Genomic DNA, 230,686 nt, shown 5'->3' on the forward strand with positions numbered 1-230,686 from the left:
CGGAACATCGGGAGGTGTCGTGTAATAGGATGTGGGTGTGTAGAATTTGATCTGCGCACTCGCAAAGCGGTTGGCGATCCGGCGGTAGAATTCGCGTTTGACCTTCCATTTCATCATTGGTGCCGTTCGGATGCTGCCGAGGATCGTAGCGCCTCCACTGTCACTTTTGTCCACGCCGAGGTCGTTGAAGTCCGACAGGATGAGGGGGCCGAAGATCTTGTCTTCGCGCATCTCACTCACGGCATCAGCCATGATCGAGACAACGCGTGTCAGGTCTTCGGACAGGTCCACCTGTTGGCGAACAATGATCTGGTTATAGCCGCGGGCGGTGTTCGCGATTGAAGAAACGGACGAGAAGGGGATGATGTGCAGGTCTCCGTCGACATCGCGGACTTTCACTGTGCGGATCGACAGGTTCTCCACCGTTCCCGATACTCCACCTGTCGTAACCCAGTCACCGACCTGAATGGCATCTTCGACCAGCATGAAGAATCCGGTGATGAAGTCTTTTACGAGGCTTTGTGACCCGAACGCGATAGCCGCACCCATGATGCCGGCGCCCGTGAGGAGAGGTGTGACGTTGATGCCGATCTGGGAAAGGGTTGTGACGGTCACGATGATCACGATGATTGCCAGCAGGACTGTCCGGATGATCGGGAGGACGGTGCGCAGGCGGGTCGCGCGGGCGCGCTGGTCCGAACTTTCAAAGCGTGCGAGCTGGTGGGTCAGCATCACGTTGACCATCTCCCAGATGCCAACGGCGATGCTGACGGCGATGAGCATCGTGACAGCGGCATCCAGCAGATGGCTTCCAAGCGTGTTGTGAATGAAGAAGCCCACGGTTGGCAGACCCCAGGCCTCCGTCATCGCAACCAGTGTCAGGAAGAGCAGGACACCCGTCAGAATGGCACGGGCGAAGGGGTAGTAGCGGTTGGCACGCTTCTGGAGCTCTGGGAAACGCTCAATCAGTGCTGGATTTACGCGAAAAAAGCGATCCTGCAGTCCATAAGCCAGAACTGAAAGCAGGCGCGAGGCCACGAGGATGCCGATGGTGACCCCCGTTGTATCCCAGATCCATACATACCCCCCGGGTAAATGGGCAGCCCACACAACCCAGAGCGAAATATCGAGGAACATTGCGGGCACCCACCATAAACGCGCGACGGCGCCTACGAAGGCCCACATGGAACTGTCGCCCCCGAAAGAGGGTTGAAGCGCGCGCGTTACGATGTGGCGGATGCGCCAGATAAACGCTGCAATAAGAACATGCTCCACCAGTACGACGGCGCGGATCATGGCGCCTGTTCCACGGGGAGACAGGTTGAACTCACTGCCCAGTACGGAAAGACACAGCACAATTGCCGGAGCCGCGACGAGAACGTTCCACCAGCGGGTGAGCAGGTGGGCTGTGGCATCGGTGGCTGGCAGCAGGCGGATTGTTGGCGAGCGTGGTGCGAGGCCTGTCTCAATGAACAGATAGAGGCATCGTGCGCCCGCGTAGCATTCAGCCAGCGTCAGGGTAACGTTCGTTGCCTGCCTGCTCCATGGAATGATCCACGTGGAGAGATAGGCAATCGCGAAGAAGGCCAGGACGGGGAGGACCTTCAACAGAAAATGGGCCAGTGCATAGGGGATGCGTACGAGGAAACGCAGCGTCTCCACCTGCCGTCTCTGGTCGGCTGCACGGGTTTTGCTGGCGGTGTCCGTATCACTCGTAGGGGCGTTTTTCTGAGATGCCTCGACACGTGCCTGTTGCTGAACCTCAAGGTTCTGTGCTCGGGCCGTTACGCGGAGAAGTGGCTTATGTAGCATCAGAACCAGAACGCGCTCTACAGCGAGGGCACAGCCGATGACGAGTAGCGCGCCTAGAAAGGCATTCAGGATCGTTTTTCGGGCGTCTGGTGAGGAGAACTGCTGTTGTGCCCAGTGTGCGACAAGGCCGAGATCGCTGAACAGGCCCAGAAAATTATGGCCGTAAACCATTGTCTCGGAGCGCAGGCTCGTAAGTCCTGTTCCGAGTTCCGGTGGGACAGCCGAAGTCTGTGATTTAGGCGCTATGGTGGCGGGTAGCCCTTTGGCCATAAGGCTCAGGGTGTGCGTGAAGGCATCGCGCTGCTTCGGATCGTTCAGCACATTCAGAAGTTGCTGGGCTTCCTGCTGCGACAGTGGAGTGGGCGCTGGCACAGTTGCCGCAGGGGCAGCATGTGCGTGGTCTGCACCGAGCGGAGATAGCAGTATCGAAATAAGTAAAATGAAGGCCGACAGCATCCCGTAAGGAGAAACAAAACGGGTGTGTGTGGTGCTGGTCTGGGAGGGTATCATGAGCTGTCTGTCTGACGGGGCTTCCGCGCCGAACAGACGGACAGCTCATGCATGGCGCTGACTTTTGCCGCAGCGGAGGGGAAAGTCAGGAAAATGCCCGAAACTGGCGGCCTGTGAGGCGCATCACTCCAAGGTGGTCCTGATGCGGCGAAGTCTGTGAGTAGCGGCAGGCGGACCAGACGGTCCATCTGTCACGTTTCGGGTTGATCCTGTCCCCTGTGCTGCGGCCTGTCCATCCAAAAGCAGGGAATAGGGCGTTGAACGGCGTTATTTTTCTAAATTCCGCCGCTCCTGAGTTTGCTTTCAGGAATGGGCGGGGGCCATCAGGTCCGCAGGTGGTGGTAGGTGCGATGAGTTTGTCGTGACGCCATAACCATCAGGCGAAAGTCCGTGATGGACGGGCTGACGTGCGCAGGCACTGAGCGCGAGGATGGCAGCCAGCGTGAGAATTTTACGGGTCATGTGCGGTCCTTCAGGGCCTTGGCGATGGTCCCGGCCAAGGCAGTATATGCGCGGGCGGCTTCACTGTTGGGGGCGGAAAGGATGATGGGTGTTCCATCATCGGCGCTGGCACGGATGTCTGCGAGGAGAGGAATTTCTCCCAGGAACGGAACACCGCTGCGTTCTGCTTCTTCTTTTGCGCCGCCGTGGCCGAAGAGCTCTGTGCGATGGTTGCAGTTTGGGCAGCAGAAATAGGACATGTTCTCGACCACGCCGAGAATAGGGGTTTCCATGCGCTCGAACATGGCAACGCCACGCCGGGCATCGAGAAGCGCTATGTCCTGCGGCGTCGAGACGATAACGGCACCACCCCGGGCGAGCTTGGCTCCAAGTTTTTGTGCGAGCGTGAGCTGTGCATCGCCTGTGCCCGGTGGCATGTCGATTACGAGGACATCGAGCTCGCCCCAGTCCACTTCACCCAGAAACTGGGTCAGGGCACCCATGACCATGGGTCCACGCCAGATCATGGCCTGGTTCTCGTCCACCAGATATCCGATGGACATGCTGGTTAAGCCCCAGGCCTCAATGGGGATGATGCGTCCGTCAATGACTTCAGGACGCGTAGAGCGGCCAAGCATGCGGGGGAGGGACGGACCGTAGATATCGGCATCCAGTAGGCCGGTCTTCAGGCCCAGCTTGGCAAGGCCTGTCGCAAGATTGACGGCGGTTGTGGACTTCCCCACGCCACCCTTGCCCGAGGCCACGGCGACCACGGCCTTTACGCCGGGCAACAGCGTTTCGGCGGGGTGGCGGCTGGACGCGCTGCCCCGCTTTTCTCCAAGATTGAAGGGACGATGGCCTGCTCCCGCCGGTGCTTGTGGTGCGTTGGCGGGCGGCGGAGTGGTCGCGCGATGCGCCGTGAGCGAAATCGTGGCACCCGTCATGCCGGGCAGCTTCGCGATGGCGGCTTCCACATGGGGGCGCAGGGGTTCTATGCGCGGAGCATCATCGCGCGATGTTACGAGCGAAATGTGGGCGTGCCCGTTGCGAACGGACACGTTTTCCAGAGACGCGAAAGAAAGCACGTTGGAGCCGGGGCCATCCTGCTCTGTGCGCAGGATTTCGGTGATCCGTTTTTCTGCAGTGTCAGGCTGTGTGGTTGCGGGATCGATCGGGGGGGGGCTGTCGGTCATACCGGAACTCTCATCACGCAGCGTCTGTCAAAGGTGCGGATCAGTGTAGCATGCACGCGGAGGTGGTGCATCAACTCAGGGGATGGTGACGAACTGCGTCGTTCTGCGTTAGCGTGCAATCATGACCAGATTCACCGCAAGTCTTGCCATTTCCATCGGCCTCATGGCCTCGTCCGCTCTCGCACAGACGGCACCCGTGGCACCGTCGCCCGTGGTGACGCCTGCGCCGCGTTCTGTGCCATCGAGCTTTGCGGATCTGGCCGACCGCCTGCTCCCTTCGGTAGTCAATGTGTCTACTTCGGCAGTGCTAAAGCCTAGAAAGGACGGAGATTCCGGCCCTGATGCCAGTTCGCCTGACGGTCCGCAGGTGCCGGAATTCCCGCCGGGTTCACCTTTGCAGAAATTCTTTCATGACTACATGAACCACAAGCCGGCCCCGAACAGGCCGCCTCGCAGAATGCAGGCTTTGGGTTCGGGATTTATTCTCGATCCGGCTGGGATCATCGTGACGAACAACCATGTGATCGAAGGCGCAGACCAGGTTACGGTGACGCTTCATGATGGCACCGAAATGCCTGCGCGGATCGTCGGGCGTGACAGTAAGGTCGATCTGGCCGTGCTTGAAGTGAAGCCCAAGCACCCTCTTCCAGCCGTACCTCTGGGACATAGCGACAAGGCCCGTGTCGGGGACTGGGTTCTGGCGATCGGAAATCCGTTTGGACTGAACGGTACCGTGACGGCCGGTATCGTCTCCTCCCGCGGGCGTAATGTGGAGCATGGCCTGTATGACGATTTCATCCAGACGGACGCTGCCATCAATCGCGGTAATTCGGGTGGCCCGCTGTTCAACCTCTCTGGTGAGGTGATTGGCATCAACACGCTGATTTATGGCGGATCGGGTGGGGATTCCATTGGTATCGGCTTTGCTATTCCTGCGGATGATGCCCGCGGTATTATCGATCAGCTCCGTCGTACCGGGCATGTGTCGCGCGGCTGGCTGGGCCTGAAGTTTCAGGACGTCACCAATGATATTGCCGAGGATCTGGATTTCCATGGCCCAGATGGCCTGAATGGCAAGGGGTCGATGGTTTCCGAAGTTGATCCCAAAGGTCCGGCTGCGACTGCGGGTCTTCAGGTTGGAGACATCATTACCCGTGTGGGAAATCAGGATGTAACCGGCCAGACCATGCCGCGCATCATTGCGTCCATACTGCCCGGCACGAAAGTGGATCTGAACGTCTGGCGCAAAGGCAAAATGCTGCCATTGCCGATTACGCTCGGGCAGTCTCCGGATGCGCCTGACATGCCACCTTCAGATACGCATCAGCCGGAGCATCGTCATCAGACATTGGGCGATCTGGGGCTTACGGTCAGTGCAATTGATGCGGATGCGCGCACACAATATGCGCTTTCCGATGATCAGCGCGGTGTTCTGGTGTCGCGCGTGGAGAGTACCAGTCGGGCAGCAGAGCGCGGTATCGTCGAAGGCAATGTGATCACGCAGGTCGGTCAGGATCAGATCGATACGCCTGATGCATTTGCAAAGCTTGTTCAGCAGGCACAGGCCCAGAAAAAGCATGAAGTCCTGCTTCTGGTGCAGGATGATGATGGTCTCCGCTGGGTTCCGGTGCCCTTCGCCGGAAACTGAATTTGATTGCGGATTCTGATCTATTCCATGAATGTTTTTAACCGGCTGAGCCGCACATGGCTGTCTGTGCCGCCATCTGGTAGCAGTTGGCATGAAGTCATGCGACCTGCCACGCGGCAGATGATCCGCGTGCTCATATCGGTTGCTGCAGCATGGCTTGTTGGCATGGCGTTGCATCTGCAGGAGACGATCTGGGCGCTTGTCACGGCTTTGATCGTTACGCAGTCCAGCATTGTTCAGACGATATCCACTGCGCGCGATCAGATCAGCGGGACGGTTATCGGCGGGATCGCGGGGACGCTGGCTCTCCTGATACAGCTCTGGACACACACGGTCTGGATGCCGTTCTGGATCATGCTTACACCGCTGGTGTTTCTTTCGGCCATCCAGCCCCGCCTTCGCTTCGCCTGTATCACGCTGGTTATCGTGTTTCTGTTCCCAAGCAATGGTAGCCCTTTCCTGCCGCTGCTCACCCGTCTTACTGCGATTACGATCGGTGTTCTGGTTTCGATGGGGGTGTCTTTCCTTGTGCTTCATACAAGTGCACGGCGGCAGGCATTTCATACATCCGCACGATTGCTTAGACGTCTGGATGCGATGGTGGAGGCAGCTCTCGATTCTTCGTCCAGCTGGAGCCAGATCGAGAAGCGTAATCAGGATTGCGTTGCACTGCTGCTTGATCTGGAAGGAGCAGTGGAGGAGGCGCGGCGCGAGCGATTGCAGGATCTGAAGAAGCGCGATCCCGTTCTGGCGGCCCTTCCACAGCTTATGCGCCGGCTGCTGAACGACACGATGCTTGTTGCCCGTGCCATCGCGACAGGGCGGGACGCAGGCAATACAGGATTACGATCACTCCATCATGATCTGAGCCATATGCTTCGCACCCTCGCATATTCCTGTGAGCAGCAGATTCTTCGGCCCCAGAAACGCCATCCCCATCAACCGGACGGCCAGGATATTCTTGATCTTCTGCCGCGCTTTGAGGAGCAGTCCAGACCGGAAATGCGGTTTGTCATGTCGCTTTATCGCGAGGATATTGAGCGGGCTGTCGGCGTTATTATTTCTGGTGATGCGACTGCCATCCAGGGCTTGTGATCGCTGGTCAGGAAACTTCGCGAAGATGCGAAGCGTTTGGTTTTCCTATAAACATGAGTTTGACGGAATGTCGGTCCCCGTTAGTGGCCGTCCAGATCAACTGGGAGAACCTGATGATTACGCGCGAAACCCTGAAATCCCTTCCCAAAAATGTGCAGGCGCCTCCTTATGATTTGGATGCTATCCGCCCGGGGATTCTGCATTTCGGGGTTGGTAATTTCTTCAGAGCTCATCAGGCTTTTTACATTGAGAAAATTCTTAAGGATGACCCTGAGTGGGGTATTATCGGCGTTGGCCTGACGGGAGGCGATCGTTCGAAGAAGAAGGCGGAAGAATTTAAGGCGCAGGATTGTCTGTATTCCCTGACCGAGACGGCTCCGTCTGGCAAAAGCGATGTGAGTGTCATCGGCTGCCTGCGAGATTATCTGCTGGCTCCTGCAGACCCGGCGGCCGTTCTGGCTCATCTGGCTGATCCTGCAATCCGGATCGTATCCATGACGATCACAGAGGGTGGCTATAACATCGATGAGAACACCGGCCAGTTCAATCTGAACACTGCTGCTGTAAAGAAAGATCTGGAAAACCCGGAATCTCCGTCAACAATTTTTGGATATGTTGTCGAGGGTCTCAGGCGCCGCCGGGATGCCGGTCACAAGGCCTTTACGATCATGTCGTGTGACAATCTGAGGCACAACGGCACGGTCGCGCGGAAAGCTTTCCTTGGCTATGCGAAGGCGCGTGATCCGGAGCTGGCAAAATGGATTGAAGAGAACGCAACCTTCCCGAACGGTATGGTGGATCGCATTACCCCGACCGTGACCGCCGATATTGCCAAGAAGCTCAACGAGCGCAGCGGTCTCAGCGATGACCTGCCACTTGTTGCAGAAGACTTCACGCAGTGGGTTCTTGAAGATGACTTCGCGGATGGTCGGCCTGCGCTTGAAAAGGCTGGTGTTCAGTTTGTGGACGACGTGACCGATTACGAGCACGTCAAGATCCGTATGCTGAATGCCGGGCATATCATGCTCTGTTTCCCGGCTATTCTTGAGGGTTGTGAATTCGTTGATCAGGCGATCGCGGACAAGGACCTGCGCGGCAACCTTGAAAACTTCCTCAACAAGGATGTGATTCCTACGCTACAGGCCCCTCCGGGTATATCGCTGGAAGGGTATCGCGACTCAGTCATCAGCCGTTTTTCCAATCCGGCGATGGCAGATCAGACGCTGCGCATTGCCAGTGATGGCTGCTCGAAGATACAGGTTTTCTGGACAGAAACCATGCGTCGCGCAATTGAAAACAAGCGCGATATGACGAGGCTTGTGTTCGGAATTGCGTCCTATCTGGAAATGCTGCGTGGCAAAGACCAGAACGGCAAGGCATATGAGCCAATCGAGCCAGTCTACGGTGATGCAGAGCGCAAGCTTGCAAAAGCTGACGACTTTGAAAGCGCACTGAAACTGCCTGCTTTCGATAGCTGGCGCGATCTACAGACGCCCGAACTGACGAACGCTATTATTGCGGCTCGCAAACTCATTCGCGAGAAAGGTGTAAAGGCTGCACTGCCCGCCAGCTGAGTGGAGCTTAAGCTTTTAGACCGTTGGGCGCCCCTATATGGGGCGCTTTTTTATGTCACGACGTCATAAAGTTCGTCATGCAAACTTGCGCGTTAACAAGCTGAGATTTTCTTGTTTTTGTTAGGCTTAATATGTGTTTTCAGAGTTGCCGATCGCGCTTGATACGGTCCCAGGCGGCATTGATGCGCGCAATGCGATCCTGCGCTTTTGCGCGTTCGGCGTCTGTCATTGGTTTTTGTGCCAGAACATCCGGGTGATGTTCACGCATCAGGGTGCGCCAACGGACGCGGACTTCCTGATCTGAGGCGGTACGTACGATGCCCAGAACGCGGTATGCGTCTGGTTCATTGCCGGTAGCGGCGCGCGTACCACCGCTTTCTGCGCGGTCCCAGGCGCCGGGCGGTAAGCCGAAGGCCTTGTGCAAGCGCTTGAGGAAATCGGTTTCTTTCGGGTGAAGGGCGCCACCTGGGGCTACGTCTGCGCGGGCAATTCGGAAAAGCGCGCCTAGCAAAGTTTCCAGCGGTTCAGAATTGTTGGCATAGGCGCGTCCGAGTTCGCGGCCATACATCTCAAAATCGTCTGTCCGCTCCCGTGCGCGGTCGAATAGCATGCCGACCTCGCGGGTGTTGTCCGGGGGAAACTGGAAGCAAGCTTTGAAAGCGTTGATTTCCTGACGATTTACCGGACCATCAATCTTGGCCATTTTTGCGCAGAGCGCCACGAGGCCAATGGCATAGAGCTGATCGCGTTTTCCTAAGGCGGCGGCCACTTTTGCAGCGCCGAAAAAGGCTGCGTTGTTTGGGTCAGGGCGGCCTTTCGCTGGGAAGCGTTCGCTCCAACCGCCGGACGGGGGATTGAGCAGAGACCCGCTATCGGCCGCATGGCCGAGCGCCGCGCCCATCAGCGCGCCGAACGGGCCGCCGACCGCAAAGCCAGCAACCCCACCGAACATCTTGCCCCAGATAGCCATGCCCTCAACCTAGCACGCCGCGTGAGCGCGGCAAATGTCCCCTGTTGAAATATCCCGTTCCCAATTGAATACGTGCTTTATGAGGGTGGTGTTTTATCTCATGAATTGTCGCTGGCCTGCTGCAGCGCTTGTTGCAGGGCAGCAACGCGCAGGGCAGAGGCCAGCGGCCGCTCTGGCGGTCTGCTTGCATCCAGTTTGCCTATGAGGGCTGCGAAGCTCAGATTTCGCTCTTGTGCCATGGCATCCAGAACAGCCCAGAATTCCGATTCCAGTGCGATCGAAGTTCTGTGTCCGGACAGCGAGATGCTGCGTTTGATGAGGTCGCTCATTGCAACTGTTCCAAGGCCCAGTGGGCCGTTTCAACGATATCCGGATCAGGATCGCCCATCAGGGCAATGGCAGACGGGATGAGACTCTGGTCCTGGGAGTTTCCAATGGCAATCAGGACATTGCGGACGAATCTGTTCCGCCCGATCCGTTTGACGGGTGATCCGGAGAACAGTTTCCGAAAAGCTGCGTCATCCAGTGCTGCGAGGTCTGCCAGTCGTGGTTCGATCAGTTCTGGGCGGGCCTGCATCTTGATGTGGTGCGAAGCCGAAGCAAAGCGGTTCCAGGGGCAGGCCGCTATGCAATCGTCACATCCATAGATGCGATTGCCGATTTTCTGGCGGAGATCGAGTGGGATCGGGCCTTTGTGCTCGATGGTCAGGTATGAAATGCAGCGTCTTGCATCGAGACGGTATGGGGCTGGAAAGGCATCTGTCGGGCAGGCAACCATGCAGCGGTTACAGGTGCCGCAGCTTCCGGCTTTTGGCTCTGACGGCGTGAGATCAAGTGTCGTGTAAATTTCTCCGAGCAGAAGCCATGACCCGCTACTTCTGGAGACGAGGCATGTGTGTTTTCCGTGCCACCCTAGTTGTGCCTTTTCGGCCAGAGCGCGCTCCGAAACTGGTGCAGTATCGACAAAAACCTTCACTTGGGTTTGCTCCCCTCCCGATTTTACGACGAACTGGGCTAACTGCTTGAGCATCCCTTTGAGGACATCATGATAATCGCGATTTCGGGCATAGACGGAAATATTTCCGCGATCCGGTTGGCGCAATGTGGCGTGCGGATCTTCTGCGGGGGCATAGGAGAGCGCAAGGGAAATGACGCTCTGAACCTCTGGCCACAGAACCTTTGGCTGTGCCCGCTCCTCAATACGGGTTTCCATCCACTCCATTGTTCCATGGTGGCCTTGCAGGACAAAAGCGCGCAGCCCTTTCTCTACGCCCGGGTCAAGTTCTGCCTTGCAGAACCCGATGGCGTCGAACCCCATTTGTCGCGCGTGCTGGGCGATGCGTTCTTCCAGCGAAGAACGATGCTTGTCGGGACGGGAAGGCGAAGAAGCAGGGAGCAAGAGATCTTTCCTGATAGGGACGATACGGGCGGTATATCTACCATCAAACATATGCACAGGGTTTTTGGAGGAAGAACTTTTCAGAAGGGAAGAGGTGTGACCGCGTTTCGTCTGGAGATTCCCGTTGAGCGGGCGAGCGTTCGGGGCCTTCGGAGCGTAAAAACGTCTTTGGGAAATATGGAGGCGGTAGTGGAAGGTCTTATGCATTGGGAAGAAATCAGCACTTCATGGCGAGATCACTTCTTCGTGTAGGGCGGATATTTTTGCTTTAGAGGCAATTTTCTGCGCCCTTCAAAGAAACGGGGAAATAAAATTACCAGTCAGCGACAAAAGTCATATTGCTTCCTGCTTGAAAGGTCATAATAGGAGACGTCCTTTATTTCTCCTGGGAACCACGAGAATGGAATTGAATACAGCAACGCTGGATCGCATGCCCGCTTCGGTCATTGTTCCGGACTATGACCGGACGGCTGTAACGCCCGGCATTGCTCATCTGAGTGTCGGGAATTTTCATCGTGCACATCAGGCTGTTTATACTGACCGTGTTCTGGGAATCCCGGGCCAGTCTGACTGGGGTATCGTAGGTATTGGCCTGCTCGATATCGCCCCTGAGGCCGAGAAAGCTGCCGCACTTCAGGCGCAAAATGGTCTTTATACGCTCACGGAGTGCCCATCGGATCGCCCGGATGTGGTGCGTGTGGTCAAATCGCTGGTCGAATACATTCATGCTCCCGCTGATCGCGTTGCTGCGATCCGGCGGCTGGCTGATCCTGCAATCCGTATCGTGACGATGACGATCACGGAGGGCGGCTATTACATGGATGAGACAGGGCGCTTCATGAGTGAGCACCCTGCCATTGCCGAGGATCTGAAGCGAGACGTGCCGCACACTCCTTTCGGTATTCTTGTGGAGGCTTCGCGTCTTCGGCGGAATGCGGGTGTGGAGCCATTCACGGTGCTGTCTTGCGATAATGTGCCGCATAATGGGCATGTGGCGCGCAACGCGGTCCTGTCATGGGCGGAACTGCGCGATAAAGAATTGGCAGAATGGATTGGTGAGCATATCGCGTTCCCGTCCTGCATGGTCGATCGTATCACGCCAGCTGTTCGCCCTGCTGATGCGGCGCGGCTCAATGCAGCATCTGGTGTGAATGATTTGATGCCTGTCTTCTGTGAAGACTTCATCCAGTGGGTTGTGGAGGATAATTTTCCGGTTGGCCGTCCGGCATGGGAAAAGGTTGGTGTCCTGTTCACTGACAACGTTGCACCGTATGAGCAGGTCAAGCTGCGGATGCTTAATGCTTCGCATTCGATGATGGGGATCCCCGGCGTGCTGATGGGGCATCGTGTCGTGAGCGAAGCGATGAAGGACGCCCGGATTGTCTCGCTTCTGGAGGAATTTCTGGGGTTTGACTCGGAGCCCCAGCTTACGGCCCCTCCCGGTATCAGCTTGCCGGAATATGGCCTGTTGTTGCTGAACCGCTTTCGCAATCCTGCAATCAGCGACCAACTTTTGCGAATTGCTTCGGACAGTTCATCCAAGCTTCCGGTGTTTGTGGGAGATACCGCGCGTGGTGTGCTGGGCAAAGGGCAGGATGCACGGCGTATTGCGTTTTTGCTGGCGAGTTATTGTGCGTATCTGACGGGCCGTGATGATCACGGGAATACGTTCGAGGTGGTGGAGCCACGCCTCGGTGCCGATGACCGTGCACTGGCGATGGATGAAAACCCGACCCGCGCTCTGGAAATGAGCGTCTTTGCAGGATGGGGTGTGGATGAAAATCCACAGTTTTCCTCGATTTTCGTTGAGATGCGAAATTCCATTCGAGAGCGGGGCGTTGCTGCTACGCTGGAAAAAATTCTGGTGCACTGACGCTGGGTGGCATGGGGTCATGATCTGCCCCATGCCAGATTTTCAGGCATTTTCGAGTTGATCAGCGCGTTTCCAAACCGGGAATGCGTCCGGTAACGAGGCATAACGCTCGGGCTTGAAAGTGCCATCTTCGGGATCTGCTATCAGGCTGGCATCCAGAGCATTTTTAATGGCTCTTTCGTCCATTTCCTCGGTGCCGATGAAGACCAATTCCTGTCGACGGTCTCCATAAAGCGGGTCCCAGCCAGACAGAACCACGTCCCGCCATTCATCGCTGTCTGGCCAGCGGCTTTTGGGAACCGTGCACCACCATGATCCCATGGCCTGTGTGCGCACAAGCGCGCCAGCCTGACTCATTTCTCCTGCCCAGTCAGGGCGTGTTGCGAGCCAGAAATGCCCTTTGGACCGTACGACGCCGGGCCATGAGCGGTCGATGAATTGCTGGAATTCTGCGGGCTGAAACGGCTTGCGCGCACGATAGACGAAGCTGCGGATGCCGTATTCCTGCGTCTCGGGAATATGGTCTGCAAAACCGTAGAGTTCCTTGAACCACAGGGGATGTTGCTGGGCTTTTTCGTAGTCAAAGCGCCCGGTATCGAGGACGCTGGAGAGGGGCACCTGGCTCATGTCGGTTTTGATGAGTGCGGCGTCCGGATTGAGGGCGCGCACGATCTTTTCTGCGGCATCGGCCTGATCGGGAGTGGCTGCTGAAATCTTGTTGAGAATGACGACATCCGCAAACTCGATCTGCTCCACCAAAAGGTCAACGAGGGCGCGATCGTCGCCCTCTCCTGCTGTTTCTCCACGGTCGCGGAGGAAGTCTGAAGAGCCATAATCACGGGTCAGGTTCACGGCATCGACGACAGTTACCATGGTGTCCAGTCGTGCAATATCGCTCAGGCTTACGCCGTCTTCGTCCCGGAAATCGAATGTCGCGGCAACTGGCAGGGGCTCTGATATGCCAGTGGACTCAATCAGCAGATAATCAAAACGCCCACTCTCGGCGAGGCGGCGTACTTCGAGGAGCAGGTCGTCACGTAGGGTGCAGCAGATGCATCCATTGGTCATCTCCACGAGTTTTTCATCAGTGCGTGAGAGATCGCTTCCTCCGGAACGGATCAGGTCTGCGTCGATGTTCACTTCGCTCATGTCATTGACGATGACAGCGACCCTGCGGCCTTCCCTGTTGTTCAGGATATGGTTGAGGAGTGTTGTCTTTCCGGCGCCGAGAAAGCCGGAGAGGACAGTGACGGGCAATCTGGAAGCCATGGGTGGGGTTCCTGCGCGAAGAGTTGGAGAGGTTGCTTTTACTGCTCTATACCGTATGTTATAACATAACAACAAACGGATTATCAGGCGTTCTCATGACTGTTCCCGTATGCCCGACGAGATTACGGCTTGTGCCAGACACTACGCATGAGGGGGCGTTGGCAGACATTTTCGAGCCTGATCGCGTGATCACTGTGCGCCGTAGATGTGATGCACCACAGGGTGCAGCGACGAGTTTCCTGCAAGAGGGGCCACGTCTGCTGTTGGGATATGGAACGGCTGATACCCTGCAAGCGATGTTCCATGATTTTTTTACTCCCAATTCTCTGCCATTGCTGGAGGACGCAATCGCTCTGGTTCGCGATTATTGCGAGATCTCTGGTCTGTCTCAGGCGCGGATGCGGCTTGAGCAGATACGCGGTGATTCCTGTAGGCGCTTTCATGTCGATAATGTCGGCCTCAGAATGCTGTGCACTTATGTTGGGCCGGGAACAGAATGGGTGCCGCCGGTACTCGCACTTGGGCAGAACCGGGAGGACATTAACGCTGAGACGATCCGCCGCATCAGAACCGGGGACGTGGCAATTCTGAAAGGAAGTGCGTGGTCAGGCGTTGGGCTGAAGGGCGTTTTGCATCGCTCTCCCCCGCTTTCCGGGCGCCCGGAAGATGAGCGCATCCGTCTTCTTCTCACGATTGATGAACCTGCTGCCTGTGGCATGGCCGGCGAGTGTAATCCCACGGTGCGGAGATAATCGCGGTGTTCGTGGTGGAAAGCTGGCCGGAAACGCCCTCGCTACCGGGTTTAAGGGTGCAGACTTCAGCCGATCCTGCCGTGCTGGCTGCAGTATTCCAGCCGGAGCTTGATGCCGTTATCTGGGGCCGTCAGGTCCCAGCGCAATGGATGACGGAGATGCAACTTCTGACCGAAGCACCACAATCCGTTTGCATCGAAGGCACGCTCGAAGAAGTTCAAAGAGGTCTACTCCGGCGGCAAGGGGAGGCTGGGTGGCTTCCGTTCATATTGGAAGACATTGCGCAGAACGCTGCCATGGCGAGCGCATTTGGTGTGTCCGTACATCAGCGTTTGCGTGTTGTGCCGGTCATGGACGAAGAAAGTTCATTTGGGGTGTCTGTGGGAGCGTGCTGCCTTTTGTGCTGCTATGGTGCAGGGAAGGTGGAGTGGATTTCGGGGCAGATCCCTGGCGAGTGCCTTGTAAGTTCCACGGAATCTTTTGCGATCATATTGACGGGCGGCGGCGGCCCGATGATGGCAGATACGATCTTACGTTATCGTTTTCAGAAGGACGGTCCGACGCCTGCGCTGGCATTGGCCATTGAAGTTTTCTGAGAAGCTTCAAAACAGGTGGTGCTGGAAGAGATTTTGTATCGACTGGAAAATGTCTTGTCAGCGCGCTTGGTGCTCGCCATCGTGCATGAATGAAGATACTCCTCTCTCTTGCTACGGCGCTTATGTCGGTCGGGCTTGCATCAACCCCGCTTTCTGTCCGCGCTGCTGAAGTTTCCGTCACGACCCCGGATGAAGTTTTTGCCCGCGTCGCGCATGACCCGGAGCGGCTCCGTATTTTTATGCGGAACTTTCCCAAGGGCGCTGATCTGCATAACCACCTTTCAGGTGCGATATATGCCGAAAGTATGCTCGACTGGGCCGCAAAAGACGGGCTGTGCGTATCGCTGAAAGACAGCAGCGTTCTGGCCAAATCCTGCCCCCATCCGGCACCTGGCCAAATTGCCGCACGCGATGTTTCTTCGAGCGAGAGCATTGAAAACCAGATGATTGATGCGCTGTCGATGCGCGATTTTGTACCGACGGGGAATGATCGTTCGGGCCACGATCATTTCTTTGCAACGTTTGGGCGTTTCGATGCGCTGGAGCGTGATCATCAGGGGGACATGCTTGCAGAAGCACTTGATCGTGCTGCGTCCGATCATATCACTTATGTCGAGTTGATGGTTTCTCCCGGACTGGGAAAAATGATTGCAGCAGGTGCTCATCTGCCATTGTCGGGCGATGATTTTACCAAGGCGCATGCAGCGCTTCTTCCTCAGATCCCTGCACTGGTTCAGCAGGCGCGCGCCGATACGGATCAGATGGAAAAGCAGGCGCAAGCCGTCCTGAAATGCAATACGGCAGAGGCGCATCCCGGATGTGGTGTTGCGGTCCGTTATCTTTTCCAGACATTGCGTATCCTGCCGCCCGGCATGGTCTATGCCCAGCTTGATGCGGGTTACGCGACTGTTAAGGCAGATCCGCGCTTTGTAGGGGTTAACATCGTAGCACCGGAAGATGATCCCATTTCCATGCGCGATTATGATCTGCACATGAAGATGTTCCGGTTCCTGAATGGTGTTTATCCCGGTGTGAACCTCAGCTTGCATGCTGGTGAACTCACGCTCGGACTAGTGCCGACGGATGGGCTGCGACACCACATCCGCGCGGCTATCGAAGTTGCTGGTGCCAAGCGCATTGGTCATGGCGTGGACGTTGCGTCCGAAGACAACACATCAGATTTGCTGGCGGAAATGGCCCGCCAGCATGTGATGGTTGAAATTAATCTTACGAGCAATGACGAAATTCTGGGCGTGCGGGGCGCGGCACATCCATTTTCACTTTACCGCCGGGCAGGTGTTCCCATGGCGTTTTCTACCGATGACGAAGGGGTCTCGCGAGGAGATCTGACGCAGGAATATTTGCGTGCCGTACAGACCTATGACCTGTCGTATTCCGAACTACGCCAGTTCTCACGGACGGGTCTGGAATATGCATTCGTACCGGGTGAAAGCCTCTGGCAAGATCATCAGATTGGCCAGACGGTCGAGGCATGCCACGGCATCAAGCCTGCGATTATCCCTGCTGAGGGGCCTTGTGCGTCTTTCCTGAAGTCTAGCGAAAAGGCGCGCCTTCAGTGGTCACTGGAAATGCGTATGCTCGCTTTCGAAAACTCCGTCACACATGAGGTTCTGTTCCAGTGAAATTTTTCCATGCGCTATCCTGCGCGACTTTCATGACCCTGTGTGCCGGTAATATTTCTGCACACGCCAAATCCAAGCCTATTCCTGTGCGTGTGGTTGTCGTTACGACATTCGAAATCGGAAAAGACACAGGCGATACGCCCGGTGAATTTCAGAACTGGGTGGAAAAACTTCCACTCAGTCGTGAAATTCCGGCCCCGGGCACGGATCATGATGTCATGCGCTACAATCCTGAACTTCATGTTCTGGGAATTGCGAGCGGTGAAGGGCCGGAACATATGGCCTCGGCGATCACAGCGCTTGCACTCGATCCGCGCTTTGACCTGCGCCACGCTTATTTCGTGCTGGCGGGGATTGGTGGAATTGACCCTAATTTTGGCCCCGTCAGTGCTGCGGTCTGGGCCCCGCGTGTGATCAATGGCGGTTTGGCCCATCTCATTGATCCGCGTGAAATTCCCAAATCCTGGCCAGATGGCTTCACGCCCGTGCAGGGAAGCACACCGGACGAAAAACCACGTCCTCCACTCCATTCCGGGATGGGAGATGTGGCTTATACGTTGGATCCTCAGCTTGTGCAGTGGGCCTACGGGCTGACGAAAAATGTTGCTCTTCCCGATAGCCCGGAATTGCGCGCCGCACGTGCGCGCTACGTTGGCTTCCCTGCCGCTCAGAAGCCTGCTTCGGTTATGCTTGGCGATACCATTTCTGGCGAGACGTTCTGGGTAGGCGCCCTTATGAATAAATGGGCGGAGCGCTGGGTCAGCTACTGGACAGATGGTCAGGGCACGATGGCCACAACCGCTGAAGAGGATATTGCATTTTGTCAGGCTCTGGCGCTTCAGGGTAAAGCGGGCCGTGTGGATCCGAAGCGCGCGCTCATCCTGCGGACGGCAAGCAATTATGACATGCCACCAAATGGAGAAAGTGCTGCAGAATTACTCGCTGCGGAAGCGCATGAGCAGGGATTTTCAGGGTTCATTCCAGCCGTCAACGCAGCATATACGGTTGGTAGTGTTGTTGTGCGCAATATCGCAACGAACTGGGATCGTTATGAAAAAACGATGCCAGGGGCACAATGATCAGGTTAGGGAGGGCGCGTGCTGCTCTCCCTGATGTCACTGGAAGTACTAGATTATGGTTTTCCGAATATTGAGACTTAGAGCAGTCTCTAAGTCTCGGTCCGGTGTTATCCAGGTATATGGGTTTTATATTCGTCCCAATGTTTCAGAAGTTCTGAAATGACTGGCTCTGCTGCACGTTCGTTGTTGTCAAAGGCTAGTTTCTGACCGGGTGCTTCATCGCCAATTGAGTCTGTGATGGAAACACCAGGTGGTGGCATGTCAAAGTTACTGCCCGACCGCAGAACCATGACGCGGTTGGCGTCGAGATAACCCAGAGACGACAATGTTCGGATATCGAGCTGGTAGTGCTGGCTTTCTTCGTTCGTCATGACGAACTGGCCCTGATTTTTTGTCCAGAGTTTGACCCAGTTTTCTGCCCACTTGTTACGTGAAGGTCCGTGCCAGTAGCGCTCTGCGCCAAGTGTTTCACCCATCAGGATGAACGGAGCTTTTTGGGCGTTGGGAAAGCCTTTCCACTGCGCGCGACGCTCGGCGATGACCGTGTCGTCGGACAGTTTGACCTTGCTGCTCAGGTTGAAAGCCCAGCGTGCGAGGCTTTGATTCAGTGGATAGGCTTTTGTAAGTTCGGCCACATCCGTAACTGAACCATAATGGTTGGCATTTGCTGGAAGTGTATCGGGGCGATCTGCGCCGATCGCGTATAGTCCATACTGCCAACCTTTCGGTATTGTACGATCATCGATTTCACGCAGAGCGTCTCCGTCTACAACCCATCGGGCCCAGGCCACACTTCCTACCGATGCAACATTCGGATCAACGCCCGAAATACCGGAGAATATCCAGTAAGTGTGATGTAGGTCGAAATGTGGATCGAGGGCGAGCGCGTTCAGGTCGAGGCTGCCCTGCTTCAGGACAATGGCATAGACCCCGTCGCTATTGCGGCGCAGCACATCCGGGATACCACGGACATGAACTTTTTCATTAAGATGCAGACGCTCGACCCAGTCCTGGTATTCTCCAGGTTCGTCCCCTGAATCGTTTCCCACTTCCCAGTTGGCAACGATGAGCACCTTGATTTCATCTTTGGGTGCGGCAGTATGCGCAAGCGAAGGGGCTGCGGTCAGGGCAACGCCTGCAAGGGCAGATGATATTCTGAAAAAGAAACGTTTCATTACGCAGTTCTCCTCATGGATACGGGGGCGTGTGAGGCCCCGGTAGGTTTTCTTAATTAATGGCTAAGCCTGATGGCAGCTTACAAAGCGAGATTGGGCAATGGCCATTCATCAGGTGTCCAGTCGCCCTTCGCCCAGTCGGCGCGAAGGCTCTGGGCGAGTTCGGGAAGGCTGCCGTCCACGATTGCAGCCCGGATTTTGCGCATCAGGCGCTGATAATAGGCCAGATTGTGCCATGTCAGCAGCATTGGGCCGAGCATCTCGTTGGCGCGGAAAAGATGATGCAGGTAGGCGCGGGTATAGCGCCCGGCGATTGGGCTGTCGTCTTCGGGCGTGATGGGGCGGGTATCATCGGCGAAGCGGGCATTGCGGAGGTTCAGCGTCCCACGCTCTGTGTAGGCACGGGCAGTTCTGCCTGCGCGGGATGGCATGACGCAGTCGAACATGTCCACACCGCGCATGACCGCACCCAGCAGATCATCAGGTGTGCCAACACCCATCAGATACCGGGCTTTGTCTTCAGGCAGCATTGGAGTTGTGAAGTCCAGGGTTGAGAACATGAGTTCCTGCCCTTCGCCCACAGCCAGGCCACCGATTGCATATCCCTCAAAGCCGATATCGGTGAGCGCTTTCGCAGAATAAGCGCGGAGGTCTTTCTCCGTGCCGCCCTGGACGATGCCGAACTGGCCGTAACCTTCGCGCTGGGTGAAGGCTTCGCGGGAGCGTGCGGCCCAACGCATGGACATTTCCATGGATTTGCGAAGCACTTCCGGCGTTGCGGGAAGGGCCGGGCATTCGTCAAAGGCCATGGAGATTGTGGCATCGAGTTTGAACTGGATGTCCGTCGAAATTTCCGGGCTAAGGCGGTGTTTGCTGCCGTCGATGTGGGAGCGAAAGGTCACGCCGTCTTCGTCGATCTTGCGAAGGGCGCCAAGCGACATCACCTGAAATCCACCGGAATCCGTGAGGATCGGGCCGGACCAGTCCATCATTTTGTGCAGTCCGCCGAGCTTTTGCACCCGGTCTGCCGTTGGGCGCAGCATAAGGTGATAAGTGTTGCCCAGTACAATCCCGGCGCCTGTGGAGCGCACGGAATCCATCATCATGCCCTTGACCGTGCCAGCCGTGCCAACAGGCATGAATGTTGGGGTAGGGACGGTTCCATGGCGTGTGTGCAGATGCCCAGCGCGAGCCATGCCGCACTTTGCCTCAGGCTTCCATTCCATTTTGGCGGCTGAATCTGTCAGGAAATCACTCATGGTGCGCGCTCCAGCAGGCAGGCATCACCGTAGGAATAGAATCTCAGTCCGTCGGCAATGGCGCGGGTATAGGCCTCGCGCATGGTATCGGTCCCGCTGAATGCGCAGACCAGCATGAAAAGTGTCGATCGTGGCAGATGGAAATTCGTCATCAGCACATCGACAGCCCGGAAGCGATATCCGGGCTTGATGAAAATGGATGTTTCGCCACGCCATGGTTCAACGATACCATCCTCGCGTGCAGCACTTTCGAGCAGGCGCAGGGACGTTGTGCCAACCGCGACCACACGGCCGCCGCGTGCGCGTGTTTCGTTGATGGCAGCCGCTGTTTCAGCGTCGATTTCGCCCCATTCTGCATGCATCCGATGTTCGGAAATGCTGGACCGCACGGGGAGGAACGTACCCGCACCCACATGCAGCGTCAGAGTGCGACGTTGGATGCCACGCGCATCGAGCGCCGCAAGCAGTTCGGGTGTGAAATGCAGGCCTGCGGTAGGTGCTGCGACTGCACCGCGAAACTGCGAAAAAATGGTGCGGTAGTCGGTGTCGTCCTGCGGCGTGGGGCCGAGAGGGCGCTCGATGTAAGGAGGGAGTGCAAGTGCGCCCACACGCTCCAGGAATGCATCGAACGCATCGCCTTCGACGCTGAAACGCAGTGCTATCGCGCCGTCGCCTTCATTGGTGACGATCGTGGCCGTGACGGCGTCATTTCCGAATTGTAGCACATCTCCCGATCGTAGCTTGCGGGAGTTTCGGGCGAGAGCATGCCAGCTTCCATCCGCCAAGATACGATCCAGCGTGATCCCGATCCGCGCTTCACCGCGGGTGGCGGAGAGCTGGGCTCGAATCACTTCCGTGTTGTTGGCGATCAGCAGATCACCTTCACGCAGCAGGTCTGGGAGGTCACGGACGACATGCATATCCGTGCCCGCTTCAGGGCGAACATGCAGCAGCTTTGCGCTATCACGAGGGCGTGCTGGTTCGGTTGCGATATTGTCGCGGGGGAGTTCGAAATCGAACGGGGCGAGTTCATCCGTCATGAGGATGCTCTGTAGCAGGTTCGGCAGACATGAAAACGCCGGACCCGCAGGTCTGGTGCATGATTTTCATGAAAAAATGCTCTCGTGCCACGCTTTGTGGCCTGTTGATCTCTCTCCGGGGTGATCGGTGAGACCAACAGACAGCTCAGTGTCCTGCTGAAACGCTGTGCATGGCCGTGAGAGTGCTCAGGCGGTGATGTCTACGCCGCTGTCGCTGCTCTGTGATCCGGGGGTTTTGCCGCCACTCTTGGTTTCTGAAACGATGTTGCCGTCTGCATCCGTAACGGTGATGGTGATGGAGCCATCGGCGTTCACGGTTGTGGATGTCGTGTCCCCTGACGAAGACGTGCCGGATGAGGAGCTGCTGCTTGATGATGAGGAGGATGACGAAGACGTGCTGCTCGTGTTGTACAGGCTGGAGAGGGCTGAGCTGCTCTGTGCCGCGGAAATGCTGGTCATGCTGGAAGACTCCTGAAGGCGGTTTCAGAGCATTCTTCCAACAAACAGGTTAACAAAGGATAACGGCCATCATTATCGAAATATACGAACTGTAACCGTGGCGAGTAGGAACCATGTTTCGCACCGATTGTGACAGTTTTTCGATATAGGGTTTCCTTTGTTACATTAACGTAGTCCCGGCTTCTGTTTTGCGTTCTGCCAGAGTGCTTCCAGCGTTTGCAGATCCTGCTCGCGCATGACTTTGCCTTCCTCGGCCAGCATGCTTTCCATTGCTTCGAAACGTCCGGTGAATTTGGCGTTGCTGCGGCGCAGGGCGGCTTCTGGGTCTATATCGAGTTTGCGGGCAAGGCTTGCCACAGTGAAAAGGACATCGCCCAGTTCGTCCTCGATGCGGTCCCGGTCTCCGCCGAGTTCTGCTTTCAGTTCGGCGATTTCTTCATGAACCTTATCCAGAACTTCTGCAGGTTCTGCCCAGTCAAATCCTACTCGGGCTGCGCGGTTACACAGTTTTGCAGCTTTGAGCAGCGCGGGAAGGTGCAGGGGGATACCCGCCAGCGCACCGTGCTCGGATTTCGCCCGGCGCTCTTCTTCCTTGCGCTGTTCCCAGATTGCCAGACTGTGGCCGGTTTCATCGCCGAACACATGTGGATGGCGACGAACCATCTTGTCTGCGATCAGTTTGGCGACTGTTTCAAAGTCGAACTGTCCGGCTTCTTCGGCCATCTGTGCCTGATAGACGACCTGCAACAGCAGGTCTCCGAGCTCGTCAGGAATGGCTGCATGATCGTTGTGTGCGATTGCATCCATGACCTCGTAGGCTTCTTCGATTGCGAATGGCGCGATACTGGCGGGGGTCTGAACTATATCCCAGGGGCAACCTGTTTCCGGATCCCGAAGACGCTTCATGATTGCAAGAAGGCGGTCAATCTGGCGAACGGAAGTATCGGTCATGAAGGAGCCCTGCGCGTGGGAAAAGGAGATTTCACTCCATAGACCCCACGGCAGGGTTGGTGAAGGGACGGCATTGTCCCCTCGTGGTAGAAAGCTCAGAACTGAGCGGAAACGCTGCCAAAGAACTGGCGTGGAGCGGCTACAAACAGGTTTGCGTTGTCATCACCCGAAACCGACGCCGCACCATAGACGCCGCCGATATAATTGCGGTTGAAAAGGTTCGTGACGCCAAATGTGGTCTTGAGATTGCGGGCGAAGCCAATTTTCCCGAAATTATAGCTGGCGTTGAGATTGGACGTCCAATAGGCGGGAATTTTCTCGTCGTTCGTGTAGGTCATGTAACGGGCGCTGGTGTAGGTGGTGTTAAAGTTGAAGCTTGCCTGATGCCATGTGTAGGTCAGGTTCGCCTTGTACATGAACTTCGGGTAGTAAACCTGATGCTTGCCTTTGATGCTGATCGTGGTGCCACCGTAGGGTATGTTGTTGCTTTCGTAGGTGGCGTTGTTCCAGCTAAAGCTGTTCGTAATTTCCAGCCCCTTGAAAGGCCGGATCGCTCCCATGACGTCTGCGCCATTCATCGTTTCACGACCGACATTGATGAATGAACTATAGGTGTTGCCGGTTGAGCCTGCAGTGATGGCTGCCAGACGGTTGTAATAGTCCGTGTGGTAAAAATCGGCGCTTCCAGAGAAGAAATGCGAATTGAAGCGATATCCTACGACGTAGTTCCAGGTGCGTTCTGGGCGCAGGGTATTCTTGTTGGCGTTAAATACGGCTTGTGCGGAATTGGTTGACGTTCCAAGGCCGCCCCATGCTGTGCCGCTGCCGCTTTGGGCTGCGTAATCATAAGCGCGCATATTCTCAGCAATATCGAAATAGAATTCGTGATTGTTGAGGAAGTGATAATCGAAATTGAAATGCGGAAGAAATGCACTGGATGCTGTCAGGCTGCCGGAAGCCGGGTGGCTGTAATAGACGCCCCAGTCAGACAGGCTGGCAGAATTATCGACGGATGTACCGCCATGGGTTGTCTGGAGCATGGAGCGGAAGCCCGCGGTGACCGTCATTTCACGCAGGATATGATAGGTGTCCTGCAGGTAGAACTGGAACGTATTCGTGTTGAACGAATCCCCCCACCATTCTGTCCCGTTCTTGAAATCTGCAATGGAAGAATGCGGATAATTCACGCCGTCTTCGTACATGTACATGGGGTAATTGAAGCGGTCGTTCTCATACCAGACGCCGGTTTTAATGTCGTTTTTTGAACCTGCATGAATATCGAAATTCTGTACAAGGCCCAGACGGCGCACATCCGGATGTCCTGTTTCCATTGCCATCGGAACTTGAGACGTTGGTGAAATCAGGAAGGGGTTCGTTGCGCTATAATCGCCGTTAGAGACATGGCCATATGCAATTGTCTTAGACGTTACGTTCGGGAAAAGGCGGAATTCGCCGGTAACGGCTGAAAGATAATTCCGTTGTGTCTGTGTGCCGTCATAGGCGTAATCGCCCACTTCGTCTGTTGAGAGTATGCCTTCAAGTCCGGCTGGAACGGTCCCGGCCTGAGCTGCTGCGGCATATTCCTTTGCGAGCGCGTAGTTAGGTTTCAGGTAGGTCGTGTTGCGACCCATCTTTTGCCACATGTTCTTGGTCAGGCTGAGGTAATTATACTGTTCGAAATTCGAATAATCGAAAATGGCAGTTATTTTTCCATGCTCGCCAACAGGTTGTACCAGTTTGAAATTGGCCTGCTGTTCCTGCTGGTCGCCATATCCCTTCCACAGATCCTGCGCAGTGCGTGCATAAGCTGCATAAAATTTTGTCCCGCTGGAATTCAGCACGCCACTATCGACCCGGGCGAATGTTCTGAAACCGTTATTGCTGCCGAACAGCTGGCTGATCTGGCCCCCCGCTTTGTTTAGCGGGTCGCTGGTGTCAAAGGTGATGGCGCCACCAAGTGTCTGGGCAGAAGGAACGTCCAGAGCACCAGCACCCTGAGACATCTGCATCCCTGAGATGTTTTCTTGAATTTCCATCTGGTCGACACCGAGGCCGTTCCAGTTGTGGAAGCCCTGTCCGCCCATGGGGATGCCGTCCAGAGAAACGCCGAGCTGGGTCTGGTTGAAGCCGCGCACGTAAAGGGTATTGGCAACCGTATCGAGACCGAAAGCATCATCGGAAGCGAAATTTGCGCCCGGTGTTGTGAGTGCGAGGATCTGCATCGGACTGGTGCCGGCTACGAAATGATCCATCGTCTCGCGGGATACGGCCTGTACGGCACCATGCGATCCGGTACGGGCGACGCGGACAGTCATGGATTCATCCGCGGAATGAGGTTCGGTATGACGGTGTTTTGTCGTGGCAGGATGTGTATGTTTTGGAGGTATGGCGGCCGTATTGATATGGTAACGAATTGCTCTATGTGTAGAGGCTGTATCTGCTGCGGAGGCAGATGCAGGGTCCATGCCAATAAGAGCCCAGAAAAAAACAGAGCTTTTCAGTGTCGATCCGTAACGATGGAGAATATCGTAATCGTTTTTCATTGCAATTATTCTTTTTTCTGCCGGAAAGAGAACGAGTGCGATTGGCGGTGGGGTCAGTGATTTATGGATGCTAGAAGACCCGTGCGATGAGTCAACGCAATGCAATGATTCGATTCTGATATCTTATTTAATATGTTGCATAAAAAACACGAATTCGTGTTGTGAGCCTTATTATCGAAAATATGAAAAGCGGCTGTTCACGCACAAAAAAGGCGCGGAAGAGAAATCCTCTCCGCGCTCTGTTTTAAATTGAAACGGGTAGTTTTAGTGGATCTGTCCGGCGCCCTGGGATGGAGAGCAGGCGAAGCAGAGAGCCGGTTTTCCGTTGGGTGCGATGTAGTGTGTCTGTACGGCTGCTATGGCCGCGGGCAGAACATCGCGCTTCATAACGGCTACGATACAACCGCCAAATCCACCCCCGGTCATTCTGGCGCCACCCTTATCGCTGATGGCGTCCTGAACGATCTCAACCAGTTCGTCGATTTTGGGTGTGGTGATCTGGAAATCATCGCGCATGGATGCATGTGATGCGCTGAAGATTTCGCGGATTGCTTTGGTATTGCCGGATTGAAGCGCAGTCTCGCTTTCCAGAACGCGGGCGCTGTCCGTGATGATGTGGTGCGCGCGCTTCCAGGGCAGTTCAGCGAGTTTTCCTTTCGAGTCCACAAGCTGTTTAAGGGAAACGTCGCGCAGGGCAGGGGCGCCGAAAAATGCGGCTGCCTGTTCGCATTCCTTGCGGCGCTGGTTGTATTCGCTTTCTACCAGTCCCCGGGCGACACCGGAATGCACGATCAGGATCGCAAGGTCTGGATCAAGGACCACTGGGGTGGTTTCAAGGGAACGGCAATCGATTTTCAGCGCGTGGCCATCTTCGCCACAGGCTGAAATCATCTGATCCATGATCCCGCAATTGACGCCCACATAGTCCGTCTCGACTTCGCGCGCTGCAACGGCGACCTGCTTCGCGTCAAGATTTGACAGGTTGTTGGCGAGTTTCATGGCGGTGATCAGGGCCACAAGCAGGGATGCCGATGATGACAAGCCTGCACCCTGAGGCACATTTCCTGCAATGGCCATGTTGAGGCCACACAGCCTGTATCCACGCCGACGCAGGATTTCCACAGCACCACGAACATAATCCGACCAGCCATGCTCGGCAGCCGGGGGTACGGCCTCGCTGAGGGAGAAGCTGTCTTCCTCGTCGTTCATTTCAAGGGCGACGACATGAACCTGATCGTCCACACGTCGGCTCACAGCGACCGTGTTCTGGAAATCGATCGCGCAGGGGAGCACGAAGCCATCGTTATAGTCGGTATGTTCGCCGATCAGATTGACCCTGCCCGGCGCCTGAACGACGAGTTCAGGCTCTATACCGAAACGGACCTCAAATCCTTCGCGGACGCGGATTGCGGGGCTGGTAGTTGTGTCGTGGTGGGCGGACGTCATGTTGGCTCTCCTTTGCCGACCTGCGCGCGCAGGGTTGCTGCGGCCTGTTCCGGCGTCAGGTCCCGCTGTGTCTCTGCAAGCATTTCATATCCAACCATGAATTTTCTGACCGTCGCGGAACGCAGAAGCGGCGGATAGAAATGGGCATGGAGTTGCCATGGTGCGGCGTCGCGGTCGTCAAATGGTGCGCCGTGCCAGCCCATGGAATAGGGGAATGAGGTGTCAAACAGGGCATCGTAGGCATTGGTCAGGCGCTTGAGGATCAAGGCCAGATCCGCCCGTTGTTCTGCTGTGAGGTCTGGCATGCGGCTCACAGGAAAACGCGGAAGCAGCAGGGTTTCGAATGGCCAGATTGCCCAGAAAGGGACGATGGCCATCCAGAATTCCGTCTCGACGACGATCCGGGTTTTTTGTTCGGCCTCCCGTGCCACCAGATCAAGAAGCATCGGGCGGCCATGTTCGGCGTAGTAGGCGCGCTGGGCTTCGTCTTCGGCCAGCGGCTCGTTGGGAATAAAATCGGTAGCCCAGATCTGCCCGTGCGGATGGGGGTTCGAACACCCCATCAATTCCCCCTTGTTTTCGAAGATCTGGACCCAGACATACTCTTTGCCTAACTCGGCGCTTTGTTCGGCCCAAGTTGTAACGATACCTTCGATCACATCAGGGGATAGTTGCGGGAGAGTTTTACTGTGATCGGGAGAGAAGCATATCACCCGGCTTGTGCCGCGTGCGGATTGCAGGCGGAACAGCGGATCTGTTGAGGTTGGTGCATCGGGCGTATCGGTCATGACAGCCGCGAAGTCATTGGTGAAGACATATGTGCCCGTGTATTGTGGGTTTACTTCTCCATTGATGCGTGTGTTGCCCGGACAGAGATAGCATGTCGGATCGTAGGGCTTGCTGGCGCGTGTTTCGCCGGCTTCCTGCTTGCCCTGCCATGGACGTTTTGCCCGGTGTGGGGAGACAAGCACCCACTTTCCTGAAAGCGGGTTGAAGCGACGATGCGGGTGGTCTTCAGCGTTGAAGCCGGTCATGACGTTCAGGATTCCGAATAGCCGTTCGGGTGGGACTCTCGCCAGAGAAAGGCGGTTTCTACGATCTGGTCGAGTTTCTGATACTGGGGGTCCCAGCCGGTTTCCTGACGGATCAGTGTAGAATCCGCCACCAGAACGGCTGGATCACCTGGGCGACGATCGGCCCATTCCCAAGGTACTTTGCGTCCGGTCACACGCTCGACGCTCTCTACGACTTCCATGTTCGTGAAGCCAAGGCCATTGCCGAGATTGTATGTCACGGAGCGATCGTCCAACTGCCCGATGGCACGGATATGTGCATCCGCGAGATCGGTCACATGGATGTAGTCGCGCACACAGGTGCCGTCGCGGGTGGGGTAATCCCTGCCGAACAGTTTCAGTCCCGGATGCCGCCCCAGCGCTGCGTCGATGGTCAGTGGAATAAGATGCGTTTCCGGACGGTGGTCTTCACCAAGGCGCCCTTTTGGGTCTGCGCCAGCCGCATTGAAATATCGCAGGCATGCACTGCGAAGGCCGTAAATGCGGTCTGCCCAGACAAGTGCGCGTTCAATGAGGAACTTGCTCTCGCCGTAAGGGGAGCCGGGGTCAATATGTGCGGCTTCTGAGATCGGTGGCGGACGGTCATCGCCGCCGAACAGGGCCGCCGTGGACGAGAAGACGATCTTCTTCACGCCATGGCGTGCACACGCCTCGATCAGGTTCAGGGCTGTTATGTAATTGCGGCGCAGATACAGAAACGGCTGCTGCATGCTCACGCCAACAAGCGACAGCGCTGCGAAATGCAGGACGGCGTCCCAGCGTTCCGATGCAACCGCGTTGTCAGTTGCCTGTGCGTCTGCGAGGTCTACGTGCATGAAACGCGCGCCCCCGGGCACGGCTGCACGGTGGCCTGTGCTCAGATCGTCGAGCACCACTACGTCATGCCCGGCATCAAGCAGGCTCTGGGCGACGTGGCTTCCGACAAATCCGGCGCCACCGGTGACGAGACATTTCATGTTAGTGCTCCTGTATCCCTGACCGCGATTGGCCAGACTTCCAAATCACTGCGCGGCACACTAAATCGCGTGGCACTCAAGAACCAGTGCACTTTGAGGTTGAAGGGCTGGAAGATAAAATCCGATATCTGACATCATCGCCCCCGAGAGAACGAGCCCATCGCCGAACAGCTTCTGCTGTGCGTCCGAGGGGCGATGTCCGCCTATGGTCTGGGGCGCTGGAACTGTAATTCTATAGAGCCTCTCACGTGCAAGTCCGGGCAGTCTTACGGGTGCGGGCAGGCGGGATGGGGGCCAGTTTTCCTGTGCCACCAGATAGATGCCTGTGCTTGCGTCCCGGCTGGTCACGCCACGGATTATTCGTGCTGGTTCGTCGTCTGCGAACTGTGCGTTGCCGGAATGCAGGACGAGGCGCAGGCGCTTGTGCAGTGCGATCCATGCCTTGAGTCGCCTGCTTTCGTCGGCGGGAAGCGTTAAGGGGTCGAGTTCTACGCCCAGATGACCAAAAATGGCGATCGCGGCACGATAATCCAGTGTTGTGGACAGTCCGTCCATCCAGTTGGGGCTGTGCGAGATATGGCAGCCAGTCACTTCTGGCGGCACAAAATGCCATCCCGCATTCTGAATACGCAGGCGCGATGGAGCGGATGTGTTGTCTGAAAGCCAGATGCGCTGCGTGTGTGCGAGTGCCCCCCAGTCTGCACGGCCACCACCGGAGGCACAGCTTTCGATTTCCAGTTCAGGGTGTGCCTCGTGCAGCCGATCCCATAGAGCATACAGAGCCAAAACCTGTTTACGGTAGGCGGCACGGCCCTGTGCGTCAGCGGCTTCGATGAGGTCTCGGTTAAAATCCCACTTGATGTAATCGATCCGCCAATCCGTGACCTGCTTGGATATGGCAGCAAACAGATAATCCGAGACATCCTTGCGACCGATATCGATCACGATCTGCTGGCGAGACGTCAGCATTGGCCGCCCTCGGACGTGAAGCGCCCAGTCCGGATGCTGGCGATAGAGGTCGCTGTTCGGATTGGCCATTTCGGGTTCGTACCACAGGCCAAACTGCATGCCGTGTGCGTGGACATGGTCTGAGAGAGGGCGCAGGCCATTTGGGAAAATGGCAAGTGCTGCAAACCAGTCTCCTAGTCCCTTCGTGTCATCGCGCCTGCTGCCAAACCAGCCGTCGTCGAGCACAAAGCGTTCGACGCCCAGCTCTGCTGCAGCGTCTGCTTCTCTCATCAGGCGTCGCTCATCCAGGTCGAAATAATTTCCTTCCCATGAATTGAGTAGAACCGGACGGGGTTTCATCCTCCCGCCGGGCCAGCGAATGATGCTGCCGCGGGCATATGCCTGAAATGCGCGCGCGCAGCCCGCATACCCTTCCGAAGAGCAGGTGGCATAAGCAGGGGGTGCAGTCAGGGTTTCACCCGGCGCCAGAATGACCTCACCCGGATAGAGATATTCGCCGACGGAAAGGCGCAGGCGGCCATCTTCCATGCGCTCTGCCGCAATACGATGGCTGCCACTCCAGCCCAGATGTGCAGCGTATGCCATGCCGCTATTTTGGCTCGTGGAAGACGTACCGGCCAAAATGGCGGGGTAGTGGTCGTGTGACCGATTCCGGCGGCTTTCTATCACGAGGCCGCCCTGCGTCAGGCTCACGGGCTGGAAGTCGAATTCCCGTGCCCAGGAACCATGGGCAACCCGGAATTCGCCTGCATTCTCGGGCAGAAGGTAATTGCCTGAAATAAACCGCTGGACGTTCAGGGGTGTCGTGCCACGGTTGGTCAGGGTTTGGCGGGTGCAGAGAACATCTTCCAGACCGAGGGTTATGATAATCTCGACTTCGAGGCCGGATATCTCGTCCAGACCATGGACTGTGAGGGCGCCGGGCGATGTTTCCAGAGATTTTGTCTGGAAGTCTGCTGTCCATCCCGTTCCATCGGGTCTGTCTGCGAGTAGTCCCGGTAGGTCAAAATTCCACTGTCCGATTGTATCGAGAACGGTGATGAGGGGGCGCCAGTTATCGGGTCCGTTGTTGGGTGTATCGGGTGCACGCAGGGCGAAGACGGCTTCCGCGTCCAGTGTCTGCGGTAATCTGATGCCCCAATATGCGATCTCGGGAAGCCCCGTTCGTCTTGCAATCAGCAGGAGCGTCGTGGCTGTGCCGTCCAGACGAAGAAGACGTGTGGGAGAAGACGCTCCAGATCCTGCACGCTCCATTGGGGGGATCTCCGGGCGCTGAAAAGGAGGTGTGGGTGTGGTGGCTTCTGCTGGTCTGGCCGCGGGTGTCTGTGCGGATGCATTGCCGATGAGGGACGTCATGCCTGCCACGCCCATCATCTTCCACGTTGTGCGCCGTGAAAGCCGCGTAGGGTCATTTGATGAAGGGGAGGTCATGGGCCGACAGTTCCATTCAGACGTATGTCAGAACGGAACGCCGCAAAATCAGCTTAAGTAGAGTGACGTTTTCGTGAAGTTAGGCTTGAGCAAGGTTTTGAAAAGAAAGGAAAATTGTAGGCAGTCAATTCCAAATACAGCAACACCCGCCGCAGCTCATGTTTAAGAGCCGCATGCGGGTGCTACAATGTGCTCCCTGAGGGGAATAACAATCAGTGGTGATTGTTGATTTGGCGCGCCAGCGCGCTATTCAGGGCGTTTACATCGCCGCCATGGCGGGAGAGGTATGAGCTGTAGTCACCGCGCTGGTTCATGCGCAGGCTTGCCCCTTCGCCATACATGTCCACGACCTTCAGCGGGGACCCGGCGACGATCAGCTGCATGTTGACTTCTGGCTGACCGGGGCGATCGATCAGGGCTGTAACGCGCTCACCATCTGGCGTGACGCTGCTGCCCGTGACGCGGAAATGAACGCCCTGATAATTACCGATCTGATCGGTAATGGTGTTCACCAGAACCTGATCGAACAGGGAGAGGTATTTCTGCTGTTGTTCCGGCGTCGCGGTTTTCCAGTACCGGCCGAGGCAGTACCGGCCGATTCCGCTGACATCAACATTCTGCTGTAGAAGGGGAAGGACTTCCTTCTTCTTCTGGTCCAGCGGCGTGCTGGAGTTGACCACGGCAACAAGTTTGTTGCCGAAGGATGTGACGAAATCGGTTGCAGGGCTGGCGTGGGCTACGCCCGTTCCCAGCGTAAGAGCGGCGAAGGCACCCAGTGCAGCACGACGTGAGAAAGCGTTGGCCATTCGAGTTGTCCTCATTAGTACCAGTCGGGAGTGGTGGCGCGATGATCGTCTTTCAGGGCGTCGACCTGGCTCTGACGGTTCTGCTGCCATGCACTGCGGATATAGGAGTAGGGATCGAGACTGTCCTGTTCCAGGTGGTCGATCTGATCAACGGTGTTGGCGAACCCGTCGACCGTACCCAGAATGTTGTAGGCCCAGTTGAAGCTAAGCAGGCCATAGCCGCGTGGGACATAGTTGATCGGTGTCAGACCCTGACCGATTGCATACCCTGCGCCATCACGGAAATTGGTCGGGCCAACACCGGGAATGAACAGGTACGGACCGGTGGGGACGCCCCATGTGCCCATGGTCATGCCTGGGTCGGTCTCATGCTGCTTGTAGCCCACGAGGCTCGCCACGTCGAAGAAACCAGCCACGCCTGCGCTCATATTGATGGCAAAGCGCATGAACGAGTCTCCGGCACGCCGTGGGCGTCCAGCGCCGACATCGGAGAAGAACACCGCAGGCTCACGCCAGGTTTCATTGATGTTGGCAACCGAATGGCGGACAGGTGTTGGGACAGCCCATATCCAGGCCTTGGCAATCGGTCGCAGTGCCTTGTGGTATGCCCACATCTGCACATTGTACATGTCGCGGTTGAGGGGTTCATACGGGTCATTCGCGGCCTTGTAATCGGCCAGCGCTTCCGGGTCCTTGGGCGGTGGGTTGCGCAGCGACCCGCATGCGCTGAGCAGCATGAGCGCCAGCGATCCCGCCGTGACTCTGGTGCAGCGCTTCCACGCCGACCCGTAACCGATTCCGTCCTGACGAGAGTCCATAACCATCCCCAAAAACCACCCCCGTTACCTTGCTCACGAAGACGTCATCCTGATCGGGAGGCCCTTGAGGGGGCGGCGATCAGTCCTGCCTTGTGCATCACGCGGGACTACGTCTGTTAATCGCAGAAAACCGCGGAGAGGCTTTGTTATAGCCTATCACGCGCCATCCCGCATCCCCTGCATGTATGCAACCGCTGACACACTGTGAAGAGGGAGTGGCAACGAGCTACGTAGCCATTCGATCATTTCCGAGGGGCGCAATGCTTTGACGGATGACTGTTTTTTGCACCACTGTTGCCGCAACTCAACACTCAGGAGTTTTTTGGTGTCCAGAATTTTTCGTCGCAAGACAGCATTTTTTTCAACCGCAGCTCTGGCTGCCCTGTCTCTCGGCGTAGCCCAGGCACGACCTTCTGTAACGTCACAGCCATGGGGCACAACACCCGACGGTAAAGCCGTCAAGATTGTCACGCTTAAGAATGATCATGGTCTTGTAACGCGCGTCATTACCTATGGCGGTATCATCCAGTCCGTTGAGACGCCCGACCGTAACGGCCATCTGCAGGATGTGGTGCTCGGCTTCGGCAAGCTCGATGGCTACACTGTGGACAGCGCCCAGGGCGGCCTGTTCTTCGGGGCAATCATCGGCCGTTATGCCAACCGTCTGGCTGCGGGGAATTTCCCTGTCGATGGCAAAACCTACCACACGGACGTAACTGCCCCCCCGAACGCCCTGCATGGCGGCAAGCGCGGTTTCGACAAGAACGTATGGACGCTTGAAAAGACCGGCACGAACAGCGGCGGAGCATTCGTTACGCTGAAGCTCGTCAGCCCGAATGGTGATCAGGGTTTCCCCGGAACGCTGACGACGCATGTCACATATATGCTTGGCAATGATGATGCGCTATCTCTGCATTATGTTGCCACGACAGATGCGCCGACGGTTCTGAACCTGACGAATCACAGCTACTGGAACCTGAACGGCGAGGGCTCCGGCTCGATCGAGCCGGAAATTCTGCAGCTGAACGCAGACAGCTTCACGCCTACGGATGCGACATCCATCCCGACAGGTCAGATTGCTCCTGTCGCAGGAACACCGCTTGATTTCAGCAAGGCCACTGCCATTGGTGACCGTCTGCGCAGCAATGACGCACAGATGATGTATGCGCGTGGTTATGACATGAACTGGGTTGTGAATGGCCCTTACGGTCAGGCACCGCGTTTTGCTGGTAAGGTTTATGATCCGCGTTCGGGTCGGAGCATGGAAATTCTGACCAACCAGCCGGGTCTTCAGGTTTACACCTCGAATTCGCTCAATGGCGCGTATGCTGGCATTTCCGGTCATGCCTATCGCCAGACGGATGCGATTGCCTTTGAGGCCGAGCATTATCCTGACAGCCCAAATCATCCTTCTTTCCCGACGACTGAGCTGAAGCCGGGTCAGACTTTCGACTACACCACCACATTCCGCTTCTCGAACAAGTAACTTCCGATCGCGGAAAGGAGTGTGAACTCCGGTCTGTTGTCTGGAAACGCCCCGATGGCTTTGGCTTTCGGGGCGTTTTCCATATTAGGGGTGCTCAGGACACGATATCGGGCAATTCTGGCAAGGAAGTTTGTTGTCTGCCCGCAGCGTGTGCGGCATGAGGGGGCACGATCAGAAACCCCATCATTGTTTGTCAGCAGGTTTTTACATGTCAGAGCACACGCCCATCGGCCTCGAAAATGATACCAGAGCCATCCGGGCTTTGACGCATTCGGGAAATTTCCACGTCGATGAGACGCTGGGATACGTCATTCTGCATTACGCGCTTGCTCCGCAGGGGGACCTCAGGACGCGCATTCTAGAAGGGACCTGCGGAGACAGGCTCGATTTCGTGCGGACGCGGTCTCCGGAAGTGATCAAGGGTGCGGATATCGTTTTCGATGTTGGGGGCTCATACGATCCTCCATCAGGCCGTTATGACCATCACATGAAGGACAAACCCCTGCGTGAGGATGGAACGCCCTACAGTGCGGCCGGTCTGCTGTGGAAAGATTACGGCGTTGCGGCAATTCGCAACATCCTGACCTCACCTGTTGAGGAAGGCGTTCCTGAAGCGATTTGGAAGTCGCTCGATAAATCGCTGATCCTGCCGATCGATCAGGATGACAACGGCGTGGTGAAGATGGGGAAACTGTCTCTGGCAGATATTGTGTCTGCCTGTAGCCCTCCATGGGACACGGCTGAACTGCATGGTGTTCAGGAAGCGAAGGGCAGAGAGGCTCTCGGCTTTGCGAATGCCGCTACAGCCGTTGCCGCGCATCTTGTGAACATGGTTGATCGTGTTCGTGCCAGCCTCAAGGCCACAAGCCGCGTTCTGGCGTCCTACAAAGCGGCAGAAGACAAGCGTATCCTGCTGATGGAGACGGGAATGCCGACCGAAAAGGTCATTTTCGAGCGTGATCTTCCGGTAGTTTATGTTGTGTCGCCAGCCGGCCCGGAGCAGTGGAACGTCAAGGCTGTTCCGCCGGTACGCGGTGATTTCGGGCAGCGTGTTTCGTTGCCTGAGGCCTGGGGCGGACTGGAGAAAGCTGCGCTGGCTGAAGTCTCTGGCGTGCCAGACGCTGTATTCGCCCATCCGGCGCGTTTCATCTGCGGTGCGGCGAGCAGGGAAGGAGCGCTGAAAATGGCGCGTCTGGCTCTGGAAATCGATGCATCCCTGAAGATTGCCTGAAGCCTTCACCACAGGCGGGAGAAACATTGCTTCCGCCTGTTAGAGGGGCTTGATCATTCTGATGTGCTTGATGGTTCCCTTGAAGAAAATATCTCCTACGGGCGTCATGCCATGTTTGTCATAGAACCGGGTGGCGGTGACGCGTGCATCCAGCGTCATCAGACTGAATCCCTGCTCACGGCACCGCTCGAAGGTTGATTGGATGATCAGAGATCCAAGGCCGTGCCCCTGAAACTCAGGAAGAACGGCAAATTTCCGAAGCTGCACCGTGTCTGCATCGAGTCTGAACAGGGAAACACATGCGATCAGATCGCTATTGAGGTAGCCACCCAGATGGCAGGCGGTCTCATCATGAGGAACGCGGCATTCGTCCTGTGTCAGTGTCGGGCCAAGCACGCGCTGGCGAATGGGGAGGCAGTCTTCCAGTCGGATATCCGTGATGGAATAATCCGGTGCTTTTTTCTTGCCCATCTCTCCCCTCTTTTCAGTTTACGGCCGCAAAACCACGTTTCGTGATCGCAGCCTCTCAGATATTTTTTGAGCGTCGCGCGAGAAAGCGCCGCTGTCCCTGTGTGCCAACCATCTGCAGGATTGGCAGGGTCAGTCGCAGGAGCCAGGGCATCATCAGGCATGCATGTGAGAATGCGCCGTCGATCCTCGGGCGGAAGAATTCTCCCCCACGCCCGGTGCAGGTTTGTACAATGAGTTTGGCAAGGTCATGGGCGGGAATAGGTGTGCTGACGAAGTTCAGAGCCGAGCCACCATCTTCCATTTCCTTCATCAGCATTGGGGTGTCGACGGCGCCCGGAAATATTGATGAGACGCGGACCCCACGCGATTGCAGGTCGAGGCTGACGGAACGGGCAAATCCGCGCAGGCCGAATTTTGTGGCCGTATAAACGCTGTTTCCCCGCAGTGGGAGAATTCCTGCCATCGAGTTTACGAAAACGATGTGGCTACCCTTGTGCATCAGGGGAACCAATTTGGATGTAAGCAGCATCGGAGCCGTAAGATTGATCATCATCTGGGTTTCCAGATGCTCTTTCCGGATGCTTCCAGCCGCCTCGGGATGAATGCTGCCTGCGCAATGGATCAGCGCCTGAATGGGGCGCCCCTGCTCCACCAGTGTGTCTGCCGCCTGCTGGAGAGCATCGGGAAGCATCAGATCACAGGATAGCGGCACGAGGAACTCGCCGTGTCCGGGGAGTTCGGTGTGAAGCTCTTCGGGACGTCTGGTCAGGGCATGGACCTGATATCCATCGGCAATCAGCAGCCCCACAATTTCTTTGCCAATGCCCCCTGTAGCGCCGGTAACAACGGCAACGGGACGCATGCAGGGCGTTCCCTTCTGAGAAGACGCTCTCATGAAAGGTCGGCGGTGGAAGGGAGGAGGCCGTGCAAAACAAACATGAAGGTCAATCTCAGGAAGAGTTTATTGACCGATTGTGTCGCCATGTGTTCGTCGAGGCAAGTTCTTCCCCCTGATCTCCTTATAAAATCGAAGCTATTCTTCGATGGCGGTAACAGTGTCGCCCAGACTTATCCCCAGATCAGGGGACAGGTCTGGGCACCATCATGTGCACCGTTATGGGAGAAAGGTGGATGAATATGCCCGACTCGTTGAGTCCGAAGCCTTTTACCTGTGGGGCGTGGCGTGTGGCTTTAGGTGGCAGCCTGCGGGATGCGGGGGCTACCCACGAGGCGGGCTGGATTACCTACGACTGTGACGTTGGGGGGAACATCTTCCAGCACGACTGATGCTGCGCCGATGCGTGCACCGGCACCGATTTCCAGTCGTCCAAGGATCTTGGCGCCCGACCCGATCATCACGCCCCGGCGCACGATTGGATGGCGGTCTCCGGTCAGCTTGCCTGTTCCGCCGAGGGTAACGTCCTGGAAAAGGGAGACGTCATCTTCCACGATGGCTGTTTCACCAATGACGATGCCGGTTCCATGGTCGATCGTCAGGCGACGTCCCAGCCGGGCTGCCGGATGGATGTCTATTGCGAACAGCTCATTCATCCGGCTTTGCAGATGATAGGCGAGCGGGCGACGTCCCTGATGCCAGAGGTGAAACGCGATACGGTGCGCCTGCACGGCGTGCCATCCCTTGAAGAACAGGAACGGTGTCACGAGGTCCTGACATGCCGGATCACGGTCATATGTTGCAAGAATATCTTCGGCTGCGGCTTCTGCAATTCCCGGATTTTCGCTCATGCACGATGCAACCAGCCGTGTCAGGGCTGCGGCAGGAATGGACCTGTCTGCAAGTTTTGTGCCGAGAAGGGACGAAAGCGCTGACTGGAAGTCAGGATGATCGCCGATATTGGTTGCGAAAACATCCTGGATCAGCGGGTCGTGGCAGGCACAGGCCTGCGACTGCATTTCCGTCCAGAGTGCTTTCAGGTCTGGCGTTGTGTTCATACACCCATGGCTCGTCTGACGAAGGCTTTCCTGAGCGGAGAAATGCGATTCACGCCTGCAATTCCGAAATCGCGAAGGCGCCGCAGGACTGGATTATCGTTCCCGAACAGACGCTCAAGCGCATCCGTCGCAACGAGCATGGCCATGTTGCCGGGCCGTGTGCGGCGCTGGTAGCGCACGAGCAACTCGCGTGAGCCGGGATCTGTGCCGAGCCTGTGAGATTCGATCAGGAGGTCCGCGAGTGAAATGACATCACGAAAACCGATGTTCAGCCCCTGGCCCGCAATGGGGTGAATGCCGTGTGCGGCATCTCCGACGAGGGCAAGGCGCTTGGAAATATAGCTCTGGGCATACTGGGCCGAGAGAGGATAGATCCATCGACGCCCGACCGGCGTGATCGCTCCGAGGTCTTCGTCGCCGAGGCGCGCTGCGATTTCACGCGCGAAAACATCATGTGGCAGGTCATGGAAACGTTGCGCACGGCCTTCGCCTTCTGCCCATACGATGGCAGAGCGGTGCGGGTGCTCGGCCGATGGTGGCATGGGCAGGCGTGCGAACGGACCTTCTGGCAGAAACTGCTCCAACGCCACACCATCATGTGGTTTCTCGTGAGCGATCGTCGCGACGATACCGTACTGGTGATACGGAATTTTCGTCAGGCCAATACGTGCCTGTTCCCGCAAAGGAGAACGACGACCCTCCGCTGCTATTGCGAGCTTTGCAGTTACGGTTGGGCCGGAGGCAAGTCTGATCGATACATGATCATCGTGGAATGTGAAGGTGCCTGTATCGGGCGCACGGACGTCCAGCGTCGGGTATTGTGCGAGGGTACGGTTGATCGCGAGGCGCAGATCACGAGCTTCCACCATCCAGCCGAAGCTTTGGCCGTCTGGTGCGTCATCGCGGCCAAAGTGTAGAAACAGCGGGGAGGGAGCCTCGTGCGGGCGGCCGTCTGCCACGCGGATTTCGTGGATTGGCTGTGCGACATCGGGAAGGTTGTCCCAGATGCCTGCGGCCTGCAGCATAACCCGTGAACCCTCGGCGATTGCATAGGCGCGGCCATCCAGAGAGGGGTCTTCCATTCCGGGCAGGGCCGCACGGTCCAGCACCAGAACGCGCATGCCTTCTGCCGCCAGACGACAGGCCAGTGTCGCCCCAACGGGGCCAGCGCCGTTGATGCACAGATCATAGCGTTCGTTCGTCATCGTGCTCATCTCCCTGCCACTCTCCTACTCCCCGGGCCCGCGTAACGAAAGGGCTGGCATTCAGGTGATGCAACCTCTTGCCTAGATCATTGGGAAACTGGCACGATCTCCGCTATATTTCCCGGACGCCGCCCAGATCGTATGAGGACATCCCCGCTGTGAAGCTTGTTACCGCCATCATCAAACCCTTCAAACTCGATGACGTCCGTGAAGCACTGACGCCACTCGGGGTTCAGGGGCTCACGGTTACCGAAGTTAAAGGTTTTGGTCGCCAGAAAGGCCAGACCGAAATTTACCGGGGTGCCGAGTATCACGTGAGCTTCCTGCCCAAGCTCAAGATCGAGATCGTTGTGGCGGATGCGGTTGTGGAAGATGTCGTGGAGGCTGTGATGGCCGCAGCCCGTACAGGCAAAATCGGCGACGGCAAAATTATGGTGTCCGAGGTGGAACAGCTCATCCGTATCCGTACGGGCGAGACCGGAGAGGGAGCGCTCTGATGCAGTTTTCACGACGTTCCGGCTGTGGAATTCTGGGCAGCGGATTGTTGCTTCTGCCGGGTCTGGCTCTCGCGGCGCCGGACAGCGCTCCTCTTGCAGGAAACGTCGCACCGCCAGTTGCCGCAGTTCCTGCGATTGATACGGGCGACACAGCATGGATGCTCATCAGCACTGCGCTTGTGCTGATGATGACCATTCCCGGTCTGGCGCTTTTCTATGGCGGTATGGTCCGCAAGAAGAATGTTCTGGCGACGCTGATCCAGTCTTTCGCGATCTGCTGCATCGCGAGCCTCGTCTGGATGGTGTTGGGCTATAGCCTGGCATTCTCCACTGGCACTGCGTGGATCGGTGATCTCTCGCACGCGCTGCTGCGTGGTGTGGCCGATCGCTTCACGAATGGTGTCGATGGGGCGTTTACGCTGGGGGCTGGGTCTGCAAACCCCGTGCCGATGACGATCCCGGAAAGCGTCTATCTTCTGTTCCAGATGACGTTTGCGATTATCACACCTGCGCTCATCACCGGTGCATTTGCCGAGCGTATGAAGTTTTCTGCGCTTTGCGTGTTCACGGTTCTCTGGTCGCTTCTGGTGTATGCGCCTGTTGCACACTGGGTCTGGAGTCCGATTGGCTGGGTGGCTGGTCTGGGTGCAGTCGATTTTGCGGGTGGGACGGTTGTTCACATCAATTCCGGTGTGGCCGGGCTGGTTTGTGCCATCATTCTCGGCAAACGCCGTGGCCTGCGCCATGAAGACATGTCTCCGTTCAACCTGACCTACGCCATCATCGGCGCTTCTCTGCTCTGGGTTGGCTGGTTCGGTTTCAATGCAGGTTCGGCGCTGGGTGCCAATGGTCGTGCTGGCATGGCGATGCTCACGACACAGGTGGCCGCTGCGGCCGGTGGCGTTGCGTGGATGCTTGTTGAATGGGCCCGCACAGGAAAGCCTACGGCACTGGGTATCATTTCTGGTGCGATTGCGGGCCTTGTCGCCATCACGCCTGCCGCTGGTTTCGTGCTTCCGGGCGGTGCTGTTCTGATTGGTCTGATTGCGGGTGCGGTCTGTTTCTGGAGCTCGACCATGCTCAAGCATCGTCTTGGATATGATGATAGCCTGGATGCTTTTGGCGTCCACGGAACAGGCGGCATCGTTGGTGCTCTTCTTACGGGGTTGCTGGCATACGGCCCTCTTTCCGCAACCTCCGCAAATCCTGCTGGTACCGTGGGTGGTCTGCATCAGCTCTGGCTTCAGGCCGAGGCTGTGGGTGTCACGATCATCTGGTGCGTTATCATGACGACAGCCATCCTGAAGCTCATTGATGCGCTGATGGGGCTGCGTGTAACGCCGGAAGAGGAACTTGAAGGCCTCGACATGGTTCTGCACGGTGAGCGGATCAATTGATCCCGGTTTTCTGTTAGAGGGGGTAAGCCGTATGCGGCGGCTTTCCTGTCTTCCTTCCTTTCCCGCACAAGGATGTGTCTCATGGCTCTGAGCCGTACACTTGCCCGCCTCTCATGCGCCGCTGCTCTTGTGGCCGGCGCTACTGTCGCCATGCCTGTTCACGCCATGACGGCCAAGGAATGCCGCGCGGCGTTCGCGTCCGCCAAGGCTGGTGGAACATTGAATGGCCAGGCCTACAAGGCCTACAAGGCAGCTCATTGTGGAGATGCGACGTCACCCGCTACAGCGGCAGCTCCGGCAGCTCCGGCAGCTCCGGCAGCTCCGGCAGCTCCAGTGGCACCTGCAACGCCTGCCAAGGCTCCCGTCGCAGCTTCAGGGAATGTCGTGTTCCCGACAGCGATTTCCCCTGAATTCTCCAAGCTTTCTGCGGGGCGTGCCCGTCAGAAAACCTGCGTTGCGCAATACAACGCCAACAAGGCAACGGGCGGTAATGGAAGCCTCAAGTGGATCCAGCGCGGTGGCGGATACTGGTCCGAGTGCAACACGCATCTGAAGGGCGCCCAGTAATGCGCTCTGGGGCTTTTTAAAGCCTCTTGGACCTGTGAGGTTACAACCCCCTCTCCGCTTCTGCGGGGAGGGGGTTTTTTATACGGCAATCTTTAAGGCCGTGTCTCTCAGGGGCATCACGGGATGTGGAGCGATGAAGACGTTGTCTCTGCCGCTACGTTTGGCAGTGTAAAGTGCTGCATCAGCGTGTGAAAGCAGTTCCGGCCAGGACGTGTCCCGGGAGAGCCGGACCGCCCCACCAACGCTGAGCGTGGCCTTCACGGGCTGATCGTTGACCATTACCGTTTCCCGGCTGAAGGCTTCTCTCATCCTGTTCGCGATGATCTGCACGTCCTTGATGCGTGACTGGAACAGGATCGCGACGAACTCTTCTCCACCGACGCGGAAGAAGGATGCTTCCGATGGCAGGGCGTGTTCGCAGATCTGGCTCATCATGATGATGATCTGGTCTCCGGTTGCATGGCCGTAGGCATCGTTGATGGCTTTGAAATGATCGATATCGAGGACGAGTACGGCTCCGGGGCTGTTTGATTCGTCATTTTGTTGCATCCACTCGTCCATTGCCCTGCGGTTGCCTGCGTTGGAAAGCGGGTCACGCAGCGTAAGCTGCCGGTGTTTGGCTGCCACGCGCTCACGTGGAATGGCAATCATGGCGAGTGCTACCATGATGATTTCAATGATGCTGATCAGATTATATGCAGTAATTGCGCGCAGTGTCCGGGGTAAAGATCCGAACGGCTCAGGAAGAAATGGCGTTAGTACTGCCATTGTGAAATAAATTATGACGTATGTAGAAAGTATTCGGTAAAGGTGAAGCTCACTTGTAGAGAGTGTGAGGCTGCTCTTCCGCAGACTCCATGCCGCACACGCTGTATAGCCTGAAATCAGCAGGACACGGGCCGCGCAGCTTATGACGTGGAGGAGCCCGGTTTCACCTGCAAGAATGGATATTGCGAGGTATGGCGCGCAGGGGATCAGGGCCGCGGCCATGCGTGGTTTCCAGCCGACCATGACCCTGATTGCCTGCCACGCTGCGGCATATGCAATCATACACAGCAGATTCGCGACGATAAGCCTCCAGCCGCCTTTATGTATGGCGGCGGCTGTCAGAAACATTGAAGAGACGCCGCCGATCAGGAAGGGGCAGGCGTACCAGAAGGACTGCCTCCGCTTGTCCGTGCTTTCCTCTGCAAGGACGAAGTAGAAACCGAATAACAGGAAAACAATCGTGCTACAGCCAAACAGGGTCGGAGGATCGAGTATCATCGGAGTGAAAATCGGATTCCAGTAGCTCGGGGAGGCTACAGTTCTGGGATTTGGCAGCAACGATGCCGAGTATGGAAACGGGCCGCAATGAAAGGTCTGATAGCACTCTTTTCAGTCATATGGCTGTGGCGCTAGTAATGTTTTGAAACCAAAAAATACAGGATTTTTTTTGCCCGCAGTTAAGAATATTTTTGTTTCCGGTTGGATTAATGAAAAATCCGTTTTGATCCTCTATGTTATGATCACTGTTAAAACATATAAAATATCTGAAAATCAGCGTTTTATGAGTGATTTTCAATCGTTACATTTTCTAGTATTTTAGCCTGTCTGTTTGCGAGAAATATCCTGCCTCCACAGTTTTCGTTTCGGTATCAGGAGAGGGGCGGCAGGGTTCTCTAAAGGATTCTTGGCTTTGAGGGCATGCAGCAAAGTGCTGTATTGGTTTGACGATTGGACAGTTCCATCCGGGAGTGGCGCTCAGCGAAGCTCGGCTTTGAATTTGGTGACTGCAGCGACTGCGCATGCTTCGTCTTTTTCACCACCCGGCGCACCGGAAACGCCAAGGCCCCCCAGAACGCTGTTATCTGCTGCATTTCGTAAAAGGACGCCCCCGGGAACGAACAGAACTTCGGGGATCGTATTCAAAGCCCCATTCGCTGGGCCGGTGACTTTTGCGGCGATCAGTTCGCTGGTTGTGTTTTTGTTGAATGCCAGGCCGTACGCATAGGCAGTGTATGCCTTACGATAGGATACAGACAGCGACTGTAGCGGCACCGTGTCGCCTTTGATGACTGCCTGTTCGTGACCGGTCGTATCCACCACCGTCGCGGTGACTGAATATCCCTGCGCCGCACAGGTTCTGACGGCTTCGGCGGCAAGCTTTTCGGCTGTGGACCAGTCCAGTTTGGGGGTTGTGATGACATGCCCCTGTGCGGGCAGGCCACAGCCAAGTATTGAACCCACCATTAGCGCGGATAATGTCAGTCGATACGCTAGAGACATCGGGTCTGCTCCTGTTCGGGTTCCGGCCTGAAGCATGTGGCCGGAACCTGCGCCTCGCAACGACAAAAACTGTGACGCACGAAATGGTGCGCGGCGAGGGGTGTAGTGCATCAGGCTGGAAAAGCGGGTTGTCCGTTGGAGGCTGAAACCCCGCCGTCTACCGGAAGCATGACGCCCGTTATGTAAGCGGCGTCGGCGCTGGCAAGGAACAGAATGGCGGCTGCCATATCCTCGGGCTGCCCGACCCGCCCCAAAGGCGAGCGGTCTTCGAATTTCTTTACGAATTCCGGGTTTTTTTTCAGCATGTCCGCAGTCATGCCTGTGTGCGTGACGGACGGGCAGATTGCATTGACCCGCACGCCAGAGCGGCCGTGATCAAGCGCCATGGCACGGGTCAGGCTTACGACGCCGCCTTTGGCCGCATCGTAGTACGCAGTGTTCCAGTCGCCGCCGGTGCCTGAGACGGACGCAGTATTGACGATGCAGCCTCGGGTTTCGATCAGGTGAGGAAGTGCACTCCGGCTGACATCGATTGTGCCTGTGAGGGTTGTGGAGCAGACCTTGAGCCAGGCATCGAGGCCGCTGTCGAGAACGGTGCCTGGTGTGGTGACGCCGGCATTGTTCACCACCACATCCAGCCGCCCGAAACGCGCAATGATGGTTTCGATCATCGCTTCGACCTGCAGCGGGACCGAGATATCGGTCAGGGACGTGACAGCATGGAGGGGATTGAGCCCGGATATGGCGCCATCAAGGGCATTTTTGTCGCGGTCTGCAAATATGACGGATGCCCCTTCCTGAACGAAGCGTCGGGCGGTTGCGAGGCCGATGCCGGAAGCTGCTCCTGTTACGAGTACAACCTGGCCAGCAAAGCGTGAAAGACCCTGAATTGGCATGGAATATCCTTTCGTTTGAGAGGTTCTACGTGCAACCCTTGGCAAGGTTCGGAGTCAGTATGGTTTCCATGCATCATGGGAGAGGACCGATGATCGTTCGAGACAAGGCATCACTCTACGGAACAGACGCTGAAGCCCGCGGGGAAGGTTGGGAGACCACGCGCCTTCTGACGGGGCGGGACAGGATGGGTTTTTCGCTGCATGAAACCGTCATCAGTGAGGGTACTGAGCTGCGGTTGCGATATCGTCATCATCGTGAGGCGAATTACTGTCTGTCTGGGGAAGGCGAAGTGCTGGACATTGCCTCCGGTACGACATGGACGCTTCTTCCCGGAACGCTCTATGCGCTGGAACGCCATGACGAGCATATTGTCCGTGCCCTGCGGGGAGACCTGATCATGATCTGTGTCTTCAATCCGCCGATCTATGGCGATGAAGTTCCTGAGACGGGTGGTTATGGCCCGTCACTGATCGGGCGCGAGACACTTTAAGAAAGTTCTGGGACGGGCGTCTTGTCAGTCGTCCGTCCTTCTCAGAGCTATCCTGCAACAGATGACAGGCGCCTTCAGCGGACGAAAATCCGCTCCATCGCATAGGAGAGCCAGATGTCGTGCCGGGCGAACCAGTCCGCACCAAGTAGCATGTCGGCGTGGTCATGCACGGGTGCGACCGTCAGTACGGGGCGTGCCCAGACCATCCCGCCCATGTCGAATCGTTTGAAACGATGCCAGCGATACACGCGCTCATGCAGATCCACCCCCGCCGTCATACCGCCTGGATCCAGAGCCAGCCGCTGGTCTGTCAGGCCCAGCGCGTGTGCGAAGTCCGTACTGACGATATGAGACCGTGCCCCGCTATCGAGCAGGGCTGTGCCGCTCAGGCCATCGAGTGTGAAAGATGCTGTGAGGCGCGCGTCTTGTTTGTGGGCCTCAATAGTCTGCCAGCGTCCTTGCCATGCAGGGGGCGGTCTGCAAGCGCTGGAGCCGAGATGGACCTGCCACAGGATGAGCCGGTGGTGACGCACATCAAATTCCACATCGTAATCCGCGAGGATGTCCCCGCCGATCAAGCCCATAATGCGCGGCTGTATCATGGGAGATCCGGGCAGGGCGCCCACGGGCATCGAGCCGTCTCCGAGATGCAGGCTTCCAAGGCGCAGATCCTGCACCCGCACGTTTGGCGCCAGATGTGGAGTGCCGTTTGGGCCCTGCATGATGGTGTGGTGTGCGGGATCGGAAGAAAGGCGCAGCATCGCCACGCCTTCAGGCGTCATGAGGCTGCCTTCTGATCCTGTGTCAACGATCATGGAGGCATCTTGACCAGCGATCGTGACGGGTATGCTCAGATATCCGCCATCATCACGCAAAGGTAATGTTGCTGCTTCCTGAAGCTGGCAGAGGGCAGGTGCGGCATGAACCGGAATGGGAAGTAGGGCCAGGAGAAACAGGATGATGGCCGGGGAGTGGGTCATTGCGGCGTGATCTTCACGGCTTTTCCTGTGCCCGGGGGTGAGCGTTGCGCCAGACGTCGAGCAGTCGTTTTTCATCTGCCAGCGTATAGGCCTGAGTCGTTGAAAGACTGGCGTGGCCCATGAGTTCCTGAATGGCGCGAAGATCGGCCCCCCCTTCCATCAAATGAGTGGCAAATGAATGCCGCAGGGCATGGGGAGTTGCGGAGTCTGGCAGGCCTTCGCCCTTGCGCCATTCCCGCATCGCACGCTGGGCAACGCCTGCGTTCAGGCGCCCGCCTCGTACGCCACAAAAGAGCGGTGCATCAGGTGTGGGGGCAGGGTGTGCGGCCGTCCATCCCGCGATGGCGTCCTGCACCGCGGGCAGAAGGGGGACAAGGCGTTCCTTGCCACCCTTCCCCATTACCCGAAGCATGTTTTCGCCCGCGTTTGTCAGGTCTCGAATATCGAGCGCTAGTGCCTCCCCGATCCGCAGACCTGTTCCGTAAAGAAGGGTGAACAGTGCTTTGTCACGTAGGGAAGCGAGGGTTGTTTCGGCATCGTCTGAAATGCCACCGGGCGCGGCGAGGGCCTGTTCCCGTCCCAATGGGCGTGGGAGGCGTTTTTTCAGTTTGGGGGTGGCGAGCAGAGAGGGAGAGGGGTTCGAAAGGTCATGTCGTACGGTGAGATACCGAAAAAACGATCGCAGAGCTGAAACGCGACGTGCGCGGGACCGGGAGCGCGAGTCGGCATTGGTGGCACGGCGCGTTGGCTTTTCGCTGCGGGCTGTTTCATGTGCGAGCCAGGCGCGCAGATCCGTGAGTGAGAGGCGGTTCAGTGCCGTGAGGTCCACTTCCCCGCCGATATGCTGTTCGAAAAAAGACAGCGCGAGGACGATATCGTGGCGATAAGCCTCGATCGTACGAGGGCTGGAGCGCTTTTCATGCGCCAGCCAGTCCGTCCATTCACGGAGGGCATCAAGAGCCATCATGGCGTTTCAGGTCCGGGGGCGTTACACACAGTCATGGCAACTGGAAGCCTACCCAAGCCTGACGCCCGGCGAAAGCCGCATCCCACTGGAACCCGCGTTCCGGTGCTTGTCCCGCTGCCTTTTCCCGGCCCGCTGGACTATCTGGCTCCCGAGCCTCTTGAACCGGGGGAGCTTGTTTCCATTCCACTTGGCAAACGCGAAGTGGTTGGTTGTGTCTGGGACAAGACGAGCACGGTGCCATCCGACTTCGCCGCACCTCCGGGGCGCGAGATCGCGCTGGAGCGTCTTCGCCCTGTTGGGGCAAAGCTGGACGTGCGTCCGCTTCCTCACAGCCTTCGCCGGTTTGTGGACTGGGTTGCCGCTTATACCCTGACGCCGCCCGGCCTCGTTCTTGCAATGGCAACGCGTATTCATCTCAAGGACGCTCCTAAACCAACGCTTGGCTGGGTGCGCACGGAAGCTCCTGAGGGCGATCTGCGTATGACGCCGCCGCGGCGCTCAGTCCTCAATGTCGCGTCTGAAATTCCCATGAGCACCGCAGACCTCTCGTCCAAAAGTGGTGCCAGTTCTGCTGTTATTCGGGGGCTCGCGGCTGCAGGGTTGCTGCGGGAGGCTCTTATCCCGTTGATCGCACCTTTTGCCACACCTGATCCCGGGTACGGCGCGCCTGTTCTGTCCGAAGAACAGGCGGAAGCGGCCGCGCATCTATGTCGGCCGGTGCGGGAAAGCAGATTTGAGGTGACGCTGCTTGAGGGGGTCACGGGGTCTGGCAAGACCGAGGTTTATCTGGAAGCTGTGGCTGCATGTCTGGATGAGGGGCGTCAGGTTCTGGTGCTCTTGCCGGAAATCGCACTCTCGGCGCAGTGGACGGATCGGTTCATTCGCCGTTTCGGGGCGGCGCCTGCCGTCTGGCATTCGGATCTTGGGCAGAAGCTGCGTCGAGAAACATGGGCGGCCATTTCTGATGGATCGGCGCGGGTGCTGGTGGGAGCACGTTCGGCGTTGTTCCTGCCGTTCAATGATCTGGGTCTGGTTGTGGTGGACGAAGAGCACGAAAGTGCTTTCAAGCAGGAAGAAGGCGTCATGTATCATGGTCGGGATATGGCCGTGGTGCGGGCACGTCTGGCTGATGCTCCCGCCATTCTCGTTTCGGCCACGCCCTCTCTTGAGACATTGGCGAATGTGGAGACCGGGCGGTATCGCCATGAACTGCTGACGTCTCGGCACGGCGGAGCGGCCATGCCGGACGTTGAACTCGTGGATATGCGTCATGATCCGCCGGAGCGGGGTCTGTTTCTCTCCCCGGTGTTGTGTGAGGCGATTGAAACCACGCTTCGGGCGCAGGAACAGGCGATGCTGTTTCTCAATCGCCGGGGCTATGCGCCGCTAACGCTCTGTCGGGCATGTGGGCACCGGATGCAGTGCCCGAACTGCTCTGCGTGGCTCGTGGAGCATCGTGCTCGCGGTATTCTGACCTGCCATCACTGTGGTCATACGGAACGTTTGCCCAACTCCTGTCCGGAGTGTCATGCGGAGAATAGTCTGGTGCCGATCGGTCCGGGGATCGAGCGGATCACCGAGGAAGCGAAGATGCGCTTTCCCGATGCGAAGATCCTGGTGATGGCATCCGACACGCTGGGCTCCCCTGCCGCTACGGCAGAAGCGGTACGCCGAATATCGGATGGCGAGGTCAATCTCATCATCGGCACGCAGATCGTGGCGAAGGGCTGGCACTTTCCCAACCTGACACTTGTGGGTGTTGTGGATGCGGATCTGGGCCTTGGCGGCGGGGACCTGCGTGCGGCAGAGCGGACAGTCCAGTTACTGCATCAGGTCGCGGGCCGGGCCGGGCGTGCGGAGCGCCCCGGACGTGTATTGCTGCAGAGCTATGTTGGAGAGCATCCGGTCATGACGGCGCTGGTCTCCAATGATTTTCAGGCGTTCATGGATCAGGAGTCGGCGCAGCGTCGCCCAGGGTTCTGGCCACCTTACGGTCGACTGGCGGCGCTGATCATCAGTGCGCCTGATGGGGCGAAAGCGGATGCTCTGGCGCGGGAAATCGCTCTGGCGGCACCGGAATGTGAAGGTGTTCAGGTTCTTGGACCGGCGCCTGCACCGCTTGCGGTTCTGCGGGGACGACATCGGCGGAGGCTGCTGCTGCGGACTGTCAGAGGGATCGCCGTGCAGCCGCTGCTGCGGAAATGGCTAGCCGATATCCGGCCTGCTGGCGGCGCACGCGTGGATGTTGATATCGACCCGATCTCATTTCTCTGAGACCGGGTCTGACGCGCAAGATCAGCCTTCCTTGCGACGACGGAAGAACTGCACGGTTGCGGTCACGACTGTGATGACGGCAAGAATATGCTGGAAATAGGGGCGGAAACGCTTTGGTCCGAACATGGCGAGGGCTGTCATTCCGGCCATGCCAACTTCACGGGCGCGACCCATATGCTGGCAGCAGTTTTTCATTTTGGTACAGCAGCTCTGCTTTTTGGCGACTTCACCGGCAACATTCTGTGCGGTCGGGGTATTGCATTTCTTCATGTGTTTTCTCCTGTCCTTGGGAATCAGGGAATGAACACGCTGGAAAACAAGGGGTTGCCCTTCAGTCTGCCTGACCGTCCACATCTTTTTGTAGTTTTTTGAGCTGATCGTCTGCGTGAGGGGTCTTGGGGTCCAGGAGCAGCACCTGATGGAATGCTCTTAATGCGGCTTCCGGTTCATGGCGTTCACGTTCGGCTTCTGCCAGCAGCGCCCAGGCGTCCGGGTCTCCCGGATCGGCCTGGAGTGTGACCGCAAGATCCGCGACTGCGCCGTTGCTGTCGCCCGCCTCAATGCGTGCGGCAGCTCTCTGGCGGCGTAGTACAGGCTGGTCCGGTTGCAGCGTGATGGCAGCTGTCAGGTTGTCTTCCGCCGTCTGGAACTCGTGCTTTTGCAGGGCATCCTGTGCGTCGGACACAAGCATGCGGACTGCACCCGTGAGAGCGCGGCTTCGGAGTTCTTCAGCATGGTCGGAGAGTTGACGCGCATCCTTTTCGTTCCCGGCCATGGCAAGTGCTTTTTCGGCTGCGAGGAGCCGATCATGCAGGGTTTTGCGGGCGGGTTTTGGATGGGTGTCTGGTGCTTCCTTTGCAACCGGCCTTGCTGATTGTGCAGCAGGTGGTGCGGCGGGAAGCGGCGCACTGGCTTGCGGTTTTGCAACCGCTACTGCCGGGCTGGACAGCAGAACAGCGCCAGCAAACAGCCAGCGCCGTTGTGTCACCCGGCTGTGCAAGGGTTTCAGCCCTGGCGAGCCTTCATGCGTGGGTTCTTCTTGTTGATGACATAGATGCGTCCACGACGACGGACGACGCGGCAGTCCTTGTCACGGATCTTGGCGGATTTCAGGCTGTTGCGGATCTTCATTGCTCAGGCTCTCACGGTGGTGCGGCCCTGACGGACCGGGTTGCAGGGCTGACGTGCCCGCGAAAGAACGGCTCGCATACCGGCCAGCCTCCGGAGAGTCAAGCGGAGTGCGGGTTTCGGGTGCCTGAAGCGCGATAAAAAGTCATAGGCCAGCAGGGCAGAGGAGTCTTTCTTGGTGCCTGATTTTGCCCTAGGGTACCGGAATGAACAAGCGCCTTCTTCTGGCCGCCATGCTGCTGGCCGTCTCCTTTGCTGCTCCAGTCACGGCGCATGCCTCTGATGATGGTGGCGCAAAAACGAATGACGATGATCCCGGCATCAATGCGCAGGGCATTGCCGTCAACAAGATCTTGAAAGTTTTGCAGTCCGATCCCGACTCGGCCAGCGATTCCTGCATCAATGCGCTCAAGGAAATGCATACATCCCAGGATCAGCTCGCCCAGCAGGAAGCCAAGAACAACAATCAGGATCTGGGTGTTGCGCGGGACGTTGTGGCCTCGGACATGGAGGATGTGGCGACCATGTGTGGTGCCGATGCCCGCAGGTTGTGCCGCTCGCCAGACGGCGAAAAGGGAAAGCTCGCTCAGGCCTGTGATACGCTCCCCGACGCAGGGGAATAATTCCAGAAACTTATAAACACATCTCTCGCGGTTTCGTGAGGGGGGCTTTTGTCGTCATCGGGGTAGGGTAACTTTCTCGTCCGTGAAGGAGAGCAAGGGTAGACCTGATGAAACAGCAGAGAATGAAAGAGCCGCCAGTACTGGTCGTGCCCCTTTTCTGATTCTGATGCTTCAGACAGTTTTCAGGCCCGGCTGGCTTCAGTTCAGTCTGCGGACATGGGTCTCCGTTATCGTTGCCCTTTCCGTGGCCTTCTGGGCTCAGGTTGATACGCCTGCCAGCGCGGGCGTGACCGTGATGATTCTGGCACAGCCCCTGCGTGGGCAGGCTCTCTCCAAAGCATTCTATCGTTTGTTGGGAACAGCCCTTGCCGTGGGCGTTTCGATCCTGCTGGTTTCGCTTTTCAGCCAGGACCGGGGGATGTTTCTCGGCGGTGTGGCGCTCTGGGTTTCGGCCTGTGCCTTTGTGGGGACGCTGGAGCGTGACTTCCGCTCCTATGGTGCGCTTCTGGCGGGATATATGGTGGCGCTTGTGGCGGTCGTCAGTGTCGATAAGCCGCAGAATATTTTTGACGTGGCGATGGCGCGCGCTTCTACCGTTGCAATTGGTGTTGTTGCGGTGGCGGTGGTCAATATCATTGCCGCATCTCCACAGGCATGGCGCAAGCTTGCAGATAGCATGGGGCATCTGGCGAACAGGATCCGCCGGATCGGACGCTCAGCCATTATGGGAGAACTCATTCCCTCGACGATGGAAACATCGGCGCTCGCCTCTGAAATCCTCTCCCTGCTGACCCAGATTTCCTACGCACGCACTGAGCTGGACAAGGGGCGCCTGCGTATGGCGGGTGCGCGTCTCAGTATTATCGGGATGCTGACGGTCCTCACATCAAGTCGTGCCATCGCGCAGCTGCTGAAGGAAGGCGGCATTTCGGAGATTGCGATCCACAAGGCGCGGGAATGGCATGAGCGCAAGGAAGACGGTCGAACGCGGCAGGAAACACTTGAAACGCTGCTCATGGAAATCCGAGCCGACGAGCCGGATTATGTGCCGACGCCACAGGATGCTTATTTTCTGGAGCGCTGCTCAACCCTGATCAGCAACCGCCTGCATATTCGCACCGGCATGAACACGCTGCTGCGGGCTGCACCTGCGGGAGAGGCACTCCAACTTGCGCAGCTGGAGCGAAATCCGGACTATATCACGGCCTTTATCAATGCGTTCCGGGTTCTGCTCGGCTTTAGCATTGCGGCAGGGTTGTGCATTAGTTCGGGGCAGCCAATGGCCTATACGGCGCTGTCTCAGGTAGCGCTCGTTTTGACGCTGGCCTCCACAGCGCTCGATACGGCTCAATATGGTAAGGGCGCGATGATCGGAACGCCTCTTGGTATTGCAGCGGCCGCCATTATGGGTTTCTGGATGTTGCCGCATGTGGGAACACTGATCGGGCTCGCTGCTGTTCTGCTGCCCCAGACCATTATCGCCTGTGTTCTGCTCATCAATCCCAAAACCGCGGCCATAGGATTTAACTACGGGGTGTTTTTTCTGGTCTTTCTGGGGCTGGGAAATCATCACAGTTATGACCCGATGGCGTTTATCAGCCGCAACACGTTCTACTTTTTGGCCGCGATCATGTCTTTCATTCTGCTGGTGCTGCTTTGGCCGCCTACGGCAAAGCAGCACCGGTTTAGAGTTGCGGTGGCAATTGCGCGCGACCTTGAAAATCAGCTGGATGGTCGTGGCGAGCCCATGGGGCCACGCCTTCTGAGCCGAAAATATGACCGCCTTAGCCAGTTTCTGTTGTGGACGAAGCGCCTGCCGGAAAAGCGCCGGGCCAATGAGCGGGTTTTCGACAGGTTCGTGGAATTAGAGGACCTTTCCAGCACTCTTGCCCGTGTTCAGCTGTATCTGACGCAGGCTATGGCCGTGAAGGAAATCAGGCCTCTGGTGTGGTCAGCGCGGGAAGCTTTGACCCATGACAGGTTGGGTCTTCTGGAGGCAGAAATTCCGGATCTTCAGCATGAATTTCTTCAGCGGCTATCGCTTTCCAAGCCTCACGAAGTGGTTCTTCTGGTCAATTGCATCGGGGGGCTGGAGGCTGTCCGGCAGAGGCTGCTGAGCACCCGGTATGCAGTTCACCGTTATGGAATAGGGCGAAAGCGGTGGTGAGCATATGAGACAGGTCGTCGATCTTGAAGGCGTGCTCGTCTCGGCCTTCGTCATCAATCTCTTTCTGGCGCTTGTGACGCTTGCGGCCCTGCGCTGGGTGTTCAGCTGGCTCAACCTGTGGCGCTTCGTCTGGGACCCGCCTCTGGCCCAGTTCGGGCTGCTGATCTGCCTTCTTGGCCTGTATACTTTGATTTTGTGAGAAGGCGTTTATTGTGCTTGCTCGTGCCCATCGACTGATCCGACTGATGATAACCCTCGCTATTCTTGTTGTAGCGGCCGTGGTGGCTATCATTTTATGGGACTATTACACGGCTTCTCCTTGGACCCGGAATGGTCAGGTGCGTGCGCAGGTTGCCAATATTGCGCCGCGCGTGTCTGGACAGATTCTGGAAGTGAAAGTGCAGGACAATCAGTTCGTGCACAAAGGCGATATTCTGTACGTCATCGACCCGTTTGACTTTCGAGTGAAGGTGGATACGGCCATGGCGCGCGTGGCCGAGCGCAAGGCGGACATGGATTTCCGTCAGATTCAGGCAGACTGGCGACGTGCGATCCCCGGTGTGGCGGTGTCGCGCGAGGAGAAGCAGCAATACGTCGCGAGTGCCCAGCAGGCGCAGGCACAGTATGAGGGCGCGCAGGCTGATCTTCGGCAGGCCAAGATCAATCTGGAGCGTACGGAAGTTCGCAGCCCGATTGATGGATACATTACGAACCTGATCATGCGGCCCGGCGATTTCGCGACCGCGGGCACGGTGAACATCCATGTGATCGATACGGCGTCATTTTGGGTGGATGGGTATTTCGAGGAAACCAAGATCCATTCTCTCAAGACGGGGGACCCGGTTCGTATGGATCTGATGGGGTTTCATGACCCCCTGTTTGGGCATGTGGAGAGCATCACGCGCGGTATTGCCAGCAACAATGCGCTTGTTAATGCGCAGGGGCTGCCAGCAGTGGACCCCGTTTATACCTGGGTGCGTCTGGCGCAGCGTATTCCCGTGCGTGTGCACATCGATACAGTTCCTCCCAAGCTCCAGCTTGCGGCGGGCATGACGGCGACTGTTACGATCGTGTCGGAGGAGGGAAACCGGCGCCACATGTCCGCGCAGGATGCTCTGCGGCACTTCGGAACGGACATGCGCCATCTGGTAGGGCATCAATAAGGATCATCTGGCCGGATTTCGGAGAGATCCTTGCAAGGCTAATGGCGGTATCGGGAAGCTGCCTCACCCGACACCGCGTTTTGCGCAGCTGGTGCTATCTGCTGATGGCCCATATGGCGAAGGCCTGAACCAGCGCCACCTCCTCAAGACGTTTAAAGCGGCCGGATGACCCGCCGTGGCCTGCATCCATGTTGATGCGGCACAGGAAAGGCCCTCCCGACGCGACTTCACGCAGTCTGGCGATCCATTTAGCTGGTTCCCAGTATGTGACGCGCGGGTCTGAAAGGCCACCCATGGCAAGAACGGCCGGATAGGGTTTCGGCTGGATGTTGTCGTAGGGAGAATAGCTCGCGATCAGATCATACGCAGCCGGGTCTTCGAGGGGGTTGCCCCATTCCGGCCATTCCGGCGGGGTGAGGGGGAGGGAGACATCCGACATTGTGTTGAGCATGTCCACAAATGGCACCTGCGCTGCGATGGCAGCGAACAGTTCCGGGGCCATATTGGCAACAGCGCCCATCAGCAATCCACCTGCCGATCCGCCATGTGCCACGATTTTTCCGGCAGTGCCGTAGCCCTGTGCGACCAGATGATGAGCGCAGGCGATGAAGTCTGTGAAGGTGTTGGGCTTTTTGGTCCCGCGCCCCTCAAGGAACCAGTTCCAGCCTTTTTCCGATCCACCACGGATATGAGCGATGGCGTGGATCCATCCGCGGTCAACCAGGCTCAGGGTTGTGGTGGAAAAGCTGGCATCCATCGCAATGCCATAGGAGCCATAGCCATAAAGAAGGAGCGGGGCCGAGCCATCAAGTTTGGCGCCTTTCTGCATCAGAACCGTGATGGGAACCTGTTCTCCGTCCGGCGCTGTGGCAAAGAGGCGACGTGTTTCGTATTTCGCGGGGTCATGCCCTGAGGGGACATCGCGTATTTTACGAAGGGCGCGTTTACCTGTTGCCATGTCGTAATCATACCAGTGCGCGGGCGTGGTGGGAGACTGGTATATGTAGCGCAGGGTTGTGCCTTCATATTCCAGTGCCCCGAGAAGGGTCAGATCGAATGCGGGTTCGTCCATGCCGATTGTCTCGGCCTGCGCCCGGATGTCGCCTTCAAGACCATCCTTGACCACAAGGATATGAACGTTTCCATCTCTGCGCTCTGCCCATGCCAGATGATTGCGCGAAGCGCTCGCTCCAAGAAGGTAGTGCCCTTCCAGATATGGCACGAAGGGTGTCCAGTTCTCGCGCCCTGTGGCGGTGTCTGGTGTCTGTTTAAACTGGAAATCTACTGCGCCGTCCGCGTTGGTAAGAACGATGAAGCGATCGTTCCAGTGCGTCAGGGAGTAGCGTTCGCCACGAACCAGAGGTGCTGCCACCACAGGCATGGCGGTTGGTGTGGCAGCAGGGATAAGGAGCGTTTCGTTCGTATCGTGGTCGCCGCGTTCGATGACGATCCATTTTCTGGATGCGCTTACGCCGATGCTGAGAAAGAACCCGGGGTCGGTCTCATCAAAGACCAGAACGTCTTTGCCTCCCGTTAATGGGCGGCGATAGATTTTTGACGGGCGGCCATTGTCGTCGCGATAGATCCAGAACAGCCATTCGCTGTCTGGAGAGAGGGCAAAGCTTCCGGTGGTGCTGTCTACGGCCGGGGCACAGAGTTCTCCGGTTTCAAGGTCCTTGACCTGAATGCGGTATACTTCAGAGCCCTGCACGTCTTCTGCGTATACGTAGTAGCGATGGTTGGCAGAATGAGCCGCCTCGGAGAGTGCATAATAGTCATGCTGTTTTGCGATGGCATCCACATCCAGCAATACCTGCTCTGTGCCGCTGCCCCGCGGTCTGCGGCCGCGAAGAGGGTGTTGGGCGCCATCTTCAAAGCGTGAGTAATACTCCCAGGGGCCGTCTGGTACGGGTACGGATTCCTCTGCGGGCGGGACGCGGCCGATCATTTCTTTCAGCAGGTCGGCCCGTAGCGGCTCCATGCCTGACAGAACCGCGTCCTCGTAGGTATTTTCGGCCTTGAGGTGCTCGGCGATATCCGGGCGCAATGCAGCTGGATCGCGTAGGACCTTCTGCCAGTTTTCATCCTTCATCCAGGCATAGGAATCCGTACGGGTACGGCCCAGCTGCTCGGTTACAAGGGGCTCGCGCTTGGGCGATGGCGGAACGGGGAAGGGCTGTTCATTCTGCGTCATGAGGGAAGTGTGGCGCAGATCGCGCGGCTGCTCAATGTGCCCGGCGCAAAGGCTTCAACAGAAGAAGTTTCATCTATGTGAAAGTATATTTTGAACATGTAAAAATATCCATGAAGAAACCATATGCTGCTCAGGATGTTATTCCGACAACGGTTGAAGCATTCCGCCCCTCGTCGGGATACGGTTTCCTCCAGACCGCAAGAATTCGGCTCGAAGCCGAACTGAGTTTGGAAAGGTCATTTTATGATTTCGAATAAATATTTCGGTGTTGCCGCTGCTTGTAGTCTGGCCTTCGCTGGCGTGAGTGCCGCGCACGCACAGGCAACGACACCGTCCGCGCCAAATGCTGCCGTGGTGGTACCGGTTGTTCCGGTCACAACGCCAAATGGTCATCTGGCGGGTCCGACGCAGGGGGCACAGGTTATTGGTGGTGTGAGCGGGGTTGTGACGGCCTCGACGCCGGGCACGCTGGGTATGGATGGTCTGCCCTCCATCGACAACGCACAGGCTGGTAATATCGCAGGCGTTCTGACGTATTGCGATCATCGCAAGCTGGTTCTGGGCACCACACCCCGCAGTGTCGCCCGTCGTCTGGCGTCACGTTCTGATGTGAAGAACGATCAGTTCTATTCGCTTGGCGGTCGTGGGCTGCTTCAAAACGGCACAACCACTCCGTTTGATATCTCGACGCTGCCCAAGGACAAGCAGGTTCTGGTCTGTCAGGCACTCATCAAGAAGGGTCAGGGTTTTGCCAAGTAAGGCAAAAGCCAGCTCTTGAAGACAGAAAGCCGCCCCTCGAAAGGGCGGCTTTTTTGTATCTGCGGCGAGCGGGGTCAATAGCAGCAGGGGCAGCCCCGAAGAACTGCCCCCCTGATTTTGGACGTCGGCTTTAGAAGTTCACGCCTGCCTGCAGGAAGACGTAACGGCCGGTGTATAGATTGCCGTAGAGCGCAGATGCGCTGTTATCTGTGCCGCCTGAAACGAAGGGCGGCTTCTTGTCGAGGATGTTGTTGACGCCAGCCTGGAAGTTCCAGGCGTTGAGGCGATACGTGACCGTCACATCGTGTGAGAAGATACCAGGTGTTTTGGTACGACCCGATGCTGTGGACAGGACGTCGCTTTCGGTGTCGTTCCAGCGCATGCCACCCATGTAGTTCATCATGTAAACGACGCCGACGCGGCCATGCTGCCAGCCGACCGTCGCATAATCGCGGACGCGCGGGTTGCCCGTTCCGTTGTTGTAGAACATGCGGCCTGCATAATTGTACCACTTGCCACCAACTTCGTTCTGCTGAAGGTAGCTGACGAGCTGCTGGAAGTTGTTGGACAGCGTCAGGACATCATGCTGTGTGACGCGGATACGGTAGTCGAGGTCGAAGTCGATGCCGCTCGTCTTCAGGCCGCCGATGTTGTCGTAGAGTGCTGTGACGGAGTTGAGCTGGTTCGTGCTGGCAACGCGGTTGATGTCGCTGCAATAGCTCGTGTTCTCACCCGTGTAGCACTGGTTCATGATGTACTGGCTGCTCAGATACGTGATCATGTTCTTGAGCGTGTAGTGCCAGTATTCGACGGACGCGGAGAGGCCGGGGATCCAGTGCGGCGTGACGGTTGTGCCGAAGGTGTAGGTGCGGCCGGTTTCGGGTCTCAGCTTGCTGTTGCCGCCGAACAGGGTCGGGACCTGGCTGGAGGATGCGGAAACGAATTTGGAGCTGTCGATCCCCTGGCGCGCGCAGTTTGCGGCAACGGTTGCGGATTGTGCACCATACGTGCCGACCTGGCCGCTGTCGCAGGGATCGGTTGCCGATGCGTAACCGAGGCTCTGACCACCATACAGTTCATAGACGTTTGGCTGGCGATAGGATGTGCCGAGCGTTGCGCGGAAGCGGATGTCCTGAACGGGAGCCCAGTTGATCGAGGCTTTCCAGTTCTTGGTGTTGCCGAATGTGTTGTAGGACGAGTAACGACCCTGTGCGTCGATGGTCAGATCCTTCGCGAGGAAGGCATTGTGCAGAAGCGTTGCCTTTCCTTCGAGATAGCCTTCCGTGACGTTGAAGCCGCCGCCCGTATAGGATGCAGAGTTCGTCAGTGTCTGGCCGGACTCAACAAGCGCATCCGGGTGGTATGCCAGTTGCTCGCCACGATGCTCCATGCCCATCGCGATACCGAGATTTCCGCCGTTCTTCCACGGCATGCTGACAACATGGTTGTTGTTGATGCGCAGGTTCAGGTCACGGAGCTGGTAGTAGTAATGATCGTGGGATGTGTAGTTCGAATAGTTCGCAGCTTCGGAGGAAAGCTTATTGAACGGGCTCGAAAGAACGCACCCTGCGGATGCATTGCACACGGCTGCGCCTTCATAGGTCAGGCCGCTATCGGGGTTTCCCGGCTCGGTCTGGGCAAGGCCGTATGTCTGGAGCAGCTTGGAATAGTTACCGACGCCTGATGTCTGCGCCATGACCTGATTCCACCCGTAGGTGTAAGACAGGTCATATTTCCAGCCATGCGTGATGTCACCCTGTGTGCCGATCTTGGCGGTATAGGTGTCAGTTGCCGTCTGGTTTTCACGGTTTCCCCACTCGCCCATGCGCTTGTACATGACGGCGTCTTCGCCGAGCGTATTGTATGGAGCATTGGCCGGGATCGTGATGGATGTCGGCAGGGTGGACGGATAGATGCTTCCCGAGACGGGGATCGGCGCCATTTCCGTATTCGAATTACGGTGCGAATACAGGAAGTTGGCATAGGGCATGAAATAGCGGTTGACGTCGTAATGAGCGTCAAACGACAGGGTTGCGTCCTGCAGGCCGTTCGTCAGATTCTGGTTCGCGCCATAATTGTAGCGGTCTGCCTTGGAGAAGTTGTGGAATGTGCCGTCGCCGTTTGGCACGTTGTCTGCCGTGTCGGTGATGAAACGGCCTGCTGTCGGAATGGATGAGCCGTAGCTTGGAGATTGGCCCGGAGCGACAAGGCCTGAGACGACCGGGTTCGCCCATGAGCGGCTGCTCTGGCGGATACCGCTCTGCGACATATAGGATCCGGCAATTGTGACGTTGCCTTTGCCGTGATCGAAGTTCCAGCCTTTGTAGCCGGAAATCATGCCGGTCTGGCCATCGCCACGGTCGCTGATGCCACCGCGGATCGTGATGTTTGCGTCGCTCAGATTGTGCTTGAGCTTGATGTTGATGACGCCGGAGACTGCATCAGCGCCATAAAGCTCCGAGCCACCATCTTTGAGGATTTCAACACTTGCGACCTGATGAACATTGATCGTGTTCATGTCGAAGCAGCTGGAAGATCCATCCATCGCAGCGCGCTTGCCATCGATGAGGACGAGGACGCGCTTCTGGCCCAGGTTGCGAATATCGGAGCACGATACGCCGCTGGTGCCGTTGGTCTGGCTGTTTGTTGTGCCGGAAGAGCCCATGGAGGGGAGGCGTTGCAGATAGTCACCCAGCGTGGTGGCGCCTGTCTGCTCGATCTGCTTGCTGGTCACGATCTGGACCGGGTTCGCATTCGAGTTGTTGGATGTGCTCAGTGCTGAACCCGTAACGACCACGTTTTCTTCGCGGCTGCTTTCCACAGGGGCAAGTGCTGCGCGGGCGCGGGTGGTTGTGGCGGCGTGCAATGGCGCGGCAAGCGGGACTGCTGCGGTTGTCGTGGCTACGGGCGTAGCGGCGGTAGGTGCTGCGGTCTTTTTTGCGGAATGCTTTGTATGGTGCGTTACGCGCGCGGAGTGATCAGCGGTAACGGTCTGGGCAGCGGCTTCTGTCGCCCATGCCAGACCTGAAGCCAGGACGGAGGCGCACAGGAGCAATTCCTTGCGTTGGTGAAGGAGCATGTAAAGAGACTCACTTGTAAGGTGTTTCTCTTATAAAATTTTCAAATATAAAATTTGTCCAGATTAAATTGTTCAGTAAAAAATGTATCTTATGATGTGTTGCATAAACAACATAATCTCGCTTTGGTATGTTTCTGTATTGAAATACCAGAAACAATTAAATATATTTCTTACTGATGAATAGAAATACTTTGAATGAAATGTTTTGAATTTATTTCTTATGATTTCTAATTCGAAAGTATTTTCAAGAGTGATCGCTTAGCGAAAAAGGCAGATTAAATGGTATGAAACGGTGGAAAACAGTGGAGCATTTCATGACAGATCTTGTTGGTTTGTATGGCATCAAGGCCTGCGATACGATGAAGAAAGCCAGGCTTTGGCTTGACGCTCACGACATTCCTTTTGTCTTTCATGACTACAAAAAGGAGGGTGTGAGTTCTGAGAAGCTGCGGGCATGGATAGCAGTCGTCGGCTGGGAAAAGCTGATCAATCGCGCGGGTACGACATTTCGCCAGTTACCCGAGGAGCTGAAGGTGCAACTGGATGAGGCACGAGCCATCGAGTTGATGGTCGCTCAGCCATCCATGATCCGTAGGCCCGTTCTTGAAGCTGGCGAACTGCTGATTGGATTTCGACCGGACGAGTATGCCTTGTTTTTTCAGAAGAAGAGTTGAACCGAGGGGCTTAGTTCCACGATCGGCATCTGTCTGAAGCTGTCGGGCAGTCAGAAAATGTACCTTGTCGCATACTGAAAACAGACTGTTTCAGGCCTCGATCCTATAGATGCCCGCATGCCACGCTGGCAGTTCTGCTGGAAGGGGGGATTGCGGATTGCTGGTCGATGTCAGGAGGACATCGGTAATGCGGGCAGTCATGGGCAATACGTAATTCTGTGGTTCACCCGTGAGGTTGATCAGGATGAGAAAACGCTCATTCTGGTCTGTACGTGTGAAGGCGAAAACGGCTGGGTGGCTGGGGTCCACATCCTGAAATGCGCCATAGATCAGTGTACGGTGGTTTGCGCGCAGGGCGATGAGGTGTCGGTAGAACGTCAGCACGGATTGCGGATCATGTTTCTGATGCGCGACGTTGATTTCAGTGTGGTTTGGATTGACCCGGAACCAAGGTTTTCCGGTTGTAAATCCTCCATTTTCGCTGGCGTCCCATTGCATTGGGGTGCGGGCGTTGTCCCGGCTTGTGCGGCGTAGATCGGGGAGGACCTCGGTCGCATCCATGGCACCGCTCTCAACGGTCGTTTTCCAGATGCCGTGTGCGTTGATATCTTCGAAATCCGCGATGGAGGAGAATGGAATGTTGGTCATGCCGATTTCCTCTCCCTGATAGATATAGGGTGTTCCGCGGCGCATCAGCAGCAATACGGCAAGGGCTTTGGCAGATTGTATCCTGCCTTGTGGTCTATCGTCTCCGTACCGTGAGACAGAGCGTGGGTGGTCATGGTTTTCGAGGAAGGTGGCTGACCACCCATGTGGACCGCCGCTCTGGTCTTCCTGAATAACCATGCTTTTGAGTTGTGGAATGGTCCAGGGTTGCATTTTCCAGTCGACGCGCCCGAGATGGGCAAGGTCGAAATGGAAAATCATGTCCAGTTCATGCCTGTCCGACCCAACATAGAGCGGGGTCTGTTCGAAGGTGACGCCTCCGGCTTCTCCGACCGTCAGGAGGTTATGCCCGGCAAGGACTTCGCGGTTCATTTCCTGCAGGTAGTCATGGACATGCGGGCCATTTGCATACGCATATTCGGGAAGGATGAGGGCTTCGGGGGAGAGGTCCGGCATTTCGTCGGGTTTGGAAATGTAGGGGATGACGTCCATCCGGAAACCGGACACACCCTTGTCGAGCCAGAAACGCATGATGTCATAAACGTGCTGTCTGACTTTGGGATTCTCCCAGTTCAGGTCTGGCTGCTTCCGGGCAAAATAATGCAGGTAATACTGGCCTGTTGGCGCGTCGAGTTGCCATGCACTTCCACCAAAAAATGATGGATAGTTGTTGGGAGGCCCGCCGTCGCGGCCATCTCTCCAGATGTAGAAATCTCGATAGGGGTTGTTACGGCTGCTTCGGCTCTGGCGGAACCATTCATGCTCGTCGCTGGTATGATTCACGACCAGATCCACGATCAGCCGCATTCCCCGTTGGTACAGCTCCGAAACCAGTCTTTCGAAATCCGCCATCGTACCGAGATCGGGATTAACCTTGCGATAGTCCCGGATGTCATATCCGTTGTCGATGTCTGGAGTATCGTAATGTGGGCAAAGCCATACGACTGTGGCGCCCAGGGCCTGAATATGATCGAGCCTGCTGATCAGGCCGGGAAGATCTCCCATGCCGTCACCATTCGTATCCTGAAACGAGCGCGGATAGACCTGATAGACGACGGCTTCTTTCCACCATCGTGCCTCATTATCTGTGGATGCAGCCGCTTTACGGCTGAGGGGGATATCAGAAAGCGTGCCGACGCCGGATGCGAGTGCAAAGCATATTGCGGATCGACGGGTCAGCATATGGCTCATGGTGTCAGACTTCAGCCGCGGACGTCGCCGGGCCTGCGACGTCATACCATTGTCAGAACGCCTGACGGGGGCCGGGTTTCCTCCGCTGCCCCACCTGTTACCCTTCGCGTCCCAGTATTTTGATTTTACGATGCAAGGTGGAGCGGCTTATGCCAAGGCTTCTGGCTGCTGCGCTGACATTGCGGTTGTTGGCGGCCAGAGCCGAGCGGATGACGTGTTCTTCGGCTTTACGGAAACAGGGTTTTTCCTGAGCATCCAGAAGTGTCATCAGAACGGGTTGTTTACTGATCTGATGATCGTGCCAGTTCATCTGCTGTCGGGCAGCATATGTGGCCCCGATGACCCTGCCATCCGCATCCAGCGCAGCCAGTGGCATGGAACTGTAGAGAGGTGGGCCCAGAGTTATGATTGTTTCCTTGGGGAAGTAGTTCCGGAAAAGCTGGTTTTCGAGGCGGCACGCCGCGGTTTGCAGGGCGTCCATCAGGAGAAGCGCAAAGGGTTCGGATGTCGTGCCGGGCAGTGCGCTCAGATCGAGCACGCCACTCAGTTGTCCCTGCGCGCCGAACAGGGGGACGCCCAGACCCGTGAGGGGACGGAAGCAGAAGCGCCAGTGCTGCTCCTGTGTGATAATGATGGGTTTGCCTTCGCTGAGGCACGTGCCGATGCCATTTGTGCCAGCCGTTGCTTCATCCCACAGGGCACCGATCTGAAGGCGCCATCTGCGGCAACGGTCATAGGCCTCGGGCTGGATGCGGCGGGCCAGAATGTAGCCGTTCGCATCAGCCAGAAGGACGACGAAGCCGAGCCCTCTGACGAGCGTATGCAGGCGGTCCATTTCTGGCGCGGCAGCCTGGATGAGCGGGCGATGTCTGTCGCATAGGTAACGTATCTCCGGCGCGCTGAGAACGGTGGTTTCCCATTCCACACTCGGGTTCAGACCGTAGACGGTTGAACAGCGGGACCATGATTCGGATAGCAGGATATCGTTCGGAAGAAGCACCATGATCTAGTTCCGGAAGGCGTTTGACGGGGCTACCTGTCGCAATCCTGCGACAGGTCGTGAGCGGGCTCTCACATTCGGGTGAAAGCTTTGTAATGAGGGCTGGTTTCCCACCAGAAGCGGGCGGATGAAGGCGGTTGAAAACTGTTGTCTTCTTTTGCCAGCCCGACTGCTTAGTCGGTAGCAATTTCAAAAGCTTTGGCAGCGGTTTCCACACAAGTTCCTGTGAAGGGGAGTGGAAAGCGGGTGCAGTGGTGACGCTCAATACGGGCATCGCACGTGCAACTCACAAACACGCTTTTCAAAGGGGCCTGTCCGCTTCGCAAGCGAAACATCGACCATATCGGGCTCCTGCAATGAATTGAGCAACCAATCATTGCATCTCAGGGTTCCGTTTTCTGAGGAATATCATGTCTCTTTCCGCCCAGAGGTTATTATCTCTGATAACCTCAGTACTGCTCGCACTGGTCGGGCTTTTTCTTTTCCTGGGAGGGGCTTACCTGCTCTTTCTGGGCGGGTCGTGGTTTTATGTTCTGGTTGGAGGCGTCATGCTTGCCTCGGCCGCCACGGGCCTCAGAAAACCGCTCCTGGGGCTGCGTCTCTTCGCCGGGCTGCTGATCGTCACGACGCTCTGGTCCCTGTTTGAAGTTGGTTTCGACATCTGGGGTCTGGAAGTCCGTTTGCTGACTTTGGTCGGCATTGGCTGCTGGATGCTGCTACCATGGGTCTGGCGTACAGGCCGCACCTGGCTGGAAGACAAACGCGAAATACTGGCATCCGTTGCGGTCGCCGTGGTTGTTCTCGTTGCCAGCTGTTTCGGCTCATACTCGATCAACGGGACTGTTCCAGCCGATCGTATGGCTGCTGCGGGCGCACCAGACGCCACCGGCGACAGCGTACCAGTGGGCGATTGGAATTTTTATGGACGCACCGCAGGTGGTGATCGTTACAGCCCTCTGGCCCAGATCAACACGAACAATGTTGGTCATCTTAAACGTGCATGGATGACACGCACCGGAGACGTGCAACTGGCTGGTGAAGGCGCTGTTGCGGGCCCGGATCAGGGACATGAATTCAATCTGGAAGTGACGCCGATCAAGGTTGATGACACGCTCTATATGTGCACACCCCACAACTGGGTCGTGGCGATGGATGCTGCAACCGGCAAGGTGAAATGGACGTTTGATCCGCATCCTGACAAGAAGGACATGGCGGCCAACGTCTATCTTTCGTGCCGTGGTGTGTCTGTCTACAAGGCTCCGGAAGCAGAAGGCCGCACGGCCTGCAAGACGCGCATTCTGTCTCCTGTGGCCGATGTGCGTCTGGTGGCGCTTGATGCAGAAACAGGGAAGCCCTGCGAAGATTTTGGCGAGCACGGATATATTTCCCTGCGCCAGTATCTCGGTCATGTTCCGGCAGGGTTTCATTTCGTGACGTCTCCGCCGCTGGTGGTAAAGGATCGTGTTGTTCTGGGCGGCTGGATTTTTGATAACCAGGCCAATTTCGAACCTTCCGGTGCAGTTCGTGCTTTCGATCCGATTACGGGCGAGCTCGTCTGGGCATGGGACGCAGGACATAATCCGGAAAACTGGAAGCCGAAGCCTGATGAAGAGCTGACGCGCGACACGCCTAATGCATGGGGTGTTTATACAGCCGATCCTGATCTGGGCCTTCTGTATATCCCGACCGGGAATTCGCCGCCGGACAACTGGGGTGGTTCACGCCGTCCGTTTGACGATGCAACATCCAGTGCCACGATTGCTCTCGATATTGAGACAGGTGAGCGTCGCTGGACCTATCAGACCGTGCATCATGACCTGTGGGACATGGACATCCCGTCCGGCCCGTCTATGGTTGATCTGCCCGGCCCGAATGGTGAGAATATTCCTGCGCTTGTGCAGGGCACAAAGCGCGGTGAGTTCTTCGTTCTTGATCGTCGCACCGGTAAGCCGGTACCGGGTTATCCGGTCGAGGAGCGCAAGGTTCCGACTGCGGGTGTAGCCTCGGACGATCATGTATCGCCCACACAGCCTTATCCTGCTGCGATGCCGTCTCTCACGCCGCCGGACCTCAAGGAAAACGACATGTGGGGCGCAACGCTGCTTGATCAGATGATCTGCCGCATCCAGTTCCGCCAGTCTGCTTATGATGGTCAGTTCACGCCTCCGCATGTTGGCAAGACGACCATTGTCTATCCGGCATTCTATGGTGTCGTTGACTGGCAGGGTGCCACGGTCGATCCGCAGCGCAAGCTTCTGATCGCCAATGCAAGCTACCTCCCGTTCCGTATCCGTCTTGAGCACCGTCAGGGTCTTGAGAAGGCTGGTATGCTTGCGAAATGGGACGGCAAGGGCGAAGAGCCTGCTGCGAAGGGCGACGCTCTTAGTGTTTCCCCGGACTATGGCACGCCTTACATCGCTTACACATCGCCATGGCTGAACCCGCTTCAGATCCCCTGTAAAGGCCCGATCTGGGGAACGCTTACCGCGATTGATCTGGTGACGAAGAAGATCGTCTGGCAACACCCTGTTGGAACGACGCGCGACACGGGCCCTTTCCGGACGCACAACAACATTCCGCTTCCAACCGGAATGTACAATATCGGTGGCAGCATCGTGACGAAGGGTGGCGTGGTGTTCATGGGCGCGACGGCTGATGACTACCTGCGCGCTTTTGATCTCGCGACAGGCAAGGTCATCTGGAGTGATCGTCTGCCAGCCGGTGGCCAGGCAACGCCCATGTCGTATGAGATGGGTGGCAAGCAGTATGTGCTGATTGCTGCTGGCGGTCATGGGGGTCTTGGAACCCGCAGCGGTGACTACATTATCGCCTACACGATTGATGGAACCCAGGGCACGACCGCCCACTAACAGGCCCATTCTTCAAGTGAGGCGCGCTCCCTGAAGGTGCGCCTCACCCTTTTATGGAAATACGGAAATGCGTCGCAAAGACTGGTTCGGAAGGGTTCTTCCGGCTCTGGGAAACTGCATCCCTTTTCTTGGCCTGCTGCCATCTTTTTCGGCGCACGCCTCAGACATCCCGCTGGCCATTATCGGCCCGCATGAATACGATCTGCCCGTGGACTTCAAACCCTTCAATGTGCTGGTGCAGTACGGCGATGGAAATGCAGCGGGTGTGACTTACGACAGCATTGGGCGTCGTAAAGGGCAGGGCGGCAGTCACACATGGTCAGGAATGACGAAATACGTTCATTTCCGCAGTTTTGATGCCATCCCCCATGTCGGGTTTGCATTTGAAGTGATTCAGGCCGAAAGTTTTACACTTGCGGGCGGACAGAATTATGGTGGTCTGGGGCCAACGATTGTTGGGCCTGCAGCATGGTTCAAGCCCAATAGTCACAGTACGTTCGGCATTCAGACATTCATGCAGACGCCTGTTGGTACGCGTGATGCGCTTTCTCCGGGATACTGGTCGAACCTTTCCAGTTTCATGTTTGACTATGAATGGAAGCATTTCAGCTTTGACGGGGATCTCGGCGCTATCGTTGCTTCGACCAAGCATAAAACGGGCGAACACAGTTATTCGCCGGGAAATGTCTTCCATTCAAACCTGCGTTTCAGCTGGAAGGCCACGAAACTTGTAGAGCCGTTCTTTGCCTTTGATTGGCAAAACACTGGCGGTATGCACGACAATTCCGTGAACCAGTGGGTGGATAATTCCAGTGGTCGCGAAGTTGCGCTGGGTGTGGGCGCGATGCTCAATATTTCCAAGCATTTTTCGCTGACAGGACGCTATTCCCACTCCGTGGATGCCCGGAATGTGCCTGAGACAAACGCCTATTATATGAAAGTTGTCTATCTCTGGTGAACGTGCTGCTCCCGGGCTTCAGATAGTTTTTGTCCTCGGTTGCGTGGAGGACGTAGTCGTTCTCTTTCGATGTGTTGAAAGAGAACGACGATACATCAGGCTGCTGCTGCCAGAGGGCGGAAGCGTGCGGTTGAAATGTCGCATTCGTAATGTGCGGCCGTATCGTGTGGTGCGTGGGCGAGTTCGTTTACCGCATGGATGATACGATCGACCTTTTCATCATCCATCAGGACGCTGAAGTTCAGGCGCGTCCAGCCGGGTTTGTCGATTTCCTGCCCACCCAGAATGGATTGACGGATGACGTCTGACTCTTCCTGCTCGATCCCAAGCAGGCGGTGGGCATATGGGCCGGCACATGCGCAACCGCCACGAGCCTGTATCCCGTAACGGTCTGAGAGCATTCTCGTGAAAAGCTGCTGGTGGATGAAGCCGCCATTACGGGCGTCACGAACGCGGAAAGAGAAAATTGGCAGTGCCTGGGCAGATGGGTGCCCGAGGATCTCGAGGTTGGGGTTTGAACGCCAGACAGAGAGGGCACGGTCGCGCAGTTCAGCGTTGCGCTGGGCCATGAAAATATCTCCGATGACGTCCTTGACGATAAACGCCAGAGCAGCGCGGATATCGCCAGTCACGTTCGGGGTGCCGCTCTCTTCGCGAGCAGCTAGGTTGCTGGTGTAGTCATGGTTCCAGGGCGAGACGAAGCGCACCGTCCCGCCGCCGGGCAGAACGGGGTCTGTCCGTGTAGCGATGTCGTTGCGTACGATCAGGAGCCCGGATGCGGCTGGGCCGCCGATGAATTTGTGACATGAAATCACGACAGCGTCTTTTTCAGCGCTGGTGCGGGGTTTCATGTCTATGGGCAGGTATGGGCCTGCTCCTGCATAATCCCATATGGCCAGAGCATCGTGGCGTTTCAGGAGTTTGGTTACGGCATCAACATCCGTCATGACGCCTGTGACGTTGGATGCGGCGGAAAAGGAGCCGACCTTCAGGCGGTCTGCCGTCACAGCATTCAGGGCGCGCTCAAGGACAACCATATCCGGGCCGCCATGTGCGTCTTCAGGGATCTCGATGATTTCGGCGCCGCTCTCACGCCACGGCAGGATATTTGAATGGTGCTCATAGGGGCCAATGAATACGACGGGCTGGCGCCCCAAAGCGCGCAGGGCGGGTATTTCCAGAAGATGCACGATGCGGTTGAGGCCAGCGGTAGCGCCGTTTCCTGCGAAAATCGTGCTGAAACGATCATCCGGGGCGTTGCATAGCCGGGAAATCGTGGCACGGGCGCTGTTGCGCATGCGGGTCATGTAAGCACCGCAGAGCGAGGCTTCTGTGTGGCTGTTTGCGTAAAATGGAAGGATTTCGTTGAGGATGAATGCCTCAATCTGCTTTAGCGCGCGGCCAGAAGCGACATAGTCTGCGTAAAGAAGCGATTGGATGCCGAATGGTGTGTTGAACAGTGTACCGTCGCCGATGACACCCGCGCGCAGTTGTGCAATCGCGTTGTCGCTGCGCAGCGATGCTTCGAAAGTGGCGAGAGCGGTCTCGCTGTTCTCAAGGCTGCCTGGGACGCTGTTCATGGTGTTTCTCTTCCGTTCGGGATGATGGAGAGAAAATAGCGCGCAGAAGAGGTAAAAAATGCTCCTTTCTGTAGACCTGTAGAAGTATTTTGTTGTCATATGATGCTATATGACGAAAAAAATAGATCAGACGGACCGTGCGATTCTTCGTATCCTCCAGAAGCAGGGCACGCCTTCTCAGCGCGAACTGGCAGAGAAGGTGGGAATCTCGCAGAACGCCTGCTGGCGGCGCCTGAACGCTCTGCGCGAAAGTGGGATCATCAGCCATGATACTGTTCGGCTGAATGCGAGCGCGTTGGGGCTGGGGCTGACCGTCTTTGTTCTATTGCGGACGCGCCATCATTCCCGGGAGTGGCTGGATACGTTCCGTAATGTGGTGCTCTCAATCCCGAATATCGTCGATTTCTACCGGATCGCGGGTGAATACGATTATCTGCTGAAGGTAGCGGCCTTTGATATGAATGATTTCGACAAGGTGTATCAGCAGATCATCGGCAAGGTGGAGCTGGATGCTGTCACGTCTTACATGACGATGGAAACGCTTGCGGATAATCGCGATTTGCCTGTGTGAGACATTCTTTCTGAACGGCTGATAATAAGGGCTGTTCAGAATAGGCTTCCCTGAGCTGGGCTGTCCGGTACGTTACCTTGGGTGTCCTGCTCGATCCAGGCGCGGATAACGGCGATAATGGTGGCTTGCTGATCTTCGGTCAGGGGCTGGTTTTTGCTCATGTGTTGCCATTTTTGCAGGCATGATCTGCAGCATGAGCCCGTGGCGTGTTGCGCGATGAAAACGGGGTGGCCGCGCATCGGGGTTTGTTTGCCGTCATTGAGCGGGTGTGCAGGAGCGAGGCGGTCGCGGATGAAGTCAGCCGCGTGCGCCATGACGGTATCCAGTCCTTTTTCCTGAAGATATGCCCGTGACTGTAAATCCAGATGGAAGCGCGCGCGGAAGGTAGACTGTTTCAGCCGGAATAGGAGTTCATGCGGGTCAAATGACATCGACAACTCTCAAACTGCGATAAAACAAACAAAAAAAGTCTGTCACGGATGATTTTTCCCCCTGTGAGAACGAATGTTCCTCCGCCATATGGTGCCCGATGGATGCTTTTCCGAGACGAGCAAGACCAGCTTCATCACAAACTGGCCACTCTGCCCCTTTTACCCTGACACCGTCGCAGGTTCAGGATCTGTTCGCGTCTCATCTCGACGATATCTGTGCACGGTTTGATGAATGGGCGTTTCCGCTTTCTGTGGTGGGACAGCTTGGTGATGTTGCCCCCAACACCTACCGCAAACATTATCAGTTGCCGCTGATCGATCTTCACAACGGCAGCACCATTTCGCTTGAGGCTTCTAAAAACACGCTTGCCAATGCCGATCTGCGCCCGGGTGATCGGGTGCGGTTGACGGGGGCTCTGCGGGCGCGTCTGTATCGCGGGCAGGTTACGCTGCGTTTTGAGGTTCTGGCGGCTGAGGCTCATGATGCTGTGGTGCAGCAGATCGAGCGGGTTCAGCGTTCTGTGATCGATACCCTGCGGGATCTGCCCTGGACTTTTCACCCTTATCCTGAGCAGCGCGAAGCCCGGATTGCGCTGATACATTCTGCTGCGTCCAACGCCCTGGTGGCGGAAGATTTTCTGCAAGCTCTGGGCGGAGGCTGGCGGCCGGAGCGTGTACGCACCCTTCCGACCGCCATGAATGATCCGACCCGCATTGCTGAAGCGATATCCAGTGTTCGGGAGGAGATTCTGGTTGTTGTGCGAGGCGGTGGGGAGGCTTCAGAATTCGGTGTGTTTGAGCACCCGTTTGTGCTGGAGGCTCTATCGGGTAGTTCAGCTCATCGCGTTCTGGGGGTGGGGCATAGCGCAAATAGAACTCTTGCCGAGCGGATGGTGGATCATACGGCGACGACGCCTGCTGATGCGGGCCACTATATACGTCGTATGAGCGGAAGGCTCTGGCAGGGGCAGGAAGAGGCGCGTGCGCAGCAGGAAGAACTGGCGGCGTTGAGGGAGAGCATCACGGCTCTTGCAGGGGTTTCTTCCCGGCCGCCTTTCAGTCTTCGTCTTCGAAATTCCGCGTTGCTGCTTCTTGTTGGGGGACTGGCAGGTCTTCTTCTGTCTAGGCTGTTCTGAGCGCTTTCAGTTTCGATTGAAAAGGAACGGCGCAAGTTCCGGCATATGGGCGTGCAGTTCTATGGATGCTGCGGGGGAGAGAAGGCACAGCGCTCGTTGCAGGTCTTGTGGTTTTCGCTCTGTACGGGAAGCCCAGATACATAATGCAGCCAGAGACACACCCTCTGATGTGTCGGCTTCCGGCACAGCAGCCAATTCAGGCAGGGAAGCTGGTGGGATCGAAATGGGGGCGAACTCTTCGTCATCAATGCCGCATGCTGACGGAATACGGAAGAATGATCCGTCTTCACAGGGCTGGACTGGGATCGCTGCGATTCCTTCAGGAGAGGGGATGTTGCCGAACGAGAAGGCCTTGCCATCAATGGGGGAGAGCGTCAGCACATTCGGAAGGTTATCCTGGATGATGGCTAGAAGCAGGACTTGCCCGACGGTCATTTCTTGTGAGACCGCTACTGTCTGCCGTTCGGCATTCACGCAGAGAATCTGGTTTTGTCGGTTGCGCAGAACCCAACCCTGAAGACGTCCCATCGTAGGAGAATATTGCGGGGACAGCAGTAGTCGTTCGTGTTGTGTTGGGCGGACGCGCCGAAATGTCAGGGCGGGTGTATCGCGCCTTTCCGGGATTTGGCTGTCCCGTTCGGGGCGCTCGGTGGCCAGTGGCTTGTTGGCAGCCATCAGGGCAAGGCGTCCTGCCGCATTTCTGAGGCACTTTGTCCAGAAAGTGTTTTGCAGGGAGCGTACGTCTTGCAGGAAGCGGCGCGGAGCAAGGTCTTCAACGTCATTTCGATCAAAATGACGCCACAGATGATCCGGCATGTCCGCAGATTCGTCTTCGCTTGTGCAGATGTAGTGCAGAATGCGCCCTTCATTCCATTCTACGGGCGCACGTTTTCCGGCCCACTGCACCGGGTACCCTGCTGGTGTGACAATCCGCCAGGGATCAATGTTGATACGATATGGCTCAGCGATCGTACCGCGATGTCCGGGCTTGAAGAGCAGTCGTGTAAAGCCGTTATCTGGCAGCGATTTTCTGCTGCGGAGTGGATGGGTTGCAACGATATGTCCGGACGGACGTGCCTTGTGACCAGCGCTGCCAAAAATACACCAGTTCAGAGCTATCGCTTCGGCGTTTCCCGCGCGATTCAGAAGGCCGCTCAGAGAGTCGCCGGGGTCCAGATATTCGTCGGCGTCGAGAACGATGAGCCAGTCATAAGCTGTGGCGGTCAGTGATGCCGCTTCACGCGTGACCATCAGGCGTATGGTATCGGACGTTCCCCGCCAGTGGTTGGCCTGATGCAGTTCGACGGGCAGGGATGTGGACGCTGTTCTGACAATGTCCTGTGTGCCGTCTGTTGAGCCCGTATCGAAAACCAGAACGCGTTTGAACCCAAGCGCCAGATGCCATGTGATCCAGTCCAGAACTGATGCCTGTGCATTACGGACAAGTACTGCACAAGCGGCGGAAGCCATGGGCTCAGCTCTCCTTAAGAAGGTTTAGCGAACGTCCACACGCACGCGTGCGTGCTGGATGGATGGATCAGTTGTGGCGTGGATTTCGATCTGGATCGGCTGTGCGCCGGCCGCGGCGATACGATCGGCAATGGGGGCGATCTGTTGTTTTGTCAGATCAGACAGAGTCTGTGCCTGTGCGGCGGGGTCTGGCTGCATCGGGGCATAGCCCTGAACGATGAACAGTACGTTTGGCTTACGGGCAAGAGCGGCCTTCGCGGCCTTTTCGACAATCGGCCCATATTCGCTGGCGGGCGTACCCGCTTCGATCTGCAGGAAAGGGGCCTTCGGCGCCGGACCGGGGGGAGTGGGGGGAATATATGGCTTGGGTGGCTTGCCCGCATTTGGGTCGAACGTGCGTTGGTCTATCAGCTTGCAGCCAGTCAGGGCGGGGGCAAGCAAAAGGGTACCAAGCACAAGGGTGCCAGTGCGGGAGGGAGCGAGCAGGGATCGGATGGAAAGTGCCATATTGTTCAGGACCGTCGCAGGAACTGGGCGTCCCGGCAAGCGTGGAGATCGCGTCTGCGTGAAAAACATGCCTGCCCCCCTTTTGCGCAGCGACATCAGTGCTATGGAAGAAGCCCAATTTCCAAGGCTAGGCGGAGTAGGCGACATGGCTGTGAAGATCGCGATCAACGGGTTCGGACGCATTGGACGTCTTGTTCTGCGCGGAATCATCGAGAGCGGACGCACGGATGTGGAGGTCGTGGCAATCAACGATCTCGGTTCTGTGGAGGCAAATGCCCATTTGCTGGCTTATGACAGTGTGCATGGCCGCCTGCCGGGTGAAGTTCGCGCAGAGGGTAACACTCTGGTGATCGAAGCTAATGGCCGTACATACGGACCGATCAGGGTTTCTGCAGAGCGCAATCCTGCGGCTGTGCCGTTCCAGGGTGTGGATGTGGCTCTGGAGTGCACAGGCCTGTTCACGAGCCGCGAGAAGGCTTCGGCTCTGCTTGAGGCCGGTGCGAAGCGCGTCGTCATTTCCGCTCCGGGTACCCATGTCGATGCGACGATCGTCTATGGCGTGAACAATCATGTTCTGACACCTGATATGAAAGTGATTTCGAACGCTTCGTGCACGACGAACTGTTTGGCACCGATCGCGCACGTTCTGGATGAGGCATTTGGAATCGAGCGTGGTTACATGGTCACGATTCATTCCTACACGGGTGATCAGCGCACTGTGGACACGCTGCACAAGGACCCGCGCCGCGCCCGTGCAGCCGCTCTGAACATGATCCCGACCTCCACGGGCGCAGCGAAGGCTGTAGGGCTGGTGCTGCCGCACCTCAAGGGCAAGCTGGACGGTTCCTCGATCCGCGTTCCGACACCAAACGTTTCGCTTGTTTCGCTGGATTTTGTCCCGACAAACATTCCGGCTTCCGTTGACGCAGTGAATGAAGCCATTCTTGCTGCCTCCAAGGGCGCTCTTAAGGGTATTCTGGACTACAACACTGCGCCGCTCGTCAGCACTGACTTCAACCACGACAAGGCGTCCTCGACCTTCGATGCAACCCAGACATCGCTCGTTGATGGTGGCAAGCTGGTTCGCGTTTGCGCGTGGTATGATAACGAGTGGGGTTTCTCCAACCGTATGGCTGACACTGCGGCCCTCTTCGGGAGTCTCTGAACCATGGTATTCCGCACGCTTAACGGGCTCGACCCACGCGGTGAACGCGTTCTGGTGCGTGCCGACCTGAACGTTCCGATGCATGACGGTGTTATCACTGACGCCACCCGTATCGAACGCGTGGCTCCAACGATCCGGGAGCTGGCTGAAAAAGGCGCACGCGTTATCGTGCTTAGCCATTTCGATCGGCCCAAAGGGCGTGCGGTGCTTTCCATGTCTCTGCGTCCGATCGCGGAACGTCTCGGGGACGTTCTTGGAAAGAGCGTAGCGTTCGTTCCGGAATGTGTGGGACCGACTGTGAAAGTGGCCGTGGCTTCCCTCGGAGACGGGGATATTCTTCTGCTGGAAAATACGCGCTTCCATGCAGGTGAAGAAGCCAATGATCCCGAATTTGCTCAGGCTCTTGCAGAGAATGCAGATATTTATGTGAATGATGCATTCTCTGCCGCGCATCGTGCGCATGCCTCGACGGAAGGGGTGGCGCGTAAGCTGCCTTCTTATGCAGGCCGTCTGATGGAAGCTGAGTTGGGTGCACTATCCGCTGCTCTGGAAAATCCCGAGCGGCCAGTGGGAGCCATTATTGGTGGCTCCAAAATCTCCACGAAGCTTGATCTGATTGGAAACGTGCTGGCCAAGGTGGACACGCTGTTCATCACGGGCGCGATGGCGAACACCTTCCTTGCTGCGGAGGGGATCAATGTTGGCAAGTCCTTGCAGGAAGCGGACATGCACGAGACAGCGCGCAACATCGTTCGTGAGGCGCAGGAGAAGGGGTGCGAAATCATCCTGCCGGTAGATGCCGTGATCGCGCGTGAGTTCAAGGCAGGAGCAGCGTCGGAAACCTGTCTGATTGGTGAAGTGCCGGATGACGCCATGATTCTTGATGCGGGGCCACGGACAGTGGAACTGATCAGTGATCGTCTGGCGACACTTAAGACCCTTGTATGGAATGGCCCGCTCGGCGCGTTCGAAATTGCTCCGTTTGATCGCGCTACTGTGGCGGTAGCGCAGGCTGCCGCAAAGCTTACGCAGGAAGGTAAGCTGCGCACGGTCGCTGGCGGTGGTGACACGGTTTCAGCTCTGCGTCATGCAGGTGTTCTGGAGCGGATGAGCTACGTTTCCACAGCGGGTGGTGCTTTCCTGGAGTGGCTCGAGGGTAAGCTACTTCCCGGTATTGAGGTTCTTCGTACTGCGGGGCAGCAACTCGGCCTCGACTGAGTACTATATTCTCTACGGTGGACGAAGTGTTCGCCGTAGAGGTTTCATCACGTTTAATTACCAAGTGAAACAATCAGTCTTTTCTGATTGCAGTTTTTTTCGTGAGATATGCAGACTGGCTTCATGAACTGAACCAGGCGGAAACTGCATAATGTCCGGACTGACTTCCTCTTTAAGTATTCTGGCCGTCATGTTGGGAGTTTTGTCTCCAATGGCTGTTGCTGAGGCACAGGTTCAGCCAAATACGGATGTGATCGTTCGGTCTGCCAAAAGAAACCCAGCTGAAAGTGCATTCGTGCATCTTATGCGGGAAACGACCCCACAGAACGCAAATCTGGATACACGACAAAGCGCTGTGGTGGTTCGAAGCGTGCTGGCGCGTGCGGAGGAGGCCGTGAATGTTCGTGGGCAAGGTCGCTTCATAGCTGCGCCGGTTCCCGATGAGGACATTGCTGCGCCGACAGAGCAAGAAAGTGATGAGCCTGAATTGAGGCCAAACTTTTTCCAGCAGCAGGTTGGGCAGGCAAGCGATGCAAATGTCCATGACCGCGCTTCGCAGTCCCGCAAGGGGCACGGTAATATGTCAGCGGGTCTTGCACTAGCAATTCCACTTAATTAAGTTCAGGTTTCTACTTTGATTTTTATTATTATATAAATATGCAAGGTATAGATATTTAACTATTATTTCAAATAAAATATAAAATTTTTTATTGGCGCAATTTTTTGTCTCTATTGGCTTTATTTATTAAGAAGTATTTCTTGTATTTTCTTTCTGAAGCTCAGGTGCAGCATTATTGACTACCCTTATTGGGAGTTAATATTCTGATCAGCAATTTATCCCTACTTGGAAATTTCCCGCCGCCTTTAAGGCGTTATGATAATTCATGTTTGTAAAATTAAAAAATTTTAGAAGATCAGTGTTGGATTGAGATTTTTAAGGTTGATTATGGGGATTCGTTAAAGAGTTATTTTTTTGAACATTTTCCGTTAATTTCAAAAATTCCTTATATAATATAAACTTTTTTGATTTTTGACGGAAAATAAGAGAATCGCTTTGACAGAAAAATATTAAAATCCCCATAAAAACTTGCCATTTTTTCGACATTAATTATACTGGAAACTGTTCGTTAATAACAAACAGTTTTCGATTCGACCTCATAAATGGATGTATTTAAATTATTGAGAATGAATTGATTTCTGTTTTTGTATTTTTATTTAAATATAGTGGGGAGTATGTGTAATGACGGCTCTTGTTAATGTAAATGCCGGTGTTGCTACTATCTACAGCTCTGGAGATTTATCTGGTCTTGCAGGCCTTAGTGCAATCAGTTCTATTGTTGTTACTAAGAACTCCCAAACGCCTGCTGGAGATAACGTTGTTGTTGATCTCACGACGGGGTTGGCTGGCATTCAAGCCCTATCTTCCGTCACTGTTCAAAATGGTGCCACGGCTAAGGTTGGTGGCGGATTGTTGGGCGCAAGTGTTGGTACATCGTTAACTGTTAACGGTGGAATTCTGGATATTGCGGGGCAGGCTCTTAGTATTGGGGCTCTTACTACGATCACTGTCGGCTCCGCTGGTGGAGAAATTAAAGTAGAGCCAACAGGTCTTAGTGCTGGACTTCTTACTGTTCCTGTACAGTTTGTTGATTCAAGTGGAAATACAACGACAACAATTCCTAAGAATTTTGTCATGGACTTCCCAAGTTCAAAATCAATACCTGCAACCTATAATGTAGCGACGAACACAACAACTATTGGTGACGGCGTAAGCCTCCTTGGTGTTTTGGGAGCTGGCAGAGTAATTACTCTTTCTGGAGATCCGTTTGGACTTAAAAGTACTGGAACTCCCGAGTACGCCGCTCTGGATATTTTTCATGTGGGTTCTATTATTGCCTACTCAAAAACCTTCACGCAATCTGATGGCAGCGGGGGGGTGATTACCTGCTTCCTGCCTGGCACACTCATCGCTACAGATGAAGGTGACTCCCCTGTAGAGCAGGTTCTGGTGGGAGATTTCGTCTCCGCGACTGTAGGTGACCAGAAGGTTTCGCGTGAAGTGATTTGGGTTGGCTCGAACCATGTGCAGGTTCGTCCGGAACTTTCAGATGACAGAGCGGGCTATCCTGTCCGTATTCTGAAAAATGCCATATCGGAAAATGTTCCTTTCAAGGATATGCTGATCACGTCTGAACATTGTCTTTGCATTGATGGAAATTTCATTCCGGCACGTATGCTCGTTAATGGTATTTCTATTTTTTATGACAAGACGATTACTTCATATGATTACTATCATATTGAAACTGCTGAACATTCTGTCATTACCGCAGATGGTATGCTGACCGAGAGCTATCTGGATACGGGGAACCGCAAGAGCTTTCAGTCGGACGCAAATGTTGTGCGTATAGGAGCAGGAGCCCCAGCAGTTCGTTCCTGGAGCCGTGATGCTGCGGCGCCGCTGGTTACGGCTCGATCGATAGTTGAACCCGTTTTTAGGCAGATCGAGACACGGGCAAAAACTCAGGGCATCAAAACTGTTTCCGCTGCTCCACAGCTTTGCGAGGATGCGGAACTTCGGCTTGTGACGGATAAGGGACATGTTATTCGCAAGCTGCGTGAGACGGATGGTGTGGCCATGTTTATGATCCCGTCTGATGTGACTGCTGTCAGCATCATCTCACGGACCAGTCGCCCGAGCGATACGATTGGTCCTTTTGTGGATGACCGCCGTGAGCTTGGCGTTCTGATTGGTGAAATCACACTTTTTGATGCGGTTGAGACACGGCGTCTCGATACTCCATTTACGGACAGCACTCTTGAGGGGTGGGATGTTCTGGAGAATTCAGCGTGCCGTTGGACCAATGGGAAGGCAGCATTGCCTTTAGGGCAGCGTCGCCCTCATAGCATCGGGATGCTAGCAATTCGCGTACTCGAAGCGGGGCCTTATCTTGTTACGGATGAAGCGGCGCAATCTGCGGCTGCTTTTGCTTGATGTAACCTAGCATTTAAACGCCATTCTCAAAATTTAAGAGGATGGCGTTTAATTATCTGTTAATAAATATGGATGCCATCCAGAACGATCCTGCAGCCTGGCCAGATGTGGAAGCCAGCTGATCCAAGCCGACCTTCACGTCAGATCCTTGATCTTCTTGAGGACATGGTGTCGTTTGATACCCTGTCATCTGACAAAGGGAAGATTGATGATCATTACGTGATCAGTCAGTCCCTGTTTCGGAAGTGGGTTCGAGAAAACGACGCGAAACTGCTTCAGAATGACGGGAGTAAAGCGTCTCCTGCTGCGGAGTTGGCAAAAAAAATTACGACTCTGCGGAAGGCCTGCAACACCACTCAGCAGGAGCTTGCCGAATCCTTGGGGATATCGCGTTCGGCCGTTGCTTTCATGGAGACGGGGCGTACCAGCAGCGCGCGTAAGCACATTCCCAATCTGGCAAAAATATTTCAGGTTCCTGTCGAGTTTTTTCTGAGCGGTATGGTGGAGCAGGAAACGACAATGGTTTTGTCGAACGATGAGAAGGATCTGATAGATCTTTATCGTCGTCTGCCGGCAGAGTTAAAGATCAATATTCAGAAATATGCGGAGCGCCAGACCCGCAAGGCGGCGCTTGGTTTTTGACGTAGGGATCAGGGAAAATAGAGTTTAGTAAAAAACCCGCTCCATGATGATGGAGCGGGTTTTTTGTTTTTGGCGTCAGGCCTGAAGACCATTTTCGCGGCGGCGGAGCTCCACTTCAGAAGACATGGCCTTCTGAAGTTTTTCCATCGCGCGGGCTTCAATCTGGCGGATGCGCTCGCGGGAGACGCCGTATTCGTGAGAGAGTTCTTCCAATGTGGAAGGCTCTTCCTTGAGGCGGCGTTCGGTCAGGATGTGGCGTTCACGCTCGTTCAGGTTTGTCATGGCCTGAGCGAGCAGAGCTTTGCGACCACTGAACTCTTCGCTCGCAGCGTATGTCTGTTCCTGGTTCTCGGTGTCATCGACGAGCCAGTCCTGCCACTCGCCTTCGCCATCCACGCGTAAAGGTGCGTTGAGGCTATGGTCCGGAGCGGCCAGACGCTGGTTCATGGACACGACGTCCTGTTCGGGAACGCCGAGTGTGGTCGCGATTTTACCGACCTGCTCAGGTTTGAGATCGCCGTCATCAATGGCCTGCATCTGGCCCTTGAGCCTGCGCAGATTGAAGAACAGCTTTTTCTGTGCGGCGGTTGTACCCATCTTCACGAGTGACCAGCTATGCAGGATGTATTCCTGCATGGCAGCGCGTATCCACCACATTGCATAGGTTGCGAGGCGGAAGCCGCGATCCGGGTCGAACCGGCGCACGGCCTGCATCATGCCGATGTTGCCTTCGCTGATCAGCTCGTTAACCGGCAGGCCGTATCCACGATATCCCATGGCAATTTTTGCCACGAGACGAAGATGGGATGTGACCAGTCGGTGTGCTGCAGCGGTGTCCTCGTCATTGCGCCAGCGACGGGAGAGATCGAGCTCTTCCTGCGGCGTGAGAAGGGGAAATTTGCGGATATCCTGAAGGTAGCGGGTCAGATTGCTTTCCGGACCCACCGAAATTGCGGCTGGGGATGCCATGTGCTTCGACTCCTATCGCCCGGGGTGTGCCCGTTGTCCGATGAGAAGAACTCATACGAACGGGCAGAGGGAAGGTTCCACGCACCCAGGTGACGCATTGGGAAGGACTTTTCTACGTCCCCGACTGTTCACCCCCGATCTGGGCAGCTTACGTCGGTACGTCCGTTCCGGCGGCGCGTCAGCTCGTCGGATAAGAGTATTTATGACAGGCTCAGCCTTGCAGGTCAAACACAAAGAAAGGTTTAGCCGATCAGGCGTGATTTCAAGGCCTTGAAGTCTTCGGGCGGTGGAGTCTCGAAGGAAAGTGTTTCGCCGGTGCGGGGGTGAACGAAGCCGAGTCGTGCTGCATGAAGCGCCTGACGCGGGAAATCGAGTGCTGCTTCCTTGGCATCCTGAGGCAAGCCCCGGGCTGCTGCCGGGATGCGGCGAAGATACACAGGATCACCGATGAGAGGATGCCCTGCATGGGCGAGATGTACGCGGATCTGATGTGTGCGGCCTGTCGCCAGTCGGCATTCGATGAGTGATACGGATGCATGGATGGATTCGAGCGTACGAAAGCGGGTGAGGGCGACTTTTCCGCCTCCTGCCACCACGGCCATGCGTTTGCGGTCCTTTTTGTCCCGTCCGATGGAGCCATCAAACTCGCCGGAAGCGGGCAGGAGTCCCCATGCCAGCGCGAGATATGCGCGATCGATGTCGCGGGCGGCGAAGGCTTCGGAAAGGGCGTTATGCGCCAGTGACGTTTTGGCCACGACCATCAGACCGGACGTATCCTTGTCCAGACGGTGGACGATGCCTGGGCGCTTCTCTCCGCCGATACCCTCGAATCCTTCCTTGCAGTGCCCAAGCAGCGCGTTGACGAGTGTACCGGTCTCGTTGCCAGGAGCTGGATGCGTTACCAGACCGGCCTGTTTGTCGAGTACAATGAGGTCTCGGTCTTCATAGAGAATATTAAGCGGAAGGTTCTCCGCTTCCGGGCGTGCTGGCGTTGGGGTGGGGAATGTGAGCAGCAGAACCATGCCTTCGCGGAGGATATCAGACGGCTCGGTACGGGTTTCATCGTTGCGGGTGAGGTGGCCTGATTCGATCAGGGCCTTGACCCGCGAACGTGAAACCGTGCCGATGGCGTCCGCAAGTGCGCGATCAGTGCGCTGGCCAGCCACATCGGCATTTACAACAAGGCGGAACGGAGTTTCAGGATCGGACATGGACCACGGTTTAGCTGAGGAACGCGCGGGCAGCGAGTCGGGAGCATCGAAGGCGCTTCTGGCATCGGTCATCATCATGGGAGTTCTGATTGTTTTGGGGCTCGTCGTGTTGGTTGGCACTATCGTTCATCGTGCAACTCACTCTCAGAAAGCGTCTGTTTTCGTTGCGGCGGATTCTGCTCAGACGCGAATCGCTCTTCCGCTTGGTGGTGAGGAACATGTTGAAAGCGTCGTTCCCAGAAGCGACGGCACTCTGGCTGTGACCCTGCAATCAGGCGATGGTGCGCGTATCCTGTTGTGGAGCCCTGAAGGGGGCAGGATCGTTGGTGAACTGGATCTTGGGAAACCCGCTCAACCCTGAACCACTCCCGTCATGCAGCGTTGGGGCCTTAGGGAACTCTGAAATCTTAAGGACCTGACCAGTATGGGACGCATCATTGACGCACTGATCGCAACGGGGAGTGTCTTTGGCGCCCAGTATGCCGGACGTGAGCTGAGCCCCACAGATAACCGCTCTGTCCGGCGTTGGTATACGAAACTTGAGAAGCCTGCGGTTACACCGCCAGCCCCTGTTTTCGCTGTGGTGTGGACCGTACTCGACGGGCTTCTGGCTTATTCTGGGTATAAATTACTCCGTGCAGAGAAATCTTCCGCACGGACGGTGGCGCTCTGTTTCTGGGCGCTCTGTGTTGCGGGTGTAGCGGGCTTTCCGTTTGTTCTGTTCCGGGAGCGCAGGCTGGATGCGAGTCTCGGATTGTGTATCAGTCTGATCATGGCTTCAGGTGGTGCCATTTCGTCCGCGGAGAAGGTCAATAAGTGTGCAGCCTGGGCACAGGTGCCATTTTTCGTGTGGCTGGTTTTTGCCACGTTCCTTCAGGAAGAAGTCTGGCGCCGCAACTGAGGTTTGTCAGATAGCCGCGAGGACGGCAGCCATTAGCCCAGGGAAGCGTTCATCGAGTTCCTGCCGACGCAGGGAGTTATGATGCTGTACACCCTCAATGCGTGTGTGGACGATGCCGCTTTCTCTCAGAACCTGAAAATGATGGGACATGCTGGATTTCGGACGTTTGCCAACTAGTGCAGCGCAGTTTGCTTCCCCCATCGAATGAAGGCGTTTGACGATATCGAGCCGCACAGGGTCCGCGAGTGCGCGCAGGACGGATACGATATCCAGTGTTGTCAGGTCCGGGTGGTCATATGCGGGCATGGGCGAGGTGTATCACGCGCTTGAAGAATGATCACAATATTCCTATAGTTCGATTGTTGTCGAACTATTGGTGTTTCGATGCAAGGAGTGATTAACATGCCTAGCCTGTTCGATTCCATCGACCTTGGCGCAGTTCACGCTGCCAATCGCATCATCATGTCGCCCCTGACGCGTGCGCGTGCCACCGAGGGAGCTGTTCCTACGCCTCTCATGGTTGAATATTACGCCCAGCGCGCTGGCGCCGGTCTTATTATTTCGGAAGCCACAGGAATTTCACGAGAAGGTCTTGGCTGGCCCTGGGCTCCAGGAATCTGGAGTGCAGAGCAGGTGGCCGCCTGGAAGCCGATCACCAAGGCCGTTCATGAGCGTGGTGGGAAAATTGTATGCCAGCTTTGGCATATGGGCCGTATGGTTCATTCGTCTGTGACAGGGCTTCAGCCGGTCTCGGCGTCTCCGACGACTGCTCCCGGGCAATCCCATACTTATGAGGGCAAGAAGCCCTATGAAGAAGCCCGCGAGCTTCGAGTTGATGAAATTCCTCGTATTCTGGCTGATTATGAGAATGCGGCACGGAATGCGATTGAAGCCGGGTTTGACGGTGTTCAGATACACGCTGCGAATGGCTATCTGATCGACGAATTCCTGCGTGATGGAACCAACCATCGCAAGGACGAGTACGGTGGGGCCCCAGAGAATCGGATCCGTTTGCTTCGTGAAGTGACAGAGCGCGTTGTGGCCACGATCGGTGCGGATCGTACAAGCGTGCGTCTATCGCCAAATGGTGACACGCAGGGCACCGATGACAGCGCGCCGGAAAAGGTTTTCGTGCCCGCTGCGAAGGTTTTGCAGGATCTGGGCGTGGCATGGCTTGAACTGCGTGAGCCGGGGCCTGAAGGAACGTTTGGCAAGACTGACGAACCGAAGCTGTCCCCTGAAATTCGTAAGGTGTTTAGTCGTCCTCTGGTCCTCAATCAGGATTATACGCTTGAGGATGCTCAGAAGGCTGTCTCTTCCGGTCTGGCCGATGCTGTGAGTTTTGGGCGCAAATTTATTGCAAACCCGGATCTCCCTCGCCGCTTTGCTGAAGAAATCCCTTTGGCGAAGGACGACATGGCGACATGGTACAGTCAGGGCCCAAAGGGTTACACGGACTACCCCTTCGCGGATGAATAATTGTTAAATATGGGCGGTGCCCGTGCCGCCCATATTTATGGGTTTTAGCTGGCGATCGCTGTGCGTGCCAGTTCGTAGAGTGCGACGGCTGCCGCGTTGGAAACATTCAGGCTTTCCATATTTCCGGGCATATAGACACTCGTGATTTCATCGCATGTTTCGCGGGTAAGGCGGCGCAGGCCAGCCCCCTCTGCGCCCAGCACGAGAGCGACGCGGCGTTCTCCGAAGCTGGTACCATTCAGACGGGTTCCCCCGGCGTCCAGTCCCACGACCCACAGCCCCTCCTGTTGCAGGGCTGCGAGTGCTCGGGACAAATTAACCTCTCTCAACACCGGGACGACATCGAGGGCACCAGAGGCGGCCTTCGCCATGGCGCCTGTTTCTGGTGGGGTATTTCGGTCCTGAACCAGAACCGCTGCAGCGCCGAAAGCTGCGGCAGAACGTAGAATTGCACCGATGTTACGCGGGTCCGTTACCTGGTCCAGAACAAGAATTGGGCCCGGGCGGTCAAGCGCATCAAGGATCGATGGGGGTGTCAGAGGCTCGACGCGCAGGCATACGCCCTGATGCACGGCATCGCGTTCACACAGACGGTCCAGCCTTTCGCGATCCACGATCTGTGGTGAACGATCTGGATGTCGTGCACGGATCGTTGCACCGGCTTCTACGGTTGTCAGCAGTTCGTGCACAACGCGTTCCGGGTTGGAGAGCGCTGCGTCTACTGCATGCAGGCCATAGATCCAGTAACCCGCACCAGCAGCAGGTTTCGCGGAGCGGCCTGCGCGGGCGGGCGTGGAGGAGGACTGAGAGCGGGATGAGGATCTTCTTGCCATGAAAAGGCATATAATCGACAAACAGCGATTGACATAGCGCCGGATCCGCCATATTCCAGCCGCCGACCCGGAGAGGTGCCCGAGTGGCTAAAGGGGGCGGACTGTAAATCCGCTGGCGTACGCCTACGTTGGTTCGAATCCAACTCTCTCCACCAGGTCTCCTCATTTCGCTCATAAAGATCAATTATTTAGTGGGTCAGCTGCTTGTCTGACTCATGTTGAAGTTTGGGCTTTAGAGGTATCTTGGGGAATTTTCTTCGGAAGGCTGCTTGTAGGGCATCTTGCGAGTAGAAAATTATGACTCTGTTTTTGAGTAATTGCTAAGCTGGACTTATCATAGCTAGCTGCCCATTTCCGAGAAATTTGGTTATGACAAATACGGAAGCATTCTTGTCTCCGTTGTATAAAATTAATTTTAAATCACGATTATGTGAATAATTCTGAAGGTATTATTTACTAAAGAGAAACTTCAGTCTGAGATAATGCCCTTGCAATGAAAGGGTAGCGCGTTGACGGTCTTTGAATGCATATGGGTTCAACATGATCGATTAAAAGTTATTCTCGCAGCGTTTATTCTGCTTTTGACTGTGCTGGCGATGTTCACATTGCTGGCGCGAAGCGCAGAATGTGATGCTCGTCGTCGGAATAGCTGGAAAGCCGTGGCAGCATTCGCTGGCGGACTTGGCATCTGGGCAACCCATTTCGTCGCGATGCTGGCTTATCGTGGCGCTGTCGTCATGGCTTTCGATCCGCTCCTGACTGCATTGTCGTCTGTGATAGTCGTCTTGGGGCTTTGGGGAGCGCTGAGGCTTCCGGGTGGAGGAGGTATTGTCCGCTCTCAGACAGCAGCGCTTATCTCAACCGCAGCCATCGCTGCCATGCACTACATAGGCATGCAAGCCACGCGTGCTGCCGCACAAATTCACTATAATGCAGAGCCAGTTATTCTAGGAATAATTACGACAGACTTATTGCTGGGCGCAGCTTTTTTGTTCTTCGAGCGCTTGACCGGCTGGGGCCGTGTGTGGTTGCCGGCAATGCTTACCTTTCTGGGCGTGTGTGTTTTACATTTCAGCGGGATGTCTGCGACCAGCTTTATTCCGGATCCCAGCTTACCCAAGGTGATAGTGGGGGGGCTCGGTCGTATCTGGCTGATCGACGCTGTGTCGATTGTCGCTGGAGCTGTAACGATAATGACGATGGTCGCTGTAGTGATCGATCGTTATCTCACCGATCTCAAAGGGTTTGCGGAAGCAACGTTAGAGGGCGTTGCTATTGTTCGTGAGGGGCGCATCGTCGAAGTGAACAGCGCCTTCGCGCAACTGGTTGGTACCACTGAGAAGGCACTCATAGGCGCTAATCCGGATAATTACCTTTTGTTAGCAGATGGTTTGCCGACAGACATGACGCGAAACATGCCAGTTGAAGCTGCGTCACGCGACAACCCGAATCTTCATATTTTTGAATTGGCTGTTCGAACGATTGAATATCGGGGTCGGCCGTGCCAGGTGCTCGCGCTCAGAGATCTGACTGCACAAAAAGAAGCGCAGCGTCAGGTTTCGCATTTGGCCCTTCACGACGCTCTGACTGATTTGCCTAATCGTACACTTTTCAAAGAGCAACTTGATCACGCGATGGCGTGGGCTGCACGGACACGAAATCCCGTTGCAATTCTGGCTCTTGATCTCGACAGGTTTAAAGCTGTCAACGACCTGTTTGGCCATGCTGAAGGTGACCGGGTATTGAAGGCGGTTGCAGATATTCTACAGCGTTGCGTTCGTGGCGTGGACACTGTGGCGCGTATTGGCGGCGACGAATTTGTCATCCTTCAACTTGGGGGTATGCAGCCAGACGGTGCACGCCTGCTGTCGGAGCGGATTTTCAAGACGTTCAAAGAAGAAATGAACGTTGCTGTTGACCCTGTGGCCGTTGGCACAAGTATTGGGGTCGCCATCTCTTCTCAGGATGGTCATGACGGCGAGACGCTACGGCATGCTGCTGACATTGCATTATATAGAGCGAAATCAGCCGGTCGTGGCGTCGCGGCATTTTATGACCCTGAGATGGATCGGGAGGCGCGTGAACGACGACAGCTTGAAACTGATTTGCGCCACGCAATTTCGCGCAATCAACTCCATCTTGCTTATCAGCCGCTTGTTAACGCCGTGAATGGTGTCTGTTCAGGTTATGAGGCTCTGCTCCGATGGTCGCATCCTGATCGTGGTGAGGTGCTGCCTGACAGTTTTATTCCGATCGCTGAGGAAACAGGGTCCATTATAGCTCTGGGAGAGTGGGTACTCCGGGAGGCTTGTCTGACAGCAGCCCAGTGGGAGCCTCATCTGTCCATCGCAGTTAACGTGTCGCCGGTTCAGTTCCGCTTGGCCAACCTTGCTGAGATGGTGGCCAAAGTCTTAGCGGAGACCAACCTTGCACCAATCCGCCTTCAGTTGGAGATCACCGAAACTGCGCTCATGAAAGATAGGATGATTACGCTGGGCACGCTTTATAAACTCAAGCGTCTGGGTGTCAGTATCGTGATGGATGATTTCGGAACGGGCTATTCTTCGCTCAGTAACTTACAGAGCTTTCCTTTTGACAAAATCAAGATTGATCGCAGCTTTATTTCAACGATGGAGGGTGGTGGTAGCGCACGAGCGATCGTTCGTGCGATCGTGGGGCTTGGGCGTGGTCTTAACCTTCCCGTAGTGGCCGAAGGCGTCGAAACTGAAGCGCAGCATAAAATGGTCATTGAGGAGGGGTGCACCGAGGCTCAGGGTTATCTGTTCGGTCGACCCGGCAGCATGATGGTTATTGCGAGTAAAACATTTGCTGAGGCTGGTTGAGGTTTTCTTTGCGTCTTTGTTCTGGAGGCGTATGAAAACTCGCTTGTTTCGAAATAGTCTATCCGCATGTGGAATAGTTGGGCATCATCATTCCATGCATGCACGTTTTGTTTTTCTCTCGCTAATCCTGTTCAGCGTTCCGGCACACGCGGCGGTGTCGAGCCCTTCGGAGATCGTTGCTCATGCACCACAGAGCGCGTGGCGTAAGGTCGCTCCAGATCGGCTCCTGTTGATGACGACTGCTGATGGGAAAAGAATCATGATTGAGCTCGCTCCTGAATTCGCGCCGGTGCATGTTGCGAATGTCGTGCGTCTTGCACGCGCTCATGCGTGGGATGATGGGGCCGTCATTCGTGTGCAGGATAATTATGTTGTTCAGTGGCGCGTACGGGATGAAAAGGCTGCCTTGCCACGTGGTTTCGTGGAGCATCCTCCCGCTGAATATGACAGGCCTGTGCCGGGCACTGGCTTTCGTTCGCTCGGCTATCCTGATTCCTATGCCCCCATGGCTGGCATTGCAGCCGGTTGGGGTGTGGGGAGTGATGGGAAGCGGATTTGGCCTGCACAGTGTTATGGGGCTGTGGGTGTGGCTCGTGACATGCCGCCAGATACGGGCGATGGGCGTGAGCTTTATGTTGTGAATGGTGAAGCGCCGCGCCAGCTTGACCGTAATCTTGCGGTTGTCGGACGGGTTCTTGTGGGAATGGAGGAGCTTGCTGCGCTCCCTCGTGGAACCGGGCCACTGGGGTTTTATACGGATGCACGCCAGAATATTCAGATCAAGAATGTGATGCTTGTTGCCGATCTGCCGCTGGCGGAACAGCCGAATGTGCAGACGATGCGAACTGAAAGTCATTCTTTCGGAGCTTATGTCGCTGCCCGTGCGGCTCGGAAAGATCCGTTTTTTGTGCATGCTGCGCGTGGCGTTGCGCTGTGTAATGTGCCGATCCCGTCGCGGGAGATCCGATAGTTCAATTTGGCCGCGCAGCGCGTTTATTCCAGAATGGAATTTCATCTATGTCATTAAGCTGTCTGCCAGTTTTGCGCGTGAGTGTTCATTCCTTGTTGTGACAGTTTCACAACCCTGCACTGCTTGGAAAAGTAGTTCAGAACAGGAATGATTTAACATGGCTGATCTTCTTTTTTCTCCGAAATTCGTAGGCCCTGGGCGGCTTGAACATCGGGTTGTCATGGCGCCGTTAACCAGAATGCGCTCAAGCGCTGGCAACCTGCCCAATGATCTGATGCTTGAATACTATATCCAGCGCGCGACGCCGGGTGGTCTGCTGATTTCCGAGGCGTCTCCGGTTGCTCTGACCGGCTATGGTTTTGAGCGTGCGGCAGGCATATATGACGATGCACAGATACTTGGATGGAAGCGCATTACAGACGCCGTCCATGCAAAAGGCGGCCGGATGATGCTGCAGTTGTGGCATGTTGGTCGGCAGTCTGCGCGTGTTCTTCAACCTGACGGTGCAGCGCCCCTTGCGCCGTCTGCAATCCGGTCTGAGGGTACAGCTTGGACGCTGAACGGCACAGTGCCGTACGATATGCCCCGCGCGCTTGAGCTTGATGAAATTCCGGGGTTGATTGATGCCTACCGTCAGGCTGCTTCGCGCGCATTGAAGGCGGGATTTGACGGTGTCGAAATTCATGGCGCCAATGGCTATCTTCCGGACCAGTTCCTTCAGGACGGTACGAACCGGCGGACTGACGCATATGGTGGTCCAGTTGAAAATCGTGCTCGTTTTCTTCTGGAAGTCACGCAGGCCGCGATTGATGTCTGGGGAAGTGAGCGGGTTGGAGTGCGCCTGACCCCTAGTGGGTCTTATGGTTCAATGTCCGACAGCAACAGACATGCAACGTTCAGCTATGTTGCGCAGAAGCTTGAGGCGATGGGTGTCACTTATCTGCACATCGTTCAGCCGCGGATTGGTGTGGATGCAGAGCCTGATCCTGTGGATGTTTCTGTTTTGCGCCCTCTTTTTTCCCGTACCATTATCGCCGCTGGCGGGTTTACCCGCGAGAGCGCCGAGAAGATGCTGGAGTCCGGGGATGCTGATCTGATTGCGTTTGGGCGGAGTTTTATTGCCAACCCAGATCTGGTCATGAGACTTCGTAACAGCTTGCCGCTGAATCCGTATGATCGTTCGACCTTTTATGGAGGAGATGCCCGCGGCTACACGGATTATCCATTTTATGCTGCCACCAAGGGCGAGGCGACGACTGCCTTTTCGACACTCTGATAGGGCCACTCGTCATGAACGCCGGACATACACATAGTTCTTCAAACCCTGCTGCCGGTATGGAGGCTGGCAGCAGGCCGGTGCATCTTCTTTCTGGGTTTCTCACTCTGGGCGTCATTCAGCGTGAACTTCCCGGGCCTCTTACGAGCCTTATTCCGACGAGTATCCAGCTTGGTTATGCCGCAGGGTTGTTTCTTCTGGTTCCGGTCGGGGATCTGCTGGCGACGTTGCTACAGGCACGAAGCTGGATTGGCAGAAGGGCATGAGGTCATCATGCCCTATGGGTTTGTGGGGTTACTTGTCTGTGGCTGGCTTGGGGCACTCAAACCCGAGGGTTTGTGCGAGATGCTCACGGTAATGCTGGAGCGTGGTGTTCACTGCCGGAGCTTTGATGACGTCTGTTGCCAGATATGTGGGTAGTGGCGTCATACCCAGAAACTGGTTTGCCTTGTGGAAGGGGAAATAGACTGCGTCGACCCCTTTACCTTCAAAGAACTGCGCGGGGTCCACGAAGGCTTCTTCCGGGGCGTTCCAGGTCAGGGAAAGCATATATTTTTTGCCCTGAATCATACCGCCTGAGCCATATTTCTGATCAGGGTGTGAGCGGCTTCGGCCGTCACTTGCGTAGAGGGAGCCGTGGCCTGCGGTAAATACTTCGTCGACGTATTTTTTGACAGTCCACGGAGCTCCCATCCACCAGCCTGGCATCTGATAAATGACCAGATCTGCCCACAGGAAATTCTCGACTTCTTCCTGGACGTCGTATCCAGCGTCGATTTTTGTCTGACGGATATTGAAGCCCGCATTCGACAACAGCTCGACCGCAGCGTCATGGAATGTGTCGTTCAGTCGGCCGTAGGAGTGTGCGAAGGCTTTTGAGCCATTCAGAAGAAGAATGTTTTTCATTGGATGGTGTCCTGCACGAAAAGGGCTGGGGATGAGGGAGAGCCTGCACGATCAGGCTTTGTGTTCCAGAAGGTTTTTGGCGTGAAGCAGGGCCGATGCGTATGCGGAGCGATAACGTTCCCCTGCTTCTGCGGCGCTCAGGCCTATGGGATTGAACTGACTGCTCCAGCTTGCGCGGCACTGATTATCGGATACGGCTGTGACTGCGACCTTGCCTCGATAATCCTGAACCGGGTCCGGGCCTTCGACATAGGCGTAGGTGTATGTGCGCTGCTCTTCATTGAAGGTCAGCAGGCGCTCTACGATGTGAGAGCCATCTGCGGTTGTGAGGGAACGGACGCGCCCGCCGTTTTGCAGAACGCTTTGTGCGATCATTGGGATCCAGAGGCTCAGGTTGTCAAAGCCGCCCAAAAGCTCCCAGGCCTGATCGGCGCTTACGGCAATATCAATTTCGCTGATTGCTTCGGTCATATCGTTTCCCAGCCTGCCTTGATTGCAACGTGAGCCTGATCATGCAGGGCATAAGTCAGATTGATAATGCGCTCCCGTTCCACATGAATTTGGAATAAAATTCACAAATGATGTGGGTGGTGTTTAAGAAAGCCTGCTGATCTCATGAGCTTGCATTGCGTCATGAGGGAATGTCGCGAAGAATGAGACTCTGTCTGTATGTAAGAGGAAAAATTCAATGCGCCTTCTGCTTGCCCTGTTGCTGCCCTGGCTACAGTTTTTCACGATTGGACGGCCTTTCGCCGGGATCATTTGCCTGATTTTGCAGATCACGGTGATTGGCTGGATACCGGCGGCCATCTGGTCTGTTTATGCGCTCAGCCAATACACCACTGATCGTAAGATTGCCCGTGCCGGCCGAGGCTGAGAAATAAAAAAGCCCCTGTTCCTTGCGGAACAGGGGCTTTTTCAACACGTATCAAGCGATGAAATTTATCGGCCGATTTCGCGCAATTTGGCGCCAGTATTGAGCTTGCGTTCAATGGATTCGAGGGTGACGCCCTTGGTTTCGGGAACGAAAAACAGCGTGAACAAGATGAAGAGCGCGTTGAGTCCCGCGTAGATCCAGAATGTCTTGGACGAGCCGAATGCGCTCAGCATTGGCAGGAAGGTCACGCCGACGATCATATTGGTGATCCAGTTGGTGAGCGTTGAGCAGGTGATACCGAAATCGCGGCCCTGCAGGGGCTGAATTTCGGCGCAGAGCGTCCAAACCAGTGGTCCAGCCGAGAAAGCGAAGCCTGTGATGAAGCAGAGCAGTACGGCGACCGAGAGATAATGCAGCATGTCGCTCGACGTTGGGCCAGCATTCAGCAGGACAGCCAATGCGCCGAGGCCGGCAGCCATGATTGCGAACCCCGTTACCAGCATGGGACGACGACCCCAGCGATCGACAAAGCCAATGGCGATGAAGGTTGCCAGGAAATTGACAAGGCCCACGATGGCGGTGCCCCACATCTGTCCGTCCTGTCCGAAGCCTGCGCTGCCGAAAATGCGCGGGCCGTAATAAAGAACGACGTTCATACCCGTGAACTGCTGGACAAGCTGAAGCCCCATGCCGAGTGCCACGGAGCGGCGAAAATTAGGGTTTTCAAGAAACAGGCTCAGCCCGCGCTGGGTCTGTGTGAGCTGAGCACGGATATCGTTGATTTCCGCATGAGCGTGTTCTGGAGAGCTGCGCAGAACGGCCAGTGTGGATTCTGCTTCCCGATGACGGCCCTGCAGCATCAGCCAGCGAGGGCTGTCTGGCAGGAAGAACGAGCCGATCAGGAAGAATGCACCTGGAATAGCGACGACACCAAACATCCAGCGCCACGCATGACTGTAGGAGAACAGTGCATCTGAAATGAAGGCCAGAAGGATCCCGAGCGTGATCATGAGCTGATACATGGCAATGAGGCTGCCACGGCGTTGTTCATCTGCGATTTCTGAGATGTAGAGCGGGGCCACGTAGCTTGCGATGCCGATCGCAAGGCCAAGCACGGCACGACCGATGATCAGCAGGGCGACAGATTGTGCGAATGTGCAGGCAAGTGCACCGAGCACAAACAGGAACGCGCTCAAGGTCAGGGATTTGCGGCGGCCGAGAGCAGAGGACGTGCGTCCGGCGCATAATGCGCCTACAGCCGCTCCCAGCATCATTGAAGAGACAATCCAGGACTGTGCAGTTTCCGAGGCATGGAATTCGTCGGTGATGAAGCCGAGCGCACCGGAAATGACACCGATATCGAGGCCGAACATCAGGCCTGCCACGGCAGCGAGGACAACAGCCAGAACCATGCGCCCTACCAAAGGGGGCTTCTGGGCTGTTGATTGAGTGAGCATTGTGTCGCTCATGGAAGAAACTCCGGCCGTCCCCGCAGGGAAGGGTGGTGGAAGCGGATGAAAAGCAGCGTGATGCAGAGGGCCAGCCACAGGCAGTCCCGATACGTGCCGGGTGCATCGGACTACAGAATTATAGATCTGTAAGCTCTCTATAATTACAGCATTTTTAGACTTCTCACGTCATGACATTCCCGTGATGCTGGGTCTCATCAGGCAATCGTGTCCGTGATGCCGCCCTTCACACGCAGAGCTGAATCTGTCGTCGGAGAGCTTAGGAGAGAGGCGATATATGTCGCCATGTTTGCAACCTCTTCGACGGAGGTTTGGCTATTTCCGGCCAAGTCTATTCTCAGTGCCGGAATACGCCTTGTTTTTTCCGTGCCTTGGGAGGCGAAAGCGTGGCTGGAAGAAAAGTCTCGTTCCCGTGGGGGATCGCGCGCCCGTAATAAAGCTTGCGTCGGGGCAGGGGACGGGGAAAGGTCCGGGCTTCGTTTCTTCTGTTCAGGTGGTCATGCCGGTTCTCAGCGTCGAGCACATTACCATTTATCGCTACCGGCGCCCCGTAGGGTTCGGGTTGCACCGACTGTTGGGGCGTCCGCGTGATACAGCGGACCAGCGACTGCTTGACTGGACGGTAGAGGTCTCTCCGTTTCCTGTGGGGATGCATTCTGTTCTGGATGCGCTGGGCAATCAGGAGACGTGGATTGATCTGCCGCAGCGGGCCCGTGAGCTGAAAATCGTGAACCGCCTGCGTGTGGATCATGTCGCCATTCTGCCTCAGGACAAGTTGCTTACAGAAGGTGCGCGCTGCTTCCCCGTAGCATACGAGGGCAGCGATATTTCCGACCTTGCGCGGTATCGGGAATCAGACCCCTCAGACTCTCATTCCGATGTTACGGACTGGGCCCGGAGTTTTCTGGATCATGGTGGACGGACACCTGTTCTGAAACTGCTTCAGCGCATGGTGGAGACGATCCGAGAGGATTTCACTTACCTGGCGCGACATGAGGAAGGTGTTCAGTCTCCGACGCGAACGCTCGCTCTTTGTAGCGGGACGTGTCGGGATTACGCTGTTCTGATGATTGAAGCCGTTCGTGCGCTGGGTTTCGCGGCGAGGTTCGTGACGGGATATCTTTACTGTCCCCCTGTTGTGGGGGTGGAGGAAGTGCATCACGGTGGCGGTGCGACACATGCCTGGGTTGAAGTATTCCTGCCCGGGCTGGGTTGGGTGGATTATGATCCGACCAACGCCATTGTGGGCTCTCGCGATCTGATCCGGGTGGCTGTTTTCCGGGACTGGCGCCGTGCAGCTCCGCTTTCGGGCACGTGGACCGGGTTCCCGGCAGATTTTCTGGGTATGGACGTGACCGTGAAGGTCTGTCGTGAAGAGGGAGCTTCAGACGAAGAGGGTAAGGCAGTTGAATGTCTTGTGCAGACGACGCAGGCAGGGAACGAAAAACCTCAGCAAGCGCTGAATGTCTGATATGAAGCCGGGAGAGACAGCAGATGATGCTGATACGTGCGGGATACGACATTTCTTTTTCCACACGACACGATACGCCTCTGCTACTGGTGTTAAACGTACATCCTTCCCGTGAAGGGGATTTGCAGACGCCGCAGGTGATGCAGATTTTTCCTGACGTTCCCAGACATTCCTATACGGATGCGTTTGGAAATATCTGCACCCGGGTTGTGGCCCCGGCCGACGGCCTTCGGGTTCGTGCGGAATTCATTATCAGCGATAGTGGAGAGGAAGATCCTGTTGCATCCGATGCAGTCCAGCATCCGGTTGAAGAGCTTCCTGACGATGTGCTCGTTTTTTTGCTGGGCAGTCGTTATTGCGAGACGGATCGTCTTTCGGACATTGCGTGGTCTTTGTTCAGTGGCACCCGGCCGGGATGGGAGCGCGCGCAGGCCATCACGGCGTATGTTCATAATCGTATAAAATTTGGCTACGGCCATGCGCGTTCTACCCGGACGGCATTTGAGGCGTTTCAGGAGCGTGTAGGGGTCTGTCGTGACTATGCGCATCTGGCTGTGGCGCTGTGCCGGTGTATGAATATACCAGCGCGTTACTGCACCGGATATCTTGGTGATATTGGTGTTCCGACCGTTGATGATGCGATGGATTTCTCGGCATGGTTTGAGGTGTATCTCGGTGGTCGGTGGTATACTCTTGATGCGCGGCATAATTGCCCACGTATTGGGCGTATTCTGATGGCCCGGGGGCGGGATGCTACGGATGTTGCGATTTCCACGGCCTTCGGCAATGCGGGGCTGAGCGGGTTTGAAGTGATTACGGAAGAAATCGGCCCTGACGCACTGGATATGTCATAAGGGCTCGCTCGCGGACTATGACTGTGCGGTATCTAGGGATACCCTTGGGAAGGAGCGTGTTGTCGTCATCCTGTGAAGGACGTCGACGCACTGTAGAGCGCTATGGGGATCGAGACTGCGTTCGTGCGTATTGAGAGAACGCGCCAGGTACTGCGCGAGATATCCTTTTCAGACCTTCTGGCTCTTGCCGCATTACTTGGCGGGGGAGATGCTGCGCTGCTTGTCAGGGACGGGCGTGGCTGCTGGTGTCTGGGTGTGCATCAACCCTCTGGAACGCTGGGGGAGGAGGCTCTCCGGTCATTGGAGGGGCTTGGCGAAAGAATACCCCTGGAGTTTTTGCAACTGTGGGAGGATGCGCCTGAAATATGGCTCTGCATCGCCCGGAAGCCCGTGCTTCCGGAAGGGGTGGAACCTATTCTTGCTCTGTGTCGGGAAAAAATCCGTGATGCTTTGGAGATGTCTTCGGTTGAGCCGATTGGTCTTTCGGGGACACGGGATCGCCTGCGTCTGCGTGTGCAGCGGTTGGCGGAATCAGGAGAGATCGCATTTTTCCGGTGGGATGGTGAATCCAGGCTCCTGAGAGGAGATCACAGATTCGCTGCCATTTTCGGGATTTCTGTCTCGGTGGCGGCGCGGGGCGTGCCGCTTTCTGTCGTGACTAAAATGATCCATCACGATGATCGCGCCATTTTTCTGGATGAGCTGCAGGAAGGCCTGCGCAACGTGGGCCGTTATGAGCAGCGCATCCGCATTCTTTCTGCGGGTGTGGAAGGCGCCGCGCCTGCGGTCCGTCATCTTCTGGTACGGGGCTGGAAGGAAAATATTTCCGGTGATCCCGTTCTGAGGTGCAGCGGACTCATTATTGATGTGTCTGCGGCCTCTGTTACCGAAGAGGCCTTGCGATCGAGCGAGGCTTTTACAAGGCTGTTGCTCTCCAGTTCGTCCGACTGTTTCCAGGTTTTGGATCAGGATGGAACGATGCGCTTCATCAGCGAGGGAGGTGTCCGTGCGCTGGAGCTAAACAGCCCGATTATTCTGCATGGGCGCCCGTGGATTGAGTTATGGCGAGGGCGAGGACGCAAACAGGCTGCTGATGCGCTCGCGCAGGCCTATGCAGGCAGAATGGCGCGTTTTCAGGGGTATGCCGACACGATGCAGGGGCATCGGCGCTTCTGGGATGTGTGTGTAACGCCGATTGCCAACGAAGAGACCGGCCGGATTGAGAGAATTCTGGTGACCAGCCGGGACATGACGCAGGTCAATCAGGCAGCAGAACGCCTGCAACTCGCGCTGGATGCCGGGGCGATTGCGGGCACCTGGATGTGGGATGATACAGCAGGGCTGGTCACTGGGGACAGCCGGCTTGCTCTGACGCTGGGCATTGATGTGATAGCGCTCGAAAAGGGTGTTTCTCCTGACCTGATTTATGATGCTCTTGATGTCCGTGATCGTGAGCAGGTTTCTGATGCAATAAACCGGACGCAGGCACAGGGCGGTCCGTGCCGTTTCGAATTTCGTATTCCGCGTGATGATGGTGCGCACTGGTTTGAAGCCAGTGGATATTGCGATCTGATGGAGGATGGGGGCGCTTTTCGTTTTCTGGGCATTATTTCCGATATCGATGTCCGCAAACGGCAGTCATTACGACAGGCGGCTCTGGTGGAGCTGGGGGACGGTCTACGCTCCCTTCATGAGCCACAGGACATGGCAAAGTTGGCCGCCAGAATATTGTGCCGGGAGTTGGGTAAGGTCTGGACGGGATATGCGGATGTCAGTCCGGACGGAAATATTGCTTCTGTTCTGGTCGATTGTTGTAGCGCGCCGGGAATGCATTTCATCAAGGGAGATCACCCTCTTCAGGACTATCAACTGATCCTGCAACGTGGTCAGACGGTTGCCATTTCGGATGTGCAGAAAGAGCCTGCGGCGAGCAGAGGGCGGGATATGCTCGCCGGACTGGGCATTCGGGCCGTTCTGAATGTGCCGCTGTTCAAGTTTGGGCGGCTTGTCGGGGTGATGATGGTGCATTTTGGTGCGCCGCATGTCTGGAGTGAGGAAGAGATCGTTTTCACGCATGCCATGGCGGATCGCACCCATGCTGCGATGCGACAGGCGCGGACTCAGAAGCAGCTCCGCCAGCTCAATGAAATGCTTGAGGCGAAGGTCGTTCAAAGGACGCGCGAGAGAGATCGGCTCTGGTCCATTGCGAGTGATCTCTTTGCCATCATCGACAGCAACGGCTGTTATACGTCATTGAGCCCGAGCTGGCAGAAGGGGCTTGGATACAGGGTTGAGGATCTGGTGGGCGTTTCTCTGGATACGCTCTGCCATGCAGATGATCAGAGTGCGGTTCTGGATGCGTTTCGCAGTCTGGAAGAAGGGGCGTCCTCGATCAGTCTGGATATCCGGATGCATCATCATGACGGCTCGATGCGTCTGTATAACTGGCTTTATATCAATGAGAGCGGTGAGTGCTACGCGATCGGACGGGATATGACCGAACGTGCTGAGCTTGAGGAGCAGCTTCGCCAGTCTCAGAAAATGGAAGCGGTGGGCCAGCTTACGGGAGGGCTGGCGCATGATTTCAATAATCTGCTGGCGGGAATTGGTGGTGGCCTCGAGCTTCTGAGTGTGCGGATTGGGCAAGGCCGGACAACGGGGCTTGAGCGATATATCAATGCGGCACAGGAAGCCGTGCAGCGTGCTGCATCGTTGACGCATCGGCTGCTGGCGTTTTCGCGCCGCCAGACGCTTGATCCACGGCCTACGGATGTAAACGATCTGATTGAAAGTCTGGCAGGGCTTTTGCGTGGCACCGCCGGGCCTGCGATCAATCTGGTGATTGATCTCGAAACTGGCCCATGGTTGACGCGGGTTGACGCAAACCAGCTTGAGAATGCAGTGCTGAATCTGTGCATCAATGCGCGGGATGCCATGCCTGAAGGGGGCCGGATGTGGGTCCGGGCACGTAACCGGACTTTGGGGCGGGCGGAGGCTATGGAAGCTGATCTTCCGGCGGGAGACTATGTGCTTGTCGCGGTGGAAGACACCGGACGTGGCATGACGCCGGATACTGCAGCCAGGGCGTTTGACCCGTTTTTCACGACCAAGCCGATTGGGCAGGGCACAGGTCTTGGGTTGAGCATGATTTATGGCTTTGCCCGGCAGTCTGGTGGGCACGTGCGGATTGCGTCGGTTCCCGGGGAGGGAACGCTCGTGCGGATGTGGTTGCCGCGATATGTAACGGCAAGCACCGATCTGGAATCGCCAAAAGTCGCTGCATCACGCACGGTTCGTATGGATGGTGTGTCCCTGAAGGGCGTGCATGTCCTGGTTGTGGATGATGAAGCTGCTCTGCGCATGGTCGTCCGTGACGTTGTGGAGGATCTGGGCGGGACGGTGCGGAGTGCGGAAAGCGGCCCTGCTGCACTCCGGATGCTGGAGCAGGATCGCAACCTGCAGCCTGATGTTCTGGTGACGGATATCGGGATGCCCGGTGGCCTGAATGGACGTCAGCTTGCGCAGCGGCTTCGTGGGCGCTGGCCGAGGCTGCGTATCCTGTTCATCACGGGATATGCGGAGCAGGGGGTATTGGAGGACAGTGTTTTCGAAGATCACACTGCCATTCTGGTGAAGCCTTTTGGTCTGGAGGCGCTGGGCCGGAAGCTGGCTGCGCTGATGGATGATGGATAGCGTTCGACCGGGGCATATGCGTGTGTGAGGGGTGCGCTGAAACTGCTGAACCTGGGCCGGAACGCGGGCGTTCTGGCTGTATTGGTTTTTACGCCAGTAAGCTGTCAGGAAATTCGTGATGTCTGAAAAAATTTCTGTAGATGCCCAGGCACTGGTCACGCTGAATGATGGGCATGTCATGCCTCAGCTGGGGCTTGGTGTGTGGAGAACGCCTCCTGCCGAGACTGCCAGGGTGGTCCGGCTCGCTGTGGAGTTAGGGTATCGGTCTGTGGATACGGCCCGGCATTATGAAAACGAAGACGGTGTTGGCGAGGGCCTTGAGGGGCATCCTGAGGTTTTCGTGACGACAAAGCTCTGGAATGCGGAGCAGGGATATGATCGCGCCCTGAAGGCCTTTGACGAGAGCGCGCGTCTGTTGCGGCGTCCGATACCGGACCTTTTCCTGATCCATTGGCCCATGCCGACGCAGGGCCAGTATGTCGAGACCTGGAAGGCGCTTGTGCAGTTGAAAAAGGATGGGCGGGTCAAGTCGATTGGTGTTTCGAATTTCGAGGCGGAGCATCTTGAACGCATCATGGATGCGACGGGTGTGGCGCCAGTCGTCAATCAGATCGAGCTTCATCCTGAGTTCCAGCAACGGGAACTCAGAGTCTTCAATGCGCGCCATGATATTCGTACTGAAGCCTGGCGGCCGCTTGGAAAGGGCCGTGCTCTGGAAGATCCGCGCGTTTGCGAAATCGCGGCGCGGCATGGCAAGACCCCTGCTCAGGTTGTTATCCGGTGGCATTTGCAGAGTGGGCTGATCGTCATTCCCAAATCTGCCAATCCGGGAAGATTGGCCGAAAATATCGATGTGTTCGATTTCACGCTGCACAGTGCAGATATGGAAGCCATTGATGCGATGGATCGTGCGGAGGGCCGGATGTGCGCCCACCCCATGACGGCTGAATTCTGAATTCGTGAGTGTCTGCAGGGTGGTTCTTCCTCAGCCACAAGTAAGGGTAGGATCGGGGCGGGGCAGGGGGATACTCGCTGTTGCGATGGTCCTGTTATTAATGCTGCCAAAGACTGCGGCTGCGCAGGGCTGGTTTTCGGATACGGTTCTGGGCGCGCAGATCGAGGGCGGAATCATGGCGTCTTCCGCTCGCAGCAGCAAGAATACGAGCTTTGGGCAGCTTATTCCGGGGCGAAGTAATCAGCCCACGCTCGACCAGCTTGCGCTGACGTGGATCAAGCCTGTGGACCCTATCGGGGGTGGGTACGGGTTGGGTGTGAACCTGCGGTTTCTGTATGGGTCAGACGCCCGGAGTTACGTGATTACGGGGATTTCGGATCGGATTTTGACGGGGCGCTATCAGGTCATGCCGGTATACGCCAATGTTGCGCTGCATATGCCTTGGCTGACGAAGGGTGGGCTGGATGGGCAGGTTGGCGTTTTTGCTGCACCTATGGGGGTGGAGGCTCTCGATCCTTCGGTGCGGGCCTTTTATACTCTTGCTTACACGACGGAATACTCCACCCCGTTCGAGCATGTGGGGGGAATGTTCCAGTGGCACCTGAATACGCATTTTGATTTGCAGTTCGGGATGGACACAGGGAATCAGACATCCTTCGGTCGCGGTGACAACAACCATGAGCCTGCGGGGTATGTTGGTCTGTCAGGGAGTAATCTGGCGGGAGGTCCGCTGTCCTTCACCTATCTTTTCAGGGTTGGGCCGGAGGATGCGATCCGGGCCATCGGGCCACGTGCGAACTCGGCGCAACGATTCTGGAATGACCTGAACGGCACATGGAAATTTTCGGATCGCTGGAGTGTCAGCGCCGAGCTTAATCAGGTACATGATCAGGGGCTGCGGGCTGATACCTGGAGTGGTGTTGTGTGGGCTGCACTGAATGTGAGTCCTGTTTTGACGTTCAATGCCCGAACCGAGCTTTACCGCGATAACACCGGACAGTTTGTGACCCAGTATTTGGGAAATACGTCCTACGCGCAGACACTGCTGGGGCATCCGGCGGATACTCTGAGTGCTCCTGCCACGACATATGGCGATCTTTCCTTGAACGCGATCTGGCGGCCTCTGGTTGGTCATCATGTCAAGCTTTTCCAGATTCGGCCCGAAATCCGCTTTGATCGTTCGCTGAATGGGACGCGGCCATTCGGTGATTTCCGTAATGGCAGCAGGGTGATGGTCGGAGGGGATATGACGCTAGGTTTCTAGGGAGATTGGGGGGTAGTGCAGCTTGCAGGAAGTGTGGCAGAAATCTGCGTATGACCACACCGACTGATCTGGATTTTCGCCGCGCCATGTCGCATTTTGCCACGGGTGTTGCCGTGGTGACCACTCGTAGTAGTGCCGGAGAGCAGGGGGCTACGATTAGCGCCCTGACATCGGTTTCACTCGACCCGTTGTTGCTGCTCATCTGCCTGAATCGCGATAGTGCGACTTATGCTGCCATTGCGGAATCGGGTTATTTCGGACTGAGTGTTCTTAATAACAGCCATAAAGATGTGGCGATGCAGTTTGCCAGCCGAACTGCCGACAAGTTCGCCTCTGACGTTATTGAGCGCTCGGAAGACGGAACGTCTTTTATCAAGGACGCCCTTGTGCAGATGCACTGCGAGGTTGTTGAGACGTTTTCAGGTGGTACGCATGCGTTGTTCATGGCCCGCCCAACCAGCGTGAAGGTTCAGGAGGATGAGGCTCCGCTGTTGTATTTCCAGGGCAAGCTTGGGGTTGAAATCTAGCTTCGGGCAGAATCTGGTCTGAGCAATGCTGTGGCCATTGTCACGGCGTCTCGGAGCGGGAAAAAGCGGCTCTGAGCCATTCTGACGTGACCATGTCTGACAATCGCGCTGCCATCGAGTTTGGCGCCTAGTGCGGGGAAATTCTCCGCATCTGTCTCAGGCATGCTGAAGCGCACCCAGCGTCGCTGCCCCTCTACAGTCATGGGGGCTCCGTCGTCGTATCTTGGGCCGTTCGGGTTTGCCTGACGCTCTGCCAGATGCAGGGCGGTGCAGGTATCCCAGCCGGTTCCGATCATCAGGACCTGAGCATCCAGTTGTTGTAGTACACCCAGAGGGGATTTTGCGCCGAACGGATCTTCCAGTGGCTGTGTTGCCAGGATGGCCGCTGCGTTATGGCCTAGACCCGCGAAGGAGACCTGAGGGTGGCTGCTGCGTTGCACGCCCGGCCATGTCCTGAACTGCTCTGCGATGACGCCGAGGCCACGGGTTGGTGTCAGGGCCGGATCATAGGGGGGGGTGTTTGCGCGGATTGAGTCCCACCAGTGTTCGGGGACGGCTGGGTGCGCCCAGGCTGCGGGGTCGCTGAGATCCGATGACTGGGCAGGCATTATGAGCGTGCCGCCGCCATGTTGTGTTGCACCTGTGGCGGCGATCAGCGTTTCAATGCAGGTGCGTGCGCCCCCACAGACCCATCCGATGCGACTCATGGCTGTATGGACCAGAAGGGTCATTCCTGGTCGCACGCCTATCGCTCGCAGATCTGCCGCCATCTTTTCCTGCGTAATCGGTTCACCCGTGCGGGCGATGGCAGCGATTTCTGTCACGACTTAGCCGCGGCCGCGGTAGCCGGGTACGTCCTGCGATGGAATCCAGACGCCTTCGGGAGCGGCTCCTGTCTGCCAGAAAACATCAATTGGCATGCCGCCACGCGGATACCAGTAAGCCCCGATACGCAGCCATTGTGGGTCCAGCAGTTCGACAAGTCGTGAGGCGATCGTGACGGAGCAGTCTTCGTGGAATGCGCCGTGATTGCGGAAGCTGGTGAGGTAAAGCTTCAGCGATTTGCTTTCGACGATCCATTTTCCGGGGATGTAGTCGATGACGATGTGCGCAAAGTCTGGCTGTCCCGTGACGGGGCAGAGAGACGTAAATTCAGGTGCCGTGAAGCGTACGACGTACTTTCGGTCCTGATGGGGGGCGGGCACGCGCTCCAGTACGGCTTCTTCCGGGCATGTGGGGGCAACAGTCTGTCGGCCCAGTTGGCTCAGGGCGTCTGTGCCGGGAGCAGAAGGGCCGGTAGGGGCAGGAGAAACAGGTTCTGACATGGGAAAATTCCTGTAGATGCAGGGACAATTCAGGCAGGTTTGGCGCAGTCTGGCGGAGCGCTCAAGCTCCTTTCGAAAGATGGTTGCGTCTCAAAGTTTGCAAATTGAGGGGATTCGGTGCAGAACACGCCGCAAATCATCACCCTCCGATGCATCCGTCTGGAAGACCATCATGGAAATCCGTAATATCGCCATTATCGCTCACGTCGATCATGGCAAGACCACGTTGGTCGACGCACTCCTCAAACAGTCTGGTTCGTTCCGCGAGAACCAGCATGTCGCTGACCGCGCCATGGACAGTAATGATCTTGAGCGTGAGCGTGGAATTACCATTCTCGCCAAGTGCACGTCTGTTGTCTGGAAAGAGACGCGCATCAACATCATCGATACCCCGGGTCACGCCGATTTCGGTGGTGAAGTCGAGCGTATTCTGAGCATGGTGGATGGCGCGATCATCCTCGTTGACGCTGCAGAAGGCGCTCTGCCGCAGACGAAGTTCGTTCTGGGCAAGGCTCTCGCACGCGGTATCCGTCCGATCGTGGTCGTCAACAAGATTGACCGTAGCGACGCACGCCCTGACGAAGTGCACGAAGAGATTTTTGATCTGTTCGCGTCTCTCGGCGCCGACGAGCATCAGCTCGACTTCCCGATGCTTTATGCATCTGGCCGTCAGGGCTGGGCTGATCTGGAGCTGGACGGAGCGAAGAAAGATCTTTCTCCGATGTTCGATCTGGTGCTGCGCCATGTGCCGACACCCAATGTCGACAAGGAAGCGCCTTTCGGAATGGTTGCGACCATTTTGGAAAGCGACAACTTCCTGGGTCGTATCCTGACCGGCCGTATTGATCAGGGTCGTGCTCGCGTTAACATGCCGGTTCGCGTTCTGCGTCCTGATGGGACGATCGTTGAAAGCGGCCGTCTGACGAAGCTGTTGTCGTTCCGTGGTCTGGATCGTGTTCCGGTAGAGGAAGCTGAAGCCGGTGACATCGTGGCCGTTGCAGGTCTGTCCGACGCAACGATTCCCGATACGATTGCTGATCCTTCTGTTGAAACACCTCTGCCGTCGCGTCCGGTTGATCCGCCGACACTGTCCATGACCTTCCGCATCAACGATGGCCCCCTGGGTGGTCGTGAAGGCAAGAAGGTAACGTCTCGCCAGATCCGTGATCGTCTGTTCAAGGAAACAGAAGGCAACGTGGCCATTAAGGTTACGGAAAGTCCGGAAAGCGAAGCTTTTGAAGTGGCCGGTCGTGGTGAGCTTCAGCTTGGCGTGCTGATCGAGACGATGCGTCGTGAAGGTTTCGAGCTGACGATCGGTCGTCCGCGCGTTCTGTTCCGCGAGAATGCTGAGACCGGTGATCGTGAAGAGCCGTTCGAAGAAGTTCTGGTGGATGTGGACGAGCCTTACTCCGGCATCGTTGTTGAGAAAATGTCCATCCGTAAAGGTGTGATGCAGGACATGCGTCCGTCTGGTGGTGGAAAGGTTCGTCTGACGTTCCTGATCCCGTCACGTGGGCTTATTGGCTATCATGGTGAATTCCTGACTGATACGCGTGGCACGGGTCTGATGAACCGTCTCTTCTCGGGGTATCAGCCTTATGTCGGTACGATCGAAGGCCGTCGTAACGGTTCGTTGATCTCAGCTGAGGATGGTCAGACAACGCAGTATGCGCTGTTTGCTCTGCAGGATCGCGGCACGATGTTTGTCGATGCTGGTGAGAAGATCTACACGGGTATGATCCTCGGCGAGCATTCGCGTGAGAATGACCTTGATATCAACGCGGTTCGTGAAAAGAAGCTGACCAACATGCGTGCATCTGGCAAGGATGAGGCTCTGCTTCTGACCCCGCCTCGTCGCATGAGCCTTGAGCAGGCGATCGCTTACATCGAAGATGACGAGCTGGTCGAAGTTACGCCATCTGCGATCCGTATTCGTAAGCGTTACCTCGATCCGAACGAGCGCAAGCGTGCAGGAAAGCGCAAGGAATCCTGAGACATTTGTCTCTCTTCTTTGTAAGAAGGGCGCCCTGGGAAACCGGGGCGCCCTTTTTTATGTGAATTGATGTATTTTGAATTTTTCTATGCACCATGAATAAAAATGTCGGAATTGAGGCGTTTTTCTGCAGGTGTTCTCAAAACAAGCAAGATATCGGAAAGTTAATACGAGACGTCTAACTGTGTCAGTGATAACGTTTGTAGTGAGGTCACACATTTTTATGAATGAGTGACACCCACTGGAAGTATTTACTGGAGCGCTGTCTCAAATGCGTCTTTTCAATCGTACTCTGATCGCCGCCGTTTCTGCTTTGGCACTGACGGCAGCTCCTGCTTTTGCTGATCCTGCGACGACAGCGGTTCCTGCTGCTCCAGAAGTTACGGCACCTGCTCCTGTTCCGGCAGCGCCCGCTGAGCCGCAAGCTGCAGCTCCTTCAGTCACGACGCCTTCGGCTTCTGGTGCGGAAGCTCCGAAGAAGAAGCATCATGGCAAGAAGCACCATCACGGCAAGCATCACAAGAAGAAGGCTGCGGACTCTGCTACCGATACAGCTGCTGATCCAGCCAAATAAAATTGGGTATATCGCTTTTGGGCGATTGATGATTTTAGGAGAGGTCAGCTTAACAGCTGACCTCTTTTTTTGGCTTGATCCTAGGGCGTTTGAGACAATTTCATTGTCTGATTGTGAATGGCCAATGCTTTAATTATGGGCCTCTTGCCTTAATTTGACCTTCAGGAAATAGTTGAAGTTCACAGAGATTTGTGGCAAATTGCCATCATGCAAGATTTACACCTGCATACGCTTCTTGAGTGTGGTTACGCCACGCCAAGATAATTTATTAAAATATCCTAAATTCTTAAAAATGCATACTCTGAGCCTCTGTAAGCTGGGGGAAGCTGTTTCGTTTTTTTTGATGCCAAAAATCAAAAAGTAAGAATTTTTGAATATTTCTGGAACTAATGAGAGATATGAATGTGAATAATAAAGTTATTTACTCAACACTTATTCTTATTTCATCGCTCGGTGCTGCATCAGCTGATACTCCTGCTCCGCAGTCCTACAAATCCAATGGAAATTTTCAACCTGTTACTCTTGTGTCCAGTGTGAACGCTAATGGTAAAGTGGCTGTCACATCCTATAAAGGTAGTGATGGAAACTGGCACGATACCACGCCTATTGCTCAGATCTGTTCAGTAGACAGCACAGGGAGTCCGCTTCTGTGCCCTCCATATATTGATGGGCAGACTGTCGTGAATAATCTGCTGAACAAGGCGTCAGGGATTGCTGGCCTTGATGCCAGTGGAAACCTTGTCGCGCCTTTATCGACTACAGGCGAGATTCATGGCGGAATGGTCGCGCAGGCATACTATCCCCAGACGAATCTCACTATTCCGGCCACTAACGCGATTTCTACTGGTGACAACCTCGGCTATCATATCCTGGACGATCGTTCTGTTCTTCTTGGGGGCAGAAGTTATGCTGATAGTGCCCCCACTTTTATCTATGCCGCGCCTTATGGCGGTTCTTCTCTGGGAAGCACGCTTGCTGTTGCCATGACCAAACGCGGAGTGGGCGGCGAACAGGTCGCGATGGCGCCTCTTGGTACTGATGGTGGGGGCGGAATTTCGTCTTATCCTGAGATGGATGCAACTGCGACTTGGTTTTTTGCGCACGGCACCAAGCCCTGGGTTGAGGCAGGTCAGGATATTGCCAATTCTGATAATGTCGCCCGAACCGTCACATATGATTCTACGCATGCGTACTTTGCGCCTGCATTGCCTGCCCAAGAATTGGCACTGCTGCGGGTGGGTATGCATGTTATGACCAACTCGATTGGGTCTACACGAGCGGCTTCTACGCATTATCTCCAGCCAAACAATGATTACGCAGGAGAAATATCTTCAATTTCTCCAGATGGATCGTCAATTACGGTTGGGGGCTGGAGGGTACTAGGTGCGGGAAATACAGTTGCTACGCAGGTGCCATCTGTGGTTGGGCCATTCGATATGAATACTTGGCCTGGATATACGCATCCTGATATTTTTATGGGTACGTATACGCACGCTATTGTAAATAACTCAATGTGCTTTCTTGAAAAAAGAGAAAATCAGAATGCGGGGGATTATAATTCTCCGGAGGGAAATCAGTTTGGGTCTCCTGCTAATGATTGTGAAATAGAAGAGGCAGATATTGGCAGCCAGCTTCCTGATTACGAAGGAAGGGCTAAAGGCATTTTAGTTACTTACAATGGTCCTAATAAGCCATCTCTCGATAGCTATGATTTTATGGCAGCAGGTGGGACGCCAAATGGATATGTTGCTTGGAATGGTAGTCAAGCTAATAACTTTCTTTCGGATGGATTTTACGCTCATGCTCCAAATGGGGTAAATAGTGGGATAGACTCCAGTACAAATTATGTGATTGCAAATGCAGGCGATACTCGTGAAATGGCTGAATTTATTGGAAGTTCGGCAGTTCAGCCAAATGGAGATGGCTCGGGTGATAAAATTTCCCTTGTCGCTTTCGAGTCGTTGATTCAGGGAACTCAGAATATGGGGGCGAATCCCTCATCAAATGTGGCAGTGCATTGGTCGTATCTGGCAAACGGAACTACTACGGATGTCTCACAATTGATTGGTGGACAGACTGTCACGAAGGGAAACAGAAAGGGAGATATTGTTTTCAATGCTGATGGAGCAGGGGGCATTGGTATATATGGTGCAAGCCAAGATTCCGGTGTTCTTGTGCAGGCCGCAGGTAACGTTAGTTTGCAGAATGCGGGGGCGCAGGTCATTCTGACTCCTTCTTCAGGTTCAGATAAGCCTTTTATCTATGCGGCGGACGGTACAAATCTAAACGTAGCCAACTCTGTCGGTTCTGGCGTCGTGATTAATTCGTATGGATTTAGTGGGAGTGTGATTAAAGCGAACGCTTATTTTCAGGAAGTTCTCTCGACACCAGCATCATCCAGCGCTGCATGTAATGCGGGTCAGTTTACAGACGATGCAGAGTATCACTATGTATGTGTTGCTCAGAATAGCTGGAAACGTGTGGCTCTGAGCAGCTGGTAGTCTCCGATTTTCTATAAGAGCTTGCGTGGTCGGATTTCTCTGACCCGCAATGTATCAGAAAATAGGATGTGAGGCGAAACGACACCAAATAAACAGTGATGGGTACAAACGGAAAATTTGGATATTTTTATTTATCGAAAATAGGTAAGGTTGAATATTTAGTTGATAATTTTATATTTTATCTTCGTTTGGTAAGTTTTGTTATTTTTATATGGATATATATTTTAGTTTTATGATTAATATATTGATCTGGTAAAAATAAAATTCATGATTTATTATTCTCTATGAGGATGCGTTTTCCTGTAGATACGAGAGTTGTGCCATGTTTGATTTTGATGAAAACAGTCTGGTCGAATGGAAAAAGAGAATAATAAAGCAGATATTTGTTTCAACAAATGCTGGTGTATCTCTCGAAATTGTCTCAACAGTTGAAGGTATAGATGCTGCTTCCAAAGAAGATTTGCTAGATATTTTTGGTAGAATTGCCAAAATCTCTTTGGATAATCTTTCGAGGGTCACCTCCGATGCAGACAAAATTCTTTGGGGAAAAATATTTTATGTTTGCACCCGTGAATTTGGAGTCGGATGGACAGAATTTTTACGGCTTCTGCCTCAATGTAATGCATCCAATACAGCTTTAAACTATCCGATTGAACTTCCTGAAAAATATAATGTGAGTGCTATCCCACCTCAGATTTTTCAATGCCGACCCGACAAGCCCAAATTCACCAGCGAAGTTTGTGAAAAAGTTACCTGGTATCAAAAGAATCCAGATTTTGCCTATCGTTGCCTGAACGATGAGAGCGCGCTTACTTACCTGTCTGATAATCTTGGACCAAGATTTGTGGAGGCTTATCACCGTGTAGGATATCCTGCGGGTAGAGCCGATCTCATGGCGCTTTCTTTTCTCTATTGGGAAGGCGGAGTTTTTGCGGATGTCTTTTCCGCATGCCGTGCTTCGATCAGCAACCTGCTCGGCAGCAATAATGGTCTGGTGCTTTTCGTAAATGGTTCTCGAGTAGAAAAATTCTTTATTGCGGCAACTCCCCGTCATCCACATATCGAGCGTTTTCTTAAAAGGGTAATCAAGCTCACTGAATATGGAATGAGGAATACTTCTCATGACAAATTCACAGATCATCTCGCGTTTACGCTTAGTATAATTGATGCGTATTGTGAAAATCCTGCATACTTCAAAGAAAATAAAATATCCTTTATTCAAAGAGAGACTTACGGGTGCTTCGTTGATTTCAATGGTCAAGACGAAGATCTGGCATCTCAGATAACAACCGATTATTTCAAGACTATTCCTATTTCTGGCCTTATCCCCAGAGAGGAGCGCCTTGACCTGTTTTCCTGTGCTGGGCCGAATACGGTTCTGGGGGCAGTGGAGGCCCAGATACTTCCGGCGGGCATACCTCTTACAGTGGTAGGACATAATCCTCACCCTGATTGGAATGAGCGGCAGAAGCGCAATGCTATTTCACCGGCTGCTCATGTGTATGATCTGAATATGGTCGGGTTGAGTGGTCATTGTGGGCTATGGAAAGACGACACGTTTATTCAACTCGACAGCTATCTTTCGCATGTTGGCGAGATGGAGAGCCGGAGTGGGCATTGGCGCCCACCGACGCGTTCTTCTATTACGCGCGTTGTTGATGAGCCTGTTATTCCCGCATTTAGTGCAGGATATGGCTGCTATGGTCATTACATCGTTGATGATCTCCCCCGGCTGGGATTGATCCGCAAGACGATTGGTGATGCGGAGTTCCGTAAACTCAAGATTATTATGCCCAGAAAGACGCCGCGTTGGGCTTTTGATCTTCTGGAGGTGTTCTTCGGAATAGATCAGAGCCGGATTGTCTTGTTTGATCATGAAAATGATTTGTGGATTCTTCGCCGTGCTGTCGTTTCTGAGTATATGCACAGGAACTATGTTTTTAATCCGTATATAAAAGAATTTTATCAGAGCTATGTTACTGAAGACATCGCTCCTACACGGAAGATCTGCCTGAGCCGCAGAGCATGGGAGCCCGGGAAAAGCCACCAGCGTATTTTTGAGCAACAGGATTGGTTTGAGAACGAGGCGGAGCGCCGTGGTTTTGAAATCATCTCGCCTGAGAAGCTCTCCATTCCGGATCAGATTCGCCTTATGTGTGAGACGAAAGTCCAGATTGGTGAGCATGGTTCAGCCCAGCATGCTTCTATCTACTCGAAATTTGGAATGACGGTTGGGACTGTGAACCCTCTGGGAGATGTTCAGATCAATCTTGGGCGTTTGTCTGGAAATAAGAACGTCATTATTTACGAGACCGGCAACTATAAAGACGATAATCAGAATACGTTTTATCGTTGCGATCAGGGCGATCTTGTTAAATTCTTTGATGCTCTTGATTGATAATAAAAATGGCACCTTCGTGAAGAAGGTGCCATTTCTGGGTGGTGCTGTCTGACCTTATAATGTGCCCTGCTTACGCTCGCAGAAAGCTTGGACACATAGTGTTGTGATCAGGACATGTAACGATCCAGCGACAGATCCAGAGACGGAATTGCTGTCTGACGGCCTGAAATGCGGTCGGCAATAATCTGGCCGGAACCGGCAGCCATCGTCCATCCAAGTGTGCCGTGACCTGTGTTGAGCCACAGGTTACCATAACGCGGCGCAGGTCCGACGATTGGGGTGCCATCAGGGGTACATGGACGGAGGCCTGTCCAGTAACGCGCCGAAGTAAGATCGCCACCGCCGTACATCTCGTTGAACGAGAGTTCGAGCGTTTCGCGGCGGTCAGGGCTAAGGCGCAGGCTGAAGCCTGTGAGTTCAGCCGTGCCGCCGATACGGATACGATCACCCAGACGTGTGATTGCGACCTTATAGGTCTCGTCGTTTACCGTGGAAGTGGGCGCGCGGCTTTCATCGGTGATGGGCATCGTGAGGGAGTATCCCTTCACCGGGTAGATCGGCAGACGAAGCTCCAGCGGTTTCATGAAGCGCGGGGAATAGCTGCCCAGTGCCAGTACGTAAGCGTCGGCGGTAAGGCGTCCGGCGCTGGTGCGAACACCAAGGATTGAGTCACTGGCGGCATCCAGCCCCTCGATCCGCGTGCTCAGGCGGAATTTGACACCTTTCTGCTCTGCCATTGCAGCCAGGCGGCGTGTGAAGAGGTGTGCGTCTCCGGTCTGATCACCTGGTAGGCGGAGGCCGCCCTTGAGGATGCCACGGGCATGTGCAAGGCCCGGCTCAAAACCGATGATCTCGTCCGGGTTCAGAAGCTGGTGTTCAATGCCGCTTTCCGCAAGTAGGCGCATGTCCTCTGCTGCGTGTTCGATCTGGCTGTCTGTGCGGAAGAGCTGGATAAGACCCTTCTGATCTCCGTCATAGGTAATGCCGGTTTCGGCACGCAGGGTATCCAAACGCTCGCGCGCATATTCTGCAATACGAAGCATCCGGCTTTTATTCACGTCGTATGCGTGTTCGGTGCAGTTTGCCAGCAATTCGCCCATGAACCGGAACATCGCGGGATCGAAACGTGCGCGAACAACCAGCGGGCTGTGCTTGCCCAGCATCCAGCGCGCCGCTTTCAGCGGAAGGCCAGGCATCGCCCAAGGGGTGGAATAGCCCGGAGAGACCTGTCCCGCATTTGCAAACGAGGTTTCCAGACCTACGCCTGGCTGCCGGTCGATGACTTCGACCTCGTGGCCTTCCTGTGCAAGATACCACGCGGTCGTGACGCCGATCACGCCGGCTCCCATGACGATGATCTTCATTCTGTCCTGTCTCTCCGTGGCGAAAGTCTCAAATCATATCAGCGGAGATCATCAGCACCGGCATCGTTGCATGTCCACCCCCGAGTGAAAGATTTAGCCGGGAACGCCTTTGCTGGTGGAATATTCGAAATGAAGTGCTGTCTCGGGATGAACGATGCCATGGATGGCGTGTGCTGCCATGGCGGCTTCCGAAAAGCCCTGCAGGATCAGTTTGAGCTTGCCCGGATATGTTGCGACATCACCAATTGCGAAAATTCCCGGCGTGCTGGATTCCAGTGTTGCTGGTGTGACCGGCACGGTATTGCGGTGCGTATCCAGGCCCCAGAGCGCAATTGGCCCGAGGTCTGTGGAAAGACCATAAAATGGGAGCAGCGTATCGGCTTCAAGGTGGCGGGATTCACCTTCCAGCGTTGTGACTTCAACTGTGGAAAGTACGCCATCAGCGCCGTGCAGGGCGTGGAGCTGATAGGGGACGACCTTTTCGATCTTGCCTGCCTGAACCTGTTCTTCGATGCGGGAGAGGGTTTCCGGGGCACCACGGAAGCGATCTCGACGATGCAGAAGGTAGATTTTGCTGGCGACCTCCGAAAGTGAAAGTGCCCAGTCCAGTGCCGAATCGCCACCGCCCGCAACGACGATGCTCTTGCCTGTGAAGTCCGCACGCTTCTTGACGTAATACTGGACGGCGCCTGTGCTCTCGTAGGATTCCAGTCCTTCCAGAGGTGGGCGGTTTGGTCCGAAAGCGCCTGCGCCAGCAGCGATGATGACGGCCTTGGCGTTCACAGTATCACCACGCGCTGTGGTGAGGGTGAAGTCGCCGCGATGGCCTGTCAGTGTTTCGACGCGTGATCCAAGAAGGCGAGGCACATCGAAGGGAGCGATTTGCGCTTCGAGTGCGTCGATCAGGGCGCCGCCCTCGATCGAGGGGTGTGCCGGGATGTCGTATATCGGCTTTTCCGGATACAGCGCCGCGCACTGACCGCCCACGCTGTCGAGTGCGTCGATCAGGACGCATCCCAGCTTGAGCATGCCACATTCGAACGCAGCGAAGAGGGCTGTAGGACCGGCGCCAACGATGGCGACGTCGGTGGTGAGGGCGGTAGGAGCAGTCGTCATAGGGCGAATCTCATAGGCGTTTTGTTTCGGATAGGGTAGGTCTTCCGGCCATGAGGTATGAGTTTGTCATCCAGCACATCAATGCGCTGGGCGGGACTGAACGTTCGGCTTGCGCCGTCATGAATGGTCTGGCGAAGACTGGTGCTTCCGTGGGGCTCGTGGAGCTCTTTTCCCGAGGACCATCGGCATTTGCTCTTGAGCCGTCGATCAGCGTTGCTTCGCTGTTTTCAAATCACGTCAAAATCTTCAATTCCTGGTTTAGAATTGTCTGGAAGCTTGCGCGCCATCTGAAGCGGGTGGGGGCGGATGTTCTGGTGATCGTCGAGGCAACGCACGCTTTATATGGTGTTGCCGCAGCGCGGTTGGCTGGCGTGCGCTGTGTGATGTGGGAGCACTTCAATTTCAATGTGACGCTTGGTCGTCGCAAGCGTGTCTGGGGGCGGCAGATCGCAGCACGCTGGGCCGATGACATTGTTGTTCTGACGCAGCTCGATGTTGCTTTATGGAAAGCTGGCACCAGAGTGCGGGCTCATCTTACGGCCATTCCCAATATTGCTCCGCCAGTTCCAGAAAATACGTTTGATATGCGAGAGAACATTGTTCTCGCGGCAGGGCGCCTGATGGAGCAGAAGGGCTATGACCTGTTGCTTGAGGCTTGGGCGATCGTGATGCGTGACGCGCGTTCAAAAGGCTGGAGCCTGCTGATACGCGGTGATGGTGATGATCGTGGAGCTCTGCAGCTTCAGGCGCAAGCTCTGGAAAATATTACGATTGCACCCGCGACGGGGGGGATTGTTTCGGATTACCGCCGTGCGGGGGTATTCGTCTGTTCGTCTCGCTATGAAGGGCTGCCGATGGTGCTTCTGGAAGCATCGGCCTACGGGTTGCCAATCGTGTCTTTCGACTGTGAAACGGGGCCAGCAGAAATTATTGTGCAGGGGGTGTCGGGCCTTCTGGTTCCGCCTCTGGATGTTAAGGCTCTGGCGGATGGGCTTCTCTCTCTCATGTCGGATTCGGAACGCCGTGGAAGGATGGCGGAGGCCGCCCGTCTGCGTGCGCTGGATTTTCAGTCTGACCCGGTTATCGCACGTTGGGAACGCTTGCTGGATAAGGCCGGGAGCGCCACATTGGGGGGCATGCGAACCTTCCTGAACAGCCAGTCCGCCACTGAACACCTCGCCGCACGCATTGCTGAGCGGGTTTTGCCTGGAGACTGTATTGCGCTTTCCGGCGGTCTGGGCGCTGGGAAGAGTACTTTTGCCCGAGCATTTCTCAGACATCTGTCATCTGATCCCTTGCTGGAGGTTCCCAGCCCGAGCTTCGCGCTGGTGCAACCCTACGACACGCCCAAAGGCGCAGTATTTCATTATGATCTGTGGCGTTTGGATGGCCCGGATGCATTATATGAGCTCGCGTGGGATGATGCCTGTGAGGGTATTATGCTGGTGGAGTGGCCCGAGCGTGCAGAAGATCATCTTCCTGAATGCGCCCTGCACGTCACCCTGATGCCGGGAAATACCGAAGACGCGCGCGTAGTGGAGCTCACCGGGTGGACTGAAGCCCGGATGGCGGGAATGTTCTCGTGAATATTATTACGATCCCCGCGTCAGAGCCTTTTCTGGACCGCGTGGCCACTGAGTGGCTCTCGCGGGATCCTGCAGGACAGACAGATGGTCCCGGCCTTGTTCTGGTGCCGAGCCGACGTGCCGGTCGTGCGCTGATGGAAGCATTCTTGCGTGCTCTGGATGAAAAGGCGGCATTGCTTCCGCGGATCGTTGCGATCAATGATGTGGACGAAGATGCGCTGGCGTCTATCGGAATTGATGTCGAACTTCCCCCGGCAGTAGAGCCTCAGCGGCGCCTGGCGGTCTTGTCCATGCTCATCCTCAAGGCTCCTATTCTGCGGGCGGGGGCTGGGGATGATGTGAAGAGCATCGACAGGGCGTGGCCGTTGGCAAAGGCCCTTGCCGAACTGATGGATGAAGCGGAACGCAGTGGGGTCGATCTGGCACAACGTTTGCCGGAGGCTGTGGAGGAGCGTTTTTCTGAACACTGGCAACAGACGCTGAAATTTCTGGAAATTGTGACATCTGTCTGGCCGCAATGGCTGGCGGAGGAAGGGCTGTCCAACCCGGTGGCACGCCAGATTGCGCGTTTGAAAGCGCAGGCGCAGGGCTGGATGGAACGGCCGCCTGCCACGCCGGTCTGGGCTGTGGGCTTTGCGGATGGTTCGGCCGCTGTTTCAGATGTTCTCGCTGCTGTGGCGCGCCTTCCGATGGGGCTGGTTGCGCTTCCAGGGGTGGATATGGAGCTTTCGGATGCGCTTTGGGCAACTCTTCCAGACGCGCATCCACAAGCGGGACTGAAAGAAATTCTCGATGATCTGGGCGCATCAAGAGAAGTGCTCGAAGTTTGGCGCTGTGACCGGGATTTAGGGCGGGAACGCCTTATGCGCGATGTTTTACTGCCTGAAGGTGGCATTTCTGCCTGGGGGGAGGATCTGAGCGAGCGTGAGATTTCCCGCCTGTCGCTTCTCCCCGCAGAAGATCAGCAGCAGGAAGCGCAGGCAATTGCTCTGGCACTGCGGGACGTGGTGTCCATACCGGGGCGGACCTGCGCACTGATTACGCCGGATCGCAGTCTTGCGCAGCGCGTTGCGACAGAGCTTTTGCGATTTGGAATTTACGCGGATGACAGTGCGGGCGAAGCACTCTCACAGACACCTGCGGCCGTATTCCTGAGATTGATAGCGTCGGCAGCAGCGGCGGAGCTTTCGCCGGTTGCGCTTTTGTCCGTACTCAAACATCCGCTGGCGGCGTTGGGGATGACGCCTGGGAACTGCCGCGCGAGTGCGCGTCTGCTGGAGCGTCTGCTTCTGCGTGGACCTGCACCTGCGCCCGGCATCGCTGGATTACGAAGCGCCCTTGAGGAGCTTTCCCGGAAGAATGAACCGGCTGATCGGGGCGCAACGGCAGATGCACCCGATCAGCCGGAAGGACTGGAAGTCTTCATCAACCGGATTGAAGCCTGTTTTGCGCCCTTGCTGTCACTGGAAGGTCTGGTTCCGTTGCCGGAACTCCTGGAGGCATTGGTTAATGTTGCTGAAAAACTGGCCACGACAGCTTCGGAAGAAGATCAGGATTTATTGCAAGAAGAGCGGGATCGTCCTGGTGGGCGCCTATGGCTTGGTGAAGATGGTGCCGCGCTTTCGAGGCATCTCGCCTCATTGATTGTGCATACCGGTATTCTGCCATCGCAATCGATGGCTCATTTGGATGCATTTTTGAACACGTCGATGGCCGGGCAGATGCTAACGGGCCTTCGTGGGCATAAAGGAGGCGTGGAGCTTGCGCATCCCCGGCTTTCGATTCTGGGCGTTCTGGAAGCTCGGCTTCTGGCGTTTGATCTGGTCGTCCTTGGAGGGTTGAACGAAGCAGTGTGGCCGCCAGCAACGGATCCTGGCCCCTGGTTGAGCCGCCCAATGCGGACCCGTGTGGGCTTGCCTTCCCCCGAGCGCCAGATCGGTGCGAGTGCCCATGATTTTGTTTCATCAGCACTGACTGCGGGGGAGGTCGTGTTTTCCAACGCTGCCAGGCGTGAGGGTGCGCCGGGTGTGCCTGCGCGCTGGATGGTTCGTCTGGCTGCGTTTCTGGAAGGGCGGGGGCAGCACCTGCCAGTGCATCCCGCTCTCGAATGGCAGAAACGTCTGGACCAGCCTTTGGGTGGGGCGTCACCCGTACCTCCGCCAGAACCAAGGCCACCGCTGGCTCTGCGTCCGCGTCGTCTGAGTATTACCGAGATCGATAAGTGGAAGCAGGATCCTTATGAGATCTATGCACGCCATATTCTGCGCCTGAAGGTTTTACCTCCGCTTGAGGAAGGCGCGGAGCATGCTGATTTCGGCATGGTTGTGCACGATGCGCTGGATGAAATGTTCAAGCGCTTTCCAGAAAGTTGGCCGGAAAATGCCCCAGTTATTCTGCGCCACAGCTTCGCGGATGCATTAGCGAAAGCAAAAATGCGACCGGCTCTTGTCGCATGGTGGAGCCCACGGCTCATGCGGATTGCCGACTGGGTTGTAAGCATGGAGGGTGAGCGCCGGGAGCAGGGCACTGCTCGCTATTGCCACACTGAAGTCACGGCGTCTTTTGAGCTGAATGTCCCTGCGGGGCCATTTCGGATCAGAGGACGGGCCGACCGGATTGATATTGATGACGACGGTAAGGCTACCATCTTTGACTACAAAACCGGGCAGCCACCCACGGGGGCGGATGTCGAGCGGGGATGGTCTGCGCAGTTGGTCATCGAGGCGGCGCTTCTGGCTGTTGGTGCGTTTGAAGATATGCCGGTCGCCGAGACGCGGGCCATGTTGTACTGGCACCTTACGGGCGGACGTGATCCGGGGAGGGAGCAGGAAGTCCCGAGCAGCCGCTCCAAAACCGATGCCGCTACCCTGATCGGAGAGGCGCTGGAGCGTTTGCGGCAGCTCGTCGAGGATTATGATGATCCTGAGAGGCCATATCGGTCCCAGCCGTGGGCGGGGCGTGTTCCGAGATTTGCCGACTATGCCCAGCTTGCGCGTGTCGAGGAATGGCGGGCTGCCTATTCGGAGGACGGGGAATGAACACACCTGTTACACGACGTGATGTCATTGATGCCGCTGATCGCACACAGCGTCAGGCTTCTGACCCTATGGCTTCCGTTTTCGTTTCGGCTTCTGCGGGTTCCGGCAAGACCAAGCTTCTGATTGATCGTCTACTGAGACTCATGCTGCCGCTTGAAGTCCGAACGCCCGATGGCGAGGTCATACTGGCGGAAGGGAGTGATCCCTCCCGTATTCTCTGCCTGACCTATACCAAGGCCGCGGCTGCCGAAATGGCCAACCGGCTTCAGAGTCGTCTTGGCAGTTGGGTGTCTCTTCCAGATGCGGATCTGGGGGCGGAACTGCTCAGGCTTGATGTTCCCAACAGCGAGGAGACACGCCGGCGGGCGCGGGGTCTGTTCCTGCGCGTACTAGATCTGCCTGGTGGGCTGCGAATCGAGACCATCCATGCATTTTGCCAGTCCCTGCTCAGACGTTTTCCCCTTGAGGCTTCTGTAGATCCTCATTTCACGCTGATGGAAGACACAGATACAACTCTGGCGCTGAGGGGCGCCATGGAGCACGAGCTGGGGCGTGCGCCAGAGCTGGCGGCCGACGTGGCCGGTACAGTGGGGATCGAGGATTTTTTTGGGCGTATCAAGGCTCTGAACATGGATGGCAGCCGCCTTGAACCCATGCTCAGGCAGTGGTCCATGTTGCCTGATGATGTGGTCAGTGCCTATCGCAAGGCGTTTCAGGCAGGACAGAACACGGCGGAAGGGATTGAGGCCCTTTTGTGTAATCCCCCGGCAGAACTGGCGATCCGTTCAGGGTTGCAGGCAGCGCTGGGTGTTGTAACGCCCACGGCAAAGCCTGCCGTTGAGGCTATGCTGCACTGGCTTGGAACATACCCTGATGCGCGCGACGCCAGGGTCTGGATGTCGTCCCTGCTGACGGCTACGGGCACTGTTCGTGTGATGAACCGTATCATCAACAAGAAGGCTCAGGAAGTTGTGCCCGATATTGCGGGCCTGCTCGAAGAAGAGGGACAACGTCTGCTCGAACTTCAGCAAACTCTGCGCGCCACCAGACTGGTGACGCTGAACCGGGCGCTGGTTGCGTTGTCTGCCCCCATGCTGGAGCGCTTTCGCAGCGATAAGTCTGCGCGTGGGCTGGTGGACTACAATGATCTCATTCTTGAGACGCGTAACCTGCTGGACGAACCCGGTGCGGCATGGGTGCTCTACAAGCTTGATGGCGGCATTGATCATCTGCTTCTGGATGAAGTTCAGGATACGTCTGGTCTGCAATGGCAGATTGCAGGAATGCTGACTTCGGAGTTTTTTGCAGGTTCAGGAGCGCGGGATGAAGAGGCGCGGCCGCGCACGGTATTTGCCGTTGGGGATTTTAAACAGTCCATTTATGGATTCCAGGGCGCTGATCCGGAGCAGTTTCATTTCTGGCGGCGTGAGTTTGGAACCCGGGTCAGGAATGCGGGGCTGGAATGGCGCGACCCTGAACTGAATGTATCATTCCGTTCGGTTCCTCCTGTTCTGGATGTTGTTGATGCCGTTTTTTCGCAGCCGCTTGCTGCGCATGGTCTGCATGAAGACGGGGCGCGGGGAGCCTTGCCGCGCCATATCTCGGCGAGGCCGGGGCAAGGTGGCCGCGTTGAGCTGTGGCCGCTCGTTCCGGCGAAAGAGGGCGAGGACGACGATGAGGGCTTCTCGCCCTGGCGTGCGCCTTCCGCCAACAGGGGCCAGCGCAGTGCTCCCCAGCGTCTGGCTGAAGCTCTGGGTGACTGGATCAGCAGCCAGATCGGAAAAATTCCGCAGCCCGGGCAGTCCCCGCTCAGGGCAGGCGAGATCCTTGTGCTCGTGCCGAAGCGCTCTCCATTCCTGCGAGCGCTCATCCGGGCACTGAAATCGCGTGGTGTACCAGTCGCGACACTGGTCCGGGTAGGGCTGACGCAGCAGGTCGCGGTGCGGGACCTGATGACGTTATGTGCCGCTCTCCTTCTGCCTCAGGATGACCTGACACTCGCAAGTGTCCTGACATCTCCTTTGGGGGGGCTGAGCGATGAGTCGCTTATGGCGCTGGCCACGAAAAATGGCACGACCCATGCGCTGGGCCGGGAAGGGCATCCCTTGTGGAGTGTTCTGAGGGATCGTCATCATGAGCGCCCTGAATGGAAGGCAGCATGGGAGATGCTGTCCGCGCTTTATGGGCGGGTTGATTATGCCACACCCTATCGACTTCTGGCTGAAGCTCTGGGGCAACATGGCGGTCGTACACGCCTTCTGAGGCGCCTTGGACCTGAAGCTGCTGAACCGGTCGATGAACTGCTAACGGCAGCCTTACGCTTCGAGGGACTTCACCCCCCATCCTTGCAGGGCTTCCTGCACTGGCTGGAAGCAAGCGAGGCGAGTAGCAAGCGCGAGGCGGAAAGCGAAGTCGATGCAGTGCGCGTCATGACAGTGCATGGCTCCAAGGGCCTTCAGGCGCGTCTGGTCATTCTTCCCGATACGACGTCCAAGAAAAAGCGGGACGGCGGTTTCCTGTGGGACACGGCAGACGGGCTTGAACTTCCGCTATGGGTTCCGGGAAAGGAAAGCGGCACAAGCGTGACTGAAGCACTTGCGGCCAAAGTCGCTGAGGAGAGCCGGGCGGAGGAAAATCGCCTGTTATACGTCGCACTGACACGGGCGAGTGATTGGCTTGTCGTTTGTGGGTGGGAGCCCAGAACCAAGCTTGATGATGCCTGCTGGTATCGTCATTGCGCTGAGGGCTTTTCTCAACTCACTGGTGTGCGTGCAGAACCTCTGGGGCTTGGCTGGGAGGGAGACCGGCTTGTTCTGGAGGAAGAGCGCACAGTCTCGTCTTCCGGGGTGGAGCGGAGCGCAAGAGAGCATGCTCAAACCGTTGAACTTCCCGCATGGCTGGGCTGCGCGCCGGACTGGGTCGTTCAACCCGCTCCCATGGAAGACGCTCTGACGCGGCCGCTTGCGCCCAGTCGACCGGATGGGGCTGAATTTGGCCCTTTGCCAGCCTCACGTTCGCCGCTTGATCTGGTGGGCGGCCACAAGGGCCCCGCGCGGGTGCAGGCCATGCGACGCGGCACGATGATCCACCGTCTCCTTCAACTGCTGCCGGAAGCGGACCCATCCCGTAGAGAAGAGCTTGCTTTTGCATGGCTGTCGAAGCCTGCATGGGGGCTTGATCTTGAGGACGTGGAACAACTGGTGGAGCGCGTGCTTCAGGTGATCGAACATCCTGAAATGGCGCCTCTTTTTGCACCGGGGAGCCGCGCGGAGCAGCCAATATCGGGCGTTAGCGCAGGACGCGTGGTGCTGGGGCAGGTGGATCGTCTGCGTATTGGCGAGGGCGAAATATGGATCTGTGATTACAAGACCAACCGCAATCCGCCTGTGCGTGCAGATCGCACTCCCGTTGCTTATCTGCGCCAGATGGCTGCGTATCGCGCGGTTCTTCAGCAACTTCATCCTGGTTTCGAAGTTCACTGCTCACTCGTCTGGACGGAGGGGCCGTCTGTGGTCACCCTGCCGCCCGAACTGCTCGACAGCGCGCGCGTTGCGCATTTGATCTAGCGCAAGGTTCTTGCGGTTTCCCTTCGGGAGGCCGATATCGGTATCAGACAACATAATCCAGACAAGCAGGACACATGTCATGAGCGAGAACACCGTTGCAGTAACTGACCAGAGCTTCGAGACGCAGGTTTTGAATGCAGAAGGCCCGGTTCTGGTGGATTTCTGGGCCGAGTGGTGCGGTCCGTGCAAAATGATCGCGCCCGCTCTCGAAGAGATTGGTGCCGAATTCAAGGGACGTGTCACCGTGGCGAAGGTGAACATCGATTCCAATCCGGAAGCGCCAACCAAGTATGGCGTCCGCAGCATTCCGACGCTGATCGTCTTCAAGGACGGCAAGCCGGTTGCACAGCAGATGGGCGCAATGCCTAAGAGCCAGCTTAAGGCATGGGTGGAAAAGTCCCTCTAAAGACTTCTCACCTTCAAAATGACGGAGGGCGTGGTCAGAGCGTTCTGCCTTGTGTAGGATCGGGCCATGCGCCCGACTGCCCCGGATTTTCCGCCCCCCGTCATCCTGACTTCCACTGAGGAAGTCGCCAGCCTTTGCGAACGCCTGAAACAGGAACCGTTCGTCACGATCGACACTGAGTTCGTGCGTGAACGGACCTATTGGCCAGAACTCTGCCTGGTACAGCTGGCTGGCGAGAATGACGTTGCCGTCATTGATACTCTGGCACCCGGAATCGACCTGACTCCACTGTCAGAATTGCTGAATCAGGCAAGCTGCATCAAGGTTTTCCATGCAGCCAGACAGGATCTGGAAATCTTCCTGCATCTTTTTGACAGACTGCCTCAGTCGATTTTCGACACGCAGGTTGCTGCCATGGTTGCGGGATTTGGGGATCAGGTCGGGTATGACAGCCTCGTGGGTGCGATCACGGGGCGCACGATCGACAAGGCGCATCGCTTCAGTGACTGGTCTGCACGACCGCTAAGCAAGGCCCAGATCGCTTATGCCAGCGCAGATGTCACTCATCTCAGGACGGTATATCTCGCCCTGAAGGATCAGCTTGTTAAGCAGGGTCGTCTGAGTTGGGCAGATGCCGAGCAGGCCGTACTCACAGACCCTGCAACCTTCCGCCCGGATCCACGCGGCCTTTGGGAAAAGCTGAAAGCCCGCACCAACAACCGTCGGATGCTGGCAATTCTGCGCGAAGTCGTTGCATGGCGCGAACATGAGGCACAGGCAGCAGATGTTCCACGCCAGCGTATCATTCGCGATGAGAGCCTTCTGGAAGTCGCTGCCGTTCGTCCACAGGACCCGGAGGCACTCTCCCGCATTCGCGGTGTGAACCGCGGTTTTGCGGAGGGGCGGATGGGTCGTGGTCTGATCGAGGCGATTGCGATTGCCGAGGCGCTCCCCGATACGGATCTTCCACGCCCTCCGGCAAAATCTGATCGCAGTGGCAGGCCCTCACAGGCGCTTGTTGCTCTGCTTAAGGTGCTGCTTGCAGCCAAGTGTGAAGAACACAAGGTTGCGCCAAAGCTTGTTGCCTCCTCTGATGATCTGGATCGTCTCGCTCTGGGTGAGACGTCTGGCATGGATGCATTGAAAGGCTGGCGGAAGGAAGTTTTTGGTATTGATGCACTGGCGCTGGTCCGGGGGGAAATCGCTCTGGCGGTGGTCCGAGGTCAGGTCGAACTGCAACGCTTGGCTGTGCACTCTGCAAAATAATGCAGCATTTCGACGTAATGGCGAGTTTCTGCTAAGGAAGCGCATCCAGTCTGTATTTTCGGTCATATTCTTTCCGGAAGACACGACGGGATCATGGGATTTTCGGGCCACGTGCCCGCACGTGGAACAGAGGAAGACGATATATGGACTGGACGGACGATACGATCGCCAGGCTTCGGGATCTATGGAGCCAGGGGCTTTCGACTGCGGAAATCGGCCGCCAGCTCTCTATCACCAAAAACGCCGTAGTGGGTAAGGCGCATCGCCTCGGTCTGCCGCCGCGTCCTTCTCCGATCCGTAACCGCCCGGTGAAGGACGGCGTACCCGGCGAAGCTCCGCCGCGTCGTAAAAGCACGCCGCGTGGTGGAAAGGCCGCCGCTGCAGCTGCAGCGGCCAATGAAGATCTGCTGCAGAGTGTTGCGGCTGTTGTCGCAGCGCCGGCAGAGGCCGCTGCGGCCACCACCCCTGCTTCTGCTGAAAAAGTTGCGCCGGCCGTAGCGCCTGCAGCCAGCAAGCCTGCTCCCGCAGCTGTGCGACCTGTTGCAGTACCACGTGCCGTAGTAGAGCCAGCACGCAAGGAGCCAGTTGTGGCTCCTGTCGCTCCTGCTCCGCGTCCTGCCGCTGCCCGTCCGGTTCCCTCACGCTTTCAGGAAGGTGTTGATCGCCCCGTGCGTCGTGGCCCTTCCTGCTGCTGGCCGATTGGTGATCCGGGTACGCCAGGCTTTCATTTCTGTGGGGCCCGTCCCCTTTCTGGCAAGCCGTACTGTGCAGAGCATGCTGCGATTGCCTATGTGAAGATCCGCGACCGTCGCGATGGCGGTTAATTCGCCGTCTTTCGTTTGCGATAAGCATAAAAAAAGCCGGAGATTTCTCTCCGGCTTTTTTTATGTCTGCGATTTAAGCCCCATGCTTCCCGACCCGGGAACATGAGGCCTGCTATCTCAGGATGCGGTTTCTGTGGCCGGAGCAGACTCGCTCGCTACCGGACGAGGCGCGCCGTCTGTGATCATTTCAAGCTGGCCGGTGATCTGGCCACCATCTTCAACCTTGAGGCGACGGCACTTGGCTTTGCCGATCAGGCGGCCTGTAGCGCGTACTGTGAGGCTGCCACGAACAGTGAGCGTGCCGTCGATTGTGCCTGCGAGCTCCGCATCCTCAACCTCGATGCCGCCACGGAACACGCCGCCCTGCGAAACCGAGAGCTCGGTCGCCTGGATCATGCTTGCTTCAACCGTACCCTCAACAACGAGGCGCTCGGCATCCTGCACTGTTCCCTGAACGCTGATACCGCGCCCGACAACGAGCGTACGACGCTCTGGAGCGGTCTGGCGAGGCGCTGTACCCGGCGCTCCTGCAGCGCCCGGAATCGGGGCGCGGCCCGGCTGGGTAGCGGCAGGCGTTGGGCCAGCAGGTGTGTTGGAGGAAGGAGGCGTCGGGAAAGGTGTACGACCCATGGAAGCGGGGTCCTTCTGCTGGGGTGGCTGCTGGCTGGATGACGCTCCAGACCCGGACGTAGGAGTGGCCTGACTGGAAGAGTCCGGCCGGTTGGGAAAGATGGGCTGCGCGGCAGACGAAGTGCTTTCTGCAGGCTTGGCGTCTTCTTCCGGTTTGCGTCTTCTAAACAAGGAAACCCCGCTGCGGATCTGAAAAAAACGATGAAGCTGTCTTGGACCGTGATCCGTCTGTGCCACTCATGAAAAGCAGCATTTTCGAATTGATCCTCTGACAAAACCTACACGCTGACGGCCCACGGCGACAACCCGCACATTCCGTCAAAACAGCGCCTTTTACGCATGTCGGAAGGCAGGGGATGGCCGGGGAGTTGGCGCGTCACAAGAGGGGACCTATGATCGTGTTGATTTGATGGCGCAGTCCGCGTCTCGAACTTTTTTATTCTTGTTTTATCTGGAGTCCGAATGTCCTCTCCCCAGCACGATATTCTCTGCATCGGTAATGCCATCGTGGATGTGCTTGCTTCCGTGGAGCCATCGGTCATCGCTGAACTGGGTGCCGTTCCAGGCGGCATGACACTGATTGACGCTGAAACGATGCAGGCTATTGAAAAGCGCGTCACTGTCGAGCGCGTTGCAGGTGGCGGGTCGGGCGCCAACACAGCGGTTGTTGCCGCACGCATGGGCGCCAGCGTGGCTTATCTGGGTAAGCTTGCAGAAGACGACGCAGGCAAGCATTTCGCCCATGACATTCGCGAGCAGGGCATTACCTTTCCGTCCCAACCGCTCGCCGCTTCACGCAGCATTCCAACCGCGCGATGCATTATCCTGGTTACGCCGGACGGACAGCGCACGATGTTCACGTATCTCGGTGCCTGCACAGAATTTACACGCGATGACGTTATTGGTGATGTCGTTGCGTCATCGGCTGTCACGTATCTGGAAGGTTATCTTTACGATAAGCCCCAGGCACAGGATGCTTTCAACCATGCTGCAACACTTGCGCATGCTGCAGGCCGTGATGTTGCACTGACACTGTCAGACACGTTCTGTGTGGAGCGTCACCGTTCTGCATTCCGTGGCCTTGTGGCAGGTCACGTGGATATCCTGTTCGCCAATGAGGCAGAGCTGCTGGCGCTTTATGAAACCACGGATTTCGAAGCTGCCACGCGTAAGGTCGCGGTTGAGACAAAGCTCGCTGTCATCACGCGTAGCGAAAAGGGTGCGGTTGTTATCGCCGGGGAAGAGCGTCATGACGTTTCAACGGCGCAGGTCAAGGTCGTGGATACCACGGGTGCAGGCGATGCATTTGCAGCAGGATTTCTTGCAGGCTTGAGCAAGGGACGTGATCTGACGACCTGCGCTAAGCTGGGGAATGCGGCTGCGGGTGACATCATCACGCGCTTTGGTGCACGTCCTGAGAAAGACTTTGCGCTTAAAGCCTGAAGCGCTCGTTCAGAGGTCGCCCCAGCCGATTCGGTCAACGTTCGCACGTCCAAACGATTTGCGGACTGCCGGATCAAGGAGGGCGGCCAACTCTCCAGTCGGGTCATAGTCCGGCATGAAGCGCCGCATCATGTCGTTTTGGCCCGTGGCAGGGTGGAAGTAGATTTCGCTCACTCCGGGTGGCAGGCGCGGAATCAGTCCCTGGATTCGTTCCGGGGTCATGTGGCCTGACCAGCGCAGACCGAAGCACCAGTCATTGGTCTTCAGCCCCGCCCGGGAAAGCTGATGGTGCAGGACGCTGATCCAACGGCGGAGCGCTCTGTCCCCCAGCGTTTCAGTGCTCTCAACGGGCTTTGGAGGTTCCAGGGGCGTCCGAACGGCTTTGAGCCCATGCTTTAGGCCCGACTCGATCAGAAATTTACCGACGGTTGGATGGAGATGCATGTGTTTGTGAGCGTTTGCGTGATCAAGCGTGAGTCCGCTCAGGTCAAAGGCGCGAAACTGCGCCTCTATTTCCCGGCGTAAGGCGCGGCGGGAATGGGGGCGAAAGAAATACTCCACCCCAAGGCGTAACTGATTGCGTCCGAACCAGCCTTGTTCATCGGTGATCGCAGGGAGATCGAGGACGGATTTACCCTCAATTGCCACGACATGAAGGCCTACCCGTAGGTCGGGCATTTTTTTTGCCCGACGCACGGCATCTACTGCTGCCGGGCCTGCTACCATCAGACTCGCCGTGGAGAGAATACCCTCTCGATGCGCTATCTCGATGGCTTCGTTCACCTCTTCGCTCATCCCGAAATCATCGGCTGAAACGATGGCGCGTCGTTGAGCAGGAAGGCTCATGGAGATCTCCGGAGCAGGGGCTGCGTATGAAAAAGGGGTGTAGCCAGCTTGGCCACACCCCTTCTGAAACTACGTTCAGAGCTTGGATCAGGCTGCGTGGCGATCCTTGAGGAACTGGAAGAACTCCACACCCTCACGAAGGCGGCGTTTCATCATCTGCGGGCTGCGAACCATTTCGTTCACGATCGAAGCGATCTTGGAGCCGCGGAAATAGAATTTGCGATAGAATTCTTCAACGCTTTCGAAAATTTCCGTGTGCGACAGATGCGGATAGTGCAGCGGTGCGATCTGAACGCCGTTTTCGTCGATCAACTCTGCCGCTTCCTCATTCAGCCAGCCATTCTCCGTTGCCTGCTTGTGCAGGAACGTGCCGGGATAAGGCGCTGCCAGTGAAACCTGTAGGGTATGCGGGTTGATTTCCTTGGCGAACTTGATCGTTTCCTGAATGGTGTCTTTCGTCTCGCCCGGGAGGCCTACGATGAACGTGCCATGGATCTTGATGCCAAGTTTGTGGCAGTTGCGGGTAAATTCCTTGGCTGTCTCGACGAGCATGCCCTTTTTGATGTTGTGAAGGATCTGCTGGTTGCCGCTCTCATAGCCGACCAGAAGAAGGCGCAGGCCATTTTCTTTCAGAATTTTCAGGGTGCTGTAGGGAACGTTTGCCTTGGCGTTGCAAGACCATGTTACGCCCAGCTTACCCATCTCGCGGGCAATGGCTTCGGCGCGGGGCAGATCGTCCGTGAAGGTGTCATCATCAAACATGAATTCCTGCACCTGCGGGAAATATTGCTTGGCGAGACGTACTTCGGCAGCAACGTGTTCCGGGCTGCGAGTGCGGTAGCGGTGTCCACCGACCGTCTGGGGCCACAGGCAGAACGTGCAGCGCGACTTGCATCCGCGACCCGTATAGATCGAAATGTAAGGATGCTTCAGATAGCCGATGAAGTAGTCGTTGATGTTGAGGTCACGCTTGTAGACTTCCGTCACGAACGGAAGGCTGTCCATGTCCTCGATCATCGCGCGGTCTTTGTTGGCGATGACCTCGCCTTCTGCGTTGCGCCACGTAATGCCGTCAACTTCAGAGAGGGGCTTGCCTTCTGCAATTTCCTTGATTGTGAAATCAAATTCGTTGCGCGCCACGAAATCGATCGGTCCACCCTGACGCATGCTTTCGTCAGGCTGCACGGCAACTTTGGCGCCGACCATGCCGATGATCAGCTTTGGATTCGTATCCTTGAGCATCTGAGCCACACGGACATCCGATGCGAAGGACGGCGTTGATGTGTGGATGATGACCAGATCGCGGTTTTTAACGTCTTCCAGAATGGGGTCCATGCCCATCTTGGCTGGCGGGGCGTCGATCAGCCGTGATCCCGGGACCAGGGCTGCAGGCTGTGCGAGCCAGGTGGGAAACCAGAAAGACTTGATCTCGCGTTTGGCCTGGTAGCGGGAGCCTGCACCACCATCAAAGCCGTCGAAAGAAGGAGGCTGGAGAAAAAGGGTTCTCATCATAATCAAACGCTCCTGTTTGTGCCGGGCTGCGTGGTGGTGCCGCTCGCCGCAGAATTCTTCGTGCGTCGCGCGATATGGACTGTTCTGCCGCGCCATGCAACGCGTGACCCGCGTGCACTGCCCACCATAATAGCCGCAGACAGCCAGTCGCGCACGGGAAGGAAGGGAATCCCTGCTGGTAACGGACATTTCGTAGCGCGATCCACCATCGATGCGCTTATGGCCCGCAGAAACCAGGTCAGGGCAAGAATCATCCAGCTAAGCCGGGTATTCGGGCGGAAAAGCACACAGGCTATTGCCCAGAAAAGTGGCAGCTGGATTGAAGAAAGGCCGTAGCCCAAGGGCTCGACATTCTTGACGGTTCGCCCCCAGCGCAGTTCGTGCGCGAGCAACTCCGTCAGAGATTGTTCGCCAACGGTGGTGTGGGTCAGGGTGGGAGCAATCGCGATGTCCCCCCCCTGCTGGCGAATAAGGCGGCCGAGTTCGGCATCATCAGCCACATGGTCAACCAGAGCCCGCAGGCCACCGATGGCCTCCAGTTTCTGGCGTGTCAGGGCCATTGTGGCGCCAAGGCAGTCCTGACGCCCCAGAAGGCGGGACATCATCACGCCCGGAAGAAAATTGTGATTGATCTGGCAGGCACCCAGTTGCTGCACGAGGCTGCCAGTCGCTGGCCTGCCCGCATACAGCGTGGTGATCAGATCCGTTCCGGGTTTTTCAAGCGCGGATACAACATGCTTTAGGTAGTTTGGGGTTACATGGATATCAGAGTCTGAAACGACAATGATATCGTGATGCGCTGCCCCATACATGTTGATGAGGTTGCCGATTTTGCGGTTCGGGCCGTGTTCTGCATCGTCAACCACAAGCGTGATGTCGACGTTCGGATGTCTTGCTTTCAGACGTTCCACGACCGGGATCGCAGTGTCCTGAGTCGACTGAACTCCGAAAACGATCTGGAAAGCCGGATATTCCTGAAGGCAGATGCTGTCGAGCGCATCATCAAGCAGGAGTTCATCTCCATGTAGCGGCTTGAGGACGGTAATTGCGGGCCAAGTGCGCGCAATTGAGCGCAATGCGTCGTCGGCCGCGGTCTCGCCCCGCCGGAACCGGCTGAGCAGGGTTGCGCCAATCAGCGCCTGCAGGCTTCCGGCAACTGAAACAAGCCCTGTAAATCCGGCGGCAATAGAGAGAGGTGTGGGCACGTGTGGTTTCTAGCCTCCTGCCGTCAGGGCAGGAAATAGATGTGCGTCCGCACATGCAGTTTCAATCATGCAGGAAGAGGCTTGTCTTGTGATCTAGAAGATTCGCCAGCCCGCTTGCGCCACCCTGACCAAGAGCGCCACCGAAGTCAGAACGCTGTGCAGCGACCTGGCTGATATGCCCGTTCAGGAGAATATCCGTAATCTTCCATCCTGAGGGAGAGGACGTCATGATGTAATCAACCGGCGTGCTGTCACCTGTTGTTCCGCCAATGGTTGTGTCAACGATCTGGCCACCTGCTGGGTTGGCGCGCGTCTGCGGCATAACCTTGAACACCGCATTGGTGCCGGGTTTGAACGTGGATGCGTAACGGGCAATAGTGAACTGGCGGAATGAGCCGAGCAGTCGCGTGCGGTCCGCAGGACTGAGATCATTGTAGCGAAGCCCCACGGAACGACGCAGAACAGCCTCCAGATCAAATGCCTTGTCCACGGCGGGGGCAATTATTCCTGCGCGTTGCTGGGCAGTCTTTCCCGATGTCTGCGCAGCACGCAGGGCATCATACAGACCGTTGATCGGTGCTGAGGATGTATCAGACGCTACGGAAACACTCTGGGCTGAAGACGAAGCTGCCTGAGCCAGAGCATTGCCGCGGGCGATACCTAGGATTCCTCCCGCAATGAACAGGGAGAGAGTCGCATGTTTCGAAATTCGGCGGATCATGGTCATGCTTTCGTCCTATGTGACATTTTGTGCAAGAGGTCAGCACGAAATTGCGTCAGATCAATGGAACATGGAAAGTTTTACTCTGTGTCTGATAAGCAACAGTCTTTCATACAATTATCATGCACGACATTGAGGCGTGATGGTCAATGGGGCTATAGCCAGTGAATCGACTGTCTGGCTAACCCCGTATCCGGCACTGAACGCCAGAGGGTTTACCCGAGTTTTCTACGGAAAGCCTGATCGTCACCAGATGCGAAAGGCCCCGGTGTGCTTCAACGCGAGCGCGTAATCCCGGTGGCAAGAACCAGAGGACTATAATGGCCGTTCCTTTGATGCAGGCTGTCCGAGTCGGACGGTACGTTGTCAAGCAGCACATCACGGGCCGCAAGCGCTACCCCTTGGTCCTGATGCTCGAGCCTTTGTTTCGCTGCAACCTGGCTTGCGCCGGATGTGGCAAGATTGATTATCCGGCGCAGATCCTGAACCAGCGCATGAGCCTTCAGGAATGCCTTGATGCAGATTCTGAAGCCGATGCCCCGGTCATTGCCATCGCTGGTGGTGAGCCTCTGCTGCACAAGGAAATGCCGCAGATCGTCAAGGGTCTGATCGAGCGTAAGAAATACATCTACCTCTGCACGAATGGTCTGCTTCTGGAGAAGAAGCTGGACGATTACGAGCCCTCTCATTTCTTCTCATGGGATGTGCATCTGGATGGTGATCAGCTGATGCATGATGCGTCAGTCTGTCAGGACGGTGTGTTTGAGCGTGCAACCGCTGCCATTCGTGCTGCTAAGGCGCGTGGTTTCCGTGTCTCGATCAATTGCACCCTGTTCGACGGTGCTGTTCCGGAACGCGTTGCGGCCTTCTTCGATGAAGCCATGGCAATGGGTGTGGACGGCATCATGACCGCCCCAGGATACGCATATGAGCGTGCACCTGATCAGGCGCACTTCCTGAACCGTCAGAAGACCAAGCAGCTTTTCCGTGACATCTTCCGTCTGGGTAAGGGCAAGAAGTGGCGCTTCACGCAGTCACCATTGTTCCTGAACTTTCTGGCAGGCAACGAAAACTATCATTGCACGCCTTGGGGTAAGCCGCTCCGCACTGTCTTTGGCTGGCAGCGCCCCTGCTATCTGCTGGGCGAGGGCTATGCCAAGACATTCAAGGAACTGATGGACGATACTGCCTGGGAGCAGTATGGCACAGGCGCATACGAGAAATGCGCAGACTGCATGGTTCACTCCGGGTATGAATCCACGGCTGTGATGGATGCGGTCCGTCGTCCCTGGCATATCGCAAAGGTCGCCTTGTTCGGACCCGAGACTGAAAAGCCGATGGTTCCTGAAATCTCGCTCGCAAACCAGCGCCCTGCCGAATATGGCTATGAAGCGCAGGTCGCAACGCAGATGGAACAGATCTCCAAGGGCTCCAAGCCGGCACGTGGTCCGCGGGTTCGCGTAAACGGACGTGCAGCGAATGCTGTCTCTGAAGCTGCGGATGCCGCTGACTGATCTTTCCGTCGACTGGTAGGCATATAGTGAAAGCCACTTCCCTAAGGGGAGTGGCTTTTTTTTATGTGGATCAGAGGTGTTCGTGGATAAATGACAGGAATGTCATGGTGCTTGGGAAATTGCCTGCTATCATCGCGACCTTCATAACTCTGGCCGGACCATGTTGACCCCTATTTTTATCATCTGCCTGCTCATTCTCCTGAACGGTGTTTTCGCCATGGGGGAGCTGGCACTGATTTCCGCCAAGCGACCACGTCTTGCGGTGCTGGCTAAGAAAGGAGTCCGGGGCGCCGACCGCGCCATGCGTCTTGCTGATGACCCTCATGGATTCCTGCCGACCGTTCAGGTTGGCATGACGCTGGTTTCCATCCTGGAAGGTACATTCGGCGGTAGCCAGCTTGAGTCCACGGTGACAGCCTGGATTTATCAGGTTCCGGTTCTCAGGCCTTTTGCTGGCGAACTGGCGATCGTGTTTGTTGTGGCGATGATCACGTTTGCAATGCTGGTGTTTGGAGAACTGGTGCCAAAGCAAATGGCACTTCAGCAGCCGGAGCTGATTGCATCACGCCTTTCGTTTCTTCTCGTGAGCCTGTCGCGGATCGCGCAGCCGGTTGTCTGGTGCCTGAGCAAGACGTCCTCTCTGGTGCTGCGCCTGCTCGGCGTTGGCCCCTTGACCCGTGCTGCCGTCACTGAGGAGGAGCTGCGTGCCGTTCTGGCAGAGGGAGCGCAGGCTGGCGTTCTCGAGACTGAAGAGCGAGCAATGATCGAGCGCCTCCTTCGGCTTGCTGATCGTCCTGTTCGTGCCATCATGACGCCAAGAAACGAGTTGTTCTGGGTAGATCGACATGCTGATCAGGAAACCCTGATCAGCAAACTCCGTCAGTCATCCTTTGCACGTATTGTGGTCTGCGAAGGGGATGTTGATCATCCGGTTGGCGTTATTCTGGCCAAGGACATTATGGACCGGCTGCTTCTTGGGTTGCCTGTTTCCATTGAAGCAGTTTTGCGCGAACCGCCTGTGATACCAGACAGCCTCACAGCGCAGGATATGATCGAGCGTATGCGTGGGGTCACGCTGGGAATCACGTTTGTTCTGGATGAATATGGCTCGTTTGAGGGGATTGTAACGCCCTCAGATGTCTTTGAGGCGATTGTTGGCGACGAAACGACAGATTCCGCCCCTTCAGAATTGCAGGCTGCTGAAGGTGCTGATGAATATATTCTGGACGGTTTCATGCCTGCGGACGAGGTGCGCTCAAAGCTCGATCTGCCGGAGCTCCCGGCGTCTGGTAGTTATCACACGCTCGGTGGTGCCATCCTGGCGCTGTTACGTCGCGTGCCAGCCAAAGGCGACAAGGTCGCCTTTGCGGGATGGCTGTTTGAAGTTTTGGAGATGGAGAGGCGGCGGGTCATTCGGGTGAAGGCCAGCCGACAGGTTCTCGCCGAAAACTGACAGGGTGGCCTGGCTTGTTATCTCAGGCCCGGCTTACGAACACCGCAGTATTCTGCCTGTTGACGTCTGCGTATCCACCTTTCTGGCCATATGCCTGCGGAATATTGTCTGCATTGGTCAGTGGGGTTGTTAAAACGCTCACCACTCGTTTCTGGGTTCCAATGGCGAGTTGTAGCAACTCTTCATTGCGCGTCATGGCAATGCTGATCCGTTCCAGTAGTGGCCGAACGTCTTCAGTGATGTTCCCAGTTTCGCGCGCGCTGGATACGCTTGCCTCGAACAACTCTGAGAGTTTCTGTTTTTCAGGCAACAAAGCTAGCGCGTCACTTAGATTCCCTGCTGTCAGAGCGGAATTCTCTGTTTCCAGAAGAGCCAGAAGGTCCTGCATCAGGGATGTGTCCCGAAAAGTCATTTGGCCTCCTGCATGGCAAGCATCTGGCGATCTATTGCGTCTGTGAGGCCAAGGCCTCCGTTATCTTCCATCTGCTTCGCAATCTGCTCAACAATCATGGGTTTGAACTGCTTCTCACCTGCGCCGCCGCTAAACATGTTTTTGTCGTCATCATCAGACTGAAACATTGGCTGCAGCATCTGATTAATTGTCATGGACTCAAAGTCCCGTGCGGCCTTCATGGTTTTGTCTTCCATGGAAGATGATCCCTGCATGGCCGATTGTGGCATGGTCATGGTAATGTGCATATCAACGCATCTCCAGATCGGCCTGCAACGCGCCATCGGCCTTGATTGCTTGCAGAATGCTGATCATGTCGCGTGGGCCAACGCCGAGTGAGTTGAGGCCAGCAACAAGTTCACGCAGGGTCGTGCCACCTTGCATGACAGCAAGGTGATGGTTTTTCCCGGTATCCACATTGATGTTTGTCCTGGGGACCACTGCAGTCTGACCGTTCGAAAACGGACCAGGCTGCGAAACCTGAGGTGTCTCCGTGACTTGTACGGTCAGATTGCCTTGTGCGACGGCAACCGTGCTGATTCGGACATCCGCTCCCATGATAATTGTACCGCTTGCCTCATCCACGATAACTTTTGCCGGGTTGTCGGGTTGAACCAGTAAATCCCCGATTCTGGACAACGTGGCGACGGGATCCCTTGAAGTCAGGGCGATCAGCAGCGTGCGTGGATCTTGAACGGTCGCGATTGGACCCAGGGTCTGGTTGATCACGGCTGCGATGCGCGTTGCCGTTGTCAGGTCCGGATTTCGCAAACTCATGTGCAGGCTTGTGCGGTGACTTAAATCGAAGGGCACTTCACGCTCGACAACGCCACCATTGGCTATATGTCCGCTTGTAGGAACGTTGCGCGTAATGGATGCCGCCGCTCCGCGTGTACTGAACGCGTTTGTTGCCAGTGATCCCTGTGCGACGGCATATACTTCTCCGTCCGCAGCCATCAGCGGTGTTACCAGAAGCGTTCCACCTGTAAGTGAAGAAGAATCACCTGCCGCCGATACGGTGACGTCAATCCTGTTTCCACCGTGCTCAAATGCTGGAAGATCAGCTGTGACCATGACTGCTGCAACATCATGGGTCTGAAGCTGCGTCTCCTGATCACGAATGTTGACGCCGAGGCGGTTGAGCATCGAAATCAGCGTTTCACGGGTAAAAATCGAATTTGTCAGCCGGTCACCGGTGCCGTTCAGACCGACAACAAGACCATAGCCAATCAACTGGTTGCTCCGTACGCCTTCCATATCCGTAATGTCCTTGATGCGGACAACGGCAGCTTTGGAAGGGGCAGGAAGCAGGAGGACCAGTGTGCATAATACTGCACTGATCTGGCTCCAGAAGCGTGTTGAAATGGGTATGAGAGGCATGATTGTGGCAAAAAATCCCGCACTCAGCGAAAGCGATTGCTTCCTGTCAGAGGACCTAAATGCCAGTAATGGATGAAGAATCTCCTAACAGTGGGCGGATTTCTGCCCTTTTGAGTTGCGTTACACTTTATGTTCGGACTTGGCGGGAGAGCCCTTGATGGGTATAAGCCGCGCGTCATCGCCCACGGCTGTGCAGAAGCGGACGTCGGCGGACTTGTCAGGGAATGGACGCGCATGATCACGTTACCGCCAGACTATCGGCCCTCCGATGCTGAAGAGTTCATGAATTCTCTACAGGTCGAGTATTTCCGCCAGAAACTGCTTCAGTGGCGTGCAGAGCTCCTGCGTGAGGCTGATGGAACTCTTGCCAGCCTTTCAGAGGGCGGCATCCATGAAGCTGATATTACAGATCGCGCCAGCGTAGAGACTGACCGAGCATTCGAGCTCCGTACCCGCGATCGTGCACGCAAGCTGATCTCTAAGATCAACATGGCGCTGGAACGCGTTGATAACGGCACATATGGCTATTGCGAAGAAACAGGTGAACCAATTGGCCTGAAGCGTCTTGAGGCGCGTCCGATCGCAACAATGTCGATTGACGCCCAGGAGCGTCATGAACGCATGGAAAAGGTTCATCGCGACGACTAAAGGGGTTGCATGGTGCGCTTCAAAGCGGTAGGAAGCGCGCCAAGCAACGATGCTGCTGTAGCTCAGTGGTAGAGCACTCCCTTGGTAAGGGAGAGGTCGACAGTTCAATCCTGTCCAGCAGCACCAGCTTAACTCCCCAAAATGACAATCAGTTATTTGGCATTCTCTTTGCCAGTTGACACGGAAAACATGTGCTCAACCAGCTGATCCCGTTAAGGCATCAGCTGCACGTTTGAGACACTCTGGACTGCAGTGTCCGTATATGCGTTCAATTATATTAACGCATTTGCCCAGAAATTTTGCAGTCGTTTGTATTCACGCGTCGGAGAGACCGAAAAGGCTGGGATATGGCATCGCGTTCCGTGCCAGTTTCTTCTTTTTCCATTCCGCCATAGCTCTGTCGTATTCGACATTACGCAGAACGAACTGTAGTGCTTCCATATGGCGTTCGTCGCTTGGGTCCATGGTGTTTCTGCGCCAGCCAGCTGCGATCAGCCAGAGATCCCCTGCGAGAACGTTTGCGCCTTTGTTGCGATATTGCACGGCGAGCTTTTCCAGGCCGTGATATTTATTGTTCGGATTGGCAAGTTTTTCTGCGCTGATGATGAAATCGTCGCTTTTCCATTGGAAAGTGGATTTCATGTATGGGAACTGTCGCGTCAATCCGCCTGGATCGCCGAAATGTTCCTTGATCAACATCGGCACGAGCCTGTCGTAAGATCGACGCCATTCGCACTGCACAGGCGGCTCCATAAAAATATTATTGATGAATTGTGTTTGCTATAACGAACCTCCTGAGCACTGTCGATTTTTGACTGGTCTCTGAAAGAGGCCGTGAGAAGGCAGCAAATCAGAGTATTTTTGGCTGTGGGGTTATAAATCTCTGCCTCATTGGGCGAAGGACCGTGATAGCCAGAAAAGCCGTTAGGAGGTCACCGGCAATTGCACAGCCAAAAACCGGATACCAGCTTCCCGATGTGTGGTGCAGCATTGCCGCAAGCGGGCCTCCGATCACTGCACCCACGCCTTGCGCCATATAGAGAATGCCGTAATTGCGGGATGCGTCCCTGGAGCCAAAGGTATCGGTAAGGGTGGCTGGGAAAAGAGAGAAAATTTCTCCCCACCCGAGGAAAACCATACCGGACAAAAGTACGAATGCGACTGGATGATGCGCAAGAAGTACCCAGCATGTCATGGCTATGGCTTCAAGTGAGAACGCTATTGCCATTGTGCGTTCACGCCCGACAACATCGGATATCCAACCGAACATAGGGCGTGTGAAACCATTGGCGATGCGGTCAAGGGTCATGGCGAGCGGCAGTGCTGCAGCTCCAAGGACTGTCAGGTGCGCAACGCCAAAATCTAAAGCAATCTGCGCCAGCTGGGATGTCACCATCAGTCCGGATGTCGCCATGGTCGCCATCATGAAGAACATGAGCCAGAAAAGAGGGGTACGGACGACTTCGCCTGTGGGGGTGCCGATCTCAGGTTGCTGTGATGGCAATGTGTTGCCGGTAGGCACTCTGAGCATCGTCGAGGCACAGAGGCCAGCAATAGCAATGCCAATACCAAAAACCAGGACCGTATGCCTCCAGCCTGTATGAGACAGGCTGTGAGCAATGGGGAAAGTGGTGAGCATGGCGCCCATGCCATATCCTGATGCCCCCAGTCCTGCGGCCATACCGCGGCGTTCGGGGAACCATTGCATCAACAGGGATATCACCCCGACATACACGATGCCCGTACCTACTCCTCCCAGGACGCCATAGGTCAGATAAAGGCCTGTCAGAGTTTGTGCCCATGACGCGCAGACCCAGCTTAGCCCTGTGAGTACGATTCCTGCTGAGATGAGCAGGCGAGGGCTTATGCGTTGGCTTATCCAGCCCTGTATGGGTGAGAAAAGCGTTTGCAGCACGATCAGAAGCGAGAACGTCACCTGCAATGCGGCGGCACTGACCGGAAAATCGGCTTTGAGGGCAGGAGTAAGCAGTGTCCAGACATATTGCGGAGAGGAAATGGCGGCCATGCAGACCAGAGCCGCTGCCATCTGGAGCCATTTTTGGTGAGCGGCGACGTTCAATGTGTGGGTAACCGCCGTTCTGTCGCTCAAACTGCTCGCTCCGTCGCTTGCTTTGTTTCTCGTGATTGAAGGGAGAACGGAGTGATCGTCAAGCGAAACGAAGTCTCTGTCATGATCTGAAATCGGGCTGGACGATGAGCGCGACATGCAAAGAAATCATGCCGGGATGCATATTTGAATTGCAATTGAGAATGATTCTCACATAACGTCAGTTCATACCCGCTGATCCGGAGGTCCACATGACCCAATCTTCGCTTTTCCTATCCGAACTGTGCTGCAGTGAGCGCCTGGCGATCTGGAGTATCCGCAGTATGACGGGCCTCAGCATGCCCTCATGCCAGCCAGTTGCGCGGCGCCCGGGTAGTTTTTTCCCGGAATGCTGCAGGAACGGTCTCGAAGCTGCGGAAACCGCTCTTCAGGAGGCGCTGCAATTCATGAGAGATTCGGCGATGGAACTGCCCGAAATTGGCATTCCAGGGACACAACAGGTTTTCGAAACGGAGCAGCGTTTCCTCCATGCTGTAGAGAGTGCCCAGAACGGAAATCAGAGTGCGGTGAGATCCATTCTGGAGCCCGATTTCGGACATTTCTATCTACAATCGCGCTTCTCTCTTGCACTCATGCTGCTGGCTGACTGTCTGGCAGGGACCGGGCATTGGCTTCCGGCTTCTCATGGAAACGCTTTTCGGCAAGACACGCGCCGATTTGGCTCGCCCTGTCTTGCGTCGGTTGCGCGATGGCGGAGCAGGGCTGCGGACATCTCGCCCCGGGACGTTCTGTGGCCGCAGGTTTCAGTCGGCGCTTCCCTGCCTGTGTCGGTGATGCATTAAGGGAGCGCGGACATGTATCGCAGGGAACCCAAAATCAGTTCTGCACTCAAAAGTGGTGAGGTTTATTCCTATAACAGGGATGACCTTGCGATCTGGCTATTGGTGGCTGCCATGACCCTGATTTTTGCATTGAATATTTTCTACGCGACAACCGATATCAGCTTCGATGAGCTTTTGACGGCTCTGGGGTATCAGGATGGCGTGGTTGCTCTTTTACGCTGAATTCTGGGTTGTGAGCTTGCGTAGAGGTTTCTGTTCGCAGGTTTAGCTTAAATACGCGATGTACGCTCGTAAAAAGGCAACGCTTCGTGCGTTTCTTGCTAATGGACTGCGCGCCCTGCAGGAAGGTTATGTTCAGACTGCCTCTTACTTAGGGTCTGTCTGCCGGGACTCTTACCGGAGTTCTGTTTGCCTTCTGCAAAGGTTTTATCTTGACGCTGACACGCCATCACACCAGCCTTTTTCCTGTCATGCATGCACGCGGGCATGAACGCCGCTTTGCTATGCTGTGTGTGGGAGCGGTCTGATGCGACAGAATGTGCGTTTCTACCTTGGCGCGGAGTATTGTGAGCTCAGCAAAATCTCTCCAACGCTAACGGTGCTTGACTGGCTTCGTGAGCGTGGGCGTACGGGAACCAAAGAAGGCTGTAACGAGGGGGATTGCGGGGCCTGTACGGTTCTGATCGTTCGTCTGGAAAAGGCACAGCTTGTCTGGAAGGCTGTAAATGCATGCATCCAGTTTGTCAGTATGCTGGATGGTGCACAGCTTTTCACGATTGAGGATCTTGGTACGCCTGCCGCCCCCCATCCCGTGCAGACGGCGATGGTTGAGCAGCACGGTTCCCAGTGCGGGTTTTGTACCCCCGGCTTCGTCATGTCGATGGCGGCCTATCGCAAGACGCCCGATGCCACGATTGATGATGCGCGCATTGATGAGGCTCTGGCTGGAAACCTGTGTCGGTGCACGGGATACGCTCCGATTGTACGGGCTATGAAGCAGGCCATGGCGGCCGGAGCAGACCGCTTTGATGCAGAAGTCGAGGCGATCACGAAACGCCTGGAGAGCCTTCAGGATAGTGAGACAGTCTGTCTGGCTGGTCCGGGTGGAAAGCTGACGATACCGACAGATTCGAACGCGCTTTCACAGGCTTTCCTGGATGATCCTTCTGCCACGATTGTGGCCGGAGCTACGGATGTGGGTCTTTGGGTCACGAAGGGTATGCGTACCCTGCCGCACATTATCTCAATTGGGCGAGTGCCAGACCTTCGCGTGATGGAGCACACATCAGCCGGGTTAAAGATTGGGGCGGCCGTAACCTATCAGGAGGCTCGCCCGGCGATAGCAGCGTTGCTGCCAGATGCTGGTGAAATGATCCGTCGTCTTGGTTCGACGCAGGTGCGTAACAGCGCGACAGTCTGCGGCAACATTGCGAACGGCTCCCCGATCGGGGATGGGCCCCCGATGTTTATCGCGGCAGGTGCGACACTGCATCTACGACGCGGAGAGGTTCGCCGGGCGCTGCCGCTGGAAGCGTATTTCGTGGCTTATGGAAAGCAGGATCGGCAGCCGGGTGAGTTTGTTGAGGCTGTGACGATACCGGCTCTATCTGCCAGAACGCAGTTCCGGGCCTATAAGGTTTCAAAGCGTTTTGATCAGGATATTTCCGCCGTTCTCGGAGCTTTTGCATTGGAAATCGACGATGATTCCGTCGTGATTTCTGCACGTTTTGCATTTGGCGGTATGGCGGCAACCCCTAAGCGGGCAGTTTTGGCTGAAGCCGCCGTTACAGGCCGGGTGTGGGACGAAGATGCGCTCGCAGCTGCACGCGAAGCAATTGCACAGGATTTCACCCCGCTGACGGATATGCGGGCAAGTGACTGGTATCGACGCACAGTCGCCGCCAATCTGCTGACGCGCCTTTACGAAGAGACACAGGACGGTGCGCCAGCGCGTCTGGCCAAGACGGGAGGGCCTGTGCATGCTTGAGAATGTGGCCCAGCCGCGCGTCAAGGGTGCGGCATCAACCAGCATGAAGCATGAAAGCGCCATTCTGCATGTAACCGGCACCGCGGCCTATATTGACGACATGCCAGAACCCAGAGGCATGCTGCATGTGGTTCCGGGAATGAGCACCAAGGCGCATGCCCGTATTGTCTCAATGGATCTTGAGGCTGTGCGTGCGGCGCCCGGTGTTGTGAGGGTTCTTACAGCCGAGGATGTGATGGGTGAAAACCAGATCAGTCCGGTTCATGCGAATGACGAGCCGCTGCTGGCCACTGATCATGTTTATTACTGGGGACAGCCGATCTTTGCCGTGGTTGCGGTTTCTCGTGCGGCGGCACGGCATGCCGTGCGTCTGGCGAAGATCGAATATGAAGAGAAGCCTGCAATTCTGAATATTGCACAGGCACGGGAAAACGGCGGTGCCGTGGTCTGGCGTCCATTAACCATGGAGCGTGGAGATGTGGAGCGCGGCCTGGCAGAGGCGCCTCGTCGTTTGAAAAACCGGATTACGATGGGCGGGCAGGAGCATTTCTACCTTGAAGGGCAAAGCGCATTTGCGCAGCCCGGCGAGGGCGGTGAGATGCGGGTGTGGTCTTCGACGCAGCATCCTTCAGAAACCCAGCATCTCGTAGCGCATGTGCTTGGCAGGCCGCATCATCTCGTAACGACCGAAATCCGGCGTATGGGCGGTGGGTTCGGCGGTAAGGAAACGCAGGCCAATGCGTGTGCGTGTATTGCAGCCTTGGCTGCGGATCTGACGGGCAGGGCTGCAAAGATGCGCCTGGATCGTGACGACGACATGATGATGACGGGCAAGCGTCATGATTTTGTCGTTGATTATGATGTGGGCTTTGATGATGACGGCCGCATTCTTGCGGTCGATATGGTTCTTGCGGCGCGTTGTGGATGGTCTGCAGATCTGTCCGGCCCCGTGACGGATCGTGCATTGTTTCATGCTGACAACGCCTATTTCTACCCAGATGTACGGTTTCGATCACAGGCACTCAAAACCAATACACAGTCCAATACCGCCTATCGCGGATTTGGTGGCCCGCAGGGGATTGTGGCAGCAGAGCGCGTGATCGAGGAGATCGCGTTTGCGACGGGCCTTGATCCTGTCACGGTGCGGATGCGGAATTTCTACGGGACGGGCACCCGGAATGTGACGCCCTATCACATGACGGTTGAGGACTCGATCAGCGCAGAGATCGTCAGCAAGCTTGTAGAGCGCTGTGATTACGAGACCCGCAAGGCCGAGATCCGGGAGTTCAACCGCCATAGCAGGCATATCAGGCGTGGTATTGCTCTTACGCCGGTCAAGTTCGGAATTTCGTTCACGGCCACGCATTACAATCAGGCTGGCGCACTGGTGCATGTCTATACGGATGGTTCCGTGCAGGTGAACCACGGCGGCACTGAAATGGGGCAGGGACTGCATACCAAGATGGTGCAGATTGCCATGAGGGAGTTTGGCCTGACCGCAGACCTCGTGCGTATTACGGCCACCACGACAGGCAAAGTCCCCAATACTTCTGCTACCGCTGCGTCTTCCGGTGCGGACCTGAACGGAATGGCAGTTCTAGATGCCATTCGTCGTATCAAGGAGAGGATCATCGCATTCGCAGCCGAGAAATGGGCTGTGGCGGAATGTGACATTCATTTTCTACCCGATGGCGTGCATATCGGCGACGACATTGTTCCTTTCAAGAAGCTGGTCTGGGATGTGTATTTCGCCCGGATTTCGCTTTCGGCAAATGGCTTCTACAAAACGCCAAAAATTTCGTGGAATGCTGATACTGGTCGGGGTCGTCCTTTTTTCTACTTTGCCTACGGGGCTGCATGCGCCGAAGTGTCAGTCGATCTGCTGACGGGCGAAAACACCATAGACCGTGTGGATATTCTCCATGACGCCGGGCAATCCCTGAATCCTGATATTGATATCGGGCAGATTGAGGGCGGGTTTGTGCAGGGCGCGGGTTGGCTCACGATGGAGGAACTTGTCTGGGATGCTGCAGGGCGTTTGCGGACGCACGCGCCAAGCACCTATAAAATCCCGGCCTGTTCAGACCGTCCGCGCATTTTCAATGTTTCGCTGCTTGAGGATGCCCCGAACCGTGAAGCGACGATCTTTCGCTCCAAAGCCGTAGGTGAGCCGCCTTTTGTTCATGGAGTGGCGGTTCTGCAGGCTATTTCAGACGCCATTGCGAGCCTTGATGAGTATCGGACATGCCCGCGACTGGATGCGCCAGCTACTCCAGAAATGATCCTGCGGACTGCCATGCGGCTGCGTGGAGAGGCGGTCTGAGCGCTCTGGAGATTGTCCGGCGGTGGCGTAGTGCTGGTGAGCCTGTTGCGCGGATCAGTGTTATCCAGGCGCTGGGCTCCACGCCGCGCGAGGAAGGCGCGTTCATGCTTGTCTCGGCGCACGAGCAGACCGGCACAATTGGTGGTGGCCGATTGGAGTGGGATTGCATGGCAGATGCCCGACTTCTTCTCTCCGAGGGGCTCGACAGGCGGGAATGTCATATTCCCCTCGGCCCTGCGATCAATCAGTGTTGTGGAGGTGCCGTCACGGTATTGATAGAGCGCATCCATGATCTTGAGGTGCTGGAAGCTGAGGCGCTGAGGGATCGCGAAGCGCTGCCGACTCTTCTGCTGTTCGGTGCTGGCCATGTCGGGCGTGCGCTGGCCCGCTCTCTCGCATTGTTGCCCCTCAGGCTCATCTGGATTGATGCACGGGATGAGGAGTTTGGTTCTGTTCCGGTCGATGTCGAGGCGCAGGTCACGGGTGATTGGGAAGCGATGCTCGATGCTGCGCCTGCGGGCTCTGGGGTTCTGGTCTTGACCCAGAGTCATACTCTGGATGCGCTAATCGTGGGGGCGGCCCTTGTGCGTGATGATTTGCGCTACGTTGGTATGATTGGCTCGCGGACAAAGCGGCGGCGCTTTGAAAGCGCTTTTCGTCAGATTGATATTCCGCAGATGCAGATTGACAAGCTTGTCTGCCCAATCGGTGATTTTGGAGTGCGGGACAAGCGGCCTGAGATCATCGCTGCGTTTGTCACGGCAGAAATTGCAACTCGGCTGCTGTCTGAGCCGGGGGGCAGTGCTTCTCCGGCCTGAAGGTATGTTTTCCGCGTTATAGGCCAGCGTTCTGAACGGCGCGGCCTTCGTATGTGTGGGGCTGGCGCCTGCTTAGGTCCAGGCGTTTTCGGTGTTCAGGACCAACCCGTTTGAATCAATACGAAAATCTGCCGATCCTTCCGTGACCAGCAGGCGGCTATGCTCGCTCGGGCCTTTACTGACGCAGTGCGTAATACGCTGGATCTTCATCAGCGTAGCGTCCTTTGGAATCTGAAGCCATTTCGCGGTCTCCTGTCCGGCGTGCATCAGGCCGATCGAAACGTCTGCATAGTCGATGCTAAATTTCATGACGTCTGTCAGGAGGGTGACGGACGTCATCCTTGCGGCCATTTCCGTGGTGATCATCTCAGAAAACGATTCTGGATAATAAACTTCCGTGACAGCGACCGGCTTGTCGTTTGCTGCGTATCCGCGACGGATAAAGATCGCTTTTCCAGACCCTAGAGAAAGTGCATGGCCAACGTCTTCAGGGGGCGTGCATATCTGGAAATCAAGAAGGGTCAGGCTTGGGCGCAGTCCCTTTTCCGTCAGGATGTCCTGAAACGAGATGATGCTGCTGCGTCTGCCGGGGCGGTGTAATGGCCCAACGAATGTCCCGCGCCCATGCTGGCGGACGACGATGTCACGCTCGGCAAGGTACGCGAGTGCCTGCCGCACCGTGATCCGGCTTACCCCATACATCTGGCAGAAATCTGCCTCTGAAGGCAGCCGCTCCATGAAGAGTGGGTGTGTACCGATCAGCCCCGAAACGTGGCGACTCATCTGCAGGTAGAGCGGAACTGCATCGTGTGCGTCGAGCGCGAAGGAGAAGTCGGTGGCGGGCATGACGTGGAAAATCCAGAAAACGTTGCAAAAACAGATTGAGATTCTAATGAAGAGTTAGTAGGACGTCTTATAACAAGTTGTTATCCCTCATACAGATGCAACGTCGTTCACCACGGCTTCCTACGCAAGGCTGCGGGCAGAGATATTGTGTCATAATGTTCGAGAGCTCTTTATGCGCGCTTCATGGTTCCTGAGCACCGCGATTGTCGGCACTCTTTTTTCAACAATGGCTTTCGCAGCCGGAACCCCGGAAGGGCGCCGGACACATAACGCGCTACCTTCGCACAAATCTGCTAAAAAAGTCGTCTCACGCAGCGAGACCATCCGCGTTGCCGGAGCCACGATCGGCGGTGGTCTGATGACCAAGCAGAACGGTACCCGTGCACGGAGCGAAATTACGCAGGCTTTCATAGCCAAGCAGGCCCCAACGCCAAACGTTTTCCGTCTCTTGAGTTCTCTGCCAGGGGCGAATGTGGCCAGCGCGGACCCGTTCGGCATGGTGAGCGGCAATATGACGATCCGGGGCATGAACAGCGATCAGATCGGTTTCACGGTCGAGGGGGCTCCGCTTAACGACATCGGCTCGTACATGGCGTTCCCCACAGAGTGGGTGGATTCCGAAAATCTCAGTCAGGTGACGATGCAGCAGGGATCGGCCAATCTGGATTCCCCGGTCATCGGTGCCTCTGGTGGCATCGTGACGATGAATCTGATGGACCCGTCAGAGAAGATGGGTGGCACGATTGCCGGATCCTATGGCTCCTATCATACCCATCGTGAATACGCGCGTCTGGAAACTGGCCTGATCGGCAATACCGGAATGCGGGCATTCGTTGCATGGTCTCATCTTGAGGAGCCGCATTTCCGTGGCCGTGGAGACGATCACAAACAGCACGTCGACGCGAAGCTCGTGAAGGACTGGCATAACGGCAGCCGGAGCAGCGTGTCCGTCAGCTTCGATGATTCGATGAAGGTGGCGTATCTTTCACCGTCGCTCTCCACCTGGCAGCAGTATGGACGCAAAGCGAATTATTCTGAGGATTTCTCCCCGACTGATACGCGCTACTGGAAGCTTCATCAGAGCCCGTATCGTGTACTGATTCTGAGTGCGCCTCAGCACATCGTGGTCAACCGGCATCTGGGTTTCGATTTCACGCCATATTTCTACTGGAATGCGGGCACGATCGCGTCTGCATCCCTTATGTCTGAAAACTCGGTCTATTCCGGAACGCAACGCTATAGCATTGACCTGAACGGGAACGGCACCACGACCGACAAGGTCATGATGTACACGCCTTTCACCACTCCCTACGTCTACCGGCCCGGGCTGGTCTCGAAGGTTCATTATACCATCGGGCATCATGATTTCGTCTTCGGGTACTGGTTCGACTGGTCGCGCCAGCGTATGATCAATCCATACAGCGCTGTGGGTGAAAACGGTGGGCCTGCCAACGTTTGGGGCTTCCTCAATAACGTCAAGCTTTCGGACGGGACGCGTCTGGCGAGCTATGACAACCTGACCATCACACGCGTCAATTCGCTGTTTTTTGGCGACACGTTCAATGCCTTCAACAACCGCCTGCGTGTCGAGGCTGGTGTGAAGGAATCCATGGTCAGCCGTATCGGCTACAACTACCTGCCGGGTTCAAATTACCGGACAGGGATGAACGCAGCCGTTACGACACCAAACCTTGGTGCGCGTTACCGCTTCAATGACCAGCATCAGATTTTTGCGGACGTGGCGACGAACTTCCGTACACCCACACTGAATGCACTTTACGACACATACAGTGCGACGACCGGCAAGGCGACCACACTGGCAAACACGCAGCAGAAGACCGAATATTCGATCTCGGAAGAACTGGGTTATCGCTATACAGGCGATGTTTTCAGTGGCTCTGTTACGTTCTTCAACTACAATTTTACGAACCGTCAGGTTGCGACGCAGGTCGTGGTGAACAACGCGCAGATTACCCAGAACATCAACGCTGGTGGTCAGACATCACGTGGCGTGGATATCGAGTTCGGAACGCGCCCCTGGCACAATCTGCGGCCTTATGTTTCCGCAGAATATCTTCATGCCACCATCGACAACAACTACAAGGTCGGCAACGATGCTCTGCCAACGGCTGGCAAGATTGCGGTGCGTAGCCCGGAATTTCAGGCCGCTGTCGGGCTTGATTATGATGACGGGACGTATTTTGCTGGCTTCAACGTGAAATACGTTGGCCGCCAGTTCTCGACGTTCATGAATGATCAGGCGATGCCGGGTTATGTGAATGCAGACATGAATTTCGGCTATCGTGCTCCGCGCATCCTGCACACAAGACCGGAAATCAGGCTTAATCTGATGAATGTTGGCGATAATAAATATCTTTCCGGACCGGCTGGCATCGCTGCGTCTTCCCGTGCCACGAAGGGCGTGTACGGTACGACGATCGCGGCGCAGGGAACGCCGACCTACTATGTGGCCGGAGGCTTTGCCGCTCTCCTGACCGCTAAAGTAGATTTCTGAGTCATGCTGGCAGCCCGCCTTGAGCGCTTCTTCGGCCTGAAGGCCAGCGGCACGACCGTCAGTCGTGAGATCATTGCCGGGCTGACGACATTCGCTGCCATGGTTTACTGCGTTGCCGTCAATCCGATGGTGATGCAGGAAGCAGGTATGGACCGCGCCAGCGTGCTGAGTGCGACATGCCTGATTGCCATTTTTGGTACGGTGACGATGGGCCTTGTGGCCAACCTGCCGCTGGGCCTCGCACCGGCAATGGGGTCTAACGTCGTCTTCGCGGTGGTCCTGGTCAAACAGATGGGCATTCCGTGGCCCGCCGCACTCACTCTGGTGTCTTTGACCGGGGTGTTGTTTCTGCTCATGACGCTGACGAAGCTGCGGGAGCGGCTGGCACATGAAATACCGGACACGCTGAGGATAGGCATTCAGGTGGCGGTGGGGCTTGTGATCATGTTTATCGGGATGCGGAATTCCGGTTTCATCGTCCGCAGTCCTTCAACACTCATTACAATGGGGCCTATCGGAAGCCCTGCCGTTATCATGACTCTTGTGGGCTTCATTATTACTCCGGTGCTGGTGGCGCGTCGAATACCGGGGGCGCTGATCCTGTCGATCATTACCCTGACGGTTGTTGGCCTGTTCCTGCCTGACGGCAAGGGCGGCACGATTACCCACATGCCACAGCATGTGTTTGCCATGCCGATCTGGCCTACGCAGACAGCCTTTCACCTCGATCCGCTCTATTTGCTCCAGCACATTTTCTATGTGCTTCCGATGCTCTTTTTCTTCCTGTGCACAGAACTGTTCGGGACGCTTGCCAATCTGCTCGGCGTCGTGACAGCAGCGGGCATGACGTCGAAAGATGGTCGTATTCCCCGCGCGACGGAGGCATTTGCTGCCGATGCCGTCAGTACGATCGTCGGGCCTTTGCTCGGGACGGCGGTTGTTACGGTCTATTCGGAATCTGTTACGGGTGTGCAGGCGGGTGGGCGCACCGGGCTGACTGCTCTGGTTATTGCTGCTGGTTTTTGTACGTCCCTGTTTCTGTGGCCGCTCTTCATGATCATTCCGCCGCAGGCTACGGCACCGTCGTTGTTGATGGTCGGGATGCTGATGTTTCAGGGCGTGCGCAGGCTGGATCTTTCGGATCTGACGGTCAGTACGCCTGCGGTCCTGACGTTCATCATTGCCCTTATGACCGGAAACCTCATCAACGGCATGGCCATCGGAACATTTTCCTATGTGGCGATGGCGCTTTTTACAGGGCGTGGCCGCTCTGTCTCTCCCGTTATCTGGGGTTTGTGCTGCATTTTCATCGCGTTTTTCGTGGTGTCTGCAAACCTGCACAACCATCACTGACAAGAAGTCCCGATATGATTAGAATTTTCCGCCGTGCTGCCCTTCTGCTCGGTATTGCCCTTACTGGTGTCAGCGGGGCACATGCCCAGAAAACTCCGGACTACATCATTGCGGATAATGATTTCTTTGGGCCGGGCGGGACCAATATCCAGTCTGTCATTCCGCTTCTGGGAATGCCCGGTGTCAATCTGCTCGGTTTTACGGTTGTTGTCGGGGATGGATGGGAGAACGCTTCGGTTGCGCATCTTTCGCGCTTTCTGGACCTCGCACATGTCCCTGTGAGTCTTCCGGTAGTCCCGGGTGCGACACAGCCGCTCGTCAATTCCCGCGCGCGCTTGCTCGCCTGGGAAAAAGCGAATGGGAAAATGCCCTGGAAAGGCGCCTGGCGCGGAGATGCTCCGGATTTCCAGCCTCCTGTACCGCCCCTCAAAGAAGGTGAGACGCATCGTCAGCCTTCCGCCGAAACGGCGGCGTTGTTCATGATCCGGCAGGTCCACGCTCATCCCCATCAGGTGACGATCCTTGCAGCCGGGCCACTCACGAATATTGCTCTGGCAACACGGCTCGACCCGGAGTTTGCCTCGCTCTGCAAGCGTCTTGTGTTCATGGGAGCCATCGTGGATGGCAACATGGGGCAGGTTACCCTGAGCGCGGATTACTACACAGATTTCAACCTGATGTTTGATCCGGAATCCGCAAGTATCGCTTTGACTGCGCCGTTCCCGCAGATCATTTCCGTGGGAACAGTTGCCAACCCCATCCGGATGACTGCCGAGATCCGTGATCGTGCTGCGCGCTCTAATGGCCCGGTCGGGAATTACCTGCGGACCTACTTCCGCCCGCAGCCGATGTGGGACGAGCTTGCCGCAGCCATTGCGGTTGATCCGAGCCTTATTACCAGCAAGGTGACGGCTTATATGGATGTGGATCTCTCCCATGGCCCGAACTACGGTTATGCCCATGTCTGGCCGGAGAGCACGCGTCCGCATGTGGGCGAGCGTCAGGTCGAAATCGTCACTGGTGTCGATCAGGGCCGCTTCATTGATCTTTTTGTAAATGCCGCAAACCATGTGAGCCAGCCATGACCAGTATCAGCCTTGATCTGAACGACGCCGCCCTCCGTGACAGGGCTGTTCATGCAGCGTGTGGCCGCGCGCCATTCGATGTGCTGCTGCGTGGCGGGCGTGTCGCGGACATGGCGACAGGTGAAATCCGCGAGGCCGATATCGGTCTGGTGGGGCCGCTGATTGCGAGCGTTCATGAACGCGCAAGCCGCTCCGATGCACTTGAAATTGTGGAGCTTGATGGCGCGATTGTCTCTCCGGGCCTGATCGATACTCACCTGCACATCGAAAGCTCGATGATCACACCGCGTTCCTACGCAGGCGTTGTGGTGCCACAGGGCACGACCACGATCTGCTGGGACCCGCATGAAGTGGGGAATGTCGGTGGGCTTTCAGCCGTGCGCTGGGCGATCGATGCCGCGCGTGATCTGCCGCTGCGTATTCTCGTCGAGGCACCGTCCTGTGTGCCGTCTGCGCCGGGGCTGGAACGTGCGGGTGCGGTGTTTGACCCGGCTGCCATGGCTGAAATGCTCTCCTGGCCAGAGGTCATTGGTGTGGCCGAAGTCATGGACATGCGCGGCGTGACGACCCGAAGCCCCAAGATGCGCGGTATCGTGCAGGCGGGTCTTGAAAGCGGGAAGCTGGTTTGTGGTCATGCGCGCAGCCTCGAAGGGCAGGGTCTTCAGGGCTTTGTGGCGGCGGGTGTTGAGTCAGACCACGAACTGACGAACCGTTTCGACATTCTGGAAAAACTGCGCGCAGGCATGACGCTCGAGCTGCGGGTTTCACATGAAATGGTCCTGCCCGAAGCCGTAGCCGCGTTTGAGGAAATCGGTTGCGTGCCTCAGACGGTGACGTTGTGCACGGATGACATTTTTCCCGATGATCTCGTGGCACGTGGCGGCATCGTACACATGCTCCGTTGTCTCGTGAAGCTGGGCATGAACCCGGTTTCGGCCCTGCGATGCGGGACGCTGAATGCTGCCATGCGTCTTGGACGCCGGGATCTGGGACTGGTTGCGCCGGGCCGACGGGCTGATCTCGTCGTGTTCAAGGACCTCGCTGATTTTGCAGTGACGGAAGTGTTTACATCCGGTCAGCACGTGGCGTCGAACGGCACAATGCGTGTTGAAATGCGTCCTGACACGGGTGTGGCACCGACCCATACGATGAACCTGAAGCCAGTTTCGGCGTCTGACTTCCATATCCCGGCTCAGGGCACTCATGCCCGGATTTACACGGTGCATACGCCGCGCTCCACGCATTGGGCCGAACGTGATGTTGAGGTTCGTGACGGAAAGATCGTTCTTCCCAAGGACACTGCTCTGATGACGGTTTTCAATCGTTATGGCGAGACGTCAAAGCCGGGGCAGGGCGTTCTGGAGGGGTGGGGTGAATGGTCTGGCGCGATTGCCACCACGATCCTTCATGACAGCCACAATCTGGCGGTCTTTGGGTATGATCCGGATGATATGGCTGCTGCGGCCAATGCGTTGATCGCCTGTGGTGGCGGCATGGCTGTCGCGAAGGATGGGAAAGTCGTGGCGATGCTCGATCTTCCGGTCTGTGGCCTGCTTTCAACCGCAGAGCCCGAAGATGTGGCGGTCCTGTTCCAGAAAGTCCGCGATGCGGCGGCAGATGTTTCAACATGGGAAGGCCTGCCCGTTATGATCAAGCTGATCATCGGAGCATCGCTTGCCTGTAATCCGGGACCTCATGTAACGGATCTGGGCATTACCGATGGTATGACCGGACGCATCGTTACGGATATGGTTATCCCGGCGTGACAGCATTTCCCTATGACCTGAAAGCGATGCGACGGTCTTTGCATCGCTTTCCCGAACCTGCGTTTCTTGAGTATCGCACTGCGTCTGTTGTGGCTGCTCGCCTTGTTGAGCTTGGTTTTGACGTTCGCGTTGGACCGGAGATCATGGCAATGGAAAATGTTCAGGCATTGCCGTCCGCAGAGGCAGTTCTGGCCGCTCAGGAGGCGGCGCGTCTCGCTGGCGCGGATGAGAACTGGATGGCCCGGATGCCGGGCGGACAGACGGCGGTCTGTGGGGAAATGCGCCGCGGAGACGGCCCCGTGCTGGCTCTGCGTTTTGACATGGATGCGTTGCCGGTTCTGGAAAGTGAGTCTGAGAGCCATCTGCCCGCAGCGGAGCGCTTTTCCTCCGAACGTACAGGCTTCATGCATGCTTGCGGGCATGATGGTCATACGGCGATTGGGCTTGCAGTGGCGCAGAAACTGTCGCACCCAACTGCGGCTTGGACAGGAACGCTACGTCTTATTTTTCAGCCTGCGGAAGAAGGCGGGCGAGGGGCCCAGCCGATCGTTTCTGCAGGGTTGCTGGACGATGTAGATACTTTTCTGGCGCTGCATCTCGGGTGTCAGCTTCCGAGCGGCCGTGTTGCATTGATGGCCGATGGTTTTTTCTGGTCCGAGAAATGGAGTGTCCGCTTTTCCGGTCGTGCTGCGCATGCTGCGATGATGCCGGAGGAAGGGCGAAATGCGTTGCTCGCCGCTGCGACTGCGGCGCTGGGGGTTCATGCGCTCCCTCGGGATGGGCAGGCTGATACACGTGTGAATGTGGGCGTTTTGTCCGCAGGGCGTGCGCGCAATGTCATTGCCGATGAAGCGCTTCTGGAACTGGAACTCCGTGCGGCGACCCAAGATGCGTTGAGCCGTCTCGTCGATGCGGCGCGGCGCGTTTTGCAGGGTGCGGCCTTGATGCAGGGTGCAGAGGTCGAGATTGCGTGTCAGGGGAAGTCGGTGAGCGCGACGTCTGATGTTGCGGTTTGTGAAAGGCTGGAGCGTGCGGCGCGCGCAGTTGGGCTGGAGGATATTGTCCCGAACTGGCCGATTGGCGGTGGCGATGATGCGACCTTCATGATGCGTCGTGTTCAGGAAAAGGGTGGCAAGGCAGGTTACTGCCTGATGGGTGCGGATCTGACAGCGCCACACCACGCGGGTAATTTTGACTTCGATGAAGACGCCCTCGAACACGCAGTGCGCCTTATGACATCGTTCGCGGAACAGGCATGACAACGACATTTTGGCAGGAGTTCGCACCTGACGCTGAACTCTCTGCACCATACACGGACCGGTACCGTGTGAAGGTTGGCGCGCGCTCGCTTGATTTGCCGTTGCGCGCGCTGCCTGACGGAAAGCACGCAGTGTCATCGCTGCTGGTCAACCACGCGTCTTTTGGCGTGTTGGATGCGATCGTGGAGGATATGTCCCGAATTGCGCTGGAGTTTGCTCCCGAGGTGATTGTGGGCGTTCCCACTCTCGGACTGACACTTGCGCCGGGTGTTGCGCGGGCTTGTGGTCATGCCCGCTATGTGCCGCTGAGCACATCGCGTAAGTTCTGGTATCGTGACGATGTCTCAGTGCCCCTGACGTCCATCACCAGTCCGGGAAATGCGAAATCCTTGTATCTGGACCCGAATTTGTTGCCTCTGCTTCAGGAAAAGCGGGTCCTGTTGGTGGATGATGTTGTCAGCACCGGAACGTCACTGGCCGCGACGATAGCACTTCTGGGCATGATGAAAATCGAGCCTGTGGGCGTTGTCTGCGCCATGACGCAGACCAATCGGTGGCGCGATCGGGTATCCGTGCCAGTGTCGGGGAGTTTTTCTTCTCCGCTATTTGTCAGAGACGCGGGGCAGTGGGTGCCTGATTTTACCTGTTGAACAGGTTCAGCTTTGTTCTGGTACCGCAGACTGCAAAAAATGGACTTGCGCTGAAAAGCCGTCAATTTTGGTAGGGCGCGGAGAGAGAAGAATCAGCTTTGCGCCCATTTGCTCGGCGATGGTTGCCGCGATGGCAAGTCCCAGACCGCTGCCCTCAACTCTGGGATTTTCTCCGCGAACGAATGGTTCTTTGAGTTCGGCCAATTTTGCGTTGCCCAGAATTGGCCCTGCATTTTCAACGCTGACTGTTCTGTCGGGGGTGGCCGTAATGGTAATGGGCTCGGATGGTGTGCCATGCCGCACCGCATTCTCGATCAGGTTGCGAAACAGGATTCCTGCCGCGTCCATGTCACCATCAATGAAAAGATGTTCCATGCCGGGGTGTGACAGACGGATAACGGCCACCTGTTCAATGCTCCCGCGAAATTCGTCTGCGAGAATTTCCAGAACGGGCAGTAGGTCAAAGCGCTCACCCTGTAAGGCTATACCGGAAGATGCACGGGAGAGCTGGAGGAGTTTTTCTACTGTCCTGCCGAGTGCTCGGACCTGCTGTGCAATACGTGCGCTGCGTTCGCGCGCATCGGTATCCACGGACTGATCACGCAGCATCTGGGTCTGAGCGAGGAGTGCGCCGATTGGGTTGCGCAGTTCATGAGCAGCATTGGCGGCAAAAGCTCTTTCGGTGGAGAGGGCTTTCTTGAGCCGTGTCAGGAGTGAATTTACGGCGGTGAGAATGGTGGAGAGTTCTTCAGGCAGGGCGAGACGGCCGATAGGCTCAAGATTGCGATCCCCGCGTTTGCGGATTTCAGCCTGAAGATCGGTCAGCGGGCGCAGGGCACGGCGGACGATCCAGTGCACGAGAAGCCACACGATTGGCAGGAAGACCAGCATTGGCAGGACAGAAATAAGTGTGGCACGCCTCAGCGCTTCACGCCTGTGGAATGTGGGCTCACCAACGAGAATGTCGTTCGTGCTGGAGGTGGAGTGTGTGACGTATATCCTGAATTTCGGACTGTCATAAAAGCCCGTACGATTGGTGCTTACGAACGGCGTGACGGGCGCATTCTGAGAGCGCAGCAGAACATGGCCGCTCTGGTCCACGATCTGGTAGGCCAATGTGCGTGGGCCGACATCAGGCAGGCGTGCAACGCTTCCGCCATTTGGAACCTGAGAGACTGCCGAGATAACAAATTCGAGCCGCTCGGCGACCTCTTGAAGAGAATTATCCAGTCGTTCGGTAACTTCGAAGCGCGTAAAACCGGCTACCGAGATGCTCAGAAAGACCAGTGAACTGGTGACGACAGCTAGCACGCTCGCCAGAATGCGGGATGCGAGGCTCCAGTTTTTCATGCCCGCGGCTCTGCCAGCCGGTAGCCACGACCGCGCACGGTGATGATCGTGCCAGAGCCCAGCTTTTTACGAAGCCGACTGATGAAAACCTCGATGGCGTTGCTCTCTACTTCCTCGCCCAGACCGTAAAGGGCATCTTCCAGTCGTTCGCGGGAGCAGACGGCGCCGGGGCGTCTTGCGAGAGCTTCGATCACCGCCCATTCGCGAGCGGTGAGGTCAATTTCAGTGCCATCACGCGAGAGGCGGTGACGGCTCAGATCCAGTGCCAGTCCGTCATCGAGAAGAATTTCATTTTCACCCGAACCACCGCCATAACGGCGCGACACTGCGTCTACGCGGGCTGAAAGTTCATCGAGGTCATAGGGTTTAACGATGTAATCGTCTGCGCCTTCCGAGAGGCCTGCGATACGGTCGCTGATCTGATCCTGCGCGGTTGTTATCAACACGGCAACCGTTGAGCGTGCCCGGCGCAGTTCCCGCAGAAGTGTGCGGCCGCTGCCATCGGGAAGGCCAAGATCGAGTACGACGACATCGTAATTCATGGTCAGGAGGATGGCGCGTGCATCGGCGAGGGTCATGAACCAGTCCACGGCGTGGCCTGCCTCGCGCAGGCGTTCCTGTACTGCGGAGCCGAGATGTGGCTCATCTTCAACGATCAGGATGCGCACCGTATTCAGGCCTGCTTTTTCATCACACGGGCATAGAGTGAGGGCAGCACAAGCAATGTCAAGATTGTGGAGGACACAAGGCCGCCGATCACGACGCTGGCCAATGGACGCTCCACTTCGGCACCTGCATTGCTTGAAAAGGCCATGGGAAAAAACCCCAGACTTGCTACGAGCGCGGTGGCCATAACGGGCCGGAAGCGTTCCTCGGCAGCTTCGAAGGCTGCTGTCGCTGCGTCACACGCTGTTTCCAGTCTGCGAGAACGAATGGCACTCAGAAGCACAACGCTGTTGAGAATGGCCACACCGAACAGGGCGATGAACCCGATGCCTGCCGATATGCTGAAAGGCAGCCCACGCAGCGTCAGGACGATAATGCCTCCTGTGGCGGCGATGGGCAGATTTACGAAGACGAGCCCCGCTGCACGCACGGACCCAAGTGCGGCGACCAGCAACCCGAAGATCAGCACCAGCGCGATCGAGACAACGATTTCAAGGCGCTTCATTGCGGATTGGAGGTTACGGAACTGCCCCTGCCAGCTCAGGCTGTAACCGGGGGGAAGACGCACCTGTCTGTCTACCGCGCGCTGGGCTTCCTCGACATATGATCCAAGGTCGCGCCCCCGGACGTTGGCCTGAACGATCAGGCGCCGACGGATCTGGTCACGACTGATCCGTGGTGGCCCATCCTGCACGGTAATGTCCGCAACCTGTGAAATCGGGACAGTTGCAAGACCATCTGCACGGCGAACCCGCAGGGCAGCGATTTTTTCAGGGGAGGATGTTTCGCTCTCCTGAAAACGGATTTGTGTTGAAATGACGGAATTTTGCGTGATGACCGGCTTGCCGATATGGCCGCCAACACTTTCGACCGTATCAAGAATGTCCTGAAGGGGGACGTTGAGCCTTGCTGCCTTCTCACGGTTCACATCCACATGCACGAAAGGTACGCTTCCGCTGCCCTGAGCGGCCACATCTGCAGCGCCGTGCACGGAGTTCATCGCTGCTGCCACCTGATCACCCAACCGGCTAAGCGTTGCGAGATCGTCTCCGTAAATTGAGACGGCGATCTGCGTTCGTACGCCTGAAAGAAGATCGTCCATGCGCATCTGAACAGGCTGGCTCCAGGAGTAATCGGCAACCGGCAGGGCGTTGCGAAGCGCCTTGTCCATAGCTTGGAGAATGCCCTCCTGCGTGCGTGCGGTCGTCCATTGGGAACGCGGCTTGAGCAGGATGAAGGTGTCTGTTTCGTTGACGCCCATTGGGTCAGTCGGAATTGCAGAGGTGCCGGTATTACTTACGACGGTCTGTACGTCAGGGAAGCTTCGGAGGATTTTTTCCTCAAGCGTGACAGATCGCAGGACTGTAGGGAGGGACGCGCTTGGCAGGCGTGTTGTGGTGACGGTCAGTGCGCCTTCCTGAAGCTGGGGGATGAACTCGCCGCCGAGGCGGGCGCCCAGTGCAAGCGAGAGGGCTGCGACTGCGAGCACCATGCCGAACATGATGCGGGCGTTGCGCTCCCCCCATTGAACGACCGGGCCATATCCGCGTCGCAGGAAAGCGATCAGGCGTGTATCACCGTGAGGGATGCTTTTGCGAAGCACCATGGCAGCGATGAGCGGCACACAGACGAAGCAGTAAAGCAGCGAGGCCAGCAGGGCCATGATGACTGTCTGCGCCATCGGGCGGAACATTTTGCCTTCGATGCCCTCAAGGGTCAGAACCGGTAGATAGACCATGATGATGACAAGAATGGCGAAGCTTACCGGCCGGGCGACCTCACTGGCACATTCGACCACGAGGATGGGGAGCTTCATCGTCTGGTTGCGTTCGCGTCGGGCGAGGACATGCTCCACCACGACAAGGGATCCGTCGACAATCATCCCGAAATCGATTGCGCCAAGGCTGAGCAGATTTGCGGAAATGCCAAAGAAGCGCATCCCGACCATGGCGCAGACCAGTGCGAAGGGAATGACAGACGTAATCACCAGCGAGGCGCGCCAGTCCCCGATCACGATGATTAAAACCAGTAGAACAAGACCTGCGCCCAGAAGCAGGTTTTCTTTGACGGTATCGAGTGTGCCGCGTGTGAGGTCGGCACGGGTATAATAGGGCTCAAGCGTCATGCCCGTGGGTAGAGTGTGCTGGATGGTGGGTAGTCTGGCATTCACGGATGCGAGTGTTGCGTCTGAGCTTGCACCCATCTGCATCATGATAACCCCGATCACGATTTCCCCGCGCCCATCGCGGGTGACGGCGCCGAGGCGTGTTCTGGGGCCAATCGAGACTTTGCCGAGGTCTTTAAGGCGGATGCGTGTTCCGTTTGCATTGGAGCGCACGGGGATGTTTCCGAAATCATCAAGATCCCGGACAAGGCCACGCCCGACCACAATCTGCTGTTCCTGATGGTGCTCGATCCATCCGCCGCCCGATGCAGCGTTATTGTTATCGACTGCGCGGTACACATCCGAAACGGAGACGTTATAGGAAAGCAGACGTGCTTCATCGAGAGACACCTGAAACGTTTCTTCTGAGCCTCCGTTTACGTTGACGTCTGCAACGCCGGGGATGAGTTTCAGCTGGGGTGCTACCGTCCATGTCATGGCGCGGTTGAGGTCCATCAGCGAATATGCCGGTCCCTTGAGCTGAAGCTGCATGATTTCGCCCATGCCCGTGGACAGGGGGCCCATGTTCACGGCAATGCCGGGGATGGCGATATTTGCGCGGGCCTGGATGATGCGTTCGTTGACGCGCGTGCGGTCGAGATCAATGTCGGTGTTGTCGTCAAACTGGACGTATACAACCGAGACACCTGACCGCGATACGGAACGAAGGTCTGTCATGCCCGGAAGGCCGGCCATGCTGGCCTCCACCGGGAAGGTGATCAGGCGCTCTATTTCCTCGGTAGCCAGTCCCGGAGCCGTCACCGAGACCAGTACCTGACGCGGTGAGATATCGGGCACTGCTTCGACGGGCAGCCCTGTGACGAGGCCGAGGCCGAAAACCATACAGGTGACCAGAACACCGAGGATGAGAAAACGGCTGCGCTGGAGGGCCGTCAATAAGCCTGTCATGTCAGTCCGCTCCGCTTTCATCATGCAGAAGAACTGATTTCAGAGCGAAACTGCCAGTCGTGACGATTGGTGTGTTTTCGGGCAGTCCCGAGAGGACAACGATCTGATTTTCCGTTTCGATTCCGGTTTGTATTGGCAGGGCTCGGAATTCATTTTTACCGGCTGGGACAAATACAAAATCGTGGCCATGAACCTGCTGGACGGCGTCTGAAGGGACAATAAGTCCGCTTTCGCCCTCGGATGTGGTGAGCGTTGTATCCCCCATCATGCCGGGGCGCAGATTCCCACTGCCATTGGCGACGACGCTGACGATCCGCACCAGACCAGTTGCCGGGTCTGTGGCGCCCTGAATGGTATTGATTTTCGATAGGATCTGATGGCCATCAATCAGCGTGGTTTGCGCCGCACCAACCTGAAGATGTGCGACATCCTGCGGAGGCACGTCCGTGACGATCCAGACAGTAGATAGGTCCGCGACGACGGCGATATCGATACCGGGACGGATGTCATTACTGATGGCTGTATTGATGGATTCTACGATGCCCGGCACTGGCGAGAGAAGGCTTGAGTTTTCTTCTGTGCCGGTCTTTTCCGTTGTGGAATTATATTCTTCCTCGAACTGGTGATGGTACATGCCGATCTCGGCCTCTCTGGCCGCAACGGTGGCCTGTGCTGCCTGAAATGCTGCCTGCCGACGTTGCATTTCGCCGAGTGAGACCGTGCTGCCATTGAGAAGGCGCGCGCGCTGGTATGCGCTGGCGGCATCTGAGCGAGCAGCGAGGGCCGATTTGAGAGCAGCCTGCGCCTGTGTTTCCTGTAGTCGTGTGAGGTGCAGGGAGTGATCTGTATAGGTTACGAGGGTCTGGTTCAGGGCTACAGTCTGGCCGGGCAGAACGTTTACACTCAGAACCTTGCCCGAGCCTGCGGCCTGAACGTGAACGGTGCGGGATATGTCTGCCACGACACTCGCCATTGCGTGGAGTGTGCGGGTCAGGCGCCCTGTCACAGGCTTTGCCAGGGTCAAACCTTCGGTCTGCTGAGCCTCTGTGCTGAAAGGCACGACGGATGGTTGGGATGTTGGGGTGGCGTTGGCGGAGAAGGACAGGAATGCTGCTGCCAGACAGAAGATATACTTCACTGCATGGCTCCATAAGCAATGCTCATCCGGATGGCTGCAACGCGCCATTCAACTTCAGTCTGGCTGTAAGTGGCGATGGCCTGATAGGCGGCCCGGCGAGCACGCAAGGCCTCGACAAGCGGTGTTTCCTTTAGCATCCACGAATGTTCCATCGCGTCAGCACGCTGGTTCAGGGAGCCTGCTGCGAGTTCGGCTTCCTTGCGTGCGAGTGCTGCTGTTGCGAGGCGTGCCCGGATCCTGATCAATTCTGTCCTAACCATACGACGCGCCGTGATCTCGTCTCGGGTGGCCGCAGACATACGATCCCGTGCCGCCGCCATCATCGGAACATTGCGGACTGCACTGGGGAGGGGAATACTGACATTGACTCCAAGGCGTGTGTCCCACGGGCTGCCGTATTGTTCTTCGTGGATGGCGCTCACGCCGATTTCTGGGTTGGGCATGAAGGATGCGCGGGCAAGATGCGTGTTTTCCTGCGCAGCTTTCACCGCGCGCATCGCGGCCCGCACACGCGGATCTGCGTCTTCGCCATATCCTCCGGGATGTGTGGGGACCGGGGGTGGGACATACGCCATCAGATCTGGAATATCGGCCGTTCCGAGCAGTTCCTGTAAGTCTGCCTGGGTTGCTGTGACGGCTTCTGCTGCTAGATCGACTTCGCTGCGGGCATTTGCCAGTTCGGCGTCTGTTGCCTGAGCATCAGCTGAGGTGCCTTCCCCCACCTTCACCGAGCGGGTAACGGCTGCTGAAATCCGCTCCATGGCTTTCAGCTGCGCGAGTGCCACGCTCTGTCGGCGCTGGGCGAGCGTGAGTGCCCCCGCTGTTTCAAGGACCTTCACCGAGACGGCCAGATGCGCGACATTCAGGCGCTCACGAAGGTTTTCTGCGTCTGCGCGCGCGAGTTTTTCGGTTTCTGTGCCCTGCCCAGGAAGCCAGAGTGGAACCGAGACGCCACCCTGGTAGGTGGTGTATCCGATGTTGCTGCCACCAGCATAGTGATCGTCATAATACTGGGCATTCAGCACAGGGCCGCCGGAGAACCATGATTTGGCGGCATCTGCTCGCGCGAATGCGGAAGCGCGGTTGGTGTTAAGGTCTTTGCGGGCAGGATCATTCGCCCACGCCATGTTTACGGCCTGATCAAAATTGATTTCGTGTGCATTTGCGGGGTGCATCGTCAGTAATGGCAGTGCCAGTCCAAGGCACAGAACCCGGCGATACCGGAAATCCACTTTCATGATGAGAAACCGATGCCTCCGGCAATGATGGTGCTGGAGCCATCAATATCAGTTCAACCTGACAGCAACCTGAACAGAGCGGCGATCAGATGGGTTGGGAAGGGGGGAAGGAGGGGGAAAGTGCATCGTATTTTTCAAAATGAATCAGAATGTTCATATTTGATATTGCGAATCATTCTTATTTGGGTATTTTGACGCCTCATTCATCGTCTGTATCCGAACGGAACCCCATGAGCCGCTTTATCCGTCGTTGCCTGACTCCTATGCCCGTTCTGACGGGGCTGGCTGCCCTTGGCGCAACCCATGCTTATGCTGCCGATACGCAGCATGCGCCTGAGAAAAAACGTGATCATGCGCATTCCAAAACGGTGCCACGGGCCGCGGAGACCGAAGCAACGGGTGAGGAGAGTGGCCACGAAAACATTCAGGTTGTCGGGAGCCCGATGAACCCTCTGCATGACAACATGGGCCTGTCTCGGATGCCGCAGGATATTCTGCATACGCCGCAGCAGATCAACGTTGTCTCGCAGATGCTGATGAAGCAGCAGAACGTGAAGTCGCTGGATGAAGCGCTGCGTAATGTGCCGGGTGTGACGTCTTCCATCGGTGAGGGCGCGGGCGGCATGAATGGTGATCAGTTTCTGATCCGCGGTTTTCAGGCGCAGAATGATATTTACGAAGATGGTCTGAGGGATTTTGGCGTTTACAGCCGGGATGCGTTCAACCTTGAGAGCATCGCCGTGATCAAGGGGCCATCGTCAGACGTGTTCGGCAATGGCACGACGGGCGGCGCGATCAATATGAAGACCAAGACCCCAGGCCTGACGAACCGCTATTCGGCGGAATTCAATGGCGGATCAGGGGGATATTATCGCGGTATGCTGGACGTGAACCAGCGTATCAATGACAGCACGGCCTTCCGCGTGACGGGAATGGGGAACGAGAACAATATCGTCGGTCGTGATTTTATTTACTCTCATCGCTGGGGCATTGCGCCGTCCATTGCCTTCGGTCTCGGTAAAAGAACAACGCTCGTGCTGCAATATATGCACCAGCAGGAAAATTCAGTTCCAGATTTCGGGGTGCCTGTGGTGACCAAGCCGGGATCATCCATAGGAGCGCCGATTACTGAATATGGTATCCGCCGGACCAATTTTTATGGAACGGACAACGACCAGAACGCGACCAATTCCAATATGGAAACGGCACGTCTGTCCTATAAGCTGAATGATCACATCACGTTTTATAACGATGCGCGCGTTGGTGAATATTTCCGCACTTTTGCGGCCTCCAAGGCGACCTGTGATCAGACCTGCGTGAATAATTACTTCCTGCATAACCCTAATTCGGCGCTTGTAGCCCGGTCAGGGCCTGTTGGTGCGGGAAATGGTTCGGCTGGGGGGACCTTCATGGCACCGCTGCCATATCAGCAGTGGAGCTGGTCTGCGCAGGACGTTGGAAGCATGGTGGCAAACTTCCATACGGGTTGGCTGCGGCATCAGTTGGTGGCTGGATTTGATATCGAACACGTCAATGACCGGCGCTCACAATCGACATATCTGAAGGCCAAACCTTACGCGAACCTGGTTAATCCCAATCCGTATGTTGGTAATCTGGATCTGGTATCGGGTGACAGCAATCCGGCGGGTCTGGTCAATCTCAGTGGTCTGGGGGCCAAGAGCAATTCCAGTGGTGCGGCGTTTGATACTGGTCTGTTCCTGTTTGATCAGGTCTGGTTCACGAACTGGTTGTCCATCAAGGGTGGTTTCCGCTGGGATCGCTGGCAGACACGCTATGACCTGACGGGTGGAAATACCGCGCTTTATCCGGACACGCATTTTCGGAATACGACGAGTGTGTTCAACCCCAATGTCAGCCTTCTGCTTACGCCGGATGAGCATCAGACTTATTATTTCACATGGTCCCGCTCTACGACCCCGATGGGCATGTATGTGACAAACGGTTCTGTTCCGATCCGTCCGCCGGCGAACACGATTGCGGCTCCCGAGAAAGCTTCGCTGTATGAAGTAGGTGCGAAATACAGTGCGTTCCATGACCGTATGGGCTTTACGGCATCCCTGTTCCGGCTCGAAAAGAACAATGCCACCAACGCTGATCCGGTGACGGGGGAGGTTGTCAGCACGGGGGACACCCAGCGCAATCAGGGACTGGAGCTTTCTGTTGGCGGCACCATTCTGCGTGGATGGACGATTAACGCGACTTATGCCCTTTACGATAGCGAAACCACGAGTTCCCTGACGAAGGCCAATCTAGGCAAGCAGGTGCAGTATGTGCCGCATAATCAGGCGACGCTTTGGTCTGTTTATGATGCGTTTGCAGACAAGCCTTACAATGTTGCGTTTGGTGGCGGTTTGACGTGGCGTCAGCACGTCTGGCTGAATGCGGCTAATACGGCGAAGGTTCCTTCCAATCTGGATTTCGATGCTGTCATTTCCCATCGTTTCAATCCGCATTGGAAGGTTGCGATGAACGGTTACAATCTGGCGAACCGCCTGAATTATCAGAGCCTGTTTTCAAACCGCGCCACCCCCACGGCCGGCCGGACTTTCCTCGGACAGCTCAGCTACACATATTGATTACGTGCGGGCGCGTTCCTTATGGACGCGCCCGTTTTTAGTTACAGTGAATTTTGAGTGCTTCGGCTGTAGTGCGGCGCGAGGCACGGCATGCATCTGCGTTGGCCTTGAGATCCATTCCGTATGATGGGAAAATCCGGCGCAGTTCAGGAAGCCATGCGGCCTCCGTCAGGTGGGCTGCGAAGCACTTCTCCACGATCTGCACCGCAATCGAGGCTGCGATGGATGCTCCGGGCGACGCGCCTAGGACAGCCGCGAGGGATCTGTCTTCGTTGCACACAAGTTCGGTCCCGAATTTCAGAACACCCCGCTGACCCTTTTCAGGTTTGATGATCTGCACGCGCTGGCCTGCAACCACTTTCGTCCATTGTGCCTGTTTTGCGCCCGGATAAAAATTCAGCAGGGACTGGAAGCGTTTACGGTCTGACTGGAGCACTTCGCCGAGCAGATAGCGGACGAGCGAGAGGTTTTTCTGTGCCGCTGTTATTGCGGGGATGATGTTTCGTGGTGTGAGGGAGCGGAAATAATCCGTCCAGGACCCGCTCTTGAGAAATTTTGTTGAAAAACCTGCATATGGTCCGAAAAGCAGGCAGGATTTTCCGTCAATAACGCGTGTGTCCAGATGCGGGACGGACATGGGGGGGGAGCCAACGGCTGCCTTTCCGTACACTTTCGCATGGTGATGCTGCGTTATGGTGGGGTCTGTGCATTGCAGCCAAAGCCCGCTGACGGGGAAGCCTGCATAGTGCGCCGCTTCCGGAATGCCACTTTTTTGGAGCAGGGGCAGCGCCGCACCACCTGCACCGATGAATACGAAGCGGGTTATGGTTGTGGTCTGTTTGCCGGTTTCCATGTCCTTCGCCGTTACGGCCCAGTCGCCGTCTGGTGTGCGGACAAGGCCTGTGACCTTGTGTCTGTAAAAAACCTGAAACGTGTCGGAGGTTTGAAGGCTCTGGACAAGTGCTGCCGTGAGCGCACCGTAATTGACGTCTGTTCCGCTCAGGATGCGGGTGGCCGCGACAGGGATCGTGTCGTCGCGCTCAGCCATTGTCAGGGGAGCCCATTGCGCAATAACTGCCGGGTCCTCGCTGTATTCCATGCCGTCGAAACAGTGATGGGATGATAGCGCGTCAAAGCGTGCGCGCAGGAAAGCGACGTCTTCCGCGCCCCAGACGAGGCTGATATGCGGGCATGGCTGTATGAATGTTCCCGGATCGGTGATGCGGCCCTGACGTATCCAGTGTGCCCAGAGCTGTCGCGAAATATCGAATTCGGTGTTGACGTCCAGCGCCTTGGAAATGTCGATGCTGCCGTCTGCCCGGCGGGGGGTATAGTTCAGCTCACAGTTTCCGGCATGACCCGTGCCTGCGTTGTTCCAGGCGCGCGAACTCTCCTGTCCACATCCATCCAGGGTTTCGAACGCGACCATAGACATGGAAGGGTCCAACTCCTTCAGCAGGGCTGCAAGAGTGGCGCTCATCACGCCTGCACCGATCAGGACAATGTCTGGGCGGCTCGGAGAAGGTGACGGCATGGGGAGCGGGTTCCATAAGGTGATGTGGCAGGCAGCGTGGTTCGTTCGTGCGTGCCTATCTCCCATAAAACAGGCATCAGGGAAAAGCATTTGCGCGAGGCTTCCACCGTAATGAAATCAGGTAGAAGCGGGCGTGCGGTCAAGCTGCGCTCTTGCCGGAAGGTTCATGAGGGTCTTAGATCACCGGCATGTCATCACAGCTCATTGCCGTTCTTGTTGCCGTTCAGAATGATACGCCCAAGGTTCTGACGCTCGGGGCGGGCAGGAGCCTGCCTGCGGGGCCACTGGAATCCCGGCATCGTTCCCTGCAGAACGGGATGCGGCTCTGGGTGGAGCAACAGACGGGCCGTAGGCTTGGTCATATTGAGCAGCTCTATACTTTTGCGGATACGCAGGTTCTGGGAGTACCCGAGCTTGAACGCTCGCTCCTGATCTCCTATCTGGCGCTGACCCACGCGGACCCGCCGTCTGAGAACTGGCGTTCCTGGTATGAATATTTCCCGTGGGAAGACCAGATGCGCGCTCAGACTCAGAGGCTGGTGGCGGACATCACATTGCGCCTCAAATCCTGGGTTGGAACGCTGGCGGCAGAAGAGCACGAGCGACAGCTGAGGCGGGTGGTACGGCTGTTTGGGGGTGATGGGGAAGTCTGGGATGACCAGCTTGTGCTTCAGCGCTACGAACTGCTGTGGGAGGCCGGGATGGTTACGGAATCTCCGCTCTGCGAGGAGCCTGTCGTGGGGATGTCGATGGATGGCGACCATCGGCGTATTTTAGCAACAGGGATTGCGCGCCTGAGGGCCAAGATACGCTACCGGCCCGTGTTTTATGAATTCATGGACGAGACTTTTACCCTCTCTGCATTGCAGCGCACGGTGGAAGTAGTGGCGGGGCAGGCCATGCACACGCAGAATTTCCGGCGGCTTATTGCACAGCAGAATCTGATTGAGGAAACGCCCGATTATGCCCCCGTGAGCCGTGGGCGCCCTGCGAAGCTCTTTCGTTTCCGACGGGAGATGATTGAGGAGGGGCAGATCATGGGCTCCAAGTTACCGATCGTTTTTTCACGCTGAAACACTGATCGCGGCCGTGTGTCTTGACGCGGGAGAAGGAAAGGCGCTTTGTTGCGTTTCCTTTTATACTCTTTCTGAGCATAAATAACGCTCACGGAGGATGCCCATGGACCAGCTTGCCCCTCGATCTCGCATGGATGAGCTGTATGCGCGTGTGGAGCGCATCATGTTGCGGTCTGACTTTGATCGGCTTTACGCGGACGATATCGAGGCGATCCTGCGCCTCAAAGAGAGCCGCAACGCTGTCATTCTCGCGCATAATTACCAGACACCCGAAATCTTCCACTGTGTTTCGGATATCTGCGGAGACAGTCTGGCACTCGCCCGCAAGGCGCAGGGACTAGACGCTGATATCATCGTAATGGCCGGCGTTCATTTCATGGCTGAGACCGCCAAAATGATGAACCCCGACAAGACGGTTCTCATCCCGGACATGATGGCTGGCTGTTCGCTTGCATCTTCGATTACGGCTGCGGATGTTCGCGCTATGAAGGCCGCGAACCCGGGTGTGCCGGTCGTGACGTATGTGAACAGCACGGCGGACGTGAAAGCGGAAAGTGATGTCTGCTGTACGTCGGCCAATGCCGCGAACATTGTTCGCAGCCTTGGTGTTCCGCGGGTCATCATGATCCCTGATGAATTTCTGGCCCGGAATATTCAGGCGGAAACGGGCATCGAGATGATTACCTGGCCGGGGCACTGTGAAGTGCATGAGCGTTTCACTCCGGCGGAGATCCGCAGTTACCGGCGCCAGAACAAGGGTGTGGTGGTTATGGCCCATCCTGAATGCCCGCCGGAAGTGGTTCAGGAAGCAGATTTTTCAGGCTCGACGGCAGCGATGGCGGATTATGTCAGCACAGCCAAGCCCGAGAAGGTGTTTCTCGTGACGGAATGCTCGATGAGCGACAATCTTGCAACGCTCAACCCCGAAACCGAATTTGTGCGGCCTTGTAACCTGTGTCCGCACATGAAGCGCATCACGCTCAAGGGATTACGCAGGACGTTGGAAAATCTGACGGAGGAGATCAGAATTCCAGCACCGCTGATGGACGGTGGACGGCGTGCGATTGAGCGTATGCTGGCTGTGTCATGATGCCGGAGATGGACGGCCAGCCTGTCATAGCGGGAGCGGGGCTGGCGGGCATTATGGCGGCCCTGAGCATGGGGCGTCCGTGTATTTTGCTGTCCTCCGGGCTGCTTGGACGTGATACGGCGAGTTCACTGGCGCAGGGTGGGATCGCGGCTGCGATGTCAGCAGTCGATAGTCCGGAGTTGCACGCCGAGGACACGCTCATTGCCGGAGCAGGTCTCTGTGATCCGGACGTTGTGCGTGCCATTACGCTATGTGCGCCTGGGGCAATCGAGGAACTGCTCGCGCTGGGAGTGCCTTTTGATCGAAACGCGCAGGGCGATCTGGACCTCCATCTGGAGGCGGCGCATCGGCGCGCGCGGATTGTGCATGCCCGGGGCGATGGATCAGGCGCTGCCATCATGCACACGCTGATCGCGCAGGTGCTCAATGCACCATATGTCACGGTTGTTGAATGTGCTGTGCTTGAGCACGTGCAGACACAGGGAGGCAAAGTATCGGGTGTTGTTGTTCGTCATGATGGGGTCTCTCATGTGTTGCGGACAAATGCTTGTGTCATCGCTTCTGGCGGGATTGGAGGGCTTTATGAAGAAACAACCAGCCCGGCGCCTGTTGCCGGTGGCGGTCTTTCGGTGGCTGCACGTGCCGGAGCGCGATTGATCGATCTGGAATTCGTGCAGTTTCATCCAACGTCTCTCGTGACGAAGACGCCCGGGCGGCGGCCGCTTGTGAGTGAAGCTGTGCGCGGCAGTGGTGCGCTGCTGATTGACGAGACTGGCGCACGGTTTACGGACGAACTCGCCCCGCGTGATCAGGTTGCCCGTGCGATCGCAGCTCATATTGCCGCTGGCCACGAGACATTTCTGGATGCGCGTGAGGCAATTGGAAAATCGTTTCCCACCCGGTTTCCGGCAATTGCTCTTGCTTGCCATAATGCGGGTATTGATCCCGTTACGATGCCGATCCCGGTTCATCCGGCGGTGCATTATCATATGGGCGGTATCGAAACGGACCTCTCTGGCAGAACGTCCATTCCCGGATTATGGGCATGTGGCGAGGCTGCCTGCACGGGGCTGCACGGTGCCAACCGGCTTGCGAGCAATTCCCTTCTGGAAGCCTTCGTCATGGGCCGCGCCGTAGGGCGGGACATCAGCGGATTTACTGTTCAGGCACCCCCTGAGCGGCTAGCGCCGGCATTGGTGGCGTATGGCGATTATCGCCATATCCTTGGCACGTATGCCGGAATTCTAAGAGACGCACAGGGGCTAACCCGCGGTCTGGAACTCCTGACCCCGCATATCGGGCATGATGGTTCTGCTCTGGTGGGAGCTCTTGTCTGTCATGCCGCGCTGCACCGCCAGGAAAGCAGGGGTGCGCATTACCGGCGTGATTTCACGAGGACGGATGCCAACGCAACTCGTTACGCCTTTACGCTGGCTGATGTTTTTTCTGACATGCCCTCACTGGAGAAGGTCTTCTCATGAGCGATCTACTCATGCAGCTTCCTGACATCATGATCGAGCCTGTGGTCCGCGCAGCATTGCTGGAAGATCTCGGTCTGGCCGGAGACATTACAAGTGCTGCGGTTCTGGATGACAGCCAGACAGTGCGTGCGGAGTTCCGCGCCCGGCAACACGGTGTTGTTGCGGGTCTGAGTGTTGCACGTCTGACATTTGCTCTTTTTGATCGGGACGCGATTTTTGAAGCCGCGGTAGTAGATGGAACGCAGGTTTCTCCCGGTATGCTGCTTGCCACCGTGACGGGACGTCCATCGAGCATACTGGGCGGGGAGCGTGTTGCGCTGAACCTGATGTCGCATCTGAGTGGCATCGCGACTGCAACGGCTGGGATTGTGAAGGCGGTGTCGCATACAAAGGCCAGGGTCTGCTGCACACGCAAGACATTGCCGGGACTGCGTGCTCTTCAGAAATATGCCGTGCGTGCGGGAGGTGGGGCAAACCACCGTTTCAGGCTCGATGATGCGATCCTGATCAAGGACAATCATATTGCGTTGGCCGGTGGCATTGCCGCTGTGCTTCAGAGTGCGCGAAAGCGGGCGGGGCATCTGGTCAGTATCGAACTGGAGGTGGACACGCTCGCACAACTGGAAGAGGCGCTGCATCTGGGCGTGGCGGATGCTTATCTGCTCGATAACATGACGCCGGACCAGATTCGCGAGGCCGTGCGGATGATTGATGGCCGCGCCATTGCCGAGGCATCGGGCGGCATTACCCCCGAAACTGCGCCTGCAATTGCCGAGGCAGGCGTGGATATTCTCTCTGTCGGGTGGCTTACGCACACAGTACGCGCGCTGGATATCGGACTGGATATTGAACCGCTTTAACCCCACGCATTGACACCCTCGAGGAGGGCTTCGATGATCGGCGGGCTTTTATCGAAGCGGGAAACAATGACCTCAGATCAGCCTTCGTCGCCCAGTGAGACCGAAATATCGGTTGTGGAGAGTGCCCCAAAGCGTCGGGATGTTCTGGCGAGTGTGACTGTCGGGCTTGGCTGTGCGGGGGCCTGTGCACTGGCATATCCGTTTCTGGATAGTCTTAACGGCACGCGCGGCGAGAATGCGGCTGAAGATGACACGATCGAGGTGGATCTTTCTGCAATCGCGCCGGGGCAGCAGGTGATCGTGAAATGGCGCGGTTGGCCGGTTTTTGTGCAGAGACGAACCCCGGACATGCTGGCGGCTCTGCGTGCACCGGGCCTTGACCAGCGGCTTCGTGATCCCGCTTCGACAATTATGCAGCAGCCAAAAGACGCTGCGAACTGGCATCGGTCAGTTGTACCTGAAATTGGTGTTTATGTCGGGATCTGTACGCATCTTGGGTGCGTGCCGAATTACGATCCTCCGTCTACCGCTGATACATCGGGTCATTATGCCTGTCCGTGTCATGGGTCGCAGTTTGATGCGGCTGGTCGTGCGTTCAAGGATGCGCCTGCTCCCTATAATCTGCCTGTGCCTCCAGTAACGATGCTGACGCCGAACCGGGTACAGATCGGGAAGAGTAAGGGAGACCCCGGTTTTGACATCGCAAATATCCAGCAGATCTGAGTGCGTAGCATGACAGAGCGCCCCACGCACGAAGCAGGCTGGCTGGAAAAGCGTTTGCCCATCGTTTCAGTTTTTCGCCGGGAATATGTTGATTTTCCCATGCCTCGAAACCTCAACAGCCTGTGGAGTTTCGGCGCATTTGCCATGGTTGCGCTGGGGCTTCTTGTTCTCAGCGGCATCTTTCTGGCCATCAACTACACGCCAACAATGGCGGATGCGTTCGCCAGCATCGAGACAATCGACCGTAGGGTTGCATCAGGCTGGCTTGTGCGGGCTATCCATATGGGTGGCGTTTCAATGTTGTTTGCCACGCTCTATGTGCATATGGGGCGCAGCCTTTATTATGGATCATACAAGACGCCCAGGGAGCTCATCTGGCTGACAGGTACGGGGCTTCTGGCGATGGTGATGATCACGGCCTTCGCGGGATACATCCTGCCTTGGGGGCAGATGTCCTACTGGGGCGCCACGGTTGTGATTAATGCTGTAAACGCAGTGCCCGGGATAGGTCATCCGCTTGCGTCATGGCTTCTGGGTGGAGACGGGCTGGGCGATGTCGCGTTGCACCGTTTCTATGTGCTGCATTTCGTGACGGCGTTTTCCATACTTGGCGTGATTGCCCTGCATGTTGCCTCGATCCATGTCAGTGGTTCGAACAATCCAACGGGTGTCGATCCACAAGGCCCTGATGACACGGTCCCGTTCCATCCATATTACACCAGCAAGGATGGGCTCGGGATATGCCTGTTTCTTGCCGTCTATGCGGTGTTGATTTTCTTCCTGCCCAATCTCCTGACGCTCTCAGATAATTATGTCATGGCCAATCCGGTCGTGACCCCGAAAGACATTACGCCCGAGTGGTATTTCGCGCCTTTTTACGCAATTCTTCGCGCAGTTCCTTCGCGGCTGGGTGGTCTGGTTCTCGCTGCGGGAAGTATTGCCGTTCTGTTTGCCGTCCCCTGGTTGGATCGCTCTCCAGTCAGATCTGCACGCTATCGGCCGCTGCTGAAAATTGCTCTGCCTGTCCTGTTCTTTTCGTTTTTTATGCTGGGGATGGCGGGCATGCACGCCCCGACGGCCCCTTGGCTCTGGGTCAGTCGTCTATGCGTTGCTTATTGGTACGCTTATTTTCTGATCATGCTCCCTTTGCTGCCCAAAATTGAGAAAACGTATCCGGTTCCCGTGGCATTGCAGGGGCAAAACTGATGCGTTGGATGCTTCTTGCTCTCGGGCTTCTGGGAGGGGTTTCTGCGCATGCGTCCACGTCGGAGCAGCGTGGTTTCAAGGTGTTCCGACAGGTTTGCAGCACCTGTCATAGTCTGGATCACGTTGCTTATGCGGATCTGTCCGGGCTTGGGCTGACGCAGGATCAGATCAAGGAATATGCTGCCCAGCATCAGGTTCCTGATGGTTTGGATGAAGATGGAGATCCGAAAACGCGTGTTGCACGCCCAACGGACCTGATCGGTTCTCCGTATGCTGGAGAGGCGATGGCCCGGATGGCCAATCACGGGTCCGTCCCGCCAGATTTTTCACGACGGGCGATGACGCAAAAGGGTGGCGTAGCCTGGATTGTACGGATGTTGCAGTCCTATGCTGAAGCACCCGCCGGGCGAAAACTGCCTCCCGGATCATATTATAATACTGCGATGCCTCACGGGCATATCGGTATGCCACAGCCGCTTCATGACGGGCAGATATCCTACGAAGACGGAACACCGGCTACCACCAAGCAAATGGCCGAGGATCTTGGCGCGTTTCTGGAGTGGACTGCGCGCCCTCATCTTGCAGCGCGTCATCTGGTAGGGGTGTTCGTGCTGCTTTATCTGGCAGGGATGTATGTCCTGTTGCTGCTTATGAAGCGTCGGGTGTGGTCGAGACTGAGGCAAACGGATGCATCTCGAAATTTCTGATGTGCGGTCAGGGCAGTGAGCGCTCTGCATTCAGTTTGCGACGTTCGGTAAGAATTTCCTTCACTTTGACAGGTGCTGCACGGGCTGTTGCGATATCATTAGCCGTAAACGTTGTGGCGGGCAGAGTTGTGCCAAGCGAAGTGACGTAGGTCAGAACAGCCGCGATTTCGTCGTCCGGCAGAGAATTCATCGGTGGCATAACACCTGAATATGGATGTTCTGCCGCGATGATGGGGCCGTGAAGACCGTTCAACAACACATGCTCCAGATAGGTCTTTCCGTTGGGCATGAGGGCGATCTGACCAATTCGCTGTTTGAGGGGTGGAAACTGTTCCGGAACGCCCTGAGCTTCTGTCTGATGGCACATTGCACAATGTGCTCCATACAGAGCCGCACCATCGGCTGCTATTGCGGGTTTACCGACAAGTGTCACGCCAAGAATGATCAGCGCATATTTCATAACCGGACGTTTCCAAAGGCAGCCATGATGCCATCCTTACGGTTTATAGGGGGGGGAAGAAGCACTCATCATACTAAGGTAGAGTTCTTTTTCTCATAGTACAGTTTTTTGAGTCGACATAAGGATGGTTCATTATTTTCATTAAATTGGCCGATCACAATAAATAATGGTCATTTATTAATTTTATTGATTCATTTACGATCAATCTTTAATATTTTAAATTATTAAAAGAACGACATTGAATTTCCTTTAAGTGAACAAAAAATGAATCTCAGGAAAAGAATTGTGACTTTATTAATAATTATCTGTCATTTGAGGAGGGGGCGTTTCATGGTGTCGGAATATGTTTGAGATATCGGTGGAAAAGTGACTTGAGTTCTTTTTTTATCAATATGGTATGGAAATTTGAAGTCTTCGGCAGTTATGAAGACGCGATAGAAATGCTGCTTATTAGTTAATTGGAAAAGGGCAGAAGCCGAGAGCGGTTTTATTCCGGTCATCAGGATGTCGGCCCAAGGAGTTTTGAATGACCGCTGCTGTTCCTTCCGAAGCGAGTCTCGTTCTTTCGGCGGATGAAGCTGAGTGGCAGCGCATTATTGATGCGATCGAACCGTCGGTCAGAGAGGCCGTGGCGCTCGTCGTCAAGGATCATGCTGCCGATAGTGTGGAACTGTTTTACACGACGCTGCGTCAGCATCCGGATGCTGCGCCGTTTCTGTCAAACGAACTTGTAGATACACGCCTGCATGCAGCATTGATAACGTGGCTGACCTCGCTGTTCTCTGTCGCTGCGCCCGATCTTATCGCGCTGGTTACTACCCAGAAGCGTATTGGCCTTGTTCATGCGCGGATACGCGTCCCGATTCAGGCGGTCATGCATGGTGCGCGCTTGCTTAAAGGCGAACTCCGGCATCTTTTGTTTGACCGGATTCCATCCAAGGAGGACCTCTCCAAAGCAATAGATTACGTGGAAAACATGATGGACATGGCTAGTGAGACCATGAGTCGTGAGTTTGTGCGTGATCTTCAGAAGGAAATAGAAACAGACGAGGCTTATCGTCTGGTGACGCTTGGGCAGGATATCAATCTTGAGCGTGAAATCCAGAAAGCAGCGCTTCTGGATTGGGGGCATCGCGTTCTTTTTGCCATCTGCTGCGCTGCTCCGCCTCCATTGCCGTCGCTGGAAGGATCAGCGTTCGGGCTCTGGTTAAACCATAAGGGCAGTTTGCTGTTTCCGGGTCCGTTCGGCCTGGAGCCGATCAAGATTGCCATGCGCAAGATTGACCACGTAACGATACCAGCCTTGCTGGCGGATGCTCCGCCGAAGCCAGTTCAAATTTATGAATTACAGGCTCAGATCGAAGAAATCCGATTTTTGATGGACAACCTGTTCCGGACTAGCGAAGCGCGTGAAAGCGGAAGAGATCCGCTGACATGTACTCTGAACCGGCGGTTCCTTCCAACAATCCTGTCGCGCGAAGTAACGCAAGCCATGCGGCGCGAAGTACCGTTCAGCGTCTTGATGCTCGATATCGATCATTTCAAGTCGGTCAACGATACGTTCGGTCATACTTGTGGAGACAGGGTACTTCGCGGAGTTGCGGAGAAAATTGTCAGTGCCTGCCGTGCGAGCGATTTCATCTTCCGTTACGGCGGAGAGGAGTTCCTGATTGCGCTGGTCGAAATCGATATGGATGAGGCTTTCAGGATTGCAGAGCGCATTCGCGAAATGGTTTCGGACGCATCGACGGATTCATTTGGTGTGAAGGTCACAGTATCAATCGGTGTTGCCACGTTTGATGGGCATCCAGACTACACGCACCTCATCGAAGATGCGGACAAGGCTCTCTATAAGGCCAAGGATCTTGGGCGGAACAAGAGTGTAGCTCTCTGAAGCGACGCTCTTTGGGTCTGTTTTTCAGGTAATATGCTAAGCCTGAAAGACAGATCTGATGAATTCTTACCGGAGATGCGCGCACGAACCTTCTTCATGGCGGCATTTAAATTTCGAATTATGGAAATTTTTTTAATGAATTTCGATCAGCTATGATTAGCAATCGATCTTTCTGTGCACTGGATCTGTTTGATCCTGAAGAATCATCTTTTAAAATGCTTCGAAGTGCTTGAAAGCCGTGGCGTCCCGTACGGGATTCGAACCCGTGTTGCCGCCGTGAAAGGGCGGTGTCCTAGGCCTCTAGACGAACGGGACTGGAGGCGTGAGCGGGTGTATAAGGGAGGTAGAGGGGAGCGTCAAGCACCTGAAGCATCAGAAATGAAAAAAGTTAGATTTTGTCTCTCCTGCCATGTTTCGGTCCTGAGGTGGCCTGCGATATGGAGCAGGGGCATGGACGGATCTTCCAGCAGTTCCGCGAAGGGTTTGTCGGCGGCCCTGAACACGAGTGCCTTGAGACGTGTGCCTCCATCCTCGCCCTGAAGCAGTACTCTCAACGTGTTGCCATCGCGCCCTATCCGGTCGCTTTTGACGCAGCGGACGTTACTGATGGCCAGAAGTGGCTCTTCGTTTCCGGGCCCAAAGGGGGCGAGCCTTGCAAGCTGTGCTGCCATCTCCAGCGAGGCTCCCCGAAGAGTAATGGCGCCGTCCAGCTTCAGGTCTTCTTGAGCAGGCAGTGTATGGGCATCGGCAAGGAGTTCGTTCAGGCGCTTGTGGAGCGCGGGCGCATCACTCTCAAAGAGTGAAAACCCTGCGGCCATGGCATGGCCGCCACCTGTTTGTAGAATGCCTGCCTGCCGGGCGGCGATAATGGCAGCGCCAAGATCCAGCCCTGGAACCGAGCGGGCAGAACCCTTGATGATGCCCTCGTTCAGCGCACCGACAAGCGCGGGACGGTTGAAACGCTCTTTGATACGACCTGCCACAATGCCCACAACACCGGGATGCCATGTGTCGCCGTGCAGGAAGATAACGGCATTTTTTGCGGCGATTTGTTCGGCCGCCTGTTCCATCGCGGCTTCGAGAATAGAGGCTTCCACGCTTTGGCGCTGGCGATTTACGCCATCCAGCTGTTCGGCAAGAGCCCGTGCCTCGACTACATCTTCCGAAAGCAGGAGCTTCAGACCAAGATTGGACTGCGCGATTCGGCCACCGGCATTGATGCGTGGACCCAGAGCAAAGCCACAAGCCATTGCGCTGGCCTCTTCGCGCACGCCGGCCACGGAGGACAGCGTCGCTAGCCCGAGACGTTCCCCGCGGGCCATGACGCGCAGGCCTTGCATGACGAGTGCGCGGTTAAGACCGACAAGGGGCATGACGTCGCAGATCGTGGCCAGGGCAGCCAGATCCAGACGTTTCATGAGATCTGGTGCGGGGTGGCCTTCAAACCATCCCGTGCGGCGCAATTCGCGGCTTGTTGCGACCATTGTGAGGAACGCGACGGCAGTGGCGCAGATATTTCCCAAGCCGGACGTACAGTCCAGACGATTGGGGTTGACGATGATACCCTTGGGCAGGATTGAGCCATCAGGTTTGTGATGGTCGAGAACAATACGATCTACACGCTCTTCGAAACCGTCGAGGACATCAATTGCCGCCGTGCCACAGTCGATGCAGACGAGCAGTGTGGCGCCTTGCGAGATCAGGTTTTCGAGGGCTGTGGTATTGGGGCCGTAACCTTCGGTGATGCGATCGGGAATGTGGGTGCTGACGGCGCATCCCATCTCGCGAAGTGTATCGCAGACAAGAGCGGTGCCGCATGCGCCGTCTACGTCGTAGTCTCCAAAAAGACCGACATGCTCGCTGTTACGAATTGCCGTTGCCAGCCTTGTGGCGGCTCGGTCCATGTCGGTGAGGCAGGAAGGGTCCGGCATTGCGTCCCGGAGGCGAGGATCCAGAAACGAGGATGCCTCTGCGGCTTCTATGCCTCTGGCCGCAAGAATGCGGGCAAGTAGCTCGGGGATGCCAGCGCGCTGTGCCAGCCCAAGAGCCAGTCTGTTGTCAGCTTCCGCAAGTCGTGGGTCTCGCCAGACCCATCGGCGCCCACCCGCACTGTGGCGGACGCCAAGAACCAATCCTGTCTCTTCAAGCATCAAAACAAATCAGGCAGTCTTCGGTGGATTCATGATGAAGTTATGGTGCGTTTCCATGAAGCGAACCGTACCGGATTTGGAGCGCATCACCAGCGAGTGGGTGCGTGCGCGGCTCGGGCCGAGACGCTCTACGCCTCTGAGCAGGTCGCCTGAGGTGACGCCGGTGGCGCAGAACAGCACATGACCGGCTGCCATGTCATGCAGGCCGAGGCGGCGCGATGGGTCCAGGCCAGGAGCCATCTCACGGGCACGCTCGATCTGTGTATCATCCTCGAACAGGAGGCGGCCCTGCATCTGGCCGTTTACGCAGCGGACGGCAGCGGCTGCGAGTACACCTTCTGGCGCTCCGCCGGAGCCCGCATAGATGTCCACGCCACTGCCGGGCAGACATGTTGCGATGGCGGCGGCAACGTCACCATCCGTGAGAAGGCGAACGCGGGCACCAGCTTCGCGGGTCTTGGCGATCATTTCCTCGTGGCGCTCACGATCGAGGGCGCACAGGACCAGATCAGAAACCTCGCGTTTCTGGGCGCGGGCGAGGGAGCGCAGGTTGGCTTCGATCGTGGAATCAAGGTCCACGACGCCTTCTGGGAGATCCGGGCCTACGACGATCTTTTCCATGTAGATGTCGGGAGCGTGCAGGAATTTGCCACGCTCTGCGAGTGCAACCACCGTCATGGCGTTTGGCAGGCTCTTGGCGCACAGGTTCGTGCCTTCGAGCGGATCAACGGCGATGTCCATTCCCGGGCCGCCAGACCCGACTTTTTCACCGATGTAGAGCATCGGTGCTTCGTCCATTTCGCCCTCACCGATGGTCACGACACCATCGATGGCAACGGTATCGAATGCGAGACGCATGGCCTGAACGGCCGCGCCGTCGGCTTCGTTTTTCTTGCCGCGGCCTGTCCATTCGGACGACGCAATGGCTGCTGCTTCCGTGACCCGGACAAGCTCCAGCGCAAGGTTGCGATCTGTAACGCGGTAAGGGAAGGACTGCTGAGGGTCGATCATTGGAAATCCTCGATCTTGAGCACGAGCGGTGCTCCTCGCACGGATGTCAGTTCCGAAAGGGCGGCAGACGCAGCCCGGATCGATTTCTCGGACACCCGGTGTGTAACCAGAGCCAGATAGGCTTTGTTCTCTGGCGCGTCATGCTGTGAAACAAAATGCACCGACACGTCATGATCGCGTAATACAGACGTAAGTTCCGCCATAACACCAGAGCGGTCATCAACATTTACGCGAAGATAGAACGCGCTTTCGATGGTATCGAGTGACACGCAGCTCTTCGGCGCTGGGCTCGTATCCGTGCCCCACAGAGGCAGGCTTGCGCCACGAGCAAGGTCGATCAGGTCTGCCACAACAGCGCTTGCAGTCGGGCCTTCTCCAGCGCCACGGCCAGAAATGGTCATTGGTCCGCTGAAATCGCCCTGCGTTGTAACAGCGTTGAAAACGCCATTCACCACCGCAATCGGAGCGGATGCGGGGACCATGCAGGGGCGCACCCAGGCCTCGACTTCACCGTTTTTGCCGCGTCTGGCGAGGCCGAGCAACTTTATGCGATAACGCAATTCGTCTGCGAATTTCAGGTCGATTGCAGTGACGTCACGGATTCCATGAACCGGCATCGTGTCGAACGACAGCGGGCTGAATGCGAGTCCTGCAAGGATGGCCAGCTTGTGCGCTGTGTCCCATCCATCCACGTCCGTGGAAGGCTCTGCTTCTGCATATCCCTTCTGCTGGGCTTCGGAGAGAACGTCTGAGAAGTCACGCCCGGTGGCGCGCATTTCCGTCAGAATGTAGTTGCAGGTTCCATTAAGAATGCCGCCCACGCTTTGCAGGTGATCTGCGGCAAGGCCTTCACGCACGAGCTTGATGGCTGGAACACCGCCTGCAACGGCCGCTTCGAACATCAGAACAGTATTGTTTTCAATAGCGATGCTGTTGAGGGCGTTGCCGTGAATGGCAACCAGCGCCTTGTTTGCGGTGACGACGGGTGTCCCACGTGACAGGGCAGCCTCCACCATATCGCGTGCGGAGCCTTCGGAGCCGCCGATCAGTTCTACTGCAATGTCGATATCCGGATCGTTGGCGACAGATACGGCGTTGTCGTGCCAGCGCATGGCGGACAGATCCACGCCGCGATCCCTGTTGCGATCCCGTGCCGTGATGGCAACCACTTCGATCGGACGGCCAGCCCGTGCCGTAATGGCGTCCGCGTTTTCACGCAGCAGGCGAATGACGCCTACGCCAACAGTGCCAAGGCCGGCCAGTCCGATTTTGAGTGGTTTCATTTGGATGCTCCCAGGAGGTCGGATAGTGTTGCGCCGGAACCATGCCGGCTCATGAATGTCTTGATGGCGCGCGTGGCCTGACGCAGGCGCTGGGTATTCTCTACAAGGCCGATGCGCACGAACCCTTCTCCATACTCGCCAAAGCCAAGGCCTGGAGCGACGGCGACGCCGGCTTCCTTGAGCAGGAGCTTCGAGAAGGCCACGCTTCCCATCTCTGCAAAGGCTGGCGGGATGGGGGCCCACGCAAACATTGATCCGTCAGGTGCGGGGACATCCCATCCGGCAGATTTCAGCCCGCGCAGCAGGACATCCCGACGCTCGCGATACATGCCGCGGATATCGGAAACATAGTCCTGCGGGCCGTTGAGCGCAGCGACAGATGCCACCTGAATAGGCGTGAAGGCACCGTAATCGAGATAGGATTTGATGCGTGTCAGAGCCTGGATGAGCTGTGGATTTCCAACAGCGAAGCCCATACGCCATCCAGCCATGGAGTACGTCTTGGACATGGACGTGAATTCGACGGCAACATCCTTTGCGCCGGGAACAGCCAGAATGGACGGGGGTGGCTCGTCCCCGAAATAAATCTCGGCATAGGCGAGGTCCGACAGGATCCAGATGTTCTCACGGCGGGCGAAAGCGACAAGTTCTTTGTAAAAATCAAGGCTCGCGGTGAAGGCCGTCGGGTTTGAAGGAAAATTGACGATCAGGGCCGTTGGCTTCGGGACGGAATGGCGCACGGCGCGGTCGAGTGCGCGTAGCATGTCTTCGTCTGGCGTGGCGGGGATCGATCGTACGGAGGCACCGGCAATGATGAAGCCAAACTGGTGTATCGGATAGGAGGGATTGGGGACGAGGATTGTGTCACCGGGGCTGGTAATGGCGGCTGAAAGATTTGCCAGTCCTTCCTTGGAACCCAGTGTTGCGATGACTTCCGTTTCGGGGTTGAGCGAAACATTGAAGCGCCGCTCGTAATAGTTTGCCTGAGCCTTACGCAGGCCGGGTATTCCGCGGCTGACGGAATAGCCATGTGCCCGTGGATTGCCCACGCTCTCGACGAGCTTCTGCACGACGTGAGCGGGCGGGGCGCTGTCCGGATTGCCCATTCCGAGGTCAATGATGTCTTCACCCGCAGCACGCGCCGCCGCCTTCGCCTTGTTCACTTCAGCGAAAACATAGGGAGGCAGGCGGCGGATGCGGTGAAACTCTTCGGTCATGACCAGCTCAGGAATTGGGGGTGAAAATGGGGACCGGCACGATAGACAGGTTTATGGCGCCCTGGGAATGCCCTTCGTGATGTTCCTGAATTTTCTCGGTTTCAGGGCGCGTATGTGACGCGCGCGCCGTCGCCGATGGCCTCGGCCCGGAGGATGATGTCGGATGCAGGCACACCGTGGTCCATGAGGCCCTGTGCAATGGCTTTTGCCCGCAGAAGCCCAAGGGCAATTTCGCGCGACTGGTCAGTGGGCGAAAGCGCCGCCTCGGCTGACATTGCAGAGCCGAACCCCAGAACGACTATACGCTTATGGCCTCTGCTCTGGGCGATATGCTGGTAGTTGGACGCCGGGTTGCCAAGAGCGTGATCCGTTGTCGGGGCAAAGCGAATGAGCGTTCCGTCTGGTGTCGCGCTGTCAATGTCTGGTTGAACCGGATCTGGCAGTCCCGCGTCACGAGGAATATTGAAGCCGGGAAATTGCGGGGCAGGGGGAGGAACATCGCCAATTTTGGGAAATTCTCCGGGAGGTGTTGGCGGTATGGAACGTGCCACAACCTGCGGCAGAGCCGCTTCAACTGAAGGTGTCTGTGCAGGTGGCGTCGCTTTGACCGAGGTCTTCGGCGAAATCGGCGGAGCGTCTGTGGTGGCCGAAGGTGCGGGTTGCGGGTCTGGCTGGCCGACTGCCGTCATCGTCATGCCGCTCTGATCGGCCGAGGCGAATGTGGGAGTGGGCTTTGACGTCGTGCCCGTTTTTGAATGGACCGACGTATCGAGCAGTGCGCCATTGGCTGCGCTTTCACGCTGGGCCAGATTACGTTGCGCCTCCAGACGCTCGGTGAGTGCCATCCGCGCTTCGGGGGAAGGAAGTTCCGGTGTGCGCGTGGGGGTTCTGCCAGCATGTGGATAAGGCAGGTTTTGACCTGGCGGCGGCGGTCTGAGCTTGGCTATCTCGCCGCCTTCGTAGTTGTGCCACATCGACGTTACGGAATCGACCGCATCCTGATGCTGGCAGCCAGCCAGTGCTGTCGTGAGCGTCAGCAGAACGAGTGGGATCTTGGGCATGATGCCGCACGTTCCCAGCCTGTTAGGTCGTTGCATGTTCCCTGACGCCACTGTGTCGTTCCTGCCTCTCAAAGATGTCTGAGCGGGCGTGAGCCTAGCGGTTCACGAAGACAATGGCGAGACTTCGCACTGCCCGGACTTGGCACCGAGGCAAACCGGGCGCAGGATAGGGGCATGAAGATGCACGCTGGATCTGGAAACGATATGGACATCTCCAAGATGAACCCTGCCCGCTTTGATGATGAACCCGACCCCCAGGGCCCTGATGTACCTGAGCCCAATGGGCCGGAGCCTTCGGAGCCAGGGGATAACAAAACCCTGAATTCCCCAATCAGCGAGCTGGAAAGCCGCCTGTTCGATCAGCGTAAGGTGCTGATTTTCGGTGGAATCAATGACAAGATCGCTCGCGATGTTACAGGCCGCCTTCTGGCGCTCGCCGGTGCTTCGGACAAGCCGATCGATATCTACGTCAACTCTCCTGGTGGTCATGTAGAGAGTGGTGACACGATCCACGATATGATCCGCTTCGTGGATTCGGTTGCGCCGGTTAATATGATTGGTACTGGCTGGGTCGCATCCGCAGGCGCGTTGATCTATGCCGCAGGTCGTCCGGAGCGCCGCGTCTGCCTGCCGAATACGCGCTTCCTGCTCCATCAGCCGATGGGTGGTGTGCGTGGTCCGGCAACGGATATCGACATCGAGGCCCGCGAGATCATCAAGATGCGTGAGCGTCTGAATCGTCTGTTTGCCCGTGAAACCGGACAGACCTACGAGAAGATCGCCAAGGACACGGACCGCAACTACTGGATGTCTGCGGAAGAAGCGATTGCCTATGGGCTCGTGAACCGTGTGATCACGTCGGCAACCGACCTTAAGTAACTCCCAGCTCCGAGGGGCACGGCGTGCCGCAGGGCACGCCGCGAACATAGCCATGAAAAGCCTGGCCGATATCTATTCTCATCTTCCCGACCAGCCGTCGGAGAAGACGCTCGAACGCGTGGATTACGAAGCACGCCACTGGAGTAGCCCGATCAGGGGGCCACTCAAGCCCGGTACCGAAGAGCATAAAAAAGCTACGGTCCAGATGTTCCGTGATACGTTCAATCCATACAAGCCGTCTGTCATCGACTGGCCCGAGCTGGATCCTGAAACGCTTCACCGCATCACATCCCTTCCAATCTGGGATATTGCCGTTCAGACCGAAGGCAAGGCGCGTCTGCGCATGGCGGCTTATGCTGCGATGATTGACGATCCAGACATGAAGGACGCTCTCTCCCGCAACGCTTGGGAGGAGAACCGGCACAAGGAGGTCCTCTCCAAGCTGGTTGAAGCCTACAAAATCAAAATGGCGCCTGAGCCAGATTATATCGAGCCCAAAGATACCGAGTGGGCTTATATGGTCACTGGCTTTTCAGAGTGTGTGGATAGCTTCTTCGCGTTTGGGCTGTTCGCGCTTGCAGAGCGTGCCGGTCTGTTCCCGATGGAGCTGATTGAAACGTTCGAGCCTGTTATGCAGGAAGAATGTCGCCACATCCTGCTCTTCGCAAACTGGCTCGCCTGGCACCGGGCGACGATGCCATTCTGGAAGCGCCCGTGGTTCGAGATGCGCGTTGTCGCTGTCTGGATCTTCCTCGCCTATGAACGCATGGGGCTTGCTCGCTCCATTGACGAGAGCGGACAGGAACACACCCAGGACAATAATTTCACCGTCACCGGCGCCAAGGACATGACGAACATGGACATCAAGGTCCCAGAGCTTATGCAGCTCTGCCTTGATGAAAATGATCGTCGTTTCTCGGGGTATGATCCGCGTCTGCTGCGGCCAACGACCACGCCAGCCATTGCGCGTGCTTTCGTCCGTGCTTCGGGGCTGTGGGATCGTTTCAAGGGAAAGACAAAGGCTGCTGCATGAAGGGTTTCGAAGCTGGTTCTGACGCGCATAAGCGGTTTTTCTGCCGCCAGTTCGTTGAGACACACCAGGTTTTTGATCCTGAATGCCTGCCTTGGCCAGATCTGAGCGACGAAGATCTGGCCAAGCTCCGCGCTGTCCCGTTCTGGCAAGAGGTGTATCATACCGAACGCCGGGCTGGAGCGATTGTCGACGCTTTTACACCGCAGATCGCTGATCCTGTTGTGCGTGAAGCAGTTGCGTTGCAGGGCTACGAAGAAGCGCGTCATGCCCGGTTGATCCGCGTGATGATCGATCGCTACGGGCTGGATGCTCATCCACAGCCGATAGAAGAATTTCCTGCGGACCTTGAGACGGCTTTCATTGATTTCGGGTTCGGGGAATGCCTCGATGCTTTTCTGGGGTTTGGGGCTTTCAAGACGGCGCGTCAGTCACGTTTTCTGCCGGAAGCGATGTTCGAAATTTTCGATGTCCTGATGTTTGAGGAGACACGTCATATCGTGTTCTTCATCAATTACATGGCTTGGCGTGAACGGCGGCGGGGGCTGGGAAAAACGCGGAGGACACTCAAATCGCTGCATTTTTATGCACGCGCTGGGCAACGTCTTCTGGGAATGGTCCGTCGAGGTCAGGAGCCGAATGACGGGCGTGATTTTGCCGTCACGCAGACAAATCTCTTTCTGGATGGTTTTTCGTTCAAAGGCTTTGTCGAGGATTGCTACCGGGAAAACGCACGTCGAATGACGGCTTTCGATCCGGATCTCATGCAGCCACGCCTATTGCCCGGTATTGCGGATCTGGCGCTGAAGGGGCTGAACATCTGGGACAAGGGGCGGCCGTTTCTGCGCCTCAGTCGCTAGCGAACTTTATCCGGCGACCGGTTTTGGAAAAGGGGCACAGAACCAGCAGGATCTGTGCCCTTTCTCGTTATCTCAGTCTACCGAGTCTTCGTCGTCTTTGTCGGGTGATACCAGCATTGCCTCTGCCACGACGCCTGCATCTGCACGAATGCGGCGTTCGATTTCGTTCGCCATGTCTGGATGTTCGCGCAGGAACTGCTTGGCGTTCTCACGACCCTGACCAATGCGCTGGCTGTCAAAAGAGAACCACGCACCAGATTTCTCGACGATATTTGCCTTCACACCAAGATCCAGCAATTCACCCATCTTGCTGACACCCTCGCCATACATGATGTCGAACTCGATCTGGCGGAACGGAGGTGCCATCTTGTTCTTCACAACCTTGACGCGCGTCTGGTTGCCGACGACCTCGTCCTTGTCTTTGATCGCACCAATACGGCGGATATCCAGACGGACGGACGCATAGAATTTCAGCGCATTACCACCCGTAGTCGTCTCTGGGCTTCCGAACATCACGCCGATTTTCATGCGGATCTGGTTGAGGAAGATCACCATGGTGTTGGAGCGTGAGACTGTACCGGTCAGCTTACGCAGAGCTTGGCTCATGAGACGGGCATGAAGGCCGACATGGCTGTCGCCCATGTCTCCCTCGAGTTCGGCCCGCGGTACGAGAGCTGCGACTGAGTCTACGACCAGTACATCCACGGCACCGGAGCGAACCAGAGTGTCTGCAATTTCCAGTGCTTGCTCGCCCGCATCGGGCTGGCTGAGAAGGAGCTCGTCGATGTTTACACCCAGCTTGCGTGCGTAGCCCGGGTCAAGTGCATGCTCGGCATCGATAAAGGCAACTGTGCCGCCTTTCTTCTGTGCTTCAGCAAGAACGTGGAGTGCCATCGTCGTTTTGCCGGAGCTTTCCGGGCCGTAAATCTCGATGATACGTCCGCGTGGCAGGCCACCAATTCCCAGAGCGATGTCCAGCCCGAGGGAGCCGGTAGAGATGACATCTGCCTGCTCTTTCGGGCGCTGGCCCATGCGCATGATCGACCCTTTGCCGAACGCGCGCTCAATCTGGCTGAGAGCGCCTTCAAGCGCCTTGGTCTTGTCCATTCAATCCTCGCAATAGCTCATCGCTGATGTGATGAAAGCACGATAGACTGCTCACGAGAGACCGCAAAGAGTGAGCTTTGCAGGATGTGGCGCTGATCGCACGTTCATAAAATGTTCTCGTATGAAAGATATCAGTGTTCTACCCTCATCCGCCAAGAGGAAAAGAGCGTATTTCCTCAAAAAAACATGCTTTCAGCTTATGGGCGTATGCGGAGCGGCCGGCTGTTTGAGCTTCCAGACATAAGCGATGATGGCTGCCACCACCTTGAAGTGTTCGGCCGGAACTTCGCTGTCGAGGGGGAGCGGGAAAAGGGCGCGGGCGAGGGGAGGGTTTGAAATGACGGGAATGCGGTTGTCCTGCGCCAGTTCGCGGATCCGTGCGGCGACGTCATCCATGCCCTTTGCGACGATCTTGGGAGCTCCGGCCGTGCCTTTTTCATAAGCTAGCGCGACGGCATAATGCGTCGGATTGGTGATCACGACCGTAGAGTCCTTCACGCCGTCCATCATGCGCTGACGTGCAGCCTTTGCGCGCAGGGCTTTCAGGCGGCCTTTGACGTGTGGATCACCTTCCGTGTTGCGGTATTCGTCCTTCATCTCCTGCCGGCTCATGCGCAGCTTGGATGTGTGGCGAAAGCGCGTCCACAGGATATCCGCTCCGGCAATAACGAGCTGAGCCAGAATCATGGCGACGACCGCGTGAAGGCAGACATCAGACACGATATGCATCAGGTTTCCGGGACTGACACCAACCATCCCGTAAGTTTCAGGCAATATTTTTTTGGCCGAGTTCCAGACCACCACTGAAAATACGAGAAGTTTTGCGATGGATTTGAATGTGTCTGGAAGCGTTCCACCGCCAAAAATTCGCTTCAGGCCAGCCAGAGGCGAAATTCTCTCGAATTTCGGCAAAAGTGATTCCGGATGAATAAGAAAACCGCTCTGCAGGATGCCGCAGCCGATGCCAAACGCCATTACTGTGCCTGCGACTGGCACGGCTATTAGCAATCCGGACTGAAATGCCTGTTCAGCGGTCTGTTGCAAGCTATTGTGAGAAAGGGGCGCGCTTCCGGCATGCATCATCAGCAATTGCATGTTGCGGACGAACGTGGGGAGCAATACGGGCAAGAGTGCAAATGTACCAATCGCGCCAGCCATGAGCGCAATGAAATTCATGGCCTCGCGGGAGAGGGCTATTTGTCCATCATCACGCGCCTGCTGCAGGCGCCTGGCAGACGGGGCTTCTGTCCGATCTTCTGCGTCAGCCATCTGTTACAGGCCAGGCAGTGCGCGAAAGATATCGAAGGCTTGGCCTTCCCAGATTGTTAGTGTTTGCCGCAGTAGAAAACAGAGAAGCGCTATGCCGCCCACGATCTGCAGGGGCGTGGCTGTGTTGTAGATTTGAAGCGTTGGCAAGAGGCGCGTCATGATGCCCAGCATGATCTGCCAGACGAAGGAGATCAGCAGGAAAGGGGCGCTCAGTTCCAGCCCAAGCAGGAAAGAACGCTCCGTTATATCGACTACGCTGTGTGTCGCATCCGCCAGAAAGGGCCAGTGCATGAGTGGCTGGGCCAACAGGAAGCCACCAGGAGGAAGAAGAGCGTAACTTCCGATGATGGCCTTGATAGGCAGGATATATGCTCCGGTCACGAGCAGCATCAACGGTGCCAGCAGGTTCATGAGGCGGGCAACGGCTGAACTGCCGGACCCTAATGCGGGGTCGGGCTGCAACACGCTGCTCAAGCCTGAAAAAACTGCGATCATTTGCCCGGCAATTGGCAGCGACAGAGTGATCAGGCGTGCCAGCCATCCGATCAGAATGCCTGCGAAAAGCTCGACTGCAATCATTCCCATCAGGCCGATTGGAGCGGTTTTTTCCAAAGAGGAATGCGCAAGAGATGGCGTGACTAGGGGGAGAACAAGGGCGCTTATGGAGAGCGCTATTCCTGCGCGAACAGTCATGGGAAGTTCTTCTTCGCCCAGGCCGGGCATCACCATGATGGCGCCCCCTGTCCGGCAGAGAACCAATACGAAAGCCAGCGCCCAGACTGTCAGGCTGAGTCCTGAAAATTCTAGCGGTAACCCGCTGTTCATGTCGCGCCAACCAGAATCATCTGGTCAAAGAGGTGTCTGGAAAACGTCATCAGGGTTGAGGTCATAAATGAGCCTGCAACAACCAGTGCAACGCTGATGGCCAGAACCTTTGGAACAAAGGCCAGTGTTGCTTCATTGATCTGCGTTACGGCCTGAACAAGCGATACCAGCAATCCTACGGCGAGCGCTGTGAGAAGGGCAGGTGCGCTGAGCTTGAGGGCGACGATGAGTGTCTGCTCAAGAATTGCAGCCAGATCAACCGACTGCATGATTAGATCGACATCTTCATGACGTCTTGATACGCCTGAACCATACGGTCGCGGATCACAGTGGTGGTCTGCAGGGCGAGTTGTGCGTTGGAAATCGCGGTGACAATCTGGGTCATGTCGCCACCACCGCTCAGCCCCTGCGCAGCCTGCGCTTCGGCAGCATGACCAGTCGACACTGCGTTTCCGACGGCCTGTGACAGCACGGAGCTGAAATCCGAAACGCTGTCCGGTGTGTCGTCCGTCACGCCGGACTGGAGGCTGTTCTGGAGGCTCTGGGCATAGGCGTTATGGGCTTGGGAAACTGAAGTCAGCATGGAATTCATTTCAGAAGATCAAGGGTGCGCGACATCATCGTGCGGGTGATCTGCATGGTATTGAGGTTGGCTTCGTATGAGCGTTCAGCTTCGCGCATGTCCATCATTTCAGCCATCGAATCAACGTTGGAAGTTTTGACGTAACCCTGTGCGTTGGCGGCTGGATGAGACGGGTCATAGCGGGTCTGGAAGTCAGACATATCCTGCCCGATTTCTTTGACGCTGACGGTAGACGCGCCGGTATCCTGATCGACCTGCTCTGCGAAGGTGATTGTTTTGCGGCGATAGGGATCTGCGCCGGGGGTTGAGCCTGTCGTATCCTGATTGGCGAGGTTCTCTGCGACAATTCGCAGGCGCTGGCTCTGGGCGTCCATTCCGCTGGCGGAGATTCCGATTGTGGAAGACAGGGTCATTCTGGGAACTCCTTACTTGCCAAGAGCCGTCTGAAACATGTTCATGTATTTGCTGTAAATATTGACAGCCATATGTTGCTGGTCGTTCACATCGGCGACCTTTTCCAGCTGCTGGTCCAGTGTAACCTGGTTGCCATCGATGGACTGCTCGGATTCCGTCTCGATTTCATGAGCGCCATTGCTCGGCGCGCCGATATGATTTGCATGGGTTGCTGTCGGCGTTATGTCGAATTCGCCGAGAGCCGCCTGAAAAGGCGAGACATCGCGCGCTGTATAGTCAGGTGTATTGGCATTGGCGATGTTGCCTGCCAGCACATTCTGTCTGGCCTGAAGCCACTGCATCCGGTCTTGGCCAAGAGCGAAAAGATCGGTGCCGCCTGCTCTGTTCAGATCGGCATTCTGCATCGAAACTTTCTCCAAAATGGGATGACCGGGTTTGGTCTCAGTGGAGAGAGGATGTCATTCAATGGTTAATAAACGGTTGAAATCGGGGAGCATCTTTTTCTGTTTTTTGGCGCGTGTGCGGGTCGATATTAAGTGTCTATTAATAATATTTGGGCATTGTCGCGTTCAAACGACTGGAATGCCCCGGAATGCCCCTTCATGACATCCTCACCTCGCTGTTCGCGCTTACAATCATCGTAGCGTTTATCCTGGGCGCGCGGCCGCTTCTGAAGATTCTGGAGCGCAAGAGGATGGGTGGGGAAGAGCAATCTCAGCTTATGAGCATACGCGAAAGACTGGTAATCGACCGGGCTCGGCGGCTGACGCTTGTTCGATGTGGGGCGGAGAATTTTCTTCTTCTGACCGGTGGCGCGAATGATGTGATGGTGCCGTGTAAAGGAGAGCAGGATTTCAGTACGCGGATCAACGCGGAGGAGCTGTTGTCATGAAGCGCTGGATCCCGCTGCTGATCGCCCTGGCTTGTACCATTCTGCCGCATTGCGCGCATGCTCAGGCACTTAATATCGATCTTGGGCAGAACGGGCCTGGAACGACCAGCCGACTGGTGCAGCTTACAGCGCTGATCACTGTACTGTCGCTTGCTCCAAGTCTTCTGGTCATGGTTACGGCATTTACGCGGATTGTTATTGTTCTGTCGCTTTTGCGTAGTGCTCTTGGAGCTCAGGGTACGCCGCCTAATACCGTACTGATCGGATTAGCATTGTTTCTGACGCTGTTCGTGATGCAGCCGACGCTGCAGCGCTCGTGGGATACGGGTATCGAGCCGATGATGTCAGGAAAAATCGGGGAAATGGAAGGTCTGAGTGTTGCCAGCCAGCCTTTCCATGATTTCATGGCAGCGACAGCCCGGCCTGCAGATATTTCCACGTTTCTCAATATCGCTCACGAAAAGCCACCTGCCAAAGTAACTGATACGCCGTGGCGCGTGCTGGTTCCTGCATTCATGGTTGGAGAGCTGCGGCGCGGATTTGAGATGGGCTTTCTGCTTTATCTGCCATTTCTGGTGATAGATCTGGTGGTTTCAAGCGTGTTGATGAGTCTGGGTATGATGATGTTGCCGCCCAGCACGGTGTCCCTCCCGTTCAAGCTCATCTTTTTCGTGATGGTTGACGGTTGGGCACTCGTGGCGGGCAGTCTGGTCCGAAGTTTTTCGGGCTAGGGATTAGTTTGTGGTGCCGGCAGAAAGTCCGGCACTGCGGGGATCGATGGAGCCGCGGCAAGCATTTCCTGTGCAGGTGATGGCGTTGATGCGGCCTGCGCCTACATGCGGAAGTTCTTCGCCCCGTACGGCTGCGCGTGCTGCATCTCCGACGGCATCTGCGGCTTCATTCTGCCCCGAAGCCGCGATCACGGCACGCAATGTCCGGCCGCTGCGCAGAATTGCTGCTGCAAGAAGGGGCTGTGGCTTCGTGGCGGGGGACGCAGAAAGAATGACGCCCGTATTTCCAGCCATGCGGCCTGTGCCGAACAGATTATTATCGCTGAGGGTGCAGGCTACTGCCATGCCCTGACGGTCTGTAATGGCGAATGAGGTCGAAGCGGGAAGAGCTGGAAGTGTGCCGGAGCCAGCCGTGCCAGCATCGAGGGCTGCCTGCGCTGATGCAACGCCCGAAGCTTTGGAGGCGCGCCATGCAGCAACCGCACCCTGCGCAGAAGCCCCGGTGGTATAGCGGATTGCAGCACCAAGGCCGCCATCTGCTGGTGGTGCGAGGAATGCGCCGTCAATGTTGTTGACGTGCGTGGTCAGGGCGTCTGTCTGCACAGGGAGTGAATGGCGCAGATCATCGTCATTGAGGCCCCCGCCAGCTTTCTGGGCAGCGGTCACGTACACGTCTGCCAGTGCGCCGTTGTAGAGGTCCCCGACCCCTGCGGTGCGGACCCGTTCCAGAAAACCGGCCAGACGTGGCTGGGTCATGTTGTCGCCAGCCCCCAGTACGTCGCTTTCACCGCGGCCGAACACGGCGCGTGCGGAGTCGTCGGCCAGAAGGGCGTCTTTGACTGTCTTAAGGTCGGAGGCGAGGACACGGCTCACCGTGATGCCGTTGCTGGCCAGGCCAATAGCAGGAGACATGGTGTCTGAGAATTCCACAGACCCGAAATGCAGCTGCATCAAGTATAGCCCACGGATCATGCTCGGAGTTCCGGCTGGGCGGTCTGCGCCCTGACTGGTGGCTGCGCCCGGCAGAAATGCGATGGACTGAACAGGTGAGCCGGGACGGGCGATCAGGCATGCACCGCCGCCGCCCAACGATGCGCGTGATGGTAGCGTTACGCCCAGAGCGAGTGCCGTGGCGGTGGCGGCGTCGGCGGCATTGCCTCCGCGTGCAAGGACATCATGCCCAACCAGTGCGGCCTGTGGTTCATCGGCGACGACGGTGCCAATGCTGCCTGAAAGTGGCGCTTCGGTGGTCTTGCCAAAAAGACTGTGACCGAGGTCGCCTACACCTGAGTACACAGATGAACAGGCACTCAGCAGGAGGCCCGAAGCGACGGAGGCCATCAGACCGAAATGCAGGCAGCGACCCGTCATGGGGCCGCGGGCGGAAATCTGGGCTCGACGGTGCGCCACGTGGCGTTTCTCCAGTGTGTGGTATCGGGTCAGGTGTATGGCGTTTATCCCCGCAAGGGCAGCCCTGCAGAGATTTTAGCAATTAGAGCTGAATAAGCATAACGGCAAACGTTGCCGGAGGGGAGGGGTGAGCTTCTCTTTGATCCAGTCTGACTTTGTCGGTATGCAAAGCACTGTCTTACTTTTCCGATGATCCGGAGCTTCCTGTGAAATATCGTCTGCTTCCGCCTGTTCTGGCTGCCATCGCTGGCTTTTCCGCTCTGACCGGAGCAGCTCGGGCCCAGTCTGCTTCGGCAGATGCGGTTTTTTCCACCAAGCAGCGTGCGGCTATCGTCCAGATCATGCGGCAGGCGCTGCAGGACGATCCCACCATCCTGACGGAGGCAATCCGCTCTTTGCGCGTCAAGGCGCAGCAGCAGCAGGAAGACAAGTCGATGGCGGGTGTCCGTGCGCATCGCGACGAGCTGCAGCAGGCACCTGATTTTGCGGTGCGCGGTAACCCGCATGGCAAGATAACGGTCGTCGAGTTCTTTGACCCGCGCTGCTCGTATTGTCGCCATATGATGCCAGTTGTAGACGCGTTCCTTGCAAGGCATCCTGACGTTCGGCTTGTGGAAAAGCTTGTCCCTGTTCTTGGAGAGGGGAGTGTGATCGATACCAGAGCAATTTTCGCTGCCAGCGCTCAGGGAAAATATGACGTTATGCGCCGGGCATTGATGGACGATACGACAAAGCCAACCATGGATCGCGTGAGCGAGGTGGCTAAGGCGAATGGTCTGGACATGACGCGCTTTGCTGCTGATATGAGCGCGCCCCAGACCGTGGCACTCATTACGACAAATCTTGATCAGGCCCGTGCGGTCAATCTTGATGGCACTCCGACATTTATTTTCGGGACTGCGGCGATGGCTCCGGGGGCACTTGAGCCGGATCAGATGGACGAGTTTCTGGAGCGGGCCCGCAAAGCCTGAAGATTATGGGGGAGCCATATGAGGATCTCCCCCATATTTTTGAGTCCGGTATGTTTCGAGGTTTGTCTCGAATTTACTTTGGAAATCGAGAAATTTTTTTTTGATATAATTCTGTAAAGATGCATTTATTATTTTAATGATATGTTTGAAATTATTCGATAGAGAATGAGCGTGCTACGAAAATTTCAGCGTGAGATAAAAAATACCAATATCAAAAATTGTAATCAGGCGGATTTTTGCTATCGCAATACTTCTGGAGATTCTTGCTGTAGCAGCAAAATAGGAATTTCACGTAAAATTCCAGTGGTTTTTTCTTTGCCATTCGTCATTTGGCGCGGTGTCATCAGAAGTATCAAAATTCTGGCTATTACTGTGCGCTTGGTGCCTCCGCTGGAAGTGCCGCCTCATCTGCAGTGTGCTGTTGATCGTGCAAACCTGCGCAATCTGTATGAGCGGATACCAGTTTATTTTCTCATGCATGCCCTTACCGCAATGGTGGCGTTTATTGCGCTCTTCAACGTGGATGTTCAGGCGGGTTCAGTCGTTCTCGTCGGGGTTATCGGGATAATGTCCGTATGGTCTACGATCATGCTGCCACGCATCGCCAGGCTGCTGGCGTCTCCTGAAGATGGTGCCCTTGGAGAAGGCGAGGCCATTTCAACTTTCAGGAAAGTCTGCCCGGACTGCCCGGAATACAGGGTGTGTGCGAGATCGGACCGCGTTGATTACCGGCCTTTATGGCGTGCTGTGCTATTGTTGAACGCGGCTCTTGGTATTGTCTGGGCGTTTTTCGTGCTGCACACCTTCTCGATCTCGGGAGAGGCAGCTTCACTGTTTGCGATGATGGCAATCATCGGCCTTCTGGCATCTGTCCTGGCGACCAGTGCGGTAGAGAATGCGGTCGAGGTGATGACGATGCTGATCGTGGGGGGGGCGTATATTGCCCTGCTACGCGCCTGGCATGGCAGTTTTCTTCCCAATGTCTCCGCCATCATGCAGCTCACTCTTTGCTCGATATTCGTTGTGGTAATGGGGCGTCTGGGGCGTCGCCTTCGTGGGCGCCTTTTCCTTGCGACACTTGAACAGAGAGAACAGGCGGAAATCGTCAGTCTGCTCATGCGGCGTTCTGACAGTCAGCTTGGCGAATGGCTGTGGCATACGGATTCTGCTGGGTGCGTTTACAATCCCTCTGCCAGATTTGCCAAAATGTTTAATCTTTCGATCAGTCAGGTGCAGGGGCGCCGCTTTGTGGATCTCCTGGATTTGCCGGCGGGACATACCGGGGATGGGTCTGCGGCAGCACAGCTCGCCTATTGCATTACTCATCGGCTAGCATTCCGGGAGTTGCGGATCCGCGTCATGATGGATGGCGTTCCTCACTGGTGGACACTGACTGGCCGACCGATTTTTTCAGAAGGCATTTTCCTTGGACATCGCGGCGTTGGCGCGGACGTGACGAAGGCGCACGACGTTGATCGCAAAATGTCCCATGACGCCCATCACGACATGCTCACCGGTCTTCCGAACAATCTCGGTTTTTCCGAACGTCTGCACGAATCGCTGTTGTCCCTGGCTTCAGAAAAAAGACCTTTTGCGCTGTTGATGATCGGGATCGACGGTTTGGAAAGTGTTCCCCAAAGCGTGGAAGCGGATGGGAGGGACAGGCTCCTTCAAGAGATTTCTGGACGTCTTGGCAAAGTGGTTCATGGAGCGGATTTCGTTAGCAGGCGAAGCGCGGACGAGTTTTTGGTGTTGTGTCCCGGGCAGGCAGGTGAAGTTTCAAATATCGGGCATGTGCAGTTTTGCGCGCAACGCATTATTGAGGCTCTGGAACTGCCGTTTGACCTTGGTGGTGAGGCAATACACCTCAAGGTTAGCATCGGCATAGCACTGGCGCCGGAAACTGGAGATCAGGCTGCTGCACTGATGGATGCCGCAGCAGATGCGTTGCAGGAAGCGATGAATGACGATGTCGAGCGCGTTTGCATTTATGATTATGCCGTTGAAAGTGTAGCGGCGTTTCATCGGATATTGCTTGAAGATGTGCGCAGTGCTGTGCGTAACCGCGCTTTTCAGCTTGTCTATCAGCCGATCGTCAATGCGCAGACGCTTCAAGTGCAGGGCTTTGAGGCTCTGGCGCGTCTGAATGGTCCCTCATCAGGCAGGATGTCCATTGAGCGTATCATTCGTGTGATTGAGGCTGATGATCTCTGCGAGGAATTTGATCTTTGGGTTTTGGAAACTGCTTGTAACGCCGCTATGCAATGGCCGGAGACATTATGGGTTTCTGTTAACATTTCCGCTCCGCATTTCATGGACCCTGGAATGTTGTTGAGGGTGACGGAAATTCTGAAGCGTACGGGCTTGCCTTCTTCTCGGCTGCAGCTCGAAATGACTGAGACGATTTTTCTGGAGCCAAGGGCCGAAGTCTTCAGCACTTTGGCCGCGCTGAATAATCTGGGTGTCAGGATTGTTCTGGATGATTTTGGTAAGGGCTTTTCATCGCTGAGCTATCTGAAGCGCTTTCCTTTTTCCAAGATCAAACTTGATGCGGTTTTCGTGCAGGATATGCTGCAGGACGCGCGCAGTGCTGCTGTCGTGCGCTCTGTGCTTGAGCTGGCTGTGGATCTCGGCGTGGCGATCACGGCTGAAGGTGTCGCGACGGACGAGCAGTATCAGTACCTTCGGGAAAAAGGATGCACTGAAATCCAAGGCTATTTGTTTTCACGCCCCATGCCTGAAAAAAATTTGGCGGAATATCTGGCCAAGCCTTTCCATGGACCCGACACCGCGCCGAGGATGGGCGTACAAAGCCATTCGTTGCCACATCAGTGGCAACAGGAGTTCCGAAATCAACATGAAAACCCTGTTCGATGAACGATAAGAGCGCCGTAATGAGACCTGCTGCCCGATTTCATGAAACCTTGATGAAGCGCTCTCATGGTCCGCTCGTGATGGGAATTGTGAATGTAACACCTGACTCCTTTTCCGATGGTGGTCGGTTCGCTCAGGCACCGGAGGCGCTAAGGCATGCGCAGGCCCTTCTGGCCGATGGTGCTGATCTGCTTGATATAGGTGGAGAATCTACGCGGCCTGGATTTTCTCCTGTGTCTCCAGAGGAGGAGTGGGCGCGTCTTTCGCCCATCTTTTCAGGGCTTTCAGCTTCAGGAACTGTTCTGTCGGTCGATACAACCAAGGCATGGGTCGCGGCGAAGGCGATCAGTGCAGGGGCGTTGATCGTCAATGATGTGTGGGGTTTTCAGGCCGATCCGGACATGGCGCATGTTGTCAGTCAGTCAGAGGCCTATGCGGTGCTTATGCACAACCGCGTGGAGGTGGATGGAGCATTGGATGTCGTGGCGGATTGGCGACGTTTCTTTGATGCATCCCTTGAATTGGCGCAGCGTGCGGGAGTGGAAAGCGGGCGGCTGATCCTCGATCCGGGAGTGGGGTTTGGAAAAACACCGGATCAGAATGTGCAGGCCATAGCGCGGATCCGTGATCTCAAGGCAGAGTATGGGTTGCCTGTTTTGCTGGGGCTTTCGCGCAAATCAATGTTCGGGCATTTTCTGGGTCGGTCTGTTGATGAGCGGCTGGCGGGAACATTATCCGCCAATCTTTACGGTGCCCGCAGAGGCGCAGACATCGTGCGGGTGCATGATGTGCGAGAGCATGTCGATGCCTTTGGAATGCAGCATATTCTGGAGCGCGGCGAATGATTTCCCCAGCTTTGACCTCAGTCTTCGTCAAGGATCTGTGCCTTTTCGGGTATCACGGCGTACTTGCAGAGGAGACGCGTCTGGGGCAGCGGTTTGTTGTAGATATTGAAATCCGCGCAGACCTTTCCGGCGCCATTGCGGATGATGATTATCAGCAGGCCGTCTGTTACGGCACGTTGTGCGATATCGCGGCACGTATTGTGACTGGCCCTCCATTTCAATTGATCGAGACTGTTGCGGGGCGGATCGCGGAGGCTGTGCTCACGCAGTTGGGTCGTGTGGATTTCGTGCTGGTTGAAGTGCGCAAACCCTCAGCACCGCTCCCATATGCCATTTCAGGAACGGCTGTCCGCGTGGAACGGTTGCGGACGCACGACATTGCATTTTCGCTAGGTGCTAATCTGGGCGACAGGGAGGCTGTCCTTCAAGCTGCTCTTGAACGTTTGGGGCAGGCGGACGGTCTGACGATTGAGGCTGTTTCGTCGTTTTATGACACGGCGCCCTGGGGTGGGATCGAGCAACCCCCATTCGTCAATCTGTGCGCCACCGGGCGAACGACGCTTGTGCCACATCAGGTACTGCGGCTTTGCAAGGAAATAGAGCGCGACCTTGGGCGCCAGCCTGGCCTTCGCTGGGGTGAGCGAGCCGTGGATATCGACCTCCTGCATTATGGTGAGCGCACAATGTCGGATCGGGTGCTTACTCTGCCGCATCTGTCGATGTTCGAGCGCGCATTCGTCCTTGAGCCTCTTCTGGAAATTGCTCCAGATCTCGAGATTGGTGGACGCCGGGTCTCGGAGGCGCTAGCTGTCCTGGCGCGGACCGGGGGAGATGTGACCCGTCGCGAACCGGGGAACAGAGGAGCATAACCCGATATGAGCAACCTGAACGCTGCGACTGCCAGTATTCCCGTCGCTCAGGCGGAAGGCCCGCGCCCACTTGGCGCCCTGACACGCCCTGTAGATGCCGAAGATCGGATTGCCGCTGCGGTTCGTGAAATTCTGACAGCTCTGGGCGAGAATCCTGAACGGGAGGGTCTACGCGATACACCCGATCGTGTGGCCCGGATGTATCTGGAAGTGCTGGGTGGACTGCATCAGGACCCTCGTGATCATCTCAAGACGCAGTTTTCCGCTGACCACCACCATGGTGCGGTGATTGTGAAGGATATTCTCTTCCATTCGATGTGCGAACATCACCTGTTGCCTGTTCATGGTCGTGCACATGTGGCGTATCTGCCTGCGGGTGGTCGTCTGACGGGTCTCAGCAAGATTGCGCGTCTTGTTGAGGGGTTCGCGAGAAGACCTCAGTTGCAGGAGCGTCTGACAGACCAGATTGCTCAGGGTATGGAAGACATACTCGCGCCTGAAGCTATTCTGGTGGTGGTGGAAGGTGAGCACATGTGCATGAGCATGCGTGGTGTACGCTCGCCGGGCTCGACTACAGTAACGACCGTAGCGCGCGGTATCTGGGCAAGCAATTCTGCGGCCCGGATGGAAATTATGGCCCTTTTGAAAGGCTGAAAAGCTTCAGAATGGGTCCGAGATGCTATTGTCTGCACGATTCCACCAGCACTGCTCTGCGGGGCGGTGCTGAAGGGGCAGATAATCCTGAGGGTTTCCGTTCAGGCGTACAGTGTTGGTCGGGGTTTCCTGCAATTCGATGGCATGAACCCGCAACGCATCTCCCTGGTTGAGCAAAATGGCCCCGAGTTTGGCCATCAGCAGGGCTGCCAGCATTTCGGTTGTTGGATCACCTGGAGTTACGACAATCCTTGATGCGCGCTCTGGCTCGTTTGTGCGGAACCAGGTCAGAAGCGGGTCATGCTCGGAAAGCTGGAGGGCGTGATCGAGGCTGGTATCCACGAAATCATGCCAACGCGATTTCGCATCCGCGAACGGCACGATCATGTTGCCCGTACCATCCAGTCGGGCGGGCTTCGTGGCACGCAGGGTAACGGTTATGAATTCATTATGCCCATGCGGGAGCGCGCATTTCTCGCTTGCACCAGCAATCAGTCGGTGTCCCATGCAGAAACGTCTGGTGAAGACGAGTTCGGCGTTCATGAATGGCTCTCACAGTAGCGGCGCCAGCCATCTGCACGCAGTTCGCAAGCCGGGCAGGTGCCACAGCCATATCCCCACGGGTGGAGATGTGTGCGGTCTCCCAGGTAGCATGAATGACTGTCTTCCCGGATCAGGTTGACGAGCGACTCTCCGCCCAGTTCTTCTGTCAGATCCCAGGTCTGTGCCTTGTCGATCCACATCAGGGGCGTGTGCAGGACGAAGCGCTTGTCCATCCCCAGATTGAGCGCCACCTGCAAGGCCTTGATCGTATCGTCACGGCAGTCCGGGTAGCCGGAGTAGTCCGTTTCGCACACACCCGTGACGATGTGTTTTGCGCCCCGGCGAAAGGCGAGAGCGGCCGCAAATGTCAGGAAAATCAGGTTACGACCGGGGACGAACGTATTCGGCAGGCCGTTTTCTGCAAAGCCTATGCTGGCTTCGCGTGTCAGGGCCGTGTCGGACAATGCACCCAAGGACGCAAGGTCGATCGTATGATCCTCCCCGAGGCGGCTGCTCCATTGCGGATGAATAGCCGTCATTTTCTCACGCAGGACGTTCCGGCATTCAAGTTCGACAGCATGACGCTGGCCGTAAGCATAGCCGACGGTTTCGACGCGTTCGAAGCGTGACAGGGCCCAGGCAAGACAGGTTGCGGAATCCTGGCCGCCAGAGAACAGAACAAGGGCGGTGCTCATGGAATTCCGATCATCTTGTGAGTTTGAAGTGACAGGCGCCACTGTGGGTGCTCCAGACAATATGCAACACTGGCCTGTGTATTTTCCAGACGCTCAGGGCCGTCCATCGGTTGAAGCCAGAAATGCTCAAATGTCAGCTCTTTGAACATCTCAGGTGGCAGCTCCGTCTGAGGATAAACCAGCTTCAGTTCAGAACCTGTGTTTTGAATGAGCTTTCCACCCGGCTTCGGGCTTACGCAGATCCAATCGATACCTTCGGGGGCTTTGATAGTGCCATTGGTTTCGACCGCTATTTCGAACCCGCGCTTGCTGACGGCATCAATCAGCGCCGGATCCAACTGTAGCAGGGGTTCGCCGCCCGTGAAGACGACGTATCGGCGTCCTGATGAATCGGCTCGGCTGTTCCAACACGCTTCAATTGTTTCCGCGAGGAGAGTAGCTGTTTCAAAACGGCCCCCACCTTCGCCGTCCGTCCCGATGAAATCGGTATCGCAGAACTGGCATGCCGCAGTCGCGCGGTCACTTTCGCGGCCGGACCATAGATTGCAACCAGCAAACCTACAGAATACCGACGCACGGCCTGTTTGCGCACCCTCACCCTGAAGAGTGACGAACATTTCCTTCACAGCATATGACATGACCGCAGCATGTCGGCGAGGATGCGTCCGGATGCAAGGAAAATTGTAGCTGCCTCTCTCCTTCGCGCATCTGAATTGCAGCAGGGGGATAGCCAAGTGGCACAATCATGATAGGGAGATGCTCATGGCGGACAATCTCTCCCATTCTCCTGTTCTTGAATTTGCACCCCAGCGGGGGATCGGTCGTGTAACGGCTGCCTGGGCGGATCTGCGCGCGGGGCTTAAACTGTTCCCGCTTGCTTTCGCGTTGGGCTGGCTCGATATCAAGATGCGTTATCGGGGCTCGATGCTGGGACCTTTCTGGCTCACTCTTTCTACCGCAGTGATGGTTGCGGCGCTGGGTGTGATTTACAGCAAGCTCTTCCATATGGACCTGCCGCGTTATCTGCCTTTCCTGTCTCTGTCGATTGTACTCTGGGGGTTCATCTCAACCATTGCCATTGATGCGGCGACGGTTTTCACCCAGAGCGCTTCACAGTTTCACTCCATGCGAACGCCAGCCAGTTTGCCGGTTCTGAGAGTTATTGTTCGCAACGTGCTGACGCTGCTGCACAATGCTGTGGTAATCGTGGCTGTGTTTGCAATCTTCCATGTCTGGCCCCATCAGAGCTGGAGTCTGCTGGTCAGTCTGCCCCTGTGGATTGCAGACAGTTTTGCAGGGGTTCTGCTAATCGGGATGCTCGGAGCACGCTTTCGCGACATTCCTCCGATCATCGTCTCGGTGTTGCAGGTCTTTTTCTTCGTGACCCCGGTGATCTGGAAGCCGGACCTGATTTATCTGGGGCGTCAGTATTTACTGCTCGATCCGTTTTACCCAATTCTGGAGATCGTTCGCGCCCCGCTTCTTGGTGGGAGTGTACGGCCTTCAATCTGGTTTGCAGCAATCACTCAGGCGTTTGTGCTCTGGGGTATTGCGGCAGTCTTCTTCTGTCGGATGCGCGCGCGCATTACTTACTGGATCTGAGCGCCTTTTATGCCTTCAGTCGTCGTCGAAAAGTTGCAAATCAGTTTTCCCCTGTATCATGGTCAAAGCCGCTCCCTGAAGCGCCACCTTGGCCGTTCGCTCTCTGGAATAAACGGAAACTCCCCTACGGCTCACCTGGCGCAGGATGCGCGGGAGCGCGTCGTGGTGGAAGTACTGCGTGGTATAGATTTCACGCTCAGACCTGGAGACAGGCTGGGGTTGATTGGTGGAAATGGGGCGGGAAAAACGACACTGCTTCGGGCGCTGGCGGGTATCTATGAGCCGGTTGGAGGGCGTGTGCGCATTGAAGGCACGCTAGGTACGCTGCTGGACAGTTCTCTTGGCATGAACCCTGAGCTGAGTGGGCAGGAAAATATTCGTCTGCGGGGTCTTTATTCGGGCCTCTCACGCGCCCAGACTGCAGCCGTAGAACGGGACGTTGAAGAGTTCGCTGAACTCGGCTCATACATGAAAATGCCAATCAAGGCCTACAGTTCCGGGATGTCCGTAAGGCTGGCTTTCGGTCTGGCCACCGCTATCGCCCCTCAGGTTCTGCTGATGGATGAGTGGTTCATGGCGGGTGATGGCGCATTCCGCAACAAGGCTCGTAAGCGTCTTGAGGACATTGTTGGAAAAGCGGAAATCATGGTGCTCTCATCTCACATGCCTGAAGTCATGAGAGAGTGGTGCACACGCGTTCTGTGGCTTGAAAATGGTCTCGTCAAAATGGATGGCAAACCTGACGATGTGCTTTCGGCTTATCTAGCCCCCAAGCCTGCTCTTTAGAGGTTTAACCCAAATTTTGACGTAAGCCAGGCGGTACCCATGTAGAGGGCAATCGTCAGTACGCACCCGCATCCCAGTGATATCCAGAATGAAAATCCGCGGGTGAGCAGGAAGGGTATTAGCAGAAACATTGGAAGGGAGGGCAAGACATACCAGAATGTCGCTGATGCGTGTGTGGCCATGACTTGTGGGTCCGGCTTTTCCAGCCAGAGCCATATCATCCCCAGAACTGATACAAGCGGAAGTGAGGCTATAAGCGCGCCAAAGCGCGGATATGAGCGAGCCATACTTGAGATCGTTGCGATCAAAGCGGCAGAAAGAAACAGTTTTATGAGGAAGAAGAACATTTGTCCGAGAAAACTTCCGGGAAAATGCGTGGCCACTCTATAAGAGAGTGGCGCGAGTGACGGGGCTCGAACCCGCGACCTCCGGCGTGACAGGCCGGCGCTCTAACCAACTGAGCTACACCCGCAAATCGCTAGAAGCGATCTTTAGGACCGTACTTTCGAGGCCGTGTTGGCGTCCTCTTGGTCGGTGGCGGTGATTTAGCAGTGACCCCGGAGGCTGGCAATAGGCTTTTTTGAAAAAATGCATTTTTTCATCAAAAGACGCCTTTCCAGTAAGGAGATGATGAAACACTCTGCTGATTGTAACTTTACGTTTCGTCTTGAGTGAGGGTAAGCAGCGTGGGCCTTTCGCGGTGTGTGTACGGGTTTCTGTCATTTCTGATCGCGGGTGCGTTGTCTGGTTGTGCTCCGGATGATGGAAAATGCACGATCGTCACTTATGGCAGGATGGAAGTCCTCAATTCTGTGGGTTCGCCAATCGTTCGTGCGGCTGTCAACGGACACCCTGTGGCTTTCGAAGTGGATAGCGGGGCTCAGTTCACAATGGTTGACCCCCAGTACTCTGAATTGCTCGAACTTGGTCCTCGTATAGGATCGAGCATGGGTAATGGAGTTGGCGGAAGCACTCTTGTCAGTGTCAGCAGCATTGATAAACTCGATCTCGGAACGTCCCAAGCGCATAATATTGCAGTCATCGAAGGTGGACACTTCAATCATAAAATTGGTGCACTCCCGATTGTGGGTCTGTTTGGCGCTGATTTTCTAGCCAATTACGAGATGATGGTAGACATGCCTGACCACGAAGTCCGGCTGGCAAAAGTGCGGGGATGTGCTGACCCAACCCCGGTTTGGAAGGGGCGTAGCACGAAGATCAACATCGATAGGGAGGGTAGCAGTTCGAACATGATCGGATTGTCCGTGAAGGTAAACGGACATCCTGTGGACGCAATCCTCGATACCGGAGCTCAGATTACGCTTCTCTCGTTATCTGAGGCTCATCATGCAGGAGTGACTGATGCCATGCTTGCTTTGGATCGTGTGGGTACGATCCGGGGCGTTGCGAACAATCCCCGAAAGAGTTTCATCCATCGTTTTGACACCCTTCAGGTGGGTGACATTGTCCTTCATAATGTTGTTTTTGCGGTTTCCGATGCTCTGTCGGAGCAGGATATGTTGCTCGGTGCTGATTTCCTTCAACATCATCGTGTTTGGATCAAATTGTGGGACGACACAGGCTACATTCAGCACGACAAGGATATTCCTGCCGATGATCCTATCCGGCGCAGGGAGCTTGATTGATGACGCGGGAATAGAATTCTGTTTTGCACATAGATGGTTCTGGTAATATCAGGCCAGAACCATTCTGCTAATGCAGAGTGGTTTTCTAGTTGCGGTCAATGATTTTATAGTAAGTTTCGTTATGACGATCCGCATGACTATGTTAGAAAAAATGGTCACCCATATCATAATATTTTACCTTATTTTTAAAATGCATTGATTTTAGTATTCTAATTCTCATTTCGTATGAATTCATCAGTGAGCGGTATTGTGGATTGCGTGCGCATTGAGTCCTGTAAGCGTCGTTAACGTTGTCTCAATCAATCACCCATAGAACTAGGGGGTAATTCGCCTGTCTCACCCGGAGTCAGGATTGCGTCCAGTCTGGTAGGTGATCCGATATGTCTGCCTCTTCGAGCCCAAGCTCCATGGCCAATCCCGCACTGGTGGGAGCAGGAATAGGGGCGGCATTCGCGGTCCCGGCGCTTGCCCTGTTCTCGGATGTGGCGTTTTCGTTTTATCGTGGCCAGGCAGAGCATCTGTCCTTATTGACTCCTGAACATCTCCTTACCGTCGCGCTGCCGGTTGCCTGTCTGCTGGCGGGATATGTTTTTGTCGATCGCGTTCTTCTTTCTCCTTATCGAAACCTAATCAAAGACATAAAGATCATCGCGTTGGGGAGTGTGGAAACAGGGCAGTTTTCTGGCATGCCGGAATTGCAGGCAATTAGCCGGATGATGACCGCCCAAAAAAACGAAGCTCATCAATTACAGAACGCCCTGTCTTATTCACAGGCAGAATTACAGAAGGCAAGGCAGGACGCTCAGGCCGCTGAGAAGGCGTCCCGAGACGCCAAAGCCGCGCAGGATCATATGATCGAGACCGTGGGCGTCGCTCTCAAGGCGCTTCGCGACGGAGATATGACTTTTCGCCTTGAGGAAGCTTTTCCTCTTCAGTACGAACGGCTTCGACATGATTTCAATGATGCAGCTAAAGACCTGCAAGAGGTGCTCAGCGGTCTAAGTGCCAGTGTTGCGACCATCTCATCGGGTTCAACAGAGATTGCGTCTGCAGCGGATGATCTTGCGATGAGGACCGAGCAACAGGTCATTCGTCTCGAAGAAACAACGGCTTCGGTGGAAAATGTCACCGCCACAGTTCAAAAGACCGCAACGGCTACCGCTCACGCGAGTGAGGTTGCCGTGCAAACGAGAGAGCGGGCTGAAAAATCTGGTGCCGTCGTTATCGCAGCTATGTCGGCAATGCGCGATATTCAGCAGTCTTCAAGTCAGATTGGTCAGATTCTTGGACTGATTGATGATATTGCGTTCCAGACAAACCTATTGTCGCTAAACGCGGGCGTCGAAGCTGCTCGTGCGGGAGACGCGGGACGTGGCTTCGCTGTTGTTGCTTCGGAAGTGCGTGCTTTGGCACAAAGGTCCGCCGAAGCTGCAAAAGAAATCAAGTCACTTATACTGTCGAGTACGCAACAGGTGGGAAAAGGCACCGCTCTTGTTCAGGAGACCGGTAGCGCAATGGAAATGATCGTCACGAATGTCAGTGAAATAAGTGTACTGATAGGTGAGATCGCCACAGCGGCGCAGAGTCAGGCAAATAACTTATCAGAGATCAGTATATCTATTGGACAAATGGATCAGAATACGCAGCAAAACGCTGCCATGGTGGAAGAGGCGACCGCTGCTAGTCACAACCTCAGTGGAGAAGCCAAAGAACTGGTTCGACTTTTGAAGCACTTCAGAGTGGGTGCATATTATGAATTCGAAGGAGAGCCCTCTCCACTGAGGGTTGTTAACTCCGAAAATAATTCAAATGCTTTTGTTAGGGAAGATTCTCATCCAGTGATTGATGACGGATGGGAGGAGTTTCGGGAATGAATATATTTATCTTACCGCCAGAGCTAAATTCTGAATACGCATCCATTTTATTGAATGAAATCCGAAATAATTCAGATGATATCGTTATCGATGCGCAGAACGTAAAGAAAATTGGTGGACTATGTTTGCAGATATTAATATCTTCCAGAAAAAATGGGATTAATATATTGAATCCATCAAAAAATTTTCTTGATGAAGCTGTTTTGTTGGGCGCAGAAAAAATATTGTTGGAGCAGCAATAGTGGCTGATATTCTCATTGTTGATGACTCTGCAACAATACGAATGTTGCTATCAGCAGAACTTAAAAATGCAGGCCATAACGTAACTGTCGCGATTAGCGGTGAAGAAGCATTGGATAAGTTGCGAGATCTAACCCCGCAACTCATCATAACTGACCTGAATATGCCAGGGATTAATGGTTTGGAGCTCATCGAGAAAGTAAGAAAAAAAGAAGCTATTTCTTTAATCCCAATTCTTATCCTGACAACTGAAGATAACCCTGAAAAAAAAGCTCAGGGACGGGCCGTGGGTGCTACGGGATGGATAATTAAGCCATTCAAACGCGATAAATTATTATTCGCTGTCGATCGACTTACGGCGTAAGGATTATCATAATGGACGATCTTGATAGCATTCGTGACATTTTCTTCGAAGAATGTAAGGAAAATCTTGAAATTCTTGAGGATAAATTAGAGAATTTCGATAGTGAAAACTATGATGAAGAATGTATATCAAGCATCTTTCGTGCTGTTCATTCCATAAAAGGCGGAGCTGCAGCATTTGGAATTAACAATATTGTTGATTTTGCAAACGACTTTGAGAGTGTTCTTAGTTGTGTGCGGTCAGAAAAAATTCATCTGGACAAAGAAGCTATATCATCCCTAATCACTGCCAGTGATTGTTTGAGTGATATAGTTTTTTCTTCAAAAAATAATGAAGAAATTGATATTGAAAAATTTTCACCAGTCAAAGCTGAAATAGAACAGATCGTTGATAGCTATAATAATAAAAAGAATTTAGAGTTCGATATTAATGATTTTCAAGGAATTTCGTTTAGCCCTTCTTTAATATCTTTAGACATAAAAGATTTTTTTATAACAATATATCCAAAGAGAGAATTATATTCATGTGGAGATGACATACGAAACTTATTCTCATCATTATCTAAATTGGGAATTTTTAGATCAAAAATAAAAATAGATAAAATTCCATCTATCATGGAAATGGAAGAAAAAAAATCTTACTTAACATGGGAAATATATTTATCTTCCTCAGAAGAAGATAAAATAAAAGAATTACTTGAGTGGTCTTCTGATTTGTTAGAATTTTCTGTTTCTAGCAAGCAAGAGCAAGAGCAAGAGCAAGAGCAAGAGCAAGAGCAAGAGCAAGAGCAAGAGCAAGAGCAAGAGCAAGAGCAAGAGCAAGAGCAAGAGCAAGAGCAAGAGCAAGAGCAAGAGAAAGAGAAAGAGAAAGAGAAAGAGAAAGAGAAAGAGAAAGAGAAAGATACCAAGAATACCAAAGATTCAAAATCATCTGTACGTGTTGATGTTGATCGTATTGATAAACTTGTTGACTTAATGGGCGAAATAATTACTGGGCAATGGATGCTCAAAGATGCATTAAAGTGCCAGGATATAAAAAAAACTGATGAAGCCACGAAGCTCTTAGATGCTCTTGCCCATGAGATGCAAGAGGTCGTGATGGGTATGCGTGCACATCCTGTTAAACCAGTCTTTCAAAGAATGTCTCGGGTGATGAGGGAGGCACAGCAAGCAACGGGCAAAAACATCAATCTAGTTTTGATTGGTGAAGACACTGAAATCGATAGAACCATTGTTGAGAAGATATCAGATCCGCTCACTCACATTGTTAGAAATGCTGCTGATCATGGAATTGAAGAGAATTTAGAAAGAACTGCGGTAGGTAAATCTTCAGATGGAACGGTGACCATAAGGGCTTTTCAAAGGTCTGGAAGGGTAATCATTGAAATATCTGATGATGGCAGGGGAATGGATCCAGATTACATTTTTAAGAAAGCTATAGATAAAGGTCTTGTAGATTCTAACGCAGAATTAAGTGCTACGGAGAAATTATCACTAATTTTCCTCCCTGGGTTCTCAACAGCCCAAAAGGGCTCCTCGCTTTCTGGGCGAGGGGTTGGTATGGATGTTGTTAAGAAAAACATTTCAGAAGTAGGTGGAAGAGTATTTTTTGAAAGTAAAAAAGGACGTGGTTCAGTATTTACGATATCTCTTCCTTTAACTCTCGCTGTTTTGGATGGGGTTATTTTCAAAAATAACGGAAGATTTTTTATATTTCCAATTAGTAATGTGATTGAAACAATAATATATGACAAAGAAAATATAAAGAAAATATCTAATAAAATTTCTGTATTAAGATATAGGGAAGATTTTATTCCGATATTTGATTTAGAAAAATTCATACATAAACAAGAAAAAATAATAGATTATGAATCTATTATTGTCGTAGAAAATGATAAAAAAGAAAAAATAGCAATTTTTATTGATGGAGGAATAGATCAATCTCGATTTGTAGTTAAAAGCGTTGAAAAGAATTATAAAAAAATCAAAGGCATATCATGTGTTACAATATTGGGTGACGGTAGCTTTGCGATGGTTCTGGATGTTGAAACCATCTCGGGCATGCTTATTACCGAAAAAACTTCAAACGTTCATTAAATTTTTAGGTGTAGAGATGGAAAAAGTTCTTATATTTACAGTCGGTAGCCAAACTTATGCTCTTGATGCGGCATGCATCAGTGAAATAAGGGGTAAAATCCAGCCTACACCATTGCCAGGTAGCCCAAAAGAGATATTAGGTATCATAAATATAAGAGGTAAAATATTTCCTGTAATTGATTTGGGGGTTAGGTTATCATCTGATGTTGTTGGTGAAAAAAAAGTAATTATAATCGTCGAAAGTAAAGAGAAATCAATAGGTATTCTAGTGGATAACGTGTCCGATATTGAAGATTCTTCAAAATTTACCCTACAAAATTTACCATCTACTACACCAAAAAATATACAAAACTTGGTTACGGCTATTATGAGTGAGGGGGATAGAATGATTTTCTTCTTAGAGGCTGAAAAAATAATTTCTGAAATTGCAGCGGTATAAATGTAGTGCAGCAGCAATTGATAGAGTCTGGAAGGTTTTCTTTATCTGACGCTAATTATAGAAAAATAATATCAATTATAAGAGAGAATAATTGTAATTTTATTTTGGGAAATAGAAAGAAGCTCGTTCAATCTAGGCTTTCTAAAATGGTAGCAAAAGCTGGAATGAATTCTTTCGATGAATACGTATCATATGCATTATCTTCATCGGGAGTCGAAGAGCGTCAGAAGATTATTTCTGAGCTAACGACCAATGTTACAAATTTTTTTCGTGAATCCCATCATTTTAATTACTTATCTTCATACTTGGATAGAAATACAGAGTGTATAAAATTCTCCACAAAAAAGCTTCGTATTTGGTCTGCCGCATGCTCTAGTGGCGAAGAAGCTTATAGTATAGGTTTTGTAATTGAAAACCATAAAGCAAAATTTCAAGGTATTGATACCAAAATTTTAGGAACAGATATTAGTCAGAACATGTTGAATGTTGCAATTAGAGGTGCGTATTCGATGCAAGATTCAATGAGAATACCGAGGCAGGATTTCAGGGCATTTTGCATCGTGGCAGGGCACGAATTTTCGGTATCTCAAAAAATTAAGAATCTCATCAGATTTAAAAATTTAAATCTACTGGATCCTTGGCCGTTCTCGCAAATATTCGATATTATATTTTGTAGAAATGTTTCTATTTACTTTGATAATAAAAGTAGAATTGGTCTTTGGAAAAAGATTTCTAGTCATTTATGTGTGGGGGGAGAGTTATATATAGGTCACTCAGAGCGAATTATTTCTCCTGAGAAAATAGGACTCGTTCAATTTGGAATAACGTCATATAGAAAAATATCATGATCGATAAAAAAATATCCGTTCTTATTGTGGATGACTCTATTACCATACGCTCCCTTATGAGCCTAGCGCTTAGGCAAGATCCGAGAATTTCTGTTGTCGGAACGGCAGCAACGGCATTGGATGCTCGTGACGCGATCATTAGGCTTCGTCCTGATGTTATTACTCTGGATGTAGAAATGCCGAAAATGAATGGCATTGAATTTCTGGATAAAATAATGCGTTTGCGACCCATGCCAGTAGTGATGGTTTCAGGTTTGACATCCAATGGCACCAATCTGGCCCTGCAAGCTCTTGAAATTGGTGCCGTGGAGTGTGTGGCAAAGCCACAGCAGATCGACGGCATTAAAAGTTTTGCTGGTTTAGCGGACACAATTGTGCGCGCTGCATCTGCGAAAATACGACGTCGAGGGCAGGCAACACTAGAATTGCCCCCATTGATATCTCCTAATTTTTCGCGAAAGCAGGCACTGCCCATTGTAGCTGTGGGCGCATCAACGGGCGGTGTGGAAGCATTGATTGAGTTATTAAAATCTTTTCCAGAAAATTGCCCGCCTACTCTCATCACGCAGCATATGCCAAGGCAATTTTCAGAAAATTTTGCCCGGCGTCTTAACCAAGTGTCCAAACCTCATGTGTTATTGGCGAGCGAGCTAAGTGTTCTTGAAACAGGAAAGGTGTTCGTTGCTCCTGGAGGGGATCGTCATCTTTGTATTGAAACGATGGGTCCAGAGGGGAAATATGTTTGTCGCCTTGTTTATGGGGAGCCCGTCAATGGGCATCGCCCCTCTGTCGATGAGCTGTTTTTCTCTGTCTCACATGCGGCTCCCCAAAATGCCATTGGTGTCATTTTGACGGGCATGGAAAATGACGGAGCGAAGGGGCTTCTTGCGATGCGTAAGGCAGGCGCCAGAACGCTGGGGCAGGATGCAGCCACCTCTGTGATTTACGGAATGCCCAAGGCGGCATTCGATATCGGGGCAGTGGAGAAGCAACTCCCTCTGTCACAAATTGGACCGGCCGTCATGAAATTGGCGGAAAATTTTTCTTTGGAGAACATACATTGATATCAGCTTCTTCCATGTCCGTCCTTTTGGTTGACGACCAGGCTTCTATTCGATCTATTCTTCGTAATAGCCTGATTCAACTTGGTTTTGTGAGGGTTTCTGGGGTGCGAAATGGCGTAGAGGCGCTGGAGCATCTTCAGGATAATGCTACGCACCTTATCATTTCGGATTTCAATATGCCTGACATGGACGGGCTTGCTCTGTTAAGGGCCGTTCGCGCCAATCCAAAAACTGCTCGTACGGGTTTCATCATGCTTACGGGCCAGGCCAGCAAAGAATTGGTACAGCAGGCGATTACTGATGGAGTTAACAATTTCCTTGCCAAACCGTTTACTACAAGTTCGTTAAAATCTCGGATTGAGGCCGTGTTTGGCCCCATTTCAGCGGCCTGATCAAATGGAGAACAAGTCGCTTGCCGTCCTTCTGAGAGCGTTGGCGTGCGAACTCTTTGATTTGCGTAGCTTAGTAAATGACTATGAGAAAATATTGTTAAGTCATGTTGACTTGTCGCTTACTGAGGCTGGGGCATTGCAGGGCATTGATTATATGGCCCAAAGCCTGAGGTTGACGAGTAGGCTATGTGAACGCCTCTCTTTAGACCCACATTTAGATAGTGTGAATTACGACCCGGCTATCTTGAATGAAATCACGATATCGAAACTGAAGGAACGCTTGGCTGGTGAGGCGGTGGAGGAGGCGGTTTTGCCCCCTGATGATCTGGAGTTTTTTTAATCTTTCAGCTTGGTTTTTGCGAGGCATCAGGTGCCGAATGTATGATTGTTCGATGCTTTTGCAGGCCCTGTATCAGCTTTTCGACGTCATCCGGAGTGAAGACCAGTCCTACAGCGCCATAGGCTGGATGCTGGAATGCCAGCGTTGATCCTTCTGTCAGTGTGTCGATCTGTAGCGCCCAGTGCGTATTGTAGACAGGCGTAACCCGTGTGCCCTCCATTGATGGTATGGGCTGTTTTTCCAGTAGGCTGCTTCGTGCGTAACCAAGGCTAGCAATGAGTTGAAGAAGCTGTTCGGTATCTAGTTCAATACTGCCCGACATGCCGCTGCTTTCCAGAAAGGAAAGAACAGCTTTTTCGCCATCTTCTGAACGGGTCACCTGCATACGTGGTGCACTCATGAGAACGGTACCTTCGTCAGTGATGTGATTAAGGCGATTGATGCAATGGGCCCGCCCATGTCCACCAACCCAGATTTGCGGCCTGGGCAGAGAGTGATTGCTGTGCACTTTCAGCCTCGGCGGGAGTTGAGAAGAGGCCAAAGCATGTTGCCCCAGAACCGCTCATCCGTGAAATTTCGCACCCCTGCTGTAGGGCGATAGCGTTTAACACATCCTGGATTATGGGGGCGTGCAGGATGGCTGGTGCTTGCAGATCATTGCCTGTCTCGCGAAGTGTCGAAAACAGGCTGGAGGCGGTTTCCCATTTTTCAGGAAACGTAATTTCCTGGCGGGAACGTATGCCGCCCAATGTGGCAAAGCTCTTAAAAATGGCGGGTGTGCTGACACCGACGCCCGGATTGATCAGAAGCATACCAATATCGGGAAGCTGGGGGACAGTGTGCAATACTTCACCAATTCCCTGCATGCGCGTTGCTTTCTGGGCAATGCAGACTGGAACATCTGCTCCAAGCTTTTCCGCAACGGAATAGAGTATGGATGGATCTGATTTCCATTCAGTGGCCAGAAGGCGAAGGGCGCAGGCTGCATCTGCTGAGCCTCCACCAATTCCAGAAGCTACGGGGAGGTTCTTTTCAAGCTTGAAGTTCCATGCGCCCGTGCTCTTTGTGGCGTCCTTCAGAAGGTTTGCGGCGCGTAGGACAAGGTTATCAGCGTTACAGTCCAGGCCTTTTCCGAAGTGACCAGTAATTACAAGTGACATCTCTTCGGCCGGTGCCTGCATGCTGACCTGATCACCCACTCCTGCGAATACTGCCAGGCTGTCGAGAAGGTGGTACCCGTCACTCCGACGACCTGTTACATGCAGGAAGAGGTTGATCTTGGCGTGTGCCGTATCTTGTAGAAGTCTCATTTGGTCCGTTCGAAAGCTGCAAGATGAGGCCCGTCCTGTAGGGCCTTCATGATGAGGACGCGGTCCTGCGGCTGGGGGCTGTCTGCCAAAGCTTGGTTCCATTGGTCCTGCGCTTCAAGTTTCCGTCCCAGATACCAATAGGCAACGCCAAGATGATAGCCAATTTCGGGATCGTTTGGCGCATGTTCAGCTGATTGGATAAGGAGGGGAAGAGCCTGATCCAGATCGCCGTCGGTCTTTAGGAGTGCCCAGGCATAGCTGTCCTGAATTGAAGCATCTCCCGGCTGGAGCGAGAGGGCATGTTTCAGGTGGTTCATGGCTTCCTTCGTGTTCACGCCATGCTCGATATCTGCATAGCCTACGAAGTTGAGAACCTCTGGCTCTTCTGGTGCCAGTGTAAGGGCGTGACGCATGTCTTCCTGAGCATGAGCCCAGTCGCCTTTTTCCTGATATGCCATCGCGCGTCCGATCAGGACCGGCCAAACTGTGGCTTTCCGGGGGGAAGAAGCTGCGAGGGCTTGAGTGTAGCTTGTAATCGCTGCCTCATGCTGCGCCAGCTGATCCTGCACACCACCGAGTTGAGCAAGATAATCCGGATTTCCGGGGTTTAAGGCGAGTGCCTGCTGCAATGCCTGAGCTTGTCTGGGAAGATCGTGGAGATGAATTGTGATGTCCACTCTCTCCTGGGCTGCCAGAGCGGCAAAAGGTGAAGAGGAGGGGATCTTTTCCAGCACATCAAGGGCGTCATCGTTATGGCTGTTTTCGCGGAGAAGATCAGCCAGCATGATGCGCGCTATGGTGAGTGAAGGGTCAAGATACAGGCTCTGTCTCAGCATGATAATCGCCATGTCTGCAGGAATATTATCCTGTCGTGCGGCGTCCGCGAGCATCAGGCCGAGTTGGAGATCCAGAATGGCAAGTCCTGTCCGTGTGGACGGTGCAGGCACATTTGTAATGGCGTGCTGGAGTGCAGGGACAAGCATGTTGCCCAGCGGGCTTCCATGTGCCAGCGCGGCAATGGTGTCCTCGGCTTCTGCTTTCTGGCCCCGTCGATACAGCCAGCTGCCATATTCCTGTGCGTATACGATCTGCAGACTGAGCGGGTCAGTGCGAACGCTGCCAGTTTTTTCAAACAGGGCTGTCGCGCGGGCTGGATCAGGGAGTGCCTGCGCCACCAGTGCTGCGTGCAGCAAGTAAAGACGTCGGGTTTCGGGCAGGCCTGAGGCATCCATCAGTAGGCTGAGTGCGCGGTCTGACTTACCGATTGCAGCCTGTTGCCACGCTTCAAGGGCAGGCGCCGCAACGGCCAGAAGGGCTCCCCGATGGCTGTCACGATCAAGAACGTGACGCAGCTCATTCCAGTTTTTCCCGACGATGGCTTCCTGCGCCAGAATAAGTGTTGAGATGTCATCGGCTGGTAGGGTGCGTGCCAGATCCAGAGCTTCCGTCTGATGGCCGCTCATGGCTGCATAATGAAGAGTGTCGATCCGCAGGTGAATGTCATGCGGCGAAAGCTTGAGCGCCTGATTCAATGCCTCGTAAGCTGCATCAATATCGCCACGCTGCATCATGACAATTTCTGCGAGCGTCCAGCCCGTTAGGGAATGCTGTGGATCTACTGATGGCTGTATGGAAAGAGGCGCAGCCTGTGCGATCGGAGAAAGGCAGCTCAGTACAAAGCCAACTGCAAGGGGCCGGAACCGCATTCGGGTCAGAAAACCTGTGGTAGGACTGGGACATGCGCGCATGATCTGCATAATGTGGACTTTAGACCGCCTGAAGTCACACGCCAACCAGAACGGAAGCCACATGACGTTACAGCCTGTTCCGACCCAGGCCGAGCTGCTCGCTGCTTTGCAGCTTCAGTATGACTGGGGCGTCGATGAGGTGCTCTCTGACATTCCGTGGAATCCGCTTGAGCCAGAGATTCGTTTGCAACGGAGGGAAGTGTTACCAGCTGCGCCGGTTCTGCCTGCGAAGCATTCTGACATTGCTCCTACCTCTGACCTTTCCACGGCAGTGGATCTTGCCGCTCTGATTGAAGCGAGTGAGACGCTCGAAGGCGTTGCTCTCTCTCGGACAGCTACGCATAGATTAGCGCCTGTTTTTGTGGAGGGGGCGCCGTTTCTTTTGATCGGTGAGACGCCTGATGCTGACGAAGATCGCTCGGGTCTGCTGTTTCAGGGGCGCGCAGGTGATCTGCTTGACAAGATGCTGGGGTCGATCGGTTTTGCGCGCTCTGAGATATCAATGGCGCCTGCGGTGCCCTGGCGTCCCCCGGGTGGCCGGAGTGTGACGGATCTGGAATTGCGTGCCTGTGTACCGCTCCTGCATCGGACGATCGCGCTGTGTCGCCCGCAGATCATCATTACAATGGGTGCGACCCCCGCACGCATGTTGATGGGGGAGCAGACCATGTTGAGTCGCATCCGGGGACGTTGGGCGGAGGTGAGTATTCCGGGTCTTGCGAATCGGGTGCACGTTTTGCCTCTCAATCACCCTCTACAACTGGCTGCCAGCCCCACTATGCGGCGGAATGCATGGTCGGATCTCCTTGTTTTGGTGGAAAAACTGGACGATTCGAAAAGAGTACGAATTTAGTCCTCATTCATTGTCAAAAAATATGGTGAGATCTGTAAAAAAACCTTCGGAATGAGGTTTCTGCCACTGGATTGTTTCGTGCCGAAACGATAACATCGACCGGGCCGAGTTTCTGGTTTTTTGATCCATCCTTGCCATGCAAGCCGAAAGAGGGTAGCACCTCGCCGGTAATGCGAAGGATGACCCCATTCATTTCGAACGGCACAGGACGAGCTTTGCTTGTCAGTGCGATGATTCTGGCTGGAGCAACATTTGTTCCAGCGCGCGCCCAGAGCGATCGAAGCCAGCTACCCAATACCGGTGGTCTCGGTGACGAAACGGCTTTCGCAGAAGTGCGGCCGTCTCTGGGTGGTGATGGAGTTGTCGCCTTGCCTCACCCGCTCTCCGCCGTTACGGCCAGTCGCTATAGGTCCATTTTTCTGGCGCAGCGCCGGGGAGATCTGAGCGTAGCTAAGACAGAGACGAGCCTTCTGATCGATCGAACACTCCTCGGAGACGTTTTGGCCGATCGATATCTCGCCCCTGCGGAGCATCCTACCGTGGCACAGCTGCGGGACTGGCTCCGGGTTTATTCTAACTCCCCCGATGCCCCCACCATCCAGAAGCTCCTGCTGCGCATTGCCCCTGCGGGATCCGTGCAGGCGCAGAGTTTCAAGCAGTCTCTGACGCCGCAGGTGACGTCAGATACCGTTCGTGCTGAAAATTCATCAGATCCGTTACAGCATGCTTTTGCCCGCAACCCGCTTCTGGACCGTACGGTGCAGGAGCGTGCAGTTCAGGGTATCAAGGGGGCGGATAGCGCCCTGCACTTAGTGGATGCAACGCCAGGAATGACAGCATCCTATGCTGCGGAACTGTATGGCGAAATTTCACTGTCGCTTCTAAGTCAGGGCCAGGCACAAGTCGCTCTGCGGCAGGGCTGTGCAGGTTTCCGCCGTGGAGATCGTCAGGTGGGACTCCCGGCTTATGTGGCTGGACTGGCTGCATGGCGCTCTGGTCATATGGAAGCGGCTTACGAGCTCTTCGAATCCGCCGCGAACGCCCCGATTACGACCCCCGAAATTCAGGCTGCCGCAGCCTATTGGGCGGCGCGCGCAGAAGGGCGGCGGCATGCGGTTTCCGGCTATGTGTCTTGGCTTCATCGCGCAGCCGGTCATCACGAGACGTTCTATGGCATGCTGGCAACCCAGACACTGGAAGCCGGCCGCCATGGGCATGCCAAGATTTCCGATGCGCTGACTGACGTAACCCTTCACGACCCGGTTCCTGTTCTGGGCGAAATCGACGTCGAAGCTGTCAACGCGATGCCGCAAGGCAGGCAGTTGTTCGGCCTTCTCCAGATTGGTGAGCAGGTTCGCGCCGAAGCTCTTCTGCGGCGCATGTGGCCGGATGTTGCTCCTAACGCTGCTCTGGCGCGTTCGTTGCAGCTTGTGGCACAGACTGCTGGTTTTCAGGATCTTTCCGAGCAGATGGCAGGTTTGCTGGAAAATCAGGTGGAGCGCCCTGTGGTGGCAAAGGCGCTTCCTCTCCCGCGTCTGCGTCCGAATCACGGTTTCCGGATGGACCCTGCGCTGGTTTATGCCTTGACCCGAGTTGAATCCAATTTCGATCCTGCGGCAGCGTCTGGTGCAGGTGCCCACGGTCTGATGCAGATCCGGCCCGTTACAGCGAGCTTTGTGACCGCTCGTCACATCAGCTTTGATACGCATGGCATGGCCATCATACCGGTTCCGCCGGATATGGTGAGCCGCCTTCATAACCCGTCCGCCAATCTTGAAATTGGCCAGCTTTACGTTCTTTATCTGGCAGAGCAGTCGAGTAGGACGGCAGGTGCTTCACGTCCCGAAGGTGGAGATCTGGTTCGTGTGCTTGCATCCTATAATGCGGGCCCTGGTGCAATCGCCCGATGGGAGAGTGCCCAGAACGCAGATAGCCATGATCCGCTCTACTTCATGGAAACGCTGCCCAATAATGAAACGCGTGATTATGTTCATCACGCGTTGACATACACGTGGCTGTATGCACACAAGATGGGTCTGTCTTCCCCATCGCTGAAAGCGCTGTCACGTTCCGAATGGCCTTCGTTCAGTGATGAGGAAGCCATGGCACATGAGCATCTTGCCCTGAACTGACGCTCAGAGACATTCGACCAGAACAACGCCCCCGACGATTATAAGCAGCGCTCCCATCAGGACGAGTGCAAGGCGGCGCTCAATGAATGAGCGCACCTTCTCCCCGAACATTCTGATCAATGCAGCCTCCAGAAAAAACCGAGCGCCGCGGGTAAGGAGGCTTGCCGCAATGAATGTCGGGAGCGGAAAATGTGCGGCGCCCGCAGCGAGCGTCACGAATTTGTAGGGCAGGGGCGTTAGGCCTTTGCCAAGAATGATCCAGACACCATATTTACGAAAGAGCGTTTCAAGCGCGAAGATGCGTTGGTCTGCATGGTAAAAATGAGCGATGGGCATCGCAACATGCGCCATGAGAAAAGCTCCGATAAGCCAGCCCAGAACACCGCCGAAAACACTCGCTCCGGTACAGACAAACGCAGTCATCCAAACGCGATCAATACGGGCAAGCAGCATCGGGATCAGCAGGACATCAACCGGAATCGGAAACACCGAGGCTTCGGCTACGGCAATCCCAATGAGCCACCAGATGGCTTTTGGAGAGGCAGAGAGCGCCGTGATGTGATTGTAAAACGATTGAATCACCTGGAAATCCTGCTGAAAAGCTTTAGCGGTCATCCTTAACTGCGTCGCTATGGAATGAAAACGTGCTGCATTGTTCGGGTGGCTGTAAGTGCTGTCTAGAAATGCGAGCGGAGACTTATCCTTGAAAGCCAGCCGTTACCCTCTTGTTCCCCGAGTTCTTCATTGGTTCATGGCGGCCATCATCATTCCTGCATGGACGTTGGGATTTGTTGCCGGGCGTATTCTGCCAGCGAGCGCTTCCGGCAGCCGACATCTGTTGCTTGGAGTGCATCGCGAGATAGCTTCAAGCATCGTAATTCTCATTGTTCTGCGTCTGGCGTGGCGGGCTACCCATCGTCCGCCTGCCTTGCCCGATTGTGTTCCGGAAGATCAGCGTGTCGCGGCCAGAGCACTGCAGTGTGTTATGTATCTGCTGATGCTTATGACACCCTTAACGGGCTGGCTGATGAGTTCGGCTTATGGAAAAACCGTTCCGGTATTGTGGGTTGGTCACTTGCCTGCATTGATTGGCTCCAGTGAACTGGCCGCGCCTGTAATTGGCGTGGCGCATCAGTTTTCAGCCTGGGCCCTTGGCGTGCTGATGTTCGGCCACATCATTGCGGCCCTACTACATCGTTTTGGGCGACGTGATTCAGTGCTTGATATGATGCTTTGATTGACCACCAGATGTTCATCACTCACGCGCCTGGAGATGCCGCCCCCCAGTTTCCGTAGCCGCCGATACCCGGAAAGGCCGTTCTCGTAACAGGCTTCTGGGGAAGCGCGTCTATCTTGGATCGCAGATGCAATGTCCCGTTTCTCAACTCCATCACAATATCGGCCTGAGCAATTGTTGCCGGACGGTGTGCAACCATGATGCGGGTAATCCTGAGGCTGCGCAGCGCATTGGCAACGTGAGATTCCGTCAGCTCGTCCAGATGGCTTGTCGCTTCATCAAGGAACAGGATTTGCGGAGAGCGATACAGGGCACGTGCGAGGATGACGCGTTGCTTCTGGCCCCCTGAAAGGCTTGAGCCCATATCACCTACTAGCGTTTCATAACGCATGGGCATGCGCATGATATCGTCATGAATGGAGGCGCGGCGTGCGCATTCCTCAATGCGCTTCTGGTCTGGCGCTTCGCCAAAGCCGGAAATGTTATCTCTGATCGAGCCGGAAAAGAGTCCGTCATCCTGTAGAACGCCCGCAATACGAGAGCGATAGCCGTCGAGGGAAAGGTTCTTGATCTCGGTGCCGTCCATCGAGATATGGCCTTCATCAGGAACAAGCAGGCCCATGAGCGCTTTCAGGAGAGTCGTTTTCCCACATCCGGAAGGACCGACGATGGCAACACTCTGCCCGGCAGAGACTGCAAGAGAGAGGTCACGGAAGATCCACGGGCTGTCAGGTGCATATCGTACTGAAAGGCCACTGGCTGTGAGAGAACCAAATATCTGGCCATCTTCAGGGTTCACATCCGGCAACGGAAGTCCTGCAGGTTCGGGTTCTGACATTACGATGTCGGAAAGGCGCTCAGTCTGAATGGAGAGCATACGGAGTTTAAAGCCAGTATTGATCAGGCTTCCGATCCGGCTGGCGAACTGATCTTTATAGGAAAGGAATGCCACAAGCATACCGACTGACATGTCGCCACGCATGACCTGATGTGCCCCCAGAACCAGCATGATCAGGCGATCTGCGCCAAAGATCAGCTCTCCAAGGCGGCCGAACACGAGATCGAAGCGTTGCAGACGCAGATGAATGTTCATCGAATCAATCACGCTGTTCAGCCAGGCGGTTTGCCTGCGTTCACGCAAATTGAGGAGTTTGACCGTGGCCATGTTGCGCAGGGTCTCGATGAAGTGGCTCTGACTTTTCGCGTCCTGAACAACTGCTTCTTCAGAGGCTGCACGATAGGTGCCGTATGTGCCAAGGCGGACAAGCAGGTCCAGTGCAATCGCAATACAGGCAATCACTCCAAGCCATCCGCCATAAACGAACAGCATGATTCCCATGCCAATAGCCATAATACCGTCCAGGATAGTCTGAACGAGGTCCGTGGTTAGCGTGTGCTGGATGCTGGTCAGGGAGCCAAATCGGGAAATGACATCTCCGATGTGGCGGCGTGTGAAATAATCCAGCGGCAGGCGTGTAAGATGGCTGAAAAGCGATGCGTTCCATTTCAGCGAAACACGACTGCCAAACATGACGACTGCCCAGCTCCGGACGCTGGCAATGAGCATCTGAAGAAGAAGAAGGACGACCATCCCGCAGGCTACGGTCGTCAGAAGATCGTGGTCCCCCGTTACGAGCACTTCGTCGATAATGATCTGGCTGACCATTGGGGACACGAGTGCCACCAGCTCAAGGCCGAGAGAAAGCAGGAAAAGATAAGCTAGGGCAGGCTTCAGCCCGCCAATATGCCTGAAAAGGTCACGGACCCGAAGTGTGTTGCGTTCGTCTTTCTGCTCGAAGCGCTCGGTCGGGGTAAGTTCGAGCGCTACACCCGTAAACTCGCGGGACAGCTCTGCCTGTAAGACGGTTCTGCGTCCGGTTGACGGATCATGAAGTGTTACCGTGCGCCCTTTGATGGCAGTCAGAACGACGAAATGATTCATGCCCCAATGCAGGACGCAGGGGAGGGAGAGTTTGTCGAGATCTTCCAGATCCAGACGTACCGCACGCGAATTGAAACCAACGCGACCGGCGATGGCTGTCAGTTCCTGAAGGGTGCAGCCCTGTGACGATGTCCCCTGCTGTCGCCTGAAAGTGGCGATATCGATCGGATGGCCGTGATAGCCCATGATCATGGCAAGACATGCGAGACCACACTCGGCCGCTTCGGATTGCAGCACGATGGGTACGTGACGGCCAAACCCGAACTGAAGCTCTTTAAGCATCGGAGCGCCTCCTTACCGTGGGCCGATTGTGGTAGTCGCAATCGTACTGCGCATCCCGATAATCGGGTCCAGCATCCATTGCCAAAGACGCCGCCGATCGGTTGCGATATCAGCAGACACCGTCATGCCGGCTTCAAGTCGATGTACGGCGCCATATGCGGTGACATGGTCCTGATCGGGCTGGACGCGGATGCGATACAGGCTTTTGGTATCGGATTGCTGGCGTTCGCCGCGGGGACCAGAACCTTGCCCGCTCTGTGCTGGTTCAGATACGGGCGCGCGGGTGATCTCTGCGATATGCCCGTGATACAGGCCAAACTTCTGATAGGGATACGCGTCGTATCGCAGCAGAACTGGTTGGTTCTCGTGCAGGAAGCCTATGGATGTACTGTCCACATAAAGCTCTGCAAGAAGAGTTCCGTTCGTGGGGAGCAGGGTCAGCAGTGGTGTGCCAGAGGCCACCTGTTCGCCGAGATATCCGCGTACTCCGGTCAGGATGCCATCTTCGGGTGCAAGAATGACATTGCTTCTGCGCCCTTCATTCTCGGCAATCTGTTGATCAATGCCCGCAATCTGGCGATTCAGATCATTTAAATCATGGGTCAAATCAGTGTCGAAGCGCGCCAGTTTGGATGCCAGATCCGAGATTTTGCTTTCCGCATCGGTTCGCGACTGAAGCGCCTGTGCATGGGTGCTTAGCAGTTGGGCATATGTGTAGAGCTGACTCTGGAACTGTGTTTCCGTCACTAAATGAGTGGCTTCGGCGCCACGCATCTTGTCGAGCGCCTGCTGAACCAAGGGCAGAACCTTTTCGTCATTGGTAAGCTGAATACTGATTTGCTCGCGCTGTCTGGTCAGGAATTCGATTTGGTTCAGAGATGCCTGTCTTTCTATTGGCGCGGATTTCTCGCGCAGGGCCCGCTGCTGTTCCAGAAGGTTCTTCTGGCGCTCAAGATCTGCAAGGACCTGATGCTGGGTTGGCCCGGACATCGACGTTGCTTCGAGGTCCTCGATGAAGAGAATATCCCCCCGATGTACGCGTTGCCCTTCTTCGGCATGTCGAGTGGTGATGATGCCAGGCTGAATCGCGCCAACAGTCAGGAGGCCGCTTCGGGGCATCATCTGGCCGGTAGCATGAACGCGCCGCGTATAGGTGCCAAACCCTGCCAAGCCTGCTGCAAGCACTACCAGCCCCGCACAACTCCACGCCACAATCTTCACGGAGAGCGGCTGGCTCAACTGTACGCGCCCCAGCCAGGAATCCCGGCGGGCATCTAAAGCCTCCGGACGGAACAGTGAAGTCATAAGGCTGCTATATCACTCCGCATATTACGAAATAGTAAAAGTGTAATAAAATAAAAAAGCTCCCCGATGAAAACGGAGAGCTTTCTGTGTTCGGTTATTTCAAAGTTTTTATTACTCAAATTTTTAAATTTGAGAATTCAGGACTGGGAAGCGCTTGGAGGTGGGAAAGTAATTCCAAGTACTGTGGGAGACTGAAGAGAGGTATTGATCGCGCTCAAAACGTTTTGATAAAGAGACAAAGCGCCGTTGATGCCATTCTGGGCACCGTATTGTGCGCCGATCTTTATAAAATTACCGATATCTTTGAGGTCGGACGTCAGAATGCCGTTGGATGCGCCTGAAAGTGCGTCGACTGCAAAGTTGAAGACGCCTGCAACGTATCCCGCAGTTGCGCCGATCTGAGCTCCAATACGTGTGTTATTAATAGAGAAACAGCCGCCCCAGCTTGGCTGTCTGTAGCTATTGCCCCATCCGCAGTAACCGCCTGAGACGTAAGTAAGCTCTTCGGTGCGCAGGTCGCGTAAAGTAGACATGCAAAATTCCAAAAAATTGTCTTTCCATGCACATTTTCGAATTTTCGTCTGGTGGCGTGACGCCGGTGTGCGTGGATAGGAATTGATGATGTGGTTTGGTTAAGAAAAAACAGATCATTCAGCAAGATAATAAAACGTTAATCATATTTACTTGGTGAGGATTTTTTCATGTCAATATGAGGAATACGGGAATCTATATCTGGGAAATGAGAATCATTTGAGAGAATCAAACATTATGGAGGCGAGAAATAGCGTTATATTTTCCAATTAATAATAAGTGAATTCCTGATAGTTATCGATAAAAATAGGAATTTATTGTTAATAAATCATCAAAAACCCATAAAAGCATGGAAAATTAACAAATTGATCTTGTTTTTAAATTAAGAACACGATTGAAAAATCATCTGCGGGAGCTTCAGGAAGTTGTCTCTTGGTGCCATCTCCGCTTCCGAAGTAGAGCAAGGATAAGCAGGCATGAAGACCATGACACAGACCGCCACCCCCGCTCTGCAGGGTGCCCAGACCGCTGTGGCTCTTCCTGCCAATGTAAGTGGAGGGGCTGGTACGGCAGATAATCCGTATGTCCTGAAAAGTAACTCTGGAACGGTTACTCTGATTTCAGGAAAGTACTACACTGTACCCGACAATATAACGATTGGAACTGCGCCAACATCCGTTGACTCGACGCACGCCCGTACTTCAAATGATGCTACGGGTGGGTTGGTTGTTAATGGAGCTTATGTCGAAATTTCCAGTGGTGCTTCCGTAAATGGTACGATTGATATGTCGGCTTCGGGGTCATCGTTAAAGCTGGATGCAACCTCTTCTTGGTCTTACACCGCATACAATCCAAATAAAGCAAGCCTCGGCGGTACTACCGTAACCTGGAATTCGATTAAGGGCGCTGTGGTCAGTGGTCTCGTGAATTCCGACGGTTCTGCGAACACGAATGTCAGTGTTGTGGTGGAAGGAGTGGATACTTCAAATGCCGTGAGTAAGATTTATGAGCCTTTTTATATTGCCGGGACGACCAGTACGGGCTCAACCAATGGATCAGAATTTATTTTGGGCAAAGCTCAAGCGTCTAACGGAAATACAGCCAATCTGGGCTTCGAAATAGTTTATCCGAATGGTGCACAAATATCTAACAATAAAAATCTTCCATTCAATACTACGAAGAACAGCAAGACCGGCGAATACACGGTCAACAATTCAGTTTACACCTGCTTTCTTGCTGGCACGATGATCCTCATGGCTGATGGAAGTCAGAGGGCAGTCGAGGAAATCGGTGTGGGCGATGCTGTTGCAGTTCTTGTTGATGGTGAGCGCGCTGCGCGTGATGTGATCTGGGTCGGACGTCATTTTGCCCATGTTCGGAACGGGCTTGCCGATGATGAGGCTGGCTATCCTGTTCGTATTCGTGCGGGCGCAATGGCCGAGAACACGCCTGAGCGCGATCTGCTTGTCACTGCAGAGCATTGTCTGTTTGTGAATAACCGCTTTGTTCCGGTGCGGATGCTCGTGAATGGTGGTTCAATCGCCTATGACCACAGCCACAGCTCATATTTCTATTATCATGTCGAAACTGCTGATCATTCCGTGATTTTTGCGGAAGGCTGTGCCACGGAATCTTTCCTAGATACTGGGCATCGTCGTCATTTTGACGGTAGCGACAACATCCTTTCATTTCTGCCAAAAACCTGGGCGCAGGCAGCGGTTCCCCTTGCTGTTGATCGTGCTTTTGTCGAACCTGTTCATTCAGCACTGAGTGATCGTTCTGCTTCCCTGGGGTATGAAGTCACTGCTCCAGCTCAGACGACGACAGACTCTGACCTGCACCTGCTGACAGATACAGGTATGAAAATTCGCCCCGTACGGTTTGCCGGAGGAAATGCTCTGTTCATGCTCCCGGAAGGTATCGAGAGCGTACATCTGGTTTCTCGTTCAGCACGGCCATCAGACGTTGAGGGAGTGTTCGTTGACGATCGCCGTGAGCTGGGTGTTCTGGTGGGGAAAGTGTCTCTCTGGCAGGCTGCATCCACGCACGTCATTACATCTCACCTGAGCGGTAATGCTGCGGGATGGTATGCGCCTGAAGGTCAGCGAAGCTGGAGCGCAGGTTATGCGCAGCTTCCGTTGGAGCGGCATATTGCCGAGCAGGGTGCTATGCTTTCCGTAGAAATTCTGGCTGGAGGGCCATATCTGCTTTCGACTGAGAAGACGTCAGCAGCTCTTTACGGCTGAAACTGGCTCGTTCATCCAAGTTTTCTGAAGGTAGCGCAGCTTGAGTTGCGCTACCTTTTTTGTATGAGACGATGTCCTTATCATGAGGGCGTCGATATGCAGCTAAAGCATGATGAAAAATTATTCTTATAAAAAAATGTTCGTATACGAACTTTTTGATAAGCTTTGTGTCTCCCGAGGAAAATAAATATCAAAATATCTGACACGGAAGCGTGATTGGCGGCTTGCCGTGGGTGTGGGCTTTCCGTATTAACGATGCCTCTATTTCACGATGCCGTGTTTGTCAGGGGAAGGCAATGTTCCTCCTGCGCTTGTGCGAGTGTCAGTTGAGCAGCGAGTGGTCCAAATGTCAGTGAATTCCGTCGTCGAGAGCGTGACTGCCCGGATTATCGAGCGATCCAAGGTTTCGCGTCGTCGATATCTGGCGCTCATGGAGCGTAACCGCTCCAAAGGTGTCTCGCGTCCACGCCTTGCCTGCGGAAATCTCGCACATGCCATAGCTGCTGCCAGCTCTGACAAGGCTGGCCTAATGCGCCCGACGAGCAATAACATCGGGATCATCACCACCTATAATGACATGCTCTCCGCGCATCAGCCCTATGGCCGCTATCCGGACCAGATCAAGCTGTTTGCAAGGGAAGTCGGCGCTACGGCGCAGGTTGCAGGCGGCGCGCCAGCTATGTGCGATGGGGTGACGCAGGGGCAGGAGGGCATGGAACTCTCGCTGTTCTCGCGGGACACCATTGCAATGTCCACAGCTGTCGGCCTCAGCCATGGCATGTTTGAGGGCGTGGCCCTGCTTGGTATCTGCGACAAGATCGTTCCGGGACTTCTGATAGGTGCCCTGCGATTTGGGCATCTGCCAACCATGCTTATTCCGGCAGGTCCCATGACCTCCGGCTTGCCGAACAAGGAAAAGCAGCGCATTCGCCAGCTTTATGTTCAGGGTAAGGTGGGGCAGGATGAGTTGATGGAAGCCGAAAACGCTTCCTATCACAGCGCAGGAACCTGCACTTTCTATGGTACTGCAAACACTAACCAGATGATGGTCGAGATCATGGGGCTGATGATGCCTGATGCATCCTTCATCAACCCGAACACGCCTCTGCGTCAGGCCATGACGCGCGCAAGCATTCATCGTCTCGCTGAAATCAGCCTGAATGGCGAGGATGTCCGTCCGCTCGGTCAGTGTGTGGACGAAAAAGCGATCGTCAATGCAGCAGTCGGCCTTCTTGCAACGGGTGGTTCGACCAACCATGCCATCCATCTGCCTGCGATCGCGCGTGCTGCTGGAATTCGGATCGATTGGGAAGATCTCAGCCGTTTGTCTTCAGCTGTTCCGCAAATCACCCGCGTCTATCCGAGCGGCTCCGAGGATGTGAACGCATTCAACCGTGTTGGCGGGATGCCAACGGTCATTGCTGAACTTTGTGATGCTGGCCTCTTGCATCAGGACATCATGACCATCTCTCGTGGCGGTTTCTCCGATTACGCACGTCGCGCAATCGTTGAAGAAGGGCAGCTCGAATACGTCGATGCGAAGCCATCGCTGGACCGGGATATTCTGCGTGATGTCGCGCAGCCATTCCGGGAGGATGGCGGCATGAAGCTGATGACCGGCAATCTGGGGCGTGGAATTTACAAGACAAGCGCAATCCAGGACGAGCACCTGACAATCGAGGCACCAGCCCGCGTATTCAGCACGCAGCAGGCAGTTGTGGATGCATATCAAAACGGTGAGCTGGAACGTGATGTTGTGGTTGTCGTGCGTTTCCAGGGGCCAGAAGCAAACGGGATGCCTGAACTGCACCGCTTGATGCCATCGCTGGGTGTTCTGCAGGATCGTGGCTTCAAGGTTGCTCTCGTCACGGATGGTCGCATGTCCGGCGCGAGTGGCAAGGTGCCTGCTGCCATCCACCTTGGGCCGGAAGCCCAGACGGGGGGACCGATTGCACGTATTCAGGATGGCGATCTCATCCGCGTCTGTGCCCGCACCGGGCGCCTTGAGGCGCTGGTGGATGCAGCAGAATGGGGTGCCCGCCCGGTTACACCGCCGCCGCCGCCAGGTCTGGGAACGGGCAGGGAATTGTTTGCCATCATGCGCGGCGTGCCTGATTCTGCCGAAGCAGGTGGCTCTGCCATGCTGGCCATGATGGAACGTGTTATCGATACCATCGGCGACGATATTCACTAAGGACTGAACACCCATGACCGATACTGCAAAACTCGATGCCGTCATGACGCGCTGCCCGGTTATTCCGGTGCTCGTGATCAAGGACATCGCACAGGCCCGTCCGCTGGCGGAAGCTCTGGTGGCCGGTGGCCTGACGACGCTCGAAGTTACGCTGCGCACGCCCTGCGCGCTCGAAGCCATCGCAGAGATGTCGAAGGTTGAAGGTGCATTCGTCGGCGCTGGAACGGTTTTGAATCCCACCGATCTCGAGCGTTCTGTAAAGGCTGGATCGCGCTTCATCGTCAGCCCGGGCCTAACCGCTCCACTGGCAGATGCGGCTCGTGATCACGACACGCCGTTCCTGCCTGGTGTCGCCAATGCAGGCGACATCATGCGTGGACTGGATCTGGGGCTGACACGCTTCAAGTTTTTCCCGGCCGTGACAAACGGCGGTATCCCTGCTCTCAAAAGTCTCGCAAGCGTGTTCGGAAATGTTCGTTTCTGCCCCACAGGCGGTATCACCGAACAGACAGCCCCTGAGTGGCTGGCGCTGCCGAGTGTTGCGTGTGTTGGTGGCTCCTGGCTCACGGCGGGTGAGTTTGATGCAGCAACCGTAACAGCGCGCGCAGCAGCGGCGTCACGTCTCAAGTAAGAAGCTGTTTGCCATGCATTTGGCTCATGGCCCCATGCATGGCAAAGGTTTGTTATTCAGCTTGTAAATAAGGAAGAGGCGGGTCCATAAATCGGTGATGCACCCCGGAGCCTCTTATTCCTTTCATCTCTGAAAAAACCGCTTGCGCTTCATGCGGCTTTTCAAGGCCGCTGGAATGAGCATCGACCGGAAACCTCTGGTTGGCCTGGCGGGCGTGATCTGTCTCGCAATGGCGACGGAACTCAATGGGCAGGTGTCTGCCCAGACACTCCCGGACATCATGGGCGGCCTTGGGATCAGTCATGATTCCGGAACATGGTTCAGTAGCCTTTATTCTACGGCTCAGGTCATTGGGATGGCTCTGGCGCCCTGGTTTGCCATTACGTTCAGTCTCCGCCGGTTCGGGCTTTTCGTTGTTGGGCTGGCAATCGCTGCCAGCGTTCTCATCCCGTTTACGCCTAACCTGACACTTCTTTATGGTCTGCGCATATTGCAGGGCCTTGCCGGTGGTTTTGCCGTGCCGCTGCTCATGACGACGGCCCTGCGGGTGCTCCCACCGCCCATTCGTCTTTATGGGCTTGCAGCTTATGCCTCGACGGCCACGTTCTTCCCATATCTGAGTGGTTCGTTTGCCGGGCTGTGGAGTGATCTCGTCGGGTGGCAGTTCGTGTTTTTACAGGCGATCCCGCTCTGCACGCTGGCCGGGTTGCTCATCTGGTATGGAATGCCGGTGGACGCCCCTAAATACGAGCGCTTCAGAATCATTGACTGGCGCGGAATGCTGATGGTGCTTGTCGGCTTTTCGGCGCTGACAACAATGCTGCAACAGGGAGACCGGCTCGACTGGTTCAATTCGTCCGCCATTTGCGTCATGGCCCTGATGTCAGTTGTAATCCTGCCGCTCTTTGTCCTGAACGAGTGGTACCATCCTCTGCCGCTCTTCAAGTTCCAGTTGCTCAAGCGGCGTAATTTTGCCTACGGCGCGACGACGCTGCTTGTGTTTGTCGTCATCTCCATGTCGGCCTCAACACTTCCTGCGTCATTTCTCTCTACGGTCGCCGGATATCGACCGGAGCAAAGCTATCTGGTGACACTTGAAGTCGCCGCCCTCCAGCTACTGCTTCTGCCTTTGATGGCCATTGTTCTCAATTATGAGTGGGTGGATAGCAGGGTTGTAAGCCTTATCGGGCTGATCTGTCTGCTCATAGCATGTGTTGGCGATACATTTCTGACCTCCGTGTGGAACAGGAATGAGTTCTACCTCTGGCAGTTTTTCCAGGGACTGGGTGCTGCAATGATCGTCATGCCGTTGCTTATGATGTCGACAAATGCTCTGGTCCCGGCAGAGGGACCATTTGCATCAGCACTGGTGAACTGCCCCCGTGGCGTAGCAGAAACCGTATCGGTCTGGCTTGTGCAGCTTGTGCATCGGTGGCGCGGCTCGTTGCATTCCGATCGACTGACAGATCAGCTCGGGCGGAACCGTTTCCGTCTTTACCAGGGCAGCAATCCAGCCTTGCAGGAACCAACTGCGCTCCTTCCCAACGGGCTGCCGCGTCATCCGGGCAGTGTGGAGATGATGTCGGCACAACTTGCACGGCAGACTGCAACCCTGACGATGAGTGACATGTTCTTTGTCATCATCGGTCTCATCTCATTTCTGATGATCCTTCTGCTGACCTTGCCGGTCCGCACCTATCCGCCACGTATCGTTTTTGCCAAGAAATAAGGGTGCCTTATGGCCGATCAGCAGCATGGGGACGGCGACAAGCCGAAGCCAAAATGGCCATTCATTCTGGCGGCGCTCGTCATTATTGCGTTTGTTGCCGTTGTGCTGGCGATCATTTTTGTCCCAACGCGGCGAGTCTGGACCAATGATGCCTACGTCACGGCGCATTATTCCACGATCGCCCCGCGTATTCCCGGTCAGGTGACGTCCGTGGATGTAGACGACAATCAGACGGTGCACGCAGGACAGGTGCTCGTCCGTCTGGATGACCGTGATTACAGCACTGCACTTTCAGAGGTGCGTGCTGTGCTCGAACATGATCGTGCGCTTGTGCAGGATGCGAAAGCTGCGGTCTCCCGCCAGCCCTCTCTGATTGAACAGTCCGACGCTGCAGTTGCGCGCCTGAAGGCACAACTCATATTCGCTCGTCAGAATGCCCGGCGTTATGGCGATCTGGCGAAAACCGGCGCTGGAAGCGATCAGGAAAACCAGCAAAGCACCGCAACGCTGGGTGAGCTTGAAGCGACACTTCGCGGGGCGCAGGCAGATGCGCAGGCTGTTCGCGCGCAGCTACCCATCTTGCAGGCCCAGCACGACGCAGCACTGCAGACGGTCGTCATGGATAAAGCGCGGGTTCATCAGGCAGAGCTGAACCTTTCCTACACAAGGATTGTGGCACCGTTTGACGGGATGGTCGGACAGAGAAGCGTTCAGGCGGGAAATTATGTTGCGCCGGGTGCTGCGCTCATGGCTGTTGTTCCGATGAACCAGCTCTGGATCGAAGCCAACTACCGGGAGCTTGCCCTGCGTCACATGCGCCCCGGACAGCCTGCGCGCATTCATGTTGATGCTTATGATATTGATCTGGATGGCGTGGTGGATAGCGTACCGCCTGCATCCGGAGCGGCTTTTGCGCCTCTGGCGCCAGAAAATGCCACGGGAAATTTCACCAAGATCGTGCAGCGATTGCCTGTGAAGATTACACTTCGCGCAGGTCAACCCTTAGCCAGACTCCTGCGGATGGGTTTTTCGGTTGAGACCTCTGTCGATACCGGATTTGAGAATGTGGCGGCTGATCAGGAAAGCGCTCATTCTTCGGTAACCGCGAAATGAGGCGTTCTTCCGCTCTCTCACTGGCTCTGCTGCTCGCAGGTTGCACGGTTGGCCCGAATTATACGCCCCCACACATGCATGCAGCAGGCCAGTGGGGAGAGGAGCCCCGTGCCAGCAGCAGCACATATTCAGGTGCGGTCGATATATCCTGGTGGCACAGCTTCAAGGACGCCGAACTGGATACTCTCGTCAGTCGGCTTGGAGCGCAAAACCTCGAAATTCAGGCCGCCATGGCGCGCATCGGGCAGGCGCGTGCGCAGACCCAGGTTGCGGCCGCTCAGGGTCTTCCCAGTGCAAACTGGGCCGGCTCCTATGGTTGGACGCAGCAGAGTAAACGCGGGTTCCTGTCTCTCGCGGAGCCAGCGCCGGGGGCGAACCTTCAGTATAACTATTATACGAACATCGCAGCATCTTCGTGGGATCTGGATCTTTTTGGAATGGTCCGGCGCTCGGTAGAGGCGCAGCGTGCAGGCACAGCTTCCGCAGAAGCTGCGCGGCGTGGTGTGGCCCTTGCGACGCTTGCGGATCTTGTGGCCGATTACATGCGCCTTCGAGGTACGCAGGCTCAGATTGTCCTTACGGAGCGAGACCTGAAGCTCGTTCTTCACGATCTGGCGCTGGTGCAGGACCGCAAGCGCGAAGGTGCTGCCACAACCCTCGATATCGCCCAGGCCCGTGCCCGGGTTGCAACCACTGAAGGCGCGTTGCCGCCATTACGCGATGCACAGGCTGCGCTTATCAATGCTATTGGCCTGTTGCTGGCCCTGCCTCCACGTGCGCTTGAGAGGGAACTTGCAAAGGTTGCGCCGCAACCCGGAGTGCCAGAGGGGGTGCCTGTCGGATTTCCATCTCAGCTTGCACAAAGGCGTCCGGACATTCTTGAAGCGGATGCCCGTCTTCATGCCGCAACGGCGAGGGTAGGTGCGGCAAAAGCTTCATTCTATCCCGATATTACCCTGACCGGATCAATCGGTACGCAATCGTTGTCTGCAAGTGATTTCTTCATGCCCGCAGCAAAGTATTTCCAGCTTGGGCCAACACTAAACGTTCCGCTTT

At 55.6% G+C, this 230,686-nt stretch carries 200 protein-coding genes, 4 tRNA genes and 2 pseudogenes (2 of these 206 running past the window's edge); 113 read left to right on the forward strand and 93 right to left on the reverse strand.

Going from position 1 to position 230,686, the window contains the following annotated elements:
* From GWA01_RS08665 to GWA01_RS08670, 3 genes are all read right to left on the reverse strand, one after another.
* Window positions 1-2,322, reverse strand: the 5' portion of a protein-coding gene (locus GWA01_RS08665; protein ID WP_228118510.1) for a mechanosensitive ion channel family protein. Its footprint begins 84 nt before the window's first position; the window shows 2,322 of its 2,406 coding nt (coding positions 1-2,322); the start codon lies at window positions 2,320-2,322; the stop codon falls past the left edge of the window.
* Between the two features lie 303 nt (window positions 2,323-2,625).
* A complete protein-coding gene (locus tag GWA01_RS13045) occupies window positions 2,626-2,784 on the reverse strand; it encodes a hypothetical protein (protein WP_186819520.1) in 159 nt (52 codons plus the stop codon).
* On the reverse strand, window positions 2,781-3,956 hold the full coding sequence (locus GWA01_RS08670; protein WP_146796429.1) for an Mrp/NBP35 family ATP-binding protein: 1,176 nt from the start codon (window positions 3,954-3,956) through the stop codon (window positions 2,781-2,783). The genes GWA01_RS13045 and GWA01_RS08670 overlap by 4 nt, the downstream gene beginning before the upstream one ends.
* A 121-nt stretch (window positions 3,957-4,077) precedes the next feature.
* Here GWA01_RS08670 and GWA01_RS08675 point away from each other — a divergent pair, with 121 nt between their 5' ends.
* The 3 genes from GWA01_RS08675 (at window position 4,078) to GWA01_RS08685 (ending at window position 8,273) form a co-directional block, all read left to right on the forward strand.
* Entirely contained in the window at window positions 4,078-5,604 is a 1,527-nt protein-coding gene (locus GWA01_RS08675; RefSeq protein ID WP_146796432.1) for a Do family serine endopeptidase, read from the forward strand.
* A 27-nt stretch (window positions 5,605-5,631) separates the two neighbouring features.
* Entirely contained in the window at window positions 5,632-6,699 is a 1,068-nt protein-coding gene (locus tag GWA01_RS08680) for an FUSC family protein (protein WP_146796434.1), read from the forward strand.
* A gap of 113 nt (window positions 6,700-6,812) precedes the next feature.
* Window positions 6,813-8,273 (forward strand): mannitol dehydrogenase family protein, encoded by a 1,461-nt coding sequence (locus GWA01_RS08685; protein WP_146796437.1) that lies wholly within the window; start codon window positions 6,813-6,815, stop codon window positions 8,271-8,273.
* A gap of 139 nt (window positions 8,274-8,412) precedes the next feature.
* Here GWA01_RS08685 and GWA01_RS08690 read toward each other — a convergent pair whose 3' ends face one another.
* The 3 genes from GWA01_RS08690 to queG form a co-directional block, all read right to left on the reverse strand.
* Window positions 8,413-9,243, reverse strand: coding sequence for a TerB family tellurite resistance protein (locus GWA01_RS08690; protein ID WP_146796440.1), 831 nt, complete (start codon window positions 9,241-9,243; stop codon window positions 8,413-8,415).
* Between the two features lie 98 nt (window positions 9,244-9,341).
* Entirely contained in the window at window positions 9,342-9,572 is a 231-nt protein-coding gene (locus tag GWA01_RS08695) for a ribbon-helix-helix domain-containing protein (RefSeq protein WP_146796445.1), read from the reverse strand.
* Window positions 9,569-10,693: a tRNA epoxyqueuosine(34) reductase QueG gene (gene queG, locus GWA01_RS08700; protein WP_146796448.1), complete on the reverse strand. Its 1,125-nt coding sequence runs from the start codon at window positions 10,691-10,693 to the stop codon at window positions 9,569-9,571. Before queG ends, GWA01_RS08695 begins: the two co-directional genes overlap by 4 nt.
* Before the next feature lie 349 nt (window positions 10,694-11,042).
* Between queG and GWA01_RS08705 the strand changes: the two genes are divergently transcribed.
* Window positions 11,043-12,515, forward strand: coding sequence for a mannitol dehydrogenase family protein (locus GWA01_RS08705; RefSeq protein WP_146796451.1), 1,473 nt, complete (start codon window positions 11,043-11,045; stop codon window positions 12,513-12,515).
* 42 nt (window positions 12,516-12,557) lie between these two features.
* On the opposite strand, the gene zigA is transcribed toward GWA01_RS08705, so the two are convergent.
* The gene (gene zigA / locus GWA01_RS08710; RefSeq protein WP_146796454.1) at window positions 12,558-13,784 is read right to left on the reverse strand and encodes a zinc metallochaperone GTPase ZigA; all 1,227 of its coding nucleotides are present in this window, start codon (window positions 13,782-13,784) and stop codon (window positions 12,558-12,560) included.
* Between the two features lie 95 nt (window positions 13,785-13,879).
* Between zigA and GWA01_RS08715 the strand changes: the two genes are divergently transcribed.
* The 4 genes from GWA01_RS08715 (at window position 13,880) to GWA01_RS08730 (ending at window position 17,854) form a co-directional block, all read left to right on the forward strand.
* A complete protein-coding gene (locus tag GWA01_RS08715) occupies window positions 13,880-14,536 on the forward strand; it encodes a DUF1826 domain-containing protein (RefSeq protein ID WP_146796457.1) in 657 nt (218 codons plus the stop codon).
* 56 nt (window positions 14,537-14,592) lie between these two features.
* A complete protein-coding gene (locus tag GWA01_RS08720; protein ID WP_186819521.1) occupies window positions 14,593-15,132 on the forward strand; it encodes a DUF1826 domain-containing protein in 540 nt (179 codons plus the stop codon).
* An 89-nt stretch (window positions 15,133-15,221) separates the two neighbouring features.
* Window positions 15,222-16,775 carry an adenosine deaminase family protein gene (locus tag GWA01_RS08725; RefSeq protein ID WP_371858434.1) on the forward strand — a complete coding sequence of 518 codons (1,554 nt, stop codon included), beginning with the start codon at window positions 15,222-15,224 and terminating at the stop codon, window positions 16,773-16,775.
* Window positions 16,776-16,807: 32 nt separating this feature from the next.
* Window positions 16,808-17,854, forward strand: coding sequence for a purine nucleoside permease (locus GWA01_RS08730; protein WP_146796463.1), 1,047 nt, complete (start codon window positions 16,808-16,810; stop codon window positions 17,852-17,854).
* A 107-nt stretch (window positions 17,855-17,961) separates the two neighbouring features.
* On the opposite strand, the gene GWA01_RS08735 is transcribed toward GWA01_RS08730, so the two are convergent.
* The 3 genes from GWA01_RS08735 to queA all read right to left on the reverse strand — a co-directional run bounded on the left by GWA01_RS08735 (window position 17,962) and on the right by queA (window position 21,328).
* The gene (locus GWA01_RS08735; protein WP_146796466.1) at window positions 17,962-19,029 is read right to left on the reverse strand and encodes a purine-nucleoside phosphorylase; all 1,068 of its coding nucleotides are present in this window, start codon (window positions 19,027-19,029) and stop codon (window positions 17,962-17,964) included.
* 80 nt (window positions 19,030-19,109) lie between these two features.
* A complete protein-coding gene (gene tgt, locus GWA01_RS08740) occupies window positions 19,110-20,255 on the reverse strand; it encodes a tRNA guanosine(34) transglycosylase Tgt (RefSeq protein ID WP_146797711.1) in 1,146 nt (381 codons plus the stop codon).
* A gap of 29 nt (window positions 20,256-20,284) precedes the next feature.
* Complete coding sequence (gene queA, locus GWA01_RS08745) at window positions 20,285-21,328, reverse strand: tRNA preQ1(34) S-adenosylmethionine ribosyltransferase-isomerase QueA (RefSeq protein WP_146796469.1); 1,044 nt, start codon at window positions 21,326-21,328, stop codon at window positions 20,285-20,287.
* A gap of 196 nt (window positions 21,329-21,524) precedes the next feature.
* Between queA and GWA01_RS13050 the strand changes: the two genes are divergently transcribed.
* Complete coding sequence (locus GWA01_RS13050) at window positions 21,525-21,803, forward strand: hypothetical protein (RefSeq protein ID WP_186819522.1); 279 nt, start codon at window positions 21,525-21,527, stop codon at window positions 21,801-21,803.
* Between the two features lie 149 nt (window positions 21,804-21,952).
* Here GWA01_RS13050 and mazG read toward each other — a convergent pair whose 3' ends face one another.
* The 8 genes from mazG to GWA01_RS08790 all read right to left on the reverse strand — a co-directional run bounded on the left by mazG (window position 21,953) and on the right by GWA01_RS08790 (window position 32,780).
* On the reverse strand, window positions 21,953-22,738 hold the full coding sequence (gene mazG, locus GWA01_RS08755) for a nucleoside triphosphate pyrophosphohydrolase (protein ID WP_146796475.1): 786 nt from the start codon (window positions 22,736-22,738) through the stop codon (window positions 21,953-21,955).
* Window positions 22,739-22,833: 95 nt separating this feature from the next.
* Window positions 22,834-25,053: a TonB-dependent receptor family protein gene (locus GWA01_RS08760; protein WP_228118563.1), complete on the reverse strand. Its 2,220-nt coding sequence runs from the start codon at window positions 25,051-25,053 to the stop codon at window positions 22,834-22,836.
* A 492-nt stretch (window positions 25,054-25,545) separates the two neighbouring features.
* The gene (galK, locus tag GWA01_RS08765; RefSeq protein ID WP_146796478.1) at window positions 25,546-26,727 is read right to left on the reverse strand and encodes a galactokinase; all 1,182 of its coding nucleotides are present in this window, start codon (window positions 26,725-26,727) and stop codon (window positions 25,546-25,548) included.
* The gene (locus GWA01_RS08770; RefSeq protein ID WP_146796481.1) at window positions 26,724-27,761 is read right to left on the reverse strand and encodes a UDP-glucose--hexose-1-phosphate uridylyltransferase; all 1,038 of its coding nucleotides are present in this window, start codon (window positions 27,759-27,761) and stop codon (window positions 26,724-26,726) included. The genes galK and GWA01_RS08770 overlap by 4 nt, the downstream gene beginning before the upstream one ends.
* A gap of 5 nt (window positions 27,762-27,766) precedes the next feature.
* Complete coding sequence (galE, locus tag GWA01_RS08775) at window positions 27,767-28,756, reverse strand: UDP-glucose 4-epimerase GalE (protein ID WP_146796484.1); 990 nt, start codon at window positions 28,754-28,756, stop codon at window positions 27,767-27,769.
* Window positions 28,757-28,816: 60 nt separating this feature from the next.
* Entirely contained in the window at window positions 28,817-31,156 is a 2,340-nt protein-coding gene (locus GWA01_RS08780; RefSeq protein WP_222592702.1) for an alpha-galactosidase, read from the reverse strand.
* Between the two features lie 212 nt (window positions 31,157-31,368).
* Window positions 31,369-31,962: an MlaC/ttg2D family ABC transporter substrate-binding protein gene (locus GWA01_RS08785; protein WP_146796487.1), complete on the reverse strand. Its 594-nt coding sequence runs from the start codon at window positions 31,960-31,962 to the stop codon at window positions 31,369-31,371.
* Window positions 31,963-31,976: 14 nt separating this feature from the next.
* Window positions 31,977-32,780, reverse strand: coding sequence for an MlaA family lipoprotein (locus tag GWA01_RS08790; protein WP_146796490.1), 804 nt, complete (start codon window positions 32,778-32,780; stop codon window positions 31,977-31,979).
* Window positions 32,781-33,114: 334 nt separating this feature from the next.
* Between GWA01_RS08790 and GWA01_RS08795 the strand changes: the two genes are divergently transcribed.
* Together GWA01_RS08795 and GWA01_RS08800 are read left to right on the forward strand one after the other, a co-directional pair.
* Window positions 33,115-34,266 (forward strand): aldose epimerase family protein, encoded by a 1,152-nt coding sequence (locus GWA01_RS08795; RefSeq protein ID WP_371858445.1) that lies wholly within the window; start codon window positions 33,115-33,117, stop codon window positions 34,264-34,266.
* Window positions 34,267-34,474: 208 nt separating this feature from the next.
* Window positions 34,475-35,497: an MYG1 family protein gene (locus tag GWA01_RS08800; RefSeq protein WP_146796496.1), complete on the forward strand. Its 1,023-nt coding sequence runs from the start codon at window positions 34,475-34,477 to the stop codon at window positions 35,495-35,497.
* 39 nt (window positions 35,498-35,536) lie between these two features.
* On the opposite strand, the gene GWA01_RS08805 is transcribed toward GWA01_RS08800, so the two are convergent.
* The 4 genes from GWA01_RS08805 to GWA01_RS08820 form a co-directional block, all read right to left on the reverse strand.
* Window positions 35,537-35,968 (reverse strand): GNAT family N-acetyltransferase, encoded by a 432-nt coding sequence (locus GWA01_RS08805; protein ID WP_146796500.1) that lies wholly within the window; start codon window positions 35,966-35,968, stop codon window positions 35,537-35,539.
* Between the two features lie 55 nt (window positions 35,969-36,023).
* Window positions 36,024-36,830 (reverse strand): SDR family NAD(P)-dependent oxidoreductase, encoded by an 807-nt coding sequence (locus tag GWA01_RS08810; RefSeq protein WP_228118509.1) that lies wholly within the window; start codon window positions 36,828-36,830, stop codon window positions 36,024-36,026.
* Window positions 36,831-37,159: 329 nt separating this feature from the next.
* Complete coding sequence (gene cysE / locus GWA01_RS08815; protein WP_146796506.1) at window positions 37,160-37,921, reverse strand: serine O-acetyltransferase; 762 nt, start codon at window positions 37,919-37,921, stop codon at window positions 37,160-37,162.
* Window positions 37,918-39,135, reverse strand: coding sequence for a UbiH/UbiF/VisC/COQ6 family ubiquinone biosynthesis hydroxylase (locus tag GWA01_RS08820; protein ID WP_146796509.1), 1,218 nt, complete (start codon window positions 39,133-39,135; stop codon window positions 37,918-37,920). Before GWA01_RS08820 ends, cysE begins: the two co-directional genes overlap by 4 nt.
* 149 nt (window positions 39,136-39,284) lie before the next feature.
* Between GWA01_RS08820 and GWA01_RS08825 the strand changes: the two genes are divergently transcribed.
* From GWA01_RS08825 to GWA01_RS08835, 3 genes are all read left to right on the forward strand, one after another.
* Window positions 39,285-39,623, forward strand: a complete 339-nt coding sequence (locus GWA01_RS08825) for a P-II family nitrogen regulator (protein WP_186819523.1) — start codon at window positions 39,285-39,287, stop codon at window positions 39,621-39,623.
* Window positions 39,623-41,020, forward strand: a complete 1,398-nt coding sequence (locus GWA01_RS08830) for an ammonium transporter (RefSeq protein WP_146796512.1) — start codon at window positions 39,623-39,625, stop codon at window positions 41,018-41,020. The genes GWA01_RS08825 and GWA01_RS08830 overlap by 1 nt, the downstream gene beginning before the upstream one ends.
* Window positions 41,021-41,092: 72 nt before the next feature.
* Window positions 41,093-41,587 carry a hypothetical protein gene (locus GWA01_RS08835; protein ID WP_371858435.1) on the forward strand — a complete coding sequence of 165 codons (495 nt, stop codon included), beginning with the start codon at window positions 41,093-41,095 and terminating at the stop codon, window positions 41,585-41,587.
* Window positions 41,588-41,665: 78 nt separating this feature from the next.
* On the opposite strand, the gene GWA01_RS08840 is transcribed toward GWA01_RS08835, so the two are convergent.
* The 3 genes from GWA01_RS08840 to GWA01_RS08850 form a co-directional block, all read right to left on the reverse strand.
* Window positions 41,666-42,853 (reverse strand): GGDEF domain-containing protein, encoded by a 1,188-nt coding sequence (locus GWA01_RS08840; protein WP_146796518.1) that lies wholly within the window; start codon window positions 42,851-42,853, stop codon window positions 41,666-41,668.
* A gap of 477 nt (window positions 42,854-43,330) precedes the next feature.
* Window positions 43,331-43,819: a GlcG/HbpS family heme-binding protein gene (locus GWA01_RS08845; RefSeq protein ID WP_228118559.1), complete on the reverse strand. Its 489-nt coding sequence runs from the start codon at window positions 43,817-43,819 to the stop codon at window positions 43,331-43,333.
* Between the two features lie 146 nt (window positions 43,820-43,965).
* Window positions 43,966-44,751 (reverse strand): meso-2,3-butanediol dehydrogenase, encoded by a 786-nt coding sequence (locus tag GWA01_RS08850; protein ID WP_146796524.1) that lies wholly within the window; start codon window positions 44,749-44,751, stop codon window positions 43,966-43,968.
* An 89-nt stretch (window positions 44,752-44,840) separates the two neighbouring features.
* Between GWA01_RS08850 and GWA01_RS08855 the strand changes: the two genes are divergently transcribed.
* Entirely contained in the window at window positions 44,841-45,242 is a 402-nt protein-coding gene (locus tag GWA01_RS08855; protein WP_146796528.1) for an ectoine synthase, read from the forward strand.
* A 74-nt stretch (window positions 45,243-45,316) separates the two neighbouring features.
* On the opposite strand, the gene GWA01_RS08860 is transcribed toward GWA01_RS08855, so the two are convergent.
* Window positions 45,317-46,222 carry a retroviral-like aspartic protease family protein gene (locus GWA01_RS08860; RefSeq protein ID WP_146796534.1) on the reverse strand — a complete coding sequence of 302 codons (906 nt, stop codon included), beginning with the start codon at window positions 46,220-46,222 and terminating at the stop codon, window positions 45,317-45,319.
* 13 nt (window positions 46,223-46,235) lie between these two features.
* Window positions 46,236-47,189 (reverse strand): tyrosine recombinase XerC, encoded by a 954-nt coding sequence (locus GWA01_RS08865; protein ID WP_146796540.1) that lies wholly within the window; start codon window positions 47,187-47,189, stop codon window positions 46,236-46,238.
* 33 nt (window positions 47,190-47,222) lie between these two features.
* On the opposite strand from GWA01_RS08865, the gene GWA01_RS08870 reads away from it, so the two are divergent.
* Window positions 47,223-49,463 carry a primosomal protein N' gene (locus GWA01_RS08870; RefSeq protein WP_146797732.1) on the forward strand — a complete coding sequence of 747 codons (2,241 nt, stop codon included), beginning with the start codon at window positions 47,223-47,225 and terminating at the stop codon, window positions 49,461-49,463.
* 21 nt (window positions 49,464-49,484) lie between these two features.
* Here GWA01_RS08870 and GWA01_RS08875 read toward each other — a convergent pair whose 3' ends face one another.
* From GWA01_RS08875 to ykgO, 3 genes are all read right to left on the reverse strand, one after another.
* On the reverse strand, window positions 49,485-49,733 hold the full coding sequence (locus tag GWA01_RS08875; RefSeq protein ID WP_146796544.1) for a hypothetical protein: 249 nt from the start codon (window positions 49,731-49,733) through the stop codon (window positions 49,485-49,487).
* 61 nt (window positions 49,734-49,794) lie between these two features.
* The gene (locus GWA01_RS08880; RefSeq protein ID WP_244945718.1) at window positions 49,795-50,451 is read right to left on the reverse strand and encodes a tetratricopeptide repeat protein; all 657 of its coding nucleotides are present in this window, start codon (window positions 50,449-50,451) and stop codon (window positions 49,795-49,797) included.
* A gap of 17 nt (window positions 50,452-50,468) precedes the next feature.
* Window positions 50,469-50,594 carry a type B 50S ribosomal protein L36 gene (ykgO, locus tag GWA01_RS08885; RefSeq protein WP_146796558.1) on the reverse strand — a complete coding sequence of 42 codons (126 nt, stop codon included), beginning with the start codon at window positions 50,592-50,594 and terminating at the stop codon, window positions 50,469-50,471.
* 203 nt (window positions 50,595-50,797) lie between these two features.
* On the opposite strand from ykgO, the gene GWA01_RS08890 reads away from it, so the two are divergent.
* The 4 genes from GWA01_RS08890 to GWA01_RS08905 all read left to right on the forward strand — a co-directional run bounded on the left by GWA01_RS08890 (window position 50,798) and on the right by GWA01_RS08905 (window position 54,544).
* Complete coding sequence (locus GWA01_RS08890; RefSeq protein WP_146796564.1) at window positions 50,798-51,214, forward strand: hypothetical protein; 417 nt, start codon at window positions 50,798-50,800, stop codon at window positions 51,212-51,214.
* 82 nt (window positions 51,215-51,296) lie between these two features.
* A complete protein-coding gene (locus GWA01_RS08895; RefSeq protein ID WP_244945719.1) occupies window positions 51,297-53,381 on the forward strand; it encodes an FUSC family protein in 2,085 nt (694 codons plus the stop codon).
* A 4-nt stretch (window positions 53,382-53,385) separates the two neighbouring features.
* Window positions 53,386-53,580, forward strand: coding sequence for a DUF1656 domain-containing protein (locus tag GWA01_RS08900; RefSeq protein ID WP_146796569.1), 195 nt, complete (start codon window positions 53,386-53,388; stop codon window positions 53,578-53,580).
* Between the two features lie 13 nt (window positions 53,581-53,593).
* Window positions 53,594-54,544, forward strand: coding sequence for an efflux RND transporter periplasmic adaptor subunit (locus GWA01_RS08905; protein ID WP_146796574.1), 951 nt, complete (start codon window positions 53,594-53,596; stop codon window positions 54,542-54,544).
* A gap of 94 nt (window positions 54,545-54,638) precedes the next feature.
* Here the strand turns inward: GWA01_RS08905 and GWA01_RS08910 are convergent, their stop codons facing one another.
* Window positions 54,639-56,738: a S9 family peptidase gene (locus GWA01_RS08910; RefSeq protein WP_146796578.1), complete on the reverse strand. Its 2,100-nt coding sequence runs from the start codon at window positions 56,736-56,738 to the stop codon at window positions 54,639-54,641.
* 243 nt (window positions 56,739-56,981) lie between these two features.
* On the opposite strand from GWA01_RS08910, the gene GWA01_RS08915 reads away from it, so the two are divergent.
* Window positions 56,982-57,497, forward strand: coding sequence for a DUF2501 domain-containing protein (locus GWA01_RS08915; RefSeq protein WP_146796584.1), 516 nt, complete (start codon window positions 56,982-56,984; stop codon window positions 57,495-57,497).
* Between the two features lie 130 nt (window positions 57,498-57,627).
* Here the strand turns inward: GWA01_RS08915 and GWA01_RS08920 are convergent, their stop codons facing one another.
* Entirely contained in the window at window positions 57,628-60,576 is a 2,949-nt protein-coding gene (locus GWA01_RS08920; protein ID WP_146796587.1) for a TonB-dependent receptor plug domain-containing protein, read from the reverse strand.
* Between the two features lie 314 nt (window positions 60,577-60,890).
* On the opposite strand from GWA01_RS08920, the gene GWA01_RS08925 reads away from it, so the two are divergent.
* Complete coding sequence (locus GWA01_RS08925; protein ID WP_146796590.1) at window positions 60,891-61,250, forward strand: ArsC family reductase; 360 nt, start codon at window positions 60,891-60,893, stop codon at window positions 61,248-61,250.
* Window positions 61,251-61,340: 90 nt separating this feature from the next.
* Here GWA01_RS08925 and GWA01_RS08930 read toward each other — a convergent pair whose 3' ends face one another.
* Both GWA01_RS08930 and GWA01_RS08935 read right to left on the reverse strand, forming a co-directional pair.
* Window positions 61,341-63,107, reverse strand: coding sequence for a glycoside hydrolase family 13 protein (locus tag GWA01_RS08930; protein ID WP_228118508.1), 1,767 nt, complete (start codon window positions 63,105-63,107; stop codon window positions 61,341-61,343).
* A 97-nt stretch (window positions 63,108-63,204) separates the two neighbouring features.
* Window positions 63,205-64,110: a GAF domain-containing protein gene (locus tag GWA01_RS08935; protein WP_146796596.1), complete on the reverse strand. Its 906-nt coding sequence runs from the start codon at window positions 64,108-64,110 to the stop codon at window positions 63,205-63,207.
* A gap of 407 nt (window positions 64,111-64,517) precedes the next feature.
* Between GWA01_RS08935 and GWA01_RS08940 the strand changes: the two genes are divergently transcribed.
* Together GWA01_RS08940 and GWA01_RS08945 are read left to right on the forward strand one after the other, a co-directional pair.
* On the forward strand, window positions 64,518-66,977 hold the full coding sequence (locus GWA01_RS08940; protein WP_146796599.1) for a membrane-bound PQQ-dependent dehydrogenase, glucose/quinate/shikimate family: 2,460 nt from the start codon (window positions 64,518-64,520) through the stop codon (window positions 66,975-66,977).
* 67 nt (window positions 66,978-67,044) lie between these two features.
* Window positions 67,045-67,935, forward strand: coding sequence for a transporter (locus tag GWA01_RS08945; protein WP_146796602.1), 891 nt, complete (start codon window positions 67,045-67,047; stop codon window positions 67,933-67,935).
* Between the two features lie 95 nt (window positions 67,936-68,030).
* Here the strand turns inward: GWA01_RS08945 and GWA01_RS08950 are convergent, their stop codons facing one another.
* Window positions 68,031-69,515: an aminotransferase class V-fold PLP-dependent enzyme gene (locus GWA01_RS08950; protein WP_146796605.1), complete on the reverse strand. Its 1,485-nt coding sequence runs from the start codon at window positions 69,513-69,515 to the stop codon at window positions 68,031-68,033.
* 109 nt (window positions 69,516-69,624) lie between these two features.
* On the opposite strand from GWA01_RS08950, the gene GWA01_RS08955 reads away from it, so the two are divergent.
* Window positions 69,625-70,086 (forward strand): Lrp/AsnC family transcriptional regulator, encoded by a 462-nt coding sequence (locus GWA01_RS08955; protein WP_146796608.1) that lies wholly within the window; start codon window positions 69,625-69,627, stop codon window positions 70,084-70,086.
* A 35-nt stretch (window positions 70,087-70,121) separates the two neighbouring features.
* On the opposite strand, the gene GWA01_RS08960 is transcribed toward GWA01_RS08955, so the two are convergent.
* Entirely contained in the window at window positions 70,122-70,517 is a 396-nt protein-coding gene (locus GWA01_RS08960; protein WP_186819524.1) for a DUF4186 domain-containing protein, read from the reverse strand.
* A 98-nt stretch (window positions 70,518-70,615) separates the two neighbouring features.
* On the opposite strand from GWA01_RS08960, the gene GWA01_RS08965 reads away from it, so the two are divergent.
* Entirely contained in the window at window positions 70,616-71,653 is a 1,038-nt protein-coding gene (locus tag GWA01_RS08965; RefSeq protein WP_146796614.1) for an exodeoxyribonuclease VII large subunit, read from the forward strand.
* 6 nt (window positions 71,654-71,659) lie between these two features.
* Here the strand turns inward: GWA01_RS08965 and GWA01_RS08970 are convergent, their stop codons facing one another.
* Together GWA01_RS08970 and GWA01_RS08975 are read right to left on the reverse strand one after the other, a co-directional pair.
* On the reverse strand, window positions 71,660-73,123 hold the full coding sequence (locus tag GWA01_RS08970) for a glycosyltransferase family 2 protein (RefSeq protein WP_146796617.1): 1,464 nt from the start codon (window positions 73,121-73,123) through the stop codon (window positions 71,660-71,662).
* 24 nt (window positions 73,124-73,147) lie between these two features.
* Window positions 73,148-73,699: a hypothetical protein gene (locus tag GWA01_RS08975; protein WP_228118507.1), complete on the reverse strand. Its 552-nt coding sequence runs from the start codon at window positions 73,697-73,699 to the stop codon at window positions 73,148-73,150.
* A 76-nt stretch (window positions 73,700-73,775) separates the two neighbouring features.
* Here GWA01_RS08975 and gap point away from each other — a divergent pair, with 76 nt between their 5' ends.
* The 5 genes from gap to GWA01_RS09000 all read left to right on the forward strand — a co-directional run bounded on the left by gap (window position 73,776) and on the right by GWA01_RS09000 (window position 79,647).
* On the forward strand, window positions 73,776-74,795 hold the full coding sequence (gene gap, locus GWA01_RS08980; protein ID WP_146797747.1) for a type I glyceraldehyde-3-phosphate dehydrogenase: 1,020 nt from the start codon (window positions 73,776-73,778) through the stop codon (window positions 74,793-74,795).
* A gap of 3 nt (window positions 74,796-74,798) precedes the next feature.
* Window positions 74,799-76,013: a phosphoglycerate kinase gene (locus GWA01_RS08985; protein ID WP_146796621.1), complete on the forward strand. Its 1,215-nt coding sequence runs from the start codon at window positions 74,799-74,801 to the stop codon at window positions 76,011-76,013.
* Between the two features lie 151 nt (window positions 76,014-76,164).
* On the forward strand, window positions 76,165-76,632 hold the full coding sequence (locus GWA01_RS08990; RefSeq protein WP_146796625.1) for a hypothetical protein: 468 nt from the start codon (window positions 76,165-76,167) through the stop codon (window positions 76,630-76,632).
* Window positions 76,633-77,253: 621 nt separating this feature from the next.
* Window positions 77,254-79,005, forward strand: coding sequence for a Hint domain-containing protein (locus GWA01_RS08995; protein ID WP_146796628.1), 1,752 nt, complete (start codon window positions 77,254-77,256; stop codon window positions 79,003-79,005).
* Window positions 79,006-79,110: 105 nt separating this feature from the next.
* On the forward strand, window positions 79,111-79,647 hold the full coding sequence (locus GWA01_RS09000; RefSeq protein ID WP_228118506.1) for a helix-turn-helix domain-containing protein: 537 nt from the start codon (window positions 79,111-79,113) through the stop codon (window positions 79,645-79,647).
* Between the two features lie 75 nt (window positions 79,648-79,722).
* Here GWA01_RS09000 and rpoH read toward each other — a convergent pair whose 3' ends face one another.
* Entirely contained in the window at window positions 79,723-80,616 is an 894-nt protein-coding gene (rpoH, locus tag GWA01_RS09005) for an RNA polymerase sigma factor RpoH (protein WP_146796631.1), read from the reverse strand.
* A gap of 242 nt (window positions 80,617-80,858) precedes the next feature.
* A complete protein-coding gene (locus tag GWA01_RS09010; protein ID WP_146796634.1) occupies window positions 80,859-81,827 on the reverse strand; it encodes an RluA family pseudouridine synthase in 969 nt (322 codons plus the stop codon).
* On the opposite strand from GWA01_RS09010, the gene GWA01_RS09015 reads away from it, so the two are divergent.
* Both GWA01_RS09015 and GWA01_RS09020 read left to right on the forward strand, forming a co-directional pair.
* On the forward strand, window positions 81,826-82,188 hold the full coding sequence (locus GWA01_RS09015) for a hypothetical protein (RefSeq protein WP_146796637.1): 363 nt from the start codon (window positions 81,826-81,828) through the stop codon (window positions 82,186-82,188). The genes GWA01_RS09010 and GWA01_RS09015 overlap by 2 nt on opposite strands.
* A 63-nt stretch (window positions 82,189-82,251) precedes the next feature.
* A complete protein-coding gene (locus GWA01_RS09020) occupies window positions 82,252-82,728 on the forward strand; it encodes a TspO/MBR family protein (RefSeq protein ID WP_146796640.1) in 477 nt (158 codons plus the stop codon).
* Window positions 82,729-82,734: 6 nt separating this feature from the next.
* On the opposite strand, the gene GWA01_RS09025 is transcribed toward GWA01_RS09020, so the two are convergent.
* Window positions 82,735-83,034, reverse strand: a complete 300-nt coding sequence (locus GWA01_RS09025; protein ID WP_146796643.1) for an ArsR/SmtB family transcription factor — start codon at window positions 83,032-83,034, stop codon at window positions 82,735-82,737.
* Window positions 83,035-83,130: 96 nt separating this feature from the next.
* Here GWA01_RS09025 and GWA01_RS09030 point away from each other — a divergent pair, with 96 nt between their 5' ends.
* On the forward strand, window positions 83,131-84,207 hold the full coding sequence (locus GWA01_RS09030) for an alkene reductase (RefSeq protein ID WP_146796646.1): 1,077 nt from the start codon (window positions 83,131-83,133) through the stop codon (window positions 84,205-84,207).
* A gap of 44 nt (window positions 84,208-84,251) precedes the next feature.
* On the opposite strand, the gene rlmB is transcribed toward GWA01_RS09030, so the two are convergent.
* Window positions 84,252-85,040 (reverse strand): 23S rRNA (guanosine(2251)-2'-O)-methyltransferase RlmB, encoded by a 789-nt coding sequence (gene rlmB, locus GWA01_RS09035; protein WP_186819525.1) that lies wholly within the window; start codon window positions 85,038-85,040, stop codon window positions 84,252-84,254.
* 69 nt (window positions 85,041-85,109) lie between these two features.
* On the opposite strand from rlmB, the gene GWA01_RS09040 reads away from it, so the two are divergent.
* The 5 genes from GWA01_RS09040 (at window position 85,110) to GWA01_RS09060 (ending at window position 90,395) form a co-directional block, all read left to right on the forward strand.
* Window positions 85,110-85,195, forward strand: a tRNA-Tyr gene (locus tag GWA01_RS09040).
* Window positions 85,196-85,699: 504 nt separating this feature from the next.
* A complete protein-coding gene (locus GWA01_RS09045) occupies window positions 85,700-87,883 on the forward strand; it encodes a bifunctional diguanylate cyclase/phosphodiesterase (protein WP_222592703.1) in 2,184 nt (727 codons plus the stop codon).
* A 94-nt stretch (window positions 87,884-87,977) separates the two neighbouring features.
* On the forward strand, window positions 87,978-88,853 hold the full coding sequence (locus tag GWA01_RS09050; RefSeq protein ID WP_146796655.1) for a peptidylprolyl isomerase: 876 nt from the start codon (window positions 87,978-87,980) through the stop codon (window positions 88,851-88,853).
* A gap of 157 nt (window positions 88,854-89,010) precedes the next feature.
* Entirely contained in the window at window positions 89,011-90,129 is a 1,119-nt protein-coding gene (locus GWA01_RS09055) for an alkene reductase (protein WP_146796658.1), read from the forward strand.
* A 14-nt stretch (window positions 90,130-90,143) separates the two neighbouring features.
* Complete coding sequence (locus tag GWA01_RS09060) at window positions 90,144-90,395, forward strand: hypothetical protein (protein ID WP_146796662.1); 252 nt, start codon at window positions 90,144-90,146, stop codon at window positions 90,393-90,395.
* 28 nt (window positions 90,396-90,423) lie between these two features.
* Here the strand turns inward: GWA01_RS09060 and GWA01_RS09065 are convergent, their stop codons facing one another.
* The gene (locus GWA01_RS09065) at window positions 90,424-91,035 is read right to left on the reverse strand and encodes an NAD(P)H-dependent oxidoreductase (RefSeq protein ID WP_146796665.1); all 612 of its coding nucleotides are present in this window, start codon (window positions 91,033-91,035) and stop codon (window positions 90,424-90,426) included.
* A 51-nt stretch (window positions 91,036-91,086) separates the two neighbouring features.
* Window positions 91,087-91,506, reverse strand: a complete 420-nt coding sequence (locus GWA01_RS09070; RefSeq protein WP_146796668.1) for an SRPBCC family protein — start codon at window positions 91,504-91,506, stop codon at window positions 91,087-91,089.
* Window positions 91,507-91,723: 217 nt separating this feature from the next.
* Between GWA01_RS09070 and GWA01_RS09075 the strand changes: the two genes are divergently transcribed.
* Window positions 91,724-91,912, forward strand: a complete 189-nt coding sequence (locus tag GWA01_RS09075) for a YqaE/Pmp3 family membrane protein (RefSeq protein WP_146796671.1) — start codon at window positions 91,724-91,726, stop codon at window positions 91,910-91,912.
* Window positions 91,913-91,977: 65 nt separating this feature from the next.
* Here GWA01_RS09075 and GWA01_RS09080 read toward each other — a convergent pair whose 3' ends face one another.
* Window positions 91,978-93,381, reverse strand: coding sequence for a sugar porter family MFS transporter (locus GWA01_RS09080; protein WP_146796674.1), 1,404 nt, complete (start codon window positions 93,379-93,381; stop codon window positions 91,978-91,980).
* Between the two features lie 412 nt (window positions 93,382-93,793).
* On the opposite strand from GWA01_RS09080, the gene GWA01_RS09085 reads away from it, so the two are divergent.
* The 6 genes from GWA01_RS09085 to GWA01_RS09110 all read left to right on the forward strand — a co-directional run bounded on the left by GWA01_RS09085 (window position 93,794) and on the right by GWA01_RS09110 (window position 102,145).
* Window positions 93,794-94,852 carry a transglutaminase family protein gene (locus GWA01_RS09085; RefSeq protein WP_222592704.1) on the forward strand — a complete coding sequence of 353 codons (1,059 nt, stop codon included), beginning with the start codon at window positions 93,794-93,796 and terminating at the stop codon, window positions 94,850-94,852.
* Window positions 94,853-94,875: 23 nt separating this feature from the next.
* Window positions 94,876-95,706 (forward strand): transglutaminase-like domain-containing protein, encoded by an 831-nt coding sequence (locus GWA01_RS09090; protein WP_371858436.1) that lies wholly within the window; start codon window positions 94,876-94,878, stop codon window positions 95,704-95,706.
* 102 nt (window positions 95,707-95,808) lie between these two features.
* Window positions 95,809-99,399 (forward strand): PAS domain-containing protein, encoded by a 3,591-nt coding sequence (locus GWA01_RS09095; protein ID WP_146796677.1) that lies wholly within the window; start codon window positions 95,809-95,811, stop codon window positions 99,397-99,399.
* A 118-nt stretch (window positions 99,400-99,517) separates the two neighbouring features.
* Window positions 99,518-100,354, forward strand: a complete 837-nt coding sequence (locus GWA01_RS09100; protein ID WP_146796682.1) for an aldo/keto reductase — start codon at window positions 99,518-99,520, stop codon at window positions 100,352-100,354.
* An 85-nt stretch (window positions 100,355-100,439) separates the two neighbouring features.
* Window positions 100,440-101,618, forward strand: a complete 1,179-nt coding sequence (locus tag GWA01_RS09105) for an outer membrane beta-barrel protein (RefSeq protein ID WP_146796685.1) — start codon at window positions 100,440-100,442, stop codon at window positions 101,616-101,618.
* A gap of 50 nt (window positions 101,619-101,668) precedes the next feature.
* Entirely contained in the window at window positions 101,669-102,145 is a 477-nt protein-coding gene (locus GWA01_RS09110; RefSeq protein ID WP_146796688.1) for a flavin reductase family protein, read from the forward strand.
* Here GWA01_RS09110 and GWA01_RS09115 read toward each other — a convergent pair.
* Together GWA01_RS09115 and queF are read right to left on the reverse strand one after the other, a co-directional pair.
* A complete protein-coding gene (locus GWA01_RS09115) occupies window positions 102,142-102,969 on the reverse strand; it encodes an aminoglycoside N(3)-acetyltransferase (RefSeq protein ID WP_146796691.1) in 828 nt (275 codons plus the stop codon). The two genes, GWA01_RS09110 and GWA01_RS09115, sit on opposite strands and share 4 nt — an antisense overlap.
* A 3-nt stretch (window positions 102,970-102,972) precedes the next feature.
* The gene (gene queF, locus GWA01_RS09120) at window positions 102,973-103,470 is read right to left on the reverse strand and encodes a preQ(1) synthase (protein WP_146796694.1); all 498 of its coding nucleotides are present in this window, start codon (window positions 103,468-103,470) and stop codon (window positions 102,973-102,975) included.
* A gap of 172 nt (window positions 103,471-103,642) precedes the next feature.
* Here queF and typA point away from each other — a divergent pair, with 172 nt between their 5' ends.
* From typA to GWA01_RS09140, 4 genes are all read left to right on the forward strand, one after another.
* Window positions 103,643-105,463 carry a translational GTPase TypA gene (typA, locus tag GWA01_RS09125; protein WP_146796697.1) on the forward strand — a complete coding sequence of 607 codons (1,821 nt, stop codon included), beginning with the start codon at window positions 103,643-103,645 and terminating at the stop codon, window positions 105,461-105,463.
* 271 nt (window positions 105,464-105,734) lie between these two features.
* Window positions 105,735-106,037 carry a hypothetical protein gene (locus tag GWA01_RS09130; RefSeq protein WP_146796701.1) on the forward strand — a complete coding sequence of 101 codons (303 nt, stop codon included), beginning with the start codon at window positions 105,735-105,737 and terminating at the stop codon, window positions 106,035-106,037.
* Window positions 106,038-106,426: 389 nt separating this feature from the next.
* Window positions 106,427-108,538, forward strand: a complete 2,112-nt coding sequence (locus GWA01_RS09135; RefSeq protein WP_146796704.1) for a hypothetical protein — start codon at window positions 106,427-106,429, stop codon at window positions 108,536-108,538.
* Window positions 108,539-108,860: 322 nt separating this feature from the next.
* On the forward strand, window positions 108,861-110,936 hold the full coding sequence (locus GWA01_RS09140) for a glycosyltransferase 61 family protein (protein ID WP_146796707.1): 2,076 nt from the start codon (window positions 108,861-108,863) through the stop codon (window positions 110,934-110,936).
* A 110-nt stretch (window positions 110,937-111,046) separates the two neighbouring features.
* Here the strand turns inward: GWA01_RS09140 and GWA01_RS09145 are convergent, their stop codons facing one another.
* Together GWA01_RS09145 and GWA01_RS09150 are read right to left on the reverse strand one after the other, a co-directional pair.
* Window positions 111,047-112,303 (reverse strand): D-amino acid dehydrogenase, encoded by a 1,257-nt coding sequence (locus GWA01_RS09145; protein WP_146796712.1) that lies wholly within the window; start codon window positions 112,301-112,303, stop codon window positions 111,047-111,049.
* Between the two features lie 93 nt (window positions 112,304-112,396).
* Entirely contained in the window at window positions 112,397-113,419 is a 1,023-nt protein-coding gene (locus GWA01_RS09150) for an NAD(P)/FAD-dependent oxidoreductase (RefSeq protein WP_146796715.1), read from the reverse strand.
* Window positions 113,420-113,469: 50 nt separating this feature from the next.
* Here GWA01_RS09150 and GWA01_RS09155 point away from each other — a divergent pair.
* The 7 genes and pseudogenes from GWA01_RS09155 to GWA01_RS09185 form a co-directional block, all read left to right on the forward strand.
* Window positions 113,470-114,459, forward strand: a pseudogene (locus GWA01_RS09155) (glycosyltransferase family 4 protein); the annotation flags it as partial.
* A gap of 96 nt (window positions 114,460-114,555) precedes the next feature.
* Window positions 114,556-115,005, forward strand: a complete 450-nt coding sequence (gene tsaE, locus GWA01_RS09160) for a tRNA (adenosine(37)-N6)-threonylcarbamoyltransferase complex ATPase subunit type 1 TsaE (protein WP_146797767.1) — start codon at window positions 114,556-114,558, stop codon at window positions 115,003-115,005.
* The gene (gene addB, locus GWA01_RS09165) at window positions 115,002-118,043 is read left to right on the forward strand and encodes a double-strand break repair protein AddB (RefSeq protein ID WP_146796718.1); all 3,042 of its coding nucleotides are present in this window, start codon (window positions 115,002-115,004) and stop codon (window positions 118,041-118,043) included. Before tsaE ends, addB begins: the two co-directional genes overlap by 4 nt.
* On the forward strand, window positions 118,040-121,609 hold the full coding sequence (gene addA / locus GWA01_RS09170) for a double-strand break repair helicase AddA (protein WP_146796721.1): 3,570 nt from the start codon (window positions 118,040-118,042) through the stop codon (window positions 121,607-121,609). The genes addB and addA overlap by 4 nt, the downstream gene beginning before the upstream one ends.
* 79 nt (window positions 121,610-121,688) lie before the next feature.
* Window positions 121,689-122,015, forward strand: a complete 327-nt coding sequence (trxA, locus tag GWA01_RS09175) for a thioredoxin TrxA (protein WP_146796724.1) — start codon at window positions 121,689-121,691, stop codon at window positions 122,013-122,015.
* A gap of 66 nt (window positions 122,016-122,081) precedes the next feature.
* Window positions 122,082-123,281, forward strand: a complete 1,200-nt coding sequence (gene rnd / locus GWA01_RS09180; RefSeq protein ID WP_146796727.1) for a ribonuclease D — start codon at window positions 122,082-122,084, stop codon at window positions 123,279-123,281.
* 143 nt (window positions 123,282-123,424) lie between these two features.
* The gene (locus GWA01_RS09185; protein WP_146796730.1) at window positions 123,425-124,105 is read left to right on the forward strand and encodes a GcrA family cell cycle regulator; all 681 of its coding nucleotides are present in this window, start codon (window positions 123,425-123,427) and stop codon (window positions 124,103-124,105) included.
* Between the two features lie 117 nt (window positions 124,106-124,222).
* Here GWA01_RS09185 and GWA01_RS09190 read toward each other — a convergent pair whose 3' ends face one another.
* Window positions 124,223-124,906, reverse strand: a complete 684-nt coding sequence (locus tag GWA01_RS09190; protein ID WP_228118505.1) for a bactofilin family protein — start codon at window positions 124,904-124,906, stop codon at window positions 124,223-124,225.
* Window positions 124,907-125,197: 291 nt separating this feature from the next.
* Here GWA01_RS09190 and GWA01_RS09200 point away from each other — a divergent pair, with 291 nt between their 5' ends.
* Window positions 125,198-126,178, forward strand: coding sequence for an adenosine kinase (locus tag GWA01_RS09200; protein WP_146796736.1), 981 nt, complete (start codon window positions 125,198-125,200; stop codon window positions 126,176-126,178).
* 9 nt (window positions 126,179-126,187) lie between these two features.
* On the opposite strand, the gene hpnK is transcribed toward GWA01_RS09200, so the two are convergent.
* From hpnK to GWA01_RS09220, 4 genes are all read right to left on the reverse strand, one after another.
* Window positions 126,188-127,024: a hopanoid biosynthesis-associated protein HpnK gene (hpnK, locus tag GWA01_RS09205; protein ID WP_146796739.1), complete on the reverse strand. Its 837-nt coding sequence runs from the start codon at window positions 127,022-127,024 to the stop codon at window positions 126,188-126,190.
* Between the two features lie 87 nt (window positions 127,025-127,111).
* Window positions 127,112-128,536 (reverse strand): hopanoid biosynthesis associated radical SAM protein HpnJ, encoded by a 1,425-nt coding sequence (gene hpnJ / locus GWA01_RS09210; RefSeq protein ID WP_146796742.1) that lies wholly within the window; start codon window positions 128,534-128,536, stop codon window positions 127,112-127,114.
* Window positions 128,537-128,538: 2 nt separating this feature from the next.
* Complete coding sequence (gene hpnI / locus GWA01_RS09215) at window positions 128,539-129,741, reverse strand: bacteriohopanetetrol glucosamine biosynthesis glycosyltransferase HpnI (protein ID WP_146796745.1); 1,203 nt, start codon at window positions 129,739-129,741, stop codon at window positions 128,539-128,541.
* A 61-nt stretch (window positions 129,742-129,802) separates the two neighbouring features.
* Window positions 129,803-130,468, reverse strand: a complete 666-nt coding sequence (locus GWA01_RS09220; protein WP_146796748.1) for an ABC transporter substrate-binding protein — start codon at window positions 130,466-130,468, stop codon at window positions 129,803-129,805.
* A gap of 314 nt (window positions 130,469-130,782) precedes the next feature.
* Between GWA01_RS09220 and hpnH the strand changes: the two genes are divergently transcribed.
* Together hpnH and GWA01_RS09230 are read left to right on the forward strand one after the other, a co-directional pair.
* Window positions 130,783-131,976 carry an adenosyl-hopene transferase HpnH gene (gene hpnH / locus GWA01_RS09225; RefSeq protein ID WP_146796751.1) on the forward strand — a complete coding sequence of 398 codons (1,194 nt, stop codon included), beginning with the start codon at window positions 130,783-130,785 and terminating at the stop codon, window positions 131,974-131,976.
* 160 nt (window positions 131,977-132,136) lie between these two features.
* A complete protein-coding gene (locus GWA01_RS09230; protein WP_146796754.1) occupies window positions 132,137-133,429 on the forward strand; it encodes a hemolysin family protein in 1,293 nt (430 codons plus the stop codon).
* A gap of 22 nt (window positions 133,430-133,451) precedes the next feature.
* Here GWA01_RS09230 and GWA01_RS09235 read toward each other — a convergent pair whose 3' ends face one another.
* The 3 genes from GWA01_RS09235 to GWA01_RS09245 are packed head-to-tail and all read right to left on the reverse strand — an operon-like array spanning window position 133,452 to window position 135,260.
* A complete protein-coding gene (locus GWA01_RS09235; protein ID WP_146796757.1) occupies window positions 133,452-133,841 on the reverse strand; it encodes a flagellar protein FlgN in 390 nt (129 codons plus the stop codon).
* Complete coding sequence (locus tag GWA01_RS09240; RefSeq protein WP_228118504.1) at window positions 133,838-134,128, reverse strand: rod-binding protein; 291 nt, start codon at window positions 134,126-134,128, stop codon at window positions 133,838-133,840. Before GWA01_RS09240 ends, GWA01_RS09235 begins: the two co-directional genes overlap by 4 nt.
* Before the next feature lies 1 nt (window position 134,129).
* A complete protein-coding gene (locus GWA01_RS09245) occupies window positions 134,130-135,260 on the reverse strand; it encodes a flagellar basal body P-ring protein FlgI (RefSeq protein WP_146796760.1) in 1,131 nt (376 codons plus the stop codon).
* Window positions 135,261-135,494: 234 nt separating this feature from the next.
* On the opposite strand from GWA01_RS09245, the gene dksA reads away from it, so the two are divergent.
* Window positions 135,495-135,908, forward strand: a complete 414-nt coding sequence (dksA, locus tag GWA01_RS09250) for an RNA polymerase-binding protein DksA (RefSeq protein WP_146797771.1) — start codon at window positions 135,495-135,497, stop codon at window positions 135,906-135,908.
* Between the two features lie 51 nt (window positions 135,909-135,959).
* Window positions 135,960-136,034 (forward strand) — tRNA-Thr (locus GWA01_RS09255).
* 189 nt (window positions 136,035-136,223) lie between these two features.
* Here the strand turns inward: GWA01_RS09255 and GWA01_RS09260 are convergent.
* Together GWA01_RS09260 and oxlT are read right to left on the reverse strand one after the other, a co-directional pair.
* Complete coding sequence (locus GWA01_RS09260) at window positions 136,224-136,550, reverse strand: hypothetical protein (RefSeq protein ID WP_228118503.1); 327 nt, start codon at window positions 136,548-136,550, stop codon at window positions 136,224-136,226.
* 208 nt (window positions 136,551-136,758) lie between these two features.
* Complete coding sequence (gene oxlT / locus GWA01_RS09265; RefSeq protein WP_228118502.1) at window positions 136,759-138,018, reverse strand: oxalate/formate MFS antiporter; 1,260 nt, start codon at window positions 138,016-138,018, stop codon at window positions 136,759-136,761.
* Between the two features lie 209 nt (window positions 138,019-138,227).
* On the opposite strand from oxlT, the gene GWA01_RS09270 reads away from it, so the two are divergent.
* The 5 genes from GWA01_RS09270 (at window position 138,228) to xdhC (ending at window position 143,946) form a co-directional block, all read left to right on the forward strand.
* Window positions 138,228-138,818 (forward strand): hypothetical protein, encoded by a 591-nt coding sequence (locus GWA01_RS09270; protein ID WP_146796767.1) that lies wholly within the window; start codon window positions 138,228-138,230, stop codon window positions 138,816-138,818.
* 12 nt (window positions 138,819-138,830) lie between these two features.
* Window positions 138,831-139,040, forward strand: a complete 210-nt coding sequence (locus tag GWA01_RS09275) for a hypothetical protein (protein ID WP_146796770.1) — start codon at window positions 138,831-138,833, stop codon at window positions 139,038-139,040.
* 304 nt (window positions 139,041-139,344) lie between these two features.
* Window positions 139,345-140,805: a xanthine dehydrogenase small subunit gene (gene xdhA / locus GWA01_RS09280; protein WP_146796773.1), complete on the forward strand. Its 1,461-nt coding sequence runs from the start codon at window positions 139,345-139,347 to the stop codon at window positions 140,803-140,805.
* The gene (xdhB, locus tag GWA01_RS09285) at window positions 140,798-143,128 is read left to right on the forward strand and encodes a xanthine dehydrogenase molybdopterin binding subunit (protein ID WP_146796776.1); all 2,331 of its coding nucleotides are present in this window, start codon (window positions 140,798-140,800) and stop codon (window positions 143,126-143,128) included. The genes xdhA and xdhB overlap by 8 nt, the downstream gene beginning before the upstream one ends.
* Window positions 143,050-143,946, forward strand: a complete 897-nt coding sequence (gene xdhC, locus GWA01_RS09290) for a xanthine dehydrogenase accessory protein XdhC (RefSeq protein ID WP_146796779.1) — start codon at window positions 143,050-143,052, stop codon at window positions 143,944-143,946. Before xdhB ends, xdhC begins: the two co-directional genes overlap by 79 nt.
* 72 nt (window positions 143,947-144,018) lie before the next feature.
* Here the strand turns inward: xdhC and GWA01_RS09295 are convergent, their stop codons facing one another.
* Window positions 144,019-144,792: a GntR family transcriptional regulator gene (locus tag GWA01_RS09295; RefSeq protein WP_146796782.1), complete on the reverse strand. Its 774-nt coding sequence runs from the start codon at window positions 144,790-144,792 to the stop codon at window positions 144,019-144,021.
* A gap of 172 nt (window positions 144,793-144,964) precedes the next feature.
* On the opposite strand from GWA01_RS09295, the gene GWA01_RS09300 reads away from it, so the two are divergent.
* The 6 genes from GWA01_RS09300 to GWA01_RS09325 are packed head-to-tail and all read left to right on the forward strand — an operon-like array spanning window position 144,965 to window position 153,420.
* Window positions 144,965-147,307 (forward strand): TonB-dependent receptor, encoded by a 2,343-nt coding sequence (locus GWA01_RS09300; RefSeq protein ID WP_146796785.1) that lies wholly within the window; start codon window positions 144,965-144,967, stop codon window positions 147,305-147,307.
* A gap of 3 nt (window positions 147,308-147,310) precedes the next feature.
* Entirely contained in the window at window positions 147,311-148,660 is a 1,350-nt protein-coding gene (locus tag GWA01_RS09305; RefSeq protein ID WP_146796788.1) for an NCS2 family permease, read from the forward strand.
* A gap of 14 nt (window positions 148,661-148,674) precedes the next feature.
* Window positions 148,675-149,745: a nucleoside hydrolase gene (locus GWA01_RS09310; protein WP_228118501.1), complete on the forward strand. Its 1,071-nt coding sequence runs from the start codon at window positions 148,675-148,677 to the stop codon at window positions 149,743-149,745.
* Window positions 149,742-151,511, forward strand: coding sequence for an adenine deaminase (locus GWA01_RS09315; RefSeq protein WP_146796791.1), 1,770 nt, complete (start codon window positions 149,742-149,744; stop codon window positions 151,509-151,511). The genes GWA01_RS09310 and GWA01_RS09315 overlap by 4 nt, the downstream gene beginning before the upstream one ends.
* On the forward strand, window positions 151,508-152,770 hold the full coding sequence (locus GWA01_RS09320; RefSeq protein ID WP_229316047.1) for an amidohydrolase: 1,263 nt from the start codon (window positions 151,508-151,510) through the stop codon (window positions 152,768-152,770). The genes GWA01_RS09315 and GWA01_RS09320 overlap by 4 nt, the downstream gene beginning before the upstream one ends.
* Window positions 152,767-153,420, forward strand: a complete 654-nt coding sequence (locus GWA01_RS09325; RefSeq protein WP_146796795.1) for a phosphoribosyltransferase — start codon at window positions 152,767-152,769, stop codon at window positions 153,418-153,420. Before GWA01_RS09320 ends, GWA01_RS09325 begins: the two co-directional genes overlap by 4 nt.
* 6 nt (window positions 153,421-153,426) lie before the next feature.
* On the opposite strand, the gene GWA01_RS09330 is transcribed toward GWA01_RS09325, so the two are convergent.
* From GWA01_RS09330 to GWA01_RS09350, 5 genes are read right to left on the reverse strand one after another with little or no spacing between them, the layout of a single operon-like run.
* A complete protein-coding gene (locus GWA01_RS09330) occupies window positions 153,427-154,770 on the reverse strand; it encodes a sensor histidine kinase (RefSeq protein ID WP_146796798.1) in 1,344 nt (447 codons plus the stop codon).
* Window positions 154,767-155,438, reverse strand: coding sequence for a response regulator transcription factor (locus GWA01_RS09335; RefSeq protein WP_146796801.1), 672 nt, complete (start codon window positions 155,436-155,438; stop codon window positions 154,767-154,769). Before GWA01_RS09335 ends, GWA01_RS09330 begins: the two co-directional genes overlap by 4 nt.
* 5 nt (window positions 155,439-155,443) lie before the next feature.
* Window positions 155,444-158,509 (reverse strand): efflux RND transporter permease subunit, encoded by a 3,066-nt coding sequence (locus GWA01_RS09340; RefSeq protein WP_146796804.1) that lies wholly within the window; start codon window positions 158,507-158,509, stop codon window positions 155,444-155,446.
* A 1-nt stretch (window position 158,510) separates the two neighbouring features.
* Window positions 158,511-159,647, reverse strand: coding sequence for an efflux RND transporter periplasmic adaptor subunit (locus GWA01_RS09345; protein WP_186819526.1), 1,137 nt, complete (start codon window positions 159,645-159,647; stop codon window positions 158,511-158,513).
* A complete protein-coding gene (locus GWA01_RS09350) occupies window positions 159,644-160,885 on the reverse strand; it encodes a TolC family protein (RefSeq protein WP_228118500.1) in 1,242 nt (413 codons plus the stop codon). The genes GWA01_RS09345 and GWA01_RS09350 overlap by 4 nt, the downstream gene beginning before the upstream one ends.
* A gap of 230 nt (window positions 160,886-161,115) precedes the next feature.
* On the opposite strand from GWA01_RS09350, the gene GWA01_RS09355 reads away from it, so the two are divergent.
* A complete protein-coding gene (locus GWA01_RS09355) occupies window positions 161,116-163,482 on the forward strand; it encodes a TonB-dependent receptor (RefSeq protein WP_146796810.1) in 2,367 nt (788 codons plus the stop codon).
* Between the two features lie 37 nt (window positions 163,483-163,519).
* Here the strand turns inward: GWA01_RS09355 and mqo are convergent, their stop codons facing one another.
* Window positions 163,520-165,016, reverse strand: a complete 1,497-nt coding sequence (mqo, locus tag GWA01_RS09360) for a malate dehydrogenase (quinone) (RefSeq protein WP_146796813.1) — start codon at window positions 165,014-165,016, stop codon at window positions 163,520-163,522.
* A gap of 188 nt (window positions 165,017-165,204) precedes the next feature.
* Here mqo and GWA01_RS09365 point away from each other — a divergent pair, with 188 nt between their 5' ends.
* The 7 genes from GWA01_RS09365 (at window position 165,205) to GWA01_RS09395 (ending at window position 172,159) form a co-directional block, all read left to right on the forward strand.
* Window positions 165,205-166,089, forward strand: coding sequence for an NUDIX hydrolase (locus GWA01_RS09365; RefSeq protein WP_146796816.1), 885 nt, complete (start codon window positions 165,205-165,207; stop codon window positions 166,087-166,089).
* Window positions 166,090-166,195: 106 nt separating this feature from the next.
* The gene (gene nadA / locus GWA01_RS09370; RefSeq protein ID WP_146796819.1) at window positions 166,196-167,182 is read left to right on the forward strand and encodes a quinolinate synthase NadA; all 987 of its coding nucleotides are present in this window, start codon (window positions 166,196-166,198) and stop codon (window positions 167,180-167,182) included.
* On the forward strand, window positions 167,179-168,663 hold the full coding sequence (locus tag GWA01_RS09375; RefSeq protein WP_228118499.1) for an L-aspartate oxidase: 1,485 nt from the start codon (window positions 167,179-167,181) through the stop codon (window positions 168,661-168,663). Before nadA ends, GWA01_RS09375 begins: the two co-directional genes overlap by 4 nt.
* The gene (gene nadC, locus GWA01_RS09380; protein WP_146796825.1) at window positions 168,660-169,523 is read left to right on the forward strand and encodes a carboxylating nicotinate-nucleotide diphosphorylase; all 864 of its coding nucleotides are present in this window, start codon (window positions 168,660-168,662) and stop codon (window positions 169,521-169,523) included. Before GWA01_RS09375 ends, nadC begins: the two co-directional genes overlap by 4 nt.
* Before the next feature lie 66 nt (window positions 169,524-169,589).
* Window positions 169,590-170,246 (forward strand): ubiquinol-cytochrome c reductase iron-sulfur subunit, encoded by a 657-nt coding sequence (gene petA / locus GWA01_RS09385; RefSeq protein WP_146797783.1) that lies wholly within the window; start codon window positions 169,590-169,592, stop codon window positions 170,244-170,246.
* Window positions 170,247-170,255: 9 nt separating this feature from the next.
* Window positions 170,256-171,452, forward strand: coding sequence for a cytochrome b (locus tag GWA01_RS09390; RefSeq protein WP_146796831.1), 1,197 nt, complete (start codon window positions 170,256-170,258; stop codon window positions 171,450-171,452).
* Window positions 171,452-172,159 (forward strand): cytochrome c1, encoded by a 708-nt coding sequence (locus GWA01_RS09395; RefSeq protein ID WP_146796837.1) that lies wholly within the window; start codon window positions 171,452-171,454, stop codon window positions 172,157-172,159. Before GWA01_RS09390 ends, GWA01_RS09395 begins: the two co-directional genes overlap by 1 nt.
* 7 nt (window positions 172,160-172,166) lie before the next feature.
* On the opposite strand, the gene GWA01_RS09400 is transcribed toward GWA01_RS09395, so the two are convergent.
* A complete protein-coding gene (locus GWA01_RS09400) occupies window positions 172,167-172,619 on the reverse strand; it encodes a c-type cytochrome (RefSeq protein WP_146796841.1) in 453 nt (150 codons plus the stop codon).
* Between the two features lie 526 nt (window positions 172,620-173,145).
* Between GWA01_RS09400 and GWA01_RS09405 the strand changes: the two genes are divergently transcribed.
* Window positions 173,146-174,513: a diguanylate cyclase gene (locus tag GWA01_RS09405; RefSeq protein WP_146796846.1), complete on the forward strand. Its 1,368-nt coding sequence runs from the start codon at window positions 173,146-173,148 to the stop codon at window positions 174,511-174,513.
* 239 nt (window positions 174,514-174,752) lie between these two features.
* Here GWA01_RS09405 and GWA01_RS09410 read toward each other — a convergent pair.
* From GWA01_RS09410 to GWA01_RS09435, 6 genes are all read right to left on the reverse strand, one after another.
* Window positions 174,753-174,828: transfer RNA gene (locus tag GWA01_RS09410), tRNA-Glu, on the reverse strand.
* 41 nt (window positions 174,829-174,869) lie between these two features.
* On the reverse strand, window positions 174,870-176,663 hold the full coding sequence (recJ, locus tag GWA01_RS09415; protein ID WP_371858437.1) for a single-stranded-DNA-specific exonuclease RecJ: 1,794 nt from the start codon (window positions 176,661-176,663) through the stop codon (window positions 174,870-174,872).
* 9 nt (window positions 176,664-176,672) lie between these two features.
* A complete protein-coding gene (glpX, locus tag GWA01_RS09420; protein WP_146796856.1) occupies window positions 176,673-177,674 on the reverse strand; it encodes a class II fructose-bisphosphatase in 1,002 nt (333 codons plus the stop codon).
* Window positions 177,671-178,957 (reverse strand): homoserine dehydrogenase, encoded by a 1,287-nt coding sequence (locus GWA01_RS09425; protein WP_146796863.1) that lies wholly within the window; start codon window positions 178,955-178,957, stop codon window positions 177,671-177,673. The genes glpX and GWA01_RS09425 overlap by 4 nt, the downstream gene beginning before the upstream one ends.
* The gene (locus tag GWA01_RS09430) at window positions 178,954-180,174 is read right to left on the reverse strand and encodes an LL-diaminopimelate aminotransferase (protein ID WP_146796867.1); all 1,221 of its coding nucleotides are present in this window, start codon (window positions 180,172-180,174) and stop codon (window positions 178,954-178,956) included. Before GWA01_RS09430 ends, GWA01_RS09425 begins: the two co-directional genes overlap by 4 nt.
* Before the next feature lie 101 nt (window positions 180,175-180,275).
* Entirely contained in the window at window positions 180,276-181,235 is a 960-nt protein-coding gene (locus GWA01_RS09435; protein WP_146796872.1) for a hypothetical protein, read from the reverse strand.
* Window positions 181,236-181,409: 174 nt separating this feature from the next.
* Between GWA01_RS09435 and GWA01_RS09440 the strand changes: the two genes are divergently transcribed.
* Genes GWA01_RS09440 through GWA01_RS09450 form a run of 3 tightly spaced genes read left to right on the forward strand, consistent with a single transcriptional unit; the run spans window position 181,410 to window position 184,004 of the window.
* Window positions 181,410-182,114, forward strand: coding sequence for an ATP-dependent Clp protease proteolytic subunit (locus GWA01_RS09440; RefSeq protein WP_146796875.1), 705 nt, complete (start codon window positions 181,410-181,412; stop codon window positions 182,112-182,114).
* Between the two features lie 52 nt (window positions 182,115-182,166).
* Window positions 182,167-183,147: a ferritin-like domain-containing protein gene (locus tag GWA01_RS09445; protein WP_146796878.1), complete on the forward strand. Its 981-nt coding sequence runs from the start codon at window positions 182,167-182,169 to the stop codon at window positions 183,145-183,147.
* Complete coding sequence (locus tag GWA01_RS09450) at window positions 183,144-184,004, forward strand: hypothetical protein (protein ID WP_146796881.1); 861 nt, start codon at window positions 183,144-183,146, stop codon at window positions 184,002-184,004. The genes GWA01_RS09445 and GWA01_RS09450 overlap by 4 nt, the downstream gene beginning before the upstream one ends.
* A 72-nt stretch (window positions 184,005-184,076) precedes the next feature.
* Here GWA01_RS09450 and recA read toward each other — a convergent pair whose 3' ends face one another.
* The 7 genes from recA to GWA01_RS09485 form a co-directional block, all read right to left on the reverse strand.
* Entirely contained in the window at window positions 184,077-185,111 is a 1,035-nt protein-coding gene (gene recA, locus GWA01_RS09455; protein ID WP_146796884.1) for a recombinase RecA, read from the reverse strand.
* 192 nt (window positions 185,112-185,303) lie between these two features.
* Window positions 185,304-186,380: an EscU/YscU/HrcU family type III secretion system export apparatus switch protein gene (locus tag GWA01_RS09460; RefSeq protein WP_146796887.1), complete on the reverse strand. Its 1,077-nt coding sequence runs from the start codon at window positions 186,378-186,380 to the stop codon at window positions 185,304-185,306.
* A 3-nt stretch (window positions 186,381-186,383) separates the two neighbouring features.
* Window positions 186,384-187,205, reverse strand: coding sequence for a flagellar biosynthetic protein FliR (locus GWA01_RS09465; protein ID WP_146796890.1), 822 nt, complete (start codon window positions 187,203-187,205; stop codon window positions 186,384-186,386).
* Window positions 187,202-187,474 (reverse strand): flagellar biosynthetic protein FliQ, encoded by a 273-nt coding sequence (locus tag GWA01_RS09470; RefSeq protein ID WP_146796893.1) that lies wholly within the window; start codon window positions 187,472-187,474, stop codon window positions 187,202-187,204. The genes GWA01_RS09465 and GWA01_RS09470 overlap by 4 nt, the downstream gene beginning before the upstream one ends.
* Window positions 187,475-187,476: 2 nt before the next feature.
* Window positions 187,477-187,788 carry a flagellar hook-basal body complex protein FliE gene (locus GWA01_RS09475; RefSeq protein WP_146796897.1) on the reverse strand — a complete coding sequence of 104 codons (312 nt, stop codon included), beginning with the start codon at window positions 187,786-187,788 and terminating at the stop codon, window positions 187,477-187,479.
* 5 nt (window positions 187,789-187,793) lie between these two features.
* Window positions 187,794-188,201 (reverse strand): flagellar basal body rod protein FlgC, encoded by a 408-nt coding sequence (flgC, locus tag GWA01_RS09480; RefSeq protein WP_146796900.1) that lies wholly within the window; start codon window positions 188,199-188,201, stop codon window positions 187,794-187,796.
* A gap of 12 nt (window positions 188,202-188,213) precedes the next feature.
* Entirely contained in the window at window positions 188,214-188,606 is a 393-nt protein-coding gene (locus GWA01_RS09485) for a flagellar basal body protein (protein WP_146796902.1), read from the reverse strand.
* 188 nt (window positions 188,607-188,794) lie between these two features.
* Between GWA01_RS09485 and GWA01_RS09490 the strand changes: the two genes are divergently transcribed.
* The gene (locus GWA01_RS09490) at window positions 188,795-189,094 is read left to right on the forward strand and encodes a hypothetical protein (protein WP_146796905.1); all 300 of its coding nucleotides are present in this window, start codon (window positions 188,795-188,797) and stop codon (window positions 189,092-189,094) included.
* Window positions 189,091-189,825: a flagellar type III secretion system pore protein FliP gene (gene fliP, locus GWA01_RS09495; protein WP_146796908.1), complete on the forward strand. Its 735-nt coding sequence runs from the start codon at window positions 189,091-189,093 to the stop codon at window positions 189,823-189,825. The genes GWA01_RS09490 and fliP overlap by 4 nt, the downstream gene beginning before the upstream one ends.
* A 3-nt stretch (window positions 189,826-189,828) precedes the next feature.
* On the opposite strand, the gene GWA01_RS09500 is transcribed toward fliP, so the two are convergent.
* Window positions 189,829-191,235 carry a gamma-glutamyltransferase gene (locus tag GWA01_RS09500; RefSeq protein ID WP_229316046.1) on the reverse strand — a complete coding sequence of 469 codons (1,407 nt, stop codon included), beginning with the start codon at window positions 191,233-191,235 and terminating at the stop codon, window positions 189,829-189,831.
* Between the two features lie 206 nt (window positions 191,236-191,441).
* Here GWA01_RS09500 and GWA01_RS09505 point away from each other — a divergent pair, with 206 nt between their 5' ends.
* From GWA01_RS09505 to folE, 5 genes are all read left to right on the forward strand, one after another.
* A complete protein-coding gene (locus GWA01_RS09505; RefSeq protein WP_146796914.1) occupies window positions 191,442-192,206 on the forward strand; it encodes a DsbA family protein in 765 nt (254 codons plus the stop codon).
* 315 nt (window positions 192,207-192,521) lie between these two features.
* A complete protein-coding gene (locus GWA01_RS09510; RefSeq protein ID WP_186819527.1) occupies window positions 192,522-195,083 on the forward strand; it encodes a putative bifunctional diguanylate cyclase/phosphodiesterase in 2,562 nt (853 codons plus the stop codon).
* Between the two features lie 50 nt (window positions 195,084-195,133).
* Window positions 195,134-195,925, forward strand: a complete 792-nt coding sequence (gene folP, locus GWA01_RS09515; protein WP_228118497.1) for a dihydropteroate synthase — start codon at window positions 195,134-195,136, stop codon at window positions 195,923-195,925.
* Complete coding sequence (folK, locus tag GWA01_RS09520) at window positions 195,922-196,794, forward strand: 2-amino-4-hydroxy-6-hydroxymethyldihydropteridine diphosphokinase (RefSeq protein ID WP_146796920.1); 873 nt, start codon at window positions 195,922-195,924, stop codon at window positions 196,792-196,794. Before folP ends, folK begins: the two co-directional genes overlap by 4 nt.
* Before the next feature lie 6 nt (window positions 196,795-196,800).
* Window positions 196,801-197,448: a GTP cyclohydrolase I FolE gene (gene folE, locus GWA01_RS09525; RefSeq protein ID WP_146796923.1), complete on the forward strand. Its 648-nt coding sequence runs from the start codon at window positions 196,801-196,803 to the stop codon at window positions 197,446-197,448.
* 6 nt (window positions 197,449-197,454) lie between these two features.
* Here folE and GWA01_RS09530 read toward each other — a convergent pair whose 3' ends face one another.
* From GWA01_RS09530 to queE, 3 genes are read right to left on the reverse strand one after another with little or no spacing between them, the layout of a single operon-like run.
* Complete coding sequence (locus GWA01_RS09530) at window positions 197,455-197,991, reverse strand: 6-pyruvoyl trahydropterin synthase family protein (RefSeq protein ID WP_146796926.1); 537 nt, start codon at window positions 197,989-197,991, stop codon at window positions 197,455-197,457.
* Window positions 197,988-198,686: a 7-cyano-7-deazaguanine synthase QueC gene (gene queC / locus GWA01_RS09535; protein WP_146796929.1), complete on the reverse strand. Its 699-nt coding sequence runs from the start codon at window positions 198,684-198,686 to the stop codon at window positions 197,988-197,990. The genes GWA01_RS09530 and queC overlap by 4 nt, the downstream gene beginning before the upstream one ends.
* Window positions 198,683-199,324: a 7-carboxy-7-deazaguanine synthase gene (queE, locus tag GWA01_RS09540; RefSeq protein ID WP_146796932.1), complete on the reverse strand. Its 642-nt coding sequence runs from the start codon at window positions 199,322-199,324 to the stop codon at window positions 198,683-198,685. The genes queC and queE overlap by 4 nt, the downstream gene beginning before the upstream one ends.
* Before the next feature lie 124 nt (window positions 199,325-199,448).
* On the opposite strand from queE, the gene GWA01_RS09545 reads away from it, so the two are divergent.
* Together GWA01_RS09545 and GWA01_RS09550 are read left to right on the forward strand one after the other, a co-directional pair.
* Entirely contained in the window at window positions 199,449-200,288 is an 840-nt protein-coding gene (locus GWA01_RS09545) for an ABC transporter permease (RefSeq protein WP_146796935.1), read from the forward strand.
* Window positions 200,289-200,480: 192 nt separating this feature from the next.
* Window positions 200,481-201,074: pseudogene (locus tag GWA01_RS09550) on the forward strand (ABC transporter ATP-binding protein); the annotation flags it as partial.
* Here GWA01_RS09550 and GWA01_RS09555 read toward each other — a convergent pair.
* Together GWA01_RS09555 and GWA01_RS09560 are read right to left on the reverse strand one after the other, a co-directional pair.
* A complete protein-coding gene (locus tag GWA01_RS09555; protein WP_146796941.1) occupies window positions 201,071-201,421 on the reverse strand; it encodes a DUF3147 family protein in 351 nt (116 codons plus the stop codon). The pseudogene GWA01_RS09550 and the gene GWA01_RS09555 overlap by 4 nt on opposite strands.
* A gap of 48 nt (window positions 201,422-201,469) precedes the next feature.
* Window positions 201,470-201,546: transfer RNA gene (locus GWA01_RS09560), tRNA-Asp, on the reverse strand.
* Between the two features lie 214 nt (window positions 201,547-201,760).
* Between GWA01_RS09560 and GWA01_RS09565 the strand changes: the two genes are divergently transcribed.
* The 10 genes from GWA01_RS09565 to GWA01_RS09610 all read left to right on the forward strand — a co-directional run bounded on the left by GWA01_RS09565 (window position 201,761) and on the right by GWA01_RS09610 (window position 210,377).
* Window positions 201,761-202,720, forward strand: a complete 960-nt coding sequence (locus GWA01_RS09565; protein ID WP_146796943.1) for a retroviral-like aspartic protease family protein — start codon at window positions 201,761-201,763, stop codon at window positions 202,718-202,720.
* A gap of 407 nt (window positions 202,721-203,127) precedes the next feature.
* A complete protein-coding gene (locus GWA01_RS09570; protein WP_186819528.1) occupies window positions 203,128-204,594 on the forward strand; it encodes a methyl-accepting chemotaxis protein in 1,467 nt (488 codons plus the stop codon).
* Window positions 204,591-204,836, forward strand: a complete 246-nt coding sequence (locus GWA01_RS09575; RefSeq protein WP_146796949.1) for a hypothetical protein — start codon at window positions 204,591-204,593, stop codon at window positions 204,834-204,836. The genes GWA01_RS09570 and GWA01_RS09575 overlap by 4 nt, the downstream gene beginning before the upstream one ends.
* Window positions 204,836-205,198, forward strand: a complete 363-nt coding sequence (locus GWA01_RS09580) for a response regulator (RefSeq protein ID WP_229316045.1) — start codon at window positions 204,836-204,838, stop codon at window positions 205,196-205,198. Before GWA01_RS09575 ends, GWA01_RS09580 begins: the two co-directional genes overlap by 1 nt.
* Before the next feature lie 11 nt (window positions 205,199-205,209).
* On the forward strand, window positions 205,210-207,294 hold the full coding sequence (locus tag GWA01_RS09585; RefSeq protein WP_146796956.1) for a chemotaxis protein CheA: 2,085 nt from the start codon (window positions 205,210-205,212) through the stop codon (window positions 207,292-207,294).
* A gap of 16 nt (window positions 207,295-207,310) precedes the next feature.
* Window positions 207,311-207,733, forward strand: coding sequence for a chemotaxis protein CheW (locus GWA01_RS09590; RefSeq protein WP_186819529.1), 423 nt, complete (start codon window positions 207,311-207,313; stop codon window positions 207,731-207,733).
* A gap of 5 nt (window positions 207,734-207,738) precedes the next feature.
* Entirely contained in the window at window positions 207,739-208,581 is an 843-nt protein-coding gene (locus tag GWA01_RS09595) for a CheR family methyltransferase (protein WP_146796962.1), read from the forward strand.
* On the forward strand, window positions 208,578-209,645 hold the full coding sequence (locus GWA01_RS09600; protein WP_146796965.1) for a protein-glutamate methylesterase/protein-glutamine glutaminase: 1,068 nt from the start codon (window positions 208,578-208,580) through the stop codon (window positions 209,643-209,645). The genes GWA01_RS09595 and GWA01_RS09600 overlap by 4 nt, the downstream gene beginning before the upstream one ends.
* Complete coding sequence (locus GWA01_RS09605) at window positions 209,642-210,037, forward strand: response regulator (RefSeq protein ID WP_146796968.1); 396 nt, start codon at window positions 209,642-209,644, stop codon at window positions 210,035-210,037. Before GWA01_RS09600 ends, GWA01_RS09605 begins: the two co-directional genes overlap by 4 nt.
* Before the next feature lie 4 nt (window positions 210,038-210,041).
* Window positions 210,042-210,377, forward strand: a complete 336-nt coding sequence (locus GWA01_RS09610) for a hypothetical protein (protein WP_146796971.1) — start codon at window positions 210,042-210,044, stop codon at window positions 210,375-210,377.
* Between the two features lie 4 nt (window positions 210,378-210,381).
* Here the strand turns inward: GWA01_RS09610 and GWA01_RS09615 are convergent, their stop codons facing one another.
* Genes GWA01_RS09615 through GWA01_RS09625 form a run of 3 tightly spaced genes read right to left on the reverse strand, consistent with a single transcriptional unit; the run spans window position 210,382 to window position 213,393 of the window.
* Entirely contained in the window at window positions 210,382-210,777 is a 396-nt protein-coding gene (locus tag GWA01_RS09615; RefSeq protein ID WP_228118496.1) for a hypothetical protein, read from the reverse strand.
* Between the two features lie 28 nt (window positions 210,778-210,805).
* Window positions 210,806-211,687, reverse strand: a complete 882-nt coding sequence (locus tag GWA01_RS09620) for a 4-(cytidine 5'-diphospho)-2-C-methyl-D-erythritol kinase (protein ID WP_146796974.1) — start codon at window positions 211,685-211,687, stop codon at window positions 210,806-210,808.
* The gene (locus GWA01_RS09625) at window positions 211,684-213,393 is read right to left on the reverse strand and encodes a tetratricopeptide repeat protein (protein WP_228118495.1); all 1,710 of its coding nucleotides are present in this window, start codon (window positions 213,391-213,393) and stop codon (window positions 211,684-211,686) included. The genes GWA01_RS09620 and GWA01_RS09625 overlap by 4 nt, the downstream gene beginning before the upstream one ends.
* A 52-nt stretch (window positions 213,394-213,445) precedes the next feature.
* Between GWA01_RS09625 and GWA01_RS09630 the strand changes: the two genes are divergently transcribed.
* Both GWA01_RS09630 and GWA01_RS09635 read left to right on the forward strand, forming a co-directional pair.
* Window positions 213,446-214,288, forward strand: coding sequence for a uracil-DNA glycosylase (locus GWA01_RS09630; protein ID WP_228118494.1), 843 nt, complete (start codon window positions 213,446-213,448; stop codon window positions 214,286-214,288).
* Between the two features lie 170 nt (window positions 214,289-214,458).
* Window positions 214,459-216,420, forward strand: coding sequence for a transglycosylase SLT domain-containing protein (locus tag GWA01_RS09635; RefSeq protein ID WP_186819530.1), 1,962 nt, complete (start codon window positions 214,459-214,461; stop codon window positions 216,418-216,420).
* Window positions 216,421-216,423: 3 nt separating this feature from the next.
* Here the strand turns inward: GWA01_RS09635 and GWA01_RS09640 are convergent, their stop codons facing one another.
* A complete protein-coding gene (locus GWA01_RS09640; RefSeq protein WP_229316043.1) occupies window positions 216,424-217,002 on the reverse strand; it encodes a YqaA family protein in 579 nt (192 codons plus the stop codon).
* A 121-nt stretch (window positions 217,003-217,123) separates the two neighbouring features.
* On the opposite strand from GWA01_RS09640, the gene GWA01_RS09645 reads away from it, so the two are divergent.
* Complete coding sequence (locus tag GWA01_RS09645; RefSeq protein ID WP_228118492.1) at window positions 217,124-217,657, forward strand: cytochrome b; 534 nt, start codon at window positions 217,124-217,126, stop codon at window positions 217,655-217,657.
* A gap of 22 nt (window positions 217,658-217,679) precedes the next feature.
* Here the strand turns inward: GWA01_RS09645 and GWA01_RS09650 are convergent, their stop codons facing one another.
* From GWA01_RS09650 to GWA01_RS09660, 3 genes are all read right to left on the reverse strand, one after another.
* The gene (locus GWA01_RS09650) at window positions 217,680-219,881 is read right to left on the reverse strand and encodes a peptidase domain-containing ABC transporter (protein WP_146796983.1); all 2,202 of its coding nucleotides are present in this window, start codon (window positions 219,879-219,881) and stop codon (window positions 217,680-217,682) included.
* Between the two features lie 12 nt (window positions 219,882-219,893).
* The gene (locus GWA01_RS09655; protein ID WP_146796985.1) at window positions 219,894-221,186 is read right to left on the reverse strand and encodes an HlyD family secretion protein; all 1,293 of its coding nucleotides are present in this window, start codon (window positions 221,184-221,186) and stop codon (window positions 219,894-219,896) included.
* Between the two features lie 137 nt (window positions 221,187-221,323).
* Window positions 221,324-221,719 (reverse strand): hypothetical protein, encoded by a 396-nt coding sequence (locus tag GWA01_RS09660; RefSeq protein WP_146796988.1) that lies wholly within the window; start codon window positions 221,717-221,719, stop codon window positions 221,324-221,326.
* Between the two features lie 474 nt (window positions 221,720-222,193).
* On the opposite strand from GWA01_RS09660, the gene GWA01_RS09665 reads away from it, so the two are divergent.
* From GWA01_RS09665 to GWA01_RS09690, 6 genes are all read left to right on the forward strand, one after another.
* A complete protein-coding gene (locus tag GWA01_RS09665) occupies window positions 222,194-223,963 on the forward strand; it encodes a Hint domain-containing protein (protein WP_228118491.1) in 1,770 nt (589 codons plus the stop codon).
* Window positions 223,964-224,309: 346 nt separating this feature from the next.
* Entirely contained in the window at window positions 224,310-226,157 is a 1,848-nt protein-coding gene (gene edd, locus GWA01_RS09670; RefSeq protein ID WP_146796991.1) for a phosphogluconate dehydratase, read from the forward strand.
* Between the two features lie 13 nt (window positions 226,158-226,170).
* Window positions 226,171-226,788, forward strand: coding sequence for a bifunctional 4-hydroxy-2-oxoglutarate aldolase/2-dehydro-3-deoxy-phosphogluconate aldolase (gene eda / locus GWA01_RS09675; RefSeq protein WP_146796995.1), 618 nt, complete (start codon window positions 226,171-226,173; stop codon window positions 226,786-226,788).
* Between the two features lie 175 nt (window positions 226,789-226,963).
* On the forward strand, window positions 226,964-228,517 hold the full coding sequence (locus GWA01_RS09680; RefSeq protein ID WP_146796998.1) for an MFS transporter: 1,554 nt from the start codon (window positions 226,964-226,966) through the stop codon (window positions 228,515-228,517).
* 9 nt (window positions 228,518-228,526) lie between these two features.
* Window positions 228,527-229,630 (forward strand): HlyD family secretion protein, encoded by a 1,104-nt coding sequence (locus GWA01_RS09685; RefSeq protein WP_146797001.1) that lies wholly within the window; start codon window positions 228,527-228,529, stop codon window positions 229,628-229,630.
* Window positions 229,627-230,686 carry the 5' portion of an efflux transporter outer membrane subunit gene (locus GWA01_RS09690; protein ID WP_146797004.1) on the forward strand. 389 nt of this gene lie beyond the right edge of the window, so 1,060 of the gene's 1,449 nt are visible here — the first part of the coding sequence; the start codon lies at window positions 229,627-229,629; its stop codon lies beyond the right edge, outside the window. The genes GWA01_RS09685 and GWA01_RS09690 overlap by 4 nt, the downstream gene beginning before the upstream one ends.

This window comes from Gluconobacter wancherniae NBRC 103581, from assembly GCF_007988885.1.
In the GTDB taxonomy this organism is placed as follows: Bacteria; Pseudomonadota; Alphaproteobacteria; order Acetobacterales; family Acetobacteraceae; genus Gluconobacter; species Gluconobacter wancherniae.

Excerpts from the sequence above, each read along its gene's own strand:
- GWA01_RS08670 (WP_146796429.1), bottom strand. The coding sequence starts at position 3,956 with ATGACCGACAGCCCCCCCCCGATCGATCCCGCAACCACACAGCCTGAC.
- GWA01_RS09245 (WP_146796760.1), bottom strand. The coding sequence starts at position 135,260 with ATGCCTCTCATACCCATTTCAACACGCTTCTGGAGCCAGATCAGTGCA.
- GWA01_RS09390 (WP_146796831.1), top strand. The coding sequence starts at position 170,256 with ATGACAGAGCGCCCCACGCACGAAGCAGGCTGGCTGGAAAAGCGTTTG.
- GWA01_RS08840 (WP_146796518.1), bottom strand. The coding sequence starts at position 42,853 with ATGATACTCGATCCTCCGACCCTGTTTGGCTGTAGCACGATTGTTTTC.
- GWA01_RS09585 (WP_146796956.1), top strand. The coding sequence starts at position 205,210 with ATGGACGATCTTGATAGCATTCGTGACATTTTCTTCGAAGAATGTAAG.
- GWA01_RS09200 (WP_146796736.1), top strand. The coding sequence starts at position 125,198 with ATGTCCTCTCCCCAGCACGATATTCTCTGCATCGGTAATGCCATCGTG.
- GWA01_RS08960 (WP_186819524.1), bottom strand. The coding sequence starts at position 70,517 with ATGTCATTTGACCCGCATGAACTCCTATTCCGGCTGAAACAGTCTACC.
- GWA01_RS09355 (WP_146796810.1), top strand. The coding sequence starts at position 161,116 with ATGAGCCGCTTTATCCGTCGTTGCCTGACTCCTATGCCCGTTCTGACG.
- galK (WP_146796478.1), bottom strand. The coding sequence starts at position 26,727 with ATGACGTCCGCCCACCACGACACAACTACCAGCCCCGCAATCCGCGTC.
- GWA01_RS09105 (WP_146796685.1), top strand. The coding sequence starts at position 100,440 with ATGGTCCTGTTATTAATGCTGCCAAAGACTGCGGCTGCGCAGGGCTGG.
- GWA01_RS09145 (WP_146796712.1), bottom strand. The coding sequence starts at position 112,303 with ATGAAGATCATCGTCATGGGAGCCGGCGTGATCGGCGTCACGACCGCG.
- nadC (WP_146796825.1), top strand. The coding sequence starts at position 168,660 with ATGAGCGATCTACTCATGCAGCTTCCTGACATCATGATCGAGCCTGTG.
- GWA01_RS09445 (WP_146796878.1), top strand. The coding sequence starts at position 182,167 with ATGAAAAGCCTGGCCGATATCTATTCTCATCTTCCCGACCAGCCGTCG.
- GWA01_RS09310 (WP_228118501.1), top strand. The coding sequence starts at position 148,675 with ATGATTAGAATTTTCCGCCGTGCTGCCCTTCTGCTCGGTATTGCCCTT.
- xdhA (WP_146796773.1), top strand. The coding sequence starts at position 139,345 with ATGCGACAGAATGTGCGTTTCTACCTTGGCGCGGAGTATTGTGAGCTC.
- GWA01_RS09270 (WP_146796767.1), top strand. The coding sequence starts at position 138,228 with ATGACCCAATCTTCGCTTTTCCTATCCGAACTGTGCTGCAGTGAGCGC.
- GWA01_RS08780 (WP_222592702.1), bottom strand. The coding sequence starts at position 31,156 with ATGACCTCCCCTTCATCAAATGACCCTACGCGGCTTTCACGGCGCACA.
- GWA01_RS09230 (WP_146796754.1), top strand. The coding sequence starts at position 132,137 with ATGTTGACCCCTATTTTTATCATCTGCCTGCTCATTCTCCTGAACGGT.
- GWA01_RS09450 (WP_146796881.1), top strand. The coding sequence starts at position 183,144 with ATGAAGGGTTTCGAAGCTGGTTCTGACGCGCATAAGCGGTTTTTCTGC.
- rlmB (WP_186819525.1), bottom strand. The coding sequence starts at position 85,040 with ATGGCAAGAAGATCCTCATCCCGCTCTCAGTCCTCCTCCACGCCCGCC.
- GWA01_RS08995 (WP_146796628.1), top strand. The coding sequence starts at position 77,254 with ATGACGGCTCTTGTTAATGTAAATGCCGGTGTTGCTACTATCTACAGC.
- dksA (WP_146797771.1), top strand. The coding sequence starts at position 135,495 with ATGATCACGTTACCGCCAGACTATCGGCCCTCCGATGCTGAAGAGTTC.
- edd (WP_146796991.1), top strand. The coding sequence starts at position 224,310 with ATGTCAGTGAATTCCGTCGTCGAGAGCGTGACTGCCCGGATTATCGAG.
- GWA01_RS09375 (WP_228118499.1), top strand. The coding sequence starts at position 167,179 with ATGATGCCGGAGATGGACGGCCAGCCTGTCATAGCGGGAGCGGGGCTG.
- GWA01_RS08695 (WP_146796445.1), bottom strand. The coding sequence starts at position 9,572 with ATGAGCGACCTCATCAAACGCAGCATCTCGCTGTCCGGACACAGAACT.
- GWA01_RS09305 (WP_146796788.1), top strand. The coding sequence starts at position 147,311 with ATGCTGGCAGCCCGCCTTGAGCGCTTCTTCGGCCTGAAGGCCAGCGGC.
- GWA01_RS08705 (WP_146796451.1), top strand. The coding sequence starts at position 11,043 with ATGGAATTGAATACAGCAACGCTGGATCGCATGCCCGCTTCGGTCATT.
- GWA01_RS09220 (WP_146796748.1), bottom strand. The coding sequence starts at position 130,468 with ATGACCATGATCCGCCGAATTTCGAAACATGCGACTCTCTCCCTGTTC.
- nadA (WP_146796819.1), top strand. The coding sequence starts at position 166,196 with ATGGACCAGCTTGCCCCTCGATCTCGCATGGATGAGCTGTATGCGCGT.
- GWA01_RS09430 (WP_146796867.1), bottom strand. The coding sequence starts at position 180,174 with ATGACCGAAGAGTTTCACCGCATCCGCCGCCTGCCTCCCTATGTTTTC.
- GWA01_RS09075 (WP_146796671.1), top strand. The coding sequence starts at position 91,724 with ATGCGCCTTCTGCTTGCCCTGTTGCTGCCCTGGCTACAGTTTTTCACG.
- GWA01_RS08785 (WP_146796487.1), bottom strand. The coding sequence starts at position 31,962 with ATGGCCAACGCTTTCTCACGTCGTGCTGCACTGGGTGCCTTCGCCGCT.
- GWA01_RS09465 (WP_146796890.1), bottom strand. The coding sequence starts at position 187,205 with ATGAACAGCGGGTTACCGCTAGAATTTTCAGGACTCAGCCTGACAGTC.
- GWA01_RS08935 (WP_146796596.1), bottom strand. The coding sequence starts at position 64,110 with ATGGTGCTTCTTCCGAACGATATCCTGCTATCCGAATCATGGTCCCGC.
- GWA01_RS09340 (WP_146796804.1), bottom strand. The coding sequence starts at position 158,509 with ATGACAGGCTTATTGACGGCCCTCCAGCGCAGCCGTTTTCTCATCCTC.
- GWA01_RS08875 (WP_146796544.1), bottom strand. The coding sequence starts at position 49,733 with ATGAAGAAATGCAATACCCCGACCGCACAGAATGTTGCCGGTGAAGTC.
- GWA01_RS09135 (WP_146796704.1), top strand. The coding sequence starts at position 106,427 with ATGAGAGATATGAATGTGAATAATAAAGTTATTTACTCAACACTTATT.
- hpnK (WP_146796739.1), bottom strand. The coding sequence starts at position 127,024 with ATGAGCCTTCCTGCTCAACGACGCGCCATCGTTTCAGCCGATGATTTC.
- GWA01_RS08685 (WP_146796437.1), top strand. The coding sequence starts at position 6,813 with ATGATTACGCGCGAAACCCTGAAATCCCTTCCCAAAAATGTGCAGGCG.
- GWA01_RS09010 (WP_146796634.1), bottom strand. The coding sequence starts at position 81,827 with ATGTCCGATCCTGAAACTCCGTTCCGCCTTGTTGTAAATGCCGATGTG.
- GWA01_RS08800 (WP_146796496.1), top strand. The coding sequence starts at position 34,475 with ATGTCAGAGCACACGCCCATCGGCCTCGAAAATGATACCAGAGCCATC.
- GWA01_RS08675 (WP_146796432.1), top strand. The coding sequence starts at position 4,078 with ATGACCAGATTCACCGCAAGTCTTGCCATTTCCATCGGCCTCATGGCC.
- ykgO (WP_146796558.1), bottom strand. The coding sequence starts at position 50,594 with ATGAAGATCCGCAACAGCCTGAAATCCGCCAAGATCCGTGACAAGGAC.
- GWA01_RS09030 (WP_146796646.1), top strand. The coding sequence starts at position 83,131 with ATGCCTAGCCTGTTCGATTCCATCGACCTTGGCGCAGTTCACGCTGCC.
- GWA01_RS08680 (WP_146796434.1), top strand. The coding sequence starts at position 5,632 with ATGAATGTTTTTAACCGGCTGAGCCGCACATGGCTGTCTGTGCCGCCA.
- GWA01_RS09130 (WP_146796701.1), top strand. The coding sequence starts at position 105,735 with ATGCGTCTTTTCAATCGTACTCTGATCGCCGCCGTTTCTGCTTTGGCA.
- GWA01_RS08915 (WP_146796584.1), top strand. The coding sequence starts at position 56,982 with ATGATTTCGAATAAATATTTCGGTGTTGCCGCTGCTTGTAGTCTGGCC.
- GWA01_RS09610 (WP_146796971.1), top strand. The coding sequence starts at position 210,042 with ATGGAGAACAAGTCGCTTGCCGTCCTTCTGAGAGCGTTGGCGTGCGAA.
- folE (WP_146796923.1), top strand. The coding sequence starts at position 196,801 with ATGAGCAACCTGAACGCTGCGACTGCCAGTATTCCCGTCGCTCAGGCG.
- zigA (WP_146796454.1), bottom strand. The coding sequence starts at position 13,784 with ATGGCTTCCAGATTGCCCGTCACTGTCCTCTCCGGCTTTCTCGGCGCC.
- GWA01_RS08735 (WP_146796466.1), bottom strand. The coding sequence starts at position 19,029 with ATGAAACGTTTCTTTTTCAGAATATCATCTGCCCTTGCAGGCGTTGCC.
- GWA01_RS09295 (WP_146796782.1), bottom strand. The coding sequence starts at position 144,792 with ATGCCCGCCACCGACTTCTCCTTCGCGCTCGACGCACACGATGCAGTT.
- GWA01_RS09615 (WP_228118496.1), bottom strand. The coding sequence starts at position 210,777 with ATGAGTGCACCACGTATGCAGGTGACCCGTTCAGAAGATGGCGAAAAA.
- GWA01_RS08910 (WP_146796578.1), bottom strand. The coding sequence starts at position 56,738 with ATGACGCAGAATGAACAGCCCTTCCCCGTTCCGCCATCGCCCAAGCGC.
- GWA01_RS08890 (WP_146796564.1), top strand. The coding sequence starts at position 50,798 with ATGAACAAGCGCCTTCTTCTGGCCGCCATGCTGCTGGCCGTCTCCTTT.
- hpnH (WP_146796751.1), top strand. The coding sequence starts at position 130,783 with ATGGCCGTTCCTTTGATGCAGGCTGTCCGAGTCGGACGGTACGTTGTC.
- GWA01_RS08985 (WP_146796621.1), top strand. The coding sequence starts at position 74,799 with ATGGTATTCCGCACGCTTAACGGGCTCGACCCACGCGGTGAACGCGTT.
- queC (WP_146796929.1), bottom strand. The coding sequence starts at position 198,686 with ATGAGCACCGCCCTTGTTCTGTTCTCTGGCGGCCAGGATTCCGCAACC.
- eda (WP_146796995.1), top strand. The coding sequence starts at position 226,171 with ATGACCGATACTGCAAAACTCGATGCCGTCATGACGCGCTGCCCGGTT.
- queE (WP_146796932.1), bottom strand. The coding sequence starts at position 199,324 with ATGTCATATGCTGTGAAGGAAATGTTCGTCACTCTTCAGGGTGAGGGT.
- GWA01_RS08950 (WP_146796605.1), bottom strand. The coding sequence starts at position 69,515 with ATGAACAGCGTCCCAGGCAGCCTTGAGAACAGCGAGACCGCTCTCGCC.
- GWA01_RS09440 (WP_146796875.1), top strand. The coding sequence starts at position 181,410 with ATGAAGATGCACGCTGGATCTGGAAACGATATGGACATCTCCAAGATG.
- GWA01_RS08805 (WP_146796500.1), bottom strand. The coding sequence starts at position 35,968 with ATGGGCAAGAAAAAAGCACCGGATTATTCCATCACGGATATCCGACTG.
- GWA01_RS09090 (WP_371858436.1), top strand. The coding sequence starts at position 94,876 with ATGATGCTGATACGTGCGGGATACGACATTTCTTTTTCCACACGACAC.
- GWA01_RS09630 (WP_228118494.1), top strand. The coding sequence starts at position 213,446 with ATGTGGACTTTAGACCGCCTGAAGTCACACGCCAACCAGAACGGAAGC.
- GWA01_RS09300 (WP_146796785.1), top strand. The coding sequence starts at position 144,965 with ATGCGCGCTTCATGGTTCCTGAGCACCGCGATTGTCGGCACTCTTTTT.
- GWA01_RS09020 (WP_146796640.1), top strand. The coding sequence starts at position 82,252 with ATGGGACGCATCATTGACGCACTGATCGCAACGGGGAGTGTCTTTGGC.
- GWA01_RS09460 (WP_146796887.1), bottom strand. The coding sequence starts at position 186,380 with ATGGCTGACGCAGAAGATCGGACAGAAGCCCCGTCTGCCAGGCGCCTG.
- GWA01_RS09050 (WP_146796655.1), top strand. The coding sequence starts at position 87,978 with ATGCATGCACGTTTTGTTTTTCTCTCGCTAATCCTGTTCAGCGTTCCG.
- GWA01_RS09570 (WP_186819528.1), top strand. The coding sequence starts at position 203,128 with ATGGCCAATCCCGCACTGGTGGGAGCAGGAATAGGGGCGGCATTCGCG.
- tsaE (WP_146797767.1), top strand. The coding sequence starts at position 114,556 with ATGCGAACCTTCCTGAACAGCCAGTCCGCCACTGAACACCTCGCCGCA.
- GWA01_RS08865 (WP_146796540.1), bottom strand. The coding sequence starts at position 47,189 with ATGATGGCTCTTGATGCCCTCCGTGAATGGACGGACTGGCTGGCGCAT.
- tgt (WP_146797711.1), bottom strand. The coding sequence starts at position 20,255 with ATGGAATGGAAGCCTGAGGCAAAGTGCGGCATGGCTCGCGCTGGGCAT.
- GWA01_RS09485 (WP_146796902.1), bottom strand. The coding sequence starts at position 188,606 with ATGCAGAATGCCGATCTGAACAGAGCAGGCGGCACCGATCTTTTCGCT.
- GWA01_RS08990 (WP_146796625.1), top strand. The coding sequence starts at position 76,165 with ATGTCCGGACTGACTTCCTCTTTAAGTATTCTGGCCGTCATGTTGGGA.
- GWA01_RS08770 (WP_146796481.1), bottom strand. The coding sequence starts at position 27,761 with ATGACCGGCTTCAACGCTGAAGACCACCCGCATCGTCGCTTCAACCCG.
- gap (WP_146797747.1), top strand. The coding sequence starts at position 73,776 with ATGGCTGTGAAGATCGCGATCAACGGGTTCGGACGCATTGGACGTCTT.
- GWA01_RS08850 (WP_146796524.1), bottom strand. The coding sequence starts at position 44,751 with ATGCCAATTCAGGGTCTTTCACGCTTTGCTGGCCAGGTTGTACTCGTA.
- recJ (WP_371858437.1), bottom strand. The coding sequence starts at position 176,663 with ATGCTTGAAGAGACAGGATTGGTTCTTGGCGTCCGCCACAGTGCGGGT.
- GWA01_RS08970 (WP_146796617.1), bottom strand. The coding sequence starts at position 73,123 with ATGGCTTCCGCCGCTTGTGCAGTACTTGTCCGTAATGCACAGGCATCA.
- GWA01_RS08845 (WP_228118559.1), bottom strand. The coding sequence starts at position 43,819 with ATGGTGGGTTCAATACTTGGCTGTGGCCTGCCCGCACAGGGGCATGTC.
- GWA01_RS09315 (WP_146796791.1), top strand. The coding sequence starts at position 149,742 with ATGACCAGTATCAGCCTTGATCTGAACGACGCCGCCCTCCGTGACAGG.
- GWA01_RS08730 (WP_146796463.1), top strand. The coding sequence starts at position 16,808 with ATGACCCTGTGTGCCGGTAATATTTCTGCACACGCCAAATCCAAGCCT.
- GWA01_RS08975 (WP_228118507.1), bottom strand. The coding sequence starts at position 73,699 with ATGTTTTTCACGCAGACGCGATCTCCACGCTTGCCGGGACGCCCAGTT.
- GWA01_RS09490 (WP_146796905.1), top strand. The coding sequence starts at position 188,795 with ATGCCCCTTCATGACATCCTCACCTCGCTGTTCGCGCTTACAATCATC.
- GWA01_RS09185 (WP_146796730.1), top strand. The coding sequence starts at position 123,425 with ATGGACTGGACGGACGATACGATCGCCAGGCTTCGGGATCTATGGAGC.
- GWA01_RS09070 (WP_146796668.1), bottom strand. The coding sequence starts at position 91,506 with ATGACCGAAGCAATCAGCGAAATTGATATTGCCGTAAGCGCCGATCAG.
- flgC (WP_146796900.1), bottom strand. The coding sequence starts at position 188,201 with ATGACCCTGTCTTCCACAATCGGAATCTCCGCCAGCGGAATGGACGCC.
- glpX (WP_146796856.1), bottom strand. The coding sequence starts at position 177,674 with ATGATCGACCCTCAGCAGTCCTTCCCTTACCGCGTTACAGATCGCAAC.
- GWA01_RS09275 (WP_146796770.1), top strand. The coding sequence starts at position 138,831 with ATGTATCGCAGGGAACCCAAAATCAGTTCTGCACTCAAAAGTGGTGAG.
- GWA01_RS09365 (WP_146796816.1), top strand. The coding sequence starts at position 165,205 with ATGTCATCACAGCTCATTGCCGTTCTTGTTGCCGTTCAGAATGATACG.
- GWA01_RS09405 (WP_146796846.1), top strand. The coding sequence starts at position 173,146 with ATGACCGCTGCTGTTCCTTCCGAAGCGAGTCTCGTTCTTTCGGCGGAT.
- GWA01_RS09325 (WP_146796795.1), top strand. The coding sequence starts at position 152,767 with ATGACAACGACATTTTGGCAGGAGTTCGCACCTGACGCTGAACTCTCT.
- GWA01_RS09620 (WP_146796974.1), bottom strand. The coding sequence starts at position 211,687 with ATGAGACTTCTACAAGATACGGCACACGCCAAGATCAACCTCTTCCTG.
- GWA01_RS08925 (WP_146796590.1), top strand. The coding sequence starts at position 60,891 with ATGACAGATCTTGTTGGTTTGTATGGCATCAAGGCCTGCGATACGATG.
- folP (WP_228118497.1), top strand. The coding sequence starts at position 195,134 with ATGAAGCGCTCTCATGGTCCGCTCGTGATGGGAATTGTGAATGTAACA.
- queF (WP_146796694.1), bottom strand. The coding sequence starts at position 103,470 with ATGTCAGAACCTGTTTCTCCTGCCCCTACCGGCCCTTCTGCTCCCGGC.
- trxA (WP_146796724.1), top strand. The coding sequence starts at position 121,689 with ATGAGCGAGAACACCGTTGCAGTAACTGACCAGAGCTTCGAGACGCAG.
- GWA01_RS08965 (WP_146796614.1), top strand. The coding sequence starts at position 70,616 with ATGGATGCTTTTCCGAGACGAGCAAGACCAGCTTCATCACAAACTGGC.
- GWA01_RS09530 (WP_146796926.1), bottom strand. The coding sequence starts at position 197,991 with ATGAACGCCGAACTCGTCTTCACCAGACGTTTCTGCATGGGACACCGA.
- GWA01_RS08760 (WP_228118563.1), bottom strand. The coding sequence starts at position 25,053 with ATGACTGTCCGCGTCGCCCGTACCGGATCGCATGGTGCCGTACAGGCC.
- hpnJ (WP_146796742.1), bottom strand. The coding sequence starts at position 128,536 with ATGATGAGAACCCTTTTTCTCCAGCCTCCTTCTTTCGACGGCTTTGAT.
- GWA01_RS09435 (WP_146796872.1), bottom strand. The coding sequence starts at position 181,235 with ATGCCCAAGATCCCACTCGTTCTGCTGACGCTCACGACAGCACTGGCT.
- GWA01_RS09635 (WP_186819530.1), top strand. The coding sequence starts at position 214,459 with ATGCGAAGGATGACCCCATTCATTTCGAACGGCACAGGACGAGCTTTG.
- GWA01_RS09685 (WP_146797001.1), top strand. The coding sequence starts at position 228,527 with ATGGCCGATCAGCAGCATGGGGACGGCGACAAGCCGAAGCCAAAATGG.
- GWA01_RS08790 (WP_146796490.1), bottom strand. The coding sequence starts at position 32,780 with ATGGACTCTCGTCAGGACGGAATCGGTTACGGGTCGGCGTGGAAGCGC.
- GWA01_RS09600 (WP_146796965.1), top strand. The coding sequence starts at position 208,578 with ATGATCGATAAAAAAATATCCGTTCTTATTGTGGATGACTCTATTACC.
- GWA01_RS09095 (WP_146796677.1), top strand. The coding sequence starts at position 95,809 with ATGGGGATCGAGACTGCGTTCGTGCGTATTGAGAGAACGCGCCAGGTA.
- GWA01_RS09470 (WP_146796893.1), bottom strand. The coding sequence starts at position 187,474 with ATGCAGTCGGTTGATCTGGCTGCAATTCTTGAGCAGACACTCATCGTC.
- GWA01_RS09625 (WP_228118495.1), bottom strand. The coding sequence starts at position 213,393 with ATGCGGTTCCGGCCCCTTGCAGTTGGCTTTGTACTGAGCTGCCTTTCT.
- GWA01_RS09240 (WP_228118504.1), bottom strand. The coding sequence starts at position 134,128 with ATGCACATTACCATGACCATGCCACAATCGGCCATGCAGGGATCATCT.
- GWA01_RS08725 (WP_371858434.1), top strand. The coding sequence starts at position 15,222 with ATGAAGATACTCCTCTCTCTTGCTACGGCGCTTATGTCGGTCGGGCTT.
- GWA01_RS08870 (WP_146797732.1), top strand. The coding sequence starts at position 47,223 with ATGGCAACTGGAAGCCTACCCAAGCCTGACGCCCGGCGAAAGCCGCAT.
- GWA01_RS09150 (WP_146796715.1), bottom strand. The coding sequence starts at position 113,419 with ATGACGACTGCTCCTACCGCCCTCACCACCGACGTCGCCATCGTTGGC.
- xdhB (WP_146796776.1), top strand. The coding sequence starts at position 140,798 with ATGCTTGAGAATGTGGCCCAGCCGCGCGTCAAGGGTGCGGCATCAACC.
- recA (WP_146796884.1), bottom strand. The coding sequence starts at position 185,111 with ATGGACAAGACCAAGGCGCTTGAAGGCGCTCTCAGCCAGATTGAGCGC.
- mazG (WP_146796475.1), bottom strand. The coding sequence starts at position 22,738 with ATGACCGATACTTCCGTTCGCCAGATTGACCGCCTTCTTGCAATCATG.
- rpoH (WP_146796631.1), bottom strand. The coding sequence starts at position 80,616 with ATGGCATCCCCAGCCGCAATTTCGGTGGGTCCGGAAAGCAATCTGACC.
- GWA01_RS09545 (WP_146796935.1), top strand. The coding sequence starts at position 199,449 with ATGGCGGACAATCTCTCCCATTCTCCTGTTCTTGAATTTGCACCCCAG.
- queA (WP_146796469.1), bottom strand. The coding sequence starts at position 21,328 with ATGACGGATGAACTCGCCCCGTTCGATTTCGAACTCCCCCGCGACAAT.
- GWA01_RS09590 (WP_186819529.1), top strand. The coding sequence starts at position 207,311 with ATGGAAAAAGTTCTTATATTTACAGTCGGTAGCCAAACTTATGCTCTT.
- typA (WP_146796697.1), top strand. The coding sequence starts at position 103,643 with ATGGAAATCCGTAATATCGCCATTATCGCTCACGTCGATCATGGCAAG.
- rnd (WP_146796727.1), top strand. The coding sequence starts at position 122,082 with ATGCGCCCGACTGCCCCGGATTTTCCGCCCCCCGTCATCCTGACTTCC.
- GWA01_RS09655 (WP_146796985.1), bottom strand. The coding sequence starts at position 221,186 with ATGACTTCACTGTTCCGTCCGGAGGCTTTAGATGCCCGCCGGGATTCC.
- GWA01_RS08945 (WP_146796602.1), top strand. The coding sequence starts at position 67,045 with ATGCGTCGCAAAGACTGGTTCGGAAGGGTTCTTCCGGCTCTGGGAAAC.
- GWA01_RS08690 (WP_146796440.1), bottom strand. The coding sequence starts at position 9,243 with ATGGCTATCTGGGGCAAGATGTTCGGTGGGGTTGCTGGCTTTGCGGTC.
- GWA01_RS13045 (WP_186819520.1), bottom strand. The coding sequence starts at position 2,784 with ATGACCCGTAAAATTCTCACGCTGGCTGCCATCCTCGCGCTCAGTGCC.
- GWA01_RS09425 (WP_146796863.1), bottom strand. The coding sequence starts at position 178,957 with ATGAAACCACTCAAAATCGGACTGGCCGGCCTTGGCACTGTTGGCGTA.
- GWA01_RS09000 (WP_228118506.1), top strand. The coding sequence starts at position 79,111 with ATGTGGAAGCCAGCTGATCCAAGCCGACCTTCACGTCAGATCCTTGAT.
- GWA01_RS08820 (WP_146796509.1), bottom strand. The coding sequence starts at position 39,135 with ATGAGCACGATGACGAACGAACGCTATGATCTGTGCATCAACGGCGCT.
- GWA01_RS09350 (WP_228118500.1), bottom strand. The coding sequence starts at position 160,885 with ATGAAAGTGGATTTCCGGTATCGCCGGGTTCTGTGCCTTGGACTGGCA.
- GWA01_RS08955 (WP_146796608.1), top strand. The coding sequence starts at position 69,625 with ATGACGAAAAAAATAGATCAGACGGACCGTGCGATTCTTCGTATCCTC.
- queG (WP_146796448.1), bottom strand. The coding sequence starts at position 10,693 with ATGTTTGATGGTAGATATACCGCCCGTATCGTCCCTATCAGGAAAGAT.
- GWA01_RS08860 (WP_146796534.1), bottom strand. The coding sequence starts at position 46,222 with ATGACCCACTCCCCGGCCATCATCCTGTTTCTCCTGGCCCTACTTCCC.
- galE (WP_146796484.1), bottom strand. The coding sequence starts at position 28,756 with ATGAAATGTCTCGTCACCGGTGGCGCCGGATTTGTCGGAAGCCACGTC.
- GWA01_RS09660 (WP_146796988.1), bottom strand. The coding sequence starts at position 221,719 with ATGTCTACTTTACGCGACCTGCGCACCGAAGAGCTTACTTACGTCTCA.
- GWA01_RS08920 (WP_146796587.1), bottom strand. The coding sequence starts at position 60,576 with ATGCTCCTTCACCAACGCAAGGAATTGCTCCTGTGCGCCTCCGTCCTG.
- addA (WP_146796721.1), top strand. The coding sequence starts at position 118,040 with ATGAACACACCTGTTACACGACGTGATGTCATTGATGCCGCTGATCGC.
- petA (WP_146797783.1), top strand. The coding sequence starts at position 169,590 with ATGACCTCAGATCAGCCTTCGTCGCCCAGTGAGACCGAAATATCGGTT.
- GWA01_RS09555 (WP_146796941.1), bottom strand. The coding sequence starts at position 201,421 with ATGTTCTTCTTCCTCATAAAACTGTTTCTTTCTGCCGCTTTGATCGCA.
- GWA01_RS09015 (WP_146796637.1), top strand. The coding sequence starts at position 81,826 with ATGGACCACGGTTTAGCTGAGGAACGCGCGGGCAGCGAGTCGGGAGCA.
- GWA01_RS08715 (WP_146796457.1), top strand. The coding sequence starts at position 13,880 with ATGACTGTTCCCGTATGCCCGACGAGATTACGGCTTGTGCCAGACACT.
- cysE (WP_146796506.1), bottom strand. The coding sequence starts at position 37,921 with ATGAACACAACGCCAGACCTGAAAGCACTCTGGACGGAAATGCAGTCG.
- GWA01_RS09065 (WP_146796665.1), bottom strand. The coding sequence starts at position 91,035 with ATGAAAAACATTCTTCTTCTGAATGGCTCAAAAGCCTTCGCACACTCC.
- GWA01_RS09260 (WP_228118503.1), bottom strand. The coding sequence starts at position 136,550 with ATGAAATCCACTTTCCAATGGAAAAGCGACGATTTCATCATCAGCGCA.
- GWA01_RS09080 (WP_146796674.1), bottom strand. The coding sequence starts at position 93,381 with ATGAGCGACACAATGCTCACTCAATCAACAGCCCAGAAGCCCCCTTTG.
- fliP (WP_146796908.1), top strand. The coding sequence starts at position 189,091 with ATGAAGCGCTGGATCCCGCTGCTGATCGCCCTGGCTTGTACCATTCTG.
- GWA01_RS09060 (WP_146796662.1), top strand. The coding sequence starts at position 90,144 with ATGAACGCCGGACATACACATAGTTCTTCAAACCCTGCTGCCGGTATG.
- GWA01_RS08855 (WP_146796528.1), top strand. The coding sequence starts at position 44,841 with ATGATCGTTCGAGACAAGGCATCACTCTACGGAACAGACGCTGAAGCC.
- GWA01_RS09650 (WP_146796983.1), bottom strand. The coding sequence starts at position 219,881 with ATGCTTAAAGAGCTTCAGTTCGGGTTTGGCCGTCACGTACCCATCGTG.
- GWA01_RS09025 (WP_146796643.1), bottom strand. The coding sequence starts at position 83,034 with ATGCCCGCATATGACCACCCGGACCTGACAACACTGGATATCGTATCC.
- GWA01_RS08930 (WP_228118508.1), bottom strand. The coding sequence starts at position 63,107 with ATGAGCCATATGCTGACCCGTCGATCCGCAATATGCTTTGCACTCGCA.
- GWA01_RS09395 (WP_146796837.1), top strand. The coding sequence starts at position 171,452 with ATGCGTTGGATGCTTCTTGCTCTCGGGCTTCTGGGAGGGGTTTCTGCG.
- GWA01_RS09665 (WP_228118491.1), top strand. The coding sequence starts at position 222,194 with ATGAAGACCATGACACAGACCGCCACCCCCGCTCTGCAGGGTGCCCAG.
- GWA01_RS09400 (WP_146796841.1), bottom strand. The coding sequence starts at position 172,619 with ATGAAATATGCGCTGATCATTCTTGGCGTGACACTTGTCGGTAAACCC.
- xdhC (WP_146796779.1), top strand. The coding sequence starts at position 143,050 with ATGCCCGCGACTGGATGCGCCAGCTACTCCAGAAATGATCCTGCGGAC.
- GWA01_RS09055 (WP_146796658.1), top strand. The coding sequence starts at position 89,011 with ATGGCTGATCTTCTTTTTTCTCCGAAATTCGTAGGCCCTGGGCGGCTT.
- GWA01_RS08835 (WP_371858435.1), top strand. The coding sequence starts at position 41,093 with ATGTGTCTCATGGCTCTGAGCCGTACACTTGCCCGCCTCTCATGCGCC.
- GWA01_RS09100 (WP_146796682.1), top strand. The coding sequence starts at position 99,518 with ATGTCTGAAAAAATTTCTGTAGATGCCCAGGCACTGGTCACGCTGAAT.
- GWA01_RS09575 (WP_146796949.1), top strand. The coding sequence starts at position 204,591 with ATGAATATATTTATCTTACCGCCAGAGCTAAATTCTGAATACGCATCC.
- GWA01_RS09110 (WP_146796688.1), top strand. The coding sequence starts at position 101,669 with ATGACCACACCGACTGATCTGGATTTTCGCCGCGCCATGTCGCATTTT.
- GWA01_RS09475 (WP_146796897.1), bottom strand. The coding sequence starts at position 187,788 with ATGCTGACTTCAGTTTCCCAAGCCCATAACGCCTATGCCCAGAGCCTC.
- GWA01_RS08940 (WP_146796599.1), top strand. The coding sequence starts at position 64,518 with ATGTCTCTTTCCGCCCAGAGGTTATTATCTCTGATAACCTCAGTACTG.
- GWA01_RS08810 (WP_228118509.1), bottom strand. The coding sequence starts at position 36,830 with ATGCGTCCCGTTGCCGTTGTTACCGGCGCTACAGGGGGCATTGGCAAA.
- GWA01_RS09235 (WP_146796757.1), bottom strand. The coding sequence starts at position 133,841 with ATGACTTTTCGGGACACATCCCTGATGCAGGACCTTCTGGCTCTTCTG.
- GWA01_RS09680 (WP_146796998.1), top strand. The coding sequence starts at position 226,964 with ATGAGCATCGACCGGAAACCTCTGGTTGGCCTGGCGGGCGTGATCTGT.
- GWA01_RS08830 (WP_146796512.1), top strand. The coding sequence starts at position 39,623 with ATGCAGTTTTCACGACGTTCCGGCTGTGGAATTCTGGGCAGCGGATTG.
- GWA01_RS08900 (WP_146796569.1), top strand. The coding sequence starts at position 53,386 with ATGAGACAGGTCGTCGATCTTGAAGGCGTGCTCGTCTCGGCCTTCGTC.
- mqo (WP_146796813.1), bottom strand. The coding sequence starts at position 165,016 with ATGCCGTCACCTTCTCCGAGCCGCCCAGACATTGTCCTGATCGGTGCA.
- GWA01_RS13050 (WP_186819522.1), top strand. The coding sequence starts at position 21,525 with ATGTCTACGCCGCTGTCGCTGCTCTGTGATCCGGGGGTTTTGCCGCCA.
- GWA01_RS09330 (WP_146796798.1), bottom strand. The coding sequence starts at position 154,770 with ATGAAAAACTGGAGCCTCGCATCCCGCATTCTGGCGAGCGTGCTAGCT.
- GWA01_RS09140 (WP_146796707.1), top strand. The coding sequence starts at position 108,861 with ATGTTTGATTTTGATGAAAACAGTCTGGTCGAATGGAAAAAGAGAATA.
- folK (WP_146796920.1), top strand. The coding sequence starts at position 195,922 with ATGATTTCCCCAGCTTTGACCTCAGTCTTCGTCAAGGATCTGTGCCTT.